We start from the raw sequence: 190,664 nt of genomic DNA on the forward strand, positions 1-190,664 counted from the left end.
GCCACCACCATCGCGCGGGCGATGAAGGGCAGCAGGGTGAGCTTGCCGCGGCTGGCGCCGTACTTGGCGTTGAGGTGCTGGCGCAGGGCTTCGAGGTCGGTGACGTCGATTTCCTCGACGTAGCTGAAGTGCGGGATGCGCCGCTTGGCCTCGGCCATCTTCTGGGCGATCTTGCGGCGCAGGCCGATGACCTGGATCTGCTGCTCGTCGTGGCGCGCGGCGTAGCCGGAGGCGACCACCGCGCCGCCGTGGGCCAGGTACTGGTCGAGGTCGTCGTGGAGGATGCGCCCGGCGGGGCCGGAGCCCTGCACGAACTGCAGTTCCACGCCCAGGTCGCGGGCGCGCTGGCGCACCGCCGGGGAGGCCAGCGGCTTCTCGCCGGGGGCGCGGCGCGGGGCCGGCGCGGCGGCTGCCGGGCGCGGCGCGGGGGCCGGTTTGGCTTCGGCGCGCGGGGCTTCCTTGGCCGGCTGGGGTTTCGCTTCGGCTTCTGCGGCGGGCGCGCTTTCATGGGCCTTGGCCGCGGCTTCGCGGTGGTTGCCGGCGCCTTCCACTTCCAGGCGCACCAGCTCGCCGCCCACGGCCATGACCTGGCCGGGCTCGCCGCCCAGGGCGAGGATGCGGCCGGAAACCGGCGAGGGGATTTCCACGGTGGCCTTGTCGGTCATCACCTCGGCCAGCACCTGGTCTTCATGGACCTCGTCGCCGACCTTGATGTGCCATTCCACCAGTTCCACTTCGGCGATGCCTTCCCCGATGTCCGGCATCTTGATCACGTGAATGCCCATTCAGACCTCCATGGCACGCTTGAAGGCGGCGCCGACGCGGGCCGGGCCGGGGAAGTAGTCCCATTCCTGGGCGTGCGGGTAGGGGGTGTCCCAGCCGGTCACGCGGGCGATGGGGGCTTCCAGGTGGTGGAAGCAGTTTTCCTGCACCAGCGACATCAGCTCGGCGCCGTAGCCGCAGGTGCGGGTGGCCTCGTGGACGATGACGCAGCGGCCGGTCTTCTTCACCGACTCGACTATGGTGTCCAGGTCCAGCGGCCAGAGGCTGCGCAGGTCGATGATCTCGGCGTCGATGCCGGTTTCCTCGGCGGCGGTCTGCGCCACGTAGACGGTGGTGCCGTAGGTGAGCACGGTCAGCTCGCTGCCCGGGCGGGCGATGGCCGCCTTGTCCAGCGGCACCCGGTAGTAGCCTTCGGGCACCTGGCTCTGCGGGTGCTTGGACCAGGGCGTCACCGGGCGCTCGTGGTGGCCGTCGAAGGGGCCGTTGTACAGGCGCTTGGGCTCGAGGAAGATCACCGGGTCGTCGTTCTCGATGCAGGCGATCAGCAGGCCCTTGGCGTCGTAGGGGTTGGACGGCATCACCGTGCGCAGGCCGCAGACCTGGGTGAACATCGCCTCCGGGCTCTGGCTGTGCGTCTGCCCGCCGTAGATGCCGCCGCCGCAGGGCATGCGCACCACCATGGGCACGACGAAGTCGCCCACCGAGCGGTAGCGGATGCGCGCCGCCTCGGATACCAGCTGGTCGGTGGCCGGGTAGACGTAGTCGGCGAACTGGATTTCCACCACCGGGCGCAGGCCGTAGGCGCACATGCCCACCGCGGCGCCGACGATGCCGCTTTCGGAGATGGGCGCGTCGAACACCCGCGAGGTGCCGTACTTCTTCTGCAGGCCTTCGGTGCAGCGGAACACGCCGCCGAAGTAGCCCACGTCCTGGCCGAACACCACCACGTCGTCGTCGCGTTCGAGCATCACGTCCATCGCCGAGCGCAGCGCCTGGATCATGCTCATGCTGGTCAGCGCCTGGGCGTTCTCGTGTTGCGGATTCATGGCGTTCATACCCCGAGCTCCTGGCGCTGCCGGCGCAGGTGTTCCGGCAGGTCCTTGTAGACGTCGTCGAACAGGCTGGCGGCGCTGAAGACGTGGCCGTCCACCAGCGAGCCGTGGCGTTCGGCCTCTTTCTGCGCGGCCATCACTTCGGCTTCCAGTTCCTTGTGCAGCGCCTCGTGCTGTTCCTCGCTCCAGATGCCCAGGGCCAGCAGGTGCTGCTTCAGGCGGGCGATGGGGTCGCCGAGGGGGAAGTTGGTCCAGTCGTCGGCCGGGCGGTACTTGGATGGGTCGTCCGAGGTGGAGTGCGGGCCGGCGCGGTAGGTGACCCACTCGATCAGGCTCGGCCCGTGGCCACGGCGGGCGCGCTCGGCGGCCCATTGCGAGGCGGCGTACACGGCGAGGAAGTCGTTGCCGTCCACCCGCAGCGAGGCGATGCCGCAGCCCACGCCGCGGTTGGCGAAGGTGGTGCCTTCACCGCCGGCGATGGCCTGGAAGGTGGAGATCGCCCACTGGTTGTTGACCACGTTGAGGATCACCGGGGCGCGGTAGACGTGGGCGAAGGTCAGCGCGGTGTGGAAGTCCGACTCGGCGGTGGCGCCGTCGCCGATCCAGGCCGAGGCGATCCTGGTATCGCCCTTGATCGCCGAGGCCATGCCCCAGCCCACCGCCTGGATGAACTGGGTGGCGAGGTTGCCGGATATGGAGAAGAAGCCCTTCTCGCGGCTGGAGTACATGATCGGCAACTGGCGGCCCTTGAGCGGGTCCTGCTCGTTGGAGAGCAACTGGCAGATCATGTCTTTGAGCGGGTAGTCGCGGGTGATCAGGATGCCCTGCTGGCGGTAGGTGGGGAAGCACATGTCGCCGCCCTGCAGGGCCATGGTGTGGGCGGTGGCGATGGCTTCCTCGCCCAGGCACTGCATGTAGAAGGACATTTTCTTCTGCCGCTGCGCGGTGAGCATGCGGGCGTCGAAGATACGCGTCTTGAGCATCAGGCGCAGGCCGCGCAGCAGCTGTTCGTGGCTGAGCTGCGGGTCCCAGGGGCCGAGGGCGTTGCCCTGGTCGTCGAGCACGCGCACGAGGCTGTAGGCCAGGTCGGCGGTCTGTGCCGGCTCGACGTCGACGTCGGGCTTGCGCACTTCCCCGGCGGGGGACAGGTGCAGGTAGGAGAAGTCGGTCTTGCAGCCCGGGCGCCCGGTGGGTTCGGGGACGTGCAGGCGGAGGGGAGCGTAGTCGGTCATGGTGGGTCTCCAGTTGTGATCGGGGGTGGGGATCAGCAGACGGAAGACGCCGGACCGGGCGGGTGCGGCTGGCCTGGTTGGGCGACGGTGCGGGTGCCGCGCGCGGTAGCGCGGCGGGTGCTGACATCACTCATGGTGAGGTCCTCGTTCGTTGTTCTTGTGATTTCAGTATAGGTGTGACCGGCTGGTTTTTTGCTCCAATTTGACTAGCTTTGGACAGAAGATTTAGTGTCTTTGAACTACAAAAAACCTCTTCCGTAGAAGTGAGCGCCATGGCCGACATCGACCGCACCGACCTCAAGATCCTCCGCGCCCTGGCCGACGACGGCCGCCTGAGCTGGCGCGACCTGGCGCAGAAGATCGGCCTGTCGCTGACGCCGACGCTGCGCCGGGTGCGGCGCCTGGAGGAAGAGCGGTACATCCAGGGCTATTTCGCCCAGCTCGACGAGGAGCGCCTGTCCGGGGCCATGAGCGTGTTCGTTTCGGTCACCCTGGAAAAACAGACCGGCGACTACCTGGCGCGGTTCGAGGAAAGCATCGTCCAGGCGCCGCAGGTGATGAGCTGCTTCCAGATGACCGGCGATGCGGACTACATGCTGCGCGTGGTGGTCAAGGACCTGGCGGCCTACCAGGCCTTCCTCACCACCACCCTGACGCAGATTCCCGGGGTGGCCGGGATCAAGTCGGCGTTCGCCTTGAAGTCGGTGCTCAAGCGCTCGGCGCCGCCGCTTTGAGGGGGCGGGCAACTGGCTTGCCGGCTGCGCCGAGGCGCTTTCGTAGGATGGGTTGAGCTTGCGAAACCCATGCGGTGGCGGTGATGGGTATCGCTTCGCTCAACCCATCCTACGGGAAAGCGCCGTGCTTCCCGGCAACCTGTAGGAGCGGGCCCTGCCCGCGATTCGCGCGCAGGGCGCGCTCCTACATGCTCCTCACTGCTCGTCGAGGGCGAAGGCGGTGAGGCTGTAGGTGGGGATGCCGGCGTCGGCCAGCTTGGCCGAGCCGCCGAGTTCCGGCAGGTCGATGATGGCGGCGGCTTCCAGGACCCTGGCGCCCATGCGCCGGACCAGTTGCGCGGCGGCCAGCAGGGTGCCGCCGGTGGCGATCAGGTCGTCGAAGATCAGCACGCTGTCGCCTTCGCACAGGCTGTCGGCGTGCACTTCCAGCAGGGCTTCGCCGTATTCGGTTTGGTAGGCCTGGGCCAGCACGTCGGCGGGCAGCTTGCCCTGCTTGCGGAACAGCACCAGCGGCTTGTTCAGTTCGTAGGCGATGATCGAGCCGATCAGGAAGCCGCGCGCGTCCATGGCGCCGATGTGGCTGAAATCCGCTTCGACGTAGCGCTGGATGAAGCTGTCGGCGACGAAGCGCAGTGCGCGCGGCGACTGGAACAGCGGGGTGATGTCACGGAACACCACGCCCGCCTTGGGGAAGTCGGGGACCGCGCGGATCATGGATTTCAGGTCGAGCTGGTTGAGGATCATGCTGGCAGGGTACCTGGTGACGGCTTTTCGAAGCCCCCAAGTATAACGGGCCCGCCACAAGGCGAGCCCGTTTTGCGTGATGACCGGAAGGTCACGCCTTCAGCTTTCCATCTGGCCGCCGGCCAGGGCGCACAGCTCGATGGAGTCGAGGATGCGCACTTCCTTGCCTTCGGCGGCGATCAGGCCGTTCTGCTGGAAGCGGGTGAACACCCGCGACACGGTTTCCACCGCCAGGCCCAGGTAGTTGCCGATCTCGTTGCGCGACATCGCCAGGCGGAACTGTTGGGCGGAGAAGCCGCGGGCGCGGAAGCGCGCCGAGAGGTTGACCAGGAAGGTGGCGATGCGCTCGTCGGCGGTCTTCTTCGACAGCAGCATCATCATCTGCTGGTCGTCGCGGATCTCGCGGCTCATCACCCGCATCAGCTGGCGGCGCAGCTGCGGCAGCTGCTCGGACAGCTCGTCCAGGCGCTCGAAGGGAATCTCGCAGACCGAGGTGGTCTCCAGGGCCTGGGCCGACACCGGATAGGCCTCGGTGTCCATGCCGGACAGGCCGACCAGTTCGCTGGGCAGGTGGAAGCCGGTGATCTGCTCTTCACCGCCGTCGGTGATGCTGAAGGTTTTCAGCGCGCCGGAACGCACCGCGAACACGGAACCGAAGGCGTCGCCCTGGCGGAACAGGAACTCGCCCTTCTTCAGTGGCCGGCCGCGCTTGACGATTTCGTCGAGGGCGTCCATGTCGTCGTTGTTCAGCGACAGGGGCAGGCACAGCGGCGCCAGGCTGCAATCCTTGCAATGCGCTTGCGGCAAGGCGCGCACCTTGATGGTTTCGGCCATGGTTGATCCTTGGGTGGAAAGGCACAAGAAACGCAAGGGTAACGCACCCAAGGGTTCGGCTGCCAGCTTGCCGGGTGGATTTCGGAACATTCCGGCGTTTATTCCGAAACCTTATGTAAAAAAGGTCAGATTCGTACTTATTCTCTAAGCAAATTCCTTCAGATCACCCGCGAGAACCGTTGCAGGTTCTGGTGCGGCAGGTAGTGGTCGAAGAGCATGCACAGGCTGCGCACCAGCAGCCGGCCGGCGGCGGTGACGTCGATGCCGCGCGGGCTCAGCTCGATCAGACCGTCCTTGGCGAAGCGCTCCAGCTCGTCCCAGATGTCGGCGAAGTAGCCGTGGAATTCGATGTTGAAGCGTTCCTCGATGCTTTCGAAGTCCAGTTGGAAGTGGCAGATCAGTTGCTGGATCACCGCGCGGCGCACGCGGTCGTCGGCGTTGCAGTAGAGGCCGCGGCGGGTGGCCAGCTGGCCGTTGTCCAGGCTGTTCTGGTAGTCGTTGATGTCAGTGCTGTTCTGGCAGTAGAGGTCGCCGATCTGGCTGATCGCCGAAACGCCCAGGCCCACCAGGTCGCAATGGCCGTGGGTGGTGTAGCCCTGGAAGTTGCGTTGCAGGGTGCCGTCCTCCTGGGCGCTGGCCAGTTCGTCGTCGGGCAGGGCGAAGTGGTCCATGCCGATGTAGCGGTAGCCGGCGGCGCTCAGCTGCTCGATGGTGCGCTGGAGCATTTCCAGCTTCTGCGCGGGGGAGGGCAGGTCCTGGACGTTGATGCGCCGCTGCGGCATGAAGCGCTCGGGCAGGTGCGCGTAGTTGAACACCGAGAGGCGGTTGGGCTGCAGGCCGATGACCTGCTCGACGGTGCGGGCGAAGCTGTCGGGGTTCTGCTTGGGCAGGCCGTAGATCAGGTCGATGTTGATCGAGCGGTATTGCAGGGTGCGCGCTGCGTCCATGATGGCGCGGGTCTCGTCGAAGCTCTGCATGCGGTTCACCGCCTGCTGCACTTCCAGGTCGAAGTCCTGCACGCCGACGCTGACGCGGTTGAAGCCCAGTTCGCGGAGCAGGCCCATGGTCGACCAGTCGGCCTCGCGCGGGTCGATCTCGATGCCGTAGTCGCCGGAGTCGTCTTCCACCAGGTTCAGGTGCTCGCGCAGCTGGCCCATGAGTTCGCGCAGCTGGCCGGGGCTGAGGAAGGTGGGGGTGCCGCCGCCGAAGTGCAGCTGTTCCACGCACTGGTCCTTGCCCAGGTGGCGGCTGACGATCTCGATTTCGTGGATCAGCCGGGCGAGGTAGGGCGCGCTGCGCCCGCGGTCCTTGGTGATGACCTTGTTGCAGGCGCAGTAGTAGCAGATGTTGGCGCAGAACGGGATGTGCACGTAGAGCGACAGCGGCCGGTCGGCCTTCTGGCTGTTGCGCAGGGCATGCAGCATGTCGAAGGGGCCCACGCCTTCGTGGAACTGCACGGCGGTGGGATAGGAGGTATAGCGCGGGCCGGACAGATCGTAGCGACGGATCAGATCTGTGTCCCAGCGGATATCGTCGAGCATGCCGCAGTCCCCGAATCAGGCGAGCTTTTCGGCGCAGTCTAGGGAGACTGTGGGAAAAGCCTCTTGACCTGCATCAAGCGGTCGCAGGGGGTACCTCGTTGGGGGGGGGCTGGTGGGCGGTGGTGTCGGGGTTGGTTCTGGAGTTGGGGTGGAGTTCGTGACCCTCTCCCCAGCCCTCGGCTGCGCGCCCCGCCCTGAAGGGAGAGGGGGCCGTTCGTGCCGAGAAGGGGAATGGTTTCAACCTGCTACTTCGGCACTAGCCGGATGACTCCTTGCTACCCGCCTGCTCCGAACAGTCCCCTCTCCCTTCAGGGAGAGGGTTAGGGAGAGGGCGCTCTTCGGGCCAGGCACCAGGGTGAATCCCGTTCGCGAGCAAGAGCTAGGCGCCCCCCTCGCTCCTACGAAAAGCGCGGGGCTTCAGTGCATCGCGTGGCCCATCAGCCACGCCTGGTGCGGGCCGGGCAGGGTCCACAGGCCGAAGAGGATCACCAGCAGGCCGCCGGCCATGCGCACGCTGCGCTTGCGCAGCAGCGCCGTGATGCGTTCGGCGGCCAGCCCCGTGGCCAGCAGCACCGGCCAGGTGCCCAGGCCGAAGGCGAGCATCAGCAGCGCGCTTTCCAGCGCCGAGCCCTGGCTGCTGGTCCACAGCAGGGTGCTGTAGACCAGGCCGCAGGGCAGCCAGCCCCAGAGCGCGCCGAGCAGCAGCGCGCGCGGCACGCTGGCCACCGGCAGCAGGCGGCTGGCGAAGGGCTGGATGTATTTCCACAGGCCGCGGCCGAGGGCTTCGATGCGCGTCAGGCCGCTCCACCAGCCGGCCAGATACAGGCCCATGGCGACCAGCAGCAACCCGGCGACCACGCGCAGCGCCGAGGCGAAAGGGGTGCTGGCGATGGCCCAGCCGGCCAGGCCCAGCAGCAGGCCGGCGGCGGCGTAGCTGAGGATGCGCCCGAGGTTGTAGGCCAGCAGCAGCTGCAGGCGGCGCCCGCGCTGTTCCGCTGGAATGGCCAGGGTCAGCGCGCCCATCAGGCCGCCGCACATGCCCAGGCAGTGGCCGCCGCCGAGCAGGCCGAGGATCAGCGCGGACGCCAGCATGGGCGCCAGCTCAAGCATCGCGCGAGTCCTTGTCCCGGGCTTCGGCCTGCGCGTCCCTGGCGCCTTCGGCCTCGTCGATGCCGGCCTGGTGCTTGGGGTCCTCGTCGTCGAACAGGATGCTGTGGGCCGGGCCGTCCATGTCGTCGTACTGGCCGCTGTTCACCGCCCAGAAAAAGATCCAGACGGCGATGGCGACGATGATCAGCGCCACCGGGATCATTACGTAGAGAGCGGGCATATCGACTCCGTTGAAAAGGCCTGCGCGCCTTCAGTGGGCGGCGAGCGGGATGGCCAGCGGCGCGGCTTCGGGGGCCGCCGGCAGGGCGCGCACGCGGGTCAGGCGCAGGGCGTTGAGCACCACGGTCAGCGAGCTGACCGACATGCCGATGGCCGCCCAGGCGGGGGTGATCCAGCCGAGGGCGGCGAAGGGCAGCATCAGGCCATTGTACAACCCCGCCCAGACCAGGTTCTCGACGATCACCCGGCGGGTGCGGCGGGCCAGGGCGAAGGCCTGCACCAGGCTGTCCAGGCGGTTGGACAGCAGCACGGCGTCGGCGCTGGTCTTGGCCAGGTCGGTGGCGCTGCCCATGGCCACGCTGATGTCGGCGGCGGCCAGCACCGGCACGTCGTTGACGCCGTCGCCGAGCATCAGCACGTGGCGGCCTTCGCCGTGCAGCTGTCTGAGGATCGCCAGTTTGTCGTCCGGGCGCAGGCCGCCGTGGACTTCGTCGATGCCCAGTTCGGCGGCCACGCTCTGCACCATCGGCGAGCTGTCGCCGGACAGCAGCAGGGTGCGCCAGCCGCGCTCGCGGCAGGCCTGCAGCAGGGCCGGGGCGTCGTCGCGCAGGCGGTCGTCGAGCACCAGCCAGGCCAGCGGGCCGCGCGCGTCGCCCAGCAGCAGCCACTGGCCGTGCTCATTGGGCATGGCCGGCTCGGGTTGGCCGCTCAGGGCGCAGACGAAGGCGGCCTGGCCGATGCGCAGGCGCTGGCCGTCGACCACGCCTTCCAGGCCCAGGCCGGGGTGGCTTTCCACGGCCTCGGCGGGTTGCGGGGCGCGGCCGAAGGCACGGGCGATGGGGTGTTCGGAACGGTTCTCCAGCGCCGCGGCCAGGGCCAGGCAGCGTTCGCCGTCGAGTTCGCCCAGGGGCTGCACGGCGCGCAGGGTCAGGCGGCCTTCGGTGAGGGTGCCGGTCTTGTCGAAGATCACCGTGTCGATGCGTTTCAGGCCTTCCAGCACGTGGCCGCGGGTGAGCAGCAGGCCGAGCTTGTGCAGGCTGCCGGTGGCCGCGGTGAGGGCGGTGGGCGTGGCCAGGGAGAGGGCGCAGGGGCAGGTGGCGACCAGCATCGACAGGACCACCCAGAAGGCCCGCGAGGCGTCGTGCTGCCACCAGAACAGGCCGACCACCGCGGCCAGCGCCAGCAGTACCAGCAGGAACCATTGCGCGGCGCTGTCGGCGAGCTGCGCCAGGCGCGGCTTGTCGGCCTGGGCGCGCTCCAGCAGGCGGACGATGGCCGACAGCCGGCTGTCGTCGCCCAGGGCCTGCACCTGCAGGGTCAGCGGACCTTCGACGTTGAGGGTGCCGCCGGTGACGCTGTCGCCGGCCTGGCGCGGCTGCGGCAGGTATTCGCCGGTGAGCAGGGATTCGTCGACGCTGGACTGCCCGGAAAGGATCAGGCCGTCGGCCGGCAGCACTGCGCCCGGCGGCACCAGCACGCGGTCGCCGATGCGCAGTTCGCTGAGCAGGATGCGCTGGCTGTTGCCGGCTTCGTCCAGGCGCAGGCAGGAGGCCGGCAGCAGGTTGACCAGCTGCGCGGTGGCCGCCGCCGTGCGCTCGCGGGCGCGGCGCTCCAGGTAGCGGCCGGCGAGCAGGAACAGGGCGAACATGCCCACCGCGTCGAAGTAGAGGTCGCCCTTGCCGGTGATGGCGGTCCAGATGCCGGCCAGGTAGGCGCCGCCGATGGCCAGGGACACCGAGACGTCCATGGTCAGGTGGCGCGTGCGCAGGTCGCGCAGGGCGCCGCGGAAGAACGGCTGGCAGGAGTAGAAGACGATGGGCGTGGTGAGGAACATCGCCACCCAGCGCAGGATTTCGTGCATCTCGGCGCTGAGGTCGATGTTGAATTCCGGCCAGGTGGCCATGGTCGCCATCATCGCCTGGAACCACAGCATGCCGGCCACGCCGAGCTGGCGCAGGGAGCGGCGGTTCTCTTCGGCGAGCTGCTCGGCGGCCTTGTCCGGCTGGTAGGGGTGGGCGGCGTAGCCGATCCTGCGCAGCTCGGCGAGCAGGCCGCTGAGCGGCAGCTGGCCGTCGGCCCAGCGCACGTGCAGGCGGTGGTTGGACAGGTTGAGCCCGGCCTCGGCCACCGCCGGCATCTGCCGCAGGTGTTTCTCGATCAGCCAGCCGCAGGCGGCGCAACTGATGCCTTCGAGGATCAGGGTGGTCTCGGCCAGTTCGCCCTGGTGCTGGACGAAGGGCTGCTGCACGTCGGGGCGGTCGAGCAGGGCCAGTTCGTCACCCAGTTGCGCGGGCAGCGCCTCGGGGTTGGCGGCCGATTCGGTGCGGTGCCGGTAATAGCCTTCCAGGCCGCCGGCGACTATGGCCTCGGCCACGGCCTGGCAGCCGGGGCAGCAGAATTCGCGGGTCTCGCCGAGGACCCGGGCGGTGAAGCGGCTGCCGGGCGGAACCGGCAGCGCGCAGTGGTAGCAGGGCCGGGGGGCGCTCATGGGCGCTGGACTTCATCCCCCTTGAGGGGTTCGTCGCCGAGAAGGATCTCGCCGTCGGCGATGAGCTTCTCTTCTTCGAACAGGCGCCAGGCGTGGCCGTCCTGCTCGCCGAGCAGTTCGACGAAGCGGCGGCCTTCGACGGCGCTGTCCAGGCGGCCGGTGTAGCGGCCCGGTTCGTTGGCCGGCAGCAGGGCGACGTGGCGGTCCTGGGATTCCAGGGTGGGGGAGATCAGGTTGAGGGTCAGCTGCGCCGGCTGGCTGTCGCCCTTCAGGCGTACCTCGACCTCGCCGGTGAGCTTGTCCAGGCGCACCTGGGCCTGCATGTGCAGTTGCTGGGCCAGGTGTTCGCGGTCCAGCGAGCGGTTGATGCCCTTGCCGGCCTCGTAGTAGTTGTCATTGACCAGGGTGTCCTGGTTCTCCACGGCGATGCGCACCATCGTCAGGCTGAGGAACACCGAGGTGGCGAGCATGCCGATGATGATCCAGGGCCAGAGGTGCTTGTACCAGGGTTGTTGGGCGGGCGCCGACTGCATGGGTTTTCTCTCTCGTGGTCCGCGGGGCGGAAGCGGCCTGCCCGAGGGGTGGGCGGCGCGCCTGGGTGGGGCGGATTCTACGTGCTCCGCGTGCCGCTGGCATCCCGCCGCGGGGGCGGGATGCGTTGCGGTTCAGCCGGGGTTCAGCGTACCACCGGGCCGATGAAGCGGCTGTCGGCTTCCTTGCTGATGGACGGCTCGTCCACCGACTGGATGGTGAAGGTGATCTTGTTGGTGCTGGACGGCAGCTTGTCCGGGTCCACCGCCAGTTCCACCGGCATGGCGAGGATGTCGCCGGCGGCCACCTGCACTTCCTTGCGGCCTTCCAGGGTCAGGCCTTCCAGGCCCTTGGCGCCGAGCACGTAGGTGTGGTCGCGCTGGTCCTTGTTCATGATCTTCAGGCTGTAGACGTTCTCGATGCGGCCTTCGGCGTTCTCGCGGTAGAGCACGCGGTCCTTGCTGACGTCGAAGCCCACCAGCGGGCGGATCACGATGGCGGTGGCCAGCAGGCTCATCATCACGCACAGGGCGATGGCGTAGCCGATCAGGCGCGGGCGCACCAGGTGCGTCTTCTGCCCGGACAGGTTGTGCTCGGTGGTGTAGCTGATCAGCCCGCGCGGGTAACCCATCTTGTCCATGATGCTGTCGCAGGCGTCGATGCACGCGGCGCAGCCGATGCATTCGATCTGCAGGCCGTCGCGGATGTCGATGCCGGTGGGGCAGACCTGTACGCACATGGTGCAGTCGATGCAGTCGCCCAGGCCCTGGGCCTTGTAGTCCAGGGTCTTCTTGCGCGGGCCGCGCTTCTCGCCGCGGCGCGGGTCGTAGGAGACGATCAGGGTGTCCTTGTCGAACATCACGCTCTGGAAGCGCGCGTAGGGGCACATGTAGATGCACACCTGCTCGCGCAGCCAGCCGGCGTTGCCGTAGGTGGCCAGGGTGAAGAAGCCGACCCAGAAGTAGGCCCAGCCGTCGGCTTCGCCGGTGACCAGGTCCATCAGCAGTTCGCGGATGGGGGCGAAGTAGCCGACGAAGGTCAGGCCGGTGACCAGGCCGATCAGCAGCCACAGCGTGTGCTTGGCGGCCTTGCGCAACAGCTTGTTGCCGCTCATCGGCGCCTTGTCCAGCTTCATGCGCTGGTTGCGGTCGCCTTCGGTGACCTTCTCGCACCACATGTAGATCCAGGTCCACACGCTCTGCGGGCAGGTGTAGCCGCACCAGACGCGGCCGGCGAACACCGTGATGAAGAACAGCCCGAAGGCGCTGATGATCAGCAACCCGGAGAGGAGGATGAAGTCCTGCGGCCAGAAGGTGGCGCCGAAGATGTAGAACTTGCGCTCGGGCAGGTCCCACCACACCGCCTGCCGACCGTTCCAGGTCAGCCACACGGTGCCGAAGTAGAGAAGGAACAGGAAAGCGCCGCCGACACGGCGCAGGTTGCGGAAGAACCCGGTGAAGGCCCGGGTGTAGATCTTCTCGCGGGAGGCATATAAGTCGACGTTCTCCCCACCCTTCTTCGCGGGCGGTGTGACGTCTTGCACGGGAATCTGTTTGCTCATCAGTGCGTACCACGGCAGTGGGAGGGCGCCCTGTCGATACGTGCCGAAAGGGTCAGGATATGGCTGCACGCCTAAACATGATACGACTTGGCCCGGTGTGCAACGGTGCGACCGTTGGTCGCGTCAGAATATTCGGAAGATTTTTCGTTCCCCGAAATAGAGCGGCGCCGGTAGGAACCGGCGCCGCTGGGTGTTGCGAGGGGAGGGCGGAAGCGCTTATTCGCTCTTCTGCGCATCACCCTGGGACAGGCTGTACACGTAGGCGGCCAGCAGGTGCACCTGGTCGGCGCCCAGGCGTTCCAGCTGGGCCGGCATCTGGCCCTGGCGGCCGTAGCGGATGGTCTGCTGCAGCTGGGAGAAGCTCGAGCCGTAGATGAAGGCGGCCGGGTGCGTCAGGTTGGGCGCGCCCATGGCGGCGGTGCCCTTGCCCTCGGGGCCGTGGCAGGCGACGCAGGTGGTGGCGAAGATCTTGCCGCCGTTGGCCACCTGCTCGTCGGTCACGCCTTCGGGCAGCTTGCGGCCGTCCAGCTTGCTGGTGACGAAGGCGGCCACGTCGTGCACGCCCTGGTCGCCCAGGACTTCGCCCCAGGCCGGCATGGCGGCGTGGCGGCCACCCTTGATGGTGGTCTCGATGTCCGCGGTGGCACCGCCCCAGCGCCAGTCCTGGTCGGTCAGGTTGGGGAAGCCGTAGGCGCCCTTGGCGTCGGAGCCGTGGCAGACCGAGCAGTTGGAGGCGAACAGGCGGCCGCCCATCTTCAGCGCCAGCGGGTCCTTGGCCACATCTTCGATGGGCATGGCGGCGAATTTGGCGAAGATCGGGCCGTACTTCTCGTCGGCCTTGGCCATTTCCTTCTCCCACTGGTGCACGCCGGTCCAGCCCGGCTGGCCATTGGCGAAGGGCTTGCCGTCGCTGACTTCCTGGTAGCCCGGCAGCAGGCCCTTCCAGTTGCCCAGGCCCGGGTACAGGACCAGGTAGCCCAGGGCGAAGACGAAGGTGGCGACGAACAGCATGAACCACCACTTCGGCAGCGGGTTGTCGTACTCCTCGATGCCGTCGAAGGCGTGCCCGACGGTTTCGTCGGTGGCTTCGCTGCGCTGGCCGCGGCGGGTGGCGAACAGCAGCCAGGCCAGGGCGAAGATGGTGCCCAGGGTAAGTACGGTGACGTACAGACTCCAGAAGGTTGTCATTCTTTGTTGCTCCTAGAAGCTTGTTCTTTCTCGACGTGCTTCATGGCTGCCGGGTCGTCCGCGAAGGGCAGCAGGGCGTCGTCGTCGAAGCGCTGCTTGCGCTTGCCGCTGTAGGCCCAGAGCAGTACGCCGATGAAGGCGACCATCACTACGACGGTGCCGAGGCCGCGAATCGTCCCGATATCCATCTGCTGTCACCGTTTGCTCTTGATGATGGTGCCCAGGCTCTGCAGGTAGGCCACCAGGGCGTCCATCTCGGTCTTGCCTTTCACGGCATCGCGAGCACCGGCGATGTCTTCGTCGGTGTAGGGCACGCCGAGGGTGCGCATGGCCTTGAGCTTGTCTTCGATGTCCTTGCCGTCGAGCTTGTTCTCGACCAGCCAGGGGTAGGCCGGCATCTTCGACTCCGGCACCACGTTGCGCGGGTTGTACAGGTGCGCGCGGTGCCAGTCGTCGGAGTAGCGGCCGCCGACACGGGCCAGGTCCGGGCCGGTACGCTTGGAACCCCACAGGAAGGGGTGGTCCCAGACGCTTTCGCCGGCCACGGAGTAGTGGCCATAGCGCTCGGTCTCGGCGCGGAACGGGCGGATCATCTGCGAGTGGCAGCCGACGCAGCCTTCGCGGATATAGATGTCACGGCCTTCGAGCTCCAGCGCGGTGCGCGGCTTCATGCCTTCCACCGGCTTGTTGGTCACGTCCTGGAAGAACAGCGGGACGATCTGCGTCAGGCCGCCGATGCTGACGGCGATGACCATGAAGAAGGCCAGCAGGCCGATGTTCTTCTCGACTGCTTCGTGCTTCATCAATGAGCTCCTACAGCGGGAATGCGGGCAGCGGCATCGACTTCAGCAGCGTTGTAGCCACGCACGGTACGGAAGGTGTTGTAGGCCATCAGCAGCATGCCGAAGGCGAAGAAGAAGCCGCCCAGCGCGCGGACCATGAAGCCCGGGTGGCTGGCCTGCAGCGCTTCGACGAAGGAGTAGGTGAGGGTGCCGTCGGTGTTCACCGCGCGCCACATCAGGCCCTGGGTGATGCCGTTGACCCACATCGAGGCGATGTAGAGCACGGTGCCGATGGTGGCGAGCCAGAAGTGCGCGTTGATCAGGCCGGTGCTGTGCATCTGCTCGCGGCCGAACACTTTCGGGATCATGTGGTACAGCGAGCCGATGGAGATCATCGCTACCCAGCCCAGCGCCCCGGCGTGCACGTGGCCGATGGTCCAGTCGGTGTAGTGGGACAGCGAGTTCACCGTCTTGATGGCCATCATCGGGCCTTCGAAGGTGGACATGCCGTAGAAGGCCAGGGACACCACCAGGAAGCGCAGGATGGGGTCGGTGCGCAGCTTATGCCAGGCGCCGGAGAGGGTCATCATGCCGTTGATCATGCCGCCCCAGCTCGGGGCCAGGAGGATCAGCGACATCACCATGCCCAGGGACTGCGCCCAGTCGGGCAGGGCGGTGTAGTGCAGGTGGTGCGGGCCGGCCCAGATGTACAGGGTGATCAGCGCCCAGAAGTGGACGATGGACAGGCGGTAGGAGTAGACCGGGCGCTCGGCCTGCTTGGGCACGAAGTAGTACATCATGCCGAGGAAGCCGGTGGTCAGGAAGAAGCCCACGGCGTTGTGGCCGTACCACCACTGGACCATGGCGTCGGTGGCGCCGGAGTAGATGGAGTAGGACTTGAACCAGCCGACCGGGATCTCCAGGTTGTTGACGATGTGCAGCATCGCGGTCACCAGGATGAAGCCGCCGTAGAACCAGTTGCCCACATAGATGTGTTTGGTCTGGCGCTTGACGATGGTGCCGAAGAACACCACGGCGTAGGTGACCCAGACGATGGCGATCAGGATGTCGACCGGCCATTCCAGCTCGGCGTACTCCTTGGAGGAGGTGTAGCCCAGCGGCAGGGTGATGGCGGCCAGTACGATCACCGCCTGCCAGCCCCAGAAGGTGAAGGCGGCCAGGCTATCGGAGATCAGACGGGTCTGACAGGTGCGTTGCACCACGTAGTAGGACGTTGCGAACAGAGCACAGCCGCCGAAGGCGAAGATCACCAGGTTGGTGTGCAACGGGCGAAGTCGCCCGAAACTGGTCCACGGCAAGCCGAGGTTCAGCTCGGGCCATACCAACTGTGAGGCGATGAAAACACCCATCCCCATTCCTAGTATTCCCCAGACCACCGTCATGATGGCGAACTGGCGGATTACCTTATAGTTATAAGCAGTCGGACTGATTGCTGTGCTCATTCTAAGGTTCCACGGTTTTTTTGCTATTTAGGGACAAAAAACGGCGGCAAGTATGTAGAAAGCCACTAGGCAATGCAACGCGCCGGAATAAGCCCCGGAGCCGCTGCGCATGCTGCTTTGAAGGCATTTCTGCCAATGTTTTTCTGGCTTTCTATCGGCGTGGAAACCCTGATAAGCGTAGGGATTCCCCCAATTACTGCCGACTCACGGATGGAATGAGCTTAGTCTTGATCTAGAGCAGTGTGAAGGAATGGCGCGCGCGAGGTGCGACACTTGGTCGCGTAACTGCGCGGAAGTTGCTCGCGCCCGGGCGGGCGCGAGCGGAGGGTGGATCAGTTGGCGTTTTCCGGACGGGAAATGTTGTAGATGTAGGCGGCCAGGACGTGGACCTTGTCCTTGCCCAGGTAGGCTTCCTGCGCCGGCATCTGGCCCTGGCGGCCATGGCGGATGGTCTGCTGCAGCTGGGCGAAGCCCGAGCCGTAGATGAACGCACCCGGATGGGTCAGATCCGGCGCGCCCAGGGCGGCGGTGCCCTTGCCTTCCGGGCCGTGGCAGGCGACGCAGGTGGTGGCGAAGAGTTTCTCGCCATTGGCCACCTGGGCGTCGGTCACGCCTTCGGGCAGCTTGCGGCCGTCCAGCTTGGTGGTGACGAAGGCGGCCACGTCATGCACGCCCTGGTCGCCCAGCACCTCGCCCCAGGCCGGCATCACCGCGTGGCGCCCGCCGAGGATGGTGGTCTGGATGGTTTGCGCGTCGCCGCCCCAGCGCCAGTCCTGGTCGGTCAGGTTGGGGAAGCCCATGGCGCCCTTGGCGTCGGAGCCGTGGCAGATCGAGCAGTAGGTGGCGAACAGACGTTCGCCGGTCTTCATGGCCTGTGGGTCCTTGGCCACGTCTTCGACGGACATGGCCGAGTACTTGGCGAAGATCGGCGCGTATTTCTCGTCGGCCAGGGCCTGCTCGCGTTCCAGCTGCTTGACCTGGGTCCAGCCGTCGGTGTAGCCCGGCAGCACGCCTTTCCAGTTGCCCAGGCCCGGGTACAGGGCCAGGTAGCCGACGGCGAAGACGATGGTGCCCACGAACAGCAGGAACCACCAGCGCGGCAGCGGGTTGTCGTATTCCTCGATACCGTCGAAGGAGTGCCCCATTGTCTGGTCGGTGGCGCCCTTGGTCTCGCCGCTGCGGGTGGCGAAGACCAGCCATAGCAGGGCGATCAGCGATCCGACGGTCAGTACGGTGATGTACAGACTCCAGAAGGTAGTCATGCTTTGTTGCTCCCAGAAGCTTGTTCATGCTCGGCGTGGCGCAGAGCCTGCGGATCGTCGGCGAAGGGCAGCAGGGCGTCGGCGTCGAAGCGCTGCTTGCGCTTGCCGCTGTAGGCCCAGAGGGTGACGCCGATGAAGGCGAGCATCACCACGACGGTGCCGAGGCCGCGGATGGTTCCGATGTCCATGGCCATCACCGCTTGTTCTTGATCGCTGTGCCCAGGCCTTGCAGGTAGGCCACCACGGCGTCCATCTCGGTCTTGCCCTGAACGCTCTCGCGGGCGCCGGCGATGTCCTCGTCGGTGTAGGGCACGCCGAGGGTGCGCATGGCCTTGAGCTTGCCTTCGATGTCCTTGCCGTCGAGCTTGTTCTCGACCAGCCAGGGGTAGGCCGGCATCTTCGACTCCGGCACCACGTTGCGCGGGTTGTACAGGTGCGCGCGGTGCCAGTCGTCGGAGTAGCGGCCGCCGACGCGGGCCAGGTCCGGACCGGTACGCTTGGAGCCCCACAGGAAGGGGTGGTCCCAGACGCTCTCGCCGGCCACGGAGTAGTGGCCGTAGCGCTCGGTCTCGGCGCGGAACGGACGGATCATCTGCGAGTGGCAGCCGACGCAGCCCTCGCGGATGTAGATGTCGCGGCCTTCCAGCTGCAGGGCGGTGTAGGGCTTCATGCCTTCCACCGGGGTGTTGGTCACGTCCTGGAAGAACAGCGGGACGATCTGCGTCAGGCCGCCGATGCTCACGGCCACGGCCATGCACAGGGCCAGCAGGCCGACGTTCTTCTCGAGTACTTCGTGTTTCATCAGTGGGCTCCTACGACGGCGGGAATCCGGGCGGCCGCTTCAGCTTCCTCGGCTTTGGAGGAGGCGATGGTGCGCCAGGTGTTGTAGGCCATGATCAGCATGCCGCTGAGGAACACGGCGCCGCCGATCATGCGCACGACGAAGCCGGGGTGGCCGGCGGCGAGCGCTTCGACGAAGGAGTAGGTGAGGGTGCCGTCGGCGTTGACCGCGCGCCACATCAGGCCCTGGGTGATGCCGTTGACCCACATAGAGGCGATGTAGAGCACGGTGCCGATGGTGGCGAGCCAGAAGTGCGCGTTGATCAGGCCCACGCTGTGCATCTGCTCGCGGCCGAACACTTTCGGGATCATGTGGTACAGCGAGCCGATGGAGACCATGGCGACCCAGCCCAGCGCCCCGGCGTGCACGTGGCCGATGGTCCAGTCGGTGTAGTGGGAGAGGGCGTTGACGGTCTTGATGGCCATCATCGGGCCTTCGAAGGTGGACATGCCGTAGAAGGCCAGGGAGACCACCAGGAAGCGCAGGATGGGGTCGCTGCGCAGCTTATGCCAGGCCCCGGAGAGGGTCATCATGCCGTTGATCATGCCGCCCCAGGAGGGTGCCAGGAGGATCAGCGACATCACCATGCCCAGGGATTGCGCCCAGTCGGGCAGGGCGGTGTAGTGCAGGTGGTGCGGGCCGGCCCAGATGTACACCGCGATCAGTGCCCAGAAGTGCACGATCGACAGGCGATAGGAGTACACCGGACGCTCGGCCTGCTTGGGCACGAAGTAGTACATCATCCCCAGGAAGCCGGCGGTGAGGAAGAAGCCCACGGCGTTGTGGCCGTACCACCACTGGACCATGGCGTCGGTGGCGCCGGAGTAGATGGAGTACGACTTCATGAAGCCGACCGGCAGCTCCAGGTTGTTGACCACGTGCAGCAGCGCCACGGTCAGGATGAAGCCGCCGAAGAACCAGTTGCCCACGTAGATGTGCTTGGTCTTGCGCTTCACCAGGGTGCCGAAGAACACGATGGCGTAGGACACCCAGACGATGGTGATGAGGATGTCGATCGGCCATTCCAGCTCGGCGTACTCCTTGGAGGAGGTGTAGCCCAGCGGCAGGCTGATGGCGGCCAGCAGGATCACCAGCTGCCAGCCCCAGAAGGTGAAGGAGGCCAGGGTGTCGGAGAACAGGCGTACCTGGCAGGTACGCTGCACCGCGTAGTAGCTGGTGGCGAACAGGGCGCTGCCACCGAAGGCGAAGATCACGGCGTTGGTGTGCAGTGGGCGCAGGCGCCCGAAGCTCGTCCACGGCAAGCCGAGGTTGAGTTCCGGCCACACCAGCTGGGCGGCGATGACGACGCCGACCAGCATGCCGACGATTCCCCAGATCACCGTCATCACGGCGAACTGGCGGACCACCTTGTAGTTATAAGCGGTCTGATTGGTTGTGCTCATGGTATATGGGCTTCCATCCACGGTTATGGGCTAGCCCATCCCGGCGGGTTCCTTACGGCGAACGCCGCCCCTCCCCCAGGGACAGGTACTAATTACGCAACTAGCGGAGCGAAGAATGGATAAACCCCGGAAACCGAATATTGATTTTGATCAATCGCCCTCGGCGCCCGGCCCGGCGGGGGAGTGTGGCGCTTTGTCGCTGCTGTGGAACCGGCCGGTCGGTGCGTTGTCGGCGACTCTCGTCCTGGCCCACGGCGCCGGCGCGCCCATGGACAGCCCGTTCATGGACGAAATGGCCCGGCGCCTGGCCGCCCGCGGCGTGGCGGTGGCGCGCTTCGAGTTCCCCTACATGGCCGCCCGCCGCGAGGACGGCCGCAAGCGCCCGCCGAACCCACAGAAGCAACTGCTGGAGTGCTGGCGCCAGGTGTTCGAACAGGTGCGCGGGCAGGTGCAGGGCCCGCTGGCCATCGGCGGCAAGTCCATGGGCGGGCGCATGGCCAGCCTGCTGGCCGACGAACTGGGCGCCGACGCCCTGGTGTGCCTGGGCTACCCCTTCTACGCCGCGGGCAAGCCGGAGAAGCCGCGGGTGGCGCACCTGGCCGAGCTGCGCACGCCGACGCTGATCGTCCAGGGCGAACGCGATGCCCTGGGCGACCGGGCGCATGTGGCGGAATACGTGCTGTCGCCGGCGATCCGTGTCGAGTGGCTGGCGGCGGCGGACCATGACCTGAAGCCGTTGAAGGCTTCGGGCCTGACCCATGAGCAGCACCTGGAGAGCGCGGCGGGGATGGTGGCGGGGTTTCTGGAGGGGCTTTCGTAGGGGCGAGCTTGCTTGCGAACAAGGGCGTCGCCAGGTTCGGCTTCGGAGTGGCGTGGGAGTCCGTAACCCTCTCCCCAGCCCTCGGCTGCGCGCCTCGCCCTGAAGGGAGAGGGGGCCGTCCGTGCCGATGGTGGGATATGGATTCAGCCGGAGCCCCCGGCTGACTCCAACCTCGTCAAACGCGCCGACCAGTCCCCTCTCCCTTCAGGGAGAGGGTTAGGGAGAGGGAGCGGAGTCAATACAGACACCGAAACCGCCGGGAGCGTAGGGCGAATAACCGTTCGCGGTTATCCGCCGCCTGACCTCGGTATCCGCGCGCTGCGGACCCGAACCCGAAGCCCCCGTTACGAACGAACGCCAACACTCAACGATTGAACCGCTCCACCAGCGAATACTGGCTCTGCGCCGTCCCCGTCAGCTCCTCGCTCAGCTGCGCGGTGCGCTGGGCCTCGTCGGAGGTCTGGTCGGCCAGTTGGGCGATGGTGGCGATGTTGCGGTTGATCTCCTCGGCCACCGCGCTCTGTTCCTCGGCTGCCGCGGCGATCTGGTTGGCCATGTCGGCGATGTTGGCCACCGAGTCGCTGATGCCCGACAGCGCCTGGTCGGCCAGCAGCACCCGTTCCACGCCTTCGTCGGCCTGGCGGCGGCCGACTTCCATGGCGCTCACCGCGCCCTCGGCGGTTTGCTGCAGCTTGGCGATCAGGCCGTGGATCTGCTCGGTGGACTCGGCGGTGCGCTGGGCCAGCGAGCGCACCTCGTCGGCCACCACGGCGAAGCCGCGGCCCATCTCGCCGGCGCGGGCCGCCTCGATGGCGGCGTTGAGCGCCAGCAGGTTGGTCTGGTCGGCGATGCCCTTGATCACGTCTACCACGCCGCCGATCTCGTTGCTGTCCTGGGCCAGCTGGCTCACCGCCAGGCCCGTCTCGCCCACCGAGGCGGACAGGCGCTGGATGGCCTCGCGGGTCTCGCTGGCGACGCTGCGGCCGCGGCGCGTCAGCTCGTTGGCCTGGCGCGTGGCGTCGGCGGTGCGCTGCACGTTGTTCGCCACTTCCTGGGTGGTGGCGGCCATCTGGTTGACCGCGGTGGCCACCTGCTCGGTCTCCACGCGCTGGCGTTCCAGGCCGGAGGAGCTGTGGTGGGCCAGGGTATCGGCCTGGCGGGCCTGCTCGGTGAGCTGCTCGGCGGTGTCCTGCAGGCGCGTCAGGCAGGTCTTCAGGCGCGCTTCCTGGCTGAGGATGGCCATTTCCAGGCGCGCCTGGGCGCCGCGGCTGTCGGTGTACATCTGCGCGATCAGCGGGTCCGAGGTGGTCTGCTCGGCCAGGCGCAGCAGGCGCTTGAGGCCGCGCTGTTGCCAGCCCAGGCCGGCCAGGCCGAGAGGGACGGCGAGCAGGGCGGCGAGGGCGAAGCCCCAGTGCGAGTCGAGCCAGGCGCCGATGAGGAAGGCCACCTGGCTGATCAGGATGAACGGCAGCCAGTCCAGCAGCACCGGCAGCCACAGGTCGCGGCGCGGGATCGCCGGCTTGCCGGTGTTGATCCGCTGGTACAGGGCCTGGGCGCGCTCCACCTGCTCGGCGGTGGGGCGCACCCGCACCGACTCGTAGCCGACGATCTCGTTGCGCTCGAAGATGGGCGTGACGTAGGCGCTGACCCAGTAGTGGTCGCCGTTCTTGCAGCGGTTCTTGACGATGCCCATCCACGGCTTGCCGTTCTTCAGCGTGGCCCACATGTGGGCGAACACCGCGGGCGGCACGTCGGGATGGCGCACCAGGTTGTGCGGCGAGCCCACCAGCTCGTCCCGCGCGAAGCCGCTGATGTCGACGAAGGCATCGTTGGCATAGGTGATCACGCCACGGCTGTTGGTGGTGGAGATCAGGCGTTGTTCCGCCGGGTAGGTGCGTTCACGCTGGGTGATGGGCTGGTTGTTGCGCATTCAGGGCGAGGTCCACGAAAAAGGCATGTGACGGTTTTGTTATCGGCCGGAATCAACGGAAGTTGAAGCCTTGTTCGATATTTGGCGTGGGAATATTGGCAGTGGACGATATCAAAATGCTACTTGTCACATGGTCGTAAGAAATTTTCCTATGAGCTAATAGGTTTTTCTGCAAGACCTGGGCCCGGTGAAAGGCGGGGCATGGCTTCTCGTAGGAGCGGGCCCTGCCCGCGAATCGCGCGCAGGGCGCGCTCCTACAAACACCGCGCTCCGTAGGATGGGTTGAGCGAAGCGATACCCATCACTGCAACCGCATGGGTTTCGCAAGCTCAACCCATCCTACGAAAGCGTCCTCGCGCAGCCCTCAGATCAAGCTGCGCAGCACGTAGTGCAGGATCCCCCCGGCCTTGAAGTACTCCACCTCGTTGAGGGTATCGATGCGGCACAGCACCTCGAAGCTGTCCTGCTTGCCGTCCTCGCGGGTGACTTCCACCTTCAGCGTCATGTGCGGCTTCAGCTCGCCGTCCAGGCCGCGGATGTTCAGCACTTCCTTGCCGGTGAGGTTCAGCGCCTTGCGGTCCTGGCCGCCGGTGAACTGCAGCGGCAGCACGCCCATGCCAACCAGGTTGGAGCGGTGGATGCGCTCGAAGCTCTCGGCGATCACCGCCTTCACCCCCAGCAGGTTGGTGCCCTTGGCCGCCCAGTCGCGGGACGAGCCGGTGCCGTACTCCTTGCCGGCGATGATCAGCAGCGGCGTGCCCTCGGCCTGGTAGCGCATGGCCGCGTCGTAGATCGCCAGCTTCTCGCCGCTGGGCACGTGCAGGGTATTGCCGCCTTCCTCGCCGCCGAGCATCTCGTTCTTGATGCGGATGTTGGCGAAGGTGCCGCGCATCATCACCTCGTGGTTGCCGCGCCGCGAGCCGTAGGAGTTGAAGTCGGCGTAGGCCACGCCGTGCTCGCTGAGGTAGCGCCCGGCGGGGCTGTCCTTCTTGATGTTGCCGGCGGGGGAGATGTGGTCGGTGGTCACCGAGTCGCCCAGCACCGCCAGCACCCGGGCCTTCTCGATGTCGGCCACCTTCGGCGGGGCGTCGGCGATGTGCTCGAAGAACGGCGGGTGCTGGATGTAGGTGGAGTCGGCCTGCCAGGTGTAGGTCTGCGCCTGCGGCACCTGGATGGCGCGCCACTTCTCGTCGCCCTGGAACACCTCGGCGTATTCCTTGTGGAACATGGCGGTGTCGACCTTCTGGATCGCCTCGGCGATTTCCCGCTGGCTCGGCCAGATGTCCTTCAGGTACACCGGCTGGCCGTCCTTGCCGGTGCCCAGGGCGTCCTTCGTCAGGTCCAGGCGCACGCTGCCGGCCAGGGCATAGGCCACCACCAGGGGCGGGGAGGCCAGCCAGTTGGTCTTCACCAGCGGGTGCACGCGGCCTTCGAAGTTGCGGTTGCCGGAGAGCACCGAGGCCACCGTCAGGTCGGCCTGCTGGATGGCCTTCTCGATGGGCTCCAGCAGCGGCCCGGAGTTGCCGATGCAGGTGGTGCAGCCGTAGCCCACCAGGTCGAAGCCCAGCTCGTCCAGGTACTTCGTCAGGCCGGCGGCCTTGAAGTAGTCGGTGACCACCTTGGAGCCGGGGGCCAGCGAACTCTTCACCCAGGGCTTGCGCTGCAGGCCCTTCTCCAGCGCCTTCTTCGCCAGCAGCCCGGCGGCCATCATCACGCTGGGGTTGGAGGTGTTGGTGCAGGAGGTGATGGCGGCGATGACCACCGCGCCGTCCTGCAGGTGATAGCTCTTGCCTTCGTGCTGGTACTCGACGCCCTGGCTCTCGGCGCTGCCCACCGCGGCGCCGCCACCGCCTTCATTGAGCAGGCGCGAGACCTCCGGGCTGCGCGCGGCCTTGGGCTGCAGCGCGAGGAAGTCGGCGAAGGCCTTGCCCACCTGGCCCAGCGGCACGCGGTCCTGCGGGCGCTTGGGCCCGGCCAGGCTGGCCTCGACCTCGCCCATGTCCAGTTGCAGGGCATCGGTGAACACAGGTTCGTGGCCCTTTTCGCGCCACAGGCCCTGGGCCTTGCAGTAGGCCTCCACCAGCTTGACCGTCTCTTCCGGGCGGCCGGACAGGCGCAGGTAGCCCAGGGTGATCTCGTCCACCGGGAAGAAGCCGCAGGTGGCGCCGTATTCCGGGGCCATGTTGGCGATGGTGGCGCGGTCGGCCAGGGGCAGGTCGGCCAGGCCGTCGCCGTAGAACTCGACGAATTTCCCCACCACGCCCTTCTGCCGCAGCATCTGGGTGACGGTGAGCACCAGGTCGGTGGCGGTGATGCCTTCCCTGAGCTTGCCGGTGAGCTTGAAGCCGACCACCTCGGGGATCAGCATCGACACCGGCTGGCCGAGCATCGCCGCCTCGGCCTCGATGCCGCCGACGCCCCAGCCGAGCACGCCCAGGCCGTTGATCATGGTGGTGTGCGAGTCGGTGCCGACCAGGGTGTCGGGGAAGGCGTAGGTGCGCCCGTCCTCGTCCCTGGTCCACACGGTGCGGCCCAGGTATTCCAGGTTGACCTGGTGGCAGATGCCGGTGCCCGGCGGCACCACGCGGAAGTTGTCGAAGGCGTTCTGGCCCCAGCGCAGGAAGGCGTAGCGTTCGCCGTTGCGCTGCATCTCGATCTCGACGTTCTCGGCGAAGGCGGCGTGGCTGGCGTAGCGGTCGACCATCACCGAGTGGTCGATGACCAGGTCCACCGGCGACAGCGGGTTGATCTTCTGCGGATCGCCGCCGGCCTTGGCCATGGCGTCGCGCATGGCGGCCAGGTCGACCACCGCCGGCACCCCGGTGAAGTCCTGCATCAGCACCCGCGCCGGGCGGTACTGGATCTCGCGGTCGGAGCGGCGCTCCTTCAGCCAGCCGGCCAGGGCCCGCAGGTCGTCGGCGTTGACCGTATGGTTGTCCTCCCAGCGCAGGAGGTTTTCCAAGAGCACCTTGAGCGACTTCGGCAGCTTGTCCAGGTCGCCGAGCTGCTTGGCGGCTTCCGGAAGGCTGTAATAATGGTAGGTCTTGCCGCCCACCTCGAGGGTGCGAAGGCTGTTCAGGCTGTCCACTGCGGGCATGACGTTCTCCTCAGGCTGGATTCTGCCGGTGATCGACGGCACCGCTGCGATACTGGCGGAAAGTCCGGGCGGACTTCCTGGCTTGGCGCAAAAGGAATGCAGATTGGCAGTCATCTTCTGCATATCGGGCGGCATCCTGGCGACTTCCGGCATGCGCTCTCCGGGGCACGGCAAGCCCTGGATCGCGACTTCGGAACTCTCAAACTAGACCGCTGCGCGCGGTCCTGCCATGGGTTCTGGACCTTTTGCCGCAGCCGGGGGTTCCCCTGGCGTGCGGCGAATCCGGGTGAAAGCCGGCCGCGCAGCGACTATAGTGCGCGGCCAAGGAGACACCCCGATGAACACCCTGCTACTGCATTGCCGCCCGGGCTTCGAGAACGAGGTCTGCGCGGAGATTTCCGACCTGGCCGCGGGCCTCGACGTGGCCGGCTACGCCCGCGCCAAGCCGGCCACCGCCTATGCCGAGTTCGTCTGCCAGGAGGCCGACGGCGCCGACCGGCTGATGCGCCAGCTGCGCTTCGCCGAGCTGATCTTCCCGCGCCAATGGGCCCGCGGCACCGGCTTCGTGCAGTTGCCCGAGCAGGACCGCATCGGCGCGCTGCTGGAGGAACTGGGCCCGTACCCGCTGTGCGGCAGCCTGTGGCTGGAAGTCTTCGACAGCAACGAAGGCAAGGAACTGTCGACTTTCTGCCGCAAGTTCGAGAAGCCCCTGCGCGCCGCCCTGGTCAAGGCCGGCAAGCTGCGCGAGGACCCGAGCCTGCCGCGCCTGCTGCTGACCTTCCGTTCCGGTCGCGAGGTCTTCGTCGGCCTCGCCGAGCCGCGCAACAGCGCCATGTGGCCGATGGGCATCCCGCGCCTGAGGTTCCCCCGCGAGGCGCCCAGCCGCTCCACCCTCAAGCTGGAGGAGGCCTGGCACCACTTCATCCCGCGCGGCGAATGGGACAAGCGCCTGGCGCCGGGCATGCTCGCCGTCGACCTGGGCGCGGCGCCCGGCGGCTGGACCTGGCAACTGGTCAACCGCGAGATGCGGGTGATCGCCGTGGACAACGGGCCCATGGCCGAGAACCTGATCTACTCCGGCCTGGTGGACCACCAGCGCGCCGACGGCTATGTGTTCCGCCCGCGGCAGACGGTGGACTGGATGGTCTGCGACATCGTCGAGAAGCCGGCGCGCACCGGCTGGCTGATCGACACCTGGATCGGCGAGGGCCTGTGCCGCGAGGCGGTGGTCAACCTCAAGCTGCCGATGAAGCAGCGCTACGCCGAGGTGCGCAAGATCCTCGAACGCCTGCGCGAGAGTTTCCGCGAGCGCGGCCTGCGCGTGGCCATCGGCTGCAAGCAGCTGTACCACGACCGCGAGGAAGTCACGGTGCACCTGCGACGCCTGTAGGCGCCGGCGACCCGCGACCTTCGGCGACTTGCCGTTGCGCCGCGCAGCGACCATGCTGTGCGGCGCACCCCATCCCGGAGCCGCTCGTGAAGCGAAAGTTGCCCTCGCTGCTGGGCAGTTACAGCCGCATGTTGTTGCCGCGCCGTGGCCTGGGCCGCGGCGAGCGCCTGCCGAACCTGGCCATGGACAGCCGCAGCCTGCGCTTCGACGCCCGCCACCTGCGCGCCTACCGCCAGCACTTCGGCCTGGACCCGGCGCTGGGCGTGCCGCTGCTCTACCCGCAGGTGATCAGCCTGCCGCTGCACCTGCGCCTGCTCAGCCGCTCGCGCATGCCGCTGTCGATCCTCGGGCTGATCCACCTGCGCAGCCACATCCAGCGCTACCGCATGCTCGACGAGGACGCCCAGCTGCAGCTGGACTGCCGCATCCTCACCAGCCGGCGCAGCCCGCTGGGGCTGGAGGTGGACGTGGCGACCGAGGTCTGGCACCACGACATGCTCTACTGGCAGTCGATCACCACCTACCTGCGTCGCGGCGACTTCCTCGACGACCACGCCGAGCCCGACGCGCTGCCCGAGCGCGCCCAGTGGCACACCCTCGACGTGCCCGCGCACCCCGGCGTGCAGTGGCGCGTGCCGAAGATCGCCGGCTGGCGCTACGCCGGCCTGAGCGGCGACTTCAACCCGCTGCACCTGTCGCGCCTGATGGCCTCGCGCTACGGCTTCGGCAAGCCCTTCGCCCACGGCATGTGGAGCCTGGCGCGGAGCCTCACCGGGCGGCGCCTGGCCGAGCAGGTGCGCCTGGACGTGCACTTCAAGGCGCCGCTGCCGCTGGGCAGCCAGGTGCGCCAGAGCCACCGCCGCCTGGGCCACAAGGAACAGTGGGCGCTGCTGCCGGTGGACGGCGGCGACGAGCCGATGCTGCTGGCCCAGCTGGACGAGGCGCCCGCCGGGCCGTTGCGCTGATTCAGCGGCCGGCCGCCAGGCGTGGCTGCAGCGGCAGCAGGGCGGGCAACTGCACTTCGCCCTGCAGGTCCACCGCGGCGAACTTCCAGGAACCGTTGAACAGGTATTGGCCGCTGAAACCGCTGACCAGCAGGCCAATCTCGTCCCCCGCCGCCAGGCTGGCGCTGACCGCGTTGAGCCGCGTGGCGCCCTGGTTGAGCAACGGCTTGACCTGTTCGTCCAGCACCCGCGTGCGGCCGTCCGCGCCACGGATCGCCAGCGAGGCGAACAGCAGCGCCTGGTCGCCCGGGCCGAGCCGCCGGGTCAGGCGAATCTCCGCGCTGCCGAGCAGGGCGCTGGGTTCGGCGACCTGCTGCAGCGGGATGAAGGTGCGCGGCTGCAAGAGGCCGCTGCTGACCGGGCGCACCGGCGTTGGCGGCAGGGCCACGACGGGGCCGGGTGCGGGCAGCTCGTCCAGCGCCAGGCCCTGGTCCAGGTCCAGGCTGACGCACAGCGACGGCACGCTGTCGGCGGCGCCGGGGCGCTGGCGCAGCTTCTCCTCGTACCAGGCGAGGATGCCCTGGTAGAGGTCGATGGCGCGCCCGCCGCAGTGGATCACCGGCTCGTTGTTGAATGGCGGCAGGCCGCTCCAGGCCTGCAGCGGCGGCGGCAGGATGTGCCCGCCCTGCATGCCCAGCAGGCGCACGTCGGCGCTGCCCTGGCGCAGGCACTGGCGGATCTGCAGGCCCTGGTCGAGGGGGAACAGGGTATCGCGCAGGCCCTGGACCAGCAGGGCGTCGGCGTGGGGCCGACGGCCCTCGGCGCAGTAGCGCGCCAGGCTGTGGGCGGCCAGTTCGGCGCGCACCGGTTCGGCCATGCGCCCGCTGGCGCTGTGCAGGTAGTCGGCCTGGGCGAACTTGCCCAGGTCGTAGCCGGTGGCGATGCCCAGGCCCAGCAGCACGCCGCCCCAGCCCATCTTCAATTGGCCGCCCGGGGCCAGGGCGTCGCTCAGGTCGTACCAGGTGGCGATGGGCACGATGGCGTCGATGCGCGGGTCCTCGCTGGCCGCCAGTAGTTGCACGGCGCCGCCGTAGCTCTCGCCGAGCATGCCCAGGCGCGGGTCGCCCGGGCCGTCCATGCGCAGCCGCGGCAGGTGCGCGGCGGCCCAGTCGATCACCGCGCTGGCGTCGCTCACCTCGAAGCGCGGGTCCATCATCTCGATGCGCCCGTCGCTGCCGCCCCAGCCGCGCTGGTCGTAGCTGAGCACCCAGTAGCCGGCCTTCCAGGCCTTGAGCGCGGCGCGGCCGGACATCATGTTCCTGCCGTAGAAACCCTCTGGCCCGGTCACCCGCCAGCCGCCCCAGCCGTGGGTGTGGACGATCAACGGCGCCGTCTCGCCGGCCTTGAGCGCCGGCTGGAACACGGTGGCGGACAGCCGCGTGCCGTCGCGGGCGCTGATCACCGCGTCGTACCAGGTGGCGGGTAGGTCCTGGCCGGCGCTGGCGGAATAGTCGGGGAGGTTGTCGCGGGCGGCGCAGCCGGCGAGCAGCAACACGAGGCAGAGCAGGGCGGGCAGGCGCATGGGCGGGGACATCCGCTGTCGGGGAAGGCGCCGAGCTTAGCCCAGCGGGCCAGGCCACGGGCCCGACGAAAGATTGGCCCGCCGCCGTTCGCCCGCCAGGCGTGACCCTGCCCGCGCTTTGGGCGACAATGCGCCATTCGTTTTGCGGAGCCTTTCCATGTCCCAACCTGTCGACGCCATTCTCGACGCCACCGGCCTGAACTGCCCCGAACCGGTCATGATGCTGCACAACAAGGTGCGCGACCTGCCGGCCGGCGGCCTGCTCAAGGTCATCGCCACCGACCCCTCCACCCGCCGCGACATCCCCAAGTTCTGCATCTTCCTCGGCCACGAACTGGTGGAACAGCAGGAAGAGGCGGGCACCTACCTGTACTGGATCCGCAAGAAGCTCGATTGAGCCTCTCATCGCCGACGATGTTTCCTGGACGTAGGGTGAATAACCGTTCGCGGTTATCCGCCGTTTGGCCTTGGCCGAACCCCGCTCGGGGCCGAGCCTGGACATGCTTGCGGGAAGCGCCAGGCCCGGCCATGGCGTTGACGATGAGATAGGCCAGTCGGCGGATAAAACCGTAGGCGTTATGCGCCCTACGTCGGCCATCACGAAACACCTCGCGCTTGACCTTTCCATGGCGAAAACGAATGCTGCCCGTTCTCCATCATTGGAAATGGACATGCCCGCCATGAAAGCCCTGGACATCGAGGCCGTGCAGGCCTTCGTGCTGGTCGCCGAGCTGAAGAGCTTCACCCGCGCCGCCGAGGCCCTGGCCAGCACCCAGTCGGCGGTGAGCCTGAAGATCAAGCGCCTGGAAGACCACCTCGGCCGCCGCCTGCTGGAGCGCACGCCGCGTCTGGTGCGCCTGTCCGCCGACGGCGGGGTGTTCCTGGAGGCGGCCCGCGGCCTGGTGGCGGCGCACCGCCAGGCGCTGGGCGCGTTCGCAGGCGGCCAGCCCAGGCGGTTGGTGGTCGGCATCAGCCACCACATCGTCGGCGCCGAACTGCCGGGCCTGCTGCGCCAGCTCACCCGCGCCGAGCCGGGCCTGCTGCTGGAACTGCGGGTGGACAGCTCGCGGGAAACCCTGGAGCGCTTCGACCGCGGCGAACTGGACGTGGCCCTGGTGCTGCAACAGGGCCCGCCGCGGCAGGACGGCGAGGTGGTGCTGCAGGAACCCTTCGCCTGGATGGGCGCTGCCGACTTCCAGCCATTGCCCGGCCAACCGCTGCCCCTGGCCACCCAGGCCGAGCCTTGCAGCGTGCGGCGCATGGCGGTGGACGCCCTGGACCAGGCCGGGGTGGCCTGGCGCGAGGTGTTCGTCGGCGGTGGGTTGATGACCATTGGCGCGGCGGTCAGCGCCGGGATAGCCGTGGCGGCCCTGGGCCGCCGGGTGGCGCCGGCGGGCTGCGAGGACGTGGGGGCGCGGCTGGGGCTGCCGGCGTTGCCGGGGCGGGATGTGTTGCTGTTTTCTCACCCGCGGGATGCGCAGGCGCGGGGGATGTTGCGGACGTTGGTGGCGGCGGTGCGGAGTACGGTGGGGTAGGGGATGGCTATCCGACCTGGGGGCTTTTCGTAGGAGCGGGCTTGCTCGCGAATGGAGTTTCCCGGTAACTGCGGTGTTTTGGATTGACTCCGTTCCCTCTCCCTAACCCTCTCCCTGAAGGGAGAGGGGACCGTTCGGCGTGTGCTGGTATTTCCGTGTCAGCCGGCTTGCACTGAGTGGCCGGCTGACACCAAATCCTTTCTCGGCACGGACAAGCCCCCTCTCCCTTCAGGGAGAGGGGGCCGTTCGGCGTGCGCTGGTATTTCCGCGTCAGCCGGTTTGCATCGAGTGGCCGGCTGACACCAAATCTTTTCTCGGCACGGGCAAGCCCCCTCTCCCTTCAGGGAGAGGGCTGGGGAGAGGGTGCTCTTGGTCTGGCGCCGAAGCCCCGGGAAGCCTCGTTCGCGAGCAAGCTCGCTCCTACGAAAAGCCCACCCTCACCCCACCAGCACCCGCGCCACCCGCGCCACGCCCCAGGCCATGCCCAGCACCATGAAGGCGCCGAAGGCCAGCCCTGCCAGCTGTGCCGCCAGTTCCCGTTTCTGCCTGTCGTTCATGGCAGTCGCTCCAGCCCTGGCCGTGCCAGGTACAGGACTTCGTAGCCGACGCTGTCCGCACGAAGCTCCAGCGCCCCGGCGCTCACGCTGAAACGCAGCAGCCTCCAGCGTTGCAGGTCGGCCACTACCCAGACCGCCAGCACATCCTCCCGGTCCAGCAACGCCTCGCCGGCGGCCAGGGCGCCGTCGCGCAGGGCGGCGCCTCTATCCGGCAAGGGTAGTTCTTCGCGGTACAGCGCGCGGGCCGGGCGATCAAAGGCCGGGCCGCGGCGGGCGTCCAGGGGCAGCCAGGTTTCCACCGCCGGCCGGCCGAAGCTGTCGATCACCCCCTGGAAGGCTTCGCCGGCCAGGAAGGCCGTGGCGGCGGCCGCTTCGTGCCAGAGGTAGACCGAGGCGTAGAGGTTGCCTTCGGCGCCGTGGCGGCCCTTTTCCTGGAGGACGAAGGCCTTGCACGCCAGGCCCGGCCAGGCGTCCCACTGCGGGCCCTTGGCGGCGGCGCGTTGGCGGATGGCGTCGAGATCGTGCTCCGCCGGCAGGCGGTGGCTGTATTGCATGGCGAACATGGCGGGCTCCTTTTCAGCATGGGCTGGAAGGAGTCTGCGCGGCCGCTTTCATGCGAAACAGATATTGATGCTTGTTTCAGTGATTCGATCTAGAAATCATTGAAACCCAGCTCGCCCTGGGACTGTTCCGGCTTCGGACGTGCCGGGCGCTGGCGGGCCGGCGGCACGGGCGCCTTGCGTGGCGCGCTGTTTTCCGCTTCCGGCTCCGGCGGCGGCAGGGCCAGGCGGCAGCTGCGCACCGTCCACCAGCGCGGCAGCAACTGGCGCACTTCGCTGCGGCCGAAGCGGTCGTCGATCAGCCAGACCACGCCTTCGTCCTGCTGGGTGCGGATCACCCGGCCGGCCGCCTGCACCACCTTCTGCAGGCCGGGGTAGAGGTAGGTGTAGTCGTAGCCGTCGCCGAACTGGTTATGCATGCGCTGGCGGATTTCCTCGTTCACCGTGTTCACCTGGGGCAGCCCCAGGGTGGCGACGAAGGCGCCGATCAGGCGGTCGCCGGGCAGGTCGATGCCCTCGCCGAAGGCGCCGCCGAGCACCGCGAAGCCGATGCCGCGGCCGCCGTTGCGGAATTGTTCGAGAAAGCCCTCGCGCTCGCTCTCGTCCATGTTGCGCGCCTGCACCCAGACCGGCACGCCCGGCTCGTCGCGGACGAAGCGTTCGCGCACCTGCTCCAGGTAGGCGTAGCTGCTGAAGAAGGCCAGGTAGTTGCCCGGCCGCTCGCGGTACTGGCGCGCCATCAGCTCGCAGATCGGCCGCACCGACTGGGCGCGGTGCTGGTAGCGGGTGGACAGGTTGCGCACCACCTGCACCTCCAGCTGCTCGGCGCGGAACGGCGACTCCACGTCGATCCAGGCGGTGTCCTCGGGCAGGCCCAGCAGGTCGCGGTAGTAGTGCGCCGGCGTCAGGGTGGCGGAGAACAGCGTGCAGCTGTGCGCCTCCTCGAAGCGCGGGGCGAGGAAGGGCGCGGGGATGACGTTGCGCAGGCACAGCGTGGAGTAGACCCGGCCGCTTTCGGTCTGGCGGCGGGTGATGTCGAACAGCGAGTGCTCGCCGAAGGCCTCGGCCAGGCGGCAGAAGGCCATGGCGTCGAGGTAGAAGCTCAGCAGCTCAAGGCTGTTGCCGTCGGGCTGTTCGCTGAGGTGGTCGGTGATGGCGGTCACCGCCTTCTGCAGCGCGAGGATGAACAGCTCCGGGGCCAGCGGGTAGACCTGGTATTCCAGCTCCTGGTCGCGGTGCAGCTGGTTCCAGTGGCGGCCGACGCGTTCCAGCGCGCCCTTGAGCTTGGCCGGGGCGACGCGGCGCAGGTCCTGGAAGTCGGCCTGGTCCAGCTCGCCGGTGTACATCTTGCGCCCGCGCTCCACCAGGTTGTGGGCCTCGTCCACCAGCAGCGCCACCTTCCATTCGTTGAGCGCGGTGAGGGCGTAGAGCAGGGCGCTCATGTCGAAGTAGTAGTTGTAGTCGCACACCACCACGTCGGCCCAGCGGCTCAATTCCTGGCTCAGGTAGTAGGGGCAGATGCCGTGCTCGCGGGCCACCTCGCGGACCCGCGCCTGGTCCAGCCAGGCGCCGTCGAGGGCGGCCAGGCGCGCGGCCGGCAGGCGGTCGTAGAAGCCCTTGGCCAGCGGGCAGGAGTCGCCGTGGCAGGCCTTGTCCGGATGCTCGCAGGCCTTGTCGCGGGCCACGTGTTCCAGCACCCGCAGCGGCAGTTCGGGCTCGTCCTGGCGCAGGCTGGCCAGGGCTTCCAGGGCCAGGCGCCGGCCGGGGGTCTTGGCGCTGAGGAAGAACAACCGGTCCAGGCCCTGGCCGGGCATGGCCTTGAGCTGCGGGAACAGGGTGCCGAGGGTCTTGCCGATGCCGGTGGTGGCCTGGGCCATCAGGTGGCGGCCATCGCGGGCGGCGCGGTACACCGCCTCGGCGAGCTGGCGCTGGCCGTGGCGGAACTGCGGCCAGGGGAAGCGCAGGCTTTCCAGGGCGCCATCGCGGGCCGCGCGGTGGGCCATCTCGCGTTCGGCCCAGACCACGAAGCGCTGGCAGTGCTCCTCGAAGAAGGCGTGCAGTTCGTCGGCGCTGAAGCTTTCCTGGAACACCGTTTCCTTCTGCGTCATGACGTTGAAGTAGACGACCGCCAGGTCGATTGCCTCCAGGTCCTGCAGGGCGCAGAGCAGCCAGCCGTAGACCTTGGCCTGGGCCCAGTGCAGCTGGCGGTGATTGTCGGGGATGCGCGAGATGTCGCCGCGGTGCGTCTTGATCTCTTCCAGGCAGTTGCGCGCCGGGTCGTAGCCGTCGGCGCGGCCGCGCACCAGCAGGTTGCGGTAGGCGCCGGCCAGCGGCAGCTCGGCGAGGTAGCCGGGGCCGCGGCGGCCGACCACGGTGGCGTGCCCGGCCATGCCTTCCTGGGCGCTGGGCGAAGGGGTGAAGCGCAGGTCGAGGTCGCCGACCTTGGCGGTGAATTCGCAGAGGGCGCGCACCGCGACCTGGTAGTTCATTCCGCCGGCTCCCCGGCCCAGGTCACGTAGCAGACCTCCACCGGCATGCCGTGCTCGGCGCAGAAGGCCAGCCAGCGCTTCTGGTTGTCCTGCAGGCGGTCGCCGGGGCCCTTCACCTCGATCATCCGGTAGCCGCGCTCGGCGGGGTAGAACTGGATCAGGTCGGGCATGCCGGCGCGGTTGGCCTGCAGGTCTTCCAGCAGGCGGCCGAACCAGGCCTTCAGGTGCGCCGCCGGCAGGCAGGCCAGGGCCTGTTCCAGCAGGCTTTCGTCCAGCAGCTCCCAGAACACGAAGGGCGATTGCAGGCCCTGCTTCTCGCGGTGGATGCGGCGCATCTCGTCGGCGTAGGCGCCGCTGTCCAGCAGCGCCAGGCGTGCTTCGAACAGCTCGGCGCGGCGGGCGCGGAACCGGCTGTCGTAGAGGTCCGCGGGGCCGGCGTGGAAGGGGTGGAAGAAGGCGCCGGGCAGCGGGGCGAAGACGGCTTCCCAGCAGAGCAGGCCGAACAGGCCGAGGACCAGGGTGTTCTCCACGTAGTGCACCGGCGCTTCGGGGCGGGCCAGGTGCAGCTGCACGCACTGCTCGACGCTCAGGCCGGACTGCGGCTCCAGCTCCAGGTCGATGCGTGGCGGCGGCACGGCCTTGGCCTTCGCCGGCTGGGCGTGGCCGAGCTGGCGGCGCAGGCGCACCAGGGCGCGCTCGATCAGCTGCGCCTCGGCGGCGTCCTGGGGCTGGGCCGCGGCCTGCAGGGCCAGGTCATAGGCTTCGGCGTGGCGTTCCAGGCGCTCCAGCACCCGCACCTGGCGCTGGCGGGCGCTGGCGTGTTCGCTGGCGGCATAGACCTGCAGGGCGCCTTCCCAGTCGGCTTCGCGCTCCAGTTGCTGGCCGATGTGGAACAGCACGCGCCCGCGGCGGCGCTGCAGCTGGGCGGTGCCGCAGTCGACGCTGGCGATCAGCGGCAGCAGTTCCTGGGCCGCGGCGCCCAGGTCGAAGGCTTCGCGGCAGCGTTGCAGGAACAGGTGCGCGTCTATCTCCTCGCGGCTGGCGAAGCCGCGGGATTCGCGGGTCAGCGGGACGGTTTCGTAGCGCAGGATGCCCAGGTCGGTGAGGACGAATTCGGTCCAGTCCTGGTACAGGTTGCCGAAGAACATCAGGCGCAGGCGCTCCACCTGGGGCGCGATGGCCAGGCTGTAGACCGCCTCGTCCAGCTGCGGGCACCAGTCAGCGAAGGTGCGCGGTGCGGGTTCGGCCTCGGCCAGTTCGGCCAGCAGCTCCGGCTTGCGCAACTGGCGGCTGGACAGCTGGGCGCCGAAGCAGTCGAGGATCTCGTCCTTGCGCAGCAGGCCGAAGAGTTCCTCCAGGCCCAGCGCGGCGGCGCCATCCAGCCAGCCGGCCTCCAGCAGCGGCGCGGCGGCCCGGCGCGGGCAGCCGATCTCGGCGTAGTCCAGCTTGCTGGCGCGAAAGTGCGGGCCCTTGCGCATGATCAGCCGCACCAGCAGGGCGCGGGCCTCCAGCGGCATGGCCTGAAAGTCGCGGAGGAAGGCGCGCTCGGCGGTGTCGAAGAGGTCGTCGTAGCGTTCTTCCAGCCAGCCGAGGGCGCGGTGGAAGTTGGCCAGGTAGTAGAAGCGCGGGTCGGTCTGGAAGGGCATGGGCGAGGGCAGGGGCTGTATCTTTATACAGATATCAGGTGGGATGGGGATTGGCAATCGGTGGGGGATGGGCGGGGGGATTTGTTGGTGGGGCTTTTGGGCTTTTCGTAGGAGCGAGCTTGCTCGCGAATGGCGTCTCCCTGTCGCTACATCGCCTGGGGTTGACTCCGCTCCCTCTCCCTAACCCTCTCCCTGAAGGGAGAGGGGACCGTTGGGCAGGGCTGGGTGTTCTGGAGTCAGCCGGCAACACCGAAGGTTTCCGGCTGAAACCATTCCTTCTCTCGGCACGGACTAGCCCCCTCTCCCTTCAGGGAGAGGGTTGGGGAGAGGGGCGGATTTACCTTTGGCACCAGTGCAACCGGGATACTCCGTTCGCGAGCAAGCTCGCTCCTACAGTTTCAACGCCGGCCTTAATGTTTCCCGCGCCCCGGTCGCTTTGGGTTTCAAATCCCCCGCACGACGAGGTCGGGTATGCGCCAGCACAACCGTATCGTATTCCGCTCCATGTTCCGCATCCGCGTGCTCGACGCTGGCGGCGAGCTGCTCGGCTATGTCGCCGACCTGTCCGAAAGCGGCCTGAAGATCCGCTGTGACGTGCTGCTGGCGCCGGACAGCCAGTTGGAGCTGCGCCTGCGCATGCGTGACCGCGAGGAGCGCATGCGCGAGGCGCAGGTGAAGGTGCGTTGCGTGTGGTCGGGGGAGAACGCCCAGACCGGCCAGTACGAGGCCGGCCTTGCGCTGGAGCAGCCTTCGGTTTCCTTCAACGAGCTGATGACCGAGCTGCGCGCCGGGCGCCGCAGCGCCACGCCCAACTGATCAGCCGAGGGTGCCGAGGACGTTCACCGCGACCCGCTCGGGTATCTCGTTCTGCGACAGCACGTGCAGCCCCGGGCTGAAGACCCTTGCATAACGCGCCAGCAGCGGGCGCAGCTGTGGCATCACGGTGAGGATCGGCGGGTGGCCTTCCTTGCGCAGCTTCTCCTTCACCACCGGCATGGTGTTCTGCAGCTGGTTGAGCAGGTTGGGCTCCACCGGGATGTTGTCCAGGCTCACCGGGCCGGCCTGCTGGGCGATGGCCAGGGCGCTGAGCAGGGTGTTCTCCAGGTTGTTGTCGAGGATGAACACCGACAGCTCGCTGCGCTCACCGGCGATGCCCGAGACGATGCTGCGGCGCAGCGCGTAGCGCACGTCGGAGGCCAGCAGCACCGGATCCTTGGTGGTCTCGGCGGCTTCCACCAGGGTGGTGGCGATGCTCACCAGGTCGCGCAGCGGCACCTGTTCCTGCAGCAGCTGGCGGTACACCCGGTGCTGCAGGCTGAAGCTCAGCTGCGCGCGCAGGTGCTCGGCGAGCTTCGGCGCCTGGGCCGCCAGGCGCTGCATCAGGTGCTCGACGTCGTCGTGCTTGAAGATGTCCGGCAGGTGCTCGCGGATCACCTTGTTCAGGTGGGTGGCGATGACGCTGGCGCAGTCGATCACCTGGTAGCCGAGGTTGAGCGCGCGCGGCTTGTCCTCCGGGCGGATCCACACCACCGGCATCAGGTAGGCCGGGTCGTGGCCGAGGATGCCGTCGACCTCGCCGTAGGTTTCCGCCGAGGGAATGGCCATCAGGCGGTCGGCGTGCAGCTCGGCGCCGTCGATGCGCTCGCCGCTGATGTGGATGGCGTACTGCGAGGCCTTCAGCCGCAGGCTGTCGCGGATGTGGATTTCCGGCAGCAGGAAGCCCAGGCTCTCCGACAGCGTCTGGCGCACCCCGCGCACGCGCTGCACCAGGGGCGCGCCGCCGGCCTCGTTGACCAGCCCGACCAGCTTGTAGCCCAGGGAGATGGACAGCCGCTCCACCAGCGGGATGTCTTCCCAGCCCAGCTGCTGGGCGCGTTCCTGGTCCATGGCCTTGCCGATGGCCTCGACCTGCTCCAGGCTCTGCGCCTCGCCCGGCGGCTCGGCCAGGGACACGCGCCAGGCGACGAAGGCGATCAGCGCGGCGAAGCTGAGGAACGCCAGGTGCGGCATGCCGGGGACTATCGCCAGCACCGTGACGATGCCCGCCACCGTGTACAGCAGCGAGGGCGAAGCGAGCATCTGCCGGCGCACCAGCGCGGTGATCTCCGCCGACTCGTTGACCCGCGTGATGATGATCGCCGCCGCGGTGGACAGCAGCAGCGCCGGGATCTGCGCCGCCAGGCCGTCGCCGATGGTCAGCAGGGCGTACTGGCGGAAGGCGTCGGCGCCGGCCATGGCGTAGACGAACACGCCGATGGCCACGCCGCCGAACAGGTTGATCAGCAGGATCAGGATGCCGGCGATGGCGTCGCCGCGGACGAACTTGCTGGCGCCGTCCATGGCCCCGTAGAAGTCGGCTTCCTTGGACACCTCGGCGCGGCGCTTCTTGGCCTCGGCCTGGTCGATCAGGCCGGCGTTGAGGTCGGCGTCGATGGACATCTGCTTGCCCGGCAGGGCGTCCAGGGTGAAGCGCGCGGTGACTTCGGAGATGCGCTCGCCGCCCTTGGTGATGACCATGAAGTTGATGATGGTGAGGATCACGAAGACGATCAGGCCGACGATGAAGTTGCCGCCGATGACCACGTGGCCGAAGGCCTCGATCACCTTGCCGGCGGCCGCCGAGCCGGTGTGCCCGTCGAGCAGCACCACCCGCGAGGAGGCCACGTTCAGCGACAGCCGCAGCAGGGTGGTGACCAGCACCACCGTGGGCAGCAGCGAGAAGTCCAGCGGGCTGCGCGAGGACACGCTGACCATCAGCACCAGCAGGGCGATGCCGATGTTGAAGGTGAAGAGCACGTCCAGCAGCAGCGGCGGCAGCGGCAGGATGATCATCGCGAGGATGGAGAGGATGACCAGCGGGATGCCGATCCGCCCGCTGCGCAATGTCGGCAGGAGCTGCTCGAGGAAGTTCATGGTTGGCCTCTGCTTGCCAGGCTGTCGGGGATGGGGAGGTTCTTGGCCAGTTCCGGCTTGCGCTGTCTTCGCCCCTGGCGGTAGGCGCGCAGCTGCAGGATGTAGGTGAGGACGTGGGCCACGGCGGTGTACAGCCCGGCCGGAATCTGCTGGTTGACCTGGGTGCTGAAGTAGATGGCGCGGGTCAGCGGCGGCACCTCCAGCACTTCAAGATTGTGCTTGGCGGCCATCTGGCGGATGTACAGGGCCATGTCGTCCATGCCGCGGGCCAGCACGTAGGGCGCCTGGGCCTTGTGCGGGTCGTACTTGAGGGCCACGGCGAAGTGCGTCGGGTTGGTCAGCACCACGTCGGCCTTGGGCAGCACGCGGTTGATCTGGCGCTGCAGCAACTGGCGCTGTACCTGGCGGATGCGCGCCTTCACTTCCGGGCGGCCTTCCTGGGTCTTGTGCTCCTCGCGGCGCTCCTGCTTGGTCATGCGCATGCGCTTGCGGAACAGGAAGCGCTGCAGCGGGATGTCCAGCAGGGCGAAGAACACGAACACCGCCAGCAGGCCGATCAGGGTGTCGAACAGCAGGCCCAGGGCGCCGCCGATGGCGCTGCGGATGTCGCTGCGCTGCAGGGCGATGAGCTGCGGCAGGGCGTCCAGCAGCAGGTACCAGGCCACGCCCAGCAGCACCGCCATCTTCAGCAGCGACTTGAGCAGCTCGGTGAGGTTCTGCAGCGAGAACATCCGCGCAAGACCCGTGATGGGGTTGAGCTTGCTGGCCTTGAAGGCGAGGTTGGCCGAGGCGAATATCCAGCCGCCGGGGACCATGCCGAAGGCCACCACCAGCAGCGGGGTGAGCAGCAGCGGCAGCAGCAGCTGGACCATCAGCCAGATGTGCTGGCCGAGGATCAGCGCCAGGTCGTCCAGGCCCACCTCGCTGCGGTTCAGGTCCAGGTAGGCGAAGCGGAAGCTGTCGGCCAGGCCGTCGAAGAAGCGCCCGACGCAGGCCTTGAGCACCAGCAGGGTGCAGAGCAGCGCCACGGTGCCGGCCAGGTCCTTGGAGCGCGGCACCTGGCCTTTCTGCCGGCTCTGGCGCAGCTTGTGCTCGCTGGCCTCTTCGGTCTTTTCCTGGGAGCCGCCCTGTTCAGCCATGGCCGGTGCCTCGCAGCAGCTGGCCGAGGTTGTCCAGCAGCGCGCGGGTCAGCTGCAGGTAGGTGTCGGGCAGGCCCGGCAGGGTCAGGCGGATGCACGCAAGGCCGGTGAGGATGGCCATGGGGAAGCCCAGGGAGAACAGGTTCATCGCCGCCGAGATGCGGTTGAGCAGGCCGAAGCAGAACTGCACGAGGAACATGCAGAAGGCCAGCGGCAGGCTGATCAGGGTGGCCGCGGAGAACACCCAGGCCAGGGCGTAGGCCAGGGTGGCGAAGCCGGCGTAGGCCAGGCCGCCGCCCACCGGCCAGTAGTGGAAGCTCTGGTAGAGCACGCTGACCACCAGCAGGTGGCCGTCGCTGGCGAGGAACAGCAGGGCCAGCAGCAGGAAGTACAACTGGCCGACCACCGAGGACGAGGACACGCCGTTCACCGGGTCGTTGTAGCGCGCCATGGCCATGCCCATCTGGGTGGAGACCACCTCGCCGACCAGGCTGAAGATCACGAACACCAGTTGCAGCGCAAGGCCCAGTACGGCGCCCACGGCGATCTGCTCCAGCGCCGCCAGCAGCCCTTCGGCCGACAGCGCTTCGATGGCCGGTGGGCGGGGCAGGGCGCCGGCCAGCGCGAGGGTCAGGCCGATGGCCAGGAGGATGCGCACCTGGCGCGGCAGCGAGCGGTGGTTGAGCAGCGGCGCCATGGCGAGCATGGCCATGATCCGGCAGAACGGCCACCAGTAGCGCTGCAGTTCCTGCAGGTACTGGCTGGCCTGCAGCAGCGACTCGTTGGCGTGCATGGCTAGCCGACCAGGTGCCCGGCCTGCTTGAAGGTTTCGATGAACAGGTCGCTGAGGGTGCGCAGGATCCAGTGCCCGGCGAACACCAGCATGCCCAGGGTGATCAGCAGCCGCGGGAGGAAGCTGAGCATCTGCTCGTTGATCTGCGTGGCGGCCTGGAAGATGCTCACCAGCAGGCCGCCGAGCAGGCTCGGCAGGACCAGTACGCAGACCACGATGGCGGTGATGTGCACGGCGTTGGCGATGATCTCGACGGCGTATTCCGGGGTGAGCATGGCGGCCTCAGAACGGCTGGATGCTGGAGGTGAGGGTGCCCATCAGCAGCGCCCAGCCGTCGACCAGGACGAACACCATGAGCTTGAACGGCAGCGAGATCATCATCGGCGAGAGCATCATCATGCCCATGGCCATGAGCACGCTGGCCACCACCAGGTCGATGACCAGGAAGGGCACGAAGATCATGAAGCCGAGCTGGAAGGCGGTCTTCAGCTCGCTGAGCACGTAGGCCGGCAGCAGCAGGGAGAAGTCCAGGTCGGCCTTGTTCGCCGGCATCTTCTCGCCGGCCAGGGCCAGCAGGGTGTCCAGGGAGGTCTTGCCGGTCTGCGCGAGCATGAAGCGGCCGAGGGTGGCCTTGGCCTTGCCCAGGCCTTGCTCCAGGGTGATGGCGTCGGCCTGGAAGGGCTCGTAGGCCTCGGTGTACACCTCCTTCCACACCGGGCGCATGACCAGCAGCGTCATGCACAGGGCGATGCCCACCAGCACATTGTTCGGCGGGCTCTGCTGCAGGCCCATGGCCTGGCGCAGGATGGCCAGCACGATGATGAAGCGGGTGAAGCTGGTCATCATCAGCAGCATGGCCGGCAGCAGCCCGAGCAGCGTCATCACCACCAGGATCTGCAGCTTCACGCTCAGCTCCTGGCCGTGGCCGGTGTCGTTCAGGCTCAGCAGGGAAATCTCGCCGCCGGCGGCCAGCACCACGCCGGGCAGCATGCCGGCCAGCGCCAGGCCCAGGGCCAGCCAGTGCCGCGCGCGCTTCATCGGGCCAGGTCGTCCAGGCCGGCGCCGCACAGTTCCAGCACGCGCAGGCCGTAGTTGCCGTTCATCACCACCACCTCGGCCTTGGCGAACAGCGCGCCGTTGACCTTCAGGTCCAGCGGCTCGCCGGCCAGCTTGTCGAGGGCGATGACGCTGGAGGCGTCGACCTCCATCAACTCCTTCAGGGAAATCTCGGTGGAGGCCACCTCCAGGGTGAGGTTCACCGGGATCTTGCCGAAGAAGCTCAGGTCCTGGCGCGGCGCGGCCAGCGCCTCGGGGCCGGCCGCTGGCGCCTCGTCCAGGGCCAGGCCGGCGTCGTTGAGGAGGTTGTCCAGTTCGCTGTCGGTGACTTGGCTCATGGGCTTTTCACGCTCTCGAGGGAGGTCAGGAAGAGGCCGCCGTCTTCTTCGAAGAGGGTGCCGCGGAAGAGTTTCTGCTGGTTCACCTGCACCTCGCAGCGCTCCAGCAGGCGCACCGGCAGGATGTCCCCGGGGCGCAGCTGCAGGGCCTGGGCCAGCGGCATCTGCAGCGCCGCGATGACGCAGTCCAGGCGCACCGGCAGGTGCAATAGATGCTGCGCCGGGCTGCCGCCCAGGCGCGCCGGCGGCGGGCCGGCCAGGCGGGTGGTGAGCGCGTCGGCCAGCTCGGCGTCCAGGTAGATGAACAGCGAGGCCTGGCTGCCGGTGATGTGGCTGAGGAAGTGGAACTCGGCCACGTACTCCCAGCTCGCCAGCTCGTAGTCGTTGTCGTGGGGCGTCAGCTCGCCGAAGGTGTCGCCCAGCAGCAGCGAGCGGGCGAACAGCTGGGTCACGTCCACCCCCAGGCGCTTGCGCATGCGCTGCTCGGAGGTGCTGATCGGCGGGGTGTCGTGGCTGGGCAGCGAGGTGCCGCCGTAGTAGCACTCCAGGGCTTCGGTCAGCAGCGGGCGGTCGATGGCGAAACCGACCTTGCCGGAAGGGCAGCGGAAGATGCATTCGGCCGGCCGCGGCGCACTTTCCTGGACCTCGACTTTCTGCAGTTCCAGGTTGATGCGATAACTACGCAGGAAATAATCGCTGATGATGCGCGGATGCTTGTGGGCGATCTCGCGAATATATTGCGGAACCTTGTGGTAATGCCGGCCCAACTTGTGCGGCTGCAGGCGCACGAGTCTTTCCGAGGGCACGCCGTGGTGGACTTTGGATTGGCCAGTCATGGGTTGGGTCGACTTCCGGAAGTGGGGCTGCGCAGGGGTTCGCCGGGGCGCGGCCTGAGGCGGCGCGGGGTGAACCCTGGGTGCTCGTCGCGGGCATCGGTTCGACGCGCGGCAGAGCCTGCGATTGGGGCGGAAGTCTAGGCAGGCGGGCCCTGTCGGTTAAATCAATAGATATCAAATGAGGTTTTTGATCGTCATTCCCGCGCGCCTGAGCGGATTTGACGACAACTGACTCGGCGGTCGCCGTGTGCGCTGGTTAACGTTGCGCCTGTGACGAGGTTCTGCTGGAAAAGTTCCCTCGCACAGTTGAAGGGCGACAGGAAAAAGTCATTTCTTAAGGCCCCCTTCGTAATAAAAGGGAAGGCGTTCGGTAATTCCTTCCTATAGAGGCCGGAAGTTCATTCGGCCACTGCCTGCCGGCAAATGAAAGTTCATCGCCGCCATGGCTTCGATGGAATAACCGAGTGCCGTCCCGAGGGCGGTCCAGACGCAGGAAAGTTGCAGTGAAACAGTTCAGTCAATTGGCCAGTTGCAATGAAGAAGCCAGCCTGGCGGCGCAACAGGTGGTGATCGTCGGCGGCGCCGGCGAGATCGGCCTGGACCTGCTCAATGACGGCCTGGCGCGCCTGGGCCGGAACGTGCTGCGGGTGAAGAACGCGGCCGGGCTGGACGCCGTCGACCTGGCGGCCTGCGGCCCGGTCTTCGTCTTCGCCGAGCGCCGCCCGCAGCGCAGCTTCCCGCAGATCGGCGAACTGCTGCAGCGCGTGCCGCAGCTGAGCCTGGTGCCGGTGGTGGAATACGCCGACCAGGAAATGGCCGCCCAGCTGCTGGAAATGGGCTGCATCGACTACCTGCTGGCGCCCTTCAGCGAAAGCCAGCTGGCCGCGCTGCTGCACCGCCAGGAACAGGCGGCGGTGGCCGGCGAGGGCTTCGTCTCGCAGTCGCGCGCCGGGCGCCGCCTGCTGGCGTTGGCCCAGCGCGTGGCGCAGACCCGCGCGCCGATTCTGATCAGCGGCGAGACCGGCACCGGCAAGGAGCTGATGGCGCGCTACATCCACCGCTTCTCCGCCGAGCCGCAGGCCCCCTTCGTGGCGGTCAACTGCGCGGCGATTCCCGAGCAGATGCTCGAATCCATCCTCTTCGGCCACGAGCGCGGCGCCTTCACCGGCGCGGTCAGCGCCCAGCCGGGCAAGTTCGAGCAGGCCAACGGCGGCACCCTGCTGCTGGACGAGATCGGCGAACTGCCCCTGGGCCTGCAGGCCAAGCTGCTGCGCGTGCTGCAGGAGCAGCGCGTGGAGCGCCTGGGCGGGCAGCGCGAAATCCGCCTGAACGTGCGCGTCATCGCCGCCACCAACCGCGACCTGCAGGAAGAAGTCAGCGCCGGGCGCTTCCGCGCCGACCTGATGTTCCGCCTTGACGTGCTGCCGCTGCACATCAGCCCGCTGCGCGAGCGCAAGGACGACATCCTGCCCCTGGCGCAGCGCTTCATCCAGCAGTACGCACCCCAGGAGCGCCACGCCGAACTGCTCACCGAAGCGGCGCGGCAGGCCCTGCTGGCCCACGACTGGCCGGGCAACGTGCGCGAGCTGGAGAACGTCATCCAGCGCGCCCTGGTGCTGCGCGCCGGGCTGTTCATCCAGCCGCGCGACCTGGGGCTCGCGCCGCCGGCCGAGCAGCTGGCCAGCGTGGCCGCGGCGGCGCCGCTGCCGGGCGAGGGCGGCAAGGCGGCCCTGCGCGCCAGCGGCAAGTGGGCCGAGTACCAGCACGTGATCGACACCATCCGCCGCTTCGGCGGACACAAGACCAAGGCCGCGGAAAGCCTCGGCATGACGCCGCGGGCCCTGCGCTACCGCCTCAACGCCATGCGCGAGCAGGGCGTGAACCTGTCCTTCTGAAACGAGAGTCGCGATGAACCCCATCGAGCAGGCCCGCAGCGAGATGCTCGGGCAGATGCAGCAACTGCGCGCGCTGTCGGCGGCGCCCATCCGCCCGGCCAGCGAGGCCCCCGGCGCCGAGCCGGGCTTCGGCAACGCCTTCGAGGACGCCCTGCGCGCCGTCGACGCCCAGCAGCACCAGGCCAGCGAAGCCATGGCCGCGGTGGACGCCGGGCGCAGCGACGACCTCGCCGGCGCCATGGTCCAGAGCCAGCAGGCCAGCGTGTCCTTCAGCGCCCTGCTGCAGGTGCGCAACAAGCTCGCCACCGCCTTCGACCAAGTCATGAACATGCCGCTGTGACGGCGCACAAGGGCTGAACCGTGCTGCAGAAGATCAAAGACCGCCTGCCCCTGGACAAGCTGCGCCTGGACCCGCGCCTGAGCCTGCTGGGCCTGGCCGGCGGCGCCGCGCTGCTGGCCCTGGGCAGCACCTGGTACCTGTGGCGCGACCAGGGCGCCTTCCACCCGCTGTACGGCGCCGGCGAAGCCTACCCGGCGGCCGAGGTGATGCAGGTGCTGGACGCCGACAGCATCGCCTACCGCCTGCACCCGCAGAGCGGCCAGGTGCTGGTGCGCGACGACCAGCTGGCGCGGGCGCGCATGCTGCTGGCGGCCAAGGGCGTGAAGGTCGCGGTGCCGGCCGGCTACGAACTGTTCGACAAGGACGAGCCGCTGGGCACCAGCCAGTTCGTCCAGGACGTGCGCCTGAAGCGCAGCCTGGAAGGCGAGCTGGCGCGCACCGTGATGGCCATGGAGGGGGTGCAGCAGGCCCGCGTGCATCTGGCCATCGACCAGCAGAGTTCCTTCGTGGTCAGCCAGCGCGAGCCGGCCAAGGCCTCGGTGATGCTGCAACTGGCCCCGGGCTTCCGGCCCAAGCCGGAGCAGGTGGCGGCGGTGGTCAACCTGGTGGCCAACAGCGTGCCGCAGCTGCAGCCGGAGAACGTCAGCGTGGTCGACCAGCACGGCGTGCTGCTCTCCCGCGGGCTCGCCGCCTGGGGCGGGGCGCAGCAGAACGGCCAGCTGGTGGACGACTTCCAGCAGAAGGCGGTGGCCAACGTCGAGCAGGTGCTTGCGCCCATCGTCGGGCCCGGCAACTACCGCGTCAGCGTGGCCGCCGACATCGACTTCAGCCAGAAGGAAGAGACCCTGCAGAGCTACGGCGACACGCCGCGCCTGCGCCGCGAGACCCTGCGCGACGACAGCACCCTGGACGAACTGGCCCTGGGCGTGCCCGGCTCGCTGAGCAACCGTGCTCCGGTCAAGCCGCCGGAGCCGCAGCAGGGCCAGGGCAACGCCCAGGCCGGCGCCGCGCCAGCCAATAACACCCAGGACAAGGCGGCCACCTCGCAGCGCAAGGAGTCCAACCGCCAGCTCGACTACGACCAGAACATCACCCACGTCAAGCACGCGCCCTTCAACCTGCGCCAGCAGAGCGTGGCGGTGATGATCAACGCCGCGGCGGCCCCCGAGGGCGGCTGGAGCGAGGAAACCCGCAAGCAGCTGGAGCTGGCGGTGAAGAACGCCGTGGGCTTCAACGCCGCGCGCGGCGACAGCCTGTCGCTCTCGGTGCTGCCCTTCGTCGCCGCCGCGCCGCTGGACGAGCCTGTGCGCTGGTGGGACGACGCCCAGCTGCAGGGCTGGGTGCGCCTGGGCGTGTTCGGCCTGGTCAGCCTGCTGTTGCTACTGCTGGTGGTGCGCCCCGCGGTGCGCAGCCTGACCCAGCGCAAGCCGGCGCCGGCCACGGGCGAGGAGGGCACCGGCACGCTGCTGGGCAACGAGCACGGCGAACGCCTGCTGGCGCGGGTGGGCGATGCGCCGCGCGCCCTGGGCGTGTTCAGCGAACTCAACCCGCTCTCGGAAATCCGCCTGCCGGCGCCGGGCTCGGGCCTGGAACACCAGATCGAGCACCTGCAGATGCTCGCCAAGAACGATCCCGAGCGGGTCTCCGAAGTGATCAAGCAATGGATAGGGCGCAATGAGCGAGACCTCAACCCCGTCGGCTGACGAAGCGCGCGTGCCGGTGCGCCGGCGCGCCATGAGCTCCATGGAGCAGGCGGCGATCCTCATGCTGAGCATGGGCGACGAGACCTCGGCCGGGGTGCTGCGGCACTTCTCCCGCGAGGAAATCATCAGCATCAGCCAGGCCATGGCGCGGCTGAACAACGTCAAGCTGCCCATGGTCTCGGACGTGATCGGCCGCTTCTTCGAGGACTACAAGGAGCAGAGCAGCATCAAGGGCGCCTCCCGCGGCTACCTCGCCGGCATGCTCGGCAAGGCCCTGGGCAGCGACATCACCCGCAGCCTGCTGGACAGCATCTACGGCGAGGAAATCCGCGCCCGCATGGCCCGCCTGGAATGGCTGGACCCCAAGCAGTTCGCCGCCCTCATCGCCAACGAGCACGCGCAGATGCAGGCGGTGTTCCTCGCCTTCCTGCCGCCGGCCATGGCCAGCCAGGTGCTCGAATGCCTGCCGGCCGAGCGCCAGGACGAGCTGCTGTACCGCATCGCCAACCTCAGCGAGGTCAGCGGCGAGGTCATCGCCGAGCTGGAACAGCTGATCGACCGCAGCCTGGCGGTGCTCTCCACCCAGGGTTCGCAGGTGCGCGGCATCAAGCAGGCGGCGGACATCATGAACCGCTTCAAGGGCGACCGGAACCAGATGTTCGAGCTGCTGCGCAGCCACGACTCCGGCCTGGTGGAGCGCATCGAGGAAGAGATGTACGACTTCTTCATCCTCTCCCGGCAAAGCCAGGACACCCTGCAGGCGCTGCTCGAAGCCATTCCCCTGGAAGAGTGGGTGGTGGCGCTCAAGGGCGCGGAGCCGGCGCTGGTCAAGGCCATCCAGGGCGCCATGCCCAAGCGCCAGGCGCAGCAGATGGACGCCATCAAGCGCCGCCAGGGCCCGGTGCCGCTGAGCCGCGTCGAGCAGGTGCGCCGCGACATCATGGCGATGGTCCGCGAGCTGGCCGCCGAAGGCGAGATCCAGCTGCAGCTGTTCCGCGAACAGACGGTGGAGTGAGGCGCCCATGACGGTCAAGGTGATCCGCGGCGGCGCCCGCGACTGGCGGCCGTACCGCTTCCCGCCGCGTTGCAGCGGGGCGTTGCAGGAGCAATGGCAGGGCGGCGACCCGGCCGAGCTGCAGAAGGCGGTGGCCGACGGCTACCAGCAGGGCAGCGACAAGGGCTACCGCGAAGGCCTGGAGCAGGGCCGCGAGGCCGGCCATGAAGAGGGCTTGCGCCTGGGCCGCCAGGAAGGCCTGCGCCAGGGGCGCGAGGAAGGCCGCGAGGAGGGCCGCCGCGTCTTCGAGACCGCCGCCCAGCCGCTGGACCGGCTGTGCGAGGAATTTCGCCGCTTCGCCGAGGCCTTCGAGGCGCAGCGCCGCGAACAACTGCTGGAACTGGTGCAGAAGGTGGCGCGGCAGGTCATCCGCTGCGAGCTGACGCTGCACCCCACGCAACTGCTGAGCCTGGCCGACGAGGCCCTGGCGGCCATGCCGGAACAGCCGGACAGCGTGCAGCTGCTGCTCAACCCCGAGGAATGCGCGCGCATCCGCGAGCTGGCGCCGGAACGCGCCGCCGCCTGGCGCCTGGTCCCCGACGAGCGCCTGGCCCTGGGCGAATGCCGCCTGCTCACCGCCGAGGAAGAAACCGACATCGGTTGCCAGCAACGCCTGGACAGCTGCATGCAGGTGCTCGGCGAACACCTGCTGGGCGACGACTGACGATGGCCCTGGGCGAAAGCTTCAGCCTCGACGTCGACCAGGCCCTGCGCTCGCTGGACTCGGTGCAGTTGGCCAAGGTCAGCGGGCGCCTGGTGCGCGTCTCCGGGCTGCTGCTGGAAAGCCTCGGCTGCCGCCGCGCCACCGGCCAGCGCTGCCTGGTGGAACAGGCCGACGGCAGCCTGCTGGACGCCCAGGTGGTCGGCTTCAACCGCGACACCACCTACCTGATGCCGTTCAAGAAGCCGGTGGGCCTGGCCGCCGGCTCGCGGGTGTTCCCGGCCGAGGAACAGGCCGCGCTACGCATCGACGAATCCTGGCTGGGGCGGGTGGTCAACGGCCTCGGCGAACCCTTGGACGAACGCGGCCGCCTGGGCGGGCGCGACGCGCTCTCGGCGCAGCTGCCGTCGGTCAACCCGCTCAAGCGCCGCCCGGTGACCGAGGCGCTGGACGTCGGCGTGCGCGCCATCAACGCCCTGCTGACCCTTGGCAAGGGCCAGCGCGTCGGCCTGTTCGCCGGCAGCGGGGTGGGCAAGAGCGTGCTGCTGGGCATGATCACCCGGCAGACCAAGGCCGAAGTGGTGGTGGTCGGCTTGATCGGCGAGCGCGGCCGCGAGGTGCAGGAGTTCATCCAGCACTCCCTCGGCGAGGAAGGCCGGCGCAAGGCCGTGGTGGTGGTGGCGCCGGCCAACGAGTCGCCGCTGATGCGCCTGAAGGCCACCGAGCTGTGCCACAGCATCGCCGCCTACTTCCGCGACCAGGGCCGCGACGTGCTGCTGCTGGTGGATTCGCTGACGCGCTACGCCATGGCCCAGCGCGAGATCGCCCTGGCCCTGGGCGAGCCGCCGGCCACCAAGGGCTACCCGCCGTCGGTGTTCGGCATGCTCCCGGAACTGGTGGAAAGCGCCGGCAACGGCGTGGCCGGCAGCGGCAGCCTGAGCGCGCTGTACACGGTGCTGGCCGAGGGCGACGACCAGCAGGACCCGATCGCCGACAGCGCCCGCGCCATCCTCGACGGCCACATCGTGCTGTCGCGCCGACTGGCCGACGTCGGCCACTACCCGGCGATCGACATCGGCGCCTCGGTGAGCCGCTGCATGGCCCAGGTCGGCGAGCCGGCGCACCTGCGCGCGGCGCGGCAGTTCAAGGAGCTGCACGGCAGCTACGAGAAAATCCGCGAACTCATCCCCCTGGGCGGCTACACCGCCGGCCTGGACGCCCGCACCGACCGCGCCGTGCAACTGGCCCCGGCGCTGGAGCGCTTCCTGCGCCAGGAAGTCAACGAAGGCGCCGACCTGGCCGCCAGCCTCGACCACCTGCAACAGGCCCTGCGGCAATGAAGGAACAGATCGACACCCTGCGCCGCCTGGCCAGCGTGCGGAGCAACCGCGTGCGCGAGATGCTCGGCCGGGTGAACTACCAGCGCGGCCTGTGCCAGCGCTACCGCAACAACATCACCGGCCTGACGCGCCTGTGCGGCTTCGTGGTGCCCACCAGCACGTCGCTGCAGCGCGGCAACCAGCAGCAGTACAAGGTCACGCTGTTCAGGATGCTGGCCCTGCAGAAGCGCGAGCTGGAGGTGGCCGAGCAGACCCTGGAGCGCATCCAGGGCGAACTGCTGCAGGCCATGCGCGGCGAGAAGGTGCTGGAGCAGGTCATCGAATCGCGCCTGGAGCAATGGCAGGCGCAACTGGCGCGCCAGGAGCAGAAGATCCAGGACGGCCTGGCGGCGCAGAGCTGGTGGCGGAGCCAGGGCGCATGAGGCAGCATTTAAGTTCTTCGCCGAAGCGGTCGCCTGTCGGTCGGTAGACACCTTTTTTCTGGACGCGAACATGGAAATCACCCGGCAACTCAAGCCCGTCATCGGCGCCCCCGCGCAGAGCGCCGCGCCCCAGCGCAGCCAGCGCGAGGAAGCGGCGCGCCCCGCCGCCCAGGCGCCGGCCGGCAGCGGCGCGCTGCCGCTGGAGCAGGTCCAGGAAGCCCTGGGCGCGCTGCCGGAAGTGGACCTGGACAAGGTCGCCGCGATCCGCGACGCCCTGGCCCGCGGCGAAGTCTCCCTCGACCCCGAGGCGCTGTCGCGCAGCATGCTCGACTTCCACGGCGGCGGTGCATGAGCGAAAGACGCGCCCGCCTGCTGCAATTGATCGAGGCCGACATCCGCCTCGACCGCGCGGACTACCTGTACCTGCGCAGCGCACTGCTGGACCTGCACGACCAACTGCTGGCCCGCGACAGCGAGGCCATCGCCCGCAGCAACACCCGCATCGGCGAACTGGTGGAAGCCGTGCGCCAACGCGCCGAACGCCGCACCAAGGTGCTTCAGGCCTTCGGCCTGGACATCGGCCGCGCCGGCATGCAGCGCCTGCTCGAACACTTCCCCGGCGCCGGCCGCCAGGCCCTGCAGCGCGACTGGCTGGTGCTGGCCGAGCAGGTGGAAGAATGCCGCCTGCTCAACGAACGCAACGGCCGCCTGCTGGCGATGCACAACGAGATCATCGGCCAACTGCTGGCGGGGCAGGGCGGGCACGGGGTGTACTCGCCGGAGTATTGAGGTTTTCCTTTCGCGGCGCCTTCGGGCGCCGTTTTTTTGCCTGGCGAAGGGCTTTTCGTAGGAGCGAGGGGGACGCCTAGTTCTTGCTCGCGATCAAAAGCACCCTCACCCCAGCCCTCTCCCAGAGGGAGAGGGGGCCGTCCTGAGCTGCCGGAGAGTCCGGAGTCATCCTGATGCTCCTTACCATCCCCGTCATTCCCGCGAACGCGGGACGCGGCTCCATCGCGAACAGCGCTTGCGCTGGCTCGAAGGGGAACAACCCAGTGACTGCAAGGTTCGCGAGCAAACTGCAGTCACAGGATCACGCCGAACCTGCAGCGCGCAGAGGACAGCTCCCTCTCCCTTCAGGGAGAGGGTTGGGGAGAGGGGCGGAATATCCACCGCGCACCTGAGTAACCGGTTTGCACTCTTCGAAAAACCTCCCCCCACTTAACCCACCCGACCCAACGGTCGCCTTGAAAGCAAAGCACCTCCCGCACAGCCAGGCGGAAACGACATTTCCGGCCCGGCTTCCGGTTCCTCCGTGCGGAAGCGTCCTTTCACCTCGCCTTTGCCCGCAACGCCCGGAATACGGGCCTTCCAGGCGTTGGCACCGATATTGCTCCCAGGCTCGCAAAGGGGTACCCGACCATGGCAACCATAGATTCCGATTACGTCCAGCAGATGGCGACCCAGCTGGCCCAGTACGACATCCAGGCGTCGCAGACGCGGCTGAACCGCAACAAGACCAGCTACAACAGCGAGCTGTCCGCGGTCACCCAGCTGAAGTCGGCGCTGAGCACCTTTTCCTCGGCGGTCAGTGGGCTCAAGAGCAGTTCCAGCAGCACCAGCAACATGCTGGTCAACAGCGCCACCTTCAGCGCCGAGGGCTATGCCACCGCCAGCGTCGGTTCCACCGCGGTTTCCGGCAGCTACCAGTTCTTCGTCAAGCAGCTGGCGGCCAAGGACCAGGTGGCCCTGCAGGGCCTGAGCGACGGCGACCTGGGCAGCGGCGAGCTGACCATCGGCCAGGGCAGCGACAGCTTCAGGATCGACATGAGCGGCATCACCAGCCTCAGCGCCCTGGCCTCGGCCATCAACGGCGCTTCCGACAACACCGGGGTCAAGGCCACCCTGGTGCGTAGCGACGGCGCGGTGAACCTGGTGCTGACCAGCGACGAGAGCGGCGAGGACCAGGCCATCACTCTGTCCAGCAGCAATGCCGCGATGCAGGGCTCCATCGATGCCCGCAAGCAGCTTTCCAGCGCCCAGGACGCCATCGTCTACCTGGGCGGGCAGGGCGGCATCGAGCTGCGCAACGCCAGCAACACCTTCGACAAGGCCATCGACGGCGTGAGCCTGACCTTCACCAAGGTCAGCGACCCGGCCGAGGCGCCGCTGAGCCTCGACATCGGCCGCGACAAGGACGCCACCAGCAAGAAGCTGCAGGGCTTCCTGGATGCCTACAACACCCTGATGAGCAGCATCGGCACGCTGACCGCCAGCGGCAGCGGCAGCACAACCCGCGGCGCGCTGGCCGGAGACTCGGCGGTGCAGGCGATCAAGTCGGCGGTCAACGGCCTGATCCGCACCAGCTTCGGCGGCGTCAACCTGATCGGCTACGGCGTCAGCGCCGACAGCAGCGGCAAGCTGACCCTCGACAGCAGCAAGCTGGAGAAGGCCCTGGCGCAGAACGCCGACGGCTTCGAGCAGTTGTTCAGCGACAAGGGCAACCTGATCGACAGCCTGAGCAGCGCGCTCAAGACCTACACCAGCTCCACCAGCGGCCTGCTGACCTCGCGGGTGAACAGTCTGAACGACAAGCTGGCCGACATCGACGACCAGTTCGACGACCTGCAGACGCGCTACAACAACTCGTACGCGCGCTACCTCAAGCAGTACACCAACCTCATGCAAGTCATGAATTCCATGGACCAGACCTCCAGCATGTTCACATGACCTATTCGATGAACGAAGGCTACGACAGCTACCGCACCACGGACCTGGAGGCGCGCGCCGCCGCGGCGTCGCCCTACGAGCTGGTGCTGGTGCTGTTCGACGGCCTGCTCGACGAACTGGCCCGCGCCCGCGGGCATATCGAGGCCAGGCGCTTCCAGCACAAGGGCCGCTCCCTGGACAAGTGCATGAACATCCTCAACGGCCTGTCCGGCGCCCTCGACTACGAGGCCGGCGGGCCGGTGGTGCAGGACCTGGCGCGGCTCTACGACTACTGCATCTACCGCCTCTCGGACGTCAGCGTGAACCTGTCGCTGGAGGGCCTGGACGAGGTGGCCGGCCTGCTCGGCACCCTGCGCGAAGGCTGGGCCGGTGTCCATGCCGCCCGTGGCTGATCCGCGCGCGCACGAGCTGCGCAGCCTCCACGCGCGCCTGGACGAGGTACTGGCGAGCGGCGAGTGGGCGCGCCTGGGCGAAGTCGACGGCGCCATCCGCGCGCTGCTCGAACGCCTGGCCGCCGGCCCCGCGCTGGACGCCGCCGGCATGGAGGCCAAGCGCCGTTTGCAGCAGCTGCACGAGCAGGCGCGGCGCGCCTGCGCGCAAGAGGTGGAGCGCCTGCGCCAGTTGCTGGCGAGCCACCTGGAGTACGCCGAAGGGCGCTCCGCCTACATGCAGATAGACCGCCTGCTGGCCGGGAGATGACAGTGTTGCAGCTGAACAGCCGCCTGGCCGCGGACGCCGCGCCGGGCAAGGACGCGCCCCTGCCGGCCGTGGCCGCCATGGGCGCCGGGCAGATGGCCGAAGGTGTTGCCGTCAGGGGCTCGGAGGCGGCGGGCGAGGTGCTGCCGGCCTTCGCCGCGCAACTAGCCAAGGGCGCGGAAGCGGCCGAGGCGCCGGCGGAAACTCCATCGACCCCCGCCGACCCGGCCGCATCGCAGGATGCGCAGCCGCAGCCCGACCCGAGCCTGGGCGCCTTGCCGGGCGCCGAGCAATGGCTGGCCAGCATGCTCGGCCAGCGCGAGGTGACGCTGCAGGCCCGCGATGCCGGCCAGGCCGGCGATGCCGCAAGCGCCCCGGTCTCCCGCGGCCTGCCCGCCAACCTGCCGCTGCCGCAATTGCCCCAGGGCATGGTCGAGGCCGCGCCGACGCCGGCCCAGGGCCAGCCGCTGCCGAGCCTGGCGCTGCCGGCCAAGGCCGAGGAAGCGCCGCTGATGAAGACCGAAACAGCCAGCGACGAACTGCTGCGCAGCCAGCTCGACAAGCTCGCCGGCCAGGCGCAGCCGAGCGCTGCGTCGGTGCAGGCGAACGCCCCGGCCGTGGCGAACGATGCCCAGCCGCTGCCGGCCAGCCACGTGCCCGAGCGCCAGTTGAACCTGCAGGCGCCGGCCGAGCGCTGGGGCGAGCAGTTGCTCAACGCCCTGCGCGACAACGTCGAACTGCAATTGCGGCATAACCAGCAGAGCGCCGCCATCCGCCTGGACCCGCCGGAGCTGGGGCGCCTGGAAATCTACCTGAGCCGGGACAACGCCGGCCTGACGGTGCAGATCCACGCCGCCCAGGGCGACGTCGCGCGCCTGCTGCAGCAGGGCGCCGAACGCCTGCGCCAGGACATCGCCGGGGCCAGCCAGCAGCCGGTGGAGGTGCAGGTCTCCGACGGCCGCGCCGGCCAGCAGCAGGCGCAACAGCAACAGGCCCAGCAGGGACGCCCGGCGCCCTGGCTGGATGACGCGCCGCGCCGCGCGGCAGTTCTGGAACCCGAAGCGGCGCCGGACGAGGCACGCCGCCCGGGCGACGTGCTGGTCACCGTCTAGCGCCGGGCAATCAATGCAAACCGAGGATCGGGAAACCGTCATGACGATGCGCCGCATCATGTTGTTGTTCACTGTTCTGAATCTGCTGATCGCCGCCGGCGGCGTGGCCGGCACCTGGTACCTGGCGCGCCCGCTGCTGGCCGCCCAGGCCAAGGCCGGCGAGGCGGCCGGCGCCGGGCAGGACGCAGCGCAGGAAGAGGAAGCGCCGGGCGAATACGAGTTCTTCCCGGTCAACAAGATCATCGTCAGCCTGCCGGGCAGCGATGGCCGCGAGCACTACTTCGTGCTCGACCTGGTGCTGCAGGCCGAGCTGGGCACCGAGCAGAAGAAGCTGCAGCAGATCGACCCCGTGGTGCGCAACTCGGCGGTGGCGCACCTCTCCGCGCTGACCTACGAGCAACTGCGCGGCAAGAGCATCCCGGCGCTGCAGGGCGAGCTGGAGCAGGTGCTGCTGGCCGACTTCGCCACGCGCAAGGTGGCCGCGCCCTTCCAGCACGTGCTGGTCAGCAAGCTGATCGTGCAATAGGGGCCCGCCATGAACGCCCACTGCGCCCTCGACTACCGCAACCCCGCCGAGGCGGGCCACCCGGCCTTCGCCCCGGGCGCCGAGCAGCAATGGCTGATGCGTTACCTGCCGCTGGTGCGGCGGGTGGTCAGCCAGCTGTCGCTGCAGGCCAACCAGGTGCTGGACCGCGAGGACATGGAGCAGATCGGCCTGATGGGCCTGCTGGAAAGCCTGCGCCGCTACGGCACGCCCGACGAGCAGTTCGCCGGCTTCGCCGTGCTGCGCATCCGCGGCGCCATCCTCGACGAGCTGCGCCGCCAGGACTGGCGCCCGCGCCAGGTGCGGCTGCAGGCGCACAAGGTGCGCGACGGCATCCGCGAGCTGGCCCGGCGCCTGGGGCGGGTGCCCACGGACAAGGAAATCCTCGCCCACACCGGGCTCGACGAGCGTGCCTACCAGGACTACCTGCAGGCCGAGGCCTGCGAGGCCATCGAGAGCCTCGACGCGCTGCTCGGCGAGGGCCTGGAGAACCTGGTGGACGGCGAGTCGGCGCTGGAGGCGCGGGTGCTGCGCGAGCGCATGCTGGCCCAGGCCCTGGCACAGCTCAGCGAGCGCGAGCGCCTGGTGCTGACGCTGTACTACCAGCACGAGCTGAGCCTGAAGGAAATCGCCCTGGTGCTCGACGTGAGCGACGCCCGGGTCTGTCAACTGAGCAAGCAGGCACTGAACAAGGCCTGCCGCTACCTGAGCGAGAGAAGCTGAATCATGCAGAAAGTCATAGGCGCGCTGATCATCGTCGCCTGCGTCCTGGGCGGCTACGCCATGGCCAACGGCGACATGCGCGTGCTCTGGCAGCCGGCCGAGGTGGTCATCATCCTCGGCGCCGGCCTGGGCAGCCTGGTGGTGGCCAACCCGCGCGAAGTGCTGCTGGAGATGCTTTCCCAGGTCAAGGGCGTGTTCGTCTACAAACGCCGTGGCGAGGAGTTCCAGCGCCAGTTGCTGATGCTGCTCTATCAGCTGCTGGAGATGGTCGAGGTGGGCGGCCTGAAGGTGCTCGACGAGCACATCGAGGAGCCCGAGCAGAGCGAGCTGTTCGCCCGCTACCCGCTGATCCTCCAGGAAAGGAACCTGATGGCCTTCATCGCCGACAACTTCCGCCTGATGGCCATGGGCAAGATCAGCGCCCACGAGCTGGAAGGCTTCCTCGAACAGGAGCTGGACGCCATGGAGCACGCCCTGCTGCAGCCGTCGAAGTCGCTGCACAAGGTCGGCGAGGCCATGCCCGGCTTCGGCATCCTGGCGGCGATCATGGGCATCATCATCACCATGGGCAGCATCGGCGGCACCATCGGCGAGGTGGGCGCCCACGTGGCCGCGGCGCTGGTGGGCACCTTCCTCGGCATCTTCTTCTGCTACTGCCTGCTCGACCCGCTGTCCAACGCCATGGCCCAGCGGGTGAAGACCGAGCTGTCGGCGCTGGAATGCGTACGCACCACCCTGGTCGCCCACGTCGCCGGCAAGCCCACGCTGTTGGCGGTGGACGCCGGGCGCAAGCTGATCGAGCAGGACGTCAAGCCGGCCTTCCGCCAGCTCGAGACCTGGGTCAACCAGTACGAGGATGAAAGGGAAGCGGCATGAGGAAGCGTGGCGAGCAGCCCCACGAAGTCATCATCAAGCGGCGCGGCAAGAAGGGCCACGCCGAGGAGCACAGCTCCGCCTGGAAGGTGGCCTTCGCCGACTTCACCCTGGCGATGATGGCGCTGTTCATGGTGCTGTGGATCGTGCAGCCGCGCAGCGTGGTGCAGAATCCGGCGGTGGGCGACCTGCAGAGCAACCCGCTGGTGGACGGCGGCGCCGGGGTGTTCGACGGCTCCAGCCGCACGCCGGTGGAACTGGACGGCCTGCCCATGCCGGTGCAGCCGCAGAACCCGCCGCGCACGCCCGAGGGCAGCCGCGCCAGCGTCGACGGCAGCCAGCCGGGCGAGGGCAGCGGGCCGCGCCACTACGATTCCAGCGTCGACCTGCAGGAGCTGGCGGCGCTGATCCGCGCGGTTTCCGCGCAGACCGACGCGCTGGCCAACATCGAGGTCAAGGTGGTGCCCCAGGGCCTGCGCGTGCTGATCAAGGACGACCCCAAGCGCTTCATGTTCCCCCGCGGCAGCGCCATCCTCGATCCACATTTCCGCACGCTGCTGGCGGCCCTGGGCGGCGTGCTGGCGAAGGTCGACAACCGCCTGATCCTCAGCGGCCACACCGACGCCGTGCCCTACCGCGGGGCCAACGGCTACAACAACTGGAACCTCTCCGGCGACCGCGCCCTGCAGGCGCGCAACGTGCTGGTGGACGCCGGCCTGCCGGCGAACAACGTGCTCCAGGTGACCGCCCAGGCCGACGGCATGCCGCTGCTGCCGGAGGACCCGCAGAACGGCGCCAACCGTCGCATCGAACTGTTGTTGCTGACCGACAGCGCCGAGCAGCTGTACCGCCAGTTGTTCAGCGACGAACAGGCGCGTGTGCAGGTCGGTTCCGAGGGGGCGAAGTTCAGTGGTGGGCAGGGGGCCTCTGCGGCCAAGCCTTGATCAGGGCTCGCCGGCGAAGCGCTCGGCACAATAGAGCTGGCGGGTTTCCTCGGCTAACAGGCAGTCGCCGTGGGGCTGCAGGTTGAGCACGCTGTCGTTGTCGCTGCCGTAGAGCAGGTTGAACAGCAGCTCGTTGTCCAGCTGCGCGGCCTGCTGCAGTTCGGCCAGCTCGCTCTTTTCCACGCGCAGGCGTAGGTGGTCGAGGAAGCCCGACTCGACGTGGCCGGAGGTCTTCTGCACGGTATCGCCTTGGCGCGTCACCGCATAGAAGCGACCGTCGCGCAGCAGCAGGCTGTGCTCCAGGCGCAGGACGCGGCCGTCGGCGAGGATCAGCTGGCCGCTGCTGCGGTACCGGCCGTCGAACTCGCTGGCGGAGCGGTAGTTGAGCCAGGTGGCGGTCATCCCGCTGAACAGGCCCAGGCTCAGCATTGCGCTGCCGGCGAGCAGGTGCAGGCGCTTCATGGCAGGCAGCTCCGCAGTTGCTCGTCGCCCAGGCGGGCGAGCTGGTCCTGGTGGATCAGCAGCAGGCGGGTGGAGGCTTGGGCGCTGCTGCAGGCCACTTCGTAGAAGCCGGCATGGCGCGACAGGGTGAACTGCGCGGGCTGCTCGCTCAGCGCGGCCAGGCGCGCGCTCAGGGCGCCGGTGCGTTCGCGCAGCTGGGCCAGGCCCTGGGGGCGCGCATCGAAATAGGTGAAATGCTTATTGCCGATGTCCAGGTCCGCGCGCAGGTCCTGGGTTCGCTGCAGGGCATAGTGCAGCGTGGCGGCCAGGGCCAGCCCAACCAGCAGCAGCGGCGCCGCCACGGCCAGCAGCTCGGGCCTGCGCCAGCGGCGGGCCGGACGCAGCGGCGGGGTGGCGGGCATGGCGGCCGGGGCCGGTTCCTGATCGGGGAGGGGCGCGTCCTCGGCTTCGACCGGTGCGCGCACGGCGAAGCGCGGGTTGAGCATGTAGCCGCGGCGCGGCAGGGTCTGGATGATCTCGCGGCGCTTCTCGTCGCCGAGTATCTGCCGCAGCGTGTAGATCTGCTGGTTGAGGCTGCCCTGGCCGACCACCCGGTCGCTCCAGGCGTGGGCCAGCAATTCGTCGCGCGCCACCACCTCGCCGGGTTCGCGCAGCAGGCGTTCGAGCAGGCGGCTGCCGGAGAAGCCCAGCTCGACCTTTTCCTCGAAGCCCTCGCGCTGCAGCACCAACTGATACAGCTCGGGCTGGAAGTGGGCGAGGCAACCGTCGGCCAGGCCGGTACGGATGAGGCGGGCGGGAAGGGGGCGGGCGTCGGCGACGGGCGTGATCTGAATCATGTCCATGAAGCGTCTGGCAGCCTGTCCCTGTACGAATTCGTATCGGTTCTGATGAAGAGGGACGACATTCTGGCGTCAATAAAATGTAGAGACAAGTCCCATTTCTATACCTTTCTTGCTTGACAGATTACTAATTCCACTCGCGTCGCCGGATTCCCCGGCCCCAACGGCAAACGCCCCGAACGGGTCGGGGCGTTTGCTTTCGGTCAGTTGCGCGGGGCGGATCAGCCCAGCAGGGACATGACCATGCCCGGCATCTGGCCGGCCTGCTTGAGCATGGAGATGCCGGACTGCATCAGCATGCTGTTCTTGGTCATGGCGGCCGATTCGGAGGCGAAGTCGGCGTCCATGATGGTGCCCTTGGCCACGTCGGTGTTGTCCTTCATGTTGGCCAGGTTGTTGGCGGTGTGGTTCAGGCGGTTGATGTTGGCGCCGAACTGGGCGCGCAGGGTGCCGATGCTGTCCAGGGCGGTGCTCAGCTTGTCGATCATGCCGTTGGCGTTGGCCGCGCTCAGTTCGCTGCCGCTGGCGGCGGTGGCTGCGCCGCTGGCGGCGTAGACCGAGGAGATGTCGCTGAGCTTGGTGGCGACGTCGGTCAGGTTGCTGGAGGCGTTCACTTCCAGCGTCTCGGCGCTGCTGGCACCGATCTGGAAGTTGATGGCGGCGGAGAACTTGCCGTCGCTGCCGTCGACCTTGGTGCCGTCGCTGAACAGCTTGTCGCCGGCGTAGCTGGTGTTCTTCATGATGTTGGCCAGCTCTTTGCCCAGCTCGTCGTACTCGGACTGCATGGAGTCCTGGTCCTTCTCGCTGTTGGTGCCGTTGGAGGACTGGGTGGCCAGGTCCTTCATGCGCTGGACGATGTCGGTCATTTCGCTGAAGGCGCCTTCGGCGGTCTGCAGCAGGGACACGGAGTCGTTGACGTTGCGGGTGGCCACGGCCATGCCGCGGGACTGGGCGTCCAGGCGGGTGGCGATCTGCAGGCCGGCGGCGTCGTCGGCGGCGCTGTTCACGCGGTAACCGGTGCCCAGGCGCTGCTGGTTGGTGGCCAGCTTGGCGTTGGTCTTGTTCAGGTTGGTCTGGGTGGTCAGGGCGGAATAGTTGGTATGGATCGACAGAGCCATGGAGTGAATCCTCGGATTGGGCTTGTGTAAAGCCGGCTTTGATCGCCTGCTGAAGGGGTAGGGCGACCGGGATGGAAAAGGGCTTAAGGGCCGATTCGAGAAATTCTTGCGGGAGGCGGGAAGAGGGCATCGCGGGCAGGGCCCGCTCCTACGAAGAGCACCTCGGCGCGATCGACAAGGCAACTGCTCCAGCCGCACCAGGGACGCACGAACGGAGCGGACCTTGTCCGCGATAGCCAGAGGTATCGGCGCGATTCGCGGATGAGATCCGCTACGCCGCCTCACCCGTGTCATTCCCCTGTAGGAGCGCGCCCTGCGCGCGAAATCGCGGGCAGGGCCCGCTCCTACAGATTGCCGGGGGGCACGGTATTCCTCCCCCGTAGCGGACCTTGTCCGCGATAGCCGAAACCATCGGCGCGATTCGCGGATAAGATCTCCTACGCTGCCCCCATTCCCCTGTAGGAGCGCGCCCTGCGCGCGAATCGCGGGCAGGGCCCGCTCCTACGGGCTTTTTTATTCGAACGTGCTGCTGACCACCCCCGCCTCGACCACCCGCGCCTGGATCACCTTCTCGCTGCTCAGGTTGCGCACCTTGATCACTTCGCCCTGCTGCCCGTTGGCCAGGGCCTGGCCCGGGGTGCTGGCCTGGATGCCGTCGCGGCTGGCGTTGATGCGGACCTGCTGGCCGCGCTTGACCAGTTGCGCGCTGCTGAGCACCTGCGGGGTGAGCAGCTGGCCGGCGCGCAGGCGGCGGCGGGCGCCCTGGCCGATGACCTGTTCGGGGCGGGTGAAGAAGCCGTGGTGGGCGCGGGCGATGTTCTGCGCTTGCAGCTTCAGGTCGCCGGCGCCCAGGACCTGGCCGCGGTCGATGATGGCGGCGGTCACCAGCACCGGCAGGAAGACGTCGGCCTGGCTGCTGACCGTCACCGCCCAGCCGGCGCCGTCCGCGCAGCGGACTTCGTAGCGCTGGCGGGCCAGGGCCGAGGGTTCGTCGCTGCGCCTTTGCAGTTGCAGCGGCTGGCTGCAGGGCGCTGGCGGCAGGCTGCCGAGCAGTTCGTGGCTGAACTGGCTGCGCAGGCCCTGCCAGCCGTTGCGCCGGGCTTCTTCACGCAGTTGCGCATCCAGTTGCGCGCTCACCGCCTGTTCGACCTGCGCGCGGGCTTCGCCGGCGGCCTCGCACATGGGGCTGGCCAGGCCGGCGGCGAGGACCAGGAAAAGGGCGGAAAGGCTTTTTCCGCCCCGGCCCGCCAGGCGACGCGAAAGCGGAAGCCGGGGGGCGACCGGGGGCTGGCGGTGTGGGCTGGAGGTCAGTGAAATCAAGGCTTCGCTCGCTGTTCTCAAGTTAGGCACGGTTCCTGCTGAAGGGGACGCCAGCAAGAGTCAGGCCGGAGACAGCCACCGATGAGCATACGGGTAGAAGAATCCCTCGCCGTGCACGTGCGTGCGCTGCAGGTGCGCACCCAGCGCAGCGAAATCCTCGCCGCCAACCTGGCGAACCAGGACACCCCGGGCTTTCTCGCCCGCGATATCGACTTTGCCGGCGAGATGCGCCGCCTCGACCCGCAGGCCGAGGACGCCGGCCTGGCCTTCGCCGATGACGACGCGCAGCTGAAGTACCGCATCCCCAACCAGCCGTCGGAAGACGGCAACACCGTCGAGCAGGGCGTGGAGCAGTCGGAGTTCGCCCGCAACGCCATGGGCTTCCAGACCAGCCTGACCTTCCTCGGCATGAAGTTCCGCGGCCTCAAGCAGGCCATCGAAGGACGTTGAGCATGGCACTGGACTCCATCTACCGCATCGCCGGTTCCGCGATGACCGCGCAGACCGTGCGCCTGAACACCGTGGCCAGCAACCTGGCCAACGCCGATTCCGCCGCCTCCAGCGCCGACGCCGCGTACAAGGCGCGCAAGCCGATGTTCGCCGCCGTGTACGGCAACGACGAACTGGTGCGCGACGCCGGCATGGGCGGCGCCCGTGTGCAGGTGCTGGACGTGGTGACTTCCGGCACCGCGCCGCAACGCCGCTACGAGCCGAACAACCCGCTGGCCAACCGCGATGGCTACGTCTACTACCCGGACGTCAACGAGATCGAGGAAATGACCGACATGATGTCGGCCACCCGCAGCTTCGAGACCAGCGTCGACGTCCTCAACCGTGTACGCAGCATGCAGCAGGGCCTGCTGAAGCTGGGAGAACAGTCATGACCAGCAGCGTCAACGGCACCAACTCCGCCAGCGGCAGCAGCACCGGCGGCGACAGCGTCGGCGTCAACCTGACCGACGTGTCGCAGCTGCAGAACAACTTCATCACCCTGATGGTCGCGCAGATCCAGTACCAGGACCCGACCGACCCGGTGGACAGCACCCAGTTCGTCAACCAGTACTCGCAGCTGTCCCAGGTGCAGAGCCTGGAGAACCTCAACACCATCCAGAAGAACAGCCTGGTGCTGGCCGACAACCTGCAGAACCTCACCGCCGCCGGCCTGGTGGGGCAGAAGGTGATGGTCTCGGTGGACAGCCTGCAGCTGGACGACGCCGTGGTCGATGGCCAGGTGCAGCTGGAGCACGCCTCCACCAGCACCACCCTGAAGCTGACCAGCGCCGCCACCGGCGAGGTGACCAAGCTCGCCCTCGGCCCGCAGGAGGCCGGCAGCGTGGCCTTCAGCGTCGACCCGCAGAAGCTCGGCCTGGTGCCGGGCAAGTACAGCGTCGAGGTCGAGACCAGCAGCGGCGAGAAGCCCAAGGTCGAGGTCGGCGGCAAGGTCAGCCACGTGCGCGTCAGCGACAGCGGCCCGGTACTGGAAGTCGAGGGCACCGGTTCCGTGCCTTTCTACAACATCGTCGAATTCGGCAGCGCGGCTGCCTGATCCCGCCCAGGAGAACCCCGATGAGCTTCAATATTTCCCTGACCGGGCTGAACGCCGTCAGCGAACAGCTGGACACCGTCAGCAACAACATCGCCAACGTCGGCACCGTCGGCTTCAAGTCCTCGCGCACCGAGTTCGGCAGCGTCTACGCCGACAGCCAGGCGATGGGCGTGGAAGTGCTGGGCAGCACCCAGAGCATCAGCCTCGGCGGCAGCCTCACCAACACCAGCCGCAACCTCGACCTGGCCATCTCCGGCGCCGGCTTCTTCATGGTCAAGAGCGCCACCGGCGAGACCCAGTACACCCGCGCCGGGGTGTTCAACACCGACAACGCCAACTACATGGTCAACGCCTCCGGCCAGCGCCTGCAGGGCTACTCGGTGGACGCCGCCGGCAACCTGCAGGCCGGCGTGCTCGGCGACCTGCAGGTGAAGACCGCCAGCCTGCCGGCCAAGGCCACCGACAGCCTGGACTTCGTCGCCAACCTCGACGCCGACGGCGAAGTGCCGGCCCTGGCCTTCGACCCGGCCGACGCCTCCACCTACAACTCCACCTACACCACCAAGGTCTATGACTCCCAGGGCAAGGAACACACCCTGACGCAGTACTTCGTGAAGACTGGCGACAACACCTGGACCAGCCACTACTACGCCGACGGCAACGCCGTGGGCACCCAGGCGCTGAGCTTCGACAGCGCCGGCATGCTGACCTCGCCCAGCGCGCCCTTCACCCTCAGCGTCGGCGGCCTGGCCGGCGGCGTGAACGCCCTGGCGATCAACGTCGACTACACCGGCACCACCCAGTACGGCTCCGACTTCGCCGTCACCACCAACAAGGCCTCCGGCTATGCCTCCGGCGACAAGACCGGCCTGACCGTCGACGAGGACGGCATGGTCTACGTCAACTACAGCAACGGCCAGCGCCTGCTGCAGGGCCAGGTGGTGCTGGCCAGCTTCGTCAACCCCGAGGGCCTGCGCGCGGTCAGCGGCACCGCCTGGACCGAGACCTCGGCCTCCGGCGGCCCGCTGGTGGGCGCCCCCGGCGGCGGCCAGTTCGGCGACCTGGTGGCCGGCGCGCTGGAAGGCTCCAACGTCGACCTCACCGCGCAACTGGTGAGCCTGATGGAAGGCCAGCGCAACTACCAGGCCAACACCAAGGTGCTGACCACCGACAAGGAACTCACCCAAGCGCTGTTCGGCGCCGTCTGAGGCTGACCCATGGACCGCCTGGCCTATACCGCGATGAGCGCCGCCAGCCGCACTCTGCAGTCGCTGCAGGTGCGCGCCAACAACCTGGCCAATGCCAACACCCCGGGCTTCCGCGCCGACATGGAGCGCGTCAGCGCTGTGGACGTGAGCGGCTACGGCTACGACAGCCGGCACCTGGCGCGCCTGGAGAACAACGGCGTCGACATGGCGCCCGGCACCCTCACGGTGACCGGCCGCGACCTCGACTTCGCTATCCGCGGCCAGGGCCTGATCGCCCTGCAGGACGGCGAGGGCGAGGCCTACACCCGCCACGGCAGCATGCTCGTCGACAGCGAGGGGCGGCTGACCATCAACGGCCGCCAGGTGCTGGGGGAGGGCGGCCCGATCGTCCTGCCCGAGTACGACAGCGTGAACATCGGCGAGGACGGCACCGTCTCGGTGATGCCCCGCGGCGACTACCTGATGACCGAGGTGGACCGCATCAAGCTGGTCGACGCCCCGGCCGCCGAGCTGCAGAAGAACGCCGCCGGCCTGCTGGTGCGCAAGGACGGCCAGCCGGCCGAGGCCACCGACAACGTGCGCCTGGTCAGCGGCTACCTGGAGGCGAGCAACGTGTCGTCGATCGACCAGCTCACCGCGACCATGAGCCTGAACCGCATGTTCGAGACCCAGGTGAAGATGATGAAGGCCGCCGAGGACATGTCGTCCGCCGGCGACCGCCTGCTGCGCGACTGACGCGCCCCGTACAACCCGGCCGCGCCGCGCGCGGCCCGCGAAGGAGATACCGCATGAGTTCGGCACTGTGGGTGAGCAAGACCGGCCTGGCCGCGCAGGACACCGCGCTGTCGGCGGTGGCCAACAACCTGGCCAACGTCAACACCACCGGCTTCAAGAGCGACCGGGTGGTCTTCGAGGACCTGTTCTATTCCATCGACCGCCAGCCCGGCGCCCAGGCCGACCAGGTCAACACCGTGCCCTCGGGCATCCAGCTGGGCAGCGGCGTGCGCGTGGCCGGCACGCAGAAGGTGTTCACCGAAGGCAGCATGCAGACCACCGGGCAGCCGATGGACCTGGCCGTGGTCGGCCGCGGCTTCTTCCAGGTGGAAGCGCCCAACGGCGACACCCTGTACACCGAGAACGGCCAGCTGCAGCTCAATTCCGACGGCGTGGTGGTCAACGCCCAGGGCCTGCCGCTGATCCCCAACATCGAGGTGCCGGCCGGCAGCAGCAGCTTCACCGTGGGCAGCGACGGCACCGTCACTGCGATCATGGCCGGCGAGACGCAGCCGACCCAGCTGGGCCAGATCACCCTGGTCAACTTCACCAACCCGGCGGGCCTCGAAGCCCTGGGCGGCAACCTCTACCGCGAGACCGTGGCCAGCGGCCAGCCGGTGGAAGGCGTGCCCGGCGAAGACGGCCTGGGCACCCTCAAGCAGGGCGTGCTGGAAGGCTCCAACGTGCAGGTGGTGGAGGCCATGGTCAACATGATCGCCATCCAGCGCGCCTACGAGGCCAACGCCAAGGTGCTGGACGCCGCCTCCGGCATGCAGCAGTTCCTCAACCAGACCGTATGACCGCCATGAGCCGCCTGCCGACGCTGCTCGCCCTGCTGCTGCTGGGCGGCTGCGCGAGCTTCAACGAGATGCTCCCGGAAGAGGACTCCAGCGCCTACCAGCCGCCGACCCTCGACTACAGCCTGCCGCCCACCACCGGCGGCGGGCTGTACCGCCCCGGCTACTACGGCGGCCTGGTGCAGGACCAGCGCGCCCTGCGCGTGGGCGACGTGCTCACCGTGGTGCTGGAGGAGCAGACGCAGTCGAGCAAGAGCGCCGGCACCAGCTTCGACAAGAGTTCCAGCCTGGGCATCGGCATCCCCACCATCCTCGGCCACAGCTACGACCGCCTGGAAAGCTCGGCGGACAGCTCGCGGGACTTCAAGGGCGACGCCAAGAGCGAGCAGCAGAACTCCCTGCGCGGCGCCATCGCGGTGACCGTGCACCAGGTGCTGCCCAACGGCACCCTGGTGGTCCGCGGCGAGAAGAATCTGCGCCTGAACCAGGGCTCGGAGTTCATCCGCCTCACCGGCCTGGTGCGGGTGGAGGACATCAACCGCAACAACCAGGTGTCCTCGCAGAACGTCGCCAACGCCAACATCTCCTACGCCGGGCGCGGCGTGCTCAACGACAGCAACTCGGCCGGCTGGCTGACGCGCTTCTTCACCCATCCTCTGTTCCCGCTGTGAGGCGCTGCCGGCCATGCGAGCCATCCTGAAATACCTGCTGCCGCTGACGCTGTTCTGCTGGCCCCTGGCGACTCGCGCCGTGCCGCTGCTGGAACTGGTGGACGTGGAAGGCATCCGCGGCAACCAGCTGATCGGCTACGGCCTGGTGGTCGGCCTCGACGGCACCGGCGACAAGACCCAGGTGAAGTTCACCAGCCAGTCGGTGGTGAACATGATCAAGCAGTTCGGCGTCAACCTGCCGGCCAACATCGACCCCAAGCTGAAGAACGTCGCCGCGGTGAGCATCACCGCCGAAGTGCCGCCCTCGTACAGCCCCGGGCAGACGGTGGACGTCACCGTGTCCTCGCTGGGCGACGCCAAGAGCCTGCGCGGCGGCCAGCTGCTGCTCACGCCGCTGCGCGGCATCGACGGCGAAACCTACGCCCTGGCCCAGGGCGCGGTGGCCGTGGGCGGCCTCAACGCCAGCGGCCAGAGCGGCTCCAGCGTCACCATCAACACCGCCAACGGCGGGCGCATCCCCAACGGCGCGACCGTCGAGCGGATGATCCCCAGCGACTTCGCCAGCCGCCCGGACATCATGCTCAACCTGCGCCAGCCCAGCTTCCAGACCGCCGCGCACATCGTCACCGCGCTGGAAAACCTGCTCGGCGCCGGCAGCGCCCAGGCCCTGGACGGCACCAAGGTCAGCGTGCGCGCGCCGGTCTCGGCCAACCAGCGCACCAGCTTCATGGCCCTGCTCGAAGGCGTGGAGGTGCAGGAAGGCCGCGAACGGCCCAAGGTGGTGTTCAACAGCCGCACCGGCACCGTGGTCATCGGCCAGGGCGTGCGGGTGAAGGCCGCCGCGGTGTCCCACGGCAGCCTCACCGTGACCATCAGCGAGAACCCCCAGGTCAGCCAGCCGGCGCCGTTCTCCGGCGGCCGCACCACGGTCACGCCGCAGTCCGACGTCAACGTCGCCCTGGACAAGAAGCCGATGTTCCGCTGGCCCGAGGGCGCCAGCCTGCAGGGCATCATCGACACCGTGAACAGCCTCGGCGCCACCCCGGACGACGTCATGAGCATCCTCCAGGCGCTGGAGAAGGCCGGCGCGCTGAACGCCGAACTCATCATCATCTAGGGCGCGCGCATGAGCATCGTTTCACTCCCCACCGCGCTGAACGCCGCGCGCGGCCAGGACGGCAACCCCCAGGCGCGCCTGGAGGCGGCCGCCGAGCAGTTCGAGGCGCTGTTCCTGCAGCAGATCCTCAAGCAGATGCGCAAGGCCGGCGACGTGCTCTCGGCCGGCGGCATCGGCCGCAGCCGCGACCTGGACACCATGCGCGACTTCTACGACGGCGTGCTCGCCGACAACCTGGCCGAGCGCAAGCAGACCGGCATCGCCGCGCTGCTGGTGCGCCAGCTTTCCGGCCAGGACGCCGACAGCCGCGGCGAGGCGCTGGCCGGCGGCGACCAGCTGGGCCTGCCGCGCAGCCTGCAGCAGGCCGTGGCGGCCGACTGGCAGCGTGGCGTGCAGGCCGCCGGGCGGCTCTGGCAACGCGGCAGCGCGGCCTTCGGCGAACTGGTGGACAGCCTGATCGACCACGAATCCGCCGGCGACGTCGCTGCCATCTCGCCCAAGGGCGCCCGCGGCCTGATGCAGCTGATGCCCGACACCGCGCGGGAAATGGCCGCCAAGCTGGGCCTGGAGTTCGACCCGCAGCGCCTGACCCAGGACGGCGCCTACAACCGCCAGCTCGGCAGCGCCTACCTCGACGAGATGCTGCAGCGCTACGACGGCCACCGCGCCCTGGCCCTGGCCGCCTACAACGCCGGCCCCGGCCGGGTGGACGAGTGGCTGAAGAGCAACGGCGATCCGCGCCGCGGCGAGATCAGCGGCGAGGCCTGGATCGAACGCATCCCCTTCGAGGAAACCCGCCGTTACACCCGCGGCATCCTCGACGACCTCGATCGCCGCGGCCAGGCCGCGGCGCCGGCGCCGCTTAAGCCGGCGGCCGAACCGGTCGCCTATCAACAGCAGGGCACGCAACACCAGGCACTCTCCGCCGCCTTCGCCCAACCGATCCGCCTTCAGCCCAAAGGGAAGCAGTCGTGAGCAATTTGACGCAGATCGCCTACAGCGGCGTGCGCGCCTCGGAGATCGGCCTGTCGATCACCGGGCAGAACACCTCCAACGTCAACACCCCCGGGTTCAGCCGCCTGTCGGTGCTCACCAGCTCCCTCGGCGGGCAGGGCTCGCTCAGCCCCGGCGGCGGGGTGAAGGTGACCGGCATCCGGCGCATGTCCGACGACTTCCTCAACCAGCAGCTGTGGCGCGCCACCACCGCGCAGAACTACTACAGCAACGCCCAGCAGTACCTGGGCGCGCTGGAGGACCTGATGTCCAGCGACGGCGCCAGCATCAGCGTCGGCCTCGACAACTTCTTCGCCGCCCTGAGCGAGGCCAGCGCCACCCCGGACTCCACCGCCCTGCGCCAGCAGATCATCGCCGAGACCGGCAACCTGGCGCAGCGCTTCAACACCCTCTCCGGCAACCTCGACACCCAGCTCAAGTCCCTGCAGGAACAGCGCGGCACCATGGTCGGCGAGATCAACGGCCTGACCGGCAACATCGCCCTGCTGAACAAGAAGATCGTCGCCGCGCAGTCCGCCGCCGCCGACCCCTCGGCCCTGCAGGACCAGCGCGACGCGCTGATCACCCAGCTCAGCCAGTACAGCAGCATCCGCACCAGCGCCGCCGCCGACGGCTCGGTCTCGGTGTCCCTGGCCAACGGCCAGCCGCTGGTGGCCGGCGCCTCCGCCGCGCAGCTGAAGGTCAGCCTGACCAGCAGCGGCGAGCAGGACGTCAGCCTGGCCTTCGCCGGCACCCAGTTCGCCATCCACCAGCAGGACCTGGGCGGCGCCATGGGCGCGCTGTACGACACCGAATACCAGACCCTGCGGCCGAACCTCGACAGCCTGGCGCAGATGGCCACCCAGGTCGCCGACCTGGTCAACTCCACCCTGGCCGGCGGCTACGACCTCAACGGCAACCCCGGCCAGGCGCTGCTGCAGGCCAACCCCGGCAGCACCGGCAAGCTGCTCAGCCTCACCGGCCTGCAACCCACCGAACTAGCGCTGTCCGACAGCGCCGGGGAGAAGGGCAACAACGGCAACCTGCTGAAGCTGATCGACCTGAAGAGCCAGGTCATCACCCTCGACGGCAACCAGGTGACGCTCAACGACGCCTACGCCGGGCTGATCGGCCGGGTAGCCAGCGACAGCCGGCAGAACCAGGCCGACCTGGACACCGCCAAGACCGTGATGCAGCAGGCGCAGAACCAGCGCGACAGCGTCAGCGCGGTGAACCTGGACGAGGAGGCGGTCAACCTGATGACCTACCAGCAGGCCTACCAGGCCAACATGAAGGTCATCAGCACCGCCAAGGACCTGTTCGACAGCATGCTCGCGGCGTTCTGAACGCCGTAGCCCGCCACCCGACGAGACGCCCCATGCGCATCACCAATTCGCAGAGCACCGCCATCCTCCTGGACTCGATGAGCCGCAACACCGAGAAGATGTCGCAGCTGATGCAGCAGATGTCCAGCAGCAACCGCATCCAGCACCCCTCGGACGACCCCATCGCCGCGGTGCGCATCCTGCGCATCCAGCGCTCGGAGGCCAGCCTGGCCCAGTACGGCAGCAACATCGCCGGGGTCTCCGGCAACCTGTCGATCCAGGAAACCAACCTGCAGTCCACCTCCGACACCCTGCTGGACATCCGCGACCTGCTGCTGTGGGCGGCCAACGGCTCCAACGCCAACGAGCAGCTCGGCGCCATGGCCGGCGAGCTGTCGAACCTGGAGAAGACCCTGGTCAGCTACCTCAACGTCAAGGACGAGGAGGGCCGCTACCTGTTCTCCGGCACCCTCACCGACCAGCCGGCGGTGACCTACGACGAGGCCAGCGGCACCTACAGCGCCACCGGCAACGACAAGACGCGCCAGGCGGTGGTGGCCAACGGCGTGATGGTCGACGAGAACGTCGCCATCCGCCCGCTGTTCGGCAACGGCATGGACCTGCTCAATGGCCTCCATGCCCTGGTGGCCAAGCTGCAGGACCCGGCCCTGGACAGCAGCGACCCGGCCATCCAGCAGAGCATCGAGGCCACCCTCGACCTGCTGGACGACAGCCACGGCAAGCTGCTGTCGGCCATCACCGACCTGGGCGGGCGGCAGAACACCCTGACCCTGCTGGACAACAGCAACCAGGACATCTCCCTGGTCAACCAGAAGGTCGAGGGCGACCTCTCGGCGCTGGACTACGCCAAGGCCAGCATCGACCTGGGCAACTACAAGCTGGCCCTGCAGGCGACGCAGAAGACCTACCTGACGGTCAACGGCCTGTCGCTGTTCAGCCTGCTCTGAGGACCCTGGCGCGATGAAGGTCGAGAACCCGTTCCCGGCGGTCGCCGCCATCGACGGCCAGCCGCGCCAGGCGCCGCCGGCAGTGGGCGAGCGCACCCTGCGCCAGCGCAAGCCGGCGCGCAGCGCGGCCAGCGCCGGCGAGCGCAGTGTGGGCAAGGCTGCCGGTTTCAGCATCCAGCTCAACCAGCAGCTCAGCGCCATGCAGAGCGCCGAAGGCTACCTGGGCGAGCTGGCCGACCGCCTCAACCAGCTCAAGCTCAGCCTGGGCCGCGAGCTGGGCAGCGGCCAGGGCGGCAACCGCAAGCAGCTGGAGCAGCCGCTGCAGCAGGCCGCCGAGCTGCTGGCGCAACGCCGCGAGCGCAGCGCCGGCGGGCTGGACGCCAACCTCGACCTGCACCTGCACGAAGCGGCGCGCACCCGCTTCGCCATCGACGGCCTGGCCACCCTCGACGAAGCCCGCGCAGGCGGCCGCGAGACCCTGCTGTTCCACACCGGCCGCGCCCAGGGTGAACCCGGCGTGGTGGTGCTGGACGACGCCATGAGCGACCAGCAGTTGCTGCGCAGCTTCAACGTCGGCCTGGCATCCAGCGGCATCCGCGCGGAACTCGACGCCGACGGCAGGCTGACTTTCTCCATGGCCGAGGCCGACTGGCGCAAGCAGGGCGGCCAGCTCAATGTGCAGGGGGAGGGCAAACGCTTCGCCAAGGACCGCGCCAGCCCTGCCCGCACCCGCGAGCAGCGCCTGCTGGACCTGCCGCAGAGCCTGGCCGGCAGCGACCAGCGCGAGCTGCGGCAGATGCTCGACCAGGTGATAGACGCGCTGGACCGCATCGGCACCCTGCGCGACCAGCTACGCCAGCGCCAGGGCGAGATCCGCGAGTTCTTGGCCCGCCAGGCCGACCGCGACGAGCAGCAATGGGCGCAGGACTACGCGGCGTCGGTGTTCAACCTGGTGCGCGACAGCGGCTCCAGTTACGCGGCGGTGACCCGGACCGTGGTGGCCCAGGCCAACCTGAGCCGTTTCGCGGTGGTCAGCCTGCTTTCTTGAGCCGGGCTTGTTAAGCTGCGCCGAACCCTGGGGCCGATCGACGGTCCCAGTTCGCAGACGACGGACAGGAAGGCTCCGTCCGCACCCTTGACAATGACGGTTAGGTCGATCCGCATGGTTTACGTACAACGCGATGGGCAAGGAAATCTGTTGAGAGTGGAAAGCCAGCCCTTCGAAGGCATGAACGACACGCTGGCCTACCAGAGCGACGAGCTTCGGCAATGGCTGGATGCGCGCACCGAGGTGCGCAGCCGGCTGGACCTGCTGCGCCAGTCCGACCTGGAAGTGATCCGCGTGCTGGAAGACGTGGTCAATGTGCTGGTCGAGCGCGGGGTGATCCGCTACACCGACCTGCCCGAAGCGGCCCGCCGCAAACTCGACGAACGCGCGGTGGCGCGCGCCGAGCTGGAAGGCCTGGCGGACCACCCCGGCGACGGCGACTGAGCGGCCGCACCGAGGCGCTTTTCGCAGGATGGGTACCGCTTCGCTCAACGCCATCCTACGAAAAGCCGTGCCCGTCCGTAGGGTAGGAGCGGACCTTGTCCGCGATGGCCGGACGTTCCAGCGCGGATCGCGGATGAGATCCTACGCCGCCCCCACCTGCGCCATGCCCCTGCAGGAGCGACTGTCTTGCCCCGCGCGCCGAGGCGCTCTTCGTAGGATGGGTTGAGCCTGCGAAACCCATCGGGCCATGGTGATGGGTATCGCTGCGCTCAACGCCATCCTACGTCGCTGAGCCAGGCACCGCCCCCCTGAAGGAGCGAGCTTGCTCGCGAACCCCCGGGTTTGAAAGTCGGCATCGGGGCGCAGGGCGGCTGGCCGCTCGCCTAGACTGGCGGCATCGCCCCCGGAGCCCGCCCATGATCCCACTCGCCGAGCGCATTGCCGCCCTGGACTGGCCAGCGCTGGCCGCGCGCCTGGACGCCGGCGGCCACGCCCTGGTCCCCGGGCTGCTCGACCCGCGTCAATGCCAATGGCTGCGCGCCCTCTACGCCCGCGACGAACCCTTCCGCAGCCGGGTGGTCATGGCCCGCCACGGCTTCGGCCTGGGCGAATACCGCTACTTCGCCTATCCCTTGCCGGCGCCGCTGCAGACGCTGCGTGAGGCCTTCTATCCGCCCCTGGCGAACATCGCCAACGCCTGGCAATGCCGCCTGGGCCTGGCGCCGGCATACCCGCCGCAGCACGCCGAATTCCTCGAACGTTGCCACGCCGCCGGCCAACTGCGCCCCACGCCATTGCTGCTGCGCTATGGCGAGGGCGACTACAACTGCCTGCACCAGGACCTGTACGGCGAACTGGCCTTCCCGCTGCAGGTCGCCATCCTGCTGTCGCAGCCGGGCGAGGAGTTCGGCGGCGGCGAGTTCGTCCTCACCGAACAACGCCCGCGCATGCAGTCGCGGGTGGAGGTGGTGCCGTTGTGCCAGGGTGATGCCGTGGTGTTCGCCGTTTCGCAGCGGCCGGTGCGGCGCGCGCGTGGGGACTATCGGGTGAGCATGCGCCATGGGGTCAGCCGGTTGTTGTGGGGGGAGCGGTTTACATTGGGTGTCATCTTTCACGATGCGCTTTGAGGGCTGCCCTGCGTACCATCGCCTGCCGTACAGCAGACGAAGGAGCGTGCAATGCATTACGAGGTCGTGGTGGCCCATCGTAGCGAGTATCCGGAGCCGATCACTTTTGCCAGGGGCGCGTTGCTGAAGGTGGGTGAGCGCTACGAGGGGCCTGAGGGTTGGGACGATTGGTACTTCTGCGCGGCGGCTGGGCGGGAAGGCTGGGTGCCGGCTCAGGTCTTCGAGCGGGTGGGCGAGGGCGTTGGGCGGGCGCTGGAGGACTATACGGCGCGGGAGATGGAGGTGGGGGTTGGGGAGAGAGTGGTTGGTGGCAGGATTCTTGGGGGATGGGTCTGGTGTTGCCGGGAAGGGGATTCGGGGTGGGTGCCTTTGGCGTGTCTGCGGGCGTTGGGTTGACGCTGTTGACGCTGCTCAAGAGCCCCTCTCCCTAACCCTCTCCCTGAAGGGAGAGGGGACTGTCCGTGCCGATGCTGGAGCCGTGCCTCATTGAGGTTTCAGACGCGGATAAAACGACCAGGGAGATTTGGAATATCGCTTCAGGCCATACGGCCCCCTCTCCCTCTGGGAGAGGGCTGGGGTGAGGGTTGCGGGCCTGCAGCAAACACCCAAACCCCATCCGAGCCCCCCAAAAAAAGCCCCAGCCTGGCGCCAGGGCCGGGCCGCCATCCGCGGCCCAATGTCAGAGGCTCCTGTTCAGTGACGCTCGAGGAAATCCATCAGCAGCGCATTCACCGCTTCCACCGCCTCCATCTGCAGCATGTGCGCCTGTTCCGGCAGCACGTGGACTTCGGCGCTCAGGCCCTGGGCGTGGCTGGCCGGGATGATGGCGTCGGCCTCGCCCCGGATCACCAGCGCCGTGTCCACGCCTTCCAGGCGCTTGTACTTGAGCATGTCTTCCAGCATCTGCCGGTTCACCAGCGCGGCGTCGGAGAACAGCTGTACCAACTGCGGCTTGAGGGCATTGGCCAGCCCCGAGCGCCAGGCCCTGCTCGACGCCCTGGTGCGCCACCGCTGGCAGCCGGGCCCCGCGGCCCAGGCCCTGGGCATCTCGCGGACGACGCTGTACCGCCGGGTGAAGCAGCACGGCATCGAGATGCCGCGGGCGAAACGCGAACCCGCCTGCTCTTCGCACGGCGGAAACCATGGCCCGGCAGGCTCCCCCTACGGGAAGCCTGCGCCTTATACCCTGCCCAGCCTGATGGTCAGCGGCCAGCTCACCTGGCGCGTTTCCACCTCGCCCCAGGCCGCCTGCAACTCCCCGCGCAGCGCCTCGACCGGGTCCTGGCCGGTGGCCTGGCGGTAGCTGGCCACCGCCGACCAGCTGTACAGGTAGTCGACCAGGCGCTGGAAACTCCACTGCGCCTCCAGGGCGAAGGGTGGCGTCTCCACGCGCTCGAAGGGGAAGGGGATGGTTTCGTAGCCGGTCTCCACATGCTTGCGTTCCGGCGCCCAGTAGGGGCCGACCAGGTCGTGGTAGAGATGGCGGATCAGCGCGTCCAGGCGCTCGTCGATGTTCAGCAGGTTGTAGGAGACCACCGCCAGCAGCGCGCCGGGGCGCGACACGCGGCGCACCTCGGCATAGAAGCGCTCGACGTCGAACCAGTGCAGGGCCTGGGCCACCAGGGTGAGGTCGACGCTGGCCGACTGCAGCGAGGTGCTTTCCGCCGGTTCGCAGCGGTAGTCGATGTTGGCCTCGCGGGGGGCCTGTTCCAGCTGCTTGGCGTTGATGTCGGTGGCCACCACCTGCTGGAAGTGCCGGGCCAGATCGAGGCTGGCCTGGCCCGAGCCGCAGCCGCAATCCCAGGCCAGGGCGGTGGAGGGCGCCACCTGCGCCAGCCAGGCGAAGAACGCCGGATCGTAGGTCGGGCGACCGGCGCGGTAGGCGTCGGCCTGCTGGCTGAACAACTGGCGGGTGTCGGTCATGGGGGAGCTCCGGGAGCGGCGGGCGGGGGACTATCTTGCCGGTGGGGCTGGGAGAGGCTCAAGGGGCGGAGTCAGCCCCGATGCTCCGGCACAACCGGGAAACTCCGTTCGCGAGCAAGCTCGCTCCTACAGGTGCAGGAGACATGCTGTCGTAGGATGGGTTGAGCGAAGCGATACCCATCGCCACGGCCACATGGGTTTCGCAAGCTCAACCCATCCGGGCATAAAAAAGCCCCGCGATCAGCAGCGTGCGTCGCGGGGCCAAGTGGCCGGAGAGTGGCCAGGGAGGAACCTGTCAGGCCCGGGGTTGCCAGCCGCCGCCCAGGGCCTTGTAGATGGCGACTATGCCGCGGTAGACGTCGACTTCGGCCAGGGCCTGGGCGTCTTCGGCGGCCAGTTGTTCGCGCTCGGCGTCCAGCAGGTTTAGGAAGTCCAGGGTGCCTTCGCGGTATTGCACGCCGGCCAGTTCGGCGGCCTTGCGGCTGGCCTCGGACTGGCGCACCAGCACCAGCATGCGCTGCTGGCGCTTGCCGTAGTCGCTGAAGGCGTTGGAGGACTCTTCCAGGGCCAGCAGCACCTGCTGCTCGTAGCTGGCGAGCGCGGCGTCGGCGTCGGCCCTGGAGGCGCGCAGGCGGGCGCGCACGCTGCCCAGGTCGAAGGCGGCCCAGCTGATGGTCGGCGATACGCCCCAGGCGCGGGCGGCGCCTGAGCCTATCTGCGAGCCGCGCCCGGCGGTGTAGCCGAGGAAGCCGCCGAGGCTCACCCGCGGGAACAGGTCGGCGGTGGCCACGCCGACATCCGCCGTGGCCGCGGCCAGCCGGCGTTCGGCGGCGGCGACGTCGGCGCGGCGGCGCAGCAGGTCGCCCGGGTCGCCGATCGGCAGGGCCTTGGCGATGGCCGGCAGCTGTTTGGGCGAGAGGTCCACGCTGAGCTGGTCCGGGCGCTGGCCGAGGAGGGTGGCGATGCGGTTGCGCTGGCGCACTTCCTCGGCCTGCAGTTGCGGCAGGGTGGCTTCGGTGGCGGCCAGGCGCGCCTCGGCGCGCTGCACGTCCAGTTCGTTGCCCACGCCGTTGTCGCGCAGCTGAATGGTCAGGTCGCGGGACTCGCGCTGGTTCTTCAGGTTGTCGCGGGCGATGCCTTCCCTCAACTGCGCGCCGCGCAGTTGACCGTAGGCGTCGGCCAGCTCGGCGACCAGGCTGACCTGCAGCTGCTGCAGGTCGGCCTGGGCCGCCTGGCTCTGGGCGTCGGCCGATTCCAGTTCGCGGCGCACGCGGCCGAACAGGTCGACTTCCCAGATCATGTCCAGGCCCAGGTCGTAGCGCTCCTGGTTGACGCGGTCCTCGGTCTGCCCGGGCACCTGGCCCTTGCCGACCTCCGAGGAGACGCGGCTGGTCACGGTGGGGAAGCGGTCGTTGGAGACGTCGTCGCGGATCGCCCGCGAGGCCAGCACGCGGTCGTAGGCCACGCGCAGCTCGCGGTTTTCCTTCAGGGCCTGGTCGACCAACTGGCTCAGCACCGGGTCGTCGAACTGTTTCCACCAGGCGTCCTCGAAGCGGCTGCGGTCGAAGGCTGCCGCGCCGGTTTCGAGCTTGGCCGGCGCGGTGTCCGGCTGCTGGTAGTCGGGGCCGACCATGCAGGCGCTGAGGCTCAGGGCCAGCAGCGCCGGGGCGAAGTGTTTCAGGTTCATGCGTGGCTGGCCTCGTGGGTCAGGCGGGCTTGTTTCTTCGCTTCGCGGGCTTCCATGAAGCGGCGGATGAGGACGTAGAACACCGGTGTCAGCAGCAGGCCGAAGAAGGTCACCCCGAGCATCCCGGAGAACACCGCGACGCCCATGGCATGGCGCATCTCGGCGCCGGCGCCGGTGGACAGCACCAGCGGCACCACGCCCATGATGAAGGCGATGGAGGTCATCAGGATCGGCCGCAGGCGCAGGCGGCAGGCTTCCAGCACGGCGGCGACGCGGTCCATGCCTTCTTCCTGCTTGTCCTTGGCGAACTCGACGATGAGGATGGCGTTCTTGCACGCCAGGCCCACCAGCACGATCAGGCCGATCTGGGTGAAGATGTTGTTGTCGCCGCCGGCGACTATCACCCCGCCGATGGCCGACAGCAGGGTCATCGGCACGATCAGGATCACCGCCAGCGGCAGGCCCCAGCTCTCGTACAGCGCGGCCAGCACCAGGAAGGCCAGCAGCACGCAGAGCGGGAAGACGAAGGCCGCGGTGTTGCCGGCGAGGATCTGCTGGTAGGTCAGGTCGGTCCACTCGTAGGTCATGCCGTTGGGCAGTTCCTGCTTGAGCAGTTTCTCCATCGCCGCCTCGGCCTGGCCGGAGCTGTAGCCGGGCGCCGCGGCGCCGTTGATCTCGGCGGTGATGAAGCCGTTGTAGTGCATCACCCGGTCGGGGCCGGAGGTGTCGCTGATCTTGATGAAGGTGGCCAGGGGGACCATTTCACCGAGGTTGTTGCGCACCTTCAGCTGGCCGATCTGTTCCGGGTCCAGGCGGAAGCGCTGGTCGGCCTGGACGTTGACCTGGTAGGTGCGGCCGAAGCGGTTGAAGTCGTTGGCGTACAGCGAACCCAGGTACACCTGCAGGGTGTCGAAGATGTCGCTGATGGCCACGCCGTGGGTCTTGGCCTTCTCGCGGTCGATGGCGGCGTCCACCTGCGGCACGTTCACCTGGTAGCTGGTGAACACCGACATGGGGTTCAGCTCGGGCAGCGCGCGGGCCTTGGCGAGGATGTTCTGGGTCTGCGTGTAGAGCTCCTCGTAGCCCAGGCTGCCGCGGTCCTCGACCTGCACGCGGAAGCCGCCGATGGTCCCCAGCCCCTGTACCGGCGGCGGCGGGAAGATGGCGATGTAGGCGTCCTGGATGTCGGCGAACTGCTTGTTCAGCTCGGCGGCGATCTCGCCGGCGGACATGCCCGGGCCCTTGCGCTGGTCGAAGTCCTTCAGCGGGGTGAAGACGATGCCGCTGTTGGGGCTGTTGGTGAAGCCGTTGATCGACAGGCCCGGGAAGGACACGGTGTGCTCGATGCCCGGGTGCTTGCCGGCGATTTCCGACATGCGCTTGATCACCGCCTCGGTGCGGTCGAGGGTGGCCGCGTCGGGCAACTGGGCGAAGGCCACCAGGTACTGCTTGTCCTGCTGCGGCACGAAGCCGGTCGGGGTGCTGGAGAAGCCCAGATAGGTGAGGGCGATCAGCCCGGCGTAGATGAACAGGGCGATGGAACTGCCGCGCAGCACGCGGGTGACGGTGCCGACGTAGCCATGGCTGGCGCGGTCGAAGAAGCGGTTGAACGGGCGGAACAGCCAACTGCCCAGCAGCTTGTCGAGGATCAGCGAGAAGCGGTCCTTGGGCTCGTGGTGGCCCTTGAGCAGCACGGCGGCCAGCGCTGGCGACAGGGTCAGCGAGTTGAACGCGGAGATCACCGTGGAGATCGCGATGGTCAGCGCGAACTGCCGGTAGAACTGCCCGGTGAGGCCGGAGATGAACGCGGTCGGCACGAACACGGCGCACAGCACCAGGGCGGTGGCGATGATCGGCCCGGTCACTTCCTTCATGGCGCGCTTGGTGGCCTCGATCGGTGTCAGCCCGAGGCCGATGTTCCGCTCGACGTTCTCTACGACCACTATGGCGTCGTCCACCACGATACCGATGGCCAGCACCAGGCCGAACAGCGACAGCGCGTTGAGCGAGAAGCCGAAGGCGTGCATCACCGCGAAGGTGCCGATCAGCGACACCGGCACGGCGGCCAGCGGGATGATCGACGCGCGCCAGGTCTGGAGGAACAGCACCACCACCAGCACCACCAGCACCAGGGCTTCGAACAGGGTGTGCACCACCGCCTCGATGGAGCCGCGGACGAAGATGGTCGGGTCATAGACGATGGAGTAGTCCACGCCCTGGGGGAACTGCTTCTTCAGCTCGGCCATCTTCTCGCGCACCTCGTTGGAGATGGCGATGGCGTTGGAGCCGGGGCGCTGGAAGATCGGGATGGCCACCGCCGGCTGGTTGTCCAGCAGCGAGCGCAGGGCGTACTGGCTGGAGCCCAGCTCGATGCGGGCGATGTCCTTCAGGCGGGTGATCTCGCCGTCGGGGCCGCTGCGGATGATGATGTTCTCGAACTCTTCCTCGCTGACCAGGCGGCCCTGGGTGTTGATCGACAGCTGGAAGCTGGTGGCGCTGGGCGCGGGCGGCGCACCGAGGGCGCCGGCGGCGACCTGGCGGTTCTGCTCGCGGATGGCGTTGACCACGTCGGTGGCGGTGAGGTTGCGCGAGGCCACCTTGTTCGGGTCCAGCCATACGCGCAGCGAGTAGTCGCCCATGCCGAACAGCTGCACGTCGCCCACGCCGTCCAGGCGCGCCAGCTCGTCCTTGATGTTGAGGATGGCGTAGTTGGACAGGTAGAGCATGTCGTAGCGGTTGTCCGGCGAGGTCAGGTGCACGACCATGGTCAGGTCGGGCGAGGCCTTGTCGACGGTGATGCCGATGTGGGTGACCTCCTCGGGCAGCTTCGGCTCGGTGCGCGTCACGCGGTTCTGCACCTGTACCTGGGCGTTGTCCAGGTCGGTGCCCAGGGCGAAGGTGATGGTCAGCGTCATCTTGCCGTCGGCGGTGGACTGCGAGGACATGTAGAGCATGTTCTCGACGCCGGTGATGGCCTGCTCCAGGGGCGCGGCGACGGTCTCGCCGATCACCTTGGGGTTGGCGCCGGGGAAGGTGGCGCGCACCACCACGGTGGGCGGCACCACTTCGGGGTATTCGCTGATCGGCAACTGGAACAGCGAGATGGCCCCGCCGATCAGGATGATCAGCGAGAGCACGGCGGCGAAGATCGGCCGCTGCACGAAGAATTGCGAGAAGTTCATGGTTCGTTCCTGGCGCGCGGGGCGCTAAACCCTGGGCAAAAGGTCACCCGCGGCCCTGGGTGGGGCCAGGGCCGGGTACTGCGTTGTCGATGTGCCCCGCTCAGGGGCGGGTCGTCGTCAGATGCGGCTGGGCTTGCCCGGCGACTGTTCGGCGACCTTCGGCGGCTCGCTGTCTTCCACCGCCTGGCGCGAGCGGGCGAGGGCGGCGAGGGTGTCCGGGCTGGCCATGGGCACGCCCTGGGCATCCACCTCGGCGCCGGGGCGCACGCGCTGCAGGCCGTTGACCACGATGCGGTCGCCCTTGGCCAGGCCGCTGCGGACGATGCGCAGGCCTTCCAGCTTCGGCCCCAGCTCGATGGCGCGGTAGGCCACCTTCCTATCGGCGCCGACCACCAGCACGAACTTCTTGCCAAGGTCCGTGCCGACCGCTTCGTCCTTGATCAGCGCGGCGTCGTAGGTGCCGGAGCCGACCAGCTTGATGCGCGCATAGAGGCCGGGGGTGTAGAGGCCGTCCTTGTTGTCGAACACCGCGCGGCCGCGGATGGTGCCGGTCTTGGGGTTGACCTGGTTGTCGAGGAAGTCCAGGCGGCCCAGGTGCGGGAAGCCGTCCTCGCCGGTCAGGCCGAGGTACACCGGGGTGCTGCCGCGGGCGTCCGGGCCGCCGGCGCGGGCCATGGCCACGTACTTCAGGTAGACGCGCTCGTCGGCGTCGAAGTAGGCGTAGACCTTGTCGGTGGAGACCAGGGTGGTGAGCAGGCTCTGCCCGGCGTTGACCAGGTTGCCGGCGGTGACTTCGGCGCGCGAGACGCGGCCGTCGATGGGCGCGGTGATCTGGGTGAACGACAGGTTCAGCCGCGCGTTGTCCAGCTCGGCCTGGATCGCCGCGACCTGGGCGCGGGCTTCGGTGGCGGCGGCGCTGCGGGCGTCGGCCAGCTCGGCGGAGATGGCGTTGGTGGCGCGCAGGCGGTCGCCGCGGGCGGCTTCGTTGGCGGTGCGCGTCTGGTTGGCGCGGGCCTGCGCCAGCTGGGCCTCAAGGCGATGGACCTCGGCCTGGAACGGGCGCGGGTCGATCTGGAACAGCAGGTCGCCCTTCTTCACCAGGGCGCCTTCGCGGAAGGTCACCTTGTCGATGTAGCCGGAGACGCGCGGGCGCAGCTCGACGGATTCGGGCGCCTCCAGGCGGCCGGTGAACTCGTCCCACTCGTTGACCGGCTGTTCGATGACCTCGGCGACGCTGACCTTGGGCGCGGGCATGTTCTGCGCGGCTTCCTGGGTCTTGCCGCAGGCGCTGAGCACCAGGACGGCGGCCAGTGCGAGGGGGATACGCAAGGAATTGGGTGAACGCTCCATGGGGAAGACTCCGGCATTTTTTCTGTAATGGGCGGAGTCTGCGTTCCAGGCGTCTAAGTCGCTAATCGAACGGGAGCATTCTTATTATCACGGCCAGTGATAAACCCTGTTGCATTATCCGTATCAATCGATGGGGGATTTTCTGCTACTCGCTGTGCGGTGGGCCGTTTGCGTACATGGATTCAGGGAGCTTCCAGGTTCCGCTTCACGCCGAACGGTCCCCTCTCCCGCTTGCGGGGGAGGGTTAGGGAGGGGGAGCGGAGTGCAGGGTTGGCAGCGGAGTGTCGGCGAAGTCCGCAACCCTCACCCCAGCCCTCTCCCAGAGGGAGAGGGGGCCGTCCGGCGCGGGCGGCGAAGCCGGAGTCATCCTGATATGCCTGGGGCGTTATGCGCCCCAGGCTACAGGAGAGACGCCATCGTAGGATGGGTTGAGCGAAGCGATACCCATCGCCATGACCGAGCGATAGCGGCGCGGGATCAGGCCTTGGCCAGGCGGGCGCGGGCCACGCGGGAGCCGTTTTCCTTGCCGAGCACCTGGCAGATGCGCTGGCCGGCGGCGATCAGGGCGTCGAGGTCGATGCCGGTGTGGATGCCCAGGCCGTTTAGCAGGTAGAGCACATCCTCGGTCGCCACGTTGCCGGTGGCGCCCTTGGCGTAGGGGCAGCCGCCGAGGCCGGCGACCGAGCTGTCGAACACCGCGATGCCTTCCAGCAGGCTGGCATAGATGTTCGCCAGGGCCTGGCCGTAGGTGTCGTGGAAGTGCCCGGCCAGGCGTTCGCGCGGCACGCGGGCGCCGACCGTTTCGAACATGGAGCGGGTGGCGCCGGCGGTGCCGACGCCGATGGTGTCGCCCAGGGAGACTTCGTAGCAGCCCATGGCGTCCAGCTCAGCGGCCACGGCGGCGACCTGCTGCACGTCCACCTCGCCCTGGTAGGGGCAGCCGAGCACGCAGGACACGTAGCCGCGCACGCGGATGCCGTGCTCGCGGGCGGCGTCCATCACCGGCACGAAGCGTTCCAGGCTCTCCTTGATCGAGCAGTTGATGTTCTTCTGCGAGAAGGCCTCGGAGGCGGCGGCGAATACTGCCACTTCCTTCACCCCGGCCTGCAGCGCGGCCTCGAAGCCCTTGAGGTTGGGCGCCAGGGCGGCGTAGGTGACGCCGGGTTTCTGCTGGATGCCGGCGAAGACTTCGGCGGAGCCGGCCATCTGCGGCACCCACTTGGGCGAGACGAAGCTGCCGACTTCGACGTAGGCCAGGCCGGCGGCGCTCAGGTCGTCCACCAGGCGCACCTTGTCGGCGACGCTGATGGGCTGTTTCTCGTTCTGCAGGCCGTCGCGCGGGCCGACTTCGACCAGGCGGACGTGTTGGGGCAGGGGCATGCTGGGTCCTCGTTGTGTTCTGTGGGGGACTGTCCTGCGCAGCGGTGGCGGGCGGAGCGTAGGGCGAATAACCGTTCGCGGTTATCCGCCGCTACACCGATCTCATGCCCGGCTTCCCGGTCGAACTGGAAGGCTCTGGAACAAACGCTCCGTGACCAAATCCGCATCGCGCCGGGAGCCAAGGCCAAACGGCGTATAACGCGGAGCGTTATACGCCCTACGCAAGGGTCAGGCCTCTTCCAGTTCGACCAGCGCCGTACCCTCGGCCACCAGTTCGCCTTCGCTGCAATACAGCGATTTCACCACGCCGGCGTGCGGCGCGCGAATGCTGTGTTCCATCTTCATGGCTTCCAGCACCACCAGGGCGGTGCCGGCTTCCACGCTTTGCCCGGGCTGGACCAGGATGCGCACGATGCTGCCGTTCATCGGCGCGCCCAGGCCGCCGTGGTGGGCGTGGGCGGCTTCGGCCTCGGCGATGGCGTCGTAGCGGCGCACCGGCACCAGTTCGCCCTGCCATTCCAGGTACAGGCTGTCGCCCTGGCGCAGGGCCAGGTGGCGGCGGCGCAGGCCGTCGAGGTCCACTTCCAGCCATTCGCCCTTGAGCGTCGCGCCGCGCACGCCATCGGCATGGCGCAGGCGCACCACCTGGGATTCGCCCTTGGCCAGCAGGTGCAGGTCGGTTTCCCCCGGCAGGCCGCTGCGCCAGCCGTCGCGGGCGCTCCAAGGGGAGTGGGCGTCGTCGCCGCGCACACGTTCGGCCTCGCTCTGGGCCCAGGCTTCGCCGGCCAGTTGCCAGAATTGCGGCGGCAGTTCGCCGGGCGCCGGCAGCAGTTGCTCCTGGTGGCGGGCGATGAAGCCGGTGTCCAGCTCGGCGGCGGCGAAGGCCGGGTGGGCCAGCACGCGGCGCAGGAACGCCAGGTTGGTCTTGAAGCCGCCCACGGCGGTTTCGCTCAGCATCGCCAGCAGGCGCTGGCGGGCTTCCTCGCGGTTCTCGCCCCAGGCGATCAGCTTGGCCAGCATGGGGTCGTAGAACGGCGAGATGTCGTCGCCCTCGCGGATGCCGCTGTCCACCCGGCGGCCGGGGCCGGCCGGCGGTTCGCGGTACAGCGCCAGGTGGCCGCTGGCGGGCAGGAAGCCGCCTTCCGGGTCCTCGGCGTAGAGGCGCACTTCGATGGCGTGGCCGTTCAGCGGCACCTGCTCCTGGCTGATCGGCAGCGGCTCGCCACGGGCCACGCGAATCTGCCAGGCCACCAGGTCGAGGCCGGTAATGGCCTCGGTGACCGGGTGTTCCACCTGCAGGCGGGTGTTCATTTCCATGAAGAAGAACTGGCCGCTGCCTTCGTCGTAGAGGAATTCCACGGTGCCGGCGCCGACGTAGCCGATGGCCTGGGCGGCGCGCACGGCGGCCTCGCCCATGCCGCGGCGCAGTTCCACCGAGAGGCCGGGGGCGGGGGCTTCCTCGACCACCTTCTGGTGGCGGCGCTGGATCGAGCAGTCGCGCTCGTTGAGGTACAGGCAGTTGCCGTGCTGGTCGGCGAACACCTGGATTTCCACGTGGCGCGGCTTGGTCAGGTATTTCTCCACCAGCATGCGCGAGTCGCCGAAGCCGGACTGCGCCTCGCGCTGGGCGGATTCCAGGGCCTCGGCCAGTTCGCTTTCGCGTTCCACCACCTTCATGCCCTTGCCGCCACCGCCGGCGGCGGCCTTGAGCAGCACCGGGTAGCCGATGCGCGCGGCTTCGCGCTGGAAGGTCGGGTAGTCCTGGGCCTCGCCGTGGTAGCCGGGCACCAGGGGCACGCCGGCGTCTTCCATCAGCGCTTTGGCCGCGGACTTGCTGCCCATGGCGTCGATGGCGCTGGCCGGCGGGCCGAGGAACACCAGCCCGGCCTCTTCGCAGGCGCGGGCGAAGCCGGCGTTCTCCGAGAGGAAGCCGTAGCCGGGGTGGATGGCCTGGGCGCCGGCGGCCTTGGCCGCGGCCAGCACGGCGTCGGCGCGCAGGTAGGATTCGGCGGGCTTGGCGCCGCCCAGGTCGATGGCGATGTCCGCCTCCTCGACGTGGCGGGCCTGGCGGTCGGTGGCGCTGTGCACGGCGACGGTGGTCAGGCCCAGGGCCTTGGCGGTGCGCATCACCCGGCAGGCGATCTCGCCGCGGTTGGCCACCAGTAGCGTTGTAATCATTGTTTTGCTCCGTTGAAGAGCTGGAAGCCGGAAGCTATAAGCTGGAAGCTGAAGAGCACTCCCGCTTCAAGCTTCCGGCTTCAAGCTTCTAGCTGCTCTTCTGCCATTTCGGTTTGCGTTTCTCGAGGAAGGCGTGCAGCCCTTCCTGGCCCTCGGGGCTGATGCGGATGCGGGCGATGGCGGCCTCGGTGTAGCGGCGCAGGTTGGGGCTCAATTCTCCGCTGCCGATCTCCTGGAACAGCGCCTTGCAGGCCACCAGCGCGGCCGGACTGTTGTTCAGCAGGTTGGCGACCCAGGCCTCGACCTTCTCCTCCAGCTCCTCGGCGGCGTAGCACTCGTCCAGCAGGCCCAGTTCGCGGGCGCGGGCACCGTCGAAGCGCTCGGCGGTGAGGGCGTAGCGGGTGGCCGCACGCTGGCCGATGGCCTTGGTCACGAAGGGCCCGATGGTCGCCGGGATCAGCCCGATGCGCACCTCGGACAGGCAGAACTGCGCCTGCTCGCTGCCCAGGGCCATGTCGCAGCAGGCCACCAGGCCCACGCCGCCGCCGAAGGCTGCGCCCTGGACCACGGCCAGGGTCGGTTTCTTCAGCAGGTGCAGGTTGTTCAGCAGCTCGGCCAGTTGCTGGGCGTCGGCGAGGTTGCCCTGGTAGTCGAGCTTCACCGCCTCCTGCATCCAGGCCAGGTCGGCGCCGCCGCAGAAGTGCCTGCCGCGGCCGCGCAGCACCAGCAGGCGCACTTCGGCGTCGTCGCTCACCTGGTCCAGCGCCCGGATCAGCTCGGCGATGGTCTGGGCGTTGAAGGCGTTGTTCTTGTCCGGGCGGTTCAGCCACAGGGTGGCTACGCCGCGGTCGTCTTTCTCTAGCTGGATGTTTTCGTAAGTAGGCATGGTCGTTTCCTGGCTGGAAGCCGAAAGCTGGAAGCGAAAGCCGCGCGACTTCCGGCTTCAAGCTTCCAGCTTTCTTACATCCTGAATACGCCGAAGCGGGTCGGTTCGATAGGCGCGTTGAGCGAGGCGGACAGGGCCAGGGCGAGCACTTCGCGGGTCTGCGCCGGGTCGATCACGCCGTCGTCCCACAGCCGCGCGCTGGAGTAGTAGGGGTGCCCCTGGCGCTCGTACTGGGCGAGGATCGGCGCCTTGATCTTCGCCTCGTCCTCGGCGCTCAGCGTATTGCCGGCGCGCTCGGCCTGCTCGCGCTTGACCTGGGCGAGCACGCCTGCGGCCTGCTCGCCGCCCATCACGCCGATCCGTGCGTTGGGCCACATCCACAGGAAGCGCGGGTCGTAGGCGCGGCCGCACATGCCGTAATTGCCGGCGCCGAAGCTGCCGCCGATGATCACGGTGAACTTCGGCACCTGGGCGCAGGCCACCGCGGTGACCAGCTTGGCGCCGTGCTTGGCGATGCCGCCGGCCTCGTACTTCTGGCCGACCATGAAGCCGGTGATGTTCTGCAGGAACAGCAGCGGGATGCCGCGCTGGCAGGCCAGTTCGATGAAGTGCGCGCCTTTCTGCGCGGCCTCGGCGAAGAGGATGCCGTTGTTCGCCAGGATGGCGATGGGGTAGCCGTGCAGGTGGGCGAAGCCGCACACCAGGGTGGTGCCGAACAGCGCCTTGAACTCGTCGAACTCGCTGCCGTCGACCAGACGGGCGATGATCTCGCGCACGTCGAAGGGCTGCTTGCTGTCCACCGGAATCACCCCGTACAGCTCCTCGGCCGGGTACAGCGGCGCGCGCGGGGGCTGGGTGTTGAGCTTGCCCTGCTTGGTCCAGTTGAGGTTGGCGATGCAGCGGCGGGCGATGGCCAGGGCGTGCTCGTCGTCCTCGGCGTAGTGGTCGGCCACGCCGGACGTCTTGCAGTGCACGTCGGCGCCGCCCAGGTCCTCGGCGCTGACCACCTCGCCGGTGGCGGCCTTCACCAGCGGCGGGCCGGCGAGGAAGATGGTGGCCTGCTCGCGGACCATGATGGTCTCGTCGCTCATCGCCGGCACGTAGGCGCCGCCGGCGGTGCACGAGCCCATCACCACGGCGATCTGCGGGATGCCCTGGGCGCTCATGTTGGCCTGGTTGAAGAAAATCCGCCCGAAGTGCTCGCGGTCGGGGAATACCTCGTCCTGGCGTGGCAGGTTGGCGCCGCCGGAGTCCACCAGGTAGATACACGGCAGGCGGTTCTGCTGGGCGATGGCCTGGGCGCGCAGGTGCTTCTTCACGGTCAGCGGGTAGTAGCTGCCGCCCTTCACCGTGGCGTCGTTGCCGACGATCATACATTCCACGCCTTCCACGCGGCCGATGCCGGCGACCACGCCGGCGGCGGCCACCTCCTCGCCGTACACCTCGTGGGCGGCGAGGGCGGAGACTTCGAGGAACGGCGAGCCGGCGTCGAGCAGGCGGTTGATACGCTCGCGCACCAGCAGCTTGCCGCGCGCGCTGTGCTTGGCCTGGGCAGCGGCGCCGCCGCCTTCATGCACGCGGCCGAGCAGGGCGCGCAGGTCCTGAACGCTCTCCAGCATGGTCGCGGCGTTGGCGGCGTATTCGGGGGAGCGCGGGTTGATCTGGGTATGCAGTAGGGCCATGAAAACCTCGAGAAGAGCGCTGTAGGCTGGAGGCTGGACGAGGACTGGAGCGGCTTTTTCGTCCAGCCTTCAGCCTCCAGCGGCTTTTATCGTTATTTGGTTTCGTTAAAGAGCTCGCGCCCAATCAACATCCGACGGATCTCGCTGGTGCCGGCGCCGATCTCGTAGAGCTTGGCGTCGCGCAGCAGGCGGCCGGTGGGGAACTCGTTGATGTAGCCGTTGCCGCCGAGGATCTGGATCGCGTCCAGGGCCATTTGCGTCGCGCGCTCGGCGGTGTAGAGGATCACCCCGGCGGCGTCCTTGCGGGTGGTCTCGCCACGGTCGCAGGCCTGGGCCACCGCGTACAGGTAGGCGCGGCTGGCGTTTAGCTGGGTGTACATGTCGGCGACCTTGCCCTGGATCAGCTGGAATTCGCCTATGCTCTGGCCGAACTGCTTGCGGTCGTGGATGTAGGGGACGATCACGTCCATGCACGCCTGCATGATGCCGATCGGGCCGCCGGCAAGCACCACGCGCTCGTAGTCCAGGCCGCTCATCAGCACCTTCACGCCGCCGTTGACCGCGCCCAGCACGTTCTCTTCCGGCACTTCCACATCGTCGAAGAACAGCTCGCAGGTGTTCGAGCCGCGCATGCCCAGCTTGTCGAACTTGTTGCCGCGGCTGAAGCCCTTCCAGTCGCGCTCGACGATGAACGCGGTGATACCGTGGGCGCCCTTTTCCGGCTCGGTCTTGGCGTAGATCACGTAGGTGTTGGCGTCCGGGCCGTTGGTGATCCAGGTCTTGCTGCCGTTGAGCACGAAGCGGTCGCCGCGCTTGTCGGCGCGCAGCTTCATGGAGACCACGTCGGAGCCGGCGTTGGGCTCGCTCATGGCCAGCGCGCCGACGTGCTCGCCGCTGATCAGCTTGGGCAGGTATTTCGCTTTCTGTTCGGCATTGCCGTTGCGCTTGATCTGGTTGACGCACAGGTTGGAGTGCGCGCCGTAGGACAGGCCGACCGAGGCCGAGCCGCGGCTGATCTCCTCGATGGCAATGACGTGGGCCAGGTAGCCCATGTTGGCGCCGCCGTATTCCTCGCTGACGGTGATGCCGAGCAGGCCCATGTCGCCGAACTTCTTCCACATGTCCATGGGGAACAGGTTGTCGGCGTCGATCTGCGCGGCGCGCGGGGCCAGTTCGCTGGCGACGAAGCCCTGCACCTGCTCGCGGAGCATGTCGATGGTTTCGCCGAGGCCGAAGTTGAGGGACGGGTAGCTCATGGTTGCACCTGCTTTCTTGTACTTGGATAAGGGTAGGGCGCGCTCAGGCGCGCTGTTTCTTCTCGGTCTCGGCCAGGGCCGCCAGGCAGCGCTCCTCGGCCGTGTCCAGTTCCAGCTTCATCTGCTCGATGTCGAGCAGCTGCTGCTCCAGCTGCGCGCGGCGCGCGGCGATCTTGCCCATGAAGGTCTCGAGCTGCTTGCGGTTGCCGCTGCTGGGGTCGTAGAGGTCGATCAGCTCCTTGCACTCGGCCAGCGAGAAGCCGATGCGCTTGCCGCGCAGGATCAGCTTCAGCGCCACCAGGTCCTTGGGGCTGTAGATGCGCTCCTGGCCGCGGCGCTCGGGGCTGAGCATACCTTGCTCCTCGTAGAAGCGGATGGCGCGGGTGGTGACGTCCAGTTCGCGGGCCAGGTCGGAAATGCTGTAGGTGGTCGGCATCGGGCTTGCTCGTTCGTTTACCTTTACGTTAACGTAAACCTGCGTCGAGGGGCTGTCAATCACTTCGCCGCCGACCGGCTGGCCCGCTAATTGCGTGCGTTGCCGGGCAACCGGGAGTCCTCTTTACTGAAGGGGAGGACGGGTGTAGACAGTCCCTGACCAGCCTGACGTCCCGCGCGGCAACGCACCGCGCGGGCAAGCGGAGCCGAGATCGACATGACAAGAACAATAGGCAGCGACCTGCTGCGCGAGGCCCACCGGGCCCGCGAACGCCTGCAGCGCGAGGGCGAGCTACCCGCCGGCGTGCTGCGCGAGGAAATCGACGCCTCCTGGCGGCGCAGCCTGGGCCACGGCCTGGACTGCGGCAGCAGCAACGACCAGGAGCTGGACAACCGCGCCGGCATCGAGCTGCTGCTGGAGAACAACCGCCTGCTGCTCGACGCCGCCACCCCCGAGCTGGACTTCCTGCGCCAGCGCCAGGGCCACGACGCCCTGGTGATCCTGGCCAACGCCGACGCCACCATCGTCTCGGTGGCCGGCGCCCACGAGCGCCTGCGCCGCATCGGCCTGGAAGACATCACCCCGGGCGCCTGCTGGAGCGAGGCCGCGCGCGGCACCAACGCCCTGGGCACCGCCCTGGTGGAAGGCCGCGCCACCCAGATCGACTGCGGCGAGCACTACCTGGAGCGGCTCAGCCGCTTCTCCTGCACCTCCGTGCCCATCAGTTGCCCCCAGGGCAATCTGCTCGGGGTGCTCGACCTGACCCGCGAAGGCCCCCTGGCCGGCCCGGTGGAAAGCCTCAGCCTGCTCAACCGCGCCGCGGTGCAGATCGAGGAGCGGCTGTTCGCCGCCAGCTTCCCGGGGCAGGTGGTGCTGTCCTTCCACAGCCGCCGCCAGTACCTGGATTCGCCCTGGCAGGGCCTGCTGGCGCTGAGCCTGGAGGGCCGCATCCTGGCCCTCAGCACGCCGGCCTGCCAGTTGCTCGGCGCGCCGCGCGAAACGCTGGTCGGGCGCCGCTGCGAAGACCTGCTGGGCGCCAGGGGCGAGCAACTGCTCGCGCGCCTGCAATCCGGCGCCCTGGGCAGCCTGCAGACGGCCAAGGGCGAGTTCTTCTACAAGGTGCTGCAGGCGCCGCTGCGCGCCAGCGCGGTGTCGGTGCCGGCGCGCCAGCCGCAGCGCCCGGCCCCGGCCGCGCCGGATCTGGAAGCCCTGGCCGGCGGCAACCCGCGCTACGCCCGCGCTTTGCGCATGGCCCGCCAGGGCCTGCTGAACGAACTGCCGGTGCTGCTGCTGGGCGAGACCGGCAGCGGCAAGGAAGTGGTGGCGCGCGCCCTGCACCAGAGCAGTGCGCGCTCCGGCAAGCCGTTCATCGCGGTGAACTGCGCGGCCATCCCCGAAGGGCTGATCGAATCCGAACTGTTCGGCTACCGCGAGGGCGCCTTCACCGGCTCGCGCCGCGGCGGCATGGTCGGCCGCCTGCAGCAGGCCCACGGCGGCACCCTGTTCCTCGACGAGATCGGCGACATGCCCCTGGCCCTGCAGGCCCGCCTGCTGCGCGTGCTGCAGGAGCGCAAGGTGGCGCCGCTGGGCGCGGGCGAGGAGCAGGACATTGATGTAGCGCTGATCTGCGCCACCCACCGCGACCTCAAGCGCCAGGTGGAAGAGAAGCAGTTCCGCGAAGACCTCTACTACCGCGTCAACGGCATCAGCGTGCGCCTGCCGGCGCTGCGCGAGCGCGACGACCTCGGCCAGCTGGCCCAGGGCCTGCTGGCCAAGCTGGGCGCGCCCGAGGCGCGGCTGGACGACGAACTCTTCGCGCTGCTGGCCGACTACCACTGGCCGGGCAACATCCGCCAGCTGGAAATGGTGCTGCGCACCGCCCTGGCCATGCGCGAGCCGGGCGAAAACACCCTGGGCCTGGAGCACCTGCCGGACAGCACCCTGGAAGAACTCGCCGCCGGCGAACGGCAACCCTGCGGGCGCATCCGCGAGACCGAGATGGAGCTGATCCGCCAGGCCCTGGACCGCCACCAGGGCAACGTCTCGGCGGCCGCCGACGCCCTGGGCATCAGCCGCGCCACCCTGTACCGCAAGCTCAAGCAACTGAAGGGCGGCTGATGTTCTTCACCCGCCTGATCGACAGCGACGACCCCAAGGCCCTCAAGGAGGCGCTGCACTGGCTGTACGGCTTCGTCCGCCCGCAGCGCCTGGCCATCCTCGGCCTGCTCGGCCTGGCCCTGTGCGCCTCGCTGCTGGCCCTGGCGCAACCCTGGCTGACCAAGCTGCTGATCGACGACGGCCTGCTGGCCCGCGACTTCCCCCTGCTGGCGCTGCTGGCCGGGGTGATGATCGTGGTCGGGCTGGTCGGCACCGTGCTGTCGGGGCTCAACCGCTACCTGCACACGCGGCTCTCCGGGCGCATCCTGTTCGCCCTGCGCGACGCGCTGTACCGCCACCTGCAAAGCCTCTCGCCGACCTTCTTCGCCCGCCGCCGCATCGGCGACCTGATGTCGCGGCTGGACGGCGACGTCGCCGAAATCCAGCGCTTCGCGGTGGACTCGCTGTTCTCCGCGGTGTCCGCCGTGATCGGCCTGGTCGGCTCGCTGGCATTGCTGCTGACGCTCAGTTGGCAACTGTCGCTGCTGGTCGCCGTGCTGATCCCGCTGGACGTGCTCTGGCTGCGCTGGATGCGCAAGAAGGTCGAGCGCGAGGCGCGCCAGCTGCGCGAGCGCTCGGCCGACCTGTCGTCGTTCTTCGTCGAGACCCTGCCGGCGATGAAGTTCATCCAGTCCGCCGGCCAGCAGGGCCGCGAGGCGCAGCGCCTGGAAGGGCTGGGCCAGGGTTACCTGGGCCAGCTGCTGCGCCTGCAACTGACCGAATTCTTCACCCAGGCGCTGCCGGGGACGCTGATGTCGCTGTCGCGCGCCTGCGCCTTTCTGGTCGGCGGCTACTGGGTGGTGCAGGGCACCTGGCAGCTGGGCTCGCTGATCGCCTTCTCCACCTACCTGGGCATGGCCATCGGCCCGGTGCAGAGCCTGCTGGGCCTGTACGTGGCGCTGCAACGCATGACCGTCAGCCTGGGCCGGGTGATGGAACTGCGCGGCGAGGCGCCGGGCGTGGCGTCGCCGGCGCAGCCCAGGCCGATGCCGAGCGTCGGCGAACTGCGCCTGCAAGGCGTGAGCTTCAACCACGCCGGCCGCAGCCAGCCCTTGCTGGACCAGGTGGACGCCTGCATTCCGGCCGGGCGCAAGGTGGCCCTGAGCGGGCCCTCGGGCGTCGGCAAGTCGACCCTGACCGACCTGCTGCAACGCTTCTACGACCCGGACCAGGGCCGCATCCTGCTGGACGGCGTGGACCTGCGCGAGCTGGACCTGTTCGAGCTGCGCCGGCGCATCGCCGTGGTCAGCCAGGAGCTGGTGCTGTTCCGCGGCAGCCTGGCGGACAACCTGTCGTACAGCGCGCCCCACGTCAGCCGCGAGGAGATCGAAAGGGTGGCGACCCTGGCGCAGCTGGACGGCCTGATCGCCAGCCTGCCCGAAGGCCTCGACAGCCCCCTGGGCGAGCGTGGCCAGCAATTGTCCGGCGGGCAAAAGCAGCGCATCGCCATCGCCCGCGCGCTGCTGCAGGACCCGCTGGTGCTGATCCTCGACGAAGCCACCTCGCAGGTGGACGAAAGCACCGAGCGCGAGGTGATAGCCGCCATCGACCGGCTGTTCGCCGGGCGCACGCGCATCCTCGTCAGCCACCGCCCCTCGACATTGGCCGAGGCCGACCTGCGCCTGGAGCTGCAGGACGGCCGGCTGAGCGTGCGCGAGGTGCCGCTGGTGGCCGTGGGAGGGCAGGGTGGCTGAGGTGCTGGTGGGGGTGGTCGACAGTGGCCATGCCCTGGAGCAGGCGGGTTGCGTGGTGGCTGGGCAGCGTTTCTGTCTGGCCGATGATGGACTGGAGCGACTGCCATTGGCGGCCGATGCCCTGGACCATGGCTCGGCGGTGATCCAGGCGGTGCTTGCCCGGGCGCCGCAAGCGCGTTTCAGCGTGGCCCAGGTGTTCGATGGGCGTGGCGTGACCAGCCCGTTGCAGATTGCGGCTGCGTTGCAGTGGCTGGGCGGGCAGGCTGTGCGTGTGGTCAACCTGAGCCTGGGGGTGCGCCAGGATCGGCCGATCCTCCGCGAGGCCGTCGCCGAACTGGTGGAGGCGGGCGTTCTGGTCTGTGCGTCCAGCCCGGCGCGGGGCGAGCCGGTGTTTCCGGCGGCCTATCCGGGGGTGGTGCGGGTGACCGGGGATGCGCGTTGTGGCGAGGGGGAGTGGTCGTGGCTGGGGAGTACGCAGGCGGATTTCGGAGCGGCTGTGCGGGTTGCGGGGCAGGCGGGGGCGAGTTTGGGGTGTGCGGCTTTTTGTGGGCATCTGGCGGCTTTGCTGGGGGAGCGGCCGGGGGTGTCGAATGAAGAATTGTTGGCGTTGATGCGGGAGGGGGCTGTGTACAAGGGGATCGAGCGGAAGGTGAGCTTATGAGTGGGGGTTGGGTTCCTTTCCCTCACCCCAGCCCTCTCCCGGAGGGAGAGGGGACTGTACGGAGCGGCGGCGAGGTTCGACATTCCGCCGGCCACGTCGGAGTAGCAGGATGACTCGGAATTCAAGCTCGCACCGAACGGCCCCCTCTCCCTTCAGGGAGAGGGCTGGGGAGAGGGCGCGGCCTCACAGCCAACACAAAACTCCCCAGCGAACACCCCCATGCCCCCAATCCTGATCCTCGGCTCCGGCCCCGCCGGAGCAGCCACGGCCATGGGCCTCCACCGCCTCGGCCACCCCGTCACCGTCATCAGCGAATGGCGCCGCTTCGCCGCCGTCGAAGGCGTCTCCCAGCGCGTCCTCGACGGCCTGCGTCACGCCGGCCTCAACCACGCCCTGGCCTGCACCGCGCCGCCTTCGCAACGCCGGGTGAACTGGAACGGCAGCGAAAGCGCGCAGAACGTCGAATTCATCCTCGACCGCCCGCTGTTCGACCAGGGCCTGCGCCAGGACCTGCATGACGCCGGCATCCAGGTGCTGGAAGACCGCGTGCTCGGCGTGGAATCCGACGCCACGGGCCACCACGTGCGCCTGGAAAGCGGCCAGCACCTGCACACTCCCTTCCTCGTCGAAGCCCGCGGTCGCCAGGCGCCGCTGAACCAGAAGGCCGGCAAGGCCCGTCGCGGCCCGGAAACCCTCAGCCTGCTCAGCCGCTGGCAGGGCGCGCCGGGGCCGGTGGCCAGCGCGGTGCAGAGCCTGGCCGATGGCTGGGCGTGGATGGCGCGGCTGGCCGACGGGCGCTGCTACTGGCAGCTGACCCTGGACGTGGCCAGCAGCGCGCTGCCGCCCAAGGAGCAGCTACTCGACTACTGCCGCGAACGGCGCCAACGCTCCGCACTCAGCCAGGCATTCTTCGGCGGCCACCCCGAGCAGGACCTGGAACTGCACGCCCGCAGCAGCACGCCGATCCTCTGCCTGGAGGCCTGCGGCGAGAACTGGATTCGCGTGGGCGATGCGGCCATGGCGGTGGACCCGCTGTCCGGCAACGGCATCTTCCAGTCGCTGTCCTCGGCGTTGCAGGCGCCTGCTGTCATCAACACGCTGTTGCGCGCCCCGCAGCGCGCCGAGTTGGCCAAGCGCTTCCACCAGCGCCGGGTGGAGCAGCTGTTCCTGCGCTTCGCCCGCGTCGGTCGCGACTTCTACGCCGAAGAAAAACAATGGGCCGAGCAACCCTTCTGGCAGGCCCGCCGCGCCTGGCCGGACGAGGTGCCCAGTCACGCCCCGGCGGACTTCGACGCCTTGCGCATCGAGCGCGCCCCGGTGCTGCGCGACGGCCTGGTGGACGAGGCCGAGGTGGTGGTCAGCCCCGACCAGCCCCTGGGCATCTGGCACCTGCAGGGCCTGGAGCTGGCGCCCTGGCTGCGGCGCCTGCGCAGCGAGCCGCAGGCGCAGGTGCTGGCCGCGCTGCCGGAGCAGCAGCGGCGCATCTTCCAGGGCTGGCTGCTGAGCCAGGGCTACCGCCCGCGCTGATCAGGCCTTGAACTGCTGCACCAGGCGGTGCTGCTGCTCGGCGCTGTGGTTCAGCTGCTGGCTCAGGCGCGCCGAGCGCTCGGCCTGGTCCGACAGGGCCTGGGTCACGTCGCGGATGGCGCCGATGTTGCGGCCGATCTCCTCGGCCACGCTGCTCTGCTCCTCGGCGGCGCTGGCGATCTGCAGGTTCATGTCGCTGATCAGGTTCACCGCGCCGGTGATGCGCTGCAGCGCGTCTATCGCCTGGCGCGCCTGGTACAGCGACAGGCCGATCAGGGTGGCGGCGATGCCCAGCAGGCACAGGCCGGCGAGCCAGGTGATGCGGCCCTGGAGGGTGGAGTGGATGCTGCGCATGGGGAGGCCTCCCTGGAAACCGCGAAACCCGCCGGCGCGCCACGGCCGGGATGGGGGCCGGCGGTGGCGCGGAGGCGGGTTCGTGGCTTGTGGCTTAGAAGGTACTGGTGAAGATCAGCTGGGTGTAGAGGTTGTCGTCGTTGCCGCCGATCTGGGTGCCGCCTTGCTCGGCGCTCTTCTTCGGCTTGTACACGCCGACCAGCGGGGTGATGGTCAGGTGCGGGCTGACGGTCCAGTCGGCGTACAGGTCGATCTCGTGGCCGCCGAGGTTGCCCAGGTCCTTGTCGATGGTGTCGAAGCGGAACCACTGCAGGCCGACGTCGAAGGTCTCCGTCGGCTGGATCTTGGCGCCGACGTTGTGGACGCGGGTGTTGCTGTTGAAGGGGCCGGAGTAGTTGCCCGCCACCTCGCCCTGGAACCAGGTGCCGAAGCCGCGGCTGAAGCCGTAGAACAGCGGGTCGAAGCCTTCGGAGAAGCGGCTGAAGCGGTAGCTGACGTAGGGCTTCCAGGCGGCGTCGGCGAAGGTCCAGCCGGCCTCCAGGTACCAGGCGTTCTCGTCGTCGGCGTGGCGCTTGTCCTGCCAGGCGTATTCGCCGGAGAGGAACAGGTTCTCCACGCCGGCGTTGCCCTGGCCGCGCAGGCTGTAGGTCTTCATGTCCTTGCGGTCGAGCTGGGCGGGGGAGGCGTACTGCTCGTCGATGTCGGTGACGTCGATGTAGGTCAGGCCCAGGGTGCCGGCGTCACTGACGTGCTCCAGGGTGCCGACGTACAGCTCGGGCTTGGCCTGGGCCGGGTTGTCGGACTTCAGGCGCATGATGTCGCCGCGCCAACCCTGCTTGCCGCCGATGCGCAGCACTGCGGTCTCGTCGAAGCTGCGGCGGCCGGCCAGGTAGTAGGCGCCGCCGCGGTCGAACATGCCGTCGGCCAGGCCATTGCCGAAGTTGAGGGCGTCGCCGTTGATCAGGAAGCCGTCGCCGACCACGATGTTCTGGCGGCCAAAGGAGAAGTCGATGCCGTCCTCGCCCAGCACCGGGAACAGCGTGCCCGAGCGCCAGCCCAGGTAGGCGTCCTCGATCTTGGTGGTGCGCTCGGAGCCGTCGGTGAAGCCGGCGGCGTCGCCGTCGCCCCAGGTCGCCGAGCTGAGCAGGGCGAAGGCGCCATACAGGCTGCCGGCGCCGCCCAGGCGCTGGTCGCCGCTGAGGCCGTACTTGATGAAACCTTCCTGCCAGTAGGACGAACCCTTGTCCTTGGTGCCGCTCTGCGCGTAGTTCTCCTGGCTGTGCAGCAGCGCATAGACCGCGGTGAGGTCGGCGTTGAGGTGGGTGTCGTCGGTGGAATACAGCGAATAGGCGCTGGCCTGGCCGCTGCCCGCGATCAGCAGGGCGAGCAGCGTCGGGCGCAGGACGGTGGATCGGGTCATGGCGTGCATCCGTATCGTTATTGTTGGCAGGGGACGAAACTCCCTGGGATGCTAAGGCCATGGGCGCAGCTGGCCTTGTGCCTGTCTGCCAAGTGCTTGGATGTGCTTGCCAGATCGCGGACGGAGCCCGCTCCGGCTGCAGGGGAAACACCCGTAGGATGGGTTGAGCGAAGCGATACCCATCGCCGATGGCCGCATGGGTTTCGCAAGCTCAACCCATCCTACGAAAAGCATCTCGGCGCAGGTGGCGGGATGCAGGGCGGGTGCCTCACGGAAACCTGTAGGAGCAGGCCCTGCCTGCGATTCGCGCGCAGGGCGCGCTCCTACATGGGAATGGCGTGAGTGGCGCAGCGTAGGAGCGGATCTCATCCGCGAACCGCGCCGGAATTCCCGGCTATCGCGGACAAGGTCCTACGTTCCAGGAAGCACGGCTTTTCGTAGGATGGTGTTGAGCGAAGCGATACCCATCAGCGCAACCGCATGGGTTTCGCCAAGGCTCAACCCATCCTACAAAAAGCGCCTTGGCGCAGCCGGCAAGACAGTTGCTCCTACCATACGGGCGGCGCCGTGGTGCCTGTAGGTGAACCAGGCCGGCGGCGCTGTCCGGGGCGCCGACAATCCCCCGGACAGCGCCGCCGGCTTGGCTGCTCAGTGCCCGGCCGGCTTGGCGGCGGCGCGCCCGGCGAGCATGCGGCCGAGCAGGGCGAGGAGGGTGAGGGCGATCAGCAGCACCGAGATGGCCGCCACCGCCGGGTCGATGTTGTCGCGCAGGCCGGACCAGATCTGCCGCGGCAGGGTGTTGACCTCGGTGCTGGTGACGAACAGCGTCACCGCGATCTCTTCCCAGGAGAGTGCGAAGCACAGCAGCGCCGTGCTGGCCACGCCCAGCTTGAGGTTCGGCAGCACCACCAGGAAGGTGGTCTGCGCCAGGCTGGCGCCGAGGTTGCGCGCGGCCAGTTCGATGCGCCGGTCCAGTTGGCTCAGGGCCACCAGCATGGTCACCACGCCGTAGGGCACCACCATCACGATGTGCGCGATGGTCAGGCCGAACAGGGTGTCGTAGCCCAGGCCGGGGGCGAGCTTGCTCACCGTGGTTTCCATGAAGTACAGCACCATCGCCGAGATCATCGGCGGGATGGCCATGGGCAGCAGCACCAGGCCGATCAGCAGCGCCGCCCAGCGCGAGCGCAGGTACCAGATGCCCAGGGCGAAGCTCACCGCCAGGGCGGTGGCGACCACGCAGGCGGCGCTGGCCACCACCAGGCTCTGGCCCACCGCCGAGAGCCACTCGGGGCTGTCCAGCAGCGCCTTGTAGTGGCGCAGCGACCAGTTGCCGTCGGGCATCGACAGGAAGCGCTTGCCGGTGAAGGACACCGGGATCACCGCCAGCAGCGGGAACAGCATGAAGATCATCGCCATGGCGGCGAGCAGGCGGCTCGGCGCGCGGCTTTCGTGTGCGTTCATTCGGCTTTCCTCATCCCACCAGCTTGTCGACGCGGGTCATGCGCAGCAGCGCCCAGATCAGCCCCGCCACCAGCGCCAGCAGCACCACCGAGAGCGCCGCGCCCAGGCCCCAGTTGCTGGTCTGGAACATCTGCAGGTAGACGTACTCGGCCACCATCACCGTCTGCCCGCCGCCGAGGATCGCCGGGGTGATGAAGAAGCCCAGGCAGAACACGAAGACGATGATGAAGGCGCCGAGGATGCCGGGGATGGTCTGCGGCACGAAGATGCTCCAGAAGGTGCGCAGCTGCCCGGCGCCCAGGCCGCGGGCGGCCAGCAGCACGCGCGGGTCGAGGCGGCGCATGGTCGACACCAGCGGGAACAGCGCGAAGGGCACCATGAAGTGGACCATGCCGATCACCACCCCCAGCTCGTTGCGCGTCAGCTGCAGGGGCTCGCTGATGATGCCCAGCGCCTGCAGCCAGCCGTTGAGCAGGCCGTTGCTGCGCAGGGCGATCAGCCAGCCGAAGGCGCGCACCAGCACCGACAGCCAGAAGGGGATGAACACGCAGATTTCCACCATGCGCTGCCAGAACGGCGGGCTGTACACCCAGCAGTAGGCCATCAGGTAGGCGATCAGCAGCGACACCACGCTCACCGTGGTGCACAGGCGGAAGGTACGCCAGAGCACGTCGTGGATCGCCGGGTCGCTGGCGATGCGCTGGTACTGCTCGATGCCCGGGGTGGGCAGGCTGAAGCTCCAGCCCACCACCCCGGCGAAGGGCAGCACGTAGAACAGCAGCAGCACCAGCGGCAGCGGCGCCAGCAGCAGGGCCAGCTTCAGCCGCGAGGGATTCTCCGCCATGGGCTCACCTCACTTGGAAACGTGGGTCAGGTACTGCTCCAGGGCCACCGCGTAGTGGTCGGTGTACCACTCGTGGCTGAGCATGATCTGCTTGGGCAGGTTGTCCGGGTCGGTGCAGTTCAGGGGCCTGCGGTCGGCCGGGATCAGCGAGGCGGCCGCCGGGTTGGCCGGGCCGTTGCCGAACAGCTTGAACAGCTCCACCTGGGATTGCGGGTCCTGGGCGTAGGCGATGAAGCGCATGGCCGCATCCTTGCCCGCCGGGTTGCCCTTGAGCACGCCCCAGTTGCTGCAGCCCAGCAGGGCGTTGTCGAAGGTCCATTTGATGCGGCCCTCGCTGTCCTCGGTGATGACCTGGGCGCGGGTGTTCCAGATGGCGCCCATGCTCACCTCGCCCTCGATCAGCAACTGCTGGGTCTCGGCGCCCGAGCCCCAGAAGGCCAGGATGTGCGGCTTGAGCTCGTCGAGCTTCTTCAGCGCGCGCGGCACGTCCAGCGGGTAGAGCTTGTCCGGCTCGACGCCGTCGGCCAGCAGCGCGGCCTCCAGCATGCCGTTCATCCACTTGTACAGGGTGCGCTTGCCGGGGAAGGCCTGCACGTCCCAGAAGTCCTTCCAGGTCTTCGGCGCCTTGTCGCCGAAGCGCTTGCTGTCGTAGGCGATCACGTAGCTGAGCATGTAGTCGGCGATGCCGTATTCGTAGGCGAAGCCGGGCAGCACCTTGTCCCTGGAGACGATGCCGTAGTCGATCGGCTCCACCAGGTTTTCCTTGCCCAGGTTCTGCAGGATGGAGCTTTCCGCGTCGACCACGTCCCAGCTCACCCGGCCGCTGCTCATCTGGGTGCGGATGGCGCCCTCGGTGGGGCCGCTGCCGTCGATCTTCACCGGGATGCCGGTGCTCTTGGAAAAGCCCTCGGTCCAGGCCTTGCCGAACGCCTTGATGGCGTCGCCGCCCCAGTTCACCACCACCAGCGGCTTGTCGCCGGCGGCGAAGCTGACGCCGCTGCGCAGGGCCAGGGGCAGGGCGGCCAGCAGGCCCATGCCCTTGAGGAAGGTGCGGCGGTCGATCTGCCCGCGGCGGGCCTTTTCCATGAGGACTTCGATGCAGTCTTGCTGATGCGGGTTGAACATGAATGCAGCTCCCAGGCGGGGATGGCGAAAAGGGGGAGGGCGCGCGGGCGCCCCGGGAATCAGGCGAGCAGCAGGCTCTTCTCGATCGGCCAGCTCAGCCACACGCGGGCGCCCTGGTCCAGGCGTGCGGCCTGGTGCTCGGCGTGCACCGCCAGGCTCATGGGCAGCGCGCCCTCGGCAGCGGTGGCCAGGCCCAGTTCGGTGCTGGCGCCCTGGTAGGTCTTGGCGGTGAGCACCGCCTGCACCACGTTGTGGCCTTCCACCTGCGGCGGCGCGCTGTGCAACTGCATGTGCTCGGGGCGCACCGCCAGCAGCGGCGCGGCGGCGTCCAGGGCGGCGGAGGGTTCGGCGTGCAGCTGGGCGTCGCCGAAACGCCCGCAGGCGAGGGCGCCGGCGCGGCCCACCTGGCTCAGCGGGAACAGGTTCATCTTGCCGAGGAACTCGGCGACGAAGCGGTTGGCGGGCTGGTTGTAGATGGCCTGCGGGGTGTCGATCTGCGCCACCTGGCCGCGGTTGAAGATGGCGATGCGGGTGGACAGCGCCAGGGCCTCGTTCTGGTCGTGGGTGACGAACACGAAAGTGGTGCCGACCTGGCGGTGGATGCGCTGCAGTTCGGCCTGCAGCTGTTCGCGCAGGTTCTTGTCCAGCGCCGAGAGGGGTTCGTCGAGCAGCAGCAGGTCCGGCTCGAACACCAGCGCGCGGGCGATGGCCACGCGCTGCTGCTGGCCGCCGGAGAGCTCGCCGGGGCGCTTGCCGCGGTGCTCGCCCAGGCCCACCACTTCGAGCATGTGGCGCACCCGGCGGTTGCGTTCCTCGGCTTTGACGCCACGGATTTTCAGCGGGAAGGCGACGTTGTCGTCGATGCTCATGTGCGGGAACAGCGCGTAGCCCTGGAACACCATGCCGAAGTTGCGCTTCTCCGCCGGGCGCCGGGTGATGTCCTGGCCGAGGGCTTCGAGGCGCCCGCTGGACGGGTCCTGGAAGCCGGCGAGGATCATCAGGAAGGTGGTCTTGCCGGAGCCGGAGGGGCCGAGGAGGGTAAGGAACTCGCCCTGCTGGATATCGATGGACACATCGCTCAGGGCGCGGAAATCGCCGTAGCGCTTGCCGATGTCGATGGCACGAAGTTGGGGCTGTCGCTCCACTGCATTCACCTCGTCTTATTCTTGTTCTGTGGCGCGGCGACCCAGCGGTCAGCCGTCCTTTTGCGCAGTATTGTCAAATCCTCCTGCGCTTCAATCGCGTTTTTTCGCCGTCATTGTTCAAATTCCTTCACCAATCACGCCGCCGCGGCTGCCCTTGCGGAACTGCTCGGACAGCCGCAGCTCGGCCTTCATCCAGGCCTTGAAGGCCTGCACGTCGGGGCGTTCGCTCTTGGCCGCGTCGGTGACGAAGTAGTAGCGGTTGGGCGGCTCGATGGAGACGTTGAACAGCCGCACCAACTGCCCCTTGGCCATGGCGTCGCCGCTGACCAGGGCGTCGCCCATGGCCACGCCTTGCCCGGCGATGGCCGCCGACTGCACCAGGTGCGCGTCGGAGAAGACGATGCCGTTGCGCACGTTGAGGTCGCGCACCCCGGCGGCGGCCGCCCACAGCAGCCAGTCGGAGTGGTCGACCATGTGCAGCAGCGGCAGGTTGGCCAGGTCCTCAGGCGAGTCCAGCCCGCCGGCGGCGTTGAGCAGCGAGGGGCTGCACACCGGGAAGGTGTCGAGGGTGGCGATCAGTTCCACGCGCAGGTCCGGCCAGTCGCCCACGCCGTAGGCGATGAACAGGTCGACGTCGCGGTTGCTGACGTCGTCGGGAATCCGCGGCGACACCAGGTTCAGTTCGACCTGCGGGTGGGCGCGCTGGAACTTGCCGATCTGGTGGCACAGCCAGTAGGTGGCGAAGCCCGGGGTGCAGCTCACGCACAGGCGCCCGGCGATCTCCTGGGCGTCGGTGAAGCGCCGCGCCTCGTTGAGGATGCCCAGGGCGCGCTGGGTCTCGCGGGCGAAGTACTCGCCGCGGTAGGTCAGCACGATGCCGCGCCCGGATTTCTCGATCAGCGCGGTGCCCAGGCATTCCTCCAGGCTGCGCAACTGGTGGCTCACGGCGCTGCGGGTAAGGCTCAGCTCGCTGGCGGCGGCGGACAGGCTGCCCAGGCGGGCGACGGCGTCGAGCACGCGCAGGGCGGTCATCGAAGGGAAGCGCATGGGCTCACTCCTGATTAGTGCGGGCGCGCCGCTGGCGGAAGCCTTCCGGGGTGGTCCCGGCGTGGCGCAGGAAGGCGCGGTGGAAACTGGTGACGTGTTCGTAGCCGAGCAGGAAGGCGATCTCCTGCAGGCTCATGCGGCTGGCCAGCAGGTAGCGCTCGGCCAGGGCCATGCGCACCTCGTAGACCACGCCCTTGAAGGTCAGCCCATGGGCGCGCAGGCGCCGCTGCAGGGTGTGCGGCGGCAGGCGGAAGTGCGCGGCGGCCTGCTCCAGGTCCGGCAGTGGCACCCGGGCGTTCTGCAGCAGGTAGAAGCGCAGGTCGTCGGGCAGGGCCTCGCCGCTCTCGAAGCTGGCCAGGGTGGCCGCGCCCTGGGCCTGGCACAGGCGCAGCACCGAGGGGTTGGAAGTGGAGAAGGGGCGCTCGTGGAATTCCCGCGGGATGCGCAGCTCGGCGCGGCTGGCGGCGAATTCGCTGCGGCCGGGGAACAGCTCGGCGTAGAGCGCGGCGTGGGGCGGCGCGGCGAACGGCAGGCGCACCTGCATGCCGGCGCACTCGGCCAGCTCCGGCAGGCGCTGGCACAGCCAGCGCCAGGTGCTGCTGAACCATTCCTCCAGCAGCGCCTGGGTTTCCATGGGGCTGTAGGGCGGCGCCTGCAGGGCCAGCACCAGGTGCTCGCCGTGTTCCTCGCGGGTGACGTGGATGGGGTGCGGCAGCAGGCTGGAGGGCTGGCCCAGGGAGATGTCCCAGGAGCGCCGCAGGTTGGCCGCGCTGATCAGCGCGTAGCCGATCACCCCCAGGTCGAACAGGTTGTAGCGCTGGCCCAGGCGCAGGAAGAAATCGCTGGCGCCGAGCAGCCCGGCGGCCTGGCGCAGCAGGCGGTAGTAGCGGGCGAAGGTCATGTTGGCGGCGGCCTCGGCGGCCGGCACGCCGAGCCCGGCGAGCAGCGGCGCGAGCGGCGGCAGCCGGGGCCGGGCCTGCCATTCCTCGAGGAAGCGCTGGTACAGCTGGCGCGCGGCGTAGTCGATGTCGGACTGCTGGTCGGGCATGCTCGTGCTTGTTATCTGAGGCTAGCGAGTTGTCATCTTATGCTAGTCAAAGGCTTCTGGCAGCTCCCTATACTCGGCGCAAAACAACAAGGGGAGCACCGACATGACGGCGCCCGATACATTCCGTTCGTCCCATTCGCCTGCCAACCGCCACGCCGACCTGCTGCTGCGCAGCGGCCGCTTCTACACCCTCGACCCGGCGCAGCCCTGGGCCGAGGCCGTGGCCATCCGCGACGGCCGCTTCCTCGCCGTCGGCCGCGCCGAGGACCTGGCGCACCTGGTCGGCCCGCAGACCCGCCAGCACGACCTCGGCGGCGCCTTCTGTATGCCCGGCCTGCACGACATGCACACCCACCCGGACCTGGCCCTGGCCCCGCGCTACGCCGACGACCTCGACGTGGGCATCGAGGACCCGAGCCCCGAGCAACTGGCCGCGGCCATCCGCGCCTACGCCGACAGCCACCCGGGCGATGGCTGGGTCTATGGCCAGTACTGGGTGCGCTACACCTTCCGCGAGGCCGGGCTGAAGCCGGGCCGCGAGTGGCTCGACAGCGTCATGCCGGACCGCCCGGTGGCGCTGCTCGACCGCATGTGGGGGACCATGATGGTCAACTCCCGCGCCCTCGAACTGGCCGGCATCGATGCCGCCACGCCCGACCCGCGCAACGGCTACCTGGAGCGCGACGAACTGACCGGCGAGCCCAACGGCCTGCTGATCGACGGCGCCTACGCGCTGATCCACGCCGCCATGCCGCCCACACCCATCGAGGTGCTGCGCCGCGCCTACCGCGATGGCGTGCACTTCCAGAGCGCCCGCGGCGTCACCGCCAGCAAGTACGTGCACGTCTGTGAACGCCGCCTGCAGGCACTCAAGGAACTGGACGACGCCGGCCAGCTGACCCTGCGCGTGGAAGCGGCCATCAGCTGGCAGGACGACATCTTCCCGGTGCGCCGGCGCTGGGAACTGCTCAGCGGCGAGCGCCACTACTACCACAGCGCGCGGCTGTCGGCCAACGCCGTGAAGTTCCACTTCGACGGCACCGTGGAGCCGCGCTCGTCGTTCCTCATCAGCCCCTGGCCGGGCGAGGACAGCTGGCGCGGCAAGCTCAACCTGACCCCCGAGCACATCACCGACATGGTGGTGGACATGGACCGCCGCGGCATCCGCGTGATCGCCCACTGCACCGGCGACGGCGCCTCCGACGTGTTCCTCGACGCGGTGGCCGAGGCGCGCCGGCGCAACGGCTTCAGCGGCATCCGCCACCAGTGCGCGCACAGCACCATCCTGCACCCGGGCAACCTCAGGCGCTTCCGCGAGCTGGAAGTGATAGCCGAATTCTCCCCGGCGGCCTGGTACCCCACGCCCTTCGCCAGCGGCGCGCGCTCCGGCTACGGCGCCGAGCGCCTGAAGCGCATCTACGACTACAAGGGCGTGCTCGCCGCCGGCGGCATCGCGGTGATGGGCACCGACTGGCCGGTGGCCTCCATCGACCCCTGGCTGGCCCTGGAAACCATGATCACCCGGCAGAACCCCTGGAACGACGACCCGGCCTGCTTCGGCGAGCCCATCGGCCTGGAGCAGGCGCTGCAGGTGGTGACGCTGAACGGCGCCCACGCCATGGGCCTGGAGCACCTGACCGGCAGCATCGAGGCCGGCAAGTCGGCGGACTTCATCGTGCTGGACCGCGACCTCTTCGCCCAGCCGCCGCGCGGCTACATCCACCGCACCCAGGTCGAGCAGACCTTCGTCGAGGGCCGCCCGGTCTACGACCGCCAGGGCGTGTTCAGCGGCCCGCTGCAGGCGGTGTGGCAGGGCGAAGTGCCGCAGATCATGAGGGACGACCGATGAGCATCCCGGTGACCGTGGTCGCCGGCTTCCTCGGCGCCGGCAAGACCACCCTGCTGCGCCGCCTGGTGCAGCAGTGCGCCGGGCAGCGCCTGGCGCTGATCGTCAACGACTTCGGCGAACTGAACGTGGACGCCGAGATGATCGCCGAGCAGAGCGACGCGGTGTACGCCCTGCAGAACGGCTGCCTGTGCTGCACCATGCAGGACGACCTGCTGGCCCAGCTCGGCCGCCTGGCCGCGATGCAGCCGGCGGTGGAGCGCATCGTCATCGAATGCAGCGGCGTGGCCGACCCGCAACCGATCATCCAGGCCCTGGGCTACCCGCAGCTGCTCAGGCACATGCACCTGGACGCGCTCATCACCCTGGTGGACGCGGCCCGCAGCCAGCCGCTGGAAGGCGAATACGCGCAACTGGAAAGGCGCCAGGCGGCCGCGGCCGACCTGCTGCTGCTGAACAAGGCCGACATAGCGACGCCGGAACAACTGCAGGCCCTGCGCCAGCGCTTCGGCGAGCCGCGGCGGATGCTGCAGACGGTGCAGGCGGAAATACCCGACGAGCTGCTCTACGGCGAACGCCCGGAGCGCGCGCAACGCCTGGCGCCGCTGGGTGTCGATCACAGCCGGCTGTTCGACAGCTGGACCTGGCGCCACGCCGGCCAGCTCGACCCCCAGCGCCTGCGCGCCTGGCTCGACCAGCTGCCGGAAGGCCTGTTCCGCCTCAAGGGCCGCGTACAGGTCAGCGGCCGCGAACAGCCGCTGTGGCTGCAATACGTCGGCGGGCGCAGCCAGTTCCTGGCGGCGCAGGCGCAGGAGGGCGACAACTGCCTGGTCTTCATCGCCAGCGCCGCTGCCGGACTGCGCGAGCGTCTGGAGGCCAGCCTGGAACAGTGCCTGGCCGCCTGACGCGAGGCTCTTCGTAGGAGCGGGCCCTGCCCGCGATATCACGCGCAGGGCGCGCTCCTACATGGAATGGCGTGGGTGGGGCAGCGTAGGAGCGGATCCCATCCGCGAATCGCGCCGGAGGTTCCGGCCATCGCGGACAAGGTCCGCTCCTACGGGGGGAGGAATACCGTGCCTCCCGGCAACCTGTAGGAGCGGGCCCTGCCCGCGATTCGCGCGCAGGGCGCGCTCCTACATGGGAATGGCGTGGGTGGGGCAGCGTAAGAGCGGATCTCATCCGCGAATCGCGCCGGAGGTTCCGGCCATCGCGGACAAGGTCCGCTACGGGGGGAGGAATACCGTGCCTCCCGGCAACCTGTAGGAGCGGGCCCTGCCCGCGATATCGCGCGCAGGGCGCGCTCCTACATGGGGACGACTGTGGGTGGGGCAGCGCGGATCTTATCCGCGAATCGCGCCGGAGGTTCCGGCTATCGCGGACAAGGTCCTACAGGAGCCACGAAGCTCAGCGGAATTTCTCCAGCAGCTGGTAGTACCACATCCCCGCCGCCAGCATCGGGTTGCCGAACACGTCGCCCAGGGGCACTTTCACGTGCTTGCACTGGGCGAAGGTGTCGAATTGCTCCAGGTCGCCGCTCATGGCCGTGGCCATGATCTCGCCCATGATGTGGGTGGTGGCCACGCCGTGGCCGGAGTAGCCCTGGCAGTACCAGACGTTGTCCGAGAGCTTGCCCAGCTGTGGGATGCGGTTCATCACGATGCCCATGGCGCAGCTCCACTGGAACTCGATCTCCACGCCCTTGAGCGCCGGGAAGGTGCGTTCGATGCAGGGGCGCAGTTCGCCGGCGATGTCCCGCGAGTCGCGGCCAGAGTAGTTGGCGCCGCCGCCGAACAGCAGGCGCCCGTCGGCGGTCAGGCGGTAGTAGTCGAGGACGAAGCGGCAGTCGTAGACGGCCAGGTCCTGCGGGTTGATGCGCTTGGCCAGCGCGCCCAGCGGCTTGGTGGTGACGATGCCGCCCATGGCCGGGAAGATCATGCCCTTGAGCTGCTTGCGCTCCAGCTTGTGGTAGACGTCGCCGGCCAGCAGCACCTGGGCGGCGTTGATCCGCCCGCCGGTGGTGACCACCGCCGGCCGCGGGCCGTGGACGATGTCCAGCACCTCGGAGTGCTCGAAGATCAGCCCGCCCAGGCTCTCCAGGGCCTTGGCCTCGCCGATGCACAGGTTGAGCGGGTGCAGGTGCATGTTGCGCATATTCTTGATGGCGCCGCAGTACAGGTCGCTTTCCAGGTGCTGGCGCACGCCGGCGGCGTCGAGCAGGTTGACCTCGGCGCCCATGCCGCGGCGCACGGCTTCTTCGTAGGAGGCTTCCAGCTCGGCCATGTGCGACGGCTTCATGGCCGCGTGCAGGTGGCCGAACTTGAGGTCGCAGGCGATGCCGTATTTCGCCACGCGGCTCTTGATGATCTCGTGGCCGCGCCAGCGCAGGTGCCAGATGAAGTCGTCGACGTCGTTGCCCAGCCACTGCTGCATCTGCTTGCGCATGGCCGAGTCGCCGGACAGGCTGCCGGTGACCTGGCCGCCGTTGCGCCCGCTGGCGCCCCAGCCGACCTTGTTGGTCTCGACGATGGCCACCTTGTAGCCGCGCTCGGCCAGCTCCACGGCGGTGGTCACACCGGTGAAGCCGCCGCCGATGATGGCGATGTCGACGTTCACTTCGCCTTGCAGGGTGGGGTAGTCGGTTTCCGTGTTGAGGCTGGCGGAATAATAGGAAGGGGCGCGCTCGGGGGCGGCTTTGGCGGGTTTCAGTGCGGCGTTCATTCTTGTGTTTTTCCTGTTGTCTGGTTTCCCTCTCCCTAGCCCTCTCCCTGAAGGGCGAGGGGACTGGATCGGAGCGGGCTTTTGATTCGGTTTCAGCCGGTTGCGCCGTTGTTCAGCGTTACGCCGGACTGCCCCCTCTCCCGCTTGCGGGAGAGGGCTGGGGAGAGGGGCTCTTAGGCCTCAAGCCTGATGCAGATACCACCGCCAATCCTGCTCCCCGACCTCACCCATGAACTGCCGGTACTCCGCCTGCTTCACCTTCAGGTACACGCCCAGGAACTCCCGCCCCAGCGCATCCCGCGCCCAGCTCGACCGCTCCAGCGCGCGCAGCGAGGTCAGCCAGTCGGTGGGCAGCAGTTCCTTGGCCTGGGCATAGCCGTTGCCCTCGACGGGCGCGCCCGGGTCGATGGCTTCGCGGATGCCACGGTGAATGCCGGCAAGAATCGCCGCCGCCGCCAGATAGGGATTGGCATCGGCCCCACAGATGCGGTGCTCGATGTGCCGGGTGTGCGCCGGCCCGCCCGGCACGCGCAGGCTGACGGTGCGGTTGTCGACGCCCCAGGTCGGCGCCAGCGGCGCGTAGCTGTTGGCCTGGAAGCGCCGATAGGAGTTGGCGTTGGGGCAGAACAGCAGCAGCGAGTCGAGCAGGCTGGCGAGCATGCCGCCCACCGCCTGGCGCAGCAGCGGCGTGCCGGCCGGCTCTGCGCTGGCGAACAGGTTCGCCCCGGCGGCATCGGCCAGCGACACATGCATGTGCATGCCGGTGCCGGCCAGGTCGTCGAACGGCTTGGCCATGAAGCAGGCCTGCATCCCATGCTTGTGTGCCACACCCTTGACCAGGCGCTTGTAACGCACGGCCTGGTCCATGGCGGTGAGGGCGTCGCCGTGCTCCAGGGTGATCTCCACCTGGCCCGGGGCGTATTCGGAGATGGCGGTGCGCGCCGGGATGCCCTGGGCCTTGCAGGCGGCATAGAGGTCGGCGAGGAAGGGCTCGATCTGCTCCAGCTCGCGCAGGCCGTAGACCTGGGTGGAGCGCGGCCGGCCGCCGTCGGCGTCCAGCGCCGGCTGCGGGCGGCCGTTGGCGTCGCGCTTGGCGTCCAGCAGGTAGAACTCCAGCTCGCAGGCCATCACCGGGTGGTAGCCGGCGGCCTTGAGTTCGTCGATCACCTTGACCAGTACGTGGCGCGGGTCGGCGATGTCCGCCGGCTTGCCTTCGACCGGGTGCATGCTGACTTGCACCGCGGCCGTGGGAATCTGCCGCCAGGGCAGGCGCACCAGGCTGCCGGCCAGCGGGTAGGCGCGGCAGTCGATGTCGCCGACCTCCCACACCAGCCCGGAATCCTCCACGTCCTCGCCATGCAGCGTCAGGCCGAGAATGGTGCTCGGCAAGGGCCGGCCGGACTCGTAGACCGCCAGCAGTTCCTCGCGGTGCAGCAGCTTGCCGCGGGGCACGCCGTTGGCGTCGAGGATGAACAGCTCGACCATCTCGATGTCGGGATTGGCGGCCAGGAAGGCCTGGGCCTCTTGCACGGGGGCGAATTTCATTGGTGTTCTCGCATAGCGCCAATGGGCGCGCTGATGGCCTGCGCGGCCGGGCTGCGGCGGGGCAGGCGATGCAATGGCTACGCCAACTCGCGCAGCGTCGGGCGCCTGCGTTCAGCGTAGTTCCAGCAAAGGGCCGGGCGCGGGGCGCCCGTCAGCGTGCGGCGCTATCCGGTGGACGCGCGTGGCGGCAGTGCCAGAGCGCCCAGAAGGCCAGCTCCAGCGGCAGCGAGAGGGGTTGCAGGCGCAGCCAGCGGCAGCGTTCGCGCGGCAGGCGCAGGGGCTCTGCCTGGGAGGCGGAGGCGCTGGCGGCGACGAAGTGCTGTTGCAGAATGTGCATGGGTGGCTGCGTGGGGGACGATGCCGGCAGACTCGCACAGGCGATGGGTGCTTTAAATGTGAATCTAGTTGAACTCACTTGAGCGAAATCGAAACTGATTGCTGCCCGGTCGACCCGTGCCGCCGCCAGCCCCGCCTGAGTACCTGCCGCCTGTATGCGCCTGGCCTAGGGCTGCCCGTCGCGCTCGTCCTGCTTCTGGTAGTGCGCCAGGATCATCCGCGCCGGGATCAGCGCCGCCAGGCCCAAGGCGCCGCACAGGGTGATGATGCTGGTGGCGGTGGGGTCTTCCAGGCTGTCGCCCAGGGCCGCCAGGCCGATGGTCAGCAGGATCATCACCAGGCCGAACCATTGCGCCATCTGCGCCCAGCGCAGCAGCATGGCGCGGCGCGCCTCGTGCAGGTGGAAATCCGGGTGGCTGTGGTGCCGCATGCTCGTATCCTCCTCTTGTTCTCGCACCAGCCTACGCCGCTGGCGGCGTCGGCGGCGGCGGCCGGCCGAGCGGTAGGCGCTGGGGGCGCTTTCTTCGCGTGAGGGCATCGCTCGCAGTTGACCGGTTGCGCCGCGCTGAAAACTTCGGCGCAGGCCTGCCATGTACGCACAGGTACAGTAAAATGCCGGCCCCCTTACAAACGGCAAGGCCCGACCTTCATGTTCAAGACCTGGCGCGACAGCTACTGGAAACGTTGGCTGGAACGGCACGATACCGAGTTCCGCAGCGGCGTCAGCCAGCTGGGGCGCAGTAAGCGCCTGATCGTCGAGGCCCCCGCGCGCATCGGCGAGGCCGATTTCAAGCTGCGTGACCAGGAACTGCACATCGGCGCCTTTGCCGTATTGCGCAAGACGCTGTTCCACCGCGTGTCGCACATCGGCCGCTATGTCACCACCGGCCAGGACTCGCGCGTCGGCCTCGGCGCGCGGGCCCACCCGCTGGACTGGCTGAGCACCAACTCCGTGCAGTACGAGCCGGGCTTCTTCGACCGTTTCGACGCGCCGCGGCTGCGCTACGAAAGCGTGGGCGACAGCGATACCTGGATCGGCAACGACGTCTTCATCGGCGAGGGCGCGGCGGTGCTGAGCGGGGTGAAGGTCCACGATGGCGCCGTGGTGGCCGCTATGTCGGTGGTGACCCGCGACGTGCCGCCCTATGCCATTGTCGCCGGCTCGCCGGCGAAGATAGTGCGCTACCGTTTCGCGCCGGACATCTGCGAACGCCTGCAGGCCAGCCGCTGGTGGGACCTGGCGCCGCAACAGGTCGCGGCCCTGCCGATGAACCGCATCGAGGACGCCCTGGAGCGTATCGAGGCCTTGCGCGCCAGCGGCGAGGCGCAGGACGCGCTATTCCCCCGGGTGGAAATACGCCGCCAGGGCTGCCGCGTGCTGGCCGGAGGGTAGGGCGCCGCCACCACGGCCGCCGCGTGATCCATTTCGAGCGAACCTTGCAGCCATCCCACCTGTCAGAGGTCCGTATCGGAAAACATACAAAGGATCACGGACCCCATGTTGAAGCGTTGGCGCAACAGTCACTGGAAGCACTGGCTGGAAGGCTACGACATCGAATTCCGCAGCGGCGTCAGCCGCCTGGGGCGCGGCAAGCGCCTGCTGGTCGAGGCGCCGGGCAGCATCGGCGAGGCGGAGTTCAAGATCTACCGGGACGAGATGCACATCGGCGCCTTTTCCACCATCCGCGCCACCAGCTTCCACCGTATTTCGCACATCGGCCGCTTCAGCTCCACTGGCCAGCTCTGCCGCATCGGCCTGGCCGCCCGGGCGCACCCGATGGACTGGCTGAGCACCAGCTCGGTGCAGTACGAGCCGGGCGTGTTCGACCGCTACGACACGCCGCGCCAGCGCTACGAGGACACCGACGCCGACACCTGGATCGGCAACGACGCCTTCATCGGCGAGGGCGCAGTGGTGATGAGCGGGGTGAAGATTCACGACGGCGCCGTGGTGGCCGCCATGTCCGTGGTGACGCGTGACGTGCCGCCCTACGCCATAGTCGCCGGCTCGCCGGCCAAGGTGGTGCGCTACCGCTTCCCGCCGGACATCTGCGAGCGCCTGCAGGCCAGCCGCTGGTGGGACCTGGCGCCGGCGCAGATCGCCGCGTTGCCGTTGCAGCGCATCGAGGAGGCGTTGGAGCGTGTGGAGGCCTTGCGGGCCAGCGGCGAGGCGCGGCCGCCGATCTATCCGAACATCGAAATCCGCCGCCAGGGCTGCCGCCTGCTGTCCGAGGGGCCGGCCAGCTCGTGAAGCGCGGGGCGGCACTGCTGCGCCGCCCCGCACGCAAGCGCCCAGGGGCGCTCAGCTCCGGCTCTGGGCCAGTCGGTAGAGTTGCCGAGCTTCCGCCGCCATCGGCAGCAGGGCCGAGACCAGGCGGGCCTGGCCTTGTACCAGCGGCATTTCGTCGGGGCAGTCCGCCAGCAGGCAGAGCAGGTCTTCCAGGGCTATCAGGCGACGCTCGGCGGCTTCGTACAGATGCTCGGCGGGGGCGCTGGCATCGACGAACAGCACGTCGTCGTGGGGTTGCGAGAGGGTGGTGACGGGTTGCAGGTCAGTCATGGTGCGCCTCCAGGGTGTGGAGGGCGAAGTACGGATAGTGCATGTTCCATTGCTCCTGAGCGGGATCAAGAGCCGCCTCCCGGAAAAGGGAGGCGGACCGTACGGGGGTAGGATACCGCAGCAAAGGAGACGGCAGGCCCGAAGGCCTCCCCGGACGGCCCGCCATGGAACGTGAGTGCATACAACGATGGACCGACTGCTCTCACGGCTACGACGCACCACCCTTTACTGCGGGATCCTACCCCCGACCACAACAAGGTTGCGGCAGGGCGGAATCTATCCAGCGCCCTCGTAGGACCTCAAGGCGATTTCAGCGTGGGAATTTTCACGAAGGGTAGCGGCGCGGAACCGGCCGAATCGCTATGCTCGACGCCATGAACGGCCAGCTCCCCCTCCGCCAACCCTGCCCGCCGGGCGCCTGCGATTGCGGGCGCGAGGCGCTGCTGGCCGAGCCCCATGGTGACATCCGCATCCTCCTGCTCACCCGCCAGGAAGAGCAGCGCCTGGTACAGCGCCTGGAACAGCTCAAGGACCTGGCCGACCTGCAGCACATGCAGCAGCGCATGTACGAACAGCTCGGCCTGCGCCTGAGCATCGCCCCCGGCTTCAACGAGGTGCGCAGCATGCGCGGTCTCGACATCCGCATCGCCGCGCAGCCCGGCCTGTGCCGCAAGACTCGCCAGGCCATCCCCGCGGCCATCCGCCGGGGCCTGGAACGCACCCCGGAAATCGCCTGGCGCCTGCTCGACTCCTTCGACCTGCTGGGCGGCAGCCACTAGGGGCGTGCATTTTCCCAAGGCTTTGCTAATGTCGTTAGGCAGGAGATGGCATTCCTCCTCTAACCGCCCCCCGGCTGATGATGCCTACGCATAACCCTTCATGGGCGGCGTAGGCATTGTTCTGCTGTCCATGGTTTGCCCGTGGACAGCGAACATGCCCAACCCATCCCGTTCCGCCGCTTTTCCTCTTGCGCTCCGCGCCGTCCCCCGGCTTCAGCGGAGCCGCCGCCATGACTGAGATCTGGGCCCAGGCCGCCCTGTGGCTGGGGCTGGCGCTGCTGGCGACGCTGGTGTCGATCTTCCTGCGCATCGCCACGGCATTGTCGGAAATCGTCGTGGGGACCATCGCCCAGCTGATCATCGGCGCGCTGCTGGGCATGGCGGTGCTGCAGGGCGACGCCAGCTGGATCAAGTTCCTCTCCGGCGCCGGGGCCATCCTGCTGACCTTCCTGGCCGGCGCCGAGCTGGACCCGAAGGTGTTCCGCGCGCACTGGAAGCAGGCCACGGTCATCGGCCTGGTCGGCTTCGTGGTGCCCTTCCTCGGCTGCGCGGCGCTGGCGCGCTGGGGCCTGGGCTGGAACTCGCAGGCCAGTTGGCTGGCCGGCATCGCCATGTCCACCACCTCGGTGGCGGTGGTCTACGCGGTGATGCTGGAGCTGGGGCTGAACACCAGCGAGTACGGCAAGATCGTGCTGGCCGCCTGCTTCGTCAACGACCTGGCCACGGTGATCGCATTGGGGCTGATCTTCGCCCCCTTCACCCTGAAGACCGCCGGTTTCGCCGGGGCCCTGGTCCTGGCCGCGCTGTTGCTGCCGTGGCTCACCCCGCGCTTCTTCCGCCGCTTCGGCGGCCGGCCCTCGGAGCTGGAGGCCAAGTTCCTCATGCTCTGCCTGTTCGGCCTGGGCGCGGCGGCGACCTGGGCCGGCAGCGAGGCGGTGCTGCCGGCCTACCTGATCGGCATGGTGCTGGCCGGCACCGTGGGCAAGGACCACGCGCTGATCCGCCGCCTGCGCACCCTGACCTTCGGCCTGCTGACGCCGTTCTACTTCATCCGCGCCGGCTCGCTGGTGTCGCTGCCGGCCCTGGCCGCCGCGCCCGCGGCCTTCGTGCTGCTGTTGCTGGTGAAGATGCTCACCAAGCTGGTGGGCGTGTACCCCACCTGCCTGGTCTACGGCTCGCCGCGCCGGGAAGGGGCCTACACCACGCTGCTGATGTCCACCGGGCTGACCTTCGGCACCATCTCGGCGCTGTTCGGCCTGGCCCACGGGCTGATCGACCAGGGCCAGTATTCGGCGCTGGTGGCCGCGGTGATCGGCAGCGCCGTGGTGCCGACGCTGATCGCCAACGCCTTCTTCCTGCCCCGGCACCTGCTGCCCAAGGGCGATGCGGAGGAGGAGGGCGCCGCCCCGCCGGCGGAGCCCGCGCGCCACGACGACTTGCGCCCGCAGACGCGGCGCAGAGGAGGTGAAGCATGATCAAGCGCATCCTGGTGGCCTACGACGCCTCCACCGCGGCGGAGCTGGCCCTGAACTTCGCCAACGAGCTGGCCGAACGCTTCGGCGCCGGCCTGCACATCCTCTCTGTGGCGCAGCCGCCGGAGTTCGGCGACGAGGTGGAGACCGAGGCGGTGATCGAGCGCTCCCGCGCGCATTTCCACCACGCCTTCAAGCTGCTGGGCTACAGCCGCCTGCCGGTCGAGGAACGGCCGACCACCCACGTCTCGGTGGGCCGCCCGGCCGAGCAGATCGTGCGCTACGCCGAGGAGCACCACATCGACCACATCGTCATCGGCCACCGTGGCCACTCGGGCTTCGAGCGCTGGCTGCTGGGCTCGGTGGCGCGCCAGGTGATCGACCACGCGCCCTGCGCGGTCACGGTCATCCGCGGCTGAGCGGCCGGGGGAGGAAGCGACATGCTGCAGATCGACATTCCCGGGCTGGGGAGTTTGCAGTTGAAACACATGATCTGTGACTACAACGGCACCCTGGCGGTGGATGGCCGGATGATCGACGGGGTGGCCCAGCGCCTGGAGGCGCTGGGCCGCAAGCTGGCGCTGCACGTGGTCACCGGCGACGCCTTCGGCAGCGCCGAGGCGGAACTGGCGGCGCTGGACGTCAACCTGCTGGTGCTGTCGGAGAAGGACCAGGCCATTTCCAAGGAGGACTACCTGCGCACCCTGGGCCTGCACGGCGTGGTGGCCATCGGCAACGGCAGCAACGACCGCTACATGCTGCAGCAGTCGGCCCTGGGCATCGCGGTGATCGGCCCGGAGGGCGCGTCCTCGGTGGCCATCGGCTCGGCGGACCTGGTGGCGCTGGACATCCTCTCGGCCCTGGATATGCTGACCCACCCGCAGCGTATCATCGCCAGCCTGCGCTGCTGAACCTTCGAAGGAGCAGGACGATGACCAGGATCATTCTGACCCGCCACGGCCACGTGGACTGGATCGCCCCGGAACGCTTCCGCGGCCGCGCCGAACTGCCGCTGTCGGCCCTGGGCCGGCGCCAGGCCGAGGCAGTGGCGCGGCGCATAGCCGAAAGCTGGCAGCCGGTGGCGATCTACACCAGCCCGCTGTCGCGCTGCATCGACACCGGCGCCGCCATCGCCCAGGCCACCGGCGCCCCGGCCCAGGCTCTGGAGGGCCTGGCGGATACTGACTATGGCCAATGGCAGGGCCTGACCCACGATGAAGTCCGCGCCCGCTGGCCGGAAGAACACCGCACCTGGCTGGAGGCGCCGGACCTGGCGGCCATCCCCGATGGCGAGAGCCTGGCCGACGTGCTGGCCCGGGGTACCCGTGTGCTGCGTGAGGTGTTGCGGCGTCATGCCGGGCAGACGTTGGTGTTGGTGGGGCATGACAGCATCAATCGGGTTCTGCTGCTGCAGGCGCTGGGGTTGCCGTTGGCGCGGTATTGGCGGTTGAAGCAGGAGCCTTGTTGCGTCAATGAGATTGGCGTTGAGGATGAGGTGTTTACGTTGTATCGGATCAATGAGACCTATCATCTGGTTGGGCTGAAGGCTGAAGGCTGAAGGCTGAAGGGGAGGCCGTTTTCAACGACGGATGATCGCGACGGAGTCCGCTCCTACGGTTCCAGGAAACACGACTTTTCGTAGGAGCGAGCTTGCTCGCGAACGGTGCTCGCCGGTGGTGTAGGTGCCGGGTTTAAGAGCCCCTCTCCCCAACCCTCTCCCTGAAGGGAGAGGGGGCTAGTCCGTGCCGAGAGAAGGTATGGTTTCAACCAGAAAGCACGGTGCCAGCCGGCTGACTCCAGAACATCAGACCCTGCCCAACGGTCCCCTCTCCCTTCAGGGAGAGGGTTAGGGAGAGGGAAAGGCGTCCAGCCAAAACACCGCAGCCACCGGTGAGCACCTGTTCGCGAGCAAGCTCGCTCCTACGAAGAGCACCTCGGCGGCTCCAGGGAGCCTAGGGCGTAGGAGCGGACTCCGTCCGCGATTGGATTCGCCGGCCATGCCGGACATCCCGGTGGTACGGCCAACGGCGGATAACCGCGAACGGTTATGCGCCCTACGGCGGAGTATCAGGATGACGCCGAAGTCTCCGCTCGCTCCGAACGGCCCCCTCTCCCTCCGGGAGAGGGCTGGGGTGAGGGGCCGGAGTCAACCCAATGCGCCATCGCCACAGTAAACACGGCTCGCGCGCAAGAACAGGGCGCCGCTTCGCGCCTACGAAAGCAGTGAGCACCTCAATGCCTGGAGGTCGGTGCCTTGCCAGTGGGCGTGCACGCCACCGATTCGTGGGTTTCCTCGCGGGTAACGACCTGGATGTCCAGCGGATCTGCGTAAGCGTCAGCTGGCAGGAGCGTCGCGGTCGGCCTTGCGCTTGCCCACGGTGCCCATTTCCACGGGGGTCTTCACGTAGAACAGGGCGAGGTCCTCGGCCTCCAGGCGTTCGAACAGGCGCTCGCACTCGTCTTCGGTGACGGCCAGGCAGATTTCCACCGGCTGGTCGGCCAGTTCGAAGAAGTGGTAGGAGTGCACCCGCCCGGCGTGGCCGAAACCTTCCGCGCCGACGACCAGGGTGGCGCCTTTGAGCTTCATGCCCCGGGCCAGGTCGACCATCCAGTCGGTGATCAGCTTGCCGCCGTGGCGGCGGCTCTGTTGGGTGAAGAATGTCACCAGGTAGCCTTTCATGATTGCGCCTCCGTCAGCGTGCGCCCAGCAATGTGTAGGTTAGAACGCCCGCGGCGGTTGCCAGCAGCGAACCTACGACGTGCACCGCGATTTCCCCCAGCGCCCAGGCCACGCGGCCGGTCTGCAGCAGCGAGAAGGTTTCCGCGGAAAAGGTCGAGAAGGTGGTCAGGCCGCCGCAGAAGCCGGTGACCAGCAGCAGGCGCCATTCCGGGCTGAGGGTCGGGTTGGCGGCGAAGAAGGCCACGGCCAGGCCGATGACGTAGCCGCCGATCATGTTGGCGGCCCAGGTGCCCGGCGGAATGGTGGGGAACAGGGCGTTGAGCTGCAGGCCGAGGAACCAGCGCAGCAGGCAGCCGATGGAGCCGCCGAGGACGATCACCAGGATGGATTTCAACATGCCGGCGAGCCCCCATGGAAAGAGGGTACGGGCGATGCGGGGGAGGGGAATGGGTGGGGTGTTGCGGTCACGGTCCGGTCCTTTTGCAAAAGGACAGGACGCACACCTACGCACCCTGTCCAGGGTTCACGTAGGCATCATCAGCACGGGGGCGGTTAAAGGAGGAATGCCATCTCCTGCGGCGAAAGCTAGCACTTTTGCCGCGCTGGGGGAAAGCCCCTGCGTGCGCCTTGCAGCCATGGGCCGAACAGGTTCTTCTAAGCTGCAACGGGTGACGCCCGGCGGGTATTCCGCTGGACCCCGGAGCCGCCTGCCTGCGCAGGGCCCGCGCTCCGCCAACGAGGAGGCATGATGGAGCCGTCGCAGCAGCGGGCCCCGGAGACGGCCGGCAAGACGGGCCGCGCCGCCTGGCTCAACGCCACGGTCGTGGGGGCGGGGGTGACCAGCGCCCTGGGCGATTTCTGCTACGAGACCACCACCGTGATCCTGCCGGGGTTCCTGGCGGTGCTCGGGGTGCCCGCTGCCGCGCTGGGCACCATCGAGGGCATCGCCGATGCCCTGGCCGCCTACACCAAGATGTTCTCCGGCTACATCGCCGACAAGCTGGGGCATCGCAAGCTGCTGGTGGTGGTCGGCTACGGGCTGACGCCGGTCGGCCAGGTGCTGCTGGCCCTGGCGCTGGGCTGGCCGCTGATCCTCCTCGGCCGGCTGGTGTCCTGGTTCGGCAAGGGGCTGCGCGGCCCGTTGCGTGATGCCATCGTGATCCAGGCGGTGACCGCCGAGACCCGCGGCCGGGCCTTCGGCTTCCATCGCGCGATGGATACTGTGGGAGCCGTGGCCGGGCCCCTGCTGGGCGTCGCGCTGCTCGGCTGGGCCCAGCAGTTGCACTGGGACGATGACAGCGGGCCGTTCCGCCTGGTGCTGTGGCTGAGCGTGATTCCCGGCGCGCTCGCCGTGCTGGCGTTCCTGACCCTGGTGCGCGACCCGCAGCATTCGCCGAACCCGCAACTGAAACTGCTGCAGACGCTGAAGGGCCTGCCCCTGCGCTTCAAGCGCTACCTGGGGGCGGTCGCGGTGTTCGGCGTCGGCGACTTCAGCCACAGCCTGCTCATCCTCGCCGCCACGCAGCTGCTGGCCGGCGGCCTGGGCCTGGTCCAGGCGGCGCAGGTGGCCGGCCTGCTGTACGTCTGGCGCAACCTGGTGCAGGTGCTGACGTCCTATCCCGTCGGCGCGCTGGCCGACCGCCTGGGCTCCCTGCCGGTGCTGGTGGCCGGCTATGCCCTTGGCGTCCTCACGGCGCTGCTGGCGGCCCTGGCCTTCTGGCTGCGGGTGGACAGCCTGCCGTTGCTGGTGCTGCTGTTCACCGTCGCCGGGCTCTACGTCTCGGTGCAGGAGGCCCTGGAGTCCACCGTGACCGCCGACATGGTGGAGCCGCAGACATTGGCCCTGAGCTATGGCGCGCTCGGCACGGTGAACGGCACGGCGAAGTTCATTTCCAGCGCCACCGTCGGGCTGCTCTGGAGCGCCGTCTCGCCGGTGCTCGCATTCGTCTGCGCCGCCGTGCTGATGGCCGCGGGCACAGCCGCGCTGGCCCGGCTGCCGGCCCGCGCCGGCTAGCCGCTGCGGCTTCAGGCCGGTTCGCCGAAGACCTGCGCATACAGGTCGGTGCCGAAGGCGGTGGCCAGCGGCTCGCCCTCGACGATGCGGAAGGTCCGCCCGCCGTCGTCCCGGCGTTCGGCGCGCAGGAACAGGCTGCCCGCGGGCGGCTCGCGGTAGAGGCTTTCGGCGAAGTCGTGGAGGTGGGTGACGAAGAAGGTCTTCACCCCGGCCTCGGCCAGGGCGCGCACGACCTGGCGGGCGATTTCCGAGCCTTCGCGCTCGTTGGTGGCGGCGAAGGATTCGTTGCACAGCAGGATGGAGCGCGGGCTGAGGTGGTCGACGATTTCGCTCATGCGCGCCAGTTCCTCGTCCAGCTTGCCGCGCCTCATGCTGGCGTCTTCCTCGCGCTTGTAGTGGGTGTACAGGCCGTCGCAGAGGTTGGCGCGCAGGCGCCGGGCCGGGACGAACAGGCCGCACTGCAGCATCAGCTGGGCCAGGCCGATGCTGCGCAGGAAGGTGGACTTGCCGCCCTGGTTGGCGCCGGTGATGACGAACAGCCGGCGGCCGTCGCCGGCCAGGTCGTTGCCCACCACCTGGCGCCGCATGTTCAGAGCCAGGCAGATGTCGTAGAGGCCTTCGAAGGCCTGCTGGTACTGCCCGGCGGGGGTGACCTCGGGGAAGCCGATTGCGCAGCGCAGCTCGCTCAGGCGCTCGCGCAGGTTCAGGCAGCCGATGTAGAACGCCAGCTCCGTGCGCAGCATCTCGAAGAAGCTGGTGATGTGCTCGGCGGCCTGGGCGAGGGCGTTGGCGACCTCGTTGGCGCCCCTGTCCTGCAGCTCCGCCAGCGCCGTGGCGCCGGTTTCGTCGCGCTCGGCGATCTCGTAGACATAGCTCTCCGGTTTCTTCTGCACCAGGCGCTGCAGCCAGTTGCCCCGGGGCTTGGGGTAGCGCCGCAGGCAGTAGTCCAGGCCGCGGTTCAGCGGGCCCAGGCGGGCGCTGACGAGGAAGCCCTTGCGCAGCTTGAGCTGCTCGAAATGCGCATTGAGTTCGGCGAAATACTGGTCGCTGATTTCCTCGCGGATCAGCCCGAACAGCTTGCCGAAGCCGTCCGAGGCGAAGCGCCCGGCCTGCTCGTCGGCCATCCGCCGCAGGCGCCGGAGCAGGTCGATCTGCAGGTGCAGCAGCTTCAGCGAGCGGTGCATGATGCTGCTGGGGTACTTGGTCATGAAGCTCAGGTAGACGTTTTTCTCCAGCCCCAGCACATCCAGCGCGAGCTGGTACAGGTCGCGCACCAGCGCCTGGTTGGCCAGGCAGTCGCGCAGCACCGCCTGGCGATGGCCGACCACTTCCGGGGTGCTGTCGAAGGCGGTCAGCAGGGCGCAGCGGGCGACCTGGCGGAGGAACTTGTCGTCGCCGGCCATGGCGTCGAACAGGCTGTCCAGGGCCAGGTCCTGGACCAGGTCGTCGGCGTGCAGCGGCGGCTGCCTGTCCAGGTCGAAGTCGGCCTGCGGGTACATGAGGTGGGCTTTCATGGCCGGATGCGCTCCTTCACGCTGGCGTAGGTGAGGCGGTGCTTGCGGGCGATGGAGAGGGCGTAGGACAGCCGGTCCGGCGGCTTGCGCAGGACCTTGAAGGTGCGCCGGGACGGGTCGTCCGGGTCGACGCAGCTCATCATGCTGACGATGGTCTCGCCCATCTGCGTCAGCTCGTAGATGAAGGTGACGCACACGCAGAGGGCGTCCAGTTCGATGATCCGCCCGAGGATCTTCTGGCCGAGGAAGGCGGCGTCGGCGGCGGTGGTCGAGGAGAAGATTTCGTTGATCAGCACCAGGCTGCGCTCGCTGGCGCCTTCGAGTATGCCGCGGGCGCGGAGCAGGTCGTCCTGCAGCTTGCCGCGCAGGTCGCCGGGGCGCTCCTGTTTCTCGAACAGGGTGAACAGGCGGTCGAAGAGGAACAGCTCGGCGGACCCGGCCGGCACCCGGCAGCCGATGCAGGCCAGGTAGTGCAGTTGGCCGAACAGGCGGGCGAAGGTGGTCTTGCCGCCCTGGTTGGGGCCGGAGACCACCAGGATGCGCTCGCGCCCGGCAAGCTCGAAGTCGTTGCACACCACCTCCAGCTTGTTGCTGTTGCGCACCAGGCGGCTGGCCAGGGCGAGGTCGAAGGCATTGCGGGCGAACACGGCCTTGCTGTCGGTGCGCACGCCGGGGAAGCAGAAGCTCATGCCGGCCTCCACCAGCGGCTGGATGTAGGCCAGGTACGCCAGGTAGAACTGCACCTCGCGGTCGAAGGCCTGCACGGTGGCGTCGAGGAAGCCGGCATGCCTGTCGCAGAATTCCGCCTGCTCGGCGAAGACCTCCGGGTAGAGCTGCGCCACCATGTCCAGCACCGCCGCCTCGACGTGGTTCATGCCCGGCCATTCGTTGAACTTGGCGTGGTAGTCGCGCACGTCGCCCTGGCGGAACTTGGCGAAGGTCCTGCCGATGGCCGTGCCGATGTCCTCGGTCGGCTCGTAGCGCTGGACGCGGACCTGGTTGCCGCTGATCAGCATCGAGTAGGTGACGGCGCCGAGCCCGTCGAGCAGGTGCCGGGTGTCGCCGGCCAGGCCGGTGAAGCGTTCCGAGGCCAGGTAGCGCCCCAGGTACGCCAGCAACCCGCGCAGGCCGCGCGACTCGAAGGGGCGGGCGGCCAGGGCCTGGGCCAGCTGGTTGAGCGTGGCGCAATAGACGCGCACCGCCTCGACGAAGCTGCGCTGCTGCTGGCGCGGGTAGTAGAGCTTCTCTTCCGGCACCAGGTGGCGGCGCACGGCGCGCATGCCGGCGGCGAAGGCCTGGAGGTCGGCGAGCAGGCCGGGGTCGAGCAGGTCGTGCATCACCTCCTGGCGGTAGACGATGGCGTCGAGGTCGTCCAGGTGGGTGTAGAAGAACGGCTCCAGGTCGTACTCGTGGCGGTCGGCGGTGATGGCGTCGACCACCTGGTCGAGGTTCAGATCCTTGAAGCAGGGCGGCGGCGCGCTGGCCAGGGGAGGGCGCCGGGCGCCGGGGAAGAGGATGCTGTGGAAGTCGCCGGCTTGTGTGTCCGCGACCTGCGGATCGAGCGCGGCGGTGCCGGAAAGCGGCTGCATGGCTGATGACATGATCCATTCCTCCGGGGGCGGATGTCGTCCGGGGTCATGCAGGCATCATCAGCACGGGGGCGGTTAAAGGAGGAATGCCATCTCCTGGGTTTCAACCCTAGCAGAATCCCATTGCGTCCGCCGGCGCTTGACGACAGACTTCATCCCTGATTTATTGAAACCGGTTTCATAACCCTTCCAGCAGAAGCGCATACAAAAGGATCGAAAGGGTGAACGACATGCTGCCGCCTGCCCGCGGGCGGGTCACCATCAGCGAGGTGGCCCGTGCTGCTGGCGTTTCCAAGGCCACGGTCTCGCGCTACATCGGCGGCGACCGGCAACTGCTCGCCGACGCCACCGCCCAGCGCATCGAGGCGGTGATCGAGCAGCTCGGCTACCGCCCCAACCGCATGGCCAGCGGCCTCAAGCGCGGCCGCACGCGGCTGGTCGGCATGCTCCTGGCAGACATCCGCAACCCTTACTCCGTCGCCGTGATGCACGGCGTGGAGACCGCCTGCCGCCAGCACGGCTACAGCCTGGTGGTGTGCAACACCGACCGCGACGACGAGCAGGAGCGCCTGCACCTGGAGGCGCTGCAGTCGTACAACGTCGAAGGCCTGATCGTGAACACCCTCGGCCACCACGCCGGCGAGCTGGCCAGCCTGGCCCGCGAGCTGCCCATGGTGCTGGTGGACCGCCAGTTGGAAGAGCTGCGCTCCGACCTGGTGGGGCTGGACAACGCCGATGCCGTGGAGCAGGCCCTGGACCACCTGCAGGCCCGCGGCTACCGCGACATCCTGGCGGTCAGCGAGCCGCTGGACGGCACCAGCTCGCGGCAGGAGCGGGTGGCCGCCTTCCAGGCCTCCATCGCCCGCCGGCCCGGCCTGCGCGGCCAGGTGCTGGAAACCGGCGGCGACCTGCGCGGGCAACTGGCCGCCTTCCTCGCCGGCGCCGGGCACGGCCCGCAGGCGCTGTTCACCTGCAACGGCGTGGCCACCCTGTGCGCCACCCGCACCCTGCACGAGATGGGCGTGCGCCTGTTCGACGAGGTCGGCCTGCTGGCCCTCGACGAACTGGACTGGTACCCCCTGGTCGGCGGCGGCATCACCGCCCTGGCCCAACCCACCGAGCGCATCGGCCAGGCGGCCTTCCAGTGCCTGCTGGAACGCCTGCAGGGGGCCACGCTGCCGGCGCGGCGCCTGGACCTGCGCGCCGAACTCATCGTCAGAGGCTCCACCCCAGCACGCGGCTGAAACCGGGGCGGTCCGGCGCCGCGATGGTTTTCGGCCAGAAATGAAACCGGTTTCATCCGGCTGAACGAGAAGGACAAGAACAATGCACGCGAACCCCGTATCCATCAGCCTGTCCAGTTTCGGCGCCGATGCCGTGCGCCAGCGGGGCCAGGCCGCCTACCTGGCGCTGCTGGCCGAGGCCGGCGCGAGCCGCGTCGAATGGCGCGAAGAACTCTTCGACGCGCTGCCCGATGCCGCCACCCTGGCCGCGGCCAGCGCCGCCCAGGGCCTGGAAAGCCTGTACTCGGCGCCGCTGGAGCTGTGGCGCGCCGACGCCAGCCTGGAGCCGGCTGTGGCCGAACGCCTGCGCCTGGCAGGGGAGGCCGGCGCCGTGGCGCTGAAGGTTTCCCTCGGCCACTACCGCGACGAATGTGACCTGGAGGCCCTGCGCCCCTTGCTGGCGCAGGGGCCGGCGCTGCTGGTGGAGAACGACCAGACCGCCCGGGGCGGCCGCGTCGAGCCGCTGCTGCGCTGTTTCCGCCGCGCCGCCGAGCTGGGCCTGCCGCTGGCCATGACCTTCGACATCGGCAACTGGCACTGGCAGGGCGAGTCGCCGCAGCGGGCCGCGCGCCTGCTCGGGCCCTGGGTGCGCTACGTGCATTGCAAGGCGGTGCGCCGCCGCGAGGATGGGCGCCTGGTGGCCATACCACCGCAGCCCGCCGACCTCGACGAGTGGGAGGCGCTGCTGGCGCGCTTCGCCCCCGGCGTGCCGCGCGCCATCGAATACCCGCTGGCCGGCGACGACCTGGCCAGCCTGATCCGCGAGCAGGTGGCGCAACTGGCGCAGCTGGGCCGCGCCGCGGAGGTGCGCCATGGCTGAACACGACGTGCTCTGCTTCGGCGAGACCATGGCCATGTTCGTCGCCGAGCAGTGCGGCGACCTGGCCGAGGTGGAAGGCTTCGGCAAGCGCATCGCCGGCGCCGACAGCAACGTGGCCATCGGCCTGGCGCGCCTGGGCCTGCGGGTGAACTGGCTGAGCCGGGTGGGCGACGACTGCCTGGGCCGCTTCGTGCTGGCCAGCCTGCGCCGCGAGGGCCTGGACTGCGACGGCGTGGAGGTGGACGCGCAGCACCCCACCGGCTTCCAGCTCAAGGCCCGCTGCGACGACGGCAGCGACCCGCGGGTGGAATACTTCCGCCGCCATTCGGCGGCCAGCCGCATGTCGCCGACGCTGCTGCGCCCGGGCCTGCTGCGCGCCCGCCACCTGCACGCCACGGGCATAGTACCGGCGCTTTCGGCGAGCTGCCGCGAGCTGTCCCACCAACTGCTGGACGCCATGCGCGCCGCCGGCCGCAGCGTGTCCTTCGACCCCAACCTGCGCCCCTCGCTGTGGCCGGACCGCGCCACCATGGTGCGCGAGATCAACGCCCTGGCGTCCAAGGCCCACTGGGTGCTGCCGGGCCTGGAGGAGGGCCGCCTGCTGACCGGCCGCCAGTCGCCCGAAGCCATCGCCGGCTTCTACCTTGAACGGGGCGTGGAGTGCGTGGCCATCAAGCTCGGCGCCGAGGGCGCCTACTTCCGCGACGCCGACGGCCGCGAAGGCGTGGTGCCGGCGCAGCCGGTGGCGCGGGTGGTGGACACCGTGGGCGCCGGCGACGCCTTCGCCGTGGGCGTGATCAGCGCCCTGCTGGAAGGCTGCGACCTGCGCCACGCGGTGGCCCGCGGCAACTGGTGCGGCAGCCGCGCGGTGCAGTCGCGCGGCGACATGGAAGGCCTGCCCCTGCGCCACGAACTCGAAGCCCACGACGCCCGCCTGCGCGCCTGAACCGGACCTTATAACCGCCGGCCCGGCCGGCACCTGTTGCGACAAGAACAACAAGCTCAGGAGAAATGCCATGCAGATCGACCGACTCGCCCCACGCCGCTGGTGGCACATCATGCCCATCGTCTTCGTCACCTACAGCCTGGCCTACCTGGACCGCGCCAACTACGGCTTCGCCGCCGCCTCCGGCATGGCCGAGGACCTGAACATCACCCCGGCGCTGTCCTCGCTGCTGGGCGCGCTGTTCTTCCTGGGCTACTTCTTCTTCCAGGTGCCCGGCGCCATCTACGCCGAGAAGCGCAGCGTGAAGAAGCTGATCTTCGCCAGCCTGATCCTCTGGGGCGGCCTGGCCACGCTCACCGGCATGGTCCACGACGTCTACCTGCTGGTGGGCATCCGCTTCCTGCTGGGCGTGGTGGAGGCGGCGGTGATGCCGGCCATGCTGGTCTACCTCTGCCACTGGTTCACCCGCGCCGAGCGCTCGCGGGCCAACACCTTCCTGATCCTCGGCAACCCGGTGACCATCCTCTGGATGTCGGTGCTCTCCGGCTACCTGGTGAGCCAGTTCGACTGGCGCTGGATGTTCATCATCGAGGGCCTGCCGGCGGTGCTCTGGGCCTTCATCTGGTGGCGCCTGGTGGATGACCGCCCGGCCCAGGCCAAGTGGCTGGACGAGGCCGAGAAGGCCGCGCTGCAGCGCGCCCTGGCCGCCGAGCAGCAGGGCATCAGGCCGGTGAAGAACTACCGCGAGGCGTTCCGCTCGCCCAAGGTGATCATCCTCTGCCTGCAGTACTTCTGCTGGAGCATCGGCGTGTACGGCTTCGTGCTCTGGCTGCCGTCGATCCTCAAGCAGGCCTCGGGCCTGGACATCGTCAGCGCCGGCTGGCTGTCGGCGCTGCCGTACCTGGTGGCGGTGCTGGCCATGCTCGGGGTGTCCTGGGCCTCGGACCGCCTGCAGAAGCGCAAGCGCTTCGTCTGGCCGCCGCTGCTGGTCGCGGCCCTGGCCTTCTACGGCTCCTACGCCCTGGGCAGCCAGCACTTCTGGGCTTCCTACGCGCTGCTGGTGATCGCCGGTGCCTGCATGTACGCGCCCTATGGGCCGTTCTTCGCCATCGTCCCGGAAGTGCTGCCGAGCAACGTCGCCGGCGGCGCCATGGCGCTGATCAACAGCATGGGCGCGCTGGGCTCGTTCTCCGGCTCCTGGCTGGTGGGCTACCTCAACGGCGCCACCGGTGGGCCCGGCGCCTCCTACCTGTTCATGTGCGGCGCGCTGCTGGCGGCCGTTGCCCTGACCGCCATCCTCAACCCCTCGCAGAAAGCCGAGCGCCTTCGTCCGGCGCTGGGCCACTAGGAAGATTCGACCATGAAGAAACGCATCGTCCTCTACAAGCGCCTGTCCGACGCGCTGATGCAGCGCCTGCAGGCCCACGCCGAGGTGACCCTGATCGAGGACCCGGCCGCCGACGGCCTGGCCCGCCTGCGCGCGGCGCTGCCCGGCGCCCAGGGCCTGCTGGGCGCCAGCCTGCGCCTGGACGCCGGGCTACTGGACCTGGCGCCGCAGCTGGAGGTGGTCTCCAGCGTCTCGGTGGGCGTGGACAACTACGACATCGCCGAGCTGGAGCGCCGCGGCGTGCTGCTCACCAACACCCCCGACGTGCTCACCGAGACCACCGCCGACACCGGCTTCGCCCTGCTGCTGGCCAGCGCCCGGCGGGTGGCCGAGCTGGACCGCTGGATCCGCGCCGGGCACTGGCAGGCCGGCATCGGCCCGGCGCAGTTCGGCTGCGACGTGCATGGCAAGAGCCTCGGTATCGTCGGTATGGGCCGCATCGGCGAGGCCCTGGCGCGCCGCGCCCAGGCCGGCTTCGGCATGCGGGTGCTGTACAGCGCGCGGCGGCCGCGGCCGGAGGTGGAGGCCCGCTACGGCGCGCGCCACCTGTCGCTGGATGCGCTGCTGGGCGAGGCCGACTTCGTCTGCCTGTGCGTGCCGCTGAGTGCCGAGACGCAAGGGCTGATCGGCGAACGCGAACTGGCGCTGATGAAACCCTCTGCCATCCTGGTGAACATCTCCCGCGGCCGCGTGCTGGACGAAGAGGCACTGCTGCGGGCCTTGCGCGAGCGGCGCATCCGCGGCGCCGGCCTCGACGTGTTCGTGCGCGAGCCGCTGCCGGCGGATTCGCCGCTGCTGCGGCTGGACAACCTGGTGGCGACGCCGCACATCGGCTCGGCCACCGAGGAAACCCGCGAGGCCATGGCCCGCTGCGCGGTGGACAACCTGCTGGCGGCCCTGGCCGGCGAACGCCCGGCGAACCTGGTCAACCCCGGCGCCTGGGCGCGTCGATCCGGTTGAACCGCCGCCTTTTCACCCGGTCCGACCCGTGACCGACCCTCTGCCTGCAAGGACACGCCCATCATGATCAAACCCGCCGCCCTGACCCTGCTGCTGTGCGCCGGCACCGGCCTGTTCGCCGGGCCGGCCAGCGCCGCCCAGCAATACGACCTACTGGTCGGCACCTACACCGGCGCCGGCAGCCAGGGCATCTACCGTTACCGCTTCGACAGCGCCAGCGGCCACATCCAGGCCGAGGCGTTGCAGGTGGTGCCCAGCGAAAACCCCTCCTGGCTGACGCTCAATGCCGACCAGACGCGCCTCTACGCCGTCAACGAGAACGGCCCCGGCGCGAGCGACCCGCTCGGCAAGGTCAGCGCCTTCGCCATCGACCCGGCCAACCACCAGCTGAGCCTGCTGAACCAGGTGCAAAGCCGTGGCGACGAGCCCACCCACTCCAGCCTGGCGGCCGGGGGTGGGCACCTGTTCGTGGCCAACTACGCGGTGCACCCGGACCCGGGCGGCAACCTGGCGGTGCTCGGCATCGACGAGCAGGGCCAACTGAGCGGTGTGGTGCAGCAGGAGCGCCACGGCGCCTCCCGCGTCAACCCCGAGCGCCAGGCCAGCAGCCACGTGCACTCGGTGGTCTCCGGGGTGGACGGGCGCTACGTCTACGTGCAGGACCTGGGCGCGGACAAGGTCTTCGTCTACCGCTACGACGCGGCCAACCGCGAACACCCGCTGAGCCCGGCGCAACCGGCGGCAGTGGACCTGCCGCCGGGCAGCGGCCCGCGCCACCTGCTGTTCAGCCATGACGGCCGTTATGCCTACCTGACCCTGGAGATGGCCGGGCAGATCGCCGTGTTCGAGGTACGCGACGGCCAGTTGCAACGCACGCAACTGGTGGACATGGCCGCCGGCCAGGACGCCGCGCACAAGGCTGCCGCCGCCGTGCACCTGTCGCCAGACGGGCGGTTCCTCTACGCCAGCAACCGTGGCAAGGCCAGTGAGCTGCTGGTGTATGCAGTGGATCCGGCGAGTGGCCAGTTGAAGGAGTTGCAGCGGCGCTCGGTGGAGGGCATCGAGCCGCGCGAGTTCAGCCTCGATCCCAGTGGGCGCTTCCTGCTGGTGGCGAATCAGAAGAGCAACCAGGTCGTGGTCATGCGCCGCGATCCGGCCAGCGGCAAGCTGGGGGAGACGGTGCAGAAGTTCGCCATCGACTCGCCTTCCGATTTGAAATTCCTGCGCTGAGGTCTCCCCAGCCTCTACCGCAAGCGGGAGAGTCCCATGCCTCCGGACCCGTAGGAGCGGACTCCGTCCGCGATTCGGATTTCCAGCCCCGTAGGATGGGTTGAGCGAAGCGATACCCATCACCCCGACAGCATGGGTTTCGCAAGCTCAACCCATCCTACGAAAAGCGCCCGTGCTTCCCTGTAACCGGCGCGCTTTCGATAGCCACCTATGCTTACCGACACGAACAACAGCCCCACGCGCCCGGCACCACCGGCCGCAAAAGGGGCGAGAAGACCTACACGACCTGATTGACCTGTTGGAAAAAGGAGAGACCCAGCCATGTCCAACGACGACCCAGCCGCCGCGCAACCGGCGCGGCGTGACTTCCTGCGCAAGTCCCTGGCGCTGATCCCCGTGGCCACCCTGGCCGGCACCGGCGTGGGCAGCGTGGTGCTCGGCGGCCCGAGCACGCCCGCGGCCGACCCGCAGCCCGCCGCCGAGCCGCGGCAGGGCGGCGCGCGCGCCTACCAGCCGACTTTCTTCACCGCCCAGGAATGGGCCTTCGTCCAGGCCGCCGTGGCCGTGCTCATCCCCACCGACGCGCTGGGCCCGGGGGCCGCGGACGCCGGCGTGCCGGAATTCATCGACCGCCAGCTGAACACCCGCTACGGCAGCGGCGGGCTCTGGTACATGCAGGGGCCCTTCCACCCGGATGCCGCGCCGGAGCTGGGCTACCAACTGAAGCTCAGCCCGCAGGAAATCTACCGCCTGGGCATCCAGGAGACCGATGCCTGGTGCAAGGCCAAGTGGAACAAACCCTTCGCCGAACTGGACGCGGCGCAGCAACAGCAGGCGCTGGAAGCCCTGGACGGCGGCAAGGCCGAATTCCAGGCGGTGCCGGCGGCGACCTTCTTCGCCATGCTCTGGCTGAACACCCGCGAGGGCTTCTTCAGCGACCCGCTGCACGGCGGCAACCAGGGCCTGGCCGGCTGGAAGCTGATCGGCTTCCCCGGCGCCCGCGCCGACTTCATGGACTGGGTGGAGCGCGACGAGCGCTATCCCTTCCCGCCGGTTTCCATCAGTGGCGAGCGAGGTTGAGGCAATGGCCCAGGTATTGAAGAAAGTCGATGCGGTCATCGTCGGGTTCGGCTGGACCGGCGCCATCATGGCCAAGGAACTGACCGAGGCGGGGCTGCAAGTGGTGGCCCTGGAGCGCGGCCCGGCCCGCGACACCTACCCCGACGGCGTCTACCCGCAGACCATGGACGAGCTGACCTACAACTCGCGCAAGAAACTGTTCATGGACATCTCCCGCGAGACCGTGACCCTGCGCCACGGCCTGAGCGACCTGGCCGTGCCCTACCGCCAGTTCGGCGCCTTCCTGCCCGGCACCGGCACCGGCGGGGCGGGGCTGCACTGGTCGGGCGTGCATTTCCGCGTCGACCCGGTGGAACTGCGCCTGCGCAGCCACTACGAGGAACGCTACGGCAAGGCCTTCATCCCCGAGGGCATGACCATCCAGGACTTCGGCGTCAGCTACGACGAGCTGGAGCCATACTTCGACTTCGCCGAGAAGGTCTTCGGCACCTCCGGCACGGCCTGGTCGATCAAGGGCCAGGTAGTGGGCCGCGACAAGGGCGGCAACCCCTTCGCCGCCGACCGCTCCAGCGACTTCCCGCTGCCGGCGCAGAAGAACACCGTCTCCGCGCAACTGTTCGAGAAGGCCGCCCGCGAGGTCGGCTACCACCCCTACAACCTGCCCTCGGCCAACACCTCCGGGCCCTACACCAACCCCTACGGCGCGCAGATGGGGCCGTGCAACTTCTGCGGCTTCTGCAGCGGCTACGCCTGCTACATGTACTCCAAGGCCTCGCCCAACGTGAACATCCTGCCGGCGCTGCGCCAGGTGCCCAACTTCGAACTGCGCAACAACGCCCACGTGCTGCGGGTGAACCTCAACGCCGAGAAGGACCTGGCCACCGGCGTCACCTACGTCGACGCCCAGGGCCGCGAAGTGGAGCAGCCGGCGGACCTGGTGATCCTCGGCGCCTTCCAGTTCAACAACGTGCGCCTGATGCTGCTCTCGGGCATCGGCAAGCCCTACGACCCGCTGAGGAACGAGGGCGTGGTGGGGCGCAACTTCGCCTTCCAGAACATCTCCACGGTGAGCGCCTTCTTCGACAAGGCCAGCCACCACACCAACCCCTTCATCGGCGCCGGCGGCAACGGCGTGGCGGTGGACGACTTCAACGCCGACAACTTCGACCACGGCCCCCACGGCTTCGTCGGCGGCTCGCCGTTCTGGGTCAACCAGGCCGGCACCAAGCCCATCGCCGGGGCCAAGGTGCCGCCGGGCACGCCCAAGTGGGGCAGCGCCTGGAAGGCCGCGCTGGCCGACAGCTACCGGCACATGCTGGCGATGGACACCCACGGCGCGCACCAGTCCTACCGCGACAACTACCTGGACCTCGACCCGCTGTACAAGGACGCCTACGGCCAGCCGCTGCTGCGCATGACCTTCGACTGGAAGGACAACGACGTGAAGATGAACCGCTTCATGGTCGCGCAGATGCGCAAGATCGCCGATGCCATGGGCGCCAAGGTGGTCACCGCGCCGATGAAGGAGTTCGGCCAGCACTTCGGCGCCACCGTCTACCAGACCACCCACCTCAACGGCGGGGCGATCATGGGCACCGACCCCAAGACCAGCGCCCTGAACCGCTACCTGCAGGTGTGGGACGTGCACAACGTGTTCGTCCCCGGCGCCTCGGCCTTCCCCCAGGGCCTGGGCTACAACCCCACCGGGCTGGTGGCGGCGCTGACCTACTGGTCGGCGCGGGCCATCCGCGAGGTGTACCTGAAGCACCCGGGCCCGCTGGTGCAGGCATAGGAGGCCGGAACATGAAGACATTCCTCAGCGCCGCCCTGGCCATGGCCGCCAGCACTGCGCTATACGCCGCCGATGCGACCGACCCGGCGCAGGTGAAGCAGGGCGAATACCTGGCCCGCGCCGGCGACTGCGTGGCCTGCCACACCGCCAAGGGCGGCGAGCCCTTCGCCGGCGGCCTGCCGATGGCCACGCCCATCGGCACCATCTACTCGACCAACATCACCCCGGACAAGACCGGCATCGGCAACTACAGCTACGAGGACTTCGAGCGCGCCGTGCGCCAGGGCATCGGCAAGGGCGGCAGCACCCTGTACCCGGCCATGCCGTACCCGTCCTATGCCCGCGTCCGCGACGAGGACATGCGCGCGCTCTACGCCTACTTCATGCACGGCGTGGCGCCGGTGGTGCAGGAGAACAAGGACAGCGACATTCCCTGGCCGCTGAGCATGCGCTGGCCGCTGGCGATCTGGCGCGGGTTGTTCGCCCCCGAGGTGAAGCCCTTCGCCGCCGCCGGGCAGGACCCGACCCTGGCCCGCGGCGCCTACCTGGTGGAAGGCCTGGGGCACTGCGGCGCCTGCCACACGCCGCGGGCGCTGACCATGCAGGAGAAGGCCCTGGCCGCCGCCGACGGGCCCGAGTACCTGTCCGGCAGCGCGCCGCTGGAAGGCTGGATCGCCAAGAACCTGCGCGGCGACCACAAGGACGGCCTGGGCAGCTGGAGCGAGGCGCAGATCGTCGCCTTCCTCAAGACCGGGCGCAGCGAACGCAGCGCGGTGTTCGGCGGCATGAGCGACGTGGTCGAGCACAGCATGCAGTACATGACCGACGCCGACCTGGCCGCCATCGCCCGTTACCTGAAGTCCCTGCCGCCGGTGAACCCCGACGACAAGCCGTTCCGGGAAGACCGCCAGGTCGCCGGGGCGTTGTGGAAGGGCGACGACGGCAAGACCGGCGCCGCGCTCTACGTCGACAACTGCGCCGCCTGCCACCGCACCGACGGCAAGGGCTACGCCCGGGTGTTCCCGGCGCTGGCCGGCAACCCGGTGCTGCAGAGCGCGGACGCCACCTCGCTGATCCACATCGTGCTCGACGGCAGCACCCTGCCGGCCACGGCGACGGCGCCGTCCACCTTCAGCATGCCCGGCTTCGCCTGGCGCCTGTCGGACCAGCAGGTGGCCGAGGTGGTCAACTTCATCCGCAGCAGCTGGGGCAACCAGGCCGAGCCGGTGGATGCCGGGCAGGTGAAGGCCTTGCGCAGCCAGCCCAGGCCGGAGCTGAAGGCGGCGACGTTGATCGGCGATACCACGGGGAAGGAGGCGCCGTAGGGGGCGCCGCCGGCGGGTCCAATCGCGGACAAGGTCCTACGACCGTGCTTCCTGGAACCGTAGGAGCGGACCTTGTCCGCGATAGCCGAAACCACCGGCGCGATTCGCGGATGAGATCCTACGCCTCCGGCAAACACCACACCCCGTAGGATGGGTTGAGCGAAGCGAAACCCATGCGGCCACGGTGATGGGTATCGCTTCGCTCAACCCATCCTACGAAAAGCACCCCGGCACCGCCGCCAATCCAAACCTCAATACCTGGGCAACGACTGAATCCGCGGATCGATCTGTTGCCTGGGAATCTGCTGGCGGCTGTCGCGTTCCTTGCAGTCCGTCTGCTGCCCGGAGGCGCAGTCCCGGCTGCTGCAGGCGGCCGTTCCCAGCGTCAGGACGATCAGCGTGGCGAGCGAGAACAGGATCTGCCGGCACATGGCGGGCCCTCCGCGAAGGTGGTGCTTAAAGCAAACACGCGAATGCCCGCGGGCGCCCGGGCGGGCGACGAGCGGAGGCGGGTGGTGCGACGAACTACAGGCTCGCCGTCAGTCATCAGTGCGCCACCGACCACCCATCCCCCCATCACGGCGCCCGGTGAACTCATTGCGCCGTTGCGCTGTCTGTCTGCTGTCGGCCCCCCGGGCGGCGGGCCCGGGCCCGCGCCAGCCGGGTGATTGCGCCGCGCCGATAGCAAGATCGTAGCCGCCCCGGAGCATCTGCCTGGCCGGCTTTTTACCGCGCCCGCTCGCCGGGGTTCGTTTATCGCCATGTGAAGATTGCCCATGTCCCTATCCCGTCATTTCCCCGCCTCCGTATCCCTTCCCACCCGCGCCCTGGGCGCCTGCCTGCTGGGTGGCCTGCTGGCGGCCGGCGCCGCGGCGCAGGCCGAGGAGGGCGCCGGCAATGCGCGCTGGGTGAGCGACAGCCTGACGACCTACGTGCGCAGCGGCCCCACCGACGGCTACCGCATCGTCGGCACCCTGACCTCGGGGCAGAAGGTCGAGCTGCTGAACACCCAGGGCGACTACAGCCAGGTGCGCGGCGAAAGCGGCAGCAGCGTGTGGATCCCCAGCCGCGACCTGCAGGACAAGCCCGGCCAGGCCGAGCGCCTGCCGCAGCTGGAGCAGAAGGTGAGCGAGCTGAGCGCTGAACTGGCGGGCATCAACGACAGCTGGAAGACCCGCGTGCAGGGCATGCAGGAAACCCTGGACTCGCGCAAGAAACTCATCGACGAACTGCAGGCGGCCCGCGCCGGCCTCGACGACGAACTCACCAAGGCCCGCTCCGAACTGCGCGCGGCGCAGGCGCAACTGGGCGACGAGAACAAGCAGGTGCTGATGCGCTACATGGCCTACGGCGGCAGCATCGCCGGCGCCGGGCTGCTGGTCGGGCTGATCCTGCCGACCCTGCTGCGGGTGCGGCGCAAGCGCAACGATCAGTGGATCTGAGGCGCTGGTTGCGGTGGGATTAGGGGGGGCCTTGGTTCAGCGAAGGCGCCCAGTCCAGGCTCCGCACCCTCACCCCAGCCCTCTCCCGGAGGGAGAGGGGCCGTTCGGCGTGGGCGGCGAGTTCGGAATCATCCTGAGCGCGTAGGGCGTATAACCGTTCGCGGTTATACGCCGTTGGCCGAAACGCCGAAGCGATTCTGGACCCGTAGGAGCGGACTCCGTCCGCGATTGGTTTGGCTAGACGGATGTGGGGGCAGGGCGCTTCGTGATTGCGTTTCATGCCGAACGGTTCCCTCTCCCGCTTGCGGGGGAGGGTTAGGGAGGGGGAGCGGAGTCAGGGTTGGCAGAGGTGTGTGGGGGGAGTCCGTAACCCTCTCCCCAGCCCTCGGCTGCGCGCCCCGCCCTGAAGGGAGAGGGGGCCGTTCGGGGCGGGAGGAAAATCCTGAGTCATCCTGAAACGCCTAACCATCCCCCGTCATTCCCGCGAACGCGGAAACCCAGTGACTGCGGGGTTCGCGAGCAAGCTCGCTCCTACGAAGAGCAAAAGCGGCTCTTGCTCTGGTTTTTGGTCTTCCAGAGCCAAGGGAAAGTGAAACGACCCACCGTCGTCTAGGCTATCTCCAAGCCCTGCCGGCCTCCCGCCGGCACGCGTGGCCGACCCTGCGCAGGTGTTTTCCACGGGCCGCGGCCAGCAACCCGAGGAGGTGCTTCCGTGAAAAACGCCGTCGCTTTCATCGGCAGGTGCGTGCTGGCAGGCCTGCTGGTCGTCCTGCCGATCTACCTGGCCCTGCTGCTCCTGCTCAAGGGCATCGCCTCGGCCGGCCAACTGGTCCGGCCCTTCACCCAGCTGCTGCCGGAGAGCCTGCCGGCCCAGCAGATATTGTCCGTGCTGCTCGTGCTGGTGATCTGCTTCGTCATCGGCCTCGCCGTGCGCACCCGCCTGGGAAAGCTGGCCCGAGGCCGGCTGGAGCGCTCGGTGTTCGAGCGCATCCCCGGCTACGAACTGCTGCGCAGCCTGACCCTGCAGGTGGCCGGCGAGAAGAACGACGGCATCTGGAAGCCGGCCCTGGTGGAAATCGAAGAGGCCCTGGTGCCCGGCTTCATCATCGAGGCCTTCGAGGACGGCCGCTACACCGTGTTCGTGCCCTCGGTGCCGACACCCTTCGCCGGCGCCGTGTACGTACTGGAGGCGCATCGCGTGCACCCGGTCGACGTGCCCTTCACCGAGGCGGTGAAGGTCATCACCAAATGGGGCTCCGGCGCCCGCGGCCTGGTGCAGGCCATGGAGGCGGCCCGTGGCCGGGAGTCGCCGCCCGGCGGCGGTTCCGCCTGACCGGCCGCCCGTCTCAGCGCCGGAAGTCGTCGGGCCCGTGGCGTTCGGGCACTTGCTCGTGGGCCTCGCCCCAGGTCCGGTTGACCTTGACCCCACGCTGCACGGCGGGGCGCTTGCCGATTTCGTCCGTCCAGCGGCGCACGTGGGTGTAGGTCTCGACGTCGAGGAACTCGGCGGCGGCATAGACCTGGTTGTTCATCAGCGCGCCGTACCAGGGCCAGATCGCCATGTCGGCGATGCTGTACTCGCTGCCGGCGACGTAGCGGTTGCTCGCCAGCTGCCGGTCGAGCACGTCCAGCTGGCGCTTGACCTCCATGGCATAGCGGTTGATGGGGTACTCGAACTTTTCCGGCGCGTAGGCGTAGAAGTGGCCGAAGCCGCCACCCAGGAAGGGGGCGCTGCCGACCTGCCAGAACAGCCAGTTCAGGGTTTCGGTGCGCCCGGCGATGTCGCCGGGGATGAAGCGCCCGAACTTCTCGGCCAGGTAGAGCAGGATCGAGCCGGACTCGAAGACGCGCAGCGCGGGCTCCAGACCGGTATCCAGCAGGGCGGGGATCTTGGAGTTCGGGTTGATCTCGACGAAGCCGCTGCCGAACTGTTCGCCCTGGCTGATGCTGATGGGCCAGGCATCGTATTGCGCGCCGTCCAGGCCCAGTTCCAGCAGCTCTTCGAGCAGGATGGTCACCTTGACGCCATTGGGCGTGGCCAGCGAATACAGCTGCAGCGGATGCTTGCCGCGTGGCAGGGGCTTGTCGTGGGTGGCCCCGGCGACGGGACGGTTGATGCTGGCGAAGGTGCCGCCGTTGTCCTTGTCCCAGGTCCAGACGCGCGGTGGAGTGTAGGTTTCGTTCGGCATGTCGATCCTCGCCTTGGACGGAGTTCGTCGGTCGCCACGCGCTTGGTTCTGTCGTGGCCGCTAAAGCCCTTCAGAAAACCCTGTCAGCCGCCTGATGTCCAGCCTCTCGTTGTAACGGGAGGGGCGGCCTCCGGCAACCTGCGCGGCGACTGGGGCCGGCCGCTAGCGGATATAACTGCCGCCGTTCAGGTCCAGCGTCGCGCCGCTCAGGGACGGCAGCGAGGGCCGCAGGGCGAAGGCCACCAGTTCGGCCACTTCGTCCGGCTCGGCCATTTCGCCGATGGGGATTTCGGCGACCGCCGCGGCCTTGCCGTGCCTGGCGATGAAGTCTTCGGCCATGTCGGTGCGCACCCAGCCGGGGGCGATGGCCACCGCCGCCACGCCGTCCTGGCCGAAGCTGCGGGCGATGGATTTGGTGAGGTTGAGCAGCGCCGCCTTGGTCGCGCCGTAGGGCATGGCGTCGGCGGCATAGCCGCGTTGCCCGGCGCGGCTGGCGAGGTTGACGATGCGCCCGCCGCCGAGGGCGCGGAAATGGCGCAGGGCTTCCTTGCACAGCGTGGCGGCGGAGAAGAAGTTGACCTGGAACTCCCGTTGCCAGGCCGCCGTCCAGGCCGCCTCGTCGGCATCGATGGAGATTTCCGTGCGGATGCCGGCGTTGTTGACCAGGCCGTGCACCCGCCCGGCCAGGGCCTGGGCCTCGCGCCACAGCTGGAAGGGCCCCTGCGCGTCCGACAGGTCGGCCTGGACCAGCCAGCCCTCGCCGCCGACAGCGGCGAGCAGCGCCTCGGCGCCGGCCCGGTCGCGGCCGAAGTGGATGATCGGCCGGGCGCCTTCCCGCGCCAGGCGGCGGACGATGGCTGCGCCGATCTGGCCGGAGGCGCCGGTGACCAGAATGTTTTGCCCGCACAGCGGTTTCGCGGAAGACATCCCTTGCTCCTATTGGTGGTTGAAGTTCGGGGGTGGTTGAAGTTCAGGCCAGGCTCATTTTCGCCGTCAGGTTCTGTTGCATGTATTCCAGGAAGCGGCGCTGGAACAGCATGGTGTGCTCGTGGGCGGCCTTTTCGGCGGCTTCCGCGTCGCGGGCGGCGATGGCTTCGATGATTTCCTCGTGGTCGCGGCCCAGGCGGGCGGTGCCGGCCGAGCTGACGATGTAGTCGAAGTGCAGGTGCAGCAGGCGCTGGCCTTCGCCCAGCAGGCGTTCGTAGTAGCTGACGAAGTAGGGGTTGCGCCCGGCCTCGGCGATGGCCATGTGGAAGGCCTTGTTCAGCTCGGACATCGCCTGGAAGTCGCCGGATTCCACCGCCGCCATGTAGGCCGCGTCGGCCTTGCGGATCGCCTGCAGGTCCTCGTCGCTGCGCTGGAGCGCGGCCAGGCGGGTGACCGCCCGCTGGATGAGGTCCAGCGCGGCCACGTAGTTGGGGAACTCCTCGATCTCGAAGGGCGTGACCAGGGTGGTGCGGTTGGGCAGGATGGTCACCAGGCCTTCGCTGGTCAGCCGGGCCAGGGCATCGCGCACCGGCGAGCGCGACAGGCCGAACTGCGCCGCCAGGGAGACTTCGTCCAGCTGCACGCCGGGCTTGAGCTTGAGGGTGAGGATCTGCTTGCGCAGCTCCTCGTAGATATAGCGTCCGCCATGGCGGCGCCCGGGGCTTTCCACTTCTTCTTCTTTGGCCATCATCAGGTCTCGGTGTGCGCGGGCTGTGTCATACAGACCAGCCCGCCATCTTAGCGTGGCCGCGTTCAGCGCGGAAACGCCGGGCCCCAGGTGTCGCTGAGCATGAAGCCCGCGGCCAGCGGGTCGTCCGGGTCCACGCCGATCTGCTGGATGCCGTACAGCCAGGCGCGGCCTTCCACCCGCGGCAGCACTGCCGGTTTGCCGGCCACTTCCGTGGCGCCGAGCAACTCCACCTGGAACTCGCCGCCGATGGTGGAGCGCGACACCAGGCGCTCGCCGGGCCGCACCAGGCCGCGCGCGCTCAGCGTGGCGAGGTTGGCCGAGCTGCCGGTGCCGCAGGGCGAGCGGTCGACGCGCCCCGGCGGCAGGGTGGTGCAGGTCTGGTAGGTGCGCGCGTCCAGGCGGTTGCGGAACATCACGTAGGCCACCTCGTCGATCTGCGGGTACAGCGGGTGCCGCACGCGCACCTGCTGGTTGATCAGGCCGCGCAGCTTCACGCCGGCATCGGCCAGCTCGCGGGCGTTCTCCGGGGCGATGGCCAGGCCAACCTGCTCGACGTCGATCAGCGCGTAGTACACGCCGCCGAAGGCGATGTCGGCCTTCAGCGGGCCGAACTCGCCGCCGTCGATCGGCACGTCCAGTTGCTCGACGAAGGCCGGCACCATGTCCAGCGACACTCCCAGGCAGCGCCCGTCGGCGCAGCGCGCGCGGGCGGTGACCAGCCCGGCGGGGGTGTCCAGCACCACGGTGGTTTCCGGCTCCTGCATCGGCAGCATGCCCAGCTCCAGCAGCGCGGTGACCACGCAGATGCAGTTGCTGCCCGACATCGGGTGGGCCTTGTCCGCCTGCAGCACGATGAAGCCGGCGTCGGCCGCAGGGTTGGTCGGCGGCAGCAGCAGGTTCACCGACATCTGCAGGCAGCCGCGCGGTTCCATGACCACCAGGCGGCGCAGGCTGTCGTCGACCTCGTTGATGTAATTCATCTTGTCCAGCATGGTCTCGCCGGGGATGCCCAGCACCCCGCCGGTGATGACCTTGCCGATCTCGCCTTCGCAGTGCACGTCGGCCAGTTGCAGCGTCTTCTTCCAGCGCATCAGTCGCACCTCACTTGATGTACCAGCCCCAGGGCTGCTCGCTGTCGTAGCGGGTGATCTGCTTGGTTTCCAGGTAGTTGTTCAGGCCCCATTCGCCCAGCTCGCGGCCGATGCCGCTGTGCTTGTAGCCGCCCCAGGGCGCCTCGCTGAAGGTCGGTTGCGAGCAGTTGATCCACACGATGCCGGCACGGAACCGCCGGGCGACGCGCTCGCAGCGCGGCAGGTCGCGGGACATCACCGCGGCGCCCAGGCCGAAGCGCGAGGCGTTGGCCGAGCGCACGGCTTCGTCCTCGCTGTCGAACGGGCGCACGCAGACCACCGGGCCGAAGATTTCCTCGTTCCAGATCCAGGCGTCTTCGGGCACGTCGGCGAACACCGTCGGCTGCACGTAATAACCCTTGTCCAGGCCGGCCGGGCGCTCGCCGCCGCAGACCAGCCGCGCGCCTTCTTCCTGGCCGCGGGCGATGGCCTGCAGCACCTTGTCGTACTGCGTCTTGTTGACCAGCGGGCCGAGCAGCACGCCTTCGCGCAGGCCGTTGCCGATGGTGATCTTCCGCGCCTCTTCGGCCAGGCGCGCCAGCAGCGGTTCGTACAGCGCCCGCTGCACCAGCACGCGGGAGGTGGCCGAGCAGACTTCGCCCTGGTTCCAGAAGATGCCGAAGAGGATCCACTCCACGGCGGCCTCGATGTCGCTGTCGGCGAAGATCACGAAGGGCGACTTGCCGCCCAGCTCCAGGCTGATGTTTTTGATGTCGCGGGCGGCGGCCTGCATGATCCGGCTGCCGGTGGGCACGCTGCCGGTGAAGGCCAGCTTGTCCACGCCCGGGTGCTCGGCCAGCGGCGCGCCGGCGTCGGCGCCCAGGCCGGTCACCACGTTGAGCACGCCCGCCGGCAGGCCGGCTTCATGGGCGATCTGGGCCAGGTGCAGGGCGGTCAGCGGCGTCAGTTCCGAGGGCTTGAGCACCATGGCGCAGCCGGCAGCCAGGGCCGGGGCGACCTTCCAGGCGGCCATCAGCATGGGGAAGTTCCAGGGGATGATGGCGCCGGCCACGCCCACCGGCTCCTTGCGCGCCACCGAGCTGAAGCGCTCGTCGGCCAGGGCGATTTCCTGCTCCTGGCCGGCGTCGAGCTTTTCCGCCAGCCCGGCGTAGAAGTCGAAGCAGCCGGCGGTGTCGCCGATGTCCCACAGCGCCTCGGGCAGCGGCTTGCCGTTGTCGCGCACTTCCAGTTCGGCCAGTTCCTGCTGGCGGCCGCGGATGCCTTCGGCGATGCGGCGCAGCACGGCGGCGCGCTCGGCTCCGCTCATGCGCGGCCAGGGGCCTTCGTCGAAGGCCCGGCGGGCGGCGCGCACCGCGGCGTCCACGTCCTCGGCGGTGGCGGCGGCCACCCGGGCGAGGAGGGTTTCGTCGCTGGGGTCGAAGGTGTCGAAGCTGCCGCCCTTGGCGGGGGCGAGCCATTGGCCGTCGATGTAGAGCTGCTGGTAGTTCATGCGGTTCCTCCGATGAAGGCGAAGCGGCGAGTGCTGAAGGGGCTGAGGTCCTGGGCCGGGCGGCGGCCGGCGGCGAGGTCGGCGACCAGGCGGCCGGTGGTGGCGCCCAGGGTGAGGCCGAGCTGGCCGTGGCCGAAGGCCATGAGTACGTTGCCCAGGCGCGGCGAGCGGTCGATCACCGGCTTGGTGTCGGGCAGGAAGGGGCGGTAGCCGACGCCGAACTCGACCTTGGCGGTGTCGAGCTGCGGCAGCACGCGGCGGGCCTTTTCCAGGATGATCTCGGCGCGCCGGAAGTTGGGTTCGGCGTTGGGGCCGGCGAACTCGATGGTGCCGCCGATCTGCAGGCCGCGGGTCATGGGGGCGAAGCAGAAGCCGCCGTCGGCGTAGATCACCGAATGGCGGATGTCCACGCCCGGGGTGGGCAGCACCGCCTGATAGCCGGCGATGCCGGCCAGCGGGATGCTCACTCCGAGTTGCTCGAAGAACTGCCGCGAGCCGGTGCCGGCGGCCACCACCACCAGTTGGGCGGGGTAGCGGCTGCCGTCGGCCAGGGTGACGCCGGCGGCGCGGTCGGCGCTTTCGTCGATGTGCTTCACCCGCTCGCGCACGCGGATGCCGCCCTGGGCGATGAAGCTCTCGGTCAGCGCGGCGATGAAGCCTTCGGTGTCGTTCACCGCGCGCCAGTCGGGGAACAGCAGGCCGTGCCGGAACTTGCCGGCCAGGGCCGGTTCGAGGTCGCCGATGGCGGCGCCGTCGAGTTCCTCGGACTGGAAGCCCAGCGACTTGCGCAGCTCCAGGTGCGGGCGCTCGTGGACCAGGGCGGCGGGCGAGTCGAACACCTCGATGATCGGCCGCTGGCCGAGCAGACTCTTGTCCGCGCAGGCGTCGAGCAGCGGCGCGTAGTCCTCGTAGACGTGATGGGTGAGGCGCGCCATGTCGCGGGCGATCTCGGCGATCTTCGAATGCCGCGCGCAGGCGACGAAGCGCAGGAACCACGGCAGGATGCCCGGCAGCGCGCTGGGGCGCAGGGCCAGCGGGCCCCGCTGGTCGAGCAGCCAGCCGGGCACCTTCATCAGGATGCCCGGCTTGGACAGCGGGATAACCTCGCTCACCGCCATCTGCCCGCAGCTCCATTTCGCCGTGCTGTCGCCCGGCGCGGCCGGGTCCACCAGTGTCACGCGGTAGCCTTCGCGCTGCAGGTACAGGGCGCAGCAGACACCGACGATGCCGCCACCGACGACGATGGCGTTTTGCGAAGCGGCTTGCGGGTCGTTCATTTCAGGGTCTCTTCCGGGCTGCGGTGGTCGGTGAAGTCTTCCAGGCTGAAACCCTGCCAGTAGGGCTGGGCCCTGTCGACGTAATGTTCGGCGCGGCCGGTGATGCAGGCCCGGCCCTCGATGCTCGGGCGTACCGCCGGCGTGCCGTCGGCCAGGGCCAGGACTTCCTCGACGCGACCGTCGAAGCGGCTGCCGATCAGGCTTTCATGGCGGAACACGGCGTCGCGCGCCAGCAGGCCGCGGGCATGGCGCTGGGCCACCCGGGCCGAGGTGCCGGTGCCGCAGGGCGAGCGGTCGATCAGGCTGTCGCCGGCAATCACTACGCTGCGCCCATCGGCGTCGGCTGCCAAGGGGCGGCCGGCCCACATGCAGTGCTTCACGCCGCGGATGCTGGCGTCCTCGGGGTGCGCCACGGCGAACTCGCGGTTCACCAGCGCCTGCACCTCGCGCCCCCAGGCCAGCAATTGCTGCGGGGTGAAGTGCTCGCAGCCGGGGTAGTTCGGCTGCGGCTCGATGATCGGGTAGAAGTTGCCGCCGTAGGCGATGTCCAGGCGCAGCTCGCCGAGGGCCGGCAGCCGGATGCTCAGGTCGCGGTGCAGGAGGAAGCTCGGCACGTTGGTGAAGCGCACGCCGCCGACCTTGCCGTCCTGCATGCGGTATTGCGCGCTGATGCGCCCGGCGGGGACGTCGACGATCACCGTGCCCGGCGTCTTCGGCCGGACCAGGCCGGCTTCCAGGGCGAAGGTGATCGAGCCGAGGGTGGCGTGGCCGCACATGGGCAGGCAGCCGGAAGTCTCGATGAACAGCAGCGCGAGGTCGGCGTCCTCGCTCACGGGCGGGTAGAGCAGGGTGCCCGACATGTGCGCGTGGCCGCGCGGTTCGAGCATCAGCGCCCGGCGGATCCAGTCGTGCTCGGCCAGGAAGTGCTGGCGCCTTTCGCTCATGCTGGCGCCGTGCAGCTCGGGGGCGCCGTCGACGACCATGCGCACGGGCATGCCTTCGGTATGGCCTTCGATGCAGGTGAAACTCTGTCGGCTCATGGGGTGCGTCCTCCAGGGGACGCCGCTGCCGGGGCGGTAGCGGCGTCCATGCGCTCAGCGCTGGGAAGCCTCGAATACCTTGCGGAATTCGGCCTTTTCTTCGTCGGTCAGCGGCAGCAGCGGGGCGCGCGCGTTGCCGGCGCTGAAGCCGGCCAGCTCGCAGCCGTACTTCACCTTCTGCACGAACTTGCCGCTTTCCAGGCTGGCCATCACCGGGAACAGGCTGCGCATCACGTCCTGGGCGCCGGCCAGGTCGCCGGAGGCGAACTTGCGGTAGAAGTCGGTCACCTGGTCGGGGAAGCAGTTGGCCGGGCCGCAGATCCAGCTGCTGGCGCCCCAGAGGAAGAAGTCCAGGGCCTGGTCGTCGGAGCCGCAGGACAGCTGCACCTTGTCCTTGTAGTTGGTGCCGATCTCGATGGCGCGCAGCAGGTTGCCGCTGCTTTCCTTGATGGCGATGACGCGCGGGTGCTCGGCCAGCGCCTGGACCACGCCCATGCCGACCTCGACGTTGGTGCGCACCGGGTAGTTGTAGAGCACCAGGTTGATTTCCGGGAAGGTCTCCAGGATGGTCCGGTAATGCGCCAGCAGTTCTTCCTGGGACGGTAGCGCGTAGTAGGGCGGGGCGATCAGCAGGTTGGTGTAGCCGGCTTCCACGGTCTGCTTGACCTGTTCCAGCACCTCGCGGGTGCAGGAGCCGTTGGCGCCGGCGATCAAGGTGCCGCGCTCGCCGACCACTTCCTTGACCGTGGCCAGGACCTGGCGGCGCTCCTCGTTGGTGAGCGCGTAGTACTCGCCGGTCGAGCCCAGCGGGACGAAGCCGCTGACACCGGCCTTGAGCTGGTATTCGAGGATCGAGGCCAGGGTGTCGTGGTCGACCGCGCCGGACTTGTCGAAGGGCGTGACGAGGGCGGGCAGGATGCCAGTGAGTTGCATGGTGGATCTCCGCATCGGTGGTGGGGGGTTAGTAGGCGTAGCGCCTGAGCATCCGGGCTTCGATCACGCCGACCAGGCGGGTCAGCGGGAAAGCCACGAGGAAGTAGATGACCGCGACGGCGGAGAGGAACTCGACCGGCCGCGCGGTGCTGTTGGAGATGTTCTGGCCGACGAACATCAGGTCGGCGACGCCGACGGAGGAGATCAGCGCGCTCTCCTTGAACAGGCTGACGACGTTCGACAGCAGCGGCGGCACCGCGCGCAGCAGGGCCTGCGGGAACACTACGTAGAGCACCTTCACCCGCGGCGTGAGGCCCAGCGCGGTACAGGCGTCGTGCTGCTCGCCGGCGATGGACTTGAGCGCGCCGCGGAAGGTCTCGCTGGTGATGGCCGCCATGTACAGCGTCAGCGAGATCACCACCGAGACGTAGGGCGGGATGTCCAGGCCGAACACCACCGGGAAGCAGAAGAACACCCAGAACAGCTGGATCAGCAGCGGCGTGCCGCGGAAGAACTCGACGAACAGCGTCACCGGCAGCTTCAGCAGGCGGCTGCGCACGTTGCGCAGCAGGGCCAGGACGAAGCCGGCCAGGCTGCCGATGACGGCGCAGCCGAGGGTGAAGGCGAGGGTCAGGGCCAGGCCCTTGAGCAGCACCTGCCAGTAGGAGAAGACGACGGAAAAATCGAGGCTCATGGCGGTTTCCTCAGCGCTGCGTCGCCAGGTCCTGGCGCCGTTCGAGGTACTGCACCAACTGGCCGATGGGCAGCGACAGGGCGAAGTAGACGAGGGCGATCAGGGTGTAGGTTTCCAGGGGGCGGTAGGCCTCGGTGGCCAGGCTCTTGCCGACGTACATCAGGTCGGACACCGCGACTATCGCCACCAGGGCGCTTTGCTGCAGGCTGCCGATGCCGTTGGTCATCAGCACCGGCACCGCGCTGCGCAGGGCCTGCGGCAGCACCACGTAGAGCGTGCGCTGCCAGGGCTTCAGGCCCAGGGCGACGCAGGCGTCCAGGTGCTCGCGCGGCACCGCCTGCACGCCGGCGCGGTAGGCCTCGGCGTTGAACGCGGTGAGGTTCAGGCCCAGGGCCAGGAAGCCCATGGCGATGGGGTCGATGAACACGTTGAAGAGCATCGGCACGCAGTAGAAGAACCAGACGATCTGCAGCAGCGCCGGGGTGCAGCGGAAGAACTCGATGAACAGCTGCGCCGGCCAGCGGACGAAGAACCAGCGGCTGAGGCTCATCAGGCACAGGCCGAAGCCGCAGACCAGGCCGATCAGGTTCGACACCAGGGCCAGCTCCAGGGTGACCTTCAGGCCGCCGAGCAGCGCCGGCAGGCTGCCGCTCAAGAAATGGAAGTCGAATTGGTAATTCATGGCGCCGCCCTCAATCCAGGTGCACGACCTTTTCCAGGAACTCGCGGGTGCGGGCCTCCCTGGGTTGGCTGAAGATCTGCTCGGGCGGGCCCTGCTCGACCACCCGGCCGTTGGCGCAGAACACCACGCGGGTGGCGATGTGGCGGGCGAAGTGCATGTCGTGGGTGACGATGATCATCGCCATCTTCTGCTCGGCCAGCTGCAGCATCACGTTCTGCACCTCGATGACCATCTCCGGGTCCAGCGCCGAGGTGACTTCGTCGAACAGCATCAGCTTGGGTTCGAGCATCAGCGCGCGGGCGATGGCCACGCGCTGCTTCTGGCCGCCGGAGAGCTGGCTGGGGTAGGCGTGCAGCTTGCTCTCCAGGCCCAGGCGGGCGAGGTAGGCGCGGGCCTTCTCCGTCGCCGCGGCCCGGGACAGGCCATGGACCTTGCACGGGGCGAGGATCAGGTTGCCCAGCACCGACAGGTGCGGGAACAGCGTGTAGTGCTGGAAGACCATGCCGATCTGCGTGCGCAGCGCCTCGTTCAGCGGCTTGCCGCGGCGCTGGCCGCCGCTGATGTAGGGCTGGCCCTGGAAGGCGATGCTGCCGCCCTGGATGCCCTCCAGGCCCATCAGCACCCGCAGCAGCGAACTCTTGCCGCTGCCGGACGGGCCGATGATGACCAGGCGGTCGTCGGCGCGCATGTCCAGGTCCATGTTGTCCATCACCACCAGCTGTTCGCCGTAGGCCTTGCACACGCCTCGGAGCTGGATGAAGTCGCCGCCGGCGGTGGAATCCGGGGCGAACGGAGCCTGTGGCTGGGCAGCCACCAAACGCGGGGTATTCATGAGCGGTGTTCTCCGCGGGGGCCGCCGTTGCGCGGCCCCCGGTGTCGGCGGGAGTTACTTGGCGGCGGTCTTGGCGTTGACTTCGGCGGAGGCCTTGTCGACCAGGCGGTCGATCTCGCCGGTCTCGCGGCGCTGGGTCACGTAGATGTTGAGCACCTGCAGGTCCGCCGCGGAGATGTCGCGGCGCATGCCGAAGGCCACGCCCTGCTTGGCCAGGGCCGGCTTGGGCAGGACTTCCCTGGCCCAGTCGTTGGCCATGGCGAACAGGTGGTTGGTGTCGCTGGCGTCGACCAGCACGTCGGCGCGCCGCGACATCAGCGCCAGGCGCGTTTCGTCCATGCCCGGCAGGCGCATGACGGTGCCCTGCTTGAGCACAGAGGAAATCGCCTTGTCCTGGGCGGTGCCGGACATCACCGCGAAGGTCACGCCGGGCTTGTCGTAGTCGGCGATGGCGTTGCCGGCGCCGCTGAACTTGGGGTTCTCCTTGTTCACCACCAGCGACACCTGGTAGTCGGTGGCCGGCGCCGAGAAGGCCACCGCCAGGGCGCGCTCGGGCGTCTGGTTGAGGGCCATGGCCAGGTCCCACTTGCCGCTCTGCAGGCCGGCGACGAGGTTGTCCCAGTTGGTGTCGACGAACTCCACCTTGACCTTCAGCACCTTCTCGCCGAAGTCGCGGCACAGGTCGACGAAGTAGCCGCTGTACTGGCCGCTGCCGGCGTCACGCATCACATAGGGCGCGGCGACCGCCGCGCCGCAGCGCAATACGCCGGTCTTCTGCACGCCCTGCCACATGGACGTATCGGCGGCCTGGGACGGGGTCTGGGTGAGCAGCGCGCCGACGGCGGCCGCGCAGGCGAGGGCCTTGCGGATGGAGCGGGGGAACATACGAGCCATTTTGACCTCTCCGTAAATTTGTTTTTGTAGGCAGAAGGCAAACAACTTTCATCGCTGTGTGGTGTGTTGTGCGCTTTGATGTGTGCAGCGATGTATTCAGCGTATGGGCGATGGGCAAAACCTGTCAACAGAGGTCGCGGGCTTTTTCTTCAGCGAATGACCGACCGGTCGGCTGCGTCGGCCGGGCACAGGGCGCAATGGCCGGTCGCGTCAGGCCGCCAGGCAGCCGCCGACGTGCGCCGGAGGCGGGCTGGGGCGCTGGGGAAAGGGATTGAAGGGGGAGGGCTTGCGTGAGGTTTTTGAAACCTGAAGGTGAGAAAAAGCGTACTCAACCAATCTGTCGGGGCGAGGTGAGCGGCACGGGGTGGCTGGGCCGCCGCCCCGGCTGGCCTAGAGCACCAGCTCGGCGGAAATGTCCGCCGCGGTTTCCCGCAGCAGGCCCAGGTAGCGGCCTTCCGCGCTGGGCGTGGCCAGCACCGCCTCCGGGCCGGACAGGTTGATGGCGGCCACCACCTGGCCGCTGCGGTCGCGGATGGCGGTGGCGATGGCGGTGGAGTAGTCCGAGCGGTGCAGCACCCAGCCGCGTTCGCGGTCCTCGGCGATGGTGTGCTGCAGTTCCAACAGGGTGCGCGGCGCCGGCGGCGGGTAGTCGTCCAGGCGTACCTGCTGGTAGAGCTGGGCCAGGCCGTCCTCGTCCAGGGCGGTGAGCAGCACCCGGCCCAGGGCGGTGACGTGGCAGGGCAGGCGGGTGCCCACCGGGATGTTCACCGTCAGCCGCTGCGGGGCGAAGGCGCGGTAGATGTACAGGCTGTCGGTCTGCTCGCGGATGCTCAGGTGGCACGACAGCGAGGTGCTGTCGCGCAGGGCGTTGAGGTGCGGCAGGGCAATTTCCACGATGTCGCGGCTGCTCAGGTAGGCGAAGCCGTCGGAGATCACCCGCGCGCCCAGTTCGTACTGGTTGCGCTCCAGGCGGTTCAGGTAGCCCATGTCCTGCAGCGTCTGGACGATGCGGTAGAGCGCCGAGGGGCTCACCCCCAGGCGCTCGGCCATCTCGTTCATGCCCAGGCTGCGCTGGCGGGCGTTGAACAGCCCGAGCAGGTTCAGGCCGCGTTCCAGGGCCGGCACGCGGTAGTCGCTTTCACTCATGGGGCCTCCACGGCGGCGCCCGTCGCGGGGCGCCGCCGGCCGGTCAGTCGAGCAGGGCGTCGATGCCCACCGGGCGGCCGTCGAACTCGGCCATGGCGTCGAGCAGCGCTTCCCAGAAGTACTGCACCGAGGCGCGGTCGCAGAGGATCTGCAGGTTGGGCAGGTCGTCGTCGCTGGCGTTGATGACGATGACGTTGAGCCGCGCCGCCGAGGTCTGCGCCACCGCGCCGGGGCCGAAGGCCGTCGGGCGCAGGTCGACGCCGCAGAGCTTGGCCATCACCTGCGCGTAGTGCTCGCCGCTCAGTTGCAGCCAGGCGTGGCTGTCCTGGCGCGGCAGCAGGTAGTTGGCGCTGTCGTCCAGCTGCCAGGCGGCCTCTTCGGCGGCGACGCGCGCGCCGCCGTCGTGGAGGCTGCCCAGCAGCAGGTACTCGGTCTGCGACAGGCGCGCCACCAGGCCGCCGTCGGCCTGGCGCAGGGCGCGGTTGGGCGCCTCGGGCAGGGCGTAGCCGCGGGCTTGCAGGTAGGCGGAGGCGTCGGCCCCGCGCAAACCGGCGCGGGGCAGGTTGCTCAGGTCGATCAGCGCGCAGCTGCGCAACTGCGCGTGCTCTTCCTGCTCGCCGTAGCGCGCGACTATGGCGGCGCGGCCCAGGGCGGCCAGGCGCGCGCCGCGGTGCAGCGGGTACAGCGGGCTGCGTTCGATGAAGTCTTCGGCTTTCAGGCTGGACATGGCTCAGAGCTCCTGGCGCAGGTTCTGCGGGTCGTAGAAGGGCAGCTGGACGACGGTGGCGCGCACCACCGCGCCGCCCTCCACGCGGATCGGGATCTGCATCCCCGGGGTGGCCTGGTGGGCGCCGGCGTAGGCCAGGCCGACGATCTGGCCGAGGCTCTGCGAGTACTCGCAGGAGGTGACGTTGCCGCTGATGTCGGCGCCGTCGAGCACCAGGTGGCCCTCCAGCGGCTGGGCGCTGCCTTTGGGCAGGACGAAGCCCACCAGCTTGCGCTTGAGCGGCTGCGCCTCGAGGATTTCGATGGAGCGCTTGCCGACGAAGAACGGCTTCTTGCGGCCGATCGCCCACTGCATGTCGATCTCCGCCGGGTGGGTCATGCCGTCGGTGTCCTGGCCGATGATCACGTGGCCCTTCTCCAGGCGCAGCAGGCGCTGGGTCTCCACGCCGAAGGGGCGGATGCCGTGCTCGGCGCCGGCTTCCATCAGCGCGTCCCACAGGCGCTCGGCGAAGCGCGCCGGCACGTGCACCTCGTAGCCCAGTTCGCCGACGAAGCCCACCCGCAGGATGCGCGCCGGGATGCCGGCGACCTTGCCGCTGCGCACGCCCAGGTAGGGGAAGGCTGCGGCGGACAGGTCGACGTCGTCGCAGAGCTTGGCCAGCACCTGGCGCGACAGCGGGCCGGCCAGGTTCACCGCGGCCAGCGCGGCGGTGACGTTGGCGATGTCCACGTTGAGGCGCCACTGCGCATTCCACTTGAGCATCTGCTGGTAGATGCGGTCGACGCCGCTGGTGGTGGCGGTGACGTAGAAGTGCCGCTCGCCCAGGCGCGCGCACACGCCGTCGTCGATCACCACGCCGTGCTCGTTGGTCATCAGCGCGTAGCGGGTGCGGCCGACCGCCAGCCTGGCGAAGCCGAAGGTGTACAGGCGCTCCAGCAGCTCGGCGGCGTCGGGGCCGCGCACGTCGAGGCCGCCTAGGGTGGAGACATCGATCAGGCCGACTCGCTCGCGCACGTGGCGGGCCTCTTCCTGCATGCAGCGCTCGCGATCCTCGGCCTTGCCGTAGAACGCCGGGCGCTGCCAGATGCCGGCGGGCATCATCTTCGCCCCGGCCTCGACATGGCGGCGGTGCATGGGCGTCTGCCGGTAGGGGTCGAAGGCGCGGCCGGCGACGTGGGCGAGCTTCTCCGCCTCGAACGGCGGGCGCGCGGTGGTCACCCCGGTTTCGCCGATGCCGCGGCCGGTGGCCTGGGCCACCAGGCGCGCGGTGGGCAGCGCCGAGTGGCGGCCCTGGGACGGGCCCATGCCGACCGTGGAGAAGCGCTTGACCAGCTGCACGTCGCGGTAGCCGCTGCGGGTGGCGTTGACGATGTCGCGCACCTGCAGGTCCTCGTCGAAGTCGACGAAGTCCTTGCCCTTGGGGTGGGGGAAGATCGGCCAGGGGAAGTTCACCTGCGCCTCGCCGGCGAAGGCGGCCGGCGCCGGCGCGTCCAGGCCCAGCGCGGCGAGGGCCGCGGCGGCGCCATGGGCGCCGTCGGCGAGCACGTTGCCCAGGGCGTGGCGGCCGTTCACCGAGCCGGCGATGTCCAGCCCGGCGGGCAGGCCGCTGATGGCGAACTCGGCGCGCTCCTCCTCGTAGGCCAGCTTGCCGCCGGCCTGGCACAGCAACTGGTAGACCGGCATGTAGCCGGCGGACATGCACAGCAGGTCGCAGGCCAGCTGCGTGCCTTGCGCGGCGACCTCGCCCTGGCCGGCGATGCGGCGGATGTCGACGCCGCTGACGTGGCGCATGCCGGCCTCGTGCAGGGCTTCGTAGACGGTGCTGCCGACGTGCAGCGGGATGTGCCGGCGCTGCAGTTCGGCGGCCAGCTCGGCGTCGGCCGGGGCGGCGCGCATGTCCACCACCGCGGCCACCTCCACGCCCTGTTCCTGCAGGTCGAGGGCGGCCAGGTAGCCGTCGTCGTTGCCGGTGAGGACCACGGCGCGCTTGCCCGGCTTCACCGCGTAGAGCTTCATCAGCCGCTGCGCGGCGCTGGTCAGCAGTACGCCGGGCAGGTCGTTGTTGCGGAACACCACCGGCTGGTCGAAGGAGCCGGCGGCCACCAGGCAGCGGGTGGCGCGCACCTTGTACATGCGCTTGTGCTGGATGACCGGCAGGTAGTTGTCGGTGAACCAAGCGTTGCAGGTGGCCTGGGTCAGCACCTGGATGTTCGGGTGGCCCTCGACGGCGCCCACCAGCTCGGCGCGCAGCGCGGCGGCCCGGCGGCCGGCGATGTCGAAGCGGGCGTAGTTCAGCGAGCCGCCGAGCACCGGCTGCTGTTCCACCAGCAACACCCTGGCCCCGGCGTTGGCGGCGTCCAGCGCGGCGCGCAGGCCGGCGGGGCCGGCGCCGATCACCGCCAGGTCGACGAACAGGTAGGCCTTGTCGTAGTACTGCGGCTTGAAGCCAAGGTCGAGCACGCCGAGGCCGGCTTTCTTGCGGATCAGCGGTTCCCACACCTTCCACATGCCCTTGGGCTTGTAGAACGAGCGGTAGTAGAAGCCCACCGGCATGAAGCGCGAGAACTTGCCCAGGTAGGCGTCGCGGTCGTTGTCGAGGCTGCCGGAGAAGTTCTGGCCTTCCACCGCCAGGCCTTCGCGGGCGGGGTGCATGTCGGCCAGCACGTTGGGCTCGTCGGGCAACTGCACCAGGGCGTTGGCGTCCTGCCCGGCGAGGGTCAGCGGGCCGCGCGGGCGGTGGTACTTGAACGAGCGCGAGAGCAGCCAGCGGCCGTTGCCGAGCAGGGCGCTGGCGATGCTGTCGCCCTCGTAGCCCTGGTAGTCGCGGCCGTCGAAGGAGAAGCGCAGCGGCCGCGTGCGGTCGATCAGCAGGCCCATGGGGGCGGGCAGGCGGGTGAGGGCGCTCATTGGGCGGTCTCCTGCGGGGCGAAGTCGATGCGGCGGTCGAAGATTTCCTTCGGGTCGAAGGTGCGGATCACCTGGTCGCTGACGGTGTGGCGTTCGGCCAGGAACCAGTAGCTGGAGGCGTTGTGCAGCCACCATTCGAGCACCACGCCGGCGGCGTTGTCGCTGTTGAACACGTAGTCGGCCCACTCCGCGTCGGAGCAGCCGGCCGGGTCGGGCATGCGCTTGAATTCGCCGCCGTAGGTGAACTCGCTGATGTTGCGGGGCCCGTTGAGCGGGCAGGTCATGATCTTCATCTGCGCATCCTCAGTGGCTGGCCGCGGTGGCGCCCATTTCGTTGACCTGCTGGAAGCGGCTGAAGCGCTCCAGGGCGAAGGGCGCGATCAGCTCCGGCACCTTGCCGCCGCTGGCCACAAGCTCGGCCATGGTCTTGCCGCAGATGGGCGTGGCCTTGAAGCCCCAGGTGCCCCAGCCGGCGTCGAGGTAGTAGTTCTCGACCGGCGACAGGCCCATGATCGGGCTGTAGTCGGGGGTCATGTCGGTGATCCCGGCCCACTGGCGCATCAGCTTGGCGTTGGCCATGAACGGGAACATCTCGATGGCGTGGGCCAGCAGGCTTTCCTTCAGGTCCAGGGTCGAGCGGGTGTTGTACAGCGGGTAGGGGTCGGAGCCGCCGCCGAAGACGATCTCGCCGCGGCTGGTCTGCTGCACGTAGCAGTGCAGCGCCGAGGAGCTCACCAGCGGGTCGAGGAACGGCTTGAACGGCTGGGTGACCATGGCCTGTAGCGGGTAGGTGTGGATGGGCGCGCGGATGCCGGCCTTGGCCATCAGCAGTGAGCTGGCCCCGGCGATGGCCTGGACCACGCAGCCGCACTGCACGGTGCCGCGGTTGGTCTTCACGGCCTCGATGCGGCCGTCGCGCACCACCAGGTCCTGCACTTCGGTGAGCTGGTGGATTTCCACGCCGCGCTTGGCCGCCTGCTTGGCGTAGCCCCAGGCCACGGCGTCGTGGCGCGCGGTGGCGCCGTCGATGTGCCACAGCCCGGCGATCACCGGCAGGTGCCCGGGGTCGAGGTTGAGCGTGGGCACCAGCTCGCGGATCTGCTGGCGGTCGAGCATCTCGGTGCGCCCGCCAAAGTGCTTGTTCACCTCGGCGCGCTGGCGGAAGGCGCGCACCGTGGCGTCGGTGTGGGCCAGGGTCAGCTGGCCGCGCTCGGAGTACATGATGTTGAAGTCGAACTCGTTGGACAGGCCCTGGAACATCCGCACCGACTCGGCGTAGAACTTCACGCCCTCGCTGGTGAGGTAGTTGGAGCGGATCACCGCGGTGTTGCGCGCGGTGTTGCCGCCGCCCAGGTAGGCCTTCTCCAGCACCGCGACGTTGGTCACGCCGTGGTACTTGGCCAGGTAGTAGGCGGTAGCCAGGCCGTGGCCGCCGCCGCCGATGATCACCACGTCGTAGCGCGGCTTCAGCTCGCAGGGCGGCGGCAAGTCGACTTCCACCGGGTAGTCGGCGCTCAGGCCGTATTTCAGGAGGGCGAAAGGCATGCTGCTTACTCCGCGGTGGCGCCGGCGCGTTGCAGGCGCGCGGCGGCCAGGGTGTTCTTCATCAGGTAGGCGATGGTCATCGGCCCAACGCCGCCGGGCACCGGGGTGATGGCCGCGGCCTGGGACAGGGCGCTGGCGAAGTCGACGTCGCCGACCAGCTTGCTGCGGCCGTCCTCGTCGATGCGGTTGATGCCCACGTCTATCACCACCGCGCCGGGCTTCAGCCAGCTGGCGTCGACCAGGCGCGGCTTGCCCACGGCGGCGACCACGATGTCGGCCTGGCGGCACAGCTCGCGCAGGTTGGCGCTGCGCGAGTGCACCACGGTCACCGTGCAGTGGGCCTTGAGCAGCAGCGCGGCCATCGGTTTGCCGACGATATTGGAGCGGCCGATGACCACCGCGTGCTTGCCGGCGAGGTCGCCACAGGTGTCGTGCAGCAGGCGCATGCAGCCGGCCGGGGTGCAGGGCGTGAGCACGTCGCGGCCCTGGCTGAGGCCGCCGACGTTCTCGCTGTGGAAGCCGTCGACGTCCTTCAGCGGGTCGATGGCCTGGAGCACGCGGTTTTCGTCTATGTGCTTGGGCAGCGGCAGTTGCACGAGGATGCCGTTCACCGCCGGGTCTTCGTTCAATTCGGCGATCAGCTGGAGCAGGGTGGCCTCGCCGGTGTCCGCCGGCAGCTTGTGCTCCAGCGAGCGGATGCCGACTTCCTCGGCGCGCAGCACCTTGTTGCGCACGTAGACCTGGCTGGCCGGGTCGCTGCCCACCAGCACCACGGCGAGGCCCGGCTGGATGCCGTGCTCGCGCAGGGCCAGGACTTCCTCGCGGACCTCGGCGAGCACCCGCGCCGAGGTGGCCTTGCCGTCGATGAGCTTGACGCTGGGAATGGCATTCATTTGAAGATCACCGTGCGGTCGTGGTTGAGGAATACGCGATGTTCCAGGTGGTACTTCACCGCGCGGGACAGCGCGATGGTCTCGGTGTCGCGGCCGATGGCCACCAGGTCGTCGGGGGCGTAGGCGTGGTCCACGCGCTGCACTTCCTGCTCGATGATCGGGCCCTCGTCGAGGTCGCTGGTGACGTAGTGCGCGGTGGCGCCGATCAGCTTCACGCCGCGCTCGTAGGCCTGGTGGTAGGGCTTGGCGCCCTTGAAGCCGGGCAGGAACGAGTGGTGGATGTTGATGGCCTTGCCGGAGAGCTGCTTGCAGAGGTCGTCGGAGAGGATCTGCATGTAGCGGGCGAGCACCACCAGCTCGGTGCCGGTCTCCGCGACTATCTTCAATAGCTCGGCTTCCTGCTGGGCCTTGGTGTCTTTCGTGACCGGCAAGTAGATGAAGCGGATGCCTTCGCGCTCGGCCATCGGCCGCAGGTCGAGATGGTTGGAGACGATGGCGGTGATGCTCATCTCCAACTCGCCCTTGGCGTGGCGGTAGAGCAGGTCGGCCAGGCAATGGTCGAACTTGCTGACCATCAGCAGCACGCGCATCGGCTTGGCGCTGCTGTGCAGGCTCCAGTCCATGTCGAAGCGGCTGGCCACGTCGGCGAAACCGGACTCGATGTTGCCGATGTCGCCCTCCAGGCCCTCGTTGAAGCGGAACACGGCGCGCATGAAGAAGCGGCCGCTGCCTTCGTCGTCGAACTGCGCCATCTCGCTGATGTAGCAACCCTGCTCGGCCAGGTAGGTGGTCACCGCCGCGACTATCCCGGACACCGCCGGGCAACTGATGCGGATGATGAAGTGGCTGGGGGTGTGGTGCATGTCGGGTCCTCGTGATGTGTGGAGGCAGCTCGGCGCGCAAGGGCGGAAGTTTCACCGGCGGGGACGGCTTTTGCCGGTGAATGGATTTTTACTGTTGGGAATATAAATTTCCTTTCGCGCTTTTATAGGCGAAGCGAATCCGTGGGTCCATACCCTGGGGAAAATTTTTATCCTGACAGGAAAGTTTTCGGCCGGACGGTCGGGGAGTGCAGCGGGCCGGCGGATCGTTGTAGGAGCGAGCTTGCTCGCGAACCGCATGGCACCGTATTTGTTCGCGAGCAAGCTCGCTCCTACAGGGGGACGGTGCAGGCATTGACATCGGCGGATAACCGCGAATGGTTATGCGCCCTACGCGGGAATCACGCCTCACCTCGGACTGTAGGAGCGGGTGGGGTGGTGTAGGAGCGGATCTCATTCGCGAATCGCGCCGGAATCTCCGGCTATCGCGGACAAGCTCGCTCCTACAGGGGAATGGCGTGCCTGGTCTCCCGGCCGCTCAATCGTTGCCGTAGTTCATGATCGACAACAGCCGGATCGGCACCTGCACCAGCTTCTCCGGGCCGTGGGGCGTTTCGCCGTCGAAGGTCAGGCTGTCGCCGGCCTGCATGGGGTAGAGCTGGTTGCCGTGGCGGTACACCAACTCGCCCTCCAGCAGGTGGAGGAACTCGGTGCCGGGGTGGGAGAAGGTCGGGAACTCCTCGCTGGCGTCGTCCATGCTGACCATGTAGGCCTCGAAGTTCTTCTTCGGCCCGCGGGTGTGGTTGAGCAACTGGTAGGTGTGACCCTTCTCGGTGCCCCGGCGCACCACTTCCAGGCCGTCGCCGGCCTTCACCAGCAGGGCGTTGCCGTCGGGCTGGTCGTACTGGCTGAAAAGTTTCGACATCGGCATGCCGAGCACGTCGCACAGGCGGCTCAGGGTGTCGAGGCTGGTGGAGACCTGGGCGTTCTCGATCTTGCTCAGCATGCCCTGGCTGATCCCCGCGATGCGCGCCACGTCCGCCAGCTTGAGCTCCTGCGCCTGGCGCTGGCGCTTGATCTGCATGCCCAGGTACTGCTCCAGGCGGAGGCGCGGTTGGGTCTCGGTCGACATTCAGGGTTCCTGCACGGTTTAGGTTCAAGAATAATTATTTCGCACTGAGAAAGTGCGGAGAGGCGGCTGCGGCTTGGCAACTTTCCCACAGTGAAAGCAAGTTTCCCATATATACAGAAGAAAAGCCGCCGTGGCTGCCTCCCATCACGGCGCTCCGGACTTGGCACTGGCATTGCATTCCTAATGGGAAAGTAAGTTTCCTGAGCGGAATTCGAGGGGCGGAAGCCCCGGCGCAAACCGCCCCAGGCACCGACAACGCCTTGCCCATTCAACCGGAGAGCTCCCCCATGTTGCCAAGCGAAACCCAGCGCACCATCGACCAGCACGGCATCAAGTACGTGCTGGCCCAGTTCGTCGACATCCACGGCGCGGCGAAGACCAAGTCGGTGCCGGTGTCCGGCCTCAAGGCGGTGGCCGAGGAGGGCGCCGGGTTCGCCGGGTTCGCCATCTGCGGCATGGGCATGGAGCCCCACGGCCCGGACTTCATGGCCCGCGGCGACCTCTCCACGCTGATCCCGGTGCCCTGGCAGCCGGGCTATGGCCGCGTGGTGTGCATCGGCCACGTCGACGGCAAGCCGCACCCCTACGACAGCCGCTTCGTGCTGCAGCAGCAGGTGCAGCGCCTGGCCGACAAGGGCTGGGTGCTGAACACCGGGCTGGAGCCGGAATTCAGCCTGTTCCGCCGCGACGCCCAGGGCAAGCTGCAGCTGGTGGACGCCTCGGACAACCTCGACAAGCCCTGCTACGACTACAAGGGCCTGTCGCGCTCCCGCGAGTTCCTCGAACGCCTGACCGAGGCCCTGCAGCCGGTGGGCTTCGACATCTACCAGATCGACCACGAGGACGCCAACGGCCAGTTCGAGATCAACTACACCTACAGCGACGCCATGGAATCGGCCGACCGCTTCACCTTCTTCCGCATGGCCGCCGGCGAGATCGCCAACGACCTGGGCATGATCTGCTCGTTCATGCCCAAGCCCGACCCCAAGCGCGCCGGCAACGGCATGCACTTCCACCTGTCGATCGCCAGCGCCAGCAACAAGAACCTCTTCCACGACCCGTCCGACCCCAGCGGCGTGGGCCTGTCCAAGCTGGCCTACCACTTCGCCGCCGGCCTGCTGGCCCATGGACCTGCGCTGTGCGCCTTCGCCGCGCCCACGGTCAACTCCTACAAGCGCCTGGTGGTGGGCCGCTCGCTGTCCGGCGCCACCTGGGCCCCGGCGTTCATCGCCTACGGCGCCAACAACCGTTCGGCGATGGTGCGCATCCCCTACGGCCGCCTGGAGTTCCGCCTGCCCGACGCCGGCTGCAACCCCTACCTGGTCACCGCCGCCATCATCGCCGCCGGCCTGGACGGCATCGACCGCCAGCTGGAGCCGGGCGAGATGTGCAACGAGAACCTCTACAACCTCAGCCTGGAGGAGATCGCCGCGCGCGGCATCAAGACCCTGCCGCAGTCGCTGAAGGAAGCCACCGACGCCCTGGAGGCCGACCCGCTGTTCCGCGAGGTGCTCGGCGCCGAGATCGTCGACGAGTTCATCAAGCTCAAGCGCATGGAGTGGGTGGAATACAGCCGCCACGTCTCCGACTGGGAGATCCAGCGCTACACCGAATTCTTCTGACCGCCGCGCCCGCCGGGCGCACCCCATTTACCCCTCTGGGCGACCGTGACGACCAAGCGGCGGCCGCCTGCTGCCTCGAAGGAGACGAACCATGTGCGGAATCGTAGGCCTCTACCTGAAGAAGCCCGAACTGGAGAGCCAGCTCGGCAAGCTCTTCGAACCCATGCTGCAAGCCATGACCGACCGCGGCCCGGACAGCGCCGGCTTCGCCATCTACGGTGACGAAGTGGCCGACGGCTGGGTCAAGCTGACCCTCCAGGCCAGCGACGCCGGCTACCCCTGGGCCGAGCTGATGGGCGCTTTGGAAGCGCGCCTGGGCTGCTCGCTGGACTGGTTCCAGAACGCCAGCGCCGCGGTGCTGAAAATCCACTGCGACGAAGCCGCGGTGCGCCAGGCCCTGGCCGAGCTGGCCCCGGCGGTGCGCATCATGAGCGCCGGGCAGAGCATCGAAATCCTCAAGGGCATGGGCCTGCCGCAGGAAATCTCGCAGCGCTTCGGCCTGGCCGGCATGAAGGGCAGCCACATCATCGGCCACACCCGCATGGCCACCGAGAGCGCGGTGACCATGGAGGGCAGCCACCCGTTCTCCACCGGCGCCGACCTGTGCCTGGTGCACAACGGCTCGCTGTCCAACCACTTCCGCCTGCGCCAGGAACTCAAGCGCCAGGGCATCGCCTTCGAGACCGACAACGACAGCGAGGTGGCCGCCGGCTACCTGACCTGGCGCCTGCGCCAGGGCGACAGCCTGGCCCAGGCCCTGGACGGCGCGCTGAACGACCTGGACGGCTTCTTCACCTTCGCCATCGGCACCCGCAACGGCTTCGCCGTGATCCGCGACCCCATCGCCTGCAAGCCGGCGGTGCTGGCCGAAACCGACGACTACGTGGCCATGGCCTCGGAATACCAGGCCCTGGCCAGCCTGCCGGGCATCGACAAGGCGCGCGTCTGGGAACCGGAGCCGGCCACCCTCTACGTCTGGGAGCGCGAAAGCGCCTGACCCGCACCGAGCAGAACATTGGAGACCCTTGCATGAAGACCATCGACCTTTCCAGCGCCTCGGTGCGCGAACTCAACCAGGCCCTGCACGGCGAGGTGCAGGACCGCGAATGGCTGGTGACCCACCCCGACGGCAAGCACAACCTGGCCGTGGGCATCGACCAGGCGGTGTCCGTGGATATCCAGGGCCACGCCGGCTACTACTGCGCGGGCATGAACCAGAAGGCCAGCGTCACCGTGCACGGCAACGTGGGTGTGGGCGTGGCGGAGAACATGATGTCCGGCAGCGTGCGGGTGAAGGGCAGCGCCTCCCAGGCCGCCGGCGCCACCGCCCACGGCGGGCTGCTGGTGATCGAAGGCGACGCCGGGGCGCGCTGCGGCATCTCGATGAAGGGCGTGGACATCGTGGTCGGCGGCAGCATCGGCCACATGAGCTGCTTCATGGGCCAGGCCGGGCGCCTGGTGGTCTGCGGCGACGCCGGCGACGCCCTGGGCGACTCGCTCTACGAGGTGCGCATCTACGTCAAGGGCGAGGTCAAGTCCCTGGGCTCGGACTGCATCGAGAAGGAAATGCGCGCCGAGCACCTGGTGGAGCTGAAGGAGCTGCTCAACCGCGCCGGCTTCGACGAGGACCCGGCCGCCTTCAAGCGCTACGGCTCGGCCCGCCAGCTGTACAACTTCAAAGTCGACAACGCTTCGGCCTACTGATCGCGCCGCGAGGAGACCCCCCATGAGCGAGAAACACACCCCGGTGCTGCGCGAGTCCGCCACCTTCGACCGCCTGACCATCCAGGAAATCCAGCGCGCCGCCGAGACCGGCATCTACGACATCCGCGGCGGCGGCACCAAGCGCAAGCTGCCGCACTTCGACGACCTGCTGCTGCTGGGCGCCAGCGTTTCGCGCTATCCGCTGGAAGGCTACCGCGAGAAGTGCGGCACCGACGTGGTGCTGGGCACCCGCTTCGCCAAGAAGCCGATCCACCTGAAGATCCCGGTGACCATCGCCGGCATGAGCTTCGGCGCGCTCTCGGCCAACGCCAAGGAAGCCCTGGGCCGCGGCGCCAGCATCGCCGGCACCAGCACCACCACCGGCGACGGCGGCATGACCCCGGAAGAGCGCGGCCAGTCCCGGCACCTGGTGTACCAGTATCTGCCCTCGCGCTACGGCATGAACCCCGACGACCTGCGCAAGGCCGACGCCATCGAGATCGTCCTGGGGCAGGGCGCCAAGCCCGGCGGCGGCGGCATGCTGCTGGGCATGAAGGTCACCGAGCGCGTCGCCGGCATGCGCACCCTGCCGATCGGCGTTGACCAGCGCAGCGCCTGCCGCCACCCGGACTGGACCGGCCCGGACGACCTGGCGATCAAGATCGCCGAGCTGCGCGAGATCACCGATTGGGAAAAACCCATCTACGTGAAGATCGGCGCCAGCCGCCCGTACTACGACGTCAAGCTGGCGGTGAAGGCCGGCGCCGACGTGATCGTCCTCGACGGCATGCAGGGCGGCACCGCGGCCACCCAGGAAGTGTTCATCGAGCACGTCGGCATCCCCATCCTGCCGGCTATCCCGCAGGCGGTGCAGGCGCTGCAGGAAATGGGCATGCACCGCCAGGTGCAGCTGATCGTCTCCGGCGGCATCCGCAACGGCGCCGACGTGGCCAAGGCCATGGCCCTGGGCGCCGACGCGGTGGCCATCGGCACCGCCGCGCTGGTGGCCCTGGGCGACAACCACCCGCGCCTGGACGAGGAACTGAAGAAGATCGGCTCGGCCGCCGGCTACTACGACGACTGGCAGAACGGCCGCGACCCGGCCGGCATCACCACCCAGGACCCGGAGCTGTCCAAGCGCCTGGACCCGGTGGAAGCCGGCCGCCGCCTGGCCAACTACCTGCGGGTGCTGGTGCTGGAGGCGCAGACCATGGCCCGCGCCTGCGGCAAGTCGCACCTGCACAACCTCGACCCGGAAGACCTGGTGGCCCTGACCGTGGAAGCCGCGGCCATGGCCCGCGTGCCCCTGGCTGGCACCAACTGGGTGCCGGGGCAGGTGCGGTACTGAGCCACGGCGGGTAGTCCCCGAAGGCCGGCGAGCGATCGCCGGCCTTTTTGTTTTCGCCGGCAGGGCATCGCGGACGGAGTCCGCTCCTACGGTTACAGGGAAGCACGGTCGTAGGAGCAACTGTCTTGCGCCGATGTGCTCTTCGTAGGATGGGTTGAGCTTGCGATACCCATGCTGCCGTGGTGATGGGTATCGCTTCGCTCAACGCCATCCTACGAAAAGCCGTGCTTCCTGGCACCGTAGGACCTTGTTCGCGATGGCCGGAACCAACGGCGCGAATCGCGGATGAATCCGCTACGCCGCCCCACCCACACCATTCCCATGTAGGAGCGCGCCCTGCGCGCGAATCGCGGGCAGGGCCCCTACAGGTTACCGGGAGGTACGGTATTCCTCCTCCGTAGTAGCGGACTCCGTCCGCGATTGGATTTACCGGCCACGCCGGACACCCCGGCGCGGGCCTGCCATATTGCTTGACAGGAAATTCAAATTCGCACCAAGAAAATGCGCGGCCCGCCAGCCGCAACCCTGGCCCGCTCACCATCCATCCGGAACAAAGCCTTTCCATTCAATCACCTAGCAGAAATTACCGGCCTCCGGCGAGCCTTGGCAGGCCAATTGCTATGCCTCTAGGGAAATAAAGTTGCCCTACAGGAAGGCACTGGCTACGGCCCGGCCACCTGCCCAGGGCGCTCGAAACGCCGGCCCGTGCCCCGACCGCGGGCCGGCCCCGTCCCCGTCGGTTGGAGGCAACAGGCAATGATCCGGTTTTCACACGTGAGCCGCAGTATGTTGGGCCTTTCCCTGCTGTTCGGCAGCGTCGCCGCCCTGGCGGACGAGGCGCCGCCGGCGATCAACAGCGGCGACACCGCCTTCGTCGCGCTCTGCTCGCTGGTGGTGCTGCTGATGACCCTGCCGGGCCTGGCGCTGTTCTATGGCGGCATGGCGCGGACCAAGAACGTGCTGTCGATCCTCATGCAGGTGTTCTGCACCGCCTCGCTGATGTCGGTGCTGTTCGCCGTGTACGGCTACAGCCTGACCTTCACCGACGGCGGCGCGCTGCAGTCGGTGGTCGGCGGCCTGGACAAGCTGTTCATGGTCGGCATCACCAAGGACTCGGTGGTCGGCACCATCCCCGAGTACCTGTACTTCCTGTTCATGCTGCTGTTCGCCGCCATCACCCCGGCGATCATCGTCGGCGCCTTCGCCGAGCGTATGAAGTTCGCCGCGGTCATGGTGTTCATGGCGGTGTGGCTGACCATCAACTACATCCCCATGGCGCACATGGCCTGGGGCGGCGGCTGGGTGTTCGACCTGGGCGTGCAGGACTTCGCCGGCGGCAACGTGGTGCACCTCAACGTCGGCATCGCCGCGCTGGTGGGCGCCTGGCTGCTGGGCCGGCGCCGCGGCTTCGGCACCGCCACCCTGGCGCCGCACAACATGACCATGACCCTCACCGGCGGCTCGCTGCTGTGGGTGGGCTGGCTGGGCTTCTGCGGCGGCTGCGCGCTGGCCGCCAGCGGCTTCGCCATGCTGGTGATGGTCAACACCATGCTCGCCAGCTGCGCCGGCGCCCTGGCCTGGATGCTCGTCGAATGGCAGCACAAGGGCCGGCCGAGCCTGTTCGGCGCGGTGTCCGGCGCCATCGCCGGGCTGGTGGCGATCACCCCGGCGTGCGGCTACGTCGGCCCCATGGGTGCCATCCTGCTCGGCCTGATCGCCGGCCCGGTGTGCGTCTGGTCGGTGGACAAGCTCAAGCCGATGATCGGCCTGGACGACGCCTTCGACGTGTTCGGCGTGCACGGCGTGGCCGGCATCCTCGGTGGCCTGCTGACCCCGGTGTTCGCCCTCACTGCCATCGGCGGCCAGGGCTTCCCCGAAGGCCGCGGGTTGTTCGACCAACTGCTGGTCAATGGCGGTGCCATTCTCTTCAGCATCTGCTTCTCCGGCGTCACCAGCCTGGTCGCCTTCAAGGTGGCCGCGGCGCTGTGCGGCGGGCTGCGCGTGGACGAGGAAGCCGAGGTGGACGGGCTTGACCTCTCCGCCCACGGCGAAGTCGGCTACAAGTACTCCAACTGAGGATCGCTGCCATGAAACTCATCACCGCGATCATCAAACCCTTCCGCCTGGACGACGTGCGCCTGGCGCTGACCGAGGCCGGCGTGCACGGCGTGACCGCCACCGAGGTCAAGGGCTACGGCCGGCAGAAGGGCCATTCGGAGGTGTACCGGGGCGCCGAGTACGTCGTGGAACTGCTGCCCAAGGTGAAACTGGAGGTGGTGGTCGGCGACACCCTGTGCCAGGCCGCCGTCGACGCCATCCTCAAGGCGGCGCGCACCGGCAAGATCGGCGACGGCAAGGTGTTCGTCCAGGACCTGGAGAGCATCGTGCGCATCCGCACCGGCGAGCTGGGCGAAGACGCCGTCTGAGCCCCTTGCAGCACCCAGCGCCGACGCCTTCGCGTCGGCGTTGTTTTTTGGCAAAGGAGAAATGACCGATGGCCTGGTTGAACGGCTGGGGCTACCTGGTCCTGGCGGGGCTCTGCGAAGTGCTGTACGCCTCGATCATCCCCCGCACCGAGGGCTTCACCCGGCTGGGGCCGAGCCTCTACTGCGGGGTGTTCCTGGCGCTGAGCATCTACCTGCTGAGCCTGGCGGTGCGGGAGCTGCCGCTGGGGTTGGCGTATGCGGTGTGGGTGGGAATTGGCACGCTGGGTACGGTGGCCTATGGCAGCCTGTTTCTCGGGGAGCCGTTGGGGGCGTTGAAGGCGCTGTGCCTGGTGATGATCGTGGGGGGGATCGTCGGGTTGAAGCTGGTGGGGGGAGGGGAGGTGGTGTAGGGGGGATCGTGGGCGTTGTCCCGTTCGTGCCATTGCCATGTAGGAGCGCGCCCTGCGCGCGAAATCGCGGGCAGGGCCCGCTCCTACAGGAGGGATGGAGACGCTGGGGTTGAGAGCGCCCTCTCCCTAACCCTCTCCCTGAAGGGAGAGGGGACCGTTCGGAGTGCTCGGGTATTTTGGAGTCAGCCGGCTAGCACGAAGTTGCCGGCTGACGCCAAATCCATTCTCGGCACGGACTAGCCCCCTCTCCCTTCAGGGAGAGGGCTGGGGAGAGGGGACGGCGTTCATCTCAAGCACAGCTGCTGCCGGCGAGTACCGTTCGCGAGCAAGCTCGCTCCTACGAAAAGATTGCGCCTGCTGGCTCAGTGCTGCTGCAACATCGCCTGGATCTGCTGCACCGACTCCTGGGTGCGCCTTGCCAGGTTGCGCACCTCGTCGGCCACCACGGCGAAGCCGCGGCCCTGTTCGCCGGCGCGGGCGGCTTCTATGGCGGCGTTCAGGGCCAGCAGGTTGGTCTGCTCGGCTATGCCGCGGATCACCCCGGCCACCTGGGCGATCTGCCCGTAGGTGGTCTGGATGTTCGCCTGCTCGCGTTCGTGCAGGGCGGCGGCGGCTTTTTCGTCGCTGATCTCGCGCACCGCGCCGGTCACGTACAGCAGGCGGCCGCGGTTGTCGCGCAGGCAGCGGCCGCGTTCGCGGAACCAGATTTCGCCGCGGCTCTTGTGGCGCATGCGGTATTCCACCGCGTAGGAGCCGTCGCCGTTGGTGTCGGCCATGGCGGCGTTGAAGGTCTGCATGACCGTCTTCAGGTCGTCCGGGTTGACCACGCCGAAGTAGCTGTCCCAGCCGTCGGGGAATTCCTCGCGCCGGTAGCCGATCAGCTCGCGGAACTGCTCGGACCAGCGGATCAGGTTGTGCGGGTGGTCCGGGTCGCCGTTGACCACGTTCATCGCCCAGCAGCCTTCGGTGAGGGTGCGCTGGGTCAGTTCCCAGACCTGGCGTTCCTCCTGCCATTGCCGGCGTTCGGCCTCCAGCTCGCCGAGCTGGCGCTGCTGCTGTTCCAGCTCGTCGCGCAACTGCTGGTTCTGCTGCTCGGCCTGGGCCAGGCGCCGTGTCAGGTCCTGGTATTCCTCGGCGCTGCAGGGCGCTGGCGGCTGCCGTTCGGCGTGCTGGCGGAAGCTCAGCAGCTCCTGCCAGCCACGCTGCAGGCGTTCCAGGCTGGCGCGCAGGCGCGGCTCGCAGTGCCGCGGCGGCGCCGTGTCAGGTTCGCTGGAAAGCTGGTCGAGCCACTGGCCGAGCTCCTCGGCCAGGTTGCGGGATGCCTTGCTGAACCACATCGGCCGTTCCTCCTTGGTCTGCGAGCGACGCGTTGCCTACACACTGCAAAAGCCACTCCAGAAAGCGCCTCAGGCGCGCACGCGGCTCTTCTGCGGGTCGTAGGCCACGGTGCCGGCGGCCACTTGCGCGCGGATGCGCTTCTGCTGGCCGTCGAGCTTGCCGACCTCCACCGCCGTGCCCGGCTCGCAGTAGCCCACGTCCAGCCGGCACAGGGCGATGTTCCTGCCCAGCAGCGGCGAGCGGGTGGCGCTGGTGACGACGCCGACCTGGGCGCGGCCGACGTGCACGCAGTCGCCGTGCGCGGCCGGCTCGTTGCCTTCCAGTTCCAGCCCCACCAGGCGGCGTTGCGGGTTGGCGCTGCGCTTTAGCAGGGCATCCTTGCCGATGAAGTCGGCCTGCTTGGTCTTCAGCGGCACGCAGAAGCCGATGCCGGCCTCGAAGGGGTCGGTCTGGTCGTCGAACTCGTAGCCGGCGAACACCAGCCCGGCCTCGATGCGCAGCATGTCCAGCGCGTGCAGGCCCAGGGGCACCAGGCCCAGGGGTTCGCCCAGCTGCCACAGGCGTTGCCACACGGCCATGGCGTCGCTCGGGTGGCACCACAGCTCGTAGCCCAGCTCGCCGGTGTAGCCGGTGCGCGAGACCATCAGCGGCGCGCCGTTGTAGTCGTCGAGGCGGCCGGTGAGGAAGCGGAACCAGCCCAGGTCCTCCAGCTTTGGCTGGGTGCCCGGCGTCCAGACCATGCCCTTGAGCAGTTCGCGGGCCAGCGGGCCCTGCACGGCGATGTTGTGGATCTGCTCGGAGGCGCTCTTGATCCACACCTTCATGCCCAGCTTCTGCGCCTGTTCGCGCAGCCAGTCGCCGGCGTAGTCCTCGCCGCCGATCCAGCGGAAGGCGTCCGGTCCCAGGCGCAGCAGGGTGCCGTCGTCGAGCATGCCGCCGTGTTCGTAGCACATCGCCGAGTACACCACCTGGCCGACCGCCAGCTTGCGCACGTCGCGGGTCAGGCAGTAATCCAGCAGGGCCTCGGCGTCCGGGCCCAGCACCTCGAACTTGCGCAGGGCGGAGAGGTCCATCACCGCCACTTTCCCGCGGCAGCCGTGGTATTCCTCGATGGCGCCGTAGCCGTCGAAATGCGTCGGCGTCCAGAAGCCGCGGTAGTCGACGAACTGCCGGGTGAGGGCGGCGGTGCCGGGGTGGAAGCCGCTTTCGCGGGTCAGTTGCGGGTCGGCGTCGGGCGTCTTGCGGTTGGCCATGGCGATACTGAAACGCTCCTTTTCGCTGTACACGCGGACGTGGATGTCGGTGGGCTGCCAGCCGTTGGCCGGGTCGATGTCGTCGGGGCAGGAACTGCTGGCGCAGACCAGGTCGGTGAGGGCGCGCAGCAGCACGTAGTCGCCGGGGCGCGACCAGGGTTCGTCGAGGGTCAGCTGCTGGTGCGCGTCGACCCCGGTGTTGAAGAAGAAGTTGATCGCCGGCCAGCCGGCGCGGCCGCGCACGCCATGGCTGGCGAGGGCGCGGCTGAGGTTGTCGCTGCAGTTGGCGTGGCCGAAGTAGCCCTGGGCTTCGTAGTAGCGCGCGGTGCAGGCCAGGGCGAAGGTGTCGTGGCGGCCCACGGTGTCGCGCACTACCTCCAGCATCGGCTGCAGGTCGCGGTCGTAGAAGCGGCTGTACAGGCCCGGGCCGGGGTAGGCGTTGCCGTTGAGGGTGCGGGTGACGGTGGGGTCCAGGTCGATCTCGCGGCCGGCGTCCAGGCCGCGGCGGTCGAAGGCGACGAAGTCCGAGCACTGGCGGCCGGCGACGTCGAGCACCTGGATGTACTGCCCGGCGGCGACCGTGTAGGCGTTGGCGCTGCCGGGGCGGATGGTGAATTCGTCCAGCACCTCGCCCAGCGGCGCCGGCAGCGGCGGGGCGAGCAGCTGGCGCGGGTTGGCGCGGTGCACCAGCAGGCGCAGTTCGCTGGCCCGCGCCTGGCTGTCTACCGGCGTGGGGCCGCCGGGCGCGGCCACTATCACCAGCAGCGCCGCACTGGCGTCGAGGGTGCGGCTGAAGCCGGCCGGCGTGCCGCCTTCCCACAGCCGCGCGGCACTCGGCAGGTGGCGGCAGTCGATGCCGCGCCGGGCCAGGCCGGCGCTGACGTGGGCAGCCTCGCGGCTGCCGTCGTGCAACAGGTGGTGGATGAAGTCGGTGCCGGGGCTGGGTACCAGGCCGAGGTCGGCCAGGGCCGGACGGCCATCGGTGGCGAAGGCCAGCAGCTCGGCGCCCTGGTCGCCTTCCAGGTCGATGGCCTGCAGCCGGTCGCCGGCTTCCAGGGCCAGCACGGTCAGGCCGCCGGGGGCGACGCGGTGGCGCTCCAGCGCCGGGGCGCGGGCGAACAGGGCCGGCTCGAAGGGCCGGCTCGTCACGGGCAGGTTCATTCTCGTGCTCCACGCAAGGCGGGGCGGCGGGGCCGCCCCGGGAGAAGGCTCAGAGGGCTTTCCTGAGCTGGTCCACCGGCTGGTCGGCCAGGTAGGCCTCCAGCGAATCGTCCAGGGCCTGCAGCCAGGGCGTGTGGTGCGGCGTGGCGAGGGTGCCGGTGATCAGCGAGCGGTGGCACTTGTCGCGGTAGCCCATGATGTTTTCGTACTTGTCCTGCTTCCATTGCAGGAAGGTGTTGTTCACCTCGGCGATGTCGAAGCTGGGGTAGTCGGTGGCCTTGATCAGCTGGCGGATGTACTCGCCCTGGAACTCGAACATCTGCCGGGCGTTCTCCAGGGTTTCCTCCTCCTGGCGCCAGGCCAGGTCCTCGGCGCGCATCAGCGCCGGGCTCGGCAGGGCGATGCGCCCGAGGATCACGTCGCGGGCGTACCAGGCCTGGGCGTCGAACATGTTGAAGCTGTACCACTGGTCCTGCATGCCGAGGTAGACCAGCCGCGGGTTCTGCTCCCAGAACACGCCCTTGTAGAGGTTCAGCGGCCACAGGCGGTTGTCGGTCTTCAGCCGCAGCTCCTCCGGCAGGAAGGGGAAGTGGTGCTTGTAGCCGGTGCACAGGATGATGGCGTCGACGCGCTTGCTGCTGCCGTCGGCGAAGAAGGCGGTGCTGCCCTTGACCTGGGTGAGCAGCGGTTTCTCCTCCCAGTTCTCCGGCCACTTGTAGCCCATGGGCGCGCTGCGGTAGCAACTGGTGATGCTGCGCGCGCCGTATTTGAAGCACTGCGAGCCGATGTCCTCGGCCGAGTAGCTGCCGCCGACGATGAGCACGTCCTTGCCCTGGAATTCCAGGGCGTCGCGGAAGTCGTGGGCGTGCAGCACGCGCCCGGCGAAGCTCTCGAAGCCGTCGAAGTAGGGCACGTTGGGCGTGGAGAAGTGGCCGCTGGCGACCACCACGTAGTCGAAGGCCTCGCTGTAGGTGCGGTCGTCGTCGTAGCTGTGGGCGGTGACCTCGAAGGTGCCGCCGGCCTCGTCCCAGGTGACGTTGCGCACCGTGGTGTTGAAGCGGATGTAGGGGCGCACGCCGGCCTTGACCACGCGGCCCTTGATGTAGTCCCAGAGCACCTCGCGCGGCGGGTAGGAGCCCATGGGCCGGCCGAAGTGCTCGTCGAAGCTGTAGTCGGCGAACTCCAGGCATTCCTTCGGCCCGTTGGACCAGAGGTAGCGGTACATGCTGCCGTGCACCGGCTCGCCGTGCTCGTCCAGGCCGGTGCGCCAGGTGTAGTTCCACATGCCGCCCCAGTCGGCCTGCTTCTCGAAGCAGACCAGTTCGGGGATGTCGGCGCCCTTGTCGCGCGCCGACTGGAAGGCCCGCAGCTGGGCCAGGCCGCTGGGGCCGGCGCCGATGATGGCGACTCTTTGCTTCATGTCCGGTGCTCCACGTTCGTAGTTGTCAGGAGAAGATCACGGTCTTGTCGCGGTTGATGAACACGCGGTGTTGCAGGTGGTACTTGAGCGCCCGCGACAGGGCCACGGTCTCGGTGTCGCGGCCGATGGCGACCAGCGCCTCGGGGCTGTAGGCGTGGTCCACGCGCTGCACTTCCTGCTCGATGATCGGGCCCTCGTCGAGATCGGAGGTCACGTAATGCGCGGTGGCGCCGATCAGCTTCACGCCGCGCTCGTAGGCCTGGTGGTAGGGCTTGGCGCCCTTGAAGCCGGGGAGGAAGGAGTGGTGGATGTTGATGGCCTTGCCGGAGAGCTGTTTGCAGAGGTCGTCGGAGAGGATCTGCATGTAGCGGGCGAGGACCACCAGTTCGGTGCCGGTCTCGGCGACTATCTTCAGCAGCTCGGCTTCCTGCTGGGCCTTGGTGTCCCTGGTCACCGGCAGGTAGATGAAGCGGATGCCTTCTCGCTCGGCCATGGGGCGCAGGTCGAGGTGGTTGGAGACGATGGCGGTGATCTGCATCTCCAGCTCACCCTTGGCGTGGCGGTACAGCAGGTCGGCCAGGCAATGGTCGAACTTGCTGACCATCAGCAGCACGCGCATCGGCCGCTGGCCGTCGAACAGCTGCCAGTGCATGTCGAAGGGCACGGCGACGTCCTCGAAGCCGTCGCGCAGGGCCTGGATGTCGCCCTTGGCGTCGGCGTCGAAGCGGAACACGGCGCGCATGAAGAAGCGCCCGGTGATCTCGTCGTCGAACTGCGACAGCTCGCTGATGTAGCACTGCCGCCCGGCCAGGTAGGTGCTGACGGCGGCGACTATCCCGGAGCGCGCCGGGCAGTCGATGGTGAGGATGTAGTGGGTGTCCATGTTCGGTCTCGCAGCAGGGTGGAAGGCCGCCCGGCGCACCGGGCGGGCAGGGCTCAGCCCTTGGCGGTGCGCTTCTTCTTCTCGGGGTCGTCGAAGGGCAGGGTGTGGGCGATGGCGCCGGCCTGCAGGCTGCCGCGCACCTGCAGCGGCACGCCCTGTTCGGCGCAGTCGGTGCTCAGCCGGGCGATGGCCATGGAACGGCCGGTCAGCCGCGAGTACATGGCGCAGGTGATCAGCCCCACTTCCTGCCCGGCATGCCACAGGGTGTCGCCGGCCTGGGCGGCCTGCTCGCCGTCGAGCAGCACGCCGAAGATGCGGAAGCGCTCCTGGCCCTTGAGCCGGTAGTGCTCGCCGGCGCCGCGGAAGTCCTGCTTGCCGGGCGACACGGTGAAGTCCAGGCCCAGCTCCCAGAGGCTGTCGCCGGCCTTCTCGTCGGCGAAGGGGTACATCTGCGAGTTGTCGTAGGGGTAGAACAGCAGGTAGCTCTCCACCCGCAGCCAGTCCAGGGCGGTGAAGGCGCAGGGGATGATGCCCAGGTCCTTGCCCTGTTCGAGGATGCCGTCCCAGATGGCCGGGGCGTCGGCGGCCTTGCAGAAGATCTCGTAGCCGCGCTCGCCGGTGTAGCCGGTGCGCGAGATCATCACCGGATGCCCGAACAGCTTGCCCAGCAGGTGGTGGAAGTAGGGCAGCTCGCGGATGCCCGGCACGTGCCTGGCGAGGAAGTCCACCGCCAGCGGGCCCTGCAGCGACAGGTCGTGCAGGTCGTCGTCGAACAGCACCGCCACCTGCCGGCCCTGGGCCGAGCGGATGAGCATCTCGTGGCCGACGCCGGCCCCGTGCACCACCATGAAGGCGTTGGGGCCGGTGCGGTAGACGATGCAGTCGTCGGCGAACCTGCCGTCCTCGTCGAGCATGCAGGCGTACACCGACTTGCCCGGGTAGAGCTTGGAGATGTCGCGGGTGGTGGCCCAGTCCAGCAGGCTCTCGGCGTGGGGGCCGACGTAGTGCACCTTCTTCAGCCCGGACACGTCCATCAGCCCTGCGCGGGTGCGGATCGCCTCGTGGTGGTCGGCGAGGTCGCTGGCGTAGGTCCAGGCGGTGCCCATGCCGTTCCAGTCCTCGAGTTTGGAGCCAAGCGCCAGGTGGCGTTCACGCAGGGCGCTGATGCGCCAGGAATTGGCCATGGGGTAATCCTCTTGTAGTGGGTGGCGGTTCTTCAGGCTTGCGGATCGAACGGCCGCAGCCAGTCGAGCAGGGCGCCGCGGTAGCGGCTCAGGCCCTTGTAGTCGGCGATCGGCTCGGGCAGGTCGCGCAGCACGCGGTACAGGCGCCGGGCCCAGTGCGGCTGGGTGGCCAGCTCGTTCATGCTGATCAGGTAGGTGCGGATGCTGAACATCAGCGCGTGGCTGCGCGGCAGGCGCGCCATCACCTGCAGCTCCACGCGCAGGTGCACCAGCTCGCCGGCGTTCTGCGCGGTGACGCTGCCGCGGTCGGCGCCCCACTCGTGGTAGGTCTCCGGCGAGGTGTCCAGGCGCGGGTTGATGGTCATGGTCCAGTTCAGCCGGCGCATCGGCTGGCCCACCTGCAGGTTCAGCAGGTACTTCAGGGCGCGGTCGAACACGCCCATCTGGTGCGCCATGGGCACCGGCGAGTGCCACTGCTTGAAGCTCATGCCGGCGTCGAAGGCCAGCGACCAGTCGGCCGGGCCGGTGACCATGCCGGCGTCCATGAACAGGTCGCCGTCGCGCTGGTCGAGCAGGGCGAAGTCGCCCTGTACCTGGCGGGTGATGTATTCCAGCGGCTCGCAGGGCAGGCTGCCGGCGTCGCCGTAGGTGAAGCGCTGGTGGATGCCCAGCACCAGGTTGCGCCACTCCCACTGCGCGCCCTCGCGGCGCAGCTGGAAGTACTGCGGGTAGTCGCTGGAAAGGCGCTCCATCAGCAGCGCCAGGGCGTCCCAGGCGGCCGGCTGCATGTGCGGCATCACCAGGCAGCGCGTCGGGTCGCGCTGCAGCACCAGGGCGCGCTCGGCCACCTCGGAGCGGTAGTGCTCGTCGATGTCGAACAGGTGCTCGAACACCGAGCCCGGCTCGCGCGGCACGGCCGGCTCGATGTTCACCGAGTACTGGTAGCGGTCTTCCGGGAAGGGGAACGGGAAGCGGCGGATGGCCTCCGCGCTGTTGGCGAAGCTGAAGGCCTCGCGGTAGCGCTCCACCGGCTTGAGGGTCGTGGGCATCGTGGTTCTCCTAGAGGTCGAGCAGGATCGGGCCGCAGCCGCGGGATACGCAGGGCATCAGGCTGCCGGCGCGTTCGCCGGCGTCGAGGACGTGGTCGCGGTGCTCCACCTCGCCCTTGAGGTAGCGCGTCTGGCACTGCCCGCAGACCCCGCCGCGGCACAGACTGGGCACTTCCACGCCGGCGCCTTCCAGGGCTTCGAGCAGGCTCTGCTCGGCGCCCACTTCCAGCTGGCGGCCGCTGCGCGCCAGCTCCACGCGGAACGGCTGGCCCGGCTCCGGCGCGGCGAAGGCTTCCCAGTGCACCCGCGAGTCGCTCCAGCCCAGCGCCGCGGCCTGCTCGCGCAGGGCCAGCAGCAGGCGCTGCGGGCCGCAGGCATAGACGTGGCTGCCCAGCGGGCGGTGGCGCAGCAGCTGATTGAGGTCCAGCGCGCGCTGGGCGCCGTCGTATTCGTGCAGGCGCTCGCCGAGCAGGTCGCGCAGTTCGCCCAGATAGGCGTCGCTGATCCCGCTGCGGTAGGCGTAGTGCAGTTCGAAATCCGCGCCGCGGCGCAGCAGTTCGCGGCAGTGGGCGAGGAAGGGTGTGATGCCGATGCCGCCGGCCACCAGGATGTGCCGGCGCGCCTCGCCGTGCAGGGCGAACAGGTTGGCCGGGGCGCCGACGCGCAGCCGGTCGCCGACCTGCAGTTGCTCGTGCAGGTAGCGCGAGCCGCCGCGGGACTTTTCCTGGCGGCGCACGGCGATGCGGTAGTGGCTGGCGTCGGCCGGGTCGCCCAGCAGCGAGTAGGCGTTGCGCAGGCCGTTGGGCAGGCACAGCTGCACGTGGCTGCCGGCGGAGAAGCCGGGCAGCGCGCCGTCCACGGCCTCGAAGGTGAATTCGCGGATCACCGGGGTGAGGGCGCGCACGGCGCTCACCCGCACGTCGAAGAAGGCGCTCATGGGCGGGCCTCCGCATAGGGTTGGTCGGCGTCGGCGCACACGCCCAGGTAGGCGCCCAGGCGCTGGGAGAAATGCCGCCGCACTTCCAGGCGCACGCCGCATTGGCGGCAGTCGTGGTGGTCGGCGGCGCCGGCGCTCTGCAAGGTGCCGCAGTGCACGCAGTACAGCGTGCGGGCGGCCCCGCCCTGGCGCAACAGGTGGATCTCGTCGGGGCGCAGGCCGGCCTGGCGGGCCAGGGCATGCAGCGGCCAGAGGAAGGCCTCGTCGCCCCACAGCAGCAGCTGCAGGCCGACGCTGGCGCTGGCCAGGCGTTCCTGCAGGGCGCGCGGGGCGTTCTGCGCATCGGTGGCCAGCAGTTCCAGTTCGCCGGCGGCCAGCCCGAGGCGGGCGGCCAGGGCGCGGGCCTGGTCGGCGTCGGCCTGTTGCATCACCAGCAGCGCCTGGCCGCCGGCCAGGCGCGGCGGGGCGTCGTAGCGGGGCAGGCTGGGCAGCGGCGGGGCGCTGGCGCAGAGAGCGGTATCGGTCATGGCTTCCTCGCTGGGTGGGTCGCCGCCGTGCCCGATCCTGAGGCGCGGGGCCTTGTGTTGGTGCGCATCCGGGCGCTGGCGGCGGCGAACTTTCGTGTTTCGCGTTGGGGAAAATATTTTCCTGTTGCGAATAACCGCTCAATCCGCAGGAGGTGATATCTCCAAAGGGGTAAGGGCCGCGGGGAGGACCCGCCGAGGGCATGAAAGTTGCTGCCGCTAGCGCAATTGCGAACGAGGGCTGGGCATGGGCGCACGGCGTGCGGGGTGGCTGGATTGCTGGCGGCAACGATGGCTCGCAGGCGCCGTCGCGTCCGCGCCACGGCGCGCCGAGGCCGAGCTGCTGCGCGGGCTGCTGGAGGAGCCGGGCAGCTGGGCGCCGCTGGCGCGCCTGCTCGCCGACCTGGCGGCGGCCCATCCCGCCGCCGCGCCCTGCCTGCTGCTGGACGAGCCCGGTCTGGCGGAGCCGCTGCGCCGCCCGGCGGCCTTCTGCGCCGAGCCCGACTGCCCATTGCGCGACCTGCCGGCCTTGCGCGCCGGCCCCTGCCGGCCCTGCCGGGCGCGTGGCGAGCCGCGCCAGCTGTGGCCGCTGGAATCGGGCGGCCATGCCGCGCTGGCGCTGCAGGACGCCACTGGCCGCCAGCACCGGGCGCTGCTGGCCTGGCTGCCGTTGCTGGCCGCCAGCGCCCACGGCATCGCCCGCCAGCGCGCGCGGCTGCGCCTGGAGCGCCACGGCCAGGACACCCTGCTGGCCCGCGAGCTGCACGACTCGGTGGCCCAGCAGCTGGGCTTCCTGGCCTTCCAGGCGAACCGCCTGCAGGGCCAGCTGCAGCGCCCGCAGCAGGCCGCGCCGTTGCTGGAGGAACTGCGCCACGGCCTGCAAGCGGTGCAGCGCCAGGTCCGCGAGCTGATCGGCAATGCCCGGCTGAGCCTGGGCGGGCGCAGCCTGCGCCAGTCGCTGCTGGATTCGGTGGAGGAGTTCGGCCGGCGCAGCACCATCGTCTTCGAACTGGACAACCGCCTGCCCGACGGCCTGCTCGACGACGAGCAGGCCCTGCAGGTGCTGCAGATCGTCCGCGAAGCGCTGGCCAACATCGTCCGCCACTCCCACGCGCGCACCGCGCGCATCGACCTGCGCCTGGCCCGGGGCGAGCTGCGGGTGACGGTCGAGGACGACGGCGTCGGCCTGCAGGCCTGCGGCGAGACCGGCCACTTCGGCCTGTCGATCATGCGCGAGCGGGCCCTGGCCATCGGCGCCGGCCTGAGCGTGAAGACCATCCCGCCACGGGGCACGCGGGTCGCGTTGCGGCTGCCCGGCGTGGCCCTCGACCCGGAGGAGAAAGTCGATGCACAGCGCCACCTTGCTGCTGATCGATGACCACCCGCTGTTCCGCCGCGGCCTGGCCGAGCTGCTCAGCGAAAGCGGCGAGTTCACCGTGGTCGGCCAGGCCTCCAGCGGCCGCGAGGGCATCAGCCTGGCCTGCCAGCTGAGCCCGGAGCTGATCCTGCTGGACCTGCACATGCCCGGCCTGGGCGGCCTGCAGGTGCTCGACGAGCTGCGCCAGCTGGAGCTGGACAGCCAGGTGATAGTGCTCACCGCCTCGGCCGACCGCGCCGAGCTGGCCGCCGCCCTGCGCCTGGGCGCCGAGGGCTACCTGCTCAAGGACACCGAGCCGGAGGCGCTGCTGGACTACGTGCGCGGCTGCGGCCGCGGCTCGGTGCAGCTGGACGGCAGCCTGGTGGCGCTGCTCGCCGAGCCCGGTCCCGCCGCGCCGCCGGACGAACTCACCGCCCGCGAGGGCCAGACCCTGGCGCTGATCGCCCGGGGCCTGAGCAACAAGCGCATCGCCCGCGAGCTGGGCATCAGCGACGGCACCGTGAAAATCTACGTGAAGAACCTGCTGCGCAAGTTCCACCTGGGCTCGCGCCTGGAACTGGCCGCCTGGGTCCACCGCGGCGGCGGCCCGCACTGAGGAGGACGGCACATGGCAACTCCCTTCGCCGATGGCCGCGACGACGGCGACCGCTACCCGGTGGCGCTGCTGCGCCTGGACGGCCGCGGCCGCATCCGCCGGGCCAACCGCGCCTGGCGCCTGTTGATGGGCGACAGCGGCCTGGGCGAGGAACTGGCCGCCTGCCTGCACCAGGAGGACCTGCCCGGCTGGCGCGCGGTGCTGCGCCAGGCCCGCCAGGGCGACGGCGCGCGGCAGTGCCTGCGCTTCATCGACGCCCACGGGCGCCTGCGCTGGTTCGACGTGCAGCTCGACGGCGACGCCGAGACGCTCTACCTGTCGCTCAGCGACGCCACCAGCCAGCGCCGCCAGGACGCTCGCCTGGAGGCCAGCCGGCGCGGCGCCGCCAGCCTGCTCGACGGCTTGCCCGGGCTGATCTACCGCGGGCGCAACAACCGCCAGTGGACCATGGAGTTCGTCAGCGCCGGCTGCCTGCAGCTCACCGGCTACCCGGCGCACTACCTCACCGACACCTACGAGCACAGCTACAGCACGCTGATCCTCGAGGAATACGCCGAATACGTCTGGGCCGGCGTGCAGCAGGCCCTGCTGCGCCGCGAGCCCTACGAGCTGACCTACCGCATCCGCTGCGCCGACGGGCGGATCAAGAACGTCTGGGAGAAGGGAGTGGGCATCTATGCCGACACCGGCGAGGTACTCGGCATCGAGGGGGCCATCTTCGAGGTGGGAGCACCGCCGCCGACGTGACGATTTCGCCTGTCGCGGGCCCGTCCCTGGTCGATACTCAAGCGGTCATGCCGGCGGCCGCCGGCGCGCGAGAGGGAGAGTGCGATGAGCGAAGACAAGCCTGTGGCGGCGGACGACGCCGGCGCCCTGATCAGCGCGCGGATCGCCGAGCTGGGCGACTGGCGCGGCGAGGTGCTGGCGCCGGTGCGGGCGCTGGTGCGCGAGGCCGAACCGGAGGTGGTCGAGCAGTGGAAGTGGCGGGGCGTGCCGGTGTGGTCGCGGGGCGGCATTCTCTGCACCGGCGAGACCTACAAGCAGGTGGTGAAGCTGACTTTCGCCAGGGGCGCGGCGCTGGAGGACCCGGCGGGGTTGTTCAATGCCAGCCTCGAAGGCTCCACCCGGCGCGCCATCGACATCCATGAGGGCGAGGTGCTGGACGAGGCGGCGTTTCGTGCGCTGATCCGCGCGGCCGTGGCGGCGAACCTGGCGAAGCGCCGCGGCTAGCGGCGCGTCAGTGGGTCTTGAGGCCGGCGGCGGCCATGGCCAGGCGGATCGCCTCGGCGGCCAGCAGCACGCTGCCGACGCCGCCCAGCCAGAGGGCGGCCAGCCACAGCAGTTGCTTGCGCAGGGGCTGGCCCGGCTGCTGCGGCGCGGGGGGCGGGGTAGGGCTCATGGGGGCTCCGTGGCGCCGGGCGGCGCCTGGGTTTCAGTGGCTCATTCGGCCGGGCTTTCGCCGGCGAGGATGGTGCGCGCCTCGGCGAAGCATTTCTCCGCCAGGGCCGAGCGCGGCTCGGTGCGCCGCTGCAGCAGGCCGATGGGGCTGTGGATGCTGGCGCCGGCGATGGGGGTGATGCGCAGGTGCTCGCTGAGGGTTTCCAGGCCGCAGTTCAGCGGCATGATGGCGCAGCACATGCCTTCGCCGATGGCCTGGATCAGCTGGAAGGTGGAGTCGCTTTCCAGCACCGGCAGCGGGTCCAGGCCGCGGCTGCGGAAGCTCAGGTCGACGGACTGGCGGTAGTGCATGCCCTTGCTCAGCAGCCCCAGGGGCAGGTCGTTGAGCTTGTCCCACTTGAGCTCGCCGTCCTCGAACTGGAAGTGCCGCACGTCGTGCAGCAGGCCCATGGTGGTGGTGGCCAGTTCCAGCACTTCGAAGTAGGTGGTGTTGACCTGGTCGAGGTAGCAGATGCCCAGGTCCAGCTGGTTGCGGCTGAGGCCGTCGATGATCTGCTCCGAGCTCAGCGACGACAGCTGGAACTGCAGCTCCGGGTAGCGCTGGGACAGCGGCTTGAGCACCTGCATCGGGTTGAAGCTGGACAGCGGCACCAGGCCCAGGCGCAGGCTGCCCACCAGTTGCCCGCGGCAGCTGGCGGCCTCGGCCTGCAGGCCGTCGTAGGCGGCCAGCAGGGTGCGGGCCCAGGCCAGGATGCGCTCGCCGGCCTCGGTGAAGCCCTCGAAGCGCTGGCCGCGGGTCACCAGCACCAGGTCCAGCTCGTCCTCGAGATTGCGCAGGCGCATGGACAGCGTGGGCTGGGTGATGTGGCAGAGCGCGGCAGCCTGCCCGAAGTGGCGGGTCTGGTCCAGGGCGATGAGGAACTTGAGCTGCTTGATGTCCATGGGAGCTGCCTGTCGGGTAGTGGGGCCAAGGCCTGGCCGGCGTCATTTATCGATATGTAGCCGAACGTGCGGCGCTGCGCCGTCGGTCTTGTCGTGGGAATGCGGATGAGCGGCACGTTACCGGGCGCGGCGGGCGGCGTCCAATCGTTGCTGCCGACCGCCCGATAGGCCGGCCTCAAGCCGGGCAGGCCCTGCGAATCGCGGCAGGTCGTTCTCCGCGCGGCCGAAGGGGGCTTCCAGTTCGTTGTTGATGGCGTCCGGACCCCGGCGGGCCTTTCCCGGCCCTGGAGCTGGCAGCGGCGGCTAGTCGCCGGCCAGGCACACGCGGTCGCGGCCCTGTTGCTTGGCCTGGTAGAGCAGGCGGTCGCAGCGGTCGAGCAGCTCGCCCGCTTCGGCGGCGCCGTCGGACAGCCCGCCGCCCAGGCTGATGGTCAGGTGGCAGAGGCGGTCGGGGCGCTTCAGGTGCTCGATGTCCAGTTCCGCCACGCGCTCGCGCAGGCGCTCGGCGACCTGGCGCAGCTCCAGCGGGCTGGCCACCTGCAGGAGGATGACGAATTCCTCGCCGCCGTAGCGGAACACCCGGGCCTGGCCGCTGCGCAGGGTGTCGGCCATGCAGTTCGCCACCTCGCACAGGCAGCGGTCGCCGGCGGGGTGGCCGTAGTGGTCGTTGAACGGCTTGAAGTAGTCGATGTCGGCTAGCAGCAGGGCGAAGGGCCGGCCGTGGCTGCGCATCTGCCGCCAGCTCTGCTCCAGGTGCAGGTCGAAGGCGCGGCGGTTGCCCACGCCGGTCAGCGCGTCGGTGGCGGCCAGGGCCTGCAGGCGCTGGTTCAGCTCGGCCAGTTCGGCGCGTTGGCGCTGGCCCTCCAGGTCGGCGAGGAAGGCCCGGCGCACGCCGTTGATGTTGGTCCAGCTGATGAACAGGCTGAAGGCCAGCACCGGCAGGTAGACCAGGGTGAACACCAGCAGCGCCTTGGGCTCGCCGGCGTGGATCAGCGCCACGTTGCCGAGGATCACCGCCGAGATGGCGATGGAGCAGGCCAGGATGCCGGCGAAGGAATAGCGCACGCCGAGGTTGCCCAGGACGATGAACACCACCGAGGCGTAGAGAAAGATGGGCACCTCCGGCGAGGCGCTGCGCTTGAGCAGTTCGAACCAGGCGATGGCCGAGACGATGTCGTGCAGCGGCATCAGCAGGTCCATCAGCAGCACGCTGCGGCTGTGGCGGAACACCAGGTAGATGTTCAGCAGGCCGACCAGGCTGAGCCCGCCGCGCAGCAGCAGCGACTGCAGGGCCATGTCCGGGATCAGCGCGGCGTCGGCGAGGACGTAGGCGTCGTAGGCCGCCATGGCGATGAAGTTGATCGCCAGCAGGAAGCCGCGGTAGTGCTGCAGCACGTAGGCGCGCAGGGCCGGCTGCAGGTGCGCGGGGATGTGCCGCTCGCTGCTGGCCAGGGGGTGCTCGGGTAAGCTCATGACGCCCGCCTCATCGGGATGCCGCGCGCAGGCCCACGCCAGGCACGCTACTGCAGGAGTGTGTCGGCAACATGTCCGCCGGCTTGAGCGGACGCCGGCCATGCCCGCCGCGCGGCTCACAGCTCATTGAGCATCTCCCGGCCCACCTGCAGCGCGCCCTTGAAGTCCAGGGCCTGGACCAGGTCGTTGAAGCGCAGGAACTGCCGCGGCCAGGCGTGCTGGTGGCGGGCCAGCGCCTCCAGGCGTTCGAGGGCGTCGAGGTTGCCTGACTCCAGCAGGCCGAGGATTTCCCCCACCCGCTCGCGCACCTGCGGGCGGCTGAGTTGCGCGGCGGTGCCCGGGGCCAGGCCGGGCGGTTCGGCGAACAGCGCCTGCAGCTCGGCCAGTGTCACCGCCAGCAATTGCCGCAGCTCGTCCACCGGCAGCGTGGCGAGGGCAGCGGCCTGCGCCTCGGCCGGAGTGCGCAGCAGGTCGCTCTCCAGGGCCGCGCAGCGCGCGGCGAGGGCGCTGGCGCCCATGGTGCCGGCGCTGCCCTTGAGGGTGTGCAGCAGGCCGGCGCTGGCGCTCACGTCGCCGCTGCCGCGCAGCATGTCCAGGCGCCCCAGCAGCTTGTCCATCTCCGGCTCGAAGCTGCGCAGCACGCGGTGGATCAGCTTCTCGTCGCCGCCGAAGCGGCCCAGCACGCTGTCGCGGCCCTCGACGATGGCGTCTTCCTCCGGCAGCTGCGGCGGCGCTTCCCGCGCGCGCTGCGGCGCCTCCAGGTGGGCCAGCAGGCGGTTGACCATGTGTTCCTTGTCGATCGGCTTGGCGATGTGGTCGTTCATCCCCGCCAGCAGGCAGGCCTCGCGGTCGGCCTGGGCGGCGTTGGCGGTCATGGCGAGGATCGGCAGGGCGGCGAAGCGGCCGTCGGCGCGGATCCGCCGGGTGGCCTCCAGGCCGTCGATGTCGGGCATCTGCACGTCCATCAGCACGGCGTCCAGGGGCACGCCGCCGTGGCAGACCTGCTCGACGCCTTCCAGCCCGCCCTCGGCCAACAGCACCTCGGCGCCCTCGCTGGCCAGCAGTTCGGCGGCCACCTGGCGGTTCAGCGCGTTGTCCTCCACCACCAGCAGGCGCCGCCCGGCCAGGCGCCTGCTGTCGGCGGCGGGCGCCGTGGCCGGCTCGGCGGCCTGGCCGCCCAGGGCCTGCTGCACGCTGTCGGCCAGTTGCCGCGGGGTGACCGGCTTGGTCAGGAAGTCGATGAAGGGCGGGGTGTCGCCGTCGCGCACGTCGGCCAGCACCTCGCGGCCATAGGCGGTGATCATGATGATGGTCGGCGGCGTGTGCGCCCCGGCCTCGCGCTGGATCAGCCGCGCGGCGCGCAGGCCGTCGAGGTCGGGCATGCGCCAGTCCATCAGCACCACGTCATAGCTCAGGCCCTGACCCGTGGCCTCGCGGTAGCGCGCCACCGCCTGCATGCCGCCGCTGACCTGGTCGGCCTGCCAGCCCAGGGATTCGCAGGTGCGCAGCAGCAGCTCGGCGGCGCTGGGGTTGTCGTCCACCACCAGCAGCCGCAGCGGCCGGTCGATGACGGCGCAGCCGGCCTTCAGCGGACGCTCGCCGACCACCGCCAGGTCCAGGTCGAACCAGAAGCGGCTGCCGAAGCCCAGCTGGCTTTCCACCTGCAGGCGGCCGCCCATCAGTTCCACCAGGCGCTTGCAGATGAACAGGCCCAGGCCGGTGCCGCCGAAGCGCCGGGTGGTGGAGGCCTCGGCTTGGGTGAAGCTGTCGAAGATGCTCTGCAGCTGCGCCGGGCCGATGCCGATGCCGCTGTCGCGCACGCCGATGCGCAGGCGCAGGCGCTCGCCCTCGCGGCCCAGCTGCCTGACGCTGACCACCACCTGGCCGTGGTCGGTGAACTTGATGGCGTTGCCGGCCAGGTTGATGAGGATCTGCTGCAGGCGCAGGGCATCGCCCAGCAGGCTGCCGGGCAGGTTGGGGTCGATGTCGAAGAGCATCTCGACGTCCTTGCTGCCGAGGTTGCCGGAGAGCACCACGGCGAGGTCGCGCATCAGCGTTTCCAGCTCGAAGGGGTGCTCCTCCAGCAGCAGCTTGCCGGCCTCGATCTTGGAGTAGTCGAGGATGTCGTTGAGCAGGCCGAGCAGGGCGGTGGCGGCGGAATGGGCCTTGTCGACGTAGTCGCGCTGGCGCGGGTTCAGCTCGGTCTGGCGGGCCAGGAAGAGCATGCCCAGCACGGCGTTCATCGGCGTGCGGATCTCGTGGCTCATGTTGGCCAGGAAGCTGGACTTGGCCGCGTTGGCGGCGTCGGCCTGCTCCTTGGCCTGGCGCAGCGAGGCCTGCATCTCGCGCTCGCGGGTGATGTCCAGGTTGATGCCGGTGACGCGCAGCGGCGTGCCGTCGGCGTCGCGCTCGACGCGGGCGGCGGCCTGGATGTAGCGCACCTGGCCGTCGGGGCGGACGATGCGGAAGGTCGGCTCGTAGTGGCCCTGGCCCTGCACCGCGGCGTTCAGGCTGGCGAGGGTGGCCGGGGCGTCTTCCGGGTGCAGGCGCTCGCGCCAGTGGCCGATGTTCAGGCCGTTGCCGTTGAGTTCCGGCGGCTGCTGGTAGAGCTCGAACATGCGCTCGTTCCAGTGCAGGGTGTCGTCTGCCGGGCGCCACCACCAGATGCCCAGGCCGGCTGCTTCGGCGGCCAGGGCGAGCTGGTCGTGGGCCAGGCGCAGGCGGTCCTCGGCGGCCTTGCGCTCGGTGATGTCGACGGCGATGCCGAGGTAGCCGCTGACCTGGCCGCCCTCGTCGCGCATGGCGGTGACCACCAGGCTCATCGGCACGCGGCTGCCGTCCTTGCGCAGGTAGGTCCATTCGCGGGTCTCGGCGCCTTCGTCCTCGGCCTTCTGCACCAGGGCGCGGAAGCCCGGCACCGGGCGGCCGTACTCCTCGCCCAACTGGGCGGCGCGGCTGGCCACCTCGTCCTCCGGGTGCAGGCGCTGCGGCGTGGCCTGGCCGACCAGTTCCTCGGCGCGGTAGCCCAGCAGGCGCTCGGCACCGCGGTTGAAGATGCGGATGATGCCGTTGGCGTCGGTGGCGATGATCGACACCTCCGAGGCCGAGTGCAACACGCCGGTCAGCAGGCGGTTGGCCTCGGCGAGTTCGGCGGTGCGCTCGGCCACCTGGCGTTCCAGGCCGCTGTTGAGTTCGTGGATGCGCGCCTCGGCGGCCTTCTGCGCGGAGATGTCGCGCACCGTGGTCGAGGTGCCCACCACTTCGCCATGGGGGCCGCGGATGGGCGAGGCGCTCAGCGATACGTCGATCAGCCGGCCGTCCTTGTGCCGGCGCTGGGTGTCGAAGGGCGGCAGGCGCTCGCCCTGGGCCACGCGGCGCAGCAGCGGTTCCTCTTCGGCCACCCGTTCGGCGGGCACCAGCAGGCCGTTGGCCTGGCGCCCGAGGACTTCCTCGGCGGCGTAGCCGAGCAGTTTCTGCGCGCCGGCGTTCCAGCTGGTGATCTCGCCCTGCAGGTTCTTGCCGGCGATGGCGTCGGCGGAGGACTCGACGATCGCCGCCAGCCGCGCCTGCTGCTCCAGCACCTGGGCACGGCGCTGGCGGCTGACCGCGGTGGCCCCGAGCAGGGCGGCCAGCAGCAGGCTGCCCAGGCAGCCGGCGCCGAACACCAGGGGCGGGGAGAGCGGGTGCAGGCGCTGGACGAACGCCGGGTGGGCGCTGAAGTCGATCTGCCAGCGGCGGCCGAACACGTCGCGCTGCAGGCTCTGCGGGTACAGCCGCGGCGCCTTGGCGTCGTCGGCGCTGCTGTAGAAGGTGTCGCCGGGCTCCCCATCGGTCACGTCGGCGAGCTGGAAGTGCACGGCGGCGTCGTCCAGGCGCAGGTCGTCGAGCACCTCGCGCATCAGCAGCGGCGCGTAGCCCAGGCCGATGGCCTGGGCCTCGCGCTGTTCGATGCTGGCCGGAGTGACGCCGCCGCGGTAGATGGGCAGCAGCATCAGGAAGGACTGCTGGGTCGCGCCGGAAGCCTGCACCAGGGTGATGGGCGCGGAGAGCCGCGGCAGCCCGGTGCGCAGCGCCGCCTGGGCGGCCTGCTGGCGGCGCGGCTCGGAGGCCACGTCCAGGCCGATGGCGGCCAGGTTGGGCTGTTCCGGTTCGATGTACTGGATGACGTAGCGCTCGCCGGGGTTGGGCTTTACCTCGTGCACGGCGAAGTCCGGCCGGCCTTCGGCGCGGGCGCTGCGCAGGAAGTCGTCGAGCGCCCTGGCCGGCACCCGGCGGACGAAGCCGAAGCCGCGGGCGCCGGGAAACTCCCGGGCGACGTCGCGGGTCTGGGCGTAGCGGTGGAAGACCTCGCGGCCGATGTGCGCCTCGCCGGCGGTCAGCACCGCGCCGCGGGCGCCGCGCAGGCCGTACTGGTACAGCTCGATGCGCGCCAGCACGGTGTCGGCCAGGCGGTTGGCCTCCTGGGCCACGGCGGCGCGCGCCTGCTGCTGGTTGCCGCGCTGCACCAGGGCGGCGCCGAGGGCCGAGCAGAGCACGCCCAGGGCCAGGACGGCCCAGGACCAGCGGTTGAACCTGAGGTTGCCCGGTGTCGTCTTCACCCGATCCTTCCCGTTGCGGTCGTGCCCGTGGCACGGGTGGTCATGGCTGCAGGCCGGCGGCCAGCAGGCGGCTCATGTCGTCGCGCGGCACCGGGCGGCAGTAGAGGTAGCCCTGCATCACCGGGCAGCCCAGCGCCGCCAGCGCGCTCTCCTGGTTCGGGCATTCCACCCCTTCGGCCACCAGCTCCAGGCCCAGGGCCTGGGCGAGCTTGATGATGGCCTCGATGATCGCCGCGTCGCTGCGGTCCTGGAGCATGTCGCGGACGAAGCTCTGGTCGATCTTCAACACGTCCACCGGGAAGCGCTTGAGGTAGGCCAGGCTGGAGTAGCCGGTGCCGAAGTCGTCGATGGCGATGCGCACCCCCAGCTCGCGCAGCGCCGCCAGGGTCTGGCGCGAGGCGTAGCGGTCGCTGGCCAGCACGCCCTCGGTGATCTCCAGTTCCAGGTTGCCCGGCTGCATGCCGGTCTGGGCGAGGATCTCGGCCACCTGGTCGACGAAGCTCTCGCTGCGGAACTGCACCGCCGAGATGTTCACGCTGACCGTCAGCGCGTGCCCGGCATCGTTCCAGGCGCGGGCGTCCTGGCAGGCGCGCAGGAGGATCTGCTGGCCGATGGGCACGATCAGCCCGGTTTCCTCGGCCAGCGGGATGAACTCCGCCGGCGGCACCAGGCGGCCCTCGCCGTCGCGCCAGCGGATCAGCGCCTCGACGCCGACGATGGCGCGCGTGGCGGCGTGCACCTTAGCCTGGTAGAACACCTCGAACACGCCCAGCTCCAGGGCCAGGCGCATGTGCCGTTCGAGCAGGTGGCGCTCGCGCATGCGCGCCTCGATGTCCGCCGAGAAGAAGCTGTAGCCGTTGCGCCCGGCGGCCTTGGCCTGGTACATGGCGGCGTCGGCGTGGCGGTAGAGGTCCTCGGCGCCGTCGCTGTCGTCGGGGTAGAGGCTGATGCCGATGCTGGCGGTGAGGTGGTAGCTGGTGCCGCGGATGACGTAGGGCTCGCCCAGGGCCGCCTGCACCCGCGCGGCGAAATCGCCGATGGCCTCCAGGCTGTGCACCTCCGGCAGCAGCACGGCGAACTCGTCGCCGCCCGGCCGGCACACGGTGTCCATCGCCCGGCACTGCCGGCTGAGGCGCAGGGCGGTCTCCTGCAGGATGGCGTCGCCCAGGGAGTGGCCCTCGGCGTCGTTGACCGCCTTGAAGTTGTCCAGGTCCAGCAGCAACAGGCCGACGCGCTGCTGGTTGCGCCGCGCGCCTTCGATGGCCTGGGCCATGCGGTCGGCGAGCAGGGCGCGGTTGGGCAGGTTGGTCAGCGGGTCCTGGTTGGCGAGGATCTTCGCCATATGCCGCAGGCGCGCGTGGGTGCGGATGCGCGCGCGGGCCACCGGCAGGTTCATCGGCTTGGTGATGAAGTCCACGCCGCCCATCTGCAGGGCGCGCAGCTCGTGGGACACCTGGTCGTAGGCGGTGACGAAGATCACCGCGGCGTCGTTGAGCTTGGCGTCGGCCATCAGCGCCTGGCACACCTCGAAGCCGTCCATGCCGGGCATCTCGATGTCCAGCAGGACCACGTCCGGGCGGATGCGCCGGGCCAGTTCGAGGGCCTGGCGGCCGTCCGAGGCGAAGTGCGTCACGCCCAGCCCCCTGGCCGCCTCGCCCAGCAGCTGTATGTCGCTGACCTGGTCGTCGACGATCAGGATGACCGAGTCGAAGTTACGCGGATCTTCCGGCATTCCATTGCTCCAGCGGAACACTTTTGTAGGAGAATTCTGGTGTAGGAAAATTCTGGCATGAGGCTAGCCTAGATTACGAAAGCCTACCTCTGCATGATGGCGAATTGGCATGTTTTCTCGGGAATGCCGTGCGGACAGTGGCCGATGAGCTGTGTCTGTCAGCTGATGGGCTGTCATGACGCCAGAACGCCATTATGGATAGACTCGAAACGACGGCCGACTTTCCCGGCGGTTCCCTGGGTGCCTGAGCGAGCAGTGTGCAGATGCAGTCCGTGAGTACGGGATACGCGATGGAGAGTATGGGCGAGCGCCACCATGCCGGGCTGTTGCGCCTGGCGTTGGGCCACCTGGCCCTGGATGCGGCGGTGCTGATGCGCGATGACGGCGGCGCGTGGCGGCTGTGCGCCTGCCTTGGCCTGGGCGCCGAGGACAGGGCCTGGCTGGAACGCCCGGGCGGGGGCCCCGACGACGGCGCGGCGGCGCTGGCCGCGCGCTGGGCGTTCCGGCACCTGTGCCCGCTGCGCTCGGCCGACGGCCTGCCGCTGGGGCAGCTCTGGCTGCTGGGCGAGCGCCCGCGCGAGCTGGACGCTCCCCAGGCCGAGGCCCTGGCCGAATACGCCGGCCTGGCCGCCGCGCTGCTGGAACTGGAGCGCGGCGCCGAGCGCACCCGCATCACCGAGCGGCGCCTGGCGCTGGCGGTGGAGGGCAGCGGCACCGGCATCTGGGACCGCCACGTGCCCAGCGGCGTCATCCATTATTCCTCCGGCTGGAAGGCCCTGCTGGGCTACGCCGAGGACGAGATCGGCGAGCGCATCGAGGAAAGCTACGCCCGCGTGCACCCCGACGACCTGGCCTACGTCAGGGCGACCATGGAGGCGCACTTCGCCGGGCAAACCGCGGCCTACGAGGTGGAGCACCGCATCCGCCGCAAGGACGGCAGCTACATGTGGGTGTGCAGCCGCGGCAAGGTGGTCGAACGCGACGAGCAGGGACGGGCGCTGCGCATGCTCGGCACCACCACCGACATCACCGCCCAGCGCGTGCTGGCCGAGAAGCTGCGGCAGAACCTCGAACTGCTCACCGACCTGACCAACGAGATTCCCGGCATGGTCTTCCAGTACCGCCGCCTGCCCGACGGCTCGGCGCGCTTCCCCTACGTCAGCGCCGGCAGCCGGGAAATCTACGGCATGGCCCCGGAGGAACTGGCCGACGGCCCTACCGAGCGCATCCGCGCGATCATCCACGACGAGGACATGCCGCGCTACCTGGCCGCGCTGGAAGCCTCGGCGCGGACCCTGGTGCCCTGGGAGCTGGAGTACCGCGTGCAGCTGCCGGAGCAGGGCGTGCGCTGGCGCCAGGGCCACGCCCACCCGCGCCGCCAGGCCGACGGCAGCGTGCTCTGGCACGGCTTCATCACCGACATCACCGAACGCAAGCGCATCGAGGCCGAGCTGCAGGTGCTGGCCACCACCGACTTCCTCACCCAGTTGCCCAACCGGCGCTGCTTCATGCACCAGTTGCAGGCCGAGCTGGGCCGCGTGCAGCGCGGCGGCGAGCGCAGCGCCGCGGTGCTGATGTGCGACCTGGACCACTTCAAGGCGATCAACGACCGCTGGGGCCACGCGGTGGGCGACCTGGCCCTGCGCCACTTCGCCGACGTCCTCGCCGGCCTGGTGCGGCGCAGCGACAGCGTCGGGCGCATGGGCGGCGAGGAGTTCGCCGTGCTGCTCAGCGACGCCAGCCGCGACAACGCCGTGGCCTTCGCCCAGCGCCTGCAGGAGCACCTGGCGCAGACCCCGCTGGTGCACGCCGGCGAGCGCATCCCGCTGACGCTGAGCATCGGCGTCGCCGACATGCTCGCCGGCGACGCCACGGCCGAGGCGGTGCTGTCGCGCAGCGACCTGGCGCTGTACCGCGCCAAGCAGGCCGGGCGCAACCGCATCGAGTACCTCTGAACGGGCCGGATGGCCTGCCTTGGGCTATGGTGCAGGGAGCACCGCCCAAGGGAGGCCACCGTGAACCCGCAAGTCGAAGTGCAGGTCGCCGGCCCGGACGAGGAGCCGCTGCTGGCGGCCATGCTGCCGGGCTACCTGCGCGAGCTCGGCGTCGAGTCGGACCTGTACCCGTACCTGGCGCTGTACTGGCTGGAGCCCGGGCGCCGGCCCTACCTGATCCGCGTCGACGGCCAGGTGGCCGGCTTCGCCCTGGTGCGCGCCCTGGAGCGGCCGGGGCTGCACGAGCTGGCCGAGTTCTATGTCGGCCAGGCGTTCCGCCGCCAGGGCGTGGGCCGCGCCGCAGCCTGGGCGTTGTTCGCCGGGCAGCCCGGCGACTGGCAGCTCAACGTGCTGACCGGCAATCGCAACGCCCTGGCGTTCTGGCTGCGGGTGGTGCCGTGCGGCACCGTGCCGCTGCCGGTGGACGATCCCGAGGCCTGGCCGCACCTGCGCTTTCGCTTTCACGTCGGCTGACCCTTGCCAGGCGCCGCCGCGCCGGGCAGATTGGCGCCCGCATTCATTTCCCCAGCCCTGGAGCACTTCATGCCGCACTTCACCGCCACCGTCACCGTCAGCGCCGAGCACCGGGGGCGCGAAACCGAGGCCGTGGACAACCCGGCCATTGCCGTCGAGCTGCGTACCCTGGAGCCGGGGGTGATGGAGCTGGTGTTCCAGGGGCAGCTGGATGCGCCGGAGGAGCCGACCCACGTCTGCGTGAGCCTGGATAACGGCCTCAACTACTACGGGCCGATCACCGGCGGCAGCGCCGATGAGGCCGGTGGGCGGATCAGCTTCGAATGCGACATGGTCGAGCCGGAACTGCTGGTCTGATCGCCCCGCCCCTGGGAGCGAGCTTGCTCGCGAACCTTTATCCGCCGAATCGCGGACAGAGTCCGCTCCTACGGTTCCATGAAGCACGGTCGTAGGAGCAACTGTCTTGCGCCGATGTGCTCTTCGTAGGATGGGTTGAGCTTGCGATACCCATGCTGCCGTGGTGATGGGTATCGCTTCGCTCAACGCCATCCTACGAAAAGCCGTGCTTCCCTGGAGGGTGTAGGAGCGGACTCCGTCCGCGATTGAAAACGACTATCGCACAACCTGCGGACATCCTCGGGGTGCCGGTGGGCACGGTGATGAGCCGCTCGGCGGCGGCCCGCTTGAAACTGGCGGAAGCTGCGACGCCCGGCCAGGGGAGGACGGCGATGAACGAACACGGCACAGGCCTGCGAAGCGGAGGCGCGGATCGCCGCCGACGCCGAGCTGGCCCCGCTGCAGCACCCACTACTGTCCGGAATATTTATCGGGGAAAGTCTGGAGGGCTTGCGGGGGCTGAAGGCACGGGTTAAACCGTTGAGCGCCAACTCAACCTCACAGCCC

At 68.9% G+C, this 190,664-nt stretch carries 174 protein-coding genes, 4 pseudogenes and 3 riboswitches (1 of these 181 running past the window's edge); of the genes and pseudogenes, 80 read left to right on the top strand and 98 right to left on the bottom strand.

What is annotated here, in order from left to right:
• The 3 genes in view from RN02_RS04330 to RN02_RS04340 are tightly spaced (each overlapping or abutting the next) and all read right to left on the bottom strand, a layout consistent with a single transcriptional unit that may run on beyond the window.
• A protein-coding gene (locus RN02_RS04330) for a dihydrolipoamide acetyltransferase family protein (protein ID WP_043313242.1) crosses the window boundary here: on the bottom strand, positions 1–785 show its 5' portion. Its footprint begins 487 nt before the window's first position; only the first 785 of its 1,272 coding nucleotides appear in the window; the start codon lies at positions 783–785; its stop codon lies beyond the left edge, outside the window.
• Positions 786–1,838: an alpha-ketoacid dehydrogenase subunit beta gene (locus RN02_RS04335; RefSeq protein WP_043313243.1), complete on the bottom strand. Its 1,053-nt coding sequence runs from the start codon at positions 1,836–1,838 to the stop codon at positions 786–788.
• The gene (locus tag RN02_RS04340; RefSeq protein WP_009622835.1) at positions 1,835–3,067 is read right to left on the bottom strand and encodes a 3-methyl-2-oxobutanoate dehydrogenase (2-methylpropanoyl-transferring) subunit alpha; all 1,233 of its coding nucleotides are present in this window, start codon (positions 3,065–3,067) and stop codon (positions 1,835–1,837) included. Before RN02_RS04340 ends, RN02_RS04335 begins: the two co-directional genes overlap by 4 nt.
• A gap of 272 nt (positions 3,068–3,339) precedes the next feature.
• Here RN02_RS04340 and RN02_RS04345 point away from each other — a divergent pair, with 272 nt between their 5' ends.
• Positions 3,340–3,801 carry an Lrp/AsnC family transcriptional regulator gene (locus RN02_RS04345; RefSeq protein WP_009622833.1) on the top strand — a complete coding sequence of 154 codons (462 nt, stop codon included), beginning with the start codon at positions 3,340–3,342 and terminating at the stop codon, positions 3,799–3,801.
• 195 nt (positions 3,802–3,996) lie between these two features.
• Here the strand turns inward: RN02_RS04345 and RN02_RS04350 are convergent, their stop codons facing one another.
• The 16 genes from RN02_RS04350 to ccoN (RN02_RS04425) form a co-directional block, all read right to left on the bottom strand.
• Positions 3,997–4,545 (bottom strand): adenine phosphoribosyltransferase, encoded by a 549-nt coding sequence (locus RN02_RS04350; protein WP_009622831.1) that lies wholly within the window; start codon positions 4,543–4,545, stop codon positions 3,997–3,999.
• A 99-nt stretch (positions 4,546–4,644) separates the two neighbouring features.
• Positions 4,645–5,379, bottom strand: a complete 735-nt coding sequence (anr, locus tag RN02_RS04355) for a transcriptional regulator Anr (protein WP_009622830.1) — start codon at positions 5,377–5,379, stop codon at positions 4,645–4,647.
• A 158-nt stretch (positions 5,380–5,537) separates the two neighbouring features.
• A complete protein-coding gene (gene hemN / locus RN02_RS04360) occupies positions 5,538–6,920 on the bottom strand; it encodes an oxygen-independent coproporphyrinogen III oxidase (protein WP_043313245.1) in 1,383 nt (460 codons plus the stop codon).
• Between the two features lie 417 nt (positions 6,921–7,337).
• Positions 7,338–8,030, bottom strand: a complete 693-nt coding sequence (locus tag RN02_RS04365; RefSeq protein ID WP_043313247.1) for a sulfite exporter TauE/SafE family protein — start codon at positions 8,028–8,030, stop codon at positions 7,338–7,340.
• Complete coding sequence (ccoS, locus tag RN02_RS04370) at positions 8,023–8,250, bottom strand: cbb3-type cytochrome oxidase assembly protein CcoS (RefSeq protein WP_043271872.1); 228 nt, start codon at positions 8,248–8,250, stop codon at positions 8,023–8,025. Before ccoS ends, RN02_RS04365 begins: the two co-directional genes overlap by 8 nt.
• Positions 8,251–8,280: 30 nt before the next feature.
• Positions 8,281–10,737, bottom strand: a complete 2,457-nt coding sequence (locus tag RN02_RS04375; protein WP_043313249.1) for a heavy metal translocating P-type ATPase — start codon at positions 10,735–10,737, stop codon at positions 8,281–8,283.
• Positions 10,734–11,270, bottom strand: coding sequence for a FixH family protein (locus RN02_RS04380; protein ID WP_043271870.1), 537 nt, complete (start codon positions 11,268–11,270; stop codon positions 10,734–10,736). The genes RN02_RS04375 and RN02_RS04380 overlap by 4 nt, the downstream gene beginning before the upstream one ends.
• A 143-nt stretch (positions 11,271–11,413) precedes the next feature.
• A complete protein-coding gene (gene ccoG / locus RN02_RS04385; protein WP_009622824.1) occupies positions 11,414–12,829 on the bottom strand; it encodes a cytochrome c oxidase accessory protein CcoG in 1,416 nt (471 codons plus the stop codon).
• Positions 12,830–13,045: 216 nt separating this feature from the next.
• Positions 13,046–14,017 (bottom strand): cytochrome-c oxidase, cbb3-type subunit III, encoded by a 972-nt coding sequence (gene ccoP, locus RN02_RS04390; RefSeq protein WP_009622823.1) that lies wholly within the window; start codon positions 14,015–14,017, stop codon positions 13,046–13,048.
• Complete coding sequence (locus tag RN02_RS04395; RefSeq protein WP_009622822.1) at positions 14,014–14,205, bottom strand: CcoQ/FixQ family Cbb3-type cytochrome c oxidase assembly chaperone; 192 nt, start codon at positions 14,203–14,205, stop codon at positions 14,014–14,016. The genes ccoP (RN02_RS04390) and RN02_RS04395 overlap by 4 nt, the downstream gene beginning before the upstream one ends.
• 6 nt (positions 14,206–14,211) lie before the next feature.
• Positions 14,212–14,820, bottom strand: a complete 609-nt coding sequence (gene ccoO / locus RN02_RS04400; protein ID WP_043313250.1) for a cytochrome-c oxidase, cbb3-type subunit II — start codon at positions 14,818–14,820, stop codon at positions 14,212–14,214.
• Positions 14,820–16,262: a cytochrome-c oxidase, cbb3-type subunit I gene (ccoN, locus tag RN02_RS04405; protein ID WP_009622820.1), complete on the bottom strand. Its 1,443-nt coding sequence runs from the start codon at positions 16,260–16,262 to the stop codon at positions 14,820–14,822. The genes ccoO (RN02_RS04400) and ccoN (RN02_RS04405) overlap by 1 nt, the downstream gene beginning before the upstream one ends.
• A gap of 332 nt (positions 16,263–16,594) precedes the next feature.
• Positions 16,595–17,524: a cytochrome-c oxidase, cbb3-type subunit III gene (ccoP, locus tag RN02_RS04410; RefSeq protein WP_009622818.1), complete on the bottom strand. Its 930-nt coding sequence runs from the start codon at positions 17,522–17,524 to the stop codon at positions 16,595–16,597.
• A complete protein-coding gene (locus tag RN02_RS04415) occupies positions 17,521–17,712 on the bottom strand; it encodes a CcoQ/FixQ family Cbb3-type cytochrome c oxidase assembly chaperone (protein WP_024128706.1) in 192 nt (63 codons plus the stop codon). The genes ccoP (RN02_RS04410) and RN02_RS04415 overlap by 4 nt, the downstream gene beginning before the upstream one ends.
• A 5-nt stretch (positions 17,713–17,717) precedes the next feature.
• A complete protein-coding gene (gene ccoO / locus RN02_RS04420; protein WP_009622815.1) occupies positions 17,718–18,326 on the bottom strand; it encodes a cytochrome-c oxidase, cbb3-type subunit II in 609 nt (202 codons plus the stop codon).
• Positions 18,326–19,768 carry a cytochrome-c oxidase, cbb3-type subunit I gene (ccoN, locus tag RN02_RS04425; protein WP_043313251.1) on the bottom strand — a complete coding sequence of 481 codons (1,443 nt, stop codon included), beginning with the start codon at positions 19,766–19,768 and terminating at the stop codon, positions 18,326–18,328. The genes ccoO (RN02_RS04420) and ccoN (RN02_RS04425) overlap by 1 nt, the downstream gene beginning before the upstream one ends.
• A 115-nt stretch (positions 19,769–19,883) precedes the next feature.
• Between ccoN (RN02_RS04425) and RN02_RS04430 the strand changes: the two genes are divergently transcribed.
• A complete protein-coding gene (locus RN02_RS04430) occupies positions 19,884–20,588 on the top strand; it encodes an alpha/beta family hydrolase (RefSeq protein ID WP_324288125.1) in 705 nt (234 codons plus the stop codon).
• A gap of 364 nt (positions 20,589–20,952) precedes the next feature.
• Here RN02_RS04430 and RN02_RS04435 read toward each other — a convergent pair whose 3' ends face one another.
• Complete coding sequence (locus RN02_RS04435) at positions 20,953–22,518, bottom strand: methyl-accepting chemotaxis protein (RefSeq protein ID WP_043313253.1); 1,566 nt, start codon at positions 22,516–22,518, stop codon at positions 20,953–20,955.
• A gap of 364 nt (positions 22,519–22,882) precedes the next feature.
• Positions 22,883–25,615 carry an aconitate hydratase AcnA gene (gene acnA / locus RN02_RS04440; protein WP_043313254.1) on the bottom strand — a complete coding sequence of 911 codons (2,733 nt, stop codon included), beginning with the start codon at positions 25,613–25,615 and terminating at the stop codon, positions 22,883–22,885.
• A 28-nt stretch (positions 25,616–25,643) separates the two neighbouring features.
• Between acnA and RN02_RS33155 the strand changes: the two genes are divergently transcribed.
• From RN02_RS33155 to RN02_RS04450, 3 genes are all read left to right on the top strand, one after another.
• On the top strand, positions 25,644–25,823 hold the full coding sequence (locus RN02_RS33155) for a hypothetical protein (protein ID WP_152623722.1): 180 nt from the start codon (positions 25,644–25,646) through the stop codon (positions 25,821–25,823).
• 129 nt (positions 25,824–25,952) lie between these two features.
• A complete protein-coding gene (gene rlmM / locus RN02_RS04445) occupies positions 25,953–27,005 on the top strand; it encodes a 23S rRNA (cytidine(2498)-2'-O)-methyltransferase RlmM (RefSeq protein WP_043271865.1) in 1,053 nt (350 codons plus the stop codon).
• A gap of 86 nt (positions 27,006–27,091) precedes the next feature.
• The gene (locus RN02_RS04450) at positions 27,092–27,970 is read left to right on the top strand and encodes a MaoC family dehydratase (RefSeq protein WP_043313255.1); all 879 of its coding nucleotides are present in this window, start codon (positions 27,092–27,094) and stop codon (positions 27,968–27,970) included.
• A gap of 1 nt (position 27,971) precedes the next feature.
• On the opposite strand, the gene RN02_RS04455 is transcribed toward RN02_RS04450, so the two are convergent.
• On the bottom strand, positions 27,972–29,531 hold the full coding sequence (locus RN02_RS04455) for an alpha/beta fold hydrolase (protein ID WP_043313256.1): 1,560 nt from the start codon (positions 29,529–29,531) through the stop codon (positions 27,972–27,974).
• A gap of 157 nt (positions 29,532–29,688) precedes the next feature.
• Here RN02_RS04455 and tusA point away from each other — a divergent pair, with 157 nt between their 5' ends.
• Positions 29,689–29,928: a sulfurtransferase TusA gene (gene tusA / locus RN02_RS04460; RefSeq protein ID WP_009622807.1), complete on the top strand. Its 240-nt coding sequence runs from the start codon at positions 29,689–29,691 to the stop codon at positions 29,926–29,928.
• A 274-nt stretch (positions 29,929–30,202) separates the two neighbouring features.
• Positions 30,203–31,066 carry a LysR substrate-binding domain-containing protein gene (locus RN02_RS04465; RefSeq protein ID WP_225617152.1) on the top strand — a complete coding sequence of 288 codons (864 nt, stop codon included), beginning with the start codon at positions 30,203–30,205 and terminating at the stop codon, positions 31,064–31,066.
• 553 nt (positions 31,067–31,619) lie between these two features.
• Here RN02_RS04465 and RN02_RS04470 read toward each other — a convergent pair.
• From RN02_RS04470 to RN02_RS04480, 3 genes are all read right to left on the bottom strand, one after another.
• Complete coding sequence (locus RN02_RS04470; protein ID WP_043313257.1) at positions 31,620–32,186, bottom strand: DUF4865 family protein; 567 nt, start codon at positions 32,184–32,186, stop codon at positions 31,620–31,622.
• An 89-nt stretch (positions 32,187–32,275) separates the two neighbouring features.
• Positions 32,276–34,672, bottom strand: a complete 2,397-nt coding sequence (locus tag RN02_RS04475) for an ATP-dependent DNA helicase (RefSeq protein WP_043313259.1) — start codon at positions 34,670–34,672, stop codon at positions 32,276–32,278.
• Positions 34,669–36,318 (bottom strand): VRR-NUC domain-containing protein, encoded by a 1,650-nt coding sequence (locus RN02_RS04480; protein WP_043313260.1) that lies wholly within the window; start codon positions 36,316–36,318, stop codon positions 34,669–34,671. Before RN02_RS04480 ends, RN02_RS04475 begins: the two co-directional genes overlap by 4 nt.
• Positions 36,319–36,789: 471 nt before the next feature.
• Here RN02_RS04480 and RN02_RS04485 point away from each other — a divergent pair, with 471 nt between their 5' ends.
• Entirely contained in the window at positions 36,790–37,134 is a 345-nt protein-coding gene (locus RN02_RS04485; protein ID WP_009622801.1) for a PilZ domain-containing protein, read from the top strand.
• Here the strand turns inward: RN02_RS04485 and RN02_RS04490 are convergent, their stop codons facing one another.
• From RN02_RS04490 to RN02_RS04520, 7 genes are read right to left on the bottom strand one after another with little or no spacing between them, the layout of a single operon-like run.
• Complete coding sequence (locus RN02_RS04490; protein ID WP_009622799.1) at positions 37,135–39,231, bottom strand: flagellar biosynthesis protein FlhA; 2,097 nt, start codon at positions 39,229–39,231, stop codon at positions 37,135–37,137.
• Complete coding sequence (locus RN02_RS04495; RefSeq protein WP_043313262.1) at positions 39,228–40,370, bottom strand: EscU/YscU/HrcU family type III secretion system export apparatus switch protein; 1,143 nt, start codon at positions 40,368–40,370, stop codon at positions 39,228–39,230. The genes RN02_RS04490 and RN02_RS04495 overlap by 4 nt, the downstream gene beginning before the upstream one ends.
• Entirely contained in the window at positions 40,363–41,163 is an 801-nt protein-coding gene (gene fliR / locus RN02_RS04500; protein ID WP_043271856.1) for a flagellar biosynthetic protein FliR, read from the bottom strand. Before fliR ends, RN02_RS04495 begins: the two co-directional genes overlap by 8 nt.
• Positions 41,164–41,165: 2 nt before the next feature.
• Positions 41,166–41,438, bottom strand: a complete 273-nt coding sequence (locus RN02_RS04505; RefSeq protein WP_009622793.1) for a flagellar biosynthetic protein FliQ — start codon at positions 41,436–41,438, stop codon at positions 41,166–41,168.
• 7 nt (positions 41,439–41,445) lie between these two features.
• Complete coding sequence (fliP, locus tag RN02_RS04510) at positions 41,446–42,201, bottom strand: flagellar type III secretion system pore protein FliP (protein WP_043313264.1); 756 nt, start codon at positions 42,199–42,201, stop codon at positions 41,446–41,448.
• Entirely contained in the window at positions 42,198–42,557 is a 360-nt protein-coding gene (gene fliN / locus RN02_RS04515; RefSeq protein WP_009622789.1) for a flagellar motor switch protein FliN, read from the bottom strand. The genes fliP and fliN overlap by 4 nt, the downstream gene beginning before the upstream one ends.
• The gene (locus RN02_RS04520; RefSeq protein WP_043313266.1) at positions 42,554–43,393 is read right to left on the bottom strand and encodes a FliM/FliN family flagellar motor switch protein; all 840 of its coding nucleotides are present in this window, start codon (positions 43,391–43,393) and stop codon (positions 42,554–42,556) included. The genes fliN and RN02_RS04520 overlap by 4 nt, the downstream gene beginning before the upstream one ends.
• Before the next feature lie 503 nt (positions 43,394–43,896).
• Here RN02_RS04520 and RN02_RS04525 point away from each other — a divergent pair.
• The 17 genes from RN02_RS04525 to RN02_RS04610 all read left to right on the top strand — a co-directional run bounded on the left by RN02_RS04525 (position 43,897) and on the right by RN02_RS04610 (position 58,427).
• Entirely contained in the window at positions 43,897–45,288 is a 1,392-nt protein-coding gene (locus RN02_RS04525) for a sigma-54 dependent transcriptional regulator (RefSeq protein WP_043313267.1), read from the top strand.
• Between the two features lie 13 nt (positions 45,289–45,301).
• Positions 45,302–45,628: a flagellar hook-basal body complex protein FliE gene (locus tag RN02_RS04530; RefSeq protein WP_043313269.1), complete on the top strand. Its 327-nt coding sequence runs from the start codon at positions 45,302–45,304 to the stop codon at positions 45,626–45,628.
• A gap of 20 nt (positions 45,629–45,648) precedes the next feature.
• Positions 45,649–47,331 carry a flagellar basal-body MS-ring/collar protein FliF gene (gene fliF, locus RN02_RS04535; protein ID WP_043313270.1) on the top strand — a complete coding sequence of 561 codons (1,683 nt, stop codon included), beginning with the start codon at positions 45,649–45,651 and terminating at the stop codon, positions 47,329–47,331.
• Complete coding sequence (locus RN02_RS04540; RefSeq protein WP_043313271.1) at positions 47,303–48,346, top strand: FliG C-terminal domain-containing protein; 1,044 nt, start codon at positions 47,303–47,305, stop codon at positions 48,344–48,346. Before fliF ends, RN02_RS04540 begins: the two co-directional genes overlap by 29 nt.
• A 7-nt stretch (positions 48,347–48,353) precedes the next feature.
• The gene (gene fliH / locus RN02_RS04545; protein WP_009622779.1) at positions 48,354–49,049 is read left to right on the top strand and encodes a flagellar assembly protein FliH; all 696 of its coding nucleotides are present in this window, start codon (positions 48,354–48,356) and stop codon (positions 49,047–49,049) included.
• Between the two features lie 2 nt (positions 49,050–49,051).
• Positions 49,052–50,386 (top strand): flagellar protein export ATPase FliI, encoded by a 1,335-nt coding sequence (gene fliI / locus RN02_RS04550; RefSeq protein ID WP_043313272.1) that lies wholly within the window; start codon positions 49,052–49,054, stop codon positions 50,384–50,386.
• The gene (locus RN02_RS04555) at positions 50,383–50,808 is read left to right on the top strand and encodes a flagellar FliJ family protein (RefSeq protein ID WP_043313273.1); all 426 of its coding nucleotides are present in this window, start codon (positions 50,383–50,385) and stop codon (positions 50,806–50,808) included. The genes fliI and RN02_RS04555 overlap by 4 nt, the downstream gene beginning before the upstream one ends.
• A 70-nt stretch (positions 50,809–50,878) precedes the next feature.
• Positions 50,879–51,160: a flagellar biosynthesis anti-sigma factor FlgM gene (flgM, locus tag RN02_RS04560; RefSeq protein ID WP_043313274.1), complete on the top strand. Its 282-nt coding sequence runs from the start codon at positions 50,879–50,881 to the stop codon at positions 51,158–51,160.
• Entirely contained in the window at positions 51,157–51,597 is a 441-nt protein-coding gene (gene flgN / locus RN02_RS04565) for a flagellar export chaperone FlgN (RefSeq protein WP_043313275.1), read from the top strand. Before flgM ends, flgN begins: the two co-directional genes overlap by 4 nt.
• A gap of 630 nt (positions 51,598–52,227) precedes the next feature.
• The gene (fliD, locus tag RN02_RS04575) at positions 52,228–53,535 is read left to right on the top strand and encodes a flagellar filament capping protein FliD (protein ID WP_043313279.1); all 1,308 of its coding nucleotides are present in this window, start codon (positions 52,228–52,230) and stop codon (positions 53,533–53,535) included.
• Positions 53,532–53,927, top strand: coding sequence for a flagellar export chaperone FliS (gene fliS / locus RN02_RS04580; RefSeq protein ID WP_043313281.1), 396 nt, complete (start codon positions 53,532–53,534; stop codon positions 53,925–53,927). Before fliD ends, fliS begins: the two co-directional genes overlap by 4 nt.
• A complete protein-coding gene (locus RN02_RS04585) occupies positions 53,911–54,234 on the top strand; it encodes a hypothetical protein (RefSeq protein WP_043313283.1) in 324 nt (107 codons plus the stop codon). The genes fliS and RN02_RS04585 overlap by 17 nt, the downstream gene beginning before the upstream one ends.
• A gap of 2 nt (positions 54,235–54,236) precedes the next feature.
• On the top strand, positions 54,237–55,343 hold the full coding sequence (locus tag RN02_RS04590) for a flagellar hook-length control protein FliK (RefSeq protein ID WP_052267643.1): 1,107 nt from the start codon (positions 54,237–54,239) through the stop codon (positions 55,341–55,343).
• A 40-nt stretch (positions 55,344–55,383) separates the two neighbouring features.
• Positions 55,384–55,869: a flagellar basal body-associated FliL family protein gene (locus RN02_RS04595; RefSeq protein ID WP_009622764.1), complete on the top strand. Its 486-nt coding sequence runs from the start codon at positions 55,384–55,386 to the stop codon at positions 55,867–55,869.
• Between the two features lie 9 nt (positions 55,870–55,878).
• On the top strand, positions 55,879–56,610 hold the full coding sequence (locus RN02_RS04600; RefSeq protein ID WP_043313285.1) for a FliA/WhiG family RNA polymerase sigma factor: 732 nt from the start codon (positions 55,879–55,881) through the stop codon (positions 56,608–56,610).
• Between the two features lie 3 nt (positions 56,611–56,613).
• The gene (gene motA, locus RN02_RS04605) at positions 56,614–57,486 is read left to right on the top strand and encodes a flagellar motor stator protein MotA (RefSeq protein ID WP_043313286.1); all 873 of its coding nucleotides are present in this window, start codon (positions 56,614–56,616) and stop codon (positions 57,484–57,486) included.
• Positions 57,483–58,427 (top strand): OmpA family protein, encoded by a 945-nt coding sequence (locus RN02_RS04610; RefSeq protein ID WP_043313288.1) that lies wholly within the window; start codon positions 57,483–57,485, stop codon positions 58,425–58,427. Before motA ends, RN02_RS04610 begins: the two co-directional genes overlap by 4 nt.
• On the opposite strand, the gene RN02_RS04615 is transcribed toward RN02_RS04610, so the two are convergent.
• From RN02_RS04615 to flgA, 4 genes are all read right to left on the bottom strand, one after another.
• Positions 58,428–58,889 (bottom strand): hypothetical protein, encoded by a 462-nt coding sequence (locus RN02_RS04615; protein ID WP_051879055.1) that lies wholly within the window; start codon positions 58,887–58,889, stop codon positions 58,428–58,430. It lies immediately after the preceding gene.
• A complete protein-coding gene (locus tag RN02_RS04620) occupies positions 58,886–59,731 on the bottom strand; it encodes a winged helix-turn-helix domain-containing protein (RefSeq protein WP_043271837.1) in 846 nt (281 codons plus the stop codon). Before RN02_RS04620 ends, RN02_RS04615 begins: the two co-directional genes overlap by 4 nt.
• 218 nt (positions 59,732–59,949) lie before the next feature.
• Positions 59,950–60,846, bottom strand: coding sequence for a lateral flagellin LafA (lafA, locus tag RN02_RS04625; RefSeq protein WP_043313291.1), 897 nt, complete (start codon positions 60,844–60,846; stop codon positions 59,950–59,952).
• 513 nt (positions 60,847–61,359) lie between these two features.
• Complete coding sequence (flgA, locus tag RN02_RS04630) at positions 61,360–62,028, bottom strand: flagellar basal body P-ring formation chaperone FlgA (protein WP_052267644.1); 669 nt, start codon at positions 62,026–62,028, stop codon at positions 61,360–61,362.
• A 219-nt stretch (positions 62,029–62,247) separates the two neighbouring features.
• On the opposite strand from flgA, the gene flgB reads away from it, so the two are divergent.
• The 15 genes from flgB (at position 62,248) to RN02_RS04705 (ending at position 74,580) form a co-directional block, all read left to right on the top strand.
• Entirely contained in the window at positions 62,248–62,616 is a 369-nt protein-coding gene (gene flgB, locus RN02_RS04635) for a flagellar basal body rod protein FlgB (RefSeq protein ID WP_009622749.1), read from the top strand.
• Positions 62,617–62,618: 2 nt separating this feature from the next.
• Entirely contained in the window at positions 62,619–63,050 is a 432-nt protein-coding gene (gene flgC / locus RN02_RS04640; RefSeq protein ID WP_043271835.1) for a flagellar basal body rod protein FlgC, read from the top strand.
• On the top strand, positions 63,047–63,712 hold the full coding sequence (locus RN02_RS04645; protein ID WP_043313292.1) for a flagellar hook capping FlgD N-terminal domain-containing protein: 666 nt from the start codon (positions 63,047–63,049) through the stop codon (positions 63,710–63,712). Before flgC ends, RN02_RS04645 begins: the two co-directional genes overlap by 4 nt.
• Positions 63,713–63,732: 20 nt before the next feature.
• Entirely contained in the window at positions 63,733–64,920 is a 1,188-nt protein-coding gene (gene flgE, locus RN02_RS04650; protein WP_043313294.1) for a flagellar hook protein FlgE, read from the top strand.
• Between the two features lie 9 nt (positions 64,921–64,929).
• Entirely contained in the window at positions 64,930–65,655 is a 726-nt protein-coding gene (locus RN02_RS04655; protein WP_043313295.1) for a flagellar basal body rod protein FlgF, read from the top strand.
• Between the two features lie 53 nt (positions 65,656–65,708).
• Positions 65,709–66,494 (top strand): flagellar basal-body rod protein FlgG, encoded by a 786-nt coding sequence (gene flgG / locus RN02_RS04660; protein ID WP_009622739.1) that lies wholly within the window; start codon positions 65,709–65,711, stop codon positions 66,492–66,494.
• 5 nt (positions 66,495–66,499) lie between these two features.
• A complete protein-coding gene (gene flgH / locus RN02_RS04665) occupies positions 66,500–67,162 on the top strand; it encodes a flagellar basal body L-ring protein FlgH (RefSeq protein ID WP_043313434.1) in 663 nt (220 codons plus the stop codon).
• Between the two features lie 13 nt (positions 67,163–67,175).
• Positions 67,176–68,279 (top strand): flagellar basal body P-ring protein FlgI, encoded by a 1,104-nt coding sequence (locus tag RN02_RS04670; RefSeq protein ID WP_043313296.1) that lies wholly within the window; start codon positions 67,176–67,178, stop codon positions 68,277–68,279.
• 9 nt (positions 68,280–68,288) lie between these two features.
• On the top strand, positions 68,289–69,254 hold the full coding sequence (locus tag RN02_RS04675) for a lytic transglycosylase domain-containing protein (RefSeq protein ID WP_043313297.1): 966 nt from the start codon (positions 68,289–68,291) through the stop codon (positions 69,252–69,254).
• Positions 69,251–70,618, top strand: coding sequence for a flagellar hook-associated protein FlgK (flgK, locus tag RN02_RS04680; RefSeq protein WP_043313298.1), 1,368 nt, complete (start codon positions 69,251–69,253; stop codon positions 70,616–70,618). The genes RN02_RS04675 and flgK overlap by 4 nt, the downstream gene beginning before the upstream one ends.
• 32 nt (positions 70,619–70,650) lie before the next feature.
• Positions 70,651–71,565: a flagellar hook-associated protein FlgL gene (gene flgL, locus RN02_RS04685; protein WP_043313299.1), complete on the top strand. Its 915-nt coding sequence runs from the start codon at positions 70,651–70,653 to the stop codon at positions 71,563–71,565.
• 13 nt (positions 71,566–71,578) lie between these two features.
• Positions 71,579–72,613 (top strand): hypothetical protein, encoded by a 1,035-nt coding sequence (locus tag RN02_RS04690; RefSeq protein WP_043313301.1) that lies wholly within the window; start codon positions 71,579–71,581, stop codon positions 72,611–72,613.
• Between the two features lie 114 nt (positions 72,614–72,727).
• On the top strand, positions 72,728–73,057 hold the full coding sequence (locus tag RN02_RS04695; protein ID WP_043313302.1) for a hypothetical protein: 330 nt from the start codon (positions 72,728–72,730) through the stop codon (positions 73,055–73,057).
• 416 nt (positions 73,058–73,473) lie between these two features.
• Entirely contained in the window at positions 73,474–74,184 is a 711-nt protein-coding gene (locus tag RN02_RS04700; protein WP_043313303.1) for a 2OG-Fe(II) oxygenase, read from the top strand.
• Positions 74,185–74,235: 51 nt separating this feature from the next.
• Entirely contained in the window at positions 74,236–74,580 is a 345-nt protein-coding gene (locus RN02_RS04705; RefSeq protein ID WP_043313309.1) for an SH3 domain-containing protein, read from the top strand.
• Between the two features lie 297 nt (positions 74,581–74,877).
• Here the strand turns inward: RN02_RS04705 and RN02_RS04710 are convergent.
• Positions 74,878–75,147: pseudogene (locus RN02_RS04710) on the bottom strand (acetoin dehydrogenase dihydrolipoyllysine-residue acetyltransferase subunit); the annotation flags it as partial.
• 7 nt (positions 75,148–75,154) lie between these two features.
• Here RN02_RS04710 and RN02_RS32105 point away from each other — a divergent pair.
• A pseudogene (locus tag RN02_RS32105) lies at positions 75,155–75,283 on the top strand (helix-turn-helix domain-containing protein); the annotation flags it as partial.
• An 80-nt stretch (positions 75,284–75,363) separates the two neighbouring features.
• Here RN02_RS32105 and RN02_RS04715 read toward each other — a convergent pair.
• From RN02_RS04715 to RN02_RS04760, 10 genes are all read right to left on the bottom strand, one after another.
• Positions 75,364–76,107 (bottom strand): class I SAM-dependent methyltransferase, encoded by a 744-nt coding sequence (locus RN02_RS04715; protein ID WP_043313313.1) that lies wholly within the window; start codon positions 76,105–76,107, stop codon positions 75,364–75,366.
• Positions 76,108–76,402: 295 nt separating this feature from the next.
• Positions 76,403–77,794, bottom strand: coding sequence for an efflux transporter outer membrane subunit (locus RN02_RS04720; protein ID WP_052267645.1), 1,392 nt, complete (start codon positions 77,792–77,794; stop codon positions 76,403–76,405).
• A complete protein-coding gene (locus tag RN02_RS04725; protein WP_043313314.1) occupies positions 77,791–80,976 on the bottom strand; it encodes an efflux RND transporter permease subunit in 3,186 nt (1,061 codons plus the stop codon). The genes RN02_RS04720 and RN02_RS04725 overlap by 4 nt, the downstream gene beginning before the upstream one ends.
• 117 nt (positions 80,977–81,093) lie before the next feature.
• Positions 81,094–82,326: a multidrug efflux RND transporter periplasmic adaptor subunit MexE gene (gene mexE / locus RN02_RS04730; RefSeq protein ID WP_043313316.1), complete on the bottom strand. Its 1,233-nt coding sequence runs from the start codon at positions 82,324–82,326 to the stop codon at positions 81,094–81,096.
• A gap of 477 nt (positions 82,327–82,803) precedes the next feature.
• Positions 82,804–83,706 (bottom strand): hydroxymethylglutaryl-CoA lyase, encoded by a 903-nt coding sequence (locus RN02_RS04735; protein WP_043313317.1) that lies wholly within the window; start codon positions 83,704–83,706, stop codon positions 82,804–82,806.
• Positions 83,707–83,934: 228 nt separating this feature from the next.
• Complete coding sequence (locus RN02_RS04740) at positions 83,935–85,884, bottom strand: acetyl/propionyl/methylcrotonyl-CoA carboxylase subunit alpha (RefSeq protein WP_043313318.1); 1,950 nt, start codon at positions 85,882–85,884, stop codon at positions 83,935–83,937.
• Positions 85,885–85,972: 88 nt separating this feature from the next.
• Positions 85,973–86,770 (bottom strand): gamma-carboxygeranoyl-CoA hydratase, encoded by a 798-nt coding sequence (locus RN02_RS04745; RefSeq protein ID WP_043313319.1) that lies wholly within the window; start codon positions 86,768–86,770, stop codon positions 85,973–85,975.
• A 74-nt stretch (positions 86,771–86,844) separates the two neighbouring features.
• A complete protein-coding gene (locus RN02_RS04750; RefSeq protein WP_043313321.1) occupies positions 86,845–88,452 on the bottom strand; it encodes a carboxyl transferase domain-containing protein in 1,608 nt (535 codons plus the stop codon).
• A 92-nt stretch (positions 88,453–88,544) separates the two neighbouring features.
• The gene (locus RN02_RS04755; protein ID WP_043313322.1) at positions 88,545–89,708 is read right to left on the bottom strand and encodes an isovaleryl-CoA dehydrogenase; all 1,164 of its coding nucleotides are present in this window, start codon (positions 89,706–89,708) and stop codon (positions 88,545–88,547) included.
• A gap of 43 nt (positions 89,709–89,751) precedes the next feature.
• Positions 89,752–90,144 carry a MerR family transcriptional regulator gene (locus RN02_RS04760; protein ID WP_009622686.1) on the bottom strand — a complete coding sequence of 131 codons (393 nt, stop codon included), beginning with the start codon at positions 90,142–90,144 and terminating at the stop codon, positions 89,752–89,754.
• Between the two features lie 210 nt (positions 90,145–90,354).
• On the opposite strand from RN02_RS04760, the gene RN02_RS04765 reads away from it, so the two are divergent.
• From RN02_RS04765 to qhpG, 4 genes are all read left to right on the top strand, one after another.
• Positions 90,355–92,262, top strand: coding sequence for a sigma-54-dependent Fis family transcriptional regulator (locus tag RN02_RS04765; protein WP_043313323.1), 1,908 nt, complete (start codon positions 90,355–90,357; stop codon positions 92,260–92,262).
• The gene (locus RN02_RS04770) at positions 92,262–93,995 is read left to right on the top strand and encodes an ABC transporter ATP-binding protein (RefSeq protein WP_043313324.1); all 1,734 of its coding nucleotides are present in this window, start codon (positions 92,262–92,264) and stop codon (positions 93,993–93,995) included. Before RN02_RS04765 ends, RN02_RS04770 begins: the two co-directional genes overlap by 1 nt.
• Entirely contained in the window at positions 93,988–94,656 is a 669-nt protein-coding gene (qhpE, locus tag RN02_RS04775; protein WP_043313325.1) for a subtilisin-like serine protease QhpE, read from the top strand. Before RN02_RS04770 ends, qhpE begins: the two co-directional genes overlap by 8 nt.
• 219 nt (positions 94,657–94,875) lie before the next feature.
• On the top strand, positions 94,876–96,183 hold the full coding sequence (qhpG, locus tag RN02_RS04780) for a flavin-dependent monooxygenase QhpG (protein ID WP_043313326.1): 1,308 nt from the start codon (positions 94,876–94,878) through the stop codon (positions 96,181–96,183).
• Here qhpG and RN02_RS04785 read toward each other — a convergent pair.
• From RN02_RS04785 to RN02_RS04820, 8 genes and pseudogenes are all read right to left on the bottom strand, one after another.
• Positions 96,184–96,426 (bottom strand): annotated as a pseudogene (locus RN02_RS04785) (chemotaxis protein); the annotation flags it as partial.
• Between the two features lie 205 nt (positions 96,427–96,631).
• Complete coding sequence (locus tag RN02_RS04790; RefSeq protein WP_043313438.1) at positions 96,632–97,957, bottom strand: hypothetical protein; 1,326 nt, start codon at positions 97,955–97,957, stop codon at positions 96,632–96,634.
• Positions 97,958–98,605: 648 nt separating this feature from the next.
• On the bottom strand, positions 98,606–99,421 hold the full coding sequence (locus tag RN02_RS04795) for an ABC transporter permease (RefSeq protein ID WP_043313330.1): 816 nt from the start codon (positions 99,419–99,421) through the stop codon (positions 98,606–98,608).
• A 10-nt stretch (positions 99,422–99,431) separates the two neighbouring features.
• Positions 99,432–100,265 (bottom strand): ABC transporter permease, encoded by an 834-nt coding sequence (locus RN02_RS04800; protein ID WP_043313331.1) that lies wholly within the window; start codon positions 100,263–100,265, stop codon positions 99,432–99,434.
• Positions 100,266–100,274: 9 nt separating this feature from the next.
• Positions 100,275–101,390 (bottom strand): ABC transporter substrate-binding protein, encoded by a 1,116-nt coding sequence (locus tag RN02_RS04805; RefSeq protein WP_043313332.1) that lies wholly within the window; start codon positions 101,388–101,390, stop codon positions 100,275–100,277.
• A 59-nt stretch (positions 101,391–101,449) separates the two neighbouring features.
• Complete coding sequence (locus RN02_RS04810; RefSeq protein WP_009622668.1) at positions 101,450–102,535, bottom strand: ABC transporter ATP-binding protein; 1,086 nt, start codon at positions 102,533–102,535, stop codon at positions 101,450–101,452.
• Between the two features lie 117 nt (positions 102,536–102,652).
• Positions 102,653–103,582 carry a LysR substrate-binding domain-containing protein gene (locus tag RN02_RS04815; protein ID WP_009622667.1) on the bottom strand — a complete coding sequence of 310 codons (930 nt, stop codon included), beginning with the start codon at positions 103,580–103,582 and terminating at the stop codon, positions 102,653–102,655.
• 4 nt (positions 103,583–103,586) lie between these two features.
• Positions 103,587–104,630 (bottom strand): helix-turn-helix transcriptional regulator, encoded by a 1,044-nt coding sequence (locus RN02_RS04820; protein ID WP_009622665.1) that lies wholly within the window; start codon positions 104,628–104,630, stop codon positions 103,587–103,589.
• Between the two features lie 103 nt (positions 104,631–104,733).
• Between RN02_RS04820 and RN02_RS04825 the strand changes: the two genes are divergently transcribed.
• Both RN02_RS04825 and RN02_RS04830 read left to right on the top strand, forming a co-directional pair.
• Positions 104,734–106,479 (top strand): amidohydrolase, encoded by a 1,746-nt coding sequence (locus tag RN02_RS04825; protein WP_043313333.1) that lies wholly within the window; start codon positions 104,734–104,736, stop codon positions 106,477–106,479.
• On the top strand, positions 106,476–107,381 hold the full coding sequence (locus RN02_RS04830; RefSeq protein WP_043313336.1) for a CobW family GTP-binding protein: 906 nt from the start codon (positions 106,476–106,478) through the stop codon (positions 107,379–107,381). The genes RN02_RS04825 and RN02_RS04830 overlap by 4 nt, the downstream gene beginning before the upstream one ends.
• A 499-nt stretch (positions 107,382–107,880) precedes the next feature.
• Here the strand turns inward: RN02_RS04830 and RN02_RS04835 are convergent, their stop codons facing one another.
• The 4 genes from RN02_RS04835 to RN02_RS04850 all read right to left on the bottom strand — a co-directional run bounded on the left by RN02_RS04835 (position 107,881) and on the right by RN02_RS04850 (position 111,505).
• Positions 107,881–109,194: an NAD(P)/FAD-dependent oxidoreductase gene (locus RN02_RS04835; protein WP_043313338.1), complete on the bottom strand. Its 1,314-nt coding sequence runs from the start codon at positions 109,192–109,194 to the stop codon at positions 107,881–107,883.
• A 180-nt stretch (positions 109,195–109,374) separates the two neighbouring features.
• Entirely contained in the window at positions 109,375–110,739 is a 1,365-nt protein-coding gene (locus RN02_RS04840; protein ID WP_043313339.1) for a glutamine synthetase family protein, read from the bottom strand.
• A gap of 151 nt (positions 110,740–110,890) precedes the next feature.
• On the bottom strand, positions 110,891–111,076 hold the full coding sequence (locus RN02_RS04845) for a hypothetical protein (protein ID WP_043313341.1): 186 nt from the start codon (positions 111,074–111,076) through the stop codon (positions 110,891–110,893).
• 165 nt (positions 111,077–111,241) lie between these two features.
• On the bottom strand, positions 111,242–111,505 hold the full coding sequence (locus tag RN02_RS04850; protein WP_043313342.1) for a hypothetical protein: 264 nt from the start codon (positions 111,503–111,505) through the stop codon (positions 111,242–111,244).
• 219 nt (positions 111,506–111,724) lie between these two features.
• Here RN02_RS04850 and RN02_RS34530 point away from each other — a divergent pair, with 219 nt between their 5' ends.
• Positions 111,725–112,468 (top strand): CatB-related O-acetyltransferase, encoded by a 744-nt coding sequence (locus tag RN02_RS34530; protein ID WP_043313343.1) that lies wholly within the window; start codon positions 111,725–111,727, stop codon positions 112,466–112,468.
• Between the two features lie 105 nt (positions 112,469–112,573).
• Positions 112,574–113,326 (top strand): CatB-related O-acetyltransferase, encoded by a 753-nt coding sequence (locus tag RN02_RS34535; RefSeq protein WP_009622644.1) that lies wholly within the window; start codon positions 112,574–112,576, stop codon positions 113,324–113,326.
• A gap of 51 nt (positions 113,327–113,377) precedes the next feature.
• On the opposite strand, the gene RN02_RS04865 is transcribed toward RN02_RS34535, so the two are convergent.
• Positions 113,378–113,635 carry a hypothetical protein gene (locus RN02_RS04865; RefSeq protein ID WP_052267646.1) on the bottom strand — a complete coding sequence of 86 codons (258 nt, stop codon included), beginning with the start codon at positions 113,633–113,635 and terminating at the stop codon, positions 113,378–113,380.
• A gap of 362 nt (positions 113,636–113,997) precedes the next feature.
• Here RN02_RS04865 and RN02_RS04870 point away from each other — a divergent pair, with 362 nt between their 5' ends.
• From RN02_RS04870 to RN02_RS04890, 5 genes are all read left to right on the top strand, one after another.
• The gene (locus RN02_RS04870) at positions 113,998–114,414 is read left to right on the top strand and encodes a hypothetical protein (RefSeq protein ID WP_009622640.1); all 417 of its coding nucleotides are present in this window, start codon (positions 113,998–114,000) and stop codon (positions 114,412–114,414) included.
• Between the two features lie 32 nt (positions 114,415–114,446).
• Positions 114,447–114,508: riboswitch (Fluoride riboswitch) on the top strand.
• Positions 114,509–114,644: 136 nt separating this feature from the next.
• Positions 114,645–115,889: a cation:proton antiporter gene (locus RN02_RS04875; RefSeq protein ID WP_043313344.1), complete on the top strand. Its 1,245-nt coding sequence runs from the start codon at positions 114,645–114,647 to the stop codon at positions 115,887–115,889.
• Positions 115,886–116,305: a universal stress protein gene (locus RN02_RS04880; protein ID WP_009622637.1), complete on the top strand. Its 420-nt coding sequence runs from the start codon at positions 115,886–115,888 to the stop codon at positions 116,303–116,305. The genes RN02_RS04875 and RN02_RS04880 overlap by 4 nt, the downstream gene beginning before the upstream one ends.
• Before the next feature lie 21 nt (positions 116,306–116,326).
• Positions 116,327–116,797, top strand: coding sequence for an HAD family hydrolase (locus tag RN02_RS04885; protein WP_043313345.1), 471 nt, complete (start codon positions 116,327–116,329; stop codon positions 116,795–116,797).
• 20 nt (positions 116,798–116,817) lie between these two features.
• A complete protein-coding gene (locus RN02_RS04890; RefSeq protein ID WP_043313347.1) occupies positions 116,818–117,444 on the top strand; it encodes a histidine phosphatase family protein in 627 nt (208 codons plus the stop codon).
• A gap of 777 nt (positions 117,445–118,221) precedes the next feature.
• Here the strand turns inward: RN02_RS04890 and RN02_RS04895 are convergent.
• Positions 118,222–118,566 carry a DUF190 domain-containing protein gene (locus RN02_RS04895; protein WP_009622630.1) on the bottom strand — a complete coding sequence of 115 codons (345 nt, stop codon included), beginning with the start codon at positions 118,564–118,566 and terminating at the stop codon, positions 118,222–118,224.
• 13 nt (positions 118,567–118,579) lie between these two features.
• Positions 118,580–118,963: a fluoride efflux transporter CrcB gene (gene crcB / locus RN02_RS04900; protein WP_043313349.1), complete on the bottom strand. Its 384-nt coding sequence runs from the start codon at positions 118,961–118,963 to the stop codon at positions 118,580–118,582.
• A 124-nt stretch (positions 118,964–119,087) separates the two neighbouring features.
• Positions 119,088–119,149: riboswitch (Fluoride riboswitch) on the bottom strand.
• Between the two features lie 162 nt (positions 119,150–119,311).
• On the opposite strand from crcB, the gene RN02_RS04905 reads away from it, so the two are divergent.
• Positions 119,312–120,580, top strand: a complete 1,269-nt coding sequence (locus tag RN02_RS04905) for an MFS transporter (protein WP_236695155.1) — start codon at positions 119,312–119,314, stop codon at positions 120,578–120,580.
• Between the two features lie 11 nt (positions 120,581–120,591).
• Here the strand turns inward: RN02_RS04905 and RN02_RS04910 are convergent, their stop codons facing one another.
• Both RN02_RS04910 and RN02_RS04915 read right to left on the bottom strand, forming a co-directional pair.
• On the bottom strand, positions 120,592–122,094 hold the full coding sequence (locus RN02_RS04910) for a MutS-related protein (RefSeq protein WP_043313351.1): 1,503 nt from the start codon (positions 122,092–122,094) through the stop codon (positions 120,592–120,594).
• Positions 122,091–123,695, bottom strand: a complete 1,605-nt coding sequence (locus RN02_RS04915; protein ID WP_082033715.1) for a MutS-related protein — start codon at positions 123,693–123,695, stop codon at positions 122,091–122,093. The genes RN02_RS04910 and RN02_RS04915 overlap by 4 nt, the downstream gene beginning before the upstream one ends.
• A 32-nt stretch (positions 123,696–123,727) precedes the next feature.
• Positions 123,728–123,789: riboswitch (Fluoride riboswitch) on the bottom strand.
• Positions 123,790–123,913: 124 nt separating this feature from the next.
• On the opposite strand from RN02_RS04915, the gene RN02_RS04920 reads away from it, so the two are divergent.
• From RN02_RS04920 to RN02_RS04960, 9 genes are all read left to right on the top strand, one after another.
• Positions 123,914–124,927: a LacI family DNA-binding transcriptional regulator gene (locus RN02_RS04920; RefSeq protein ID WP_043272218.1), complete on the top strand. Its 1,014-nt coding sequence runs from the start codon at positions 123,914–123,916 to the stop codon at positions 124,925–124,927.
• 82 nt (positions 124,928–125,009) lie between these two features.
• On the top strand, positions 125,010–125,786 hold the full coding sequence (locus RN02_RS04925; protein ID WP_043313352.1) for an AP endonuclease: 777 nt from the start codon (positions 125,010–125,012) through the stop codon (positions 125,784–125,786).
• Positions 125,779–126,732 (top strand): sugar kinase, encoded by a 954-nt coding sequence (locus RN02_RS04930; protein ID WP_043313355.1) that lies wholly within the window; start codon positions 125,779–125,781, stop codon positions 126,730–126,732. Before RN02_RS04925 ends, RN02_RS04930 begins: the two co-directional genes overlap by 8 nt.
• A gap of 70 nt (positions 126,733–126,802) precedes the next feature.
• Positions 126,803–128,080 (top strand): MFS transporter, encoded by a 1,278-nt coding sequence (locus RN02_RS04935; protein WP_043313356.1) that lies wholly within the window; start codon positions 126,803–126,805, stop codon positions 128,078–128,080.
• A gap of 12 nt (positions 128,081–128,092) precedes the next feature.
• Complete coding sequence (locus RN02_RS04940; RefSeq protein WP_043313358.1) at positions 128,093–129,079, top strand: 2-hydroxyacid dehydrogenase; 987 nt, start codon at positions 128,093–128,095, stop codon at positions 129,077–129,079.
• 63 nt (positions 129,080–129,142) lie between these two features.
• Positions 129,143–130,309, top strand: coding sequence for a lactonase family protein (locus RN02_RS04945; protein WP_043313360.1), 1,167 nt, complete (start codon positions 129,143–129,145; stop codon positions 130,307–130,309).
• A 321-nt stretch (positions 130,310–130,630) separates the two neighbouring features.
• Positions 130,631–131,389 carry a gluconate 2-dehydrogenase subunit 3 family protein gene (locus RN02_RS04950; RefSeq protein WP_043313361.1) on the top strand — a complete coding sequence of 253 codons (759 nt, stop codon included), beginning with the start codon at positions 130,631–130,633 and terminating at the stop codon, positions 131,387–131,389.
• A 4-nt stretch (positions 131,390–131,393) separates the two neighbouring features.
• Positions 131,394–133,181, top strand: a complete 1,788-nt coding sequence (locus RN02_RS04955) for a GMC family oxidoreductase (protein ID WP_043313363.1) — start codon at positions 131,394–131,396, stop codon at positions 133,179–133,181.
• A gap of 11 nt (positions 133,182–133,192) precedes the next feature.
• Entirely contained in the window at positions 133,193–134,506 is a 1,314-nt protein-coding gene (locus RN02_RS04960; RefSeq protein WP_043313365.1) for a cytochrome c, read from the top strand.
• A gap of 251 nt (positions 134,507–134,757) precedes the next feature.
• Here RN02_RS04960 and RN02_RS04965 read toward each other — a convergent pair whose 3' ends face one another.
• Positions 134,758–134,937: a hypothetical protein gene (locus RN02_RS04965; RefSeq protein ID WP_043313367.1), complete on the bottom strand. Its 180-nt coding sequence runs from the start codon at positions 134,935–134,937 to the stop codon at positions 134,758–134,760.
• Between the two features lie 345 nt (positions 134,938–135,282).
• Here RN02_RS04965 and RN02_RS04970 point away from each other — a divergent pair, with 345 nt between their 5' ends.
• Together RN02_RS04970 and RN02_RS04975 are read left to right on the top strand one after the other, a co-directional pair.
• Positions 135,283–135,948 carry a TIGR04211 family SH3 domain-containing protein gene (locus RN02_RS04970; protein WP_043313368.1) on the top strand — a complete coding sequence of 222 codons (666 nt, stop codon included), beginning with the start codon at positions 135,283–135,285 and terminating at the stop codon, positions 135,946–135,948.
• Positions 135,949–136,660: 712 nt separating this feature from the next.
• A complete protein-coding gene (locus RN02_RS04975) occupies positions 136,661–137,281 on the top strand; it encodes a DUF502 domain-containing protein (RefSeq protein WP_043313369.1) in 621 nt (206 codons plus the stop codon).
• Positions 137,282–137,294: 13 nt separating this feature from the next.
• Here the strand turns inward: RN02_RS04975 and yghU are convergent, their stop codons facing one another.
• The 20 genes from yghU to RN02_RS05075 form a co-directional block, all read right to left on the bottom strand.
• Complete coding sequence (gene yghU, locus RN02_RS04980; RefSeq protein ID WP_043313372.1) at positions 137,295–138,137, bottom strand: glutathione-dependent disulfide-bond oxidoreductase; 843 nt, start codon at positions 138,135–138,137, stop codon at positions 137,295–137,297.
• A 162-nt stretch (positions 138,138–138,299) separates the two neighbouring features.
• Positions 138,300–139,064 carry an SDR family NAD(P)-dependent oxidoreductase gene (locus tag RN02_RS04985; protein ID WP_043313374.1) on the bottom strand — a complete coding sequence of 255 codons (765 nt, stop codon included), beginning with the start codon at positions 139,062–139,064 and terminating at the stop codon, positions 138,300–138,302.
• Between the two features lie 43 nt (positions 139,065–139,107).
• Entirely contained in the window at positions 139,108–139,815 is a 708-nt protein-coding gene (locus tag RN02_RS04990; protein WP_009622591.1) for a GntR family transcriptional regulator, read from the bottom strand.
• A 62-nt stretch (positions 139,816–139,877) separates the two neighbouring features.
• Positions 139,878–140,906 carry a proline racemase family protein gene (locus RN02_RS04995; RefSeq protein WP_043313376.1) on the bottom strand — a complete coding sequence of 343 codons (1,029 nt, stop codon included), beginning with the start codon at positions 140,904–140,906 and terminating at the stop codon, positions 139,878–139,880.
• A 10-nt stretch (positions 140,907–140,916) separates the two neighbouring features.
• Positions 140,917–142,395 carry an aldehyde dehydrogenase family protein gene (locus tag RN02_RS05000; protein WP_043313378.1) on the bottom strand — a complete coding sequence of 493 codons (1,479 nt, stop codon included), beginning with the start codon at positions 142,393–142,395 and terminating at the stop codon, positions 140,917–140,919.
• Entirely contained in the window at positions 142,392–143,672 is a 1,281-nt protein-coding gene (locus tag RN02_RS05005; protein WP_043313379.1) for an NAD(P)/FAD-dependent oxidoreductase, read from the bottom strand. Before RN02_RS05005 ends, RN02_RS05000 begins: the two co-directional genes overlap by 4 nt.
• Positions 143,669–144,712 carry a 4-hydroxyproline epimerase gene (locus tag RN02_RS05010; RefSeq protein ID WP_043313381.1) on the bottom strand — a complete coding sequence of 348 codons (1,044 nt, stop codon included), beginning with the start codon at positions 144,710–144,712 and terminating at the stop codon, positions 143,669–143,671. The genes RN02_RS05005 and RN02_RS05010 overlap by 4 nt, the downstream gene beginning before the upstream one ends.
• Positions 144,713–144,766: 54 nt before the next feature.
• A complete protein-coding gene (gene dapA / locus RN02_RS05015) occupies positions 144,767–145,645 on the bottom strand; it encodes a 4-hydroxy-tetrahydrodipicolinate synthase (RefSeq protein ID WP_043313382.1) in 879 nt (292 codons plus the stop codon).
• A gap of 28 nt (positions 145,646–145,673) precedes the next feature.
• Positions 145,674–146,339, bottom strand: a complete 666-nt coding sequence (locus tag RN02_RS05020; RefSeq protein ID WP_043313383.1) for an amino acid ABC transporter permease — start codon at positions 146,337–146,339, stop codon at positions 145,674–145,676.
• A gap of 10 nt (positions 146,340–146,349) precedes the next feature.
• Positions 146,350–147,021, bottom strand: a complete 672-nt coding sequence (locus RN02_RS05025) for an amino acid ABC transporter permease (RefSeq protein ID WP_043313384.1) — start codon at positions 147,019–147,021, stop codon at positions 146,350–146,352.
• 10 nt (positions 147,022–147,031) lie between these two features.
• Complete coding sequence (locus RN02_RS05030) at positions 147,032–147,853, bottom strand: amino acid ABC transporter ATP-binding protein (RefSeq protein WP_043313386.1); 822 nt, start codon at positions 147,851–147,853, stop codon at positions 147,032–147,034.
• A gap of 54 nt (positions 147,854–147,907) precedes the next feature.
• Entirely contained in the window at positions 147,908–148,747 is an 840-nt protein-coding gene (locus RN02_RS05035; RefSeq protein ID WP_043313388.1) for a substrate-binding periplasmic protein, read from the bottom strand.
• A 390-nt stretch (positions 148,748–149,137) separates the two neighbouring features.
• Positions 149,138–149,893: an IclR family transcriptional regulator gene (locus RN02_RS05040; protein ID WP_009622572.1), complete on the bottom strand. Its 756-nt coding sequence runs from the start codon at positions 149,891–149,893 to the stop codon at positions 149,138–149,140.
• A gap of 43 nt (positions 149,894–149,936) precedes the next feature.
• On the bottom strand, positions 149,937–150,620 hold the full coding sequence (locus RN02_RS05045; protein ID WP_009622570.1) for a sarcosine oxidase subunit gamma: 684 nt from the start codon (positions 150,618–150,620) through the stop codon (positions 149,937–149,939).
• 3 nt (positions 150,621–150,623) lie between these two features.
• Entirely contained in the window at positions 150,624–153,527 is a 2,904-nt protein-coding gene (locus RN02_RS05050; RefSeq protein WP_043313389.1) for a 2Fe-2S iron-sulfur cluster-binding protein, read from the bottom strand.
• The gene (locus RN02_RS05055; protein WP_009622566.1) at positions 153,524–153,820 is read right to left on the bottom strand and encodes a sarcosine oxidase subunit delta; all 297 of its coding nucleotides are present in this window, start codon (positions 153,818–153,820) and stop codon (positions 153,524–153,526) included. Before RN02_RS05055 ends, RN02_RS05050 begins: the two co-directional genes overlap by 4 nt.
• Positions 153,821–153,830: 10 nt before the next feature.
• Entirely contained in the window at positions 153,831–155,072 is a 1,242-nt protein-coding gene (locus tag RN02_RS05060; protein WP_043271774.1) for an FAD-dependent oxidoreductase, read from the bottom strand.
• Between the two features lie 5 nt (positions 155,073–155,077).
• Positions 155,078–155,965, bottom strand: coding sequence for a bifunctional methylenetetrahydrofolate dehydrogenase/methenyltetrahydrofolate cyclohydrolase FolD (folD, locus tag RN02_RS05065; protein ID WP_043313391.1), 888 nt, complete (start codon positions 155,963–155,965; stop codon positions 155,078–155,080).
• A complete protein-coding gene (gene purU / locus RN02_RS05070) occupies positions 155,962–156,828 on the bottom strand; it encodes a formyltetrahydrofolate deformylase (RefSeq protein WP_043313393.1) in 867 nt (288 codons plus the stop codon). Before purU (RN02_RS05070) ends, folD begins: the two co-directional genes overlap by 4 nt.
• A gap of 496 nt (positions 156,829–157,324) precedes the next feature.
• Positions 157,325–157,918 (bottom strand): helix-turn-helix domain-containing protein, encoded by a 594-nt coding sequence (locus RN02_RS05075; protein ID WP_009622552.1) that lies wholly within the window; start codon positions 157,916–157,918, stop codon positions 157,325–157,327.
• 287 nt (positions 157,919–158,205) lie between these two features.
• Between RN02_RS05075 and glnT the strand changes: the two genes are divergently transcribed.
• The 7 genes from glnT (at position 158,206) to RN02_RS05110 (ending at position 165,428) form a co-directional block, all read left to right on the top strand.
• The gene (gene glnT, locus RN02_RS05080; protein WP_009622550.1) at positions 158,206–159,540 is read left to right on the top strand and encodes a type III glutamate--ammonia ligase; all 1,335 of its coding nucleotides are present in this window, start codon (positions 158,206–158,208) and stop codon (positions 159,538–159,540) included.
• 91 nt (positions 159,541–159,631) lie between these two features.
• On the top strand, positions 159,632–160,537 hold the full coding sequence (locus RN02_RS05085) for a class II glutamine amidotransferase (RefSeq protein WP_009622549.1): 906 nt from the start codon (positions 159,632–159,634) through the stop codon (positions 160,535–160,537).
• A 32-nt stretch (positions 160,538–160,569) separates the two neighbouring features.
• Positions 160,570–161,244: a glutamate synthase gene (locus tag RN02_RS05090; protein WP_009622548.1), complete on the top strand. Its 675-nt coding sequence runs from the start codon at positions 160,570–160,572 to the stop codon at positions 161,242–161,244.
• A 22-nt stretch (positions 161,245–161,266) separates the two neighbouring features.
• Positions 161,267–162,592, top strand: coding sequence for an FMN-binding glutamate synthase family protein (locus RN02_RS05095; RefSeq protein ID WP_043313394.1), 1,326 nt, complete (start codon positions 161,267–161,269; stop codon positions 162,590–162,592).
• A 756-nt stretch (positions 162,593–163,348) separates the two neighbouring features.
• Positions 163,349–164,668, top strand: coding sequence for an ammonium transporter (locus tag RN02_RS05100; RefSeq protein WP_043313395.1), 1,320 nt, complete (start codon positions 163,349–163,351; stop codon positions 164,666–164,668).
• An 11-nt stretch (positions 164,669–164,679) separates the two neighbouring features.
• Positions 164,680–165,018: a P-II family nitrogen regulator gene (locus RN02_RS05105; protein WP_043313396.1), complete on the top strand. Its 339-nt coding sequence runs from the start codon at positions 164,680–164,682 to the stop codon at positions 165,016–165,018.
• Between the two features lie 68 nt (positions 165,019–165,086).
• The gene (locus tag RN02_RS05110; RefSeq protein ID WP_043271769.1) at positions 165,087–165,428 is read left to right on the top strand and encodes a DMT family transporter; all 342 of its coding nucleotides are present in this window, start codon (positions 165,087–165,089) and stop codon (positions 165,426–165,428) included.
• A gap of 368 nt (positions 165,429–165,796) precedes the next feature.
• On the opposite strand, the pseudogene RN02_RS34545 reads toward RN02_RS05110, so the two are convergent.
• From RN02_RS34545 to RN02_RS05150, 8 genes and pseudogenes are all read right to left on the bottom strand, one after another.
• Positions 165,797–166,765: pseudogene (locus tag RN02_RS34545) on the bottom strand (methyl-accepting chemotaxis protein); the annotation flags it as partial.
• A gap of 69 nt (positions 166,766–166,834) precedes the next feature.
• Entirely contained in the window at positions 166,835–169,180 is a 2,346-nt protein-coding gene (locus RN02_RS05120) for a DUF1989 domain-containing protein (protein WP_043313397.1), read from the bottom strand.
• A gap of 49 nt (positions 169,181–169,229) precedes the next feature.
• Positions 169,230–170,600: a flavin-containing monooxygenase gene (locus RN02_RS05125; protein ID WP_043313398.1), complete on the bottom strand. Its 1,371-nt coding sequence runs from the start codon at positions 170,598–170,600 to the stop codon at positions 169,230–169,232.
• Between the two features lie 25 nt (positions 170,601–170,625).
• Entirely contained in the window at positions 170,626–171,483 is an 858-nt protein-coding gene (purU, locus tag RN02_RS05130; RefSeq protein WP_043313401.1) for a formyltetrahydrofolate deformylase, read from the bottom strand.
• A gap of 53 nt (positions 171,484–171,536) precedes the next feature.
• Positions 171,537–172,667, bottom strand: a complete 1,131-nt coding sequence (locus tag RN02_RS05135) for an aminomethyltransferase family protein (protein WP_043313403.1) — start codon at positions 172,665–172,667, stop codon at positions 171,537–171,539.
• Between the two features lie 32 nt (positions 172,668–172,699).
• Complete coding sequence (locus RN02_RS05140; protein ID WP_009622537.1) at positions 172,700–173,716, bottom strand: heme-dependent oxidative N-demethylase family protein; 1,017 nt, start codon at positions 173,714–173,716, stop codon at positions 172,700–172,702.
• Between the two features lie 10 nt (positions 173,717–173,726).
• Positions 173,727–174,653, bottom strand: coding sequence for a PDR/VanB family oxidoreductase (locus tag RN02_RS05145; RefSeq protein ID WP_043313405.1), 927 nt, complete (start codon positions 174,651–174,653; stop codon positions 173,727–173,729).
• Positions 174,650–175,180, bottom strand: a complete 531-nt coding sequence (locus tag RN02_RS05150; RefSeq protein ID WP_043313408.1) for a dimethylamine monooxygenase subunit DmmA family protein — start codon at positions 175,178–175,180, stop codon at positions 174,650–174,652. Before RN02_RS05150 ends, RN02_RS05145 begins: the two co-directional genes overlap by 4 nt.
• Positions 175,181–175,424: 244 nt before the next feature.
• On the opposite strand from RN02_RS05150, the gene RN02_RS32110 reads away from it, so the two are divergent.
• The 4 genes from RN02_RS32110 to RN02_RS05170 all read left to right on the top strand — a co-directional run bounded on the left by RN02_RS32110 (position 175,425) and on the right by RN02_RS05170 (position 178,380).
• A complete protein-coding gene (locus tag RN02_RS32110; RefSeq protein ID WP_058071946.1) occupies positions 175,425–176,555 on the top strand; it encodes a sensor histidine kinase in 1,131 nt (376 codons plus the stop codon).
• Positions 176,524–177,150, top strand: a complete 627-nt coding sequence (locus tag RN02_RS05160; protein ID WP_043313446.1) for a response regulator — start codon at positions 176,524–176,526, stop codon at positions 177,148–177,150. The genes RN02_RS32110 and RN02_RS05160 overlap by 32 nt, the downstream gene beginning before the upstream one ends.
• 12 nt (positions 177,151–177,162) lie before the next feature.
• Positions 177,163–177,897 (top strand): PAS domain-containing protein, encoded by a 735-nt coding sequence (locus RN02_RS05165; RefSeq protein ID WP_009622530.1) that lies wholly within the window; start codon positions 177,163–177,165, stop codon positions 177,895–177,897.
• An 84-nt stretch (positions 177,898–177,981) separates the two neighbouring features.
• Positions 177,982–178,380: a DUF1801 domain-containing protein gene (locus tag RN02_RS05170; protein ID WP_043313411.1), complete on the top strand. Its 399-nt coding sequence runs from the start codon at positions 177,982–177,984 to the stop codon at positions 178,378–178,380.
• A gap of 7 nt (positions 178,381–178,387) precedes the next feature.
• Here the strand turns inward: RN02_RS05170 and RN02_RS32115 are convergent, their stop codons facing one another.
• The 5 genes from RN02_RS32115 to RN02_RS05190 form a co-directional block, all read right to left on the bottom strand.
• Positions 178,388–178,549, bottom strand: a complete 162-nt coding sequence (locus RN02_RS32115; RefSeq protein WP_082033716.1) for a DUF2474 family protein — start codon at positions 178,547–178,549, stop codon at positions 178,388–178,390.
• Positions 178,550–178,590: 41 nt separating this feature from the next.
• Positions 178,591–179,490, bottom strand: a complete 900-nt coding sequence (locus RN02_RS05175; RefSeq protein ID WP_043313413.1) for a LysR family transcriptional regulator — start codon at positions 179,488–179,490, stop codon at positions 178,591–178,593.
• A gap of 303 nt (positions 179,491–179,793) precedes the next feature.
• Entirely contained in the window at positions 179,794–180,963 is a 1,170-nt protein-coding gene (locus RN02_RS05180) for a GGDEF domain-containing protein (protein ID WP_043313415.1), read from the bottom strand.
• 116 nt (positions 180,964–181,079) lie between these two features.
• Positions 181,080–185,561, bottom strand: a complete 4,482-nt coding sequence (locus RN02_RS05185; RefSeq protein ID WP_043313418.1) for a PAS domain S-box protein — start codon at positions 185,559–185,561, stop codon at positions 181,080–181,082.
• Between the two features lie 40 nt (positions 185,562–185,601).
• A complete protein-coding gene (locus RN02_RS05190) occupies positions 185,602–187,293 on the bottom strand; it encodes a putative bifunctional diguanylate cyclase/phosphodiesterase (protein ID WP_043313420.1) in 1,692 nt (563 codons plus the stop codon).
• A 263-nt stretch (positions 187,294–187,556) separates the two neighbouring features.
• On the opposite strand from RN02_RS05190, the gene RN02_RS05195 reads away from it, so the two are divergent.
• From RN02_RS05195 to RN02_RS05205, 3 genes are all read left to right on the top strand, one after another.
• A complete protein-coding gene (locus RN02_RS05195) occupies positions 187,557–189,248 on the top strand; it encodes a sensor domain-containing diguanylate cyclase (RefSeq protein WP_043313421.1) in 1,692 nt (563 codons plus the stop codon).
• Positions 189,249–189,308: 60 nt separating this feature from the next.
• The gene (locus RN02_RS32120; RefSeq protein WP_064583357.1) at positions 189,309–189,761 is read left to right on the top strand and encodes a GNAT family N-acetyltransferase; all 453 of its coding nucleotides are present in this window, start codon (positions 189,309–189,311) and stop codon (positions 189,759–189,761) included.
• 69 nt (positions 189,762–189,830) lie between these two features.
• Positions 189,831–190,118, top strand: coding sequence for a hypothetical protein (locus tag RN02_RS05205; RefSeq protein ID WP_009622496.1), 288 nt, complete (start codon positions 189,831–189,833; stop codon positions 190,116–190,118).
• Positions 190,119–190,664: the final 546 nt, after the last annotated feature.

Source organism: Pseudomonas sp. PI1 (assembly GCF_000812405.1).
In the GTDB taxonomy this organism is placed as follows: Bacteria; Pseudomonadota; Gammaproteobacteria; order Pseudomonadales; family Pseudomonadaceae; genus Pseudomonas; species Pseudomonas citronellolis.

Excerpts from the sequence above, each read along its gene's own strand:
- RN02_RS04540 (WP_043313271.1), top strand. The coding sequence starts at position 47,303 with ATGAGCGAGACCTCAACCCCGTCGGCTGACGAAGCGCGCGTGCCGGTG.
- fliS (WP_043313281.1), top strand. The coding sequence starts at position 53,532 with ATGACCTATTCGATGAACGAAGGCTACGACAGCTACCGCACCACGGAC.
- qhpG (WP_043313326.1), top strand. The coding sequence starts at position 94,876 with ATGCCCCCAATCCTGATCCTCGGCTCCGGCCCCGCCGGAGCAGCCACG.
- flgM (WP_043313274.1), top strand. The coding sequence starts at position 50,879 with ATGGAAATCACCCGGCAACTCAAGCCCGTCATCGGCGCCCCCGCGCAG.
- RN02_RS04800 (WP_043313331.1), bottom strand. The coding sequence starts at position 100,265 with ATGGCGGAGAATCCCTCGCGGCTGAAGCTGGCCCTGCTGCTGGCGCCG.
- RN02_RS05020 (WP_043313383.1), bottom strand. The coding sequence starts at position 146,339 with ATGAGCCTCGATTTTTCCGTCGTCTTCTCCTACTGGCAGGTGCTGCTC.
- RN02_RS05025 (WP_043313384.1), bottom strand. The coding sequence starts at position 147,021 with ATGAATTACCAATTCGACTTCCATTTCTTGAGCGGCAGCCTGCCGGCG.
- RN02_RS04940 (WP_043313358.1), top strand. The coding sequence starts at position 128,093 with ATGAAGAAACGCATCGTCCTCTACAAGCGCCTGTCCGACGCGCTGATG.
- RN02_RS05150 (WP_043313408.1), bottom strand. The coding sequence starts at position 175,180 with ATGACCGATACCGCTCTCTGCGCCAGCGCCCCGCCGCTGCCCAGCCTG.
- RN02_RS04675 (WP_043313297.1), top strand. The coding sequence starts at position 68,289 with ATGAGCATCGTTTCACTCCCCACCGCGCTGAACGCCGCGCGCGGCCAG.
- RN02_RS04735 (WP_043313317.1), bottom strand. The coding sequence starts at position 83,706 with ATGCCCCTGCCCCAACACGTCCGCCTGGTCGAAGTCGGCCCGCGCGAC.
- RN02_RS04820 (WP_009622665.1), bottom strand. The coding sequence starts at position 104,630 with ATGCCCGACCAGCAGTCCGACATCGACTACGCCGCGCGCCAGCTGTAC.
- fliH (WP_009622779.1), top strand. The coding sequence starts at position 48,354 with ATGACGGTCAAGGTGATCCGCGGCGGCGCCCGCGACTGGCGGCCGTAC.
- RN02_RS05030 (WP_043313386.1), bottom strand. The coding sequence starts at position 147,853 with ATGAATACCCCGCGTTTGGTGGCTGCCCAGCCACAGGCTCCGTTCGCC.
- RN02_RS04905 (WP_236695155.1), top strand. The coding sequence starts at position 119,312 with ATGATGGAGCCGTCGCAGCAGCGGGCCCCGGAGACGGCCGGCAAGACG.
- rlmM (WP_043271865.1), top strand. The coding sequence starts at position 25,953 with ATGAACACCCTGCTACTGCATTGCCGCCCGGGCTTCGAGAACGAGGTC.
- acnA (WP_043313254.1), bottom strand. The coding sequence starts at position 25,615 with ATGCCCGCAGTGGACAGCCTGAACAGCCTTCGCACCCTCGAGGTGGGC.
- motA (WP_043313286.1), top strand. The coding sequence starts at position 56,614 with ATGCAGAAAGTCATAGGCGCGCTGATCATCGTCGCCTGCGTCCTGGGC.
- RN02_RS04750 (WP_043313321.1), bottom strand. The coding sequence starts at position 88,452 with ATGGCCCTACTGCATACCCAGATCAACCCGCGCTCCCCCGAATACGCC.
- RN02_RS04740 (WP_043313318.1), bottom strand. The coding sequence starts at position 85,884 with ATGATTACAACGCTACTGGTGGCCAACCGCGGCGAGATCGCCTGCCGG.
- RN02_RS05075 (WP_009622552.1), bottom strand. The coding sequence starts at position 157,918 with ATGTCGACCGAGACCCAACCGCGCCTCCGCCTGGAGCAGTACCTGGGC.
- RN02_RS05060 (WP_043271774.1), bottom strand. The coding sequence starts at position 155,072 with ATGCCTTTCGCCCTCCTGAAATACGGCCTGAGCGCCGACTACCCGGTG.
- RN02_RS05205 (WP_009622496.1), top strand. The coding sequence starts at position 189,831 with ATGCCGCACTTCACCGCCACCGTCACCGTCAGCGCCGAGCACCGGGGG.
- RN02_RS04350 (WP_009622831.1), bottom strand. The coding sequence starts at position 4,545 with ATGATCCTCAACCAGCTCGACCTGAAATCCATGATCCGCGCGGTCCCC.
- RN02_RS05005 (WP_043313379.1), bottom strand. The coding sequence starts at position 143,672 with ATGAACGACCCGCAAGCCGCTTCGCAAAACGCCATCGTCGTCGGTGGC.
- RN02_RS04715 (WP_043313313.1), bottom strand. The coding sequence starts at position 76,107 with ATGACCGACACCCGCCAGTTGTTCAGCCAGCAGGCCGACGCCTACCGC.
- RN02_RS05170 (WP_043313411.1), top strand. The coding sequence starts at position 177,982 with ATGAGCGAAGACAAGCCTGTGGCGGCGGACGACGCCGGCGCCCTGATC.
- RN02_RS04755 (WP_043313322.1), bottom strand. The coding sequence starts at position 89,708 with ATGAGCTACCCGTCCCTCAACTTCGGCCTCGGCGAAACCATCGACATG.
- RN02_RS04615 (WP_051879055.1), bottom strand. The coding sequence starts at position 58,889 with ATGAAGCGCCTGCACCTGCTCGCCGGCAGCGCAATGCTGAGCCTGGGC.
- RN02_RS04375 (WP_043313249.1), bottom strand. The coding sequence starts at position 10,737 with ATGAGCGCCCCCCGGCCCTGCTACCACTGCGCGCTGCCGGTTCCGCCC.
- RN02_RS05160 (WP_043313446.1), top strand. The coding sequence starts at position 176,524 with ATGCACAGCGCCACCTTGCTGCTGATCGATGACCACCCGCTGTTCCGC.
- RN02_RS04995 (WP_043313376.1), bottom strand. The coding sequence starts at position 140,906 with ATGCGCTGGAAGAAGACGCTGCAACTGGCCGACGTGCACTGCGAAGGC.
- RN02_RS04670 (WP_043313296.1), top strand. The coding sequence starts at position 67,176 with ATGCGAGCCATCCTGAAATACCTGCTGCCGCTGACGCTGTTCTGCTGG.
- RN02_RS05100 (WP_043313395.1), top strand. The coding sequence starts at position 163,349 with ATGATCCGGTTTTCACACGTGAGCCGCAGTATGTTGGGCCTTTCCCTG.
- RN02_RS04895 (WP_009622630.1), bottom strand. The coding sequence starts at position 118,566 with ATGAAAGGCTACCTGGTGACATTCTTCACCCAACAGAGCCGCCGCCAC.
- fliI (WP_043313272.1), top strand. The coding sequence starts at position 49,052 with ATGGCCCTGGGCGAAAGCTTCAGCCTCGACGTCGACCAGGCCCTGCGC.
- ccoN (WP_009622820.1), bottom strand. The coding sequence starts at position 16,262 with ATGAGCACAGCAATCAGTCCGACTGCTTATAACTATAAGGTAATCCGC.
- fliP (WP_043313264.1), bottom strand. The coding sequence starts at position 42,201 with ATGAAGCGCGCGCGGCACTGGCTGGCCCTGGGCCTGGCGCTGGCCGGC.
- RN02_RS04870 (WP_009622640.1), top strand. The coding sequence starts at position 113,998 with ATGCTCGACGCCATGAACGGCCAGCTCCCCCTCCGCCAACCCTGCCCG.
- RN02_RS05180 (WP_043313415.1), bottom strand. The coding sequence starts at position 180,963 with ATGAGCTTACCCGAGCACCCCCTGGCCAGCAGCGAGCGGCACATCCCC.
- RN02_RS04490 (WP_009622799.1), bottom strand. The coding sequence starts at position 39,231 with ATGAACTTCCTCGAGCAGCTCCTGCCGACATTGCGCAGCGGGCGGATC.
- RN02_RS04495 (WP_043313262.1), bottom strand. The coding sequence starts at position 40,370 with ATGGCTGAACAGGGCGGCTCCCAGGAAAAGACCGAAGAGGCCAGCGAG.
- RN02_RS04555 (WP_043313273.1), top strand. The coding sequence starts at position 50,383 with ATGAAGGAACAGATCGACACCCTGCGCCGCCTGGCCAGCGTGCGGAGC.
- RN02_RS05140 (WP_009622537.1), bottom strand. The coding sequence starts at position 173,716 with ATGCCCACGACCCTCAAGCCGGTGGAGCGCTACCGCGAGGCCTTCAGC.
- RN02_RS05120 (WP_043313397.1), bottom strand. The coding sequence starts at position 169,180 with ATGAACCTGCCCGTGACGAGCCGGCCCTTCGAGCCGGCCCTGTTCGCC.
- RN02_RS05035 (WP_043313388.1), bottom strand. The coding sequence starts at position 148,747 with ATGGCTCGTATGTTCCCCCGCTCCATCCGCAAGGCCCTCGCCTGCGCG.
- RN02_RS04885 (WP_043313345.1), top strand. The coding sequence starts at position 116,327 with ATGCTGCAGATCGACATTCCCGGGCTGGGGAGTTTGCAGTTGAAACAC.
- ccoO (WP_043313250.1), bottom strand. The coding sequence starts at position 14,820 with ATGAAGCACGAAGCAGTCGAGAAGAACATCGGCCTGCTGGCCTTCTTC.
- RN02_RS04610 (WP_043313288.1), top strand. The coding sequence starts at position 57,483 with ATGAGGAAGCGTGGCGAGCAGCCCCACGAAGTCATCATCAAGCGGCGC.
- ccoP (WP_009622823.1), bottom strand. The coding sequence starts at position 14,017 with ATGACAACCTTCTGGAGTCTGTACGTCACCGTACTTACCCTGGGCACC.
- RN02_RS05190 (WP_043313420.1), bottom strand. The coding sequence starts at position 187,293 with ATGCCGGAAGATCCGCGTAACTTCGACTCGGTCATCCTGATCGTCGAC.
- RN02_RS04790 (WP_043313438.1), bottom strand. The coding sequence starts at position 97,957 with ATGACCCGATCCACCGTCCTGCGCCCGACGCTGCTCGCCCTGCTGATC.
- purU (WP_043313393.1), bottom strand. The coding sequence starts at position 156,828 with ATGCACCACACCCCCAGCCACTTCATCATCCGCATCAGTTGCCCGGCG.
- RN02_RS04815 (WP_009622667.1), bottom strand. The coding sequence starts at position 103,582 with ATGCGCTTCCCTTCGATGACCGCCCTGCGCGTGCTCGACGCCGTCGCC.
- RN02_RS05105 (WP_043313396.1), top strand. The coding sequence starts at position 164,680 with ATGAAACTCATCACCGCGATCATCAAACCCTTCCGCCTGGACGACGTG.
- RN02_RS04835 (WP_043313338.1), bottom strand. The coding sequence starts at position 109,194 with ATGAACGCCGCACTGAAACCCGCCAAAGCCGCCCCCGAGCGCGCCCCT.
- flgH (WP_043313434.1), top strand. The coding sequence starts at position 66,500 with ATGAGCCGCCTGCCGACGCTGCTCGCCCTGCTGCTGCTGGGCGGCTGC.
- RN02_RS04655 (WP_043313295.1), top strand. The coding sequence starts at position 64,930 with ATGGACCGCCTGGCCTATACCGCGATGAGCGCCGCCAGCCGCACTCTG.
- RN02_RS04955 (WP_043313363.1), top strand. The coding sequence starts at position 131,394 with ATGGCCCAGGTATTGAAGAAAGTCGATGCGGTCATCGTCGGGTTCGGC.
- ccoO (WP_009622815.1), bottom strand. The coding sequence starts at position 18,326 with ATGAAACACGAAGTACTCGAGAAGAACGTCGGCCTGCTGGCCCTGTGC.
- RN02_RS05055 (WP_009622566.1), bottom strand. The coding sequence starts at position 153,820 with ATGAAGATCATGACCTGCCCGCTCAACGGGCCCCGCAACATCAGCGAG.
- RN02_RS04600 (WP_043313285.1), top strand. The coding sequence starts at position 55,879 with ATGAACGCCCACTGCGCCCTCGACTACCGCAACCCCGCCGAGGCGGGC.
- RN02_RS04380 (WP_043271870.1), bottom strand. The coding sequence starts at position 11,270 with ATGCAGTCGGCGCCCGCCCAACAACCCTGGTACAAGCACCTCTGGCCC.
- anr (WP_009622830.1), bottom strand. The coding sequence starts at position 5,379 with ATGGCCGAAACCATCAAGGTGCGCGCCTTGCCGCAAGCGCATTGCAAG.
- RN02_RS04910 (WP_043313351.1), bottom strand. The coding sequence starts at position 122,094 with ATGAAAGCCCACCTCATGTACCCGCAGGCCGACTTCGACCTGGACAGG.
- RN02_RS05110 (WP_043271769.1), top strand. The coding sequence starts at position 165,087 with ATGGCCTGGTTGAACGGCTGGGGCTACCTGGTCCTGGCGGGGCTCTGC.
- RN02_RS34530 (WP_043313343.1), top strand. The coding sequence starts at position 111,725 with ATGTTCAAGACCTGGCGCGACAGCTACTGGAAACGTTGGCTGGAACGG.
- RN02_RS04480 (WP_043313260.1), bottom strand. The coding sequence starts at position 36,318 with ATGCCCTTCCAGACCGACCCGCGCTTCTACTACCTGGCCAACTTCCAC.
- RN02_RS04985 (WP_043313374.1), bottom strand. The coding sequence starts at position 139,064 with ATGTCTTCCGCGAAACCGCTGTGCGGGCAAAACATTCTGGTCACCGGC.
- flgE (WP_043313294.1), top strand. The coding sequence starts at position 63,733 with ATGAGCTTCAATATTTCCCTGACCGGGCTGAACGCCGTCAGCGAACAG.
- RN02_RS04915 (WP_082033715.1), bottom strand. The coding sequence starts at position 123,695 with ATGTCATCAGCCATGCAGCCGCTTTCCGGCACCGCCGCGCTCGATCCG.
- glnT (WP_009622550.1), top strand. The coding sequence starts at position 158,206 with ATGTTGCCAAGCGAAACCCAGCGCACCATCGACCAGCACGGCATCAAG.
- RN02_RS04865 (WP_052267646.1), bottom strand. The coding sequence starts at position 113,635 with ATGACTGACCTGCAACCCGTCACCACCCTCTCGCAACCCCACGACGAC.
- RN02_RS05135 (WP_043313403.1), bottom strand. The coding sequence starts at position 172,667 with ATGGCCAATTCCTGGCGCATCAGCGCCCTGCGTGAACGCCACCTGGCG.
- RN02_RS04645 (WP_043313292.1), top strand. The coding sequence starts at position 63,047 with ATGACCAGCAGCGTCAACGGCACCAACTCCGCCAGCGGCAGCAGCACC.
- dapA (WP_043313382.1), bottom strand. The coding sequence starts at position 145,645 with ATGCAACTCACTGGCATCCTGCCCGCCCTCGTCACGCCCTTCGACAAG.
- RN02_RS04920 (WP_043272218.1), top strand. The coding sequence starts at position 123,914 with ATGCTGCCGCCTGCCCGCGGGCGGGTCACCATCAGCGAGGTGGCCCGT.
- ccoS (WP_043271872.1), bottom strand. The coding sequence starts at position 8,250 with ATGCCCGCTCTCTACGTAATGATCCCGGTGGCGCTGATCATCGTCGCC.
- RN02_RS04530 (WP_043313269.1), top strand. The coding sequence starts at position 45,302 with ATGAACCCCATCGAGCAGGCCCGCAGCGAGATGCTCGGGCAGATGCAG.
- RN02_RS04345 (WP_009622833.1), top strand. The coding sequence starts at position 3,340 with ATGGCCGACATCGACCGCACCGACCTCAAGATCCTCCGCGCCCTGGCC.
- ccoG (WP_009622824.1), bottom strand. The coding sequence starts at position 12,829 with ATGAGCAAACAGATTCCCGTGCAAGACGTCACACCGCCCGCGAAGAAG.
- RN02_RS04950 (WP_043313361.1), top strand. The coding sequence starts at position 130,631 with ATGTCCAACGACGACCCAGCCGCCGCGCAACCGGCGCGGCGTGACTTC.
- RN02_RS04465 (WP_225617152.1), top strand. The coding sequence starts at position 30,203 with ATGCCCGCCATGAAAGCCCTGGACATCGAGGCCGTGCAGGCCTTCGTG.
- RN02_RS04745 (WP_043313319.1), bottom strand. The coding sequence starts at position 86,770 with ATGCCTACTTACGAAAACATCCAGCTAGAGAAAGACGACCGCGGCGTA.
- RN02_RS34535 (WP_009622644.1), top strand. The coding sequence starts at position 112,574 with ATGTTGAAGCGTTGGCGCAACAGTCACTGGAAGCACTGGCTGGAAGGC.
- RN02_RS32115 (WP_082033716.1), bottom strand. The coding sequence starts at position 178,549 with ATGAGCCCTACCCCGCCCCCCGCGCCGCAGCAGCCGGGCCAGCCCCTG.
- purU (WP_043313401.1), bottom strand. The coding sequence starts at position 171,483 with ATGGACACCCACTACATCCTCACCATCGACTGCCCGGCGCGCTCCGGG.
- RN02_RS04760 (WP_009622686.1), bottom strand. The coding sequence starts at position 90,144 with ATGCCGACCACCTACAGCATTTCCGACCTGGCCCGCGAACTGGACGTC.
- RN02_RS04365 (WP_043313247.1), bottom strand. The coding sequence starts at position 8,030 with ATGCTTGAGCTGGCGCCCATGCTGGCGTCCGCGCTGATCCTCGGCCTG.
- RN02_RS04825 (WP_043313333.1), top strand. The coding sequence starts at position 104,734 with ATGACGGCGCCCGATACATTCCGTTCGTCCCATTCGCCTGCCAACCGC.
- RN02_RS04340 (WP_009622835.1), bottom strand. The coding sequence starts at position 3,067 with ATGACCGACTACGCTCCCCTCCGCCTGCACGTCCCCGAACCCACCGGG.
- fliD (WP_043313279.1), top strand. The coding sequence starts at position 52,228 with ATGGCAACCATAGATTCCGATTACGTCCAGCAGATGGCGACCCAGCTG.
- RN02_RS04470 (WP_043313257.1), bottom strand. The coding sequence starts at position 32,186 with ATGTTCGCCATGCAATACAGCCACCGCCTGCCGGCGGAGCACGATCTC.
- RN02_RS04585 (WP_043313283.1), top strand. The coding sequence starts at position 53,911 with ATGCCGCCCGTGGCTGATCCGCGCGCGCACGAGCTGCGCAGCCTCCAC.
- RN02_RS04935 (WP_043313356.1), top strand. The coding sequence starts at position 126,803 with ATGCAGATCGACCGACTCGCCCCACGCCGCTGGTGGCACATCATGCCC.
- crcB (WP_043313349.1), bottom strand. The coding sequence starts at position 118,963 with ATGTTGAAATCCATCCTGGTGATCGTCCTCGGCGGCTCCATCGGCTGC.
- RN02_RS04965 (WP_043313367.1), bottom strand. The coding sequence starts at position 134,937 with ATGTGCCGGCAGATCCTGTTCTCGCTCGCCACGCTGATCGTCCTGACG.
- RN02_RS05095 (WP_043313394.1), top strand. The coding sequence starts at position 161,267 with ATGAGCGAGAAACACACCCCGGTGCTGCGCGAGTCCGCCACCTTCGAC.
- RN02_RS04485 (WP_009622801.1), top strand. The coding sequence starts at position 36,790 with ATGCGCCAGCACAACCGTATCGTATTCCGCTCCATGTTCCGCATCCGC.
- RN02_RS05090 (WP_009622548.1), top strand. The coding sequence starts at position 160,570 with ATGAAGACCATCGACCTTTCCAGCGCCTCGGTGCGCGAACTCAACCAG.
- RN02_RS04990 (WP_009622591.1), bottom strand. The coding sequence starts at position 139,815 with ATGATGGCCAAAGAAGAAGAAGTGGAAAGCCCCGGGCGCCGCCATGGC.
- RN02_RS04875 (WP_043313344.1), top strand. The coding sequence starts at position 114,645 with ATGACTGAGATCTGGGCCCAGGCCGCCCTGTGGCTGGGGCTGGCGCTG.
- RN02_RS04830 (WP_043313336.1), top strand. The coding sequence starts at position 106,476 with ATGAGCATCCCGGTGACCGTGGTCGCCGGCTTCCTCGGCGCCGGCAAG.
- flgN (WP_043313275.1), top strand. The coding sequence starts at position 51,157 with ATGAGCGAAAGACGCGCCCGCCTGCTGCAATTGATCGAGGCCGACATC.
- RN02_RS04430 (WP_324288125.1), top strand. The coding sequence starts at position 19,884 with ATGGATAAACCCCGGAAACCGAATATTGATTTTGATCAATCGCCCTCG.
- RN02_RS05145 (WP_043313405.1), bottom strand. The coding sequence starts at position 174,653 with ATGAGCGCCTTCTTCGACGTGCGGGTGAGCGCCGTGCGCGCCCTCACC.
- RN02_RS04890 (WP_043313347.1), top strand. The coding sequence starts at position 116,818 with ATGACCAGGATCATTCTGACCCGCCACGGCCACGTGGACTGGATCGCC.
- RN02_RS05125 (WP_043313398.1), bottom strand. The coding sequence starts at position 170,600 with ATGAAGCAAAGAGTCGCCATCATCGGCGCCGGCCCCAGCGGCCTGGCC.
- folD (WP_043313391.1), bottom strand. The coding sequence starts at position 155,965 with ATGAATGCCATTCCCAGCGTCAAGCTCATCGACGGCAAGGCCACCTCG.
- RN02_RS04335 (WP_043313243.1), bottom strand. The coding sequence starts at position 1,838 with ATGAACGCCATGAATCCGCAACACGAGAACGCCCAGGCGCTGACCAGC.
- RN02_RS04695 (WP_043313302.1), top strand. The coding sequence starts at position 72,728 with ATGGTTTACGTACAACGCGATGGGCAAGGAAATCTGTTGAGAGTGGAA.
- RN02_RS05050 (WP_043313389.1), bottom strand. The coding sequence starts at position 153,527 with ATGAGCGCCCTCACCCGCCTGCCCGCCCCCATGGGCCTGCTGATCGAC.
- RN02_RS04925 (WP_043313352.1), top strand. The coding sequence starts at position 125,010 with ATGCACGCGAACCCCGTATCCATCAGCCTGTCCAGTTTCGGCGCCGAT.
- RN02_RS04520 (WP_043313266.1), bottom strand. The coding sequence starts at position 43,393 with ATGACTGGCCAATCCAAAGTCCACCACGGCGTGCCCTCGGAAAGACTC.
- RN02_RS04705 (WP_043313309.1), top strand. The coding sequence starts at position 74,236 with ATGCATTACGAGGTCGTGGTGGCCCATCGTAGCGAGTATCCGGAGCCG.
- RN02_RS04880 (WP_009622637.1), top strand. The coding sequence starts at position 115,886 with ATGATCAAGCGCATCCTGGTGGCCTACGACGCCTCCACCGCGGCGGAG.
- RN02_RS04845 (WP_043313341.1), bottom strand. The coding sequence starts at position 111,076 with ATGCACATTCTGCAACAGCACTTCGTCGCCGCCAGCGCCTCCGCCTCC.
- RN02_RS04770 (WP_043313324.1), top strand. The coding sequence starts at position 92,262 with ATGTTCTTCACCCGCCTGATCGACAGCGACGACCCCAAGGCCCTCAAG.
- mexE (WP_043313316.1), bottom strand. The coding sequence starts at position 82,326 with ATGGAGCGTTCACCCAATTCCTTGCGTATCCCCCTCGCACTGGCCGCC.
- ccoN (WP_043313251.1), bottom strand. The coding sequence starts at position 19,768 with ATGAGCACAACCAATCAGACCGCTTATAACTACAAGGTGGTCCGCCAG.
- RN02_RS04505 (WP_009622793.1), bottom strand. The coding sequence starts at position 41,438 with ATGCTCACCCCGGAATACGCCGTCGAGATCATCGCCAACGCCGTGCAC.
- fliR (WP_043271856.1), bottom strand. The coding sequence starts at position 41,163 with ATGCACGCCAACGAGTCGCTGCTGCAGGCCAGCCAGTACCTGCAGGAA.
- flgB (WP_009622749.1), top strand. The coding sequence starts at position 62,248 with ATGAGCATACGGGTAGAAGAATCCCTCGCCGTGCACGTGCGTGCGCTG.
- RN02_RS04690 (WP_043313301.1), top strand. The coding sequence starts at position 71,579 with ATGAAGGTCGAGAACCCGTTCCCGGCGGTCGCCGCCATCGACGGCCAG.
- RN02_RS04700 (WP_043313303.1), top strand. The coding sequence starts at position 73,474 with ATGATCCCACTCGCCGAGCGCATTGCCGCCCTGGACTGGCCAGCGCTG.
- lafA (WP_043313291.1), bottom strand. The coding sequence starts at position 60,846 with ATGGCTCTGTCGATCCATACCAACTATTCCGCCCTGACCACCCAGACC.
- RN02_RS05195 (WP_043313421.1), top strand. The coding sequence starts at position 187,557 with ATGCAGTCCGTGAGTACGGGATACGCGATGGAGAGTATGGGCGAGCGC.
- RN02_RS04455 (WP_043313256.1), bottom strand. The coding sequence starts at position 29,531 with ATGCGCCTGCCCGCCCTGCTCTGCCTCGTGTTGCTGCTCGCCGGCTGC.
- RN02_RS04720 (WP_052267645.1), bottom strand. The coding sequence starts at position 77,794 with ATGAACCTGAAACACTTCGCCCCGGCGCTGCTGGCCCTGAGCCTCAGC.
- RN02_RS04725 (WP_043313314.1), bottom strand. The coding sequence starts at position 80,976 with ATGAACTTCTCGCAATTCTTCGTGCAGCGGCCGATCTTCGCCGCCGTG.
- fliN (WP_009622789.1), bottom strand. The coding sequence starts at position 42,557 with ATGAGCCAAGTCACCGACAGCGAACTGGACAACCTCCTCAACGACGCC.
- RN02_RS04620 (WP_043271837.1), bottom strand. The coding sequence starts at position 59,731 with ATGGACATGATTCAGATCACGCCCGTCGCCGACGCCCGCCCCCTTCCC.
- RN02_RS05045 (WP_009622570.1), bottom strand. The coding sequence starts at position 150,620 with ATGTCCAGCCTGAAAGCCGAAGACTTCATCGAACGCAGCCCGCTGTAC.
- RN02_RS04415 (WP_024128706.1), bottom strand. The coding sequence starts at position 17,712 with ATGGACATCGGAACCATCCGCGGCCTCGGCACCGTCGTGGTGATGCTC.
- RN02_RS05175 (WP_043313413.1), bottom strand. The coding sequence starts at position 179,490 with ATGGACATCAAGCAGCTCAAGTTCCTCATCGCCCTGGACCAGACCCGC.
- RN02_RS04395 (WP_009622822.1), bottom strand. The coding sequence starts at position 14,205 with ATGGATATCGGGACGATTCGCGGCCTCGGCACCGTCGTAGTGATGGTC.
- flgG (WP_009622739.1), top strand. The coding sequence starts at position 65,709 with ATGAGTTCGGCACTGTGGGTGAGCAAGACCGGCCTGGCCGCGCAGGAC.
- RN02_RS04850 (WP_043313342.1), bottom strand. The coding sequence starts at position 111,505 with ATGCGGCACCACAGCCACCCGGATTTCCACCTGCACGAGGCGCGCCGC.
- hemN (WP_043313245.1), bottom strand. The coding sequence starts at position 6,920 with ATGCTCGACGATATCCGCTGGGACACAGATCTGATCCGTCGCTACGAT.
- RN02_RS05165 (WP_009622530.1), top strand. The coding sequence starts at position 177,163 with ATGGCAACTCCCTTCGCCGATGGCCGCGACGACGGCGACCGCTACCCG.
- tusA (WP_009622807.1), top strand. The coding sequence starts at position 29,689 with ATGTCCCAACCTGTCGACGCCATTCTCGACGCCACCGGCCTGAACTGC.
- ccoP (WP_009622818.1), bottom strand. The coding sequence starts at position 17,524 with ATGACTACCTTCTGGAGTCTGTACATCACCGTACTGACCGTCGGATCG.
- RN02_RS04435 (WP_043313253.1), bottom strand. The coding sequence starts at position 22,518 with ATGCGCAACAACCAGCCCATCACCCAGCGTGAACGCACCTACCCGGCG.
- RN02_RS04970 (WP_043313368.1), top strand. The coding sequence starts at position 135,283 with ATGTCCCTATCCCGTCATTTCCCCGCCTCCGTATCCCTTCCCACCCGC.
- RN02_RS04840 (WP_043313339.1), bottom strand. The coding sequence starts at position 110,739 with ATGAAATTCGCCCCCGTGCAAGAGGCCCAGGCCTTCCTGGCCGCCAAT.
- RN02_RS04960 (WP_043313365.1), top strand. The coding sequence starts at position 133,193 with ATGAAGACATTCCTCAGCGCCGCCCTGGCCATGGCCGCCAGCACTGCG.
- RN02_RS04805 (WP_043313332.1), bottom strand. The coding sequence starts at position 101,390 with ATGTTCAACCCGCATCAGCAAGACTGCATCGAAGTCCTCATGGAAAAG.
- flgA (WP_052267644.1), bottom strand. The coding sequence starts at position 62,028 with ATGTGCGAGGCCGCCGGCGAAGCCCGCGCGCAGGTCGAACAGGCGGTG.
- RN02_RS05000 (WP_043313378.1), bottom strand. The coding sequence starts at position 142,395 with ATGAACTACCAGCAGCTCTACATCGACGGCCAATGGCTCGCCCCCGCC.
- RN02_RS04945 (WP_043313360.1), top strand. The coding sequence starts at position 129,143 with ATGATCAAACCCGCCGCCCTGACCCTGCTGCTGTGCGCCGGCACCGGC.
- RN02_RS32110 (WP_058071946.1), top strand. The coding sequence starts at position 175,425 with ATGGGCGCACGGCGTGCGGGGTGGCTGGATTGCTGGCGGCAACGATGG.
- yghU (WP_043313372.1), bottom strand. The coding sequence starts at position 138,137 with ATGCCGAACGAAACCTACACTCCACCGCGCGTCTGGACCTGGGACAAG.
- RN02_RS05040 (WP_009622572.1), bottom strand. The coding sequence starts at position 149,893 with ATGAGTGAAAGCGACTACCGCGTGCCGGCCCTGGAACGCGGCCTGAAC.
- RN02_RS04930 (WP_043313355.1), top strand. The coding sequence starts at position 125,779 with ATGGCTGAACACGACGTGCTCTGCTTCGGCGAGACCATGGCCATGTTC.
- RN02_RS05085 (WP_009622549.1), top strand. The coding sequence starts at position 159,632 with ATGTGCGGAATCGTAGGCCTCTACCTGAAGAAGCCCGAACTGGAGAGC.
- flgC (WP_043271835.1), top strand. The coding sequence starts at position 62,619 with ATGGCACTGGACTCCATCTACCGCATCGCCGGTTCCGCGATGACCGCG.
- RN02_RS04795 (WP_043313330.1), bottom strand. The coding sequence starts at position 99,421 with ATGAACGCACACGAAAGCCGCGCGCCGAGCCGCCTGCTCGCCGCCATG.
- flgL (WP_043313299.1), top strand. The coding sequence starts at position 70,651 with ATGCGCATCACCAATTCGCAGAGCACCGCCATCCTCCTGGACTCGATG.
- RN02_RS04595 (WP_009622764.1), top strand. The coding sequence starts at position 55,384 with ATGACGATGCGCCGCATCATGTTGTTGTTCACTGTTCTGAATCTGCTG.
- RN02_RS05010 (WP_043313381.1), bottom strand. The coding sequence starts at position 144,712 with ATGAGCCGACAGAGTTTCACCTGCATCGAAGGCCATACCGAAGGCATG.
- RN02_RS04475 (WP_043313259.1), bottom strand. The coding sequence starts at position 34,672 with ATGAACTACCAGGTCGCGGTGCGCGCCCTCTGCGAATTCACCGCCAAG.